This is a genomic window from Paraburkholderia strydomiana (genome assembly GCF_046030495.1).
In the GTDB taxonomy this organism is placed as follows: Bacteria; Pseudomonadota; Gammaproteobacteria; order Burkholderiales; family Burkholderiaceae; genus Paraburkholderia; species Paraburkholderia strydomiana_A.
The window spans coordinates 1-168,281 of record NZ_JAQQCJ010000017.1 but is presented as its reverse complement, the minus strand read 5'-3'; the positions used below and the strand labels follow the sequence as shown (position 1 = coordinate 168,281).

The 168,281-nt window shown below is 63.3% G+C and carries 149 protein-coding genes and 1 pseudogene; 79 read left to right on the top strand and 71 right to left on the bottom strand.

Annotated features, from left to right (window positions below):
- The 6 genes from PQQ53_RS22805 to PQQ53_RS22780 form a co-directional block, all read right to left on the bottom strand.
- Nucleotides 1–111 (bottom strand): FAD-binding protein (locus tag PQQ53_RS22805; RefSeq protein WP_408326309.1); only part of this gene is annotated, 111 nt, incomplete at its 3' end.
- A 17-nt stretch (nt 112–128) separates the two neighbouring features.
- Complete coding sequence (locus PQQ53_RS22800) at nt 129–1,931, bottom strand: acyl-CoA dehydrogenase (protein WP_408143927.1); 1,803 nt, start codon at nt 1,929–1,931, stop codon at nt 129–131.
- A gap of 284 nt (nt 1,932–2,215) precedes the next feature.
- Nucleotides 2,216–3,217, bottom strand: a complete 1,002-nt coding sequence (locus PQQ53_RS22795; RefSeq protein WP_408143925.1) for an AraC family transcriptional regulator — start codon at nt 3,215–3,217, stop codon at nt 2,216–2,218.
- A gap of 288 nt (nt 3,218–3,505) precedes the next feature.
- Nucleotides 3,506–5,242, bottom strand: coding sequence for a PHA/PHB synthase family protein (locus PQQ53_RS22790; protein ID WP_408153777.1), 1,737 nt, complete (start codon nt 5,240–5,242; stop codon nt 3,506–3,508).
- Between the two features lie 2 nt (nt 5,243–5,244).
- Nucleotides 5,245–5,742 carry a MaoC family dehydratase gene (locus PQQ53_RS22785; protein ID WP_408143921.1) on the bottom strand — a complete coding sequence of 166 codons (498 nt, stop codon included), beginning with the start codon at nt 5,740–5,742 and terminating at the stop codon, nt 5,245–5,247.
- An 873-nt stretch (nt 5,743–6,615) separates the two neighbouring features.
- A complete protein-coding gene (locus PQQ53_RS22780) occupies nt 6,616–7,056 on the bottom strand; it encodes a hypothetical protein (RefSeq protein ID WP_408153775.1) in 441 nt (146 codons plus the stop codon).
- A gap of 46 nt (nt 7,057–7,102) precedes the next feature.
- On the opposite strand from PQQ53_RS22780, the gene PQQ53_RS22775 reads away from it, so the two are divergent.
- From PQQ53_RS22775 to PQQ53_RS22765, 3 genes are read left to right on the top strand one after another with little or no spacing between them, the layout of a single operon-like run.
- Nucleotides 7,103–8,083 (top strand): quinone oxidoreductase family protein, encoded by a 981-nt coding sequence (locus PQQ53_RS22775; protein WP_408143917.1) that lies wholly within the window; start codon nt 7,103–7,105, stop codon nt 8,081–8,083.
- A 10-nt stretch (nt 8,084–8,093) separates the two neighbouring features.
- On the top strand, nt 8,094–8,942 hold the full coding sequence (locus PQQ53_RS22770) for a TauD/TfdA dioxygenase family protein (RefSeq protein WP_408326295.1): 849 nt from the start codon (nt 8,094–8,096) through the stop codon (nt 8,940–8,942).
- Between the two features lie 18 nt (nt 8,943–8,960).
- Nucleotides 8,961–9,557, top strand: a complete 597-nt coding sequence (locus tag PQQ53_RS22765; protein ID WP_408153773.1) for an RBBP9/YdeN family alpha/beta hydrolase — start codon at nt 8,961–8,963, stop codon at nt 9,555–9,557.
- Between the two features lie 265 nt (nt 9,558–9,822).
- Here the strand turns inward: PQQ53_RS22765 and PQQ53_RS22760 are convergent, their stop codons facing one another.
- Entirely contained in the window at nt 9,823–10,074 is a 252-nt protein-coding gene (locus PQQ53_RS22760) for a hypothetical protein (protein ID WP_408326292.1), read from the bottom strand.
- Nucleotides 10,075–10,144: 70 nt separating this feature from the next.
- Complete coding sequence (locus tag PQQ53_RS22755) at nt 10,145–10,567, bottom strand: hypothetical protein (protein ID WP_408326290.1); 423 nt, start codon at nt 10,565–10,567, stop codon at nt 10,145–10,147.
- 344 nt (nt 10,568–10,911) lie between these two features.
- Here PQQ53_RS22755 and PQQ53_RS22750 point away from each other — a divergent pair, with 344 nt between their 5' ends.
- On the top strand, nt 10,912–13,305 hold the full coding sequence (locus PQQ53_RS22750) for a glucose/quinate/shikimate family membrane-bound PQQ-dependent dehydrogenase (RefSeq protein WP_408326287.1): 2,394 nt from the start codon (nt 10,912–10,914) through the stop codon (nt 13,303–13,305).
- 182 nt (nt 13,306–13,487) lie between these two features.
- On the opposite strand, the pseudogene PQQ53_RS22745 reads toward PQQ53_RS22750, so the two are convergent.
- Nucleotides 13,488–13,695, bottom strand: a pseudogene (locus tag PQQ53_RS22745) (putative DNA modification/repair radical SAM protein); the annotation flags it as partial.
- 169 nt (nt 13,696–13,864) lie between these two features.
- Between PQQ53_RS22745 and PQQ53_RS22740 the strand changes: the two are divergent.
- The 11 genes from PQQ53_RS22740 (at nt 13,865) to PQQ53_RS22690 (ending at nt 24,113) form a co-directional block, all read left to right on the top strand.
- On the top strand, nt 13,865–14,470 hold the full coding sequence (locus PQQ53_RS22740; protein ID WP_408326284.1) for a 2'-5' RNA ligase family protein: 606 nt from the start codon (nt 13,865–13,867) through the stop codon (nt 14,468–14,470).
- Between the two features lie 416 nt (nt 14,471–14,886).
- A complete protein-coding gene (locus PQQ53_RS22735; protein ID WP_408326281.1) occupies nt 14,887–15,288 on the top strand; it encodes a DnaJ family domain-containing protein in 402 nt (133 codons plus the stop codon).
- A 68-nt stretch (nt 15,289–15,356) separates the two neighbouring features.
- On the top strand, nt 15,357–16,052 hold the full coding sequence (tadA, locus tag PQQ53_RS22730; RefSeq protein ID WP_408326278.1) for a tRNA adenosine(34) deaminase TadA: 696 nt from the start codon (nt 15,357–15,359) through the stop codon (nt 16,050–16,052).
- A 27-nt stretch (nt 16,053–16,079) separates the two neighbouring features.
- Nucleotides 16,080–17,006 carry a muramoyltetrapeptide carboxypeptidase gene (gene ldcA / locus PQQ53_RS22725; RefSeq protein WP_408143902.1) on the top strand — a complete coding sequence of 309 codons (927 nt, stop codon included), beginning with the start codon at nt 16,080–16,082 and terminating at the stop codon, nt 17,004–17,006.
- A gap of 325 nt (nt 17,007–17,331) precedes the next feature.
- Nucleotides 17,332–18,069, top strand: a complete 738-nt coding sequence (locus tag PQQ53_RS22720) for a GntR family transcriptional regulator (protein ID WP_408153765.1) — start codon at nt 17,332–17,334, stop codon at nt 18,067–18,069.
- Nucleotides 18,070–18,446: 377 nt separating this feature from the next.
- Entirely contained in the window at nt 18,447–19,928 is a 1,482-nt protein-coding gene (locus PQQ53_RS22715; protein WP_408143898.1) for an NCS1 family nucleobase:cation symporter-1, read from the top strand.
- 51 nt (nt 19,929–19,979) lie between these two features.
- A complete protein-coding gene (locus PQQ53_RS22710; RefSeq protein WP_408326276.1) occupies nt 19,980–20,810 on the top strand; it encodes an aspartate/glutamate racemase family protein in 831 nt (276 codons plus the stop codon).
- Between the two features lie 227 nt (nt 20,811–21,037).
- Nucleotides 21,038–21,988: an allantoinase PuuE gene (gene puuE, locus PQQ53_RS22705; protein ID WP_408153761.1), complete on the top strand. Its 951-nt coding sequence runs from the start codon at nt 21,038–21,040 to the stop codon at nt 21,986–21,988.
- Nucleotides 21,985–22,506: a 2-oxo-4-hydroxy-4-carboxy-5-ureidoimidazoline decarboxylase gene (uraD, locus tag PQQ53_RS22700; RefSeq protein WP_408143892.1), complete on the top strand. Its 522-nt coding sequence runs from the start codon at nt 21,985–21,987 to the stop codon at nt 22,504–22,506. The genes puuE and uraD overlap by 4 nt, the downstream gene beginning before the upstream one ends.
- A gap of 84 nt (nt 22,507–22,590) precedes the next feature.
- The gene (gene alc / locus PQQ53_RS22695; RefSeq protein WP_408143889.1) at nt 22,591–23,604 is read left to right on the top strand and encodes an allantoicase; all 1,014 of its coding nucleotides are present in this window, start codon (nt 22,591–22,593) and stop codon (nt 23,602–23,604) included.
- Nucleotides 23,601–24,113, top strand: a complete 513-nt coding sequence (locus tag PQQ53_RS22690) for an ureidoglycolate lyase (protein ID WP_408143887.1) — start codon at nt 23,601–23,603, stop codon at nt 24,111–24,113. The genes alc and PQQ53_RS22690 overlap by 4 nt, the downstream gene beginning before the upstream one ends.
- 110 nt (nt 24,114–24,223) lie before the next feature.
- On the opposite strand, the gene PQQ53_RS22685 is transcribed toward PQQ53_RS22690, so the two are convergent.
- The 4 genes from PQQ53_RS22685 to uraH all read right to left on the bottom strand — a co-directional run bounded on the left by PQQ53_RS22685 (nt 24,224) and on the right by uraH (nt 27,938).
- Nucleotides 24,224–25,570: a type II toxin-antitoxin system HipA family toxin gene (locus PQQ53_RS22685; RefSeq protein WP_408153759.1), complete on the bottom strand. Its 1,347-nt coding sequence runs from the start codon at nt 25,568–25,570 to the stop codon at nt 24,224–24,226.
- Complete coding sequence (gene relB / locus PQQ53_RS22680; RefSeq protein ID WP_408143884.1) at nt 25,567–25,833, bottom strand: type II toxin-antitoxin system RelB family anti-toxin; 267 nt, start codon at nt 25,831–25,833, stop codon at nt 25,567–25,569. Before relB ends, PQQ53_RS22685 begins: the two co-directional genes overlap by 4 nt.
- 275 nt (nt 25,834–26,108) lie before the next feature.
- Complete coding sequence (locus PQQ53_RS22675) at nt 26,109–27,302, bottom strand: urate hydroxylase PuuD (RefSeq protein WP_408143882.1); 1,194 nt, start codon at nt 27,300–27,302, stop codon at nt 26,109–26,111.
- A gap of 282 nt (nt 27,303–27,584) precedes the next feature.
- Nucleotides 27,585–27,938, bottom strand: coding sequence for a hydroxyisourate hydrolase (gene uraH, locus PQQ53_RS22670; RefSeq protein WP_408143880.1), 354 nt, complete (start codon nt 27,936–27,938; stop codon nt 27,585–27,587).
- A 516-nt stretch (nt 27,939–28,454) separates the two neighbouring features.
- On the opposite strand from uraH, the gene PQQ53_RS22665 reads away from it, so the two are divergent.
- Entirely contained in the window at nt 28,455–29,852 is a 1,398-nt protein-coding gene (locus PQQ53_RS22665) for an 8-oxoguanine deaminase (protein ID WP_408326273.1), read from the top strand.
- Nucleotides 29,853–29,996: 144 nt separating this feature from the next.
- Here PQQ53_RS22665 and PQQ53_RS22660 read toward each other — a convergent pair whose 3' ends face one another.
- On the bottom strand, nt 29,997–30,929 hold the full coding sequence (locus PQQ53_RS22660; RefSeq protein ID WP_408143875.1) for a LysR substrate-binding domain-containing protein: 933 nt from the start codon (nt 30,927–30,929) through the stop codon (nt 29,997–29,999).
- A 250-nt stretch (nt 30,930–31,179) separates the two neighbouring features.
- Here PQQ53_RS22660 and PQQ53_RS22655 point away from each other — a divergent pair, with 250 nt between their 5' ends.
- The 4 genes from PQQ53_RS22655 to PQQ53_RS22640 all read left to right on the top strand — a co-directional run bounded on the left by PQQ53_RS22655 (nt 31,180) and on the right by PQQ53_RS22640 (nt 36,100).
- Nucleotides 31,180–32,793, top strand: a complete 1,614-nt coding sequence (locus PQQ53_RS22655; protein WP_408326270.1) for an ABC transporter ATP-binding protein — start codon at nt 31,180–31,182, stop codon at nt 32,791–32,793.
- A 74-nt stretch (nt 32,794–32,867) separates the two neighbouring features.
- Nucleotides 32,868–33,971: an ABC transporter permease gene (locus PQQ53_RS22650; protein ID WP_408143871.1), complete on the top strand. Its 1,104-nt coding sequence runs from the start codon at nt 32,868–32,870 to the stop codon at nt 33,969–33,971.
- 44 nt (nt 33,972–34,015) lie between these two features.
- Entirely contained in the window at nt 34,016–34,945 is a 930-nt protein-coding gene (locus PQQ53_RS22645; RefSeq protein ID WP_408143869.1) for an ABC transporter permease, read from the top strand.
- Between the two features lie 60 nt (nt 34,946–35,005).
- Nucleotides 35,006–36,100 carry a BMP family ABC transporter substrate-binding protein gene (locus tag PQQ53_RS22640; RefSeq protein ID WP_408153755.1) on the top strand — a complete coding sequence of 365 codons (1,095 nt, stop codon included), beginning with the start codon at nt 35,006–35,008 and terminating at the stop codon, nt 36,098–36,100.
- A 225-nt stretch (nt 36,101–36,325) separates the two neighbouring features.
- Here PQQ53_RS22640 and PQQ53_RS22635 read toward each other — a convergent pair whose 3' ends face one another.
- Nucleotides 36,326–36,532, bottom strand: coding sequence for a dodecin (locus tag PQQ53_RS22635; protein ID WP_408143865.1), 207 nt, complete (start codon nt 36,530–36,532; stop codon nt 36,326–36,328).
- Nucleotides 36,533–36,768: 236 nt separating this feature from the next.
- Here PQQ53_RS22635 and PQQ53_RS22630 point away from each other — a divergent pair, with 236 nt between their 5' ends.
- From PQQ53_RS22630 to PQQ53_RS22615, 4 genes are all read left to right on the top strand, one after another.
- Nucleotides 36,769–37,740 carry an NAD(P)-dependent oxidoreductase gene (locus PQQ53_RS22630; RefSeq protein WP_408326268.1) on the top strand — a complete coding sequence of 324 codons (972 nt, stop codon included), beginning with the start codon at nt 36,769–36,771 and terminating at the stop codon, nt 37,738–37,740.
- Between the two features lie 95 nt (nt 37,741–37,835).
- Nucleotides 37,836–39,428, top strand: a complete 1,593-nt coding sequence (locus tag PQQ53_RS22625) for an ABC-F family ATPase (RefSeq protein ID WP_408143861.1) — start codon at nt 37,836–37,838, stop codon at nt 39,426–39,428.
- A 244-nt stretch (nt 39,429–39,672) separates the two neighbouring features.
- A complete protein-coding gene (locus PQQ53_RS22620; protein ID WP_408326265.1) occupies nt 39,673–40,863 on the top strand; it encodes an NAD(P)H-dependent flavin oxidoreductase in 1,191 nt (396 codons plus the stop codon).
- 76 nt (nt 40,864–40,939) lie between these two features.
- On the top strand, nt 40,940–41,596 hold the full coding sequence (locus PQQ53_RS22615; protein ID WP_408143857.1) for an OmpW/AlkL family protein: 657 nt from the start codon (nt 40,940–40,942) through the stop codon (nt 41,594–41,596).
- A gap of 125 nt (nt 41,597–41,721) precedes the next feature.
- Here the strand turns inward: PQQ53_RS22615 and PQQ53_RS22610 are convergent, their stop codons facing one another.
- Together PQQ53_RS22610 and PQQ53_RS22605 are read right to left on the bottom strand one after the other, a co-directional pair.
- Nucleotides 41,722–41,925 carry a DUF1289 domain-containing protein gene (locus tag PQQ53_RS22610; RefSeq protein WP_408143855.1) on the bottom strand — a complete coding sequence of 68 codons (204 nt, stop codon included), beginning with the start codon at nt 41,923–41,925 and terminating at the stop codon, nt 41,722–41,724.
- Between the two features lie 190 nt (nt 41,926–42,115).
- A complete protein-coding gene (locus PQQ53_RS22605; RefSeq protein WP_408143853.1) occupies nt 42,116–43,420 on the bottom strand; it encodes an Nramp family divalent metal transporter in 1,305 nt (434 codons plus the stop codon).
- Between the two features lie 586 nt (nt 43,421–44,006).
- On the opposite strand from PQQ53_RS22605, the gene PQQ53_RS22600 reads away from it, so the two are divergent.
- From PQQ53_RS22600 to PQQ53_RS22585, 4 genes are all read left to right on the top strand, one after another.
- Nucleotides 44,007–45,107 (top strand): polyamine ABC transporter substrate-binding protein, encoded by a 1,101-nt coding sequence (locus tag PQQ53_RS22600; protein WP_408143851.1) that lies wholly within the window; start codon nt 44,007–44,009, stop codon nt 45,105–45,107.
- Nucleotides 45,108–45,202: 95 nt separating this feature from the next.
- Nucleotides 45,203–46,393 (top strand): ABC transporter ATP-binding protein, encoded by a 1,191-nt coding sequence (locus PQQ53_RS22595; RefSeq protein ID WP_408143849.1) that lies wholly within the window; start codon nt 45,203–45,205, stop codon nt 46,391–46,393.
- Nucleotides 46,390–47,322 (top strand): ABC transporter permease subunit, encoded by a 933-nt coding sequence (locus PQQ53_RS22590; RefSeq protein ID WP_408153747.1) that lies wholly within the window; start codon nt 46,390–46,392, stop codon nt 47,320–47,322. The genes PQQ53_RS22595 and PQQ53_RS22590 overlap by 4 nt, the downstream gene beginning before the upstream one ends.
- Nucleotides 47,319–48,137 carry an ABC transporter permease subunit gene (locus tag PQQ53_RS22585; protein WP_408143845.1) on the top strand — a complete coding sequence of 273 codons (819 nt, stop codon included), beginning with the start codon at nt 47,319–47,321 and terminating at the stop codon, nt 48,135–48,137. Before PQQ53_RS22590 ends, PQQ53_RS22585 begins: the two co-directional genes overlap by 4 nt.
- Nucleotides 48,138–48,267: 130 nt before the next feature.
- Here the strand turns inward: PQQ53_RS22585 and PQQ53_RS22580 are convergent, their stop codons facing one another.
- A complete protein-coding gene (locus PQQ53_RS22580) occupies nt 48,268–49,671 on the bottom strand; it encodes a methyl-accepting chemotaxis protein (protein WP_408326262.1) in 1,404 nt (467 codons plus the stop codon).
- A gap of 404 nt (nt 49,672–50,075) precedes the next feature.
- Nucleotides 50,076–51,074, bottom strand: a complete 999-nt coding sequence (locus tag PQQ53_RS22575; RefSeq protein ID WP_408326307.1) for an alpha/beta fold hydrolase — start codon at nt 51,072–51,074, stop codon at nt 50,076–50,078.
- Between the two features lie 162 nt (nt 51,075–51,236).
- Between PQQ53_RS22575 and PQQ53_RS22570 the strand changes: the two genes are divergently transcribed.
- Nucleotides 51,237–51,917 carry a TetR family transcriptional regulator gene (locus tag PQQ53_RS22570; protein WP_408143839.1) on the top strand — a complete coding sequence of 227 codons (681 nt, stop codon included), beginning with the start codon at nt 51,237–51,239 and terminating at the stop codon, nt 51,915–51,917.
- 144 nt (nt 51,918–52,061) lie between these two features.
- Here the strand turns inward: PQQ53_RS22570 and PQQ53_RS22565 are convergent, their stop codons facing one another.
- The 3 genes from PQQ53_RS22565 to PQQ53_RS22555 all read right to left on the bottom strand — a co-directional run bounded on the left by PQQ53_RS22565 (nt 52,062) and on the right by PQQ53_RS22555 (nt 55,226).
- A complete protein-coding gene (locus tag PQQ53_RS22565; RefSeq protein ID WP_408326259.1) occupies nt 52,062–53,243 on the bottom strand; it encodes a tetratricopeptide repeat protein in 1,182 nt (393 codons plus the stop codon).
- Between the two features lie 113 nt (nt 53,244–53,356).
- Nucleotides 53,357–54,037, bottom strand: coding sequence for a PspA/IM30 family protein (locus PQQ53_RS22560; RefSeq protein ID WP_408143835.1), 681 nt, complete (start codon nt 54,035–54,037; stop codon nt 53,357–53,359).
- A gap of 547 nt (nt 54,038–54,584) precedes the next feature.
- Nucleotides 54,585–55,226: a hypothetical protein gene (locus tag PQQ53_RS22555; protein ID WP_408143833.1), complete on the bottom strand. Its 642-nt coding sequence runs from the start codon at nt 55,224–55,226 to the stop codon at nt 54,585–54,587.
- 471 nt (nt 55,227–55,697) lie between these two features.
- On the opposite strand from PQQ53_RS22555, the gene PQQ53_RS22550 reads away from it, so the two are divergent.
- Together PQQ53_RS22550 and PQQ53_RS22545 are read left to right on the top strand one after the other, a co-directional pair.
- Nucleotides 55,698–58,196 (top strand): penicillin-binding protein 1A, encoded by a 2,499-nt coding sequence (locus tag PQQ53_RS22550; RefSeq protein WP_408326255.1) that lies wholly within the window; start codon nt 55,698–55,700, stop codon nt 58,194–58,196.
- 386 nt (nt 58,197–58,582) lie between these two features.
- The gene (locus PQQ53_RS22545) at nt 58,583–59,461 is read left to right on the top strand and encodes a lipid A biosynthesis lauroyl acyltransferase (protein ID WP_459252113.1); all 879 of its coding nucleotides are present in this window, start codon (nt 58,583–58,585) and stop codon (nt 59,459–59,461) included.
- Between the two features lie 375 nt (nt 59,462–59,836).
- On the opposite strand, the gene PQQ53_RS22540 is transcribed toward PQQ53_RS22545, so the two are convergent.
- From PQQ53_RS22540 to PQQ53_RS22530, 3 genes are read right to left on the bottom strand one after another with little or no spacing between them, the layout of a single operon-like run.
- A complete protein-coding gene (locus PQQ53_RS22540; protein ID WP_408143829.1) occupies nt 59,837–61,345 on the bottom strand; it encodes an efflux transporter outer membrane subunit in 1,509 nt (502 codons plus the stop codon).
- A 2-nt stretch (nt 61,346–61,347) separates the two neighbouring features.
- On the bottom strand, nt 61,348–64,476 hold the full coding sequence (locus PQQ53_RS22535; protein WP_408326253.1) for an efflux RND transporter permease subunit: 3,129 nt from the start codon (nt 64,474–64,476) through the stop codon (nt 61,348–61,350).
- Entirely contained in the window at nt 64,473–65,615 is a 1,143-nt protein-coding gene (locus PQQ53_RS22530; protein WP_408326250.1) for an efflux RND transporter periplasmic adaptor subunit, read from the bottom strand. The genes PQQ53_RS22535 and PQQ53_RS22530 overlap by 4 nt, the downstream gene beginning before the upstream one ends.
- Before the next feature lie 219 nt (nt 65,616–65,834).
- On the opposite strand from PQQ53_RS22530, the gene PQQ53_RS22525 reads away from it, so the two are divergent.
- A complete protein-coding gene (locus PQQ53_RS22525) occupies nt 65,835–66,452 on the top strand; it encodes a TetR/AcrR family transcriptional regulator (RefSeq protein ID WP_408143824.1) in 618 nt (205 codons plus the stop codon).
- 153 nt (nt 66,453–66,605) lie between these two features.
- Here PQQ53_RS22525 and PQQ53_RS22520 read toward each other — a convergent pair whose 3' ends face one another.
- Entirely contained in the window at nt 66,606–66,818 is a 213-nt protein-coding gene (locus PQQ53_RS22520; protein WP_121317873.1) for a hypothetical protein, read from the bottom strand.
- Between the two features lie 255 nt (nt 66,819–67,073).
- Between PQQ53_RS22520 and PQQ53_RS22515 the strand changes: the two genes are divergently transcribed.
- Complete coding sequence (locus PQQ53_RS22515; RefSeq protein ID WP_408326246.1) at nt 67,074–68,114, top strand: LysR family transcriptional regulator; 1,041 nt, start codon at nt 67,074–67,076, stop codon at nt 68,112–68,114.
- Nucleotides 68,115–68,157: 43 nt separating this feature from the next.
- On the opposite strand, the gene PQQ53_RS22510 is transcribed toward PQQ53_RS22515, so the two are convergent.
- The 6 genes from PQQ53_RS22510 to PQQ53_RS22485 all read right to left on the bottom strand — a co-directional run bounded on the left by PQQ53_RS22510 (nt 68,158) and on the right by PQQ53_RS22485 (nt 74,571).
- Nucleotides 68,158–68,388, bottom strand: a complete 231-nt coding sequence (locus PQQ53_RS22510; protein WP_408153735.1) for a DUF2795 domain-containing protein — start codon at nt 68,386–68,388, stop codon at nt 68,158–68,160.
- 250 nt (nt 68,389–68,638) lie between these two features.
- Nucleotides 68,639–68,893 (bottom strand): hypothetical protein, encoded by a 255-nt coding sequence (locus PQQ53_RS22505; protein WP_408143818.1) that lies wholly within the window; start codon nt 68,891–68,893, stop codon nt 68,639–68,641.
- Nucleotides 68,894–69,208: 315 nt separating this feature from the next.
- A complete protein-coding gene (locus tag PQQ53_RS22500; RefSeq protein ID WP_408326243.1) occupies nt 69,209–70,546 on the bottom strand; it encodes a C45 family autoproteolytic acyltransferase/hydrolase in 1,338 nt (445 codons plus the stop codon).
- 174 nt (nt 70,547–70,720) lie between these two features.
- Complete coding sequence (locus tag PQQ53_RS22495; protein WP_408143814.1) at nt 70,721–72,454, bottom strand: ClcB-like voltage-gated chloride channel protein; 1,734 nt, start codon at nt 72,452–72,454, stop codon at nt 70,721–70,723.
- A 112-nt stretch (nt 72,455–72,566) separates the two neighbouring features.
- Nucleotides 72,567–73,304 carry a glutathione S-transferase gene (locus PQQ53_RS22490; RefSeq protein ID WP_408153731.1) on the bottom strand — a complete coding sequence of 246 codons (738 nt, stop codon included), beginning with the start codon at nt 73,302–73,304 and terminating at the stop codon, nt 72,567–72,569.
- 157 nt (nt 73,305–73,461) lie between these two features.
- Nucleotides 73,462–74,571, bottom strand: coding sequence for a YeiH family protein (locus PQQ53_RS22485; protein ID WP_408143810.1), 1,110 nt, complete (start codon nt 74,569–74,571; stop codon nt 73,462–73,464).
- 116 nt (nt 74,572–74,687) lie between these two features.
- On the opposite strand from PQQ53_RS22485, the gene PQQ53_RS22480 reads away from it, so the two are divergent.
- From PQQ53_RS22480 to PQQ53_RS22445, 8 genes are all read left to right on the top strand, one after another.
- On the top strand, nt 74,688–75,596 hold the full coding sequence (locus PQQ53_RS22480) for a LysR family transcriptional regulator (protein ID WP_408143808.1): 909 nt from the start codon (nt 74,688–74,690) through the stop codon (nt 75,594–75,596).
- A 253-nt stretch (nt 75,597–75,849) separates the two neighbouring features.
- Entirely contained in the window at nt 75,850–76,674 is an 825-nt protein-coding gene (locus PQQ53_RS22475; protein ID WP_408326241.1) for an IolE/MocC family protein, read from the top strand.
- On the top strand, nt 76,671–77,687 hold the full coding sequence (locus PQQ53_RS22470) for a sugar kinase (protein ID WP_408326239.1): 1,017 nt from the start codon (nt 76,671–76,673) through the stop codon (nt 77,685–77,687). The genes PQQ53_RS22475 and PQQ53_RS22470 overlap by 4 nt, the downstream gene beginning before the upstream one ends.
- A gap of 103 nt (nt 77,688–77,790) precedes the next feature.
- Nucleotides 77,791–79,086: an MFS transporter gene (locus PQQ53_RS22465; RefSeq protein ID WP_408326236.1), complete on the top strand. Its 1,296-nt coding sequence runs from the start codon at nt 77,791–77,793 to the stop codon at nt 79,084–79,086.
- A gap of 5 nt (nt 79,087–79,091) precedes the next feature.
- Nucleotides 79,092–80,057 carry a 2-hydroxyacid dehydrogenase gene (locus tag PQQ53_RS22460; RefSeq protein WP_408143800.1) on the top strand — a complete coding sequence of 322 codons (966 nt, stop codon included), beginning with the start codon at nt 79,092–79,094 and terminating at the stop codon, nt 80,055–80,057.
- 315 nt (nt 80,058–80,372) lie between these two features.
- The gene (locus tag PQQ53_RS22455) at nt 80,373–81,545 is read left to right on the top strand and encodes a LacI family DNA-binding transcriptional regulator (RefSeq protein ID WP_408326234.1); all 1,173 of its coding nucleotides are present in this window, start codon (nt 80,373–80,375) and stop codon (nt 81,543–81,545) included.
- Between the two features lie 60 nt (nt 81,546–81,605).
- Complete coding sequence (locus PQQ53_RS22450) at nt 81,606–82,424, top strand: YhfC family intramembrane metalloprotease (RefSeq protein ID WP_408143796.1); 819 nt, start codon at nt 81,606–81,608, stop codon at nt 82,422–82,424.
- 84 nt (nt 82,425–82,508) lie between these two features.
- Nucleotides 82,509–82,874 (top strand): DUF3022 domain-containing protein, encoded by a 366-nt coding sequence (locus PQQ53_RS22445; protein WP_408143794.1) that lies wholly within the window; start codon nt 82,509–82,511, stop codon nt 82,872–82,874.
- Nucleotides 82,875–82,955: 81 nt separating this feature from the next.
- On the opposite strand, the gene PQQ53_RS22440 is transcribed toward PQQ53_RS22445, so the two are convergent.
- Both PQQ53_RS22440 and PQQ53_RS22435 read right to left on the bottom strand, forming a co-directional pair.
- A complete protein-coding gene (locus PQQ53_RS22440) occupies nt 82,956–83,393 on the bottom strand; it encodes a PGDYG domain-containing protein (protein WP_408143792.1) in 438 nt (145 codons plus the stop codon).
- Nucleotides 83,394–83,748: 355 nt separating this feature from the next.
- Nucleotides 83,749–84,264 carry a Spy/CpxP family protein refolding chaperone gene (locus PQQ53_RS22435; RefSeq protein WP_408143790.1) on the bottom strand — a complete coding sequence of 172 codons (516 nt, stop codon included), beginning with the start codon at nt 84,262–84,264 and terminating at the stop codon, nt 83,749–83,751.
- A 186-nt stretch (nt 84,265–84,450) separates the two neighbouring features.
- On the opposite strand from PQQ53_RS22435, the gene PQQ53_RS22430 reads away from it, so the two are divergent.
- The 3 genes from PQQ53_RS22430 (at nt 84,451) to PQQ53_RS22420 (ending at nt 87,251) form a co-directional block, all read left to right on the top strand.
- Entirely contained in the window at nt 84,451–85,335 is an 885-nt protein-coding gene (locus tag PQQ53_RS22430; protein ID WP_408143788.1) for a LysR family transcriptional regulator, read from the top strand.
- 105 nt (nt 85,336–85,440) lie between these two features.
- Entirely contained in the window at nt 85,441–85,899 is a 459-nt protein-coding gene (locus PQQ53_RS22425) for an Lrp/AsnC family transcriptional regulator (protein ID WP_408326230.1), read from the top strand.
- A gap of 254 nt (nt 85,900–86,153) precedes the next feature.
- Complete coding sequence (locus PQQ53_RS22420; RefSeq protein ID WP_408326227.1) at nt 86,154–87,251, top strand: saccharopine dehydrogenase family protein; 1,098 nt, start codon at nt 86,154–86,156, stop codon at nt 87,249–87,251.
- A gap of 178 nt (nt 87,252–87,429) precedes the next feature.
- On the opposite strand, the gene PQQ53_RS22415 is transcribed toward PQQ53_RS22420, so the two are convergent.
- Nucleotides 87,430–88,050, bottom strand: a complete 621-nt coding sequence (locus tag PQQ53_RS22415; protein WP_408326225.1) for a P-loop nucleotide/nucleoside kinase family protein — start codon at nt 88,048–88,050, stop codon at nt 87,430–87,432.
- Nucleotides 88,047–88,196 carry a cytochrome bd-I oxidase subunit CydX gene (cydX, locus tag PQQ53_RS22410; RefSeq protein WP_408143782.1) on the bottom strand — a complete coding sequence of 50 codons (150 nt, stop codon included), beginning with the start codon at nt 88,194–88,196 and terminating at the stop codon, nt 88,047–88,049. Before cydX ends, PQQ53_RS22415 begins: the two co-directional genes overlap by 4 nt.
- 385 nt (nt 88,197–88,581) lie before the next feature.
- Here cydX and PQQ53_RS22405 point away from each other — a divergent pair, with 385 nt between their 5' ends.
- From PQQ53_RS22405 to PQQ53_RS22345, 13 genes are all read left to right on the top strand, one after another.
- Nucleotides 88,582–89,079, top strand: a complete 498-nt coding sequence (locus PQQ53_RS22405; protein WP_408326222.1) for a hypothetical protein — start codon at nt 88,582–88,584, stop codon at nt 89,077–89,079.
- Entirely contained in the window at nt 89,073–90,050 is a 978-nt protein-coding gene (gene corA / locus PQQ53_RS22400) for a magnesium/cobalt transporter CorA (protein WP_408143779.1), read from the top strand. Before PQQ53_RS22405 ends, corA begins: the two co-directional genes overlap by 7 nt.
- Before the next feature lie 391 nt (nt 90,051–90,441).
- Nucleotides 90,442–91,404 carry a sugar ABC transporter substrate-binding protein gene (locus tag PQQ53_RS22395; RefSeq protein ID WP_408326219.1) on the top strand — a complete coding sequence of 321 codons (963 nt, stop codon included), beginning with the start codon at nt 90,442–90,444 and terminating at the stop codon, nt 91,402–91,404.
- A 317-nt stretch (nt 91,405–91,721) separates the two neighbouring features.
- Nucleotides 91,722–93,317: a sugar ABC transporter ATP-binding protein gene (locus tag PQQ53_RS22390; protein ID WP_408326216.1), complete on the top strand. Its 1,596-nt coding sequence runs from the start codon at nt 91,722–91,724 to the stop codon at nt 93,315–93,317.
- Nucleotides 93,314–94,375 carry an ABC transporter permease gene (locus PQQ53_RS22385; RefSeq protein ID WP_408153707.1) on the top strand — a complete coding sequence of 354 codons (1,062 nt, stop codon included), beginning with the start codon at nt 93,314–93,316 and terminating at the stop codon, nt 94,373–94,375. The genes PQQ53_RS22390 and PQQ53_RS22385 overlap by 4 nt, the downstream gene beginning before the upstream one ends.
- A gap of 149 nt (nt 94,376–94,524) precedes the next feature.
- Complete coding sequence (locus PQQ53_RS22380) at nt 94,525–95,571, top strand: LacI family DNA-binding transcriptional regulator (RefSeq protein ID WP_408143771.1); 1,047 nt, start codon at nt 94,525–94,527, stop codon at nt 95,569–95,571.
- Between the two features lie 158 nt (nt 95,572–95,729).
- Complete coding sequence (gene rbsK, locus PQQ53_RS22375) at nt 95,730–96,662, top strand: ribokinase (protein ID WP_408326214.1); 933 nt, start codon at nt 95,730–95,732, stop codon at nt 96,660–96,662.
- 489 nt (nt 96,663–97,151) lie between these two features.
- Nucleotides 97,152–98,936, top strand: coding sequence for a methyl-accepting chemotaxis protein (locus PQQ53_RS22370; RefSeq protein WP_408326211.1), 1,785 nt, complete (start codon nt 97,152–97,154; stop codon nt 98,934–98,936).
- Between the two features lie 369 nt (nt 98,937–99,305).
- Nucleotides 99,306–100,067, top strand: a complete 762-nt coding sequence (locus PQQ53_RS22365) for a hydratase (RefSeq protein ID WP_408326209.1) — start codon at nt 99,306–99,308, stop codon at nt 100,065–100,067.
- 804 nt (nt 100,068–100,871) lie between these two features.
- Entirely contained in the window at nt 100,872–102,794 is a 1,923-nt protein-coding gene (locus PQQ53_RS22360; protein WP_408143763.1) for a PrkA family serine protein kinase, read from the top strand.
- Between the two features lie 283 nt (nt 102,795–103,077).
- On the top strand, nt 103,078–104,349 hold the full coding sequence (locus PQQ53_RS22355; protein ID WP_408143761.1) for a YeaH/YhbH family protein: 1,272 nt from the start codon (nt 103,078–103,080) through the stop codon (nt 104,347–104,349).
- A complete protein-coding gene (locus PQQ53_RS22350) occupies nt 104,346–106,061 on the top strand; it encodes a SpoVR family protein (protein ID WP_408143759.1) in 1,716 nt (571 codons plus the stop codon). Before PQQ53_RS22355 ends, PQQ53_RS22350 begins: the two co-directional genes overlap by 4 nt.
- A 280-nt stretch (nt 106,062–106,341) precedes the next feature.
- Complete coding sequence (locus PQQ53_RS22345; protein WP_408143758.1) at nt 106,342–107,646, top strand: MFS family transporter; 1,305 nt, start codon at nt 106,342–106,344, stop codon at nt 107,644–107,646.
- Between the two features lie 110 nt (nt 107,647–107,756).
- On the opposite strand, the gene PQQ53_RS22340 is transcribed toward PQQ53_RS22345, so the two are convergent.
- From PQQ53_RS22340 to PQQ53_RS22320, 5 genes are all read right to left on the bottom strand, one after another.
- Nucleotides 107,757–107,978: a hypothetical protein gene (locus PQQ53_RS22340; RefSeq protein WP_408326206.1), complete on the bottom strand. Its 222-nt coding sequence runs from the start codon at nt 107,976–107,978 to the stop codon at nt 107,757–107,759.
- A 290-nt stretch (nt 107,979–108,268) separates the two neighbouring features.
- Entirely contained in the window at nt 108,269–109,351 is a 1,083-nt protein-coding gene (locus tag PQQ53_RS22335; protein ID WP_408326203.1) for a glycosyltransferase family 2 protein, read from the bottom strand.
- 214 nt (nt 109,352–109,565) lie between these two features.
- A complete protein-coding gene (locus tag PQQ53_RS22330) occupies nt 109,566–109,745 on the bottom strand; it encodes a hypothetical protein (RefSeq protein ID WP_408153695.1) in 180 nt (59 codons plus the stop codon).
- Nucleotides 109,746–109,812: 67 nt separating this feature from the next.
- Complete coding sequence (locus PQQ53_RS22325) at nt 109,813–110,742, bottom strand: LysR family transcriptional regulator (protein WP_408143750.1); 930 nt, start codon at nt 110,740–110,742, stop codon at nt 109,813–109,815.
- A 477-nt stretch (nt 110,743–111,219) separates the two neighbouring features.
- On the bottom strand, nt 111,220–112,620 hold the full coding sequence (locus tag PQQ53_RS22320) for a DHA2 family efflux MFS transporter permease subunit (RefSeq protein ID WP_408153693.1): 1,401 nt from the start codon (nt 112,618–112,620) through the stop codon (nt 111,220–111,222).
- Nucleotides 112,621–112,772: 152 nt separating this feature from the next.
- Between PQQ53_RS22320 and PQQ53_RS22315 the strand changes: the two genes are divergently transcribed.
- Complete coding sequence (locus PQQ53_RS22315; RefSeq protein ID WP_408143746.1) at nt 112,773–113,633, top strand: LysR family transcriptional regulator; 861 nt, start codon at nt 112,773–112,775, stop codon at nt 113,631–113,633.
- A 448-nt stretch (nt 113,634–114,081) separates the two neighbouring features.
- Nucleotides 114,082–115,656, top strand: a complete 1,575-nt coding sequence (locus tag PQQ53_RS22310) for a methyl-accepting chemotaxis protein (protein ID WP_408326304.1) — start codon at nt 114,082–114,084, stop codon at nt 115,654–115,656.
- A gap of 77 nt (nt 115,657–115,733) precedes the next feature.
- Here PQQ53_RS22310 and PQQ53_RS22305 read toward each other — a convergent pair whose 3' ends face one another.
- The 6 genes from PQQ53_RS22305 to PQQ53_RS22280 form a co-directional block, all read right to left on the bottom strand.
- Nucleotides 115,734–116,171, bottom strand: coding sequence for a carboxymuconolactone decarboxylase family protein (locus PQQ53_RS22305; protein WP_408143745.1), 438 nt, complete (start codon nt 116,169–116,171; stop codon nt 115,734–115,736).
- Nucleotides 116,172–117,058: 887 nt separating this feature from the next.
- Entirely contained in the window at nt 117,059–117,646 is a 588-nt protein-coding gene (locus PQQ53_RS22300; RefSeq protein ID WP_408326200.1) for an AAA family ATPase, read from the bottom strand.
- Complete coding sequence (locus PQQ53_RS22295; RefSeq protein ID WP_408326301.1) at nt 117,646–118,263, bottom strand: 3'-5' exonuclease; 618 nt, start codon at nt 118,261–118,263, stop codon at nt 117,646–117,648. The genes PQQ53_RS22300 and PQQ53_RS22295 overlap by 1 nt, the downstream gene beginning before the upstream one ends.
- Nucleotides 118,247–119,653 (bottom strand): radical SAM protein, encoded by a 1,407-nt coding sequence (locus PQQ53_RS22290; protein ID WP_408326197.1) that lies wholly within the window; start codon nt 119,651–119,653, stop codon nt 118,247–118,249. Before PQQ53_RS22290 ends, PQQ53_RS22295 begins: the two co-directional genes overlap by 17 nt.
- 741 nt (nt 119,654–120,394) lie before the next feature.
- Nucleotides 120,395–120,865, bottom strand: coding sequence for a toll/interleukin-1 receptor domain-containing protein (locus tag PQQ53_RS22285; protein ID WP_408326194.1), 471 nt, complete (start codon nt 120,863–120,865; stop codon nt 120,395–120,397).
- A gap of 252 nt (nt 120,866–121,117) precedes the next feature.
- Complete coding sequence (locus PQQ53_RS22280; protein ID WP_408326191.1) at nt 121,118–121,342, bottom strand: DUF2188 domain-containing protein; 225 nt, start codon at nt 121,340–121,342, stop codon at nt 121,118–121,120.
- 136 nt (nt 121,343–121,478) lie between these two features.
- On the opposite strand from PQQ53_RS22280, the gene PQQ53_RS22275 reads away from it, so the two are divergent.
- From PQQ53_RS22275 to PQQ53_RS22265, 3 genes are read left to right on the top strand one after another with little or no spacing between them, the layout of a single operon-like run.
- Entirely contained in the window at nt 121,479–122,111 is a 633-nt protein-coding gene (locus tag PQQ53_RS22275; protein ID WP_408326188.1) for a hypothetical protein, read from the top strand.
- Nucleotides 122,108–122,524 (top strand): hypothetical protein, encoded by a 417-nt coding sequence (locus tag PQQ53_RS22270; RefSeq protein WP_408326185.1) that lies wholly within the window; start codon nt 122,108–122,110, stop codon nt 122,522–122,524. Before PQQ53_RS22275 ends, PQQ53_RS22270 begins: the two co-directional genes overlap by 4 nt.
- On the top strand, nt 122,514–123,284 hold the full coding sequence (locus PQQ53_RS22265) for an ImmA/IrrE family metallo-endopeptidase (RefSeq protein ID WP_408326182.1): 771 nt from the start codon (nt 122,514–122,516) through the stop codon (nt 123,282–123,284). The genes PQQ53_RS22270 and PQQ53_RS22265 overlap by 11 nt, the downstream gene beginning before the upstream one ends.
- Nucleotides 123,285–124,041: 757 nt before the next feature.
- Here PQQ53_RS22265 and PQQ53_RS22260 read toward each other — a convergent pair.
- Nucleotides 124,042–126,252 (bottom strand): xanthine dehydrogenase family protein molybdopterin-binding subunit, encoded by a 2,211-nt coding sequence (locus tag PQQ53_RS22260; protein WP_408326179.1) that lies wholly within the window; start codon nt 126,250–126,252, stop codon nt 124,042–124,044.
- Between the two features lie 2 nt (nt 126,253–126,254).
- Nucleotides 126,255–126,716, bottom strand: coding sequence for a (2Fe-2S)-binding protein (locus PQQ53_RS22255; RefSeq protein ID WP_331601960.1), 462 nt, complete (start codon nt 126,714–126,716; stop codon nt 126,255–126,257).
- Between the two features lie 185 nt (nt 126,717–126,901).
- Between PQQ53_RS22255 and PQQ53_RS22250 the strand changes: the two genes are divergently transcribed.
- Nucleotides 126,902–127,846: an AraC family transcriptional regulator gene (locus PQQ53_RS22250; protein WP_408143732.1), complete on the top strand. Its 945-nt coding sequence runs from the start codon at nt 126,902–126,904 to the stop codon at nt 127,844–127,846.
- A gap of 298 nt (nt 127,847–128,144) precedes the next feature.
- On the opposite strand, the gene PQQ53_RS22245 is transcribed toward PQQ53_RS22250, so the two are convergent.
- Together PQQ53_RS22245 and PQQ53_RS22240 are read right to left on the bottom strand one after the other, a co-directional pair.
- Nucleotides 128,145–129,086, bottom strand: a complete 942-nt coding sequence (locus tag PQQ53_RS22245) for a LysR substrate-binding domain-containing protein (RefSeq protein ID WP_408326176.1) — start codon at nt 129,084–129,086, stop codon at nt 128,145–128,147.
- A 25-nt stretch (nt 129,087–129,111) separates the two neighbouring features.
- The gene (locus tag PQQ53_RS22240; RefSeq protein ID WP_408143728.1) at nt 129,112–130,440 is read right to left on the bottom strand and encodes an MFS transporter; all 1,329 of its coding nucleotides are present in this window, start codon (nt 130,438–130,440) and stop codon (nt 129,112–129,114) included.
- Nucleotides 130,441–130,653: 213 nt separating this feature from the next.
- On the opposite strand from PQQ53_RS22240, the gene PQQ53_RS22235 reads away from it, so the two are divergent.
- Complete coding sequence (locus tag PQQ53_RS22235) at nt 130,654–131,502, top strand: class II aldolase/adducin family protein (RefSeq protein ID WP_408326174.1); 849 nt, start codon at nt 130,654–130,656, stop codon at nt 131,500–131,502.
- Between the two features lie 93 nt (nt 131,503–131,595).
- Here PQQ53_RS22235 and PQQ53_RS22230 read toward each other — a convergent pair whose 3' ends face one another.
- From PQQ53_RS22230 to pcaB, 3 genes are all read right to left on the bottom strand, one after another.
- Entirely contained in the window at nt 131,596–133,002 is a 1,407-nt protein-coding gene (locus tag PQQ53_RS22230; RefSeq protein WP_408326171.1) for a class II fumarate hydratase, read from the bottom strand.
- A 72-nt stretch (nt 133,003–133,074) separates the two neighbouring features.
- Complete coding sequence (locus PQQ53_RS22225) at nt 133,075–134,487, bottom strand: cation:dicarboxylate symporter family transporter (RefSeq protein ID WP_408326168.1); 1,413 nt, start codon at nt 134,485–134,487, stop codon at nt 133,075–133,077.
- 27 nt (nt 134,488–134,514) lie between these two features.
- Complete coding sequence (gene pcaB, locus PQQ53_RS22220) at nt 134,515–135,885, bottom strand: 3-carboxy-cis,cis-muconate cycloisomerase (protein ID WP_408143721.1); 1,371 nt, start codon at nt 135,883–135,885, stop codon at nt 134,515–134,517.
- A gap of 154 nt (nt 135,886–136,039) precedes the next feature.
- On the opposite strand from pcaB, the gene PQQ53_RS22215 reads away from it, so the two are divergent.
- Complete coding sequence (locus PQQ53_RS22215) at nt 136,040–136,771, top strand: GntR family transcriptional regulator (protein WP_408143719.1); 732 nt, start codon at nt 136,040–136,042, stop codon at nt 136,769–136,771.
- 146 nt (nt 136,772–136,917) lie between these two features.
- The gene (locus PQQ53_RS22210) at nt 136,918–137,181 is read left to right on the top strand and encodes a hypothetical protein (RefSeq protein WP_408143715.1); all 264 of its coding nucleotides are present in this window, start codon (nt 136,918–136,920) and stop codon (nt 137,179–137,181) included.
- 59 nt (nt 137,182–137,240) lie between these two features.
- Here PQQ53_RS22210 and PQQ53_RS22205 read toward each other — a convergent pair whose 3' ends face one another.
- The 3 genes from PQQ53_RS22205 to PQQ53_RS22195 all read right to left on the bottom strand — a co-directional run bounded on the left by PQQ53_RS22205 (nt 137,241) and on the right by PQQ53_RS22195 (nt 139,657).
- Nucleotides 137,241–137,861 carry an NADPH-dependent F420 reductase gene (locus tag PQQ53_RS22205; protein WP_408143933.1) on the bottom strand — a complete coding sequence of 207 codons (621 nt, stop codon included), beginning with the start codon at nt 137,859–137,861 and terminating at the stop codon, nt 137,241–137,243.
- A 166-nt stretch (nt 137,862–138,027) separates the two neighbouring features.
- Nucleotides 138,028–138,969: an SDR family oxidoreductase gene (locus PQQ53_RS22200; protein WP_408326165.1), complete on the bottom strand. Its 942-nt coding sequence runs from the start codon at nt 138,967–138,969 to the stop codon at nt 138,028–138,030.
- 52 nt (nt 138,970–139,021) lie between these two features.
- A complete protein-coding gene (locus tag PQQ53_RS22195; protein ID WP_408326162.1) occupies nt 139,022–139,657 on the bottom strand; it encodes an NADPH-dependent F420 reductase in 636 nt (211 codons plus the stop codon).
- Between the two features lie 126 nt (nt 139,658–139,783).
- Here PQQ53_RS22195 and PQQ53_RS22190 point away from each other — a divergent pair, with 126 nt between their 5' ends.
- Nucleotides 139,784–140,236, top strand: a complete 453-nt coding sequence (locus PQQ53_RS22190; protein ID WP_408143709.1) for a winged helix-turn-helix transcriptional regulator — start codon at nt 139,784–139,786, stop codon at nt 140,234–140,236.
- Nucleotides 140,237–140,849: 613 nt separating this feature from the next.
- Here the strand turns inward: PQQ53_RS22190 and PQQ53_RS22185 are convergent.
- The 7 genes from PQQ53_RS22185 to PQQ53_RS22155 form a co-directional block, all read right to left on the bottom strand.
- Nucleotides 140,850–141,095, bottom strand: a complete 246-nt coding sequence (locus PQQ53_RS22185; RefSeq protein WP_408326159.1) for a hypothetical protein — start codon at nt 141,093–141,095, stop codon at nt 140,850–140,852.
- Nucleotide 141,096: 1 nt separating this feature from the next.
- Nucleotides 141,097–141,846 carry an IclR family transcriptional regulator gene (locus PQQ53_RS22180; protein ID WP_408143707.1) on the bottom strand — a complete coding sequence of 250 codons (750 nt, stop codon included), beginning with the start codon at nt 141,844–141,846 and terminating at the stop codon, nt 141,097–141,099.
- Nucleotides 141,847–141,857: 11 nt separating this feature from the next.
- On the bottom strand, nt 141,858–142,610 hold the full coding sequence (locus PQQ53_RS22175; protein WP_408143705.1) for an amino acid ABC transporter ATP-binding protein: 753 nt from the start codon (nt 142,608–142,610) through the stop codon (nt 141,858–141,860).
- A complete protein-coding gene (locus PQQ53_RS22170) occupies nt 142,607–143,251 on the bottom strand; it encodes an amino acid ABC transporter permease (protein ID WP_408143703.1) in 645 nt (214 codons plus the stop codon). Before PQQ53_RS22170 ends, PQQ53_RS22175 begins: the two co-directional genes overlap by 4 nt.
- Before the next feature lie 11 nt (nt 143,252–143,262).
- Entirely contained in the window at nt 143,263–143,979 is a 717-nt protein-coding gene (locus PQQ53_RS22165) for an amino acid ABC transporter permease (RefSeq protein WP_408143702.1), read from the bottom strand.
- A gap of 13 nt (nt 143,980–143,992) precedes the next feature.
- Nucleotides 143,993–144,844 (bottom strand): ABC transporter substrate-binding protein, encoded by an 852-nt coding sequence (locus tag PQQ53_RS22160; protein WP_408143700.1) that lies wholly within the window; start codon nt 144,842–144,844, stop codon nt 143,993–143,995.
- A gap of 781 nt (nt 144,845–145,625) precedes the next feature.
- The gene (locus PQQ53_RS22155) at nt 145,626–146,525 is read right to left on the bottom strand and encodes a LysR substrate-binding domain-containing protein (protein ID WP_408326156.1); all 900 of its coding nucleotides are present in this window, start codon (nt 146,523–146,525) and stop codon (nt 145,626–145,628) included.
- A 138-nt stretch (nt 146,526–146,663) separates the two neighbouring features.
- On the opposite strand from PQQ53_RS22155, the gene PQQ53_RS22150 reads away from it, so the two are divergent.
- The 5 genes from PQQ53_RS22150 to PQQ53_RS22130 all read left to right on the top strand — a co-directional run bounded on the left by PQQ53_RS22150 (nt 146,664) and on the right by PQQ53_RS22130 (nt 151,915).
- Nucleotides 146,664–147,986 (top strand): NAD(P)/FAD-dependent oxidoreductase, encoded by a 1,323-nt coding sequence (locus PQQ53_RS22150; RefSeq protein ID WP_408143696.1) that lies wholly within the window; start codon nt 146,664–146,666, stop codon nt 147,984–147,986.
- 66 nt (nt 147,987–148,052) lie between these two features.
- On the top strand, nt 148,053–148,778 hold the full coding sequence (locus PQQ53_RS22145; RefSeq protein WP_408326153.1) for an amino acid ABC transporter ATP-binding protein: 726 nt from the start codon (nt 148,053–148,055) through the stop codon (nt 148,776–148,778).
- A 75-nt stretch (nt 148,779–148,853) separates the two neighbouring features.
- The gene (locus PQQ53_RS22140) at nt 148,854–149,672 is read left to right on the top strand and encodes a substrate-binding periplasmic protein (RefSeq protein WP_408143694.1); all 819 of its coding nucleotides are present in this window, start codon (nt 148,854–148,856) and stop codon (nt 149,670–149,672) included.
- 84 nt (nt 149,673–149,756) lie between these two features.
- Nucleotides 149,757–150,551, top strand: a complete 795-nt coding sequence (locus PQQ53_RS22135; RefSeq protein ID WP_408326151.1) for an amino acid ABC transporter permease — start codon at nt 149,757–149,759, stop codon at nt 150,549–150,551.
- A 26-nt stretch (nt 150,552–150,577) separates the two neighbouring features.
- On the top strand, nt 150,578–151,915 hold the full coding sequence (locus PQQ53_RS22130; RefSeq protein WP_408326148.1) for an NAD(P)/FAD-dependent oxidoreductase: 1,338 nt from the start codon (nt 150,578–150,580) through the stop codon (nt 151,913–151,915).
- Nucleotides 151,916–152,190: 275 nt separating this feature from the next.
- Here PQQ53_RS22130 and PQQ53_RS22125 read toward each other — a convergent pair whose 3' ends face one another.
- From PQQ53_RS22125 to PQQ53_RS22100, 6 genes are read right to left on the bottom strand one after another with little or no spacing between them, the layout of a single operon-like run.
- A complete protein-coding gene (locus tag PQQ53_RS22125; protein WP_408326145.1) occupies nt 152,191–153,159 on the bottom strand; it encodes a Gfo/Idh/MocA family protein in 969 nt (322 codons plus the stop codon).
- Between the two features lie 38 nt (nt 153,160–153,197).
- Nucleotides 153,198–154,049, bottom strand: a complete 852-nt coding sequence (locus tag PQQ53_RS22120) for a sugar phosphate isomerase/epimerase family protein (protein WP_408143687.1) — start codon at nt 154,047–154,049, stop codon at nt 153,198–153,200.
- The gene (locus PQQ53_RS22115) at nt 153,964–154,398 is read right to left on the bottom strand and encodes a Dabb family protein (RefSeq protein ID WP_408326142.1); all 435 of its coding nucleotides are present in this window, start codon (nt 154,396–154,398) and stop codon (nt 153,964–153,966) included. Before PQQ53_RS22115 ends, PQQ53_RS22120 begins: the two co-directional genes overlap by 86 nt.
- Entirely contained in the window at nt 154,386–155,555 is a 1,170-nt protein-coding gene (locus tag PQQ53_RS22110; protein WP_408143683.1) for a dihydrodipicolinate synthase family protein, read from the bottom strand. The genes PQQ53_RS22115 and PQQ53_RS22110 overlap by 13 nt, the downstream gene beginning before the upstream one ends.
- 7 nt (nt 155,556–155,562) lie before the next feature.
- Nucleotides 155,563–156,342 carry a 3-ketoacyl-ACP reductase gene (locus PQQ53_RS22105; RefSeq protein WP_408326140.1) on the bottom strand — a complete coding sequence of 260 codons (780 nt, stop codon included), beginning with the start codon at nt 156,340–156,342 and terminating at the stop codon, nt 155,563–155,565.
- Nucleotides 156,339–157,484: an acyl-CoA dehydrogenase family protein gene (locus tag PQQ53_RS22100; protein ID WP_408153654.1), complete on the bottom strand. Its 1,146-nt coding sequence runs from the start codon at nt 157,482–157,484 to the stop codon at nt 156,339–156,341. The genes PQQ53_RS22105 and PQQ53_RS22100 overlap by 4 nt, the downstream gene beginning before the upstream one ends.
- Before the next feature lie 212 nt (nt 157,485–157,696).
- Between PQQ53_RS22100 and PQQ53_RS22095 the strand changes: the two genes are divergently transcribed.
- Entirely contained in the window at nt 157,697–159,229 is a 1,533-nt protein-coding gene (locus PQQ53_RS22095; protein WP_408326298.1) for an acyl CoA:acetate/3-ketoacid CoA transferase, read from the top strand.
- Nucleotides 159,230–159,282: 53 nt separating this feature from the next.
- Here PQQ53_RS22095 and PQQ53_RS22090 read toward each other — a convergent pair whose 3' ends face one another.
- Nucleotides 159,283–159,963, bottom strand: a complete 681-nt coding sequence (locus tag PQQ53_RS22090; RefSeq protein ID WP_408153652.1) for a TetR/AcrR family transcriptional regulator — start codon at nt 159,961–159,963, stop codon at nt 159,283–159,285.
- A gap of 211 nt (nt 159,964–160,174) precedes the next feature.
- On the opposite strand from PQQ53_RS22090, the gene PQQ53_RS22085 reads away from it, so the two are divergent.
- The 6 genes from PQQ53_RS22085 (at nt 160,175) to PQQ53_RS22060 (ending at nt 168,164) form a co-directional block, all read left to right on the top strand.
- Nucleotides 160,175–161,683, top strand: a complete 1,509-nt coding sequence (locus PQQ53_RS22085) for an aldehyde dehydrogenase family protein (RefSeq protein ID WP_408326137.1) — start codon at nt 160,175–160,177, stop codon at nt 161,681–161,683.
- 105 nt (nt 161,684–161,788) lie between these two features.
- Nucleotides 161,789–163,483 carry a GMC family oxidoreductase gene (locus tag PQQ53_RS22080; RefSeq protein ID WP_408326134.1) on the top strand — a complete coding sequence of 565 codons (1,695 nt, stop codon included), beginning with the start codon at nt 161,789–161,791 and terminating at the stop codon, nt 163,481–163,483.
- 102 nt (nt 163,484–163,585) lie between these two features.
- A complete protein-coding gene (locus PQQ53_RS22075; protein WP_408143671.1) occupies nt 163,586–164,665 on the top strand; it encodes a sugar ABC transporter substrate-binding protein in 1,080 nt (359 codons plus the stop codon).
- A gap of 62 nt (nt 164,666–164,727) precedes the next feature.
- Complete coding sequence (locus tag PQQ53_RS22070; RefSeq protein ID WP_408143669.1) at nt 164,728–165,681, top strand: ABC transporter permease; 954 nt, start codon at nt 164,728–164,730, stop codon at nt 165,679–165,681.
- A 16-nt stretch (nt 165,682–165,697) separates the two neighbouring features.
- Nucleotides 165,698–167,197, top strand: a complete 1,500-nt coding sequence (locus PQQ53_RS22065) for a sugar ABC transporter ATP-binding protein (protein WP_408326131.1) — start codon at nt 165,698–165,700, stop codon at nt 167,195–167,197.
- A gap of 82 nt (nt 167,198–167,279) precedes the next feature.
- Nucleotides 167,280–168,164, top strand: a complete 885-nt coding sequence (locus PQQ53_RS22060; protein ID WP_408143665.1) for an ABC transporter permease — start codon at nt 167,280–167,282, stop codon at nt 168,162–168,164.
- The last annotated feature ends 117 nt before the right edge of the window (nt 168,165–168,281 follow it).

The following is a 168,281-nucleotide window of genomic DNA, read 5'->3' as shown; positions in this document are numbered from 1 at the left end:
TTTCAGGCGGATCGCCGCGGACAGGCCAGCCGGGCCGCCGCCGACGATCACGACGTCGTATTCCATCGACTCGCGTGGGCCGTACTGCTCAATGAGACTTGTATCTGTCACGATGTGATGCCTTTTCTTTAGAACTGGTCTTCACTCAGTGCCAGCATGCCTTCGTTGTTCTTCGCGCTGACAATGGATGCCTCGAGCGCGACGGCCTGAGTCAGGATGTGATCGGCGAAGAAGTGAGCGGTGGCGATCTTCGAGTCGTAGAACGACTGATCGTCATCGTGCTTCCCGGCAGCCACCAGCAGCGCACGGGCGAATTGCCAGCCCGCGAGGACGATGCCGGCCAGCTTCAGGTAAGCCACGCCGCCGGCAAATACCGCATTCGGATCGCTTTTGGCATTGGCGAGCATGAATTCCACCACATTCGCGAGAGCCTCGCGGCCCGTCGTGAGCCGCTTGTGCAGCGAGCGGAATGCGGGGTGGGCGGAGAACGACGCGCATTCCCGCAATTCTCCCAGCGTTCGATCGATCTGGGCGAGGATGGCCTTCGCCACCGCACCGTCGTCGCGCAAGGTTTTGCGCCCGATCAGATCGTTCGCCTGAATCGCCGTGGTGCCTTCGTAGATCGTCAGGATGCGGGCGTCGCGGTAGTACTGTGCAGCGCCCGTCTCTTCGATGAAACCCATGCCGCCGTGAACCTGCACGCCCATGCTGGCCACTTCGACGGAGATTTCCGTGCTCCAGCCTTTCACTACCGGCACGAGATATTCGTAGATGGCCTGGTGTTCCGCCTGCACGGCCGGGTCCGCGTGACGATGCGCGATATCGCTGTGCGCGGCGGCGACGTAGGCGAGGGCACGCGAGCCCTCGGTCAGCGCGCGCATGGTCGTCAACGTGCGGCGAACATCCGGGTGCTGGATGATCGCGACGGACTGCTTCGCGGTGCCATCCACCGGGCGGCTTTGCACGCGATCCTTCGCATACGCAACGGCCTTCTGATACGCGCGCTCAGCCACGGCGATACCCTGCACGCCCACGCCGAAGCGGGCCGAATTCATCATGATGAACATGTATTCGAGGCCGCGATTCTCTTCGCCAATCAGTTGACCGACTGCGCCACCGTGATCGCCGAACTGCAGCACCGCGGTGGGGCTCGCCTTGATGCCGAGCTTGTGTTCGATCGACACGCATTGCACGTCGTTGCGCTCACCCAACGAGCCGTCTTCGTTGACGAGAAACTTCGGTACGGCAAAGAGCGAGATGCCCTTGACGCCCTCAGGCGCGCCCGGTGTGCGAGCCAGCACGAGATGGACGATGTTCTTCGCCATGTCGTGTTCGCCCCACGTGATAAAGATCTTGGTGCCGAACACGCGATACGTGCCGTCGCCCTGGGGCTCGGCGCGCGTGCGGACCAAGGCGAGGTCCGAACCGGCCTGGGGCTCGGTCAGGTTCATCGTGCCGGTCCATTCGCCGGAGATCAGCTTCGGCAAATAGGCTTGCTTTTGCGCTTCGGTGCCGGCTGTCAGGAGCGCCTCGATCGCGCCGTCGGTCAACAGCGGACACAGGGCCAGCGACAGGTTGGCGGCGTTGAGCATCTCGATGCACGGCGTCGCCAGCAGTTTAGGCAAGCCCTGGCCACCGTATTCGATGGGATGCATGACACCTTGCCAACCGCCTTCGGCAAACTGGTGGAAGGCTTCCTTGAAGCCCGGCGTGGCGAACACTTCGCCGTCGCGCAAGATACTCGGATTTCTGTCGCCTTCGACATTCAACGGCGCAATTACGTCCGCGCTGAACTTTGCCGCTTCGTCGAGCACCGCTTGCGCGGTGTCGGCGGTTGCGTCCTCGAAGCCTGCAAGCGTCGACACGCGATCGAGATGGGCAAGTTCGTTGATGACAAACAGCATGTCTTTGACGGGTGCCGTGTAGCTCATGATGGATTTCCAGAGGTGCAATTGAAGAGGGGACGCGGGCGGAGGCAGACGCGATGGCCCGGTGCGATAACAGTGAGCCGATCGTAGTCCCGTTTGCACGTAAATCGATTACCGAAATCGGCCCATCTATTGACAAACCCGGCCACGACCCGCAAACCGGACGGCTCGCCGATATGCGCTTACTTCGCAGCTCGGGGCAACGTGCCGGGGCTGCCGCGCGATGGCGCCGTCAGGCGCGCAGGGACGCGTTCGGGACGCACTCAGGGATGCACTTAGGGATGCGCTCAGGGATGGCGGCGGTATTCGCCCGGCGTGCTGCCGGTCCAGTGCCGGAAAGCCCGATGAAACGCGGTAGGGTCGTCAAAGCCGACATCGCCCGCAATCGCGGCAATGGCGTCGTGTGTACCGGTGAGTCGCTGGATTGCGATATCGCGCCGCAGTTCGTCCTTCAGCGTCTGGAACGCGGTGTCCTCAGCGGCGAGGCGCCGGCACAGCGTGCGGACCGAGCAGTGCAGACTTCGCGCGGCCTCTTCAATGGTCGGCACATTGGGCAAACAGGCGGCGAGGTATTGCCTGACGCGGTGGCTCGTGAGCTGCTCGCTGAAGGAAACAAAAATCCAGTCTTCCGGCGCACGCGCGAGAAAGTTGCGCAGATTCGTTTTGCGCTGGCGGATCGGCATGTCGAAATACCCGACGCTGAAGCGCATCATTGTTTGCTGGCGGTCGAAATGGACCGGGCCGGGGAACAGATACAGATGATCCACCGTGTGCGGTGGGCAGGAAAACGCAAACTCGACTTGCAGCAGGGGAATCTTCTGACCGATCAGCCACGATGCCACGCCGTGCGCGAGCTTTAACATGAGCTGCTGCCCAAGCATGCTGACGTTCGACGACGGATCGGGGTGAAGGGCGACGCACGCGATCAGGCCGTCCCTGCGCGACTCGAACCTGAAGTCGTCGAGGACGATGTGGAAGAACTGTCCAAACCGATGCATGGCAGTTTCCAGATTGGGTGCATCAAGCAGACTCAGACAGAGAAACTTCAGCGTGCCGCTGCGCATCGGACGCGCGAAGATGCCGGGCATTTCGTCGTCGAATTCGATGGCGAGTGCACGGTATAGCGTCGAAAACTGTTCCTCCGTGACGCGCGCGCCCGGTTCGGTCAGAAGCGCGGGGGAGATGCTAGCCTCATCCAGATACTTGCGCACGAGACCAGGCCGTGCCCCCGCCGCGGCAAGGAAGCCGTTGAGGAGTGAGATCGGGACGGTGGCGCTGGGTGAATGCATGGCTTTGACGAGGCTCGTTGATGTCGGTGCACCACGTTCGTCATTGTACGGCAGCGTTCGGCGCCGGTTGGCGCTATCGGCAAGCTCACCGGAATCGGCAGGTCAGCGTCAGGCAGAGGGAGGTCGGTTCATCCAGTCGAATGGGCTGGCGTGCATCGGGATCAGGTTGCGGCGGCTGTCCGTGAGCACGCCGTTCGCGCGCCGTCACCGGCAACGCCGCCGCGATCATAGGGTTCGCCGAGTCTCGCGGCAGGCCGGGCGTGAGCACGCGCCCGGCCCGATGCAGCGCTATGCCGTACGAACCTTCGCATAACGCCCCGGTGCCGCTTCGAGCGGCTTATGAAGGGTACTTCCCGGTTTCGTGCGCGCCTTCACCGGCTCTCCAGCGTGCGGCTTGAGCCACTCGATCCAGTGCGTCCACCAGCTACCCGGCTGTGTTTCGGCAGACGCCAGCCACGCCTCCGGATCGCCGGTCGCATCACCACCGGCCCTGAAGCTTCGTTTGTTCTTCGAGGCAGGATTGACGACCCCGGCTATGTGGCCGCTCGCGCCGAGAACGAACTGGGTCGGGCCGCCAACCAGTCGCGTGGATCGATAGGCCGATCGCCACGGCACGATGTGGTCTTCCTCCGTGGCCAGCACGTAGGTGGGGGCATCGATGTGTCCGAGATCGACTGGCGTGCCGCACACCGTCAAGCGTCCCGGTTTGCAGAGGTTGTTCTCCAGATACATGTTGCGCAAATACCAGGTGTACATGGGGCCGGGCAGATTCGTGCTGTCGGCGTTCCAGTACAGCAGGTCGAATGCCATCGGCGACTTGCCCTTCAGGTAGTTGTCGATCACGTAAGGCCAGATCAGGTCGTTGGCCCGCAAGGTCTGGAACGTGAACCCCAGTTCCTTGCCCGAGTAGATGCCGCCCCGGCCGATTGCGCTTTCACGCTGGGCGACGCCGGCTTCGTCGATGAATACACCCAGCTCGCCAGGCTCTTCGAAATCCAGCATCGTGGTGAGCAAGGTGATGCTGGCCAGCTTGTCCTCGCCGCGAGCGCGCGAGATCGCCGCTGCCGATGACAGAATGGTGCCGCCCACACACCATCCCACGGCGTTGACCTGGTCGGCTCGGGTGATCGTGCGCGCCACGTCGATGGCCGTCAACGCACCCTGTTCGACGTAGTCGTCCCATGTCGTTTGCGCCATGGTGGCATCGGGGTTGCGCCACGACACCATGAACACCGTCATCCCCTGTTCGCAGGCAAAGCGCACGAAGGAATTTTCAGGCTGCAGATCGAGAATGTAGTACTTGTTGATACAGGGCGGAACGATCACCACGGGACGTTTGGCGACCCGGTCCGTGAGCGGCGCGTACTGGATCAGCTGGAACAGATCGTTCTCGAACACGACCGCGCCTTGCGACACCGCCACATTGTGTCCAACCTCGTAAGCGGTTTCGTCTGTGATCGAGATGTTGCCGCGCTGCATATCGTCGAGCAGTTTCGTGAAGCCGTGGCGCAAGCTGTCGCCGTTGGATTCGAACGCGAGCTTGAGCGCCTCGGGATTGGTCGCGACGAAATTGGCCGGACTCAGCGAGTCGATCAACTGCCGCGAGAAGAACACGAGCTTCTGTTTGTCCTTTTCGCTAAGTACGGCAGCTTCGACCACTTCTTCAAGAAACCGCGCGTTGAGCAGGTAGCTCTGCTTGAGCAGGCTATACCATGCATTGTTGCGCCAGTCTTCGGCAAGAAAGCGGCGGTCGCTGCGCTTCGGGGCGATCACGGGCTCGGTTTGCGCGCCCAGTGTGCTAGCCAGAGAGCGGGTCCAGACCGATGTCATCTGCGGCCAGTACGCCGAGACCGCATCGAGCAGGGCCACGGGGGCGAGCCGTGTTCCGAGCGGCGCCGCTTTGACGTGCGCGGCGTTCTGATCGTGATGGTCACCATCCGGTTTCATGCTCGCCATCGCGCGCCAGAACAGCGGTCCGGAATCGAGAAATCCCTGTAGATATTCAGTCGGTGCGTTTAACGACATGATTACACCGCCTCGCCTGATTGAACGACGCTGGCAGACTGTTCAGCGTGGGTCGCGCATTCGGCGAGGCGTCGCGTACGAGACGTGGCCATGACGACCGCTTCGCCGTCGATCACCACTTTTCCTCCGACTGTGCACACGGTCGACATCACGACCCGGCGCTGTTCCAACTGCAGTTCTTTCACCGACACCGTCGCATGCACCGTGTCACCAGGCCGAACCGGTGCCTTGAAACGCAGATTCTGTCCGAGGTACAAAGTGCCGGGGCCCGGGAGTTGCCCGGCGAGCGCCGCGGAAATCACACCGGCGGTCAGCATCCCATGCGCAATGCACCCTTTGAACGGCGTGGTCCGCGCGAATGCCTCGTCGATGTGAACGGCGTTGTTGTCGCCCGATGCGGCCGCGAAGGACTGGATGTCCGCCTCCGTGATGGTTTTCGCATAGGTCGCGGTCATGCCGGCTTCCAGGTCTTCAATGTCGTAACCACCGATTTCGTTCATCTCTTTCTCTGCTAGTCGTTAATGAATGGACTTGCCCTGTCCGTTTCCGAAACGCCGCCGCCGCACCGTATCGGGCGTGGCCGACGGATCGCAATCGTGTCGTCTCCTGAGGCGAGGCGCTGGCGACAGCGTTCGCGTCGATTCCCTCCCAGGGCGAGAGGGGCGAGTGCCAATCCGGAAAGCTGCGTTGGACAACGCAGGTACGGGCGGGGGAGTGCTGATGACTGCGGCAGGGAAACTGTTGAGCCGATCGTAGTCCAGACTCAACGCAAATCGACTACCTAAATCAGCCCATCTATTGACAAAGTCGGCCACGACCTTCGAGGCAGAGGGGACGTGCGCCCGTAATCAACCCTTGTATGAAGCAGCCGGTCGGTTCCCGCATGCATTAAGGGGGCGCTGACGGCGGTTGCGACGCGGCTTTGTCGAGAAAGATAGGAATCCGATTGATATCGGCGCATGTTCCTGGCGAGGCCAAAAGTGAAATTCAAATTTCACTTTTGCAGCTGGCGTCGCAGCGGGAAAAAACATTGTGCCGTTAAATCAATGGTCTGGATCTTCAGTGCCGGGTTGGCCCACTCCTTGCAAGTTAGCCGGCCAGGTTAGCGGCGCGGTGCTGCTGCCAGTTCTTTTAAGAGGAAATTCAGCAATGACCAGGATTGGACAACACGGGACGCAGACGCAACACCTCGCACCTCAGGCAGAGGGCGGAAGGACGGCAGCCAAGGAGGCAACAGTCGATCGTGCAGAAAGCAGAACAGGCGACGGCCGGACCAACTGGGCCTGGGCAAGCGGCAGTTCGAGCTACGACTGGATGGATTCGCATTATCTCGTCACTGACCTCGCTTAGGTCTGCAATCGGGGCGGGGCATTTCAGCGGCGCGCCGGGCGGTTGGGCTGCTGTCCACGCTCGATCGCAGCGCCTCGTATTCGGCCCATTGGCGTGGGATTGGTGTTAACGCGCAGTGTCGCCAAATCACAAAAGAATGTCATCAAAAACGAAATCCGTAGCGCCGGATTGCCGTATCTTCGTTCAACTGATCCCTCTTCCGTTGCGTCGGCATGTGCCCGATGCGCTGGCAAAACTCGGCCAGCATGGCAATCGAGATTTCCTGCCGACGGCGCCTGAAGAGGGAGGCTCCCCACCTGCTTCGCGAGCGGCGTAGATATCGGCCTGGCTTGTGCGCTTTGGGAAAAGGGAGCACTTGCTGCGCGGTCCGCCTGATGAAGCGGCAGCGCGGCGTAGTCAAAGCAGCACATGGAGACCGTGCGGTAATCGACCTCAGTGCCGTGGGCGTAGAGGTCCTTCAGCAACCGCATTACCTTTAAGTCAATCGAGAAACAACCTGGAGAACGAATCATGGCGAAAGCAGTCCGCTTTCATGAGACCGGTGGCCCTGAAGTCTTGCGTTACGAAGACGTTGAAGTCGGCGAGCCGGGGCCCGGTGAGGTTCGCCTGCGCCATGAGGCCGTTGGCCTGAATTTCGCGGACACTTATTTCCGCTCCGGACTCTATCCGGTTCCGTTGCCTGCCGGCATGGGTGTGGAAGCAGCCGGTGTCGTCGAAGCAGTGGGCAAGGGCGTGACGAACGTCGCGGTAGGTGATCGTGTCACCTACACGGGTTTTATCAACACGCTGGGCGCCTACAGCACGGAGCGTCTCTGTCCGGCTGAGCCGCTGATCAAGCTGCCGCAAGGCATCAGTTGCGCGACCGCAGCAGCCATGACCATGCGCGGCCTGACCTCGGCGTATCTGATGCGGCGCATCTATGACTTCAAACCCGGCAACACAATTCTGCTTCACGCTGCCGCGGGCGGCGTCGGGCTGATCGTCTCGCAATGGGCGAAGCTGCTGGGCCTTACGGTGATCGGCACTGTGTCGAGCGAAGCGAAGGCGGAAGTCGCCCGCGCGCACGGCTGCGCGCACACCATCAACTACAGCCACGAAGACGTTGCCAGGCGCGTACGCGAGTTGACCGACGGCGTCGGCGTCAATGTGGTTTTCGACAGCGTCGGCAAGGATACATTCGACGCCACGCTGAATTCAGTCAAACGCCGCGGCCTGATTGTTTGCGTCGGCACGGCGTCGGGACCGATCACGGCATTCAATCCGCAGATCCTGGCCATGAAAGGATCGCCGTATCTGACCCGTCCGGCGCTTGCCGACTATATCGCCGACCCCGCCGAAAAAGCGGACCTGGCCGCGGAAATCTTCGGCCACGTCGCGGCGGGCCGCATCAGCATCGAAATCAATCAGCGCTATGCGCTCGAGGATGCCGCGCAGGCGCACCGCGATGTCGAATCGCGCAAGACAACGGGCTCGTCCGTGTTCGTCATTTAAGGAGAGCGACATGCATATCGAACAACTTAGCAACGCCATTGGCGCCGAACTGGTGGGCGTCAGGCTTGCCGACGCGATCCACGACGATGGCCTCTTTGCCGAGATTCGCGCGAACCTGCTCAAGCATCGCGTCCTGTTCCTTCGCGATCAGGAGATTAGCCGTGCCGAGCATGTCGCGTTCGCGCGGCGCTTCGGCGACCTGGAGGGCCACCCGGTCTCGGGCAGCGATCCCGAGAATCCAGGCCTCGTGCGCATTTACAAGTCGCCGGATCAGCCTAACGATCGCTACGAAAACGCCTGGCATTCCGATGCAACCTGGCGCGATGCGCCTCCGTTCGGTGCTGTGCTGCGATGCGTGGAATGTCCGCCCGTTGGCGGCGATACGATGTGGGCGAACATGGTGCTCGCGTATGAGAACCTCCCCGCGTACGTCAAGGAGCAGATCGCCGATCTGTACGCACGCCACAGCATCGAAGCGAGCTTCGGTGCGGCGATGCCGATCGAAAAACGGCACGCGTTGAAAGCGCAATATCCCGATGCGGAACATCCGGTTGTACGCACACACCCTGAAACGGGCGAGAAAGTGCTGTTCGTCAACGCGTTCACGACGCACATCACGAACTACCACACGCCGGCGCGCGTGCGCTTCGGACAGGACGCCAATCCGGGTGCGGGCGATCTGCTGCGCTATCTCATCAGCCAGGCCTACATCCCCGAGTACCAGGTGCGCTGGCGCTGGAAACCGAACAGCATCGCGATCTGGGACAACCGCAGCACGCAGCACTATGCGGTGATGGATTACGCGCCGTGCCATCGCAAGATGGAGCGAGCCGGGATCGTTGGCGACCGGCCGTATTAACCTGAAGGAATCGACGTCGTGACTCCCGATACGGCACCTACGATACTGATCGTGCCCGGCCTGCGTGACCACGTGGCCGAACACTGGCAGACGCTGCTGCAGGCTCGCCTTCCCAAAGCGGCTTCAGTGCCGCCGCTCGAATACGACAAGCTCAGTTGCGCGGCGCGCGTCGCGGCACTGAACGAGGCCATCGCGAAGATCGACGGGCCGATCGTGCTGGTCGCTCACAGCGCCGGCGTCATGATTACCGTGCACTGGGCGCAGCACCACAGCCGTCCGATTCAGGGCGCGCTGCTGGCTACCCCGGCCGACCTGGAACTGCCCATGCCCGCAGGCTATCCGACGCTGGACGTGCTCGAAGATCACGGGTGGTTGCCAATCCCGCGCAAACCGCTGCCGTTCCCGAGCATCGTCGGAGCCAGCCGCAACGATCCCCTCGCGGCGTTCGATCGCGTTGCCACTATGGCCGCCGATTGGAACAGCCGCTTCGTCGACCTTGGCGAAGTGGGACATCTGAACCCTGCGGCCGGCTATGGAGAGTGGCCGCTGGCGGAGAGTCTCATCCGCGAGCTTGCCGGATCTGGACGGGACGACGGAGCAGGGCGAGGCGCCTGAGGTCAATACATTGGTCGCGGTCGGTGGCCGCTTCGACCTTGTCTGTTCGTCGTGTCTGATTGACGGGCGCAATCTCGACACGGCCTTCCGTTCGCAGCAGTCCAGTGCAAAGCTGATGCGCAACGCGGCGCCATCGTCGCAACGGAATCCGAATTCGTCCGGGTAGCAACGGCATTGCTTTGCTTCACGGCGATCTTGCCGTTGTGCCGGCGTGGGGAAGTGGGATGGCGAGGGCGGTGCTTGAACAGCAGGCCGTGGTTGCGCATCACCGATAAACCTTTTTGGCATTCACGCACGATTGACCGTGTGCGTCTCGGGTTTCGCCGGAACAGTGCGGGCTTGAAGTGCCGAAGATGCTGGGTGTGACCACGGTTAGCAAACCCATTGCGGGCATCAGGTTACATTCGATTGCGGGCGATTCGGCGACGGCGTGGTCAATGGTCATTTCAAAAGAAAAGTTACTACGCCACGGAAGAAAAACGCGCTTGCCGGGGATTTTGCCGCGTTGTGCGGCCATTTATATTATAAGTAATCCTATCATTATTCTTTTAAGACAAATTCTCGAAGGAGCCTGAAATTGCAGGGTTTCATTCGACGGTCTTGTCGCGTGGATTTTCGCGTGGCGCCGCTAATGAACAAGACCCTGTCTCGCAGGGGCGAGTGCGCTTGCCGCATTGAATGGGGAAATAGGAGTCATCGTCGCCGTGCAAATAGCTGTGTAGGGATTGGAGCAATCGTCCATTTCTAGCCGACACGATGACAAACGGCGGACGATCACCAAGACTTGCGCCGTTTTTGCAGCCATGTACTTGAATACGTAACCCCGAATGCGCGATGGTGGTGACTTGTCGCCGGCGTTGTCGATGATCCACCGCTGCTGTGCCGGATAGAGCATCCATCGACCGGTATTGGCTAATGCCAATGCCCTGTCGTACGCAATGCCGGGTCGCCGCCGACAGCGGCAGGATGTCCGCACCGCCGCCGCCCGCTTCATCGGGACGCGCTTTCAAGCACACATCTCTCGATGACACGCTATCCCTCGGCTATCATCGTCAATGGACTGGCTTACAACCCATGGCGCTTGCGCACAGCAGGCAAAGAGGAAACTGCGCGGCATGAAATGAAAGGAATGTGTCATGACGGTCTCTCCTGTCGATGAACACGCTGCCGCCAGGCCGATGCCGCTCAGCCATGCGAGCCGCATAGCGCCGTTCGACTCGCGATGCTTCGAGGTACGAATCGTGCTACGCGACAGCAGAATGTCAATCCCGTCCCCGGAGCGTTCAAGCCTTCCCGCTCGCCAGGCGTTTCGTCTCATTCCGACGCGGCATTACCAACTGCAGAGGTAATCAGGATGCAAAGATCCGAATCTTCTTCCATAGCACGCGTGCTGACTGTGGTCTTCGCCGCCTTGTCCGGGCTGTATCTGCTGGTCGGCGGCGTCTGGCTGGTGGCGAGCGGTGGCTCGCCGTACTACGTCATCGCAGGCGTCGTCATGCTGGTCACGGCCGTTCTCGTCCAGCGCCGCAAACCGCTTGCGCTTGGTCTCTATGCATTGCTGCTGTTGGGGACCATCGGATGGTCGCTGTGGGAAGTCGGCACCGACTTCTGGGCGCTGACGCCGCGTCTGGGCGTGCTGGTCATCTTCGGCATCTGGCTGCTGCTGCCATTTGTCTATCGCCGCTTCGACGCGCCGGCCAGGACGCCGGCCATGGCGCTCGGCGCCACATTGATTGTCAGCGGCGTCGTGCTGGTTTATGCGGTCTTCAACGATCCGCAGGAACTGAACGGCACGCTGAGCAGCGCGTCCGCACCCGAGGCGGCCACGGCCGCATCTGCCGCTGACGCCGACTGGCCCGCGTACGGCCGCACCCAGCACGGCACGCGCTACTCGCCGCTCAAGCAGATCAACGCGGAGAACGTGAAGAATCTGCAACCGGCGTGGACATTCCGCACCGGCGACATGAAGCGTTCGACCGACCCGGGCGAGATCACCGATGAAGTCACGCCGATCAAAATAGGTAACCTGCTGTATCTATGCTCGCCGCACCAGATCCTGTTCGCGCTGGACGCCGCGACCGGCCAGGAAAAGTGGCGTTTCGATCCGAAGCTGAAGACCGATCCGAGCTTCCAGCACGTGACGTGTCGCGGTGTGTCGTATCACGACCTGACGGCTGCCGGTGCGGGCGATGACGGGCAGGCGGCGGCACCGTCGGCGGCGCCCGCGACATGCGCGCGCCGGATATATCTGCCGGTGAACAACGGTCACCTGTACGCTGTCGACGCGCTAAGCGGCCAGTTGTGCAAGGACTTCGCGACCAATGGCGACCTCGATCTGCAAGCCGGCCAGCCAGTGACGACCGCCGGTCAATACGAGCCGACCTCGCCGCCCGTCATTACCGACAAGGTGATCGTGATCGCGGGCGCCGTCGAAGACAATTACTCGACGCGTGAGCCTTCCGGCGTGATTCGCGGTTTCGACGTGACCACGGGCAAGCTGCTGTGGGCATTCGATCCGGGCGCGAAAGAGCCCAACGCGGTGCTTGGCGAAGGTCAGCGTTATTCGATCAATTCGCCGAATTCGTGGGCGCCGTCTGTCTACGACGCGAAGCTCGATCTGGTCTATCTGCCGATGGGCGTGACCACGCCGGACATCTGGGGCGGCAACCGCACGCCGGAGCAGGAACGTTTCGCCAGCGGCCTGCTCGCGCTCAATGCGACCACCGGCAAGCTGGCATGGTTCTATCAGACCGTCCATCACGATCTCTGGGACATGGACTTGCCGGCCCAGCCGACGCTCGCCGACATCACCGATCAGTCGGGCAATGTCGTGCCGGTCGTCTACGCGCCGGCCAAGACCGGCAACATCTTCGTGCTCGACCGCCGCACCGGCAAGCCGGTCGTCCCGGCGCCGGAAAGGCCGGTCCCGCAAGGCGCGGCGACAGGCGATCACGTATCGCCGACGCAGCCGTTCTCCGATCTGACATTCCGGCCGAGCCGGAAATTGACGGGCGCCGATATGTGGGGCGCCACGATGTTCGATCAACTGGTGTGCCGCGTGATGTTCCAGCATCTGGACTATGACGGTACGTTCACGCCGCCGTCGGAACGGGGCACGCTGGTGTTCCCCGGCAACCTCGGCATGTTCGAGTGGGGTGGCCTTGCCGTGGATACGGATCGGCAGATCGCGATTGCGAATCCGATCGCGCTGCCGTTCGTGTCGAAGCTGATTCCGCGCGGCCCGGGCAACCCGATCGAACCGGATAAGAACGCCAAAGGCGGCAGCGGCACCGAAACCGGCATTCAGCCTCAGTACGGCATTCCGTTCGGCGTCGAGTTGAATCCGTTCTTTGCGCCGACCGGTTTGCCGTGCAAGCAACCGCCGTGGGGTTATGTGTCGGCGATCGATCTGAAGACGAACCAGATCGTCTGGAAGAGGCGTATCGGCACAGTGCGCGACAGCGCGCCGTTGCCGCTGCCGTTCAAGATGGGCATGCCGATGCTGGGCGGCCCGATGACGACGGCGGGCCACGTGTTCTTTATCGGCGCCACTGCCGACAACTACATCCGCGCGTTCGACACGGATACCGGCGACATGTTGTGGCAGGCCCGCTTGCCCGCAGGCGGCCAGGCAACGCCGATGACCTATGAAGCGAATGGCAAACAGTATGTCGTGATCGCAGCGGGGGGGCATGGCTCGTTTGGCACGAAGCTGGGCGACTATGTGATGGCTTATGCGCTGCCTTGATTGCAAGGCGCGGGGTCTTTGCGGTATCGGTGCCGGCGATCGGCGCAGATGCCGCGAAGCCTTCGCGGGGTGGCGGCAAGCAAGGTAGCAGAAGGCTTTGCGGGAGAGGGCGTGTGTGACACCGGAACGTCGCGCACTGCCCAACCGGTTCCGTCATTCCGCCTTCCTCATCCGTATCAAAAGAAACTGGCGTGCAGTATTTCCAGCAACCGCATGCAGCGGCCTTCCGGCGTAAAGCTGTACAAATTCCGCTGTACAAATGCCCGCGCCGATGCGACCGCCCAACCCGACGATGCCAGGCGCGCCGCCTTTGAGCGCGCCACTGCTTGCGCACGCGGCATCGTATTTCGCGGCGTCAGCCAACATTTCGCGCTTTTTGAGCAGTTCCACATTGCTGTAAATACTGTATGAATGTACAGTATTACGCGTGGGCGCAACGTGAGAGTGTGTGGTCCCATCCGGAAACCAGGGGCGCTGCTGATGTGTCGTGGTCGGGCGCGAGCGAACTTCAACATGAAGGAAGATTCATCCATGCCGGCCTTACCCGGTGACGAACGAAATGCCTGAACAACTATGGTTGCCCGGACTCGAGGCGCCGCCGACGCCAACGGATGGTCTGTTTTTCGCGGTCTTCCCCGACACCCATACGGCGGCCGCTATTTCGAAGTTCGCGCAAGAACGCTGCGCGGGGTCGCGCGTGCGCGGCAAGCCGCTTGCGGCTAGCCGTCTGCACGTGACATTGCTGCATCTCGGGAATTTCGCAGGCGGCCTGCCTCCGGATAAGGTCGACGCCGCGATGCGGGCAGCCGCGTCGATCCACATGGCGCCATTCACGGTCGAATTTGACACGGTCGTGAGCTTTGCGTCGAAGCCTCGGCCGGGTCCTCTTGTGTTGACTGGTGGCGAGCGCGTCGCCGGTCTTCATGCGCTCCATGACGCACTGGGGCACGCGTTGCAGCACGCTGGTTTTGGGGAACGTGCGGGTTCAATCGCCACGCCCTATGTGCCGCACGTCACATTGGCGTATGGCATGCCTTGGGCTGCGGAGTGTCCCGTGGAATCGGCGTGCTGGAACGTGCGCGAGTTTGCGTTGATACACAGTCTGCTTGGACGAACGCGTCATGTTGCGCTGGCGCGTTGGCCGCTGGTGGCGGCCGAGTCATGATTGGCGGCGGCCTCGCAATGTGAGGACGCGCTTTGCTTCGTTGGAACGCGCTCGGCCGCACGCCAGCCCAGGCGGACGGCGGACGCCGCAAGTGGGTGGCGAATATGTTGTTCGATTGCGACAGATCGCACGATGTCCATGACCCTGGCGCAAGGAGCGAGGGCAGGGCCACAGTAGGCACGGAGCAGGCGGTAGCTAACAGGCGGGCGAGCAGCGTCACGCGCGCAAACGGCCCTTACAGCGCCGCCTCCGCCTGCGCCAGAAGCGCCGCCCAGACGGATCTTTCACTGTTGCCGACCTCTATGCGTCCCCCAAATACGCAATATCTGAAAACCGGCGCGTTTTGCCCACCAGACGGGCAGAACGGTCGTGCGCTCCCTGATAGAATGCTTGGGCCGCAACGTAGTGGATTGCAGATGAAATTGCTTGATGCGCTTGTCGAACAGCGTATTGCCGCCGCCGCCGCGCGTGGTGAATTCGACGACTTGCCGGGCGCGGGTGCGCCGCTGCCCCAGGACGACGATGCGTTGGTCCCGGAAGAGGTGCGCGTCGCCAACCGGATCCTGAAGAACGCGGGCTTCGTGCCGCCCGCTATCGAGCAGTTGCGCGCGTTGCGCGACCTGCAAACGGAGCTGAATGCCGTGAGCGACCAGGCTACCCGTTGCCGTCTCCAGGCGCGCATGCTGGCGCTCGATATGGCGCTCGAATCGCTGCGCGGCGGCCCGCTGGTTTTGCCGCGCGACTATTGCCGGCGAATCGCCGAGCGGCTGTTGGAGCGCGTCGGCAACCTCAATACGGCTGACGCGGGTTCGCGGTGAGCGACGCGCTCGTCCACCGCGCCGCCTCAGGGCCACGGCCAGAGCCGGCATCCGGCGAATCCCATAAAATGCCGGACGTGCCAGTCGCGCCTAACGAATCCATATCGGCGTGCGCCGACGCGGCCGACGCTTCCGTAGCGTCGGCGGCCGCTAGCGGCACAGAGGCGACCCCCGCCAACACCCCCGCCGATCCACCGGTGTCCGCCATTTTCTCCGAACGTGATCGCCGCTTCATGGCGCTCGCCCAGGCCGCCGCAGAAGAAGCACGCGCGGCCGGCGAAGTGCCGGTCGGCGCGGTGCTCGTGCGCGGCGACGAAGTCATCGCAAGAGGTTTCAATCATCCGATCGGCGCGCACGATCCGTCGGCACATGCGGAAATGGTCGCGTTGCGCGCCGCCGCGCAAGCTGTCGAGAACTACCGGCTGCCGGGCTGCGAGCTCTACGTGACGCTCGAGCCGTGCCTGATGTGCGCCGGTGCGATCATGCACGCGCGCATTGCCCGCGTCGTGTTCGGCGCGCGCGATCCTAAAACCGGCGCATGCGGCAGCGTCGTCAATGCGTTCGCGAATCCGCAACTGAATCATCACACCACGGTGAGCGGCGGCGTGCTCGAAGCCGAATGCGGCGCGGCGCTCAAGTCGTTCTTCGCCGAGCGGCGCCGCGCGAGCCGCGCGGCACGCGCGGCGGCGCGTGGTGACGCAGGTCCCGAAGCGGCTCCGGAAGCCGACGGCGAGCCGGCTCATACCCGCACCGAGCCGCATTAAAACAACCACCTTCAGCAGGTCTTGCCCATGACCGTCCATCGCACTTTCGAACTGATTGCGCCGTCCGGATATCCGCACGACCCCGAGGTGGTGCATCGCGCGTTGCGTCGTCTGCATGCTCAGGGACACCGGGTCGACGGCGAGGATGCGACGAAGCGCCGCTATCAGCGCTTCGCGGGCACCGACGGCGAGCGCGCGGCCGATCTGAACCGGCTCGCCGATCCGTCGCGCAAGCTGCCCGACGTGGTGCTGGCCGTGCGCGGCGGTTACGGCGCGGTGCGCATCCTGCACGGACTCGACTACGAAGGGCTGCAACGGCGCCTCGCCGGTCAGCCAGTCGCGCTCGTCGGCCATAGCGATTTCACCGCGATCCAGCTCGCGCTGCTGGCGCGCGCCGGCTTGAAAACGTTCGGTGGTCCGATGCTGATGAGCGATTTCGGCGCGGAGGATCTCAGCGAATTCACGATGCAACACTTCTGGTCCGCTGTGTCGCAGCCGACCATGACGGTGACAGGCAACACGCCGCAAGCGCAGCCGGTCGACGTGTCGGGCATGCTGTGGGGCGGCAATCTGGCGGTGCTGGCGTCGCTAATCGGCACGCCGTATATGCCGCCGGTGCAGGGCGGCATCCTGTTCATCGAGGACGTCAACGAGCAGCCGTTCCGGGTCGAGCGGATGATTTATCAACTGCATCTGGCCGGCATCCTCGCGCAGCAGCAGGCGCTCGTGTTCGGCGACTTCTCGGGCAGCAAAGCGTACGACTACGACAATGGCTATGACCTGAGCGCGACGATCGAGCAGGTGAGGTCGTTGATCGGCATTCCGGTCGTCACGGGGTTGCAGTTCGGGCATGTCCGCAACATGCTGACGTTGCCGGTGGGCGCGGACGCGCATCTCGTCGCCGATGCGCATGGGTTCGAGCTGAGCCTGTCCGGCTATCCGTGTCTCGGCTGACCTGACGGGCCGGACTGGGCCGGAGCGAAGCGGGCAATGGCCCGCTTTCTTTTGATTTTACAAACGCAACTAACTGTCAGCTATTCGCGTCGCCCACGTACGGGCCAGTCCCAGTGAAGGTTTCCCATTTTGTTGACAAAATGCGCACCGAATAGACAGCCTCCGCGCCACCTAATTAAACTCATATTGAAGCGAGGCCTTGTGACGCCAGGCGCCGCTTGACCAGCCGACCGGGCCCGCAACGAAGATTGTCAAAATTTCAAAGAAAAATTGTTGACAATCTTTATGTCCATCCTATGATGACCACCATACCGAGACGCAAATCATGTCCGACACAGACGTCGCCGCGAACAGTTCGAAGCCCGAAGCGATTGCAGAGCGCATCCGCGCCGCGATCCTCGAACATCGGCTCGCACCCGGCGCCAAGCTGACCGAAGCACAGTTGTGCGAAGTATTCGGCGTGAAGCGTGGCACTATCCGCCAGGCGCTCGCGCAACTGGCGACCGACCACCTCGTCGATCTCGAACCGAATCGCGGTGCGTTCGTCGCGAGTCCGTCGCTGCAGGAAGTGCATGAGGTGTTCGAAATGCGCCGCATCATCGAACTGGCGGTGGTCGAAAAGATCTGCAGCGGCCACGGCATGCGGCGATTGAAGAGTATCGGCAGCATGATCGGCCGTGAACGCAAGGCGTTCGAAACACGTGATTTTCCGGCGTGGATTCGCCTGTCCGGCGAGTTTCATACCGAGTTGGCGGGGCTCACCGGCAACGCCGTGCTGTGCGATTGTCTGAATGGACTGGTCGCGCGCTCGACGCTGATTTCCGCGCTGTACGAGTCGCTTGGGCGCAGTCCCTGCTCGTTCGAAGACCATGAAGCCATTCTCGCCGCGCTCGACGCCGGCGATGCGAAAGAGGCGGCGGCATTGATGTCGCGCCATCTGCAAAGCGTCGAGTTGAAGATGCTGGAGCGCCCCGCACGTGGTGCGGCAGATCTGCATGAAGTGTTCGGCGCGCGGGGCGCGGCATCGAAAGAGGCGTCCAAAGCAGGATCGACATCGGGCTGAGGCATGCAGCAAGAGCACCGACGAGCACCAACGAGCACGAATCAGCAGGAACAGGCACGCGTCCATCAGCGGCGCGCGCGGCACTGAATTGAATTGAACCGAATCAGGCGTTGCAAGGCGGCTCGGCGTGAGCGCTGCCGGCTTGCGCACGCACGTCCGTCGCCACGCGACCGACTTCGAGCAGCGACGCATCGCCGGGAATCCGCGGCGGCTGGCGATGCGATAACCACAAGTACTTCAGTACGGAGACGCCCGCGGCACGGCCTGCCGGATGGCGCCGCTCTCTCGATCCCGGATGGGCGAGGAGGGCGCGACCGGGATGGCCGGTGCAACGTCCTTCGATGCGCTATCGACGGTCCCCATCTCAAGGAGGAATCATGGCTCAGTTCAGTGCAGCGCCCGGCAATCCCTCGATGTCCACTTATACAGACGAAGGCACGCAAGCCGATCCGTCGATGCCGGCCGGCTACAGCGAGCGGCTCTACAACGAAGATCTCGCGCCGCTGCGCAATCAAACCTGGGGCGCGTACAACATCTTCGCGTTCTGGATGTCGGACGTGCACAGCGTCGGCGGCTACGTGTTCGCAGGCAGTCTGTTCGCGCTCGGGCTGACGAGCTGGCAGGTGCTGATCGCGCTGCTGGTCGGCATCACGATCGTCAACCTGCTGTGCAACCTGATCGCGAGACCGAGCCAGGCGAACGGCGTGCCTTACCCGGTCGCGTGCCGCGCCACCTTCGGCGTGCTCGGCGCGAATATTCCCGCGGTGATTCGCGGGCTGATCGCGGTCGCGTGGTACGGCATTCAGACCTATCTCGCGTCGAGCGCGCTGGTGATCGTTGTGCTCAAGTTCGTGCCGTCGCTGCTGCCTTATGCCGACGTTCATCATCATGGCTTCATGGGCCTGTCGACGCTCGGCTGGGCCGGCTTCATGCTGCTGTGGGTCTTGCAGGCGCTGGTGTTCTGGCATGGCATGGAGACCATCAAGAAGTTCATCGACTTCGCCGGTCCCGCCGTCTACGTGGTGATGTTCATTCTGGCAGGCTACATGGTGTATCGCGCGGGATGGCGCAACATCGGCATCAACCTGGGCGGCGTCAAATATCACGGCATGCAGGTGGTGCCGGTGATGATCACGGCGACCTCGCTGGTGGTCTCGTACTTCTCCGGACCGATGCTGAATTTCGGCGACTTCTCGCGCTACGGCAAAAGTTTTCGCAGCGTGAAGCGCGGCAACTTCTGGGGTCTGCCGGTCAACTTCCTCGCCTTCTCGCTGGTGACGGTGATCACGACCGCCGCCACGTTGCCGGTATTCGGCGAGCTGATCACGGACCCCGTCGAAACGGTCGGCCATATCGACTATCCGACCGCGGTGATCCTCGGCGCATTGACCTTCACGATCGCGACCATCGGCATCAATATCGTGGCCAATTTCGTCTCGCCGGCCTTCGATTTTTCGAACGTCGCGCCGCGCCTCATCAGCTGGCGTGCGGGCGGAATGCTCGCGGCGGTGGCATCGATCTTCATCACGCCGTGGAATCTGTTCAACAACCCGGCGGTGATCCACTACACGCTCGACGTGCTCGGCAGCTTCATCGGCCCTTTGTACGGCGTCCTGATCGTCGACTACTATCTCGTGAAGCGTCAGAAGATCGTGCTCGACGATCTGTACACGGTCGCGCCCACCGGCTCGTACTGGTATCGCAATGGCGTCAACTACCGGGCCGTGGCCGCGTTGCTGCCGGCCGCGCTGATCGCGGTGATCTGCGTGATGACGCCGGGGCTCGACGGCATGGCGAATTTTTCCTGGTTCATCGGCGCGGGTCTCGGTGCGCTGTTCTATCGTGTACTCGCACGCTGAATCCCGCAGTCCCAGGCGGGCTTCCTTCGAAGCGCGTCAACTGGAGTTCCTATGCGCATCAAACTGATCAACCCGAATACGACGCAGCGCATGACCGAAGCCATGGGCCGCTGCGCCCGTGAAGTCGCCTCGCCCGGTACCGAAGTGATCGCGGTGAATCCGACCATGGGGCCGCCGTCGATCGAAGGCTATTACGACGAAGCGCTCGCCACGCCGGGCTTGCTGGCCGAAGTCGCCGCGGGCGAGCGCGAGGGCTGCGACGGCTACGTGATCGCCTGCTTCGGCGACCCCGGTTTATACGCGGCGCGCGAGCTGGCGCGTGGTCCGGTGATCGGCATCGCGGAGGCGGCGATGCACGCGGCGAGCGTGCTGGCGCCTGGCTTCTCGGTGGTGACGACGCTCGCGCGGACCTGCGGCATGGCATGGCACCTCGCCGAGCGTTACGGCATGAAGCGGTTTTGCCGCAACGTGCGCGCGACCGACGTCGCCGTGCTCGATCTCGACAAGCCTGGCTCGGCCGCACGCCGCATCATCCTCGACGAATGCCGGCGTGCGCTTGCCGAGGACGGCTCGGACGCGATCGTGCTCGGTTGCGCAGGCATGGCCGAGCTATGCGCGGAGATCGAGGACGCGCTCGGCGCGCCGGTGATCGAAGGCGTGACAGCCGCTGTCAAATGGACGGAGGCGCTGGTCGCACTGCGTCTGTCGACGGCCAAGCGCGGCGACTACGCGAGGCCCTTGGCCAAGCGCTACGACGGCGCGCTGGCCGCGTTCAGCCCGGCGCCGGCCGATCCGGATCCGCAGCGCCCGCACGACGCCGAAGCCGCGGATCCGCTGCGGGTAAACGCTAGCGCGCCGGGCCAGCACATACATTCCGTCTGACACGCACTATCTGGCCGGGTGTATGGGCGCACCCGGGTGTTTTCGCTACACTGGATCAACTCGGCGCGGGTGCCTGAAGTGCTTTTTTGCGGCTGATTCAGAGGGTTGGGTCGGCGGCGGCGAGCACCTCGTGCACGGCTCACATGCTCATGCACAGACTGCGCGATGTGCTTGCCGCGTGAGCGCCGCGCGAATTTTACGTACCGTCACCACGCATCCGTCAAACCATGCCACTCGACCCGAACTACCCACGCGATCTGATCGGCTACGGCCGCCACCCGGTGCAGGCCAACTGGCCTGGGCGAGCGCGTGTCGCGGTGCAATTCGTCCTGAACTACGAGGAGGGCGGCGAAAACTGCGTGCTGCACGGCGATCCCGGTTCGGAGCAGTTCCTCTCGGAGATCGTCGGTGCGGCGGCGTATCCGGCGCGTCACATGAGCATGGAGTCGATCTACGAATACGGCTCGCGGGCGGGCGTCTGGCGCATCCTGCGCGAATTCGAAAGGCGTAAGCTGCCGCTCACAGTGTTCGGCGTGGGCATGGCGATCGAACGCCATCCCGAGGTGGCGCGCGCGTTCGTCGAACTCGGCCATGAGATCGCGTGCCACGGCTATCGCTGGATTCACTATCAGGACATGTCGCCGGAGAAAGAGGCGGAGCACATGCGCCTCGGCATGGAGGCGATCGAACGCGTGACGGGCGAGCGGCCGCTCGGCTGGTACACCGGCCGCGACAGCCCGAACACGCATCGGCTGGTGGCCGAATACGGCGGCTTCCTGTACGACTCGGATTACTACGGCGACGATCTGCCGTTCTGGATGGACGTCGACGTGACGGGCGGCGCGCGGGTGCCGCAACTGATCGTGCCGTACACCCTCGACACCAACGACATGCGCTTCGCGAGCCCGCAAGGCTTCAACACCGCGGACCACTTCTTCACCTATCTGCGCGACGCCTTCGACGTGCTCTACGAAGAGGGCGACGAAGCGCCGAAGATGCTGTCGATCGGCATGCACTGCCGCCTGCTCGGACGCCCTGGGCGCTTTCGCGCATTGCAGCGCTTTCTCGACCATATCGAACAGCACGATCGGGTGTGGGTGACGCGGCGCGTCGATATCGCGCGGCACTGGCGCGAACATCATCCTTACCAGCAAAGCAACCGCGGGGCGGCCGCATGAAGGCGATGCAATACACTCTGAACCAACTCAACAGCATCTCGGCCGACGCGTTCGTCGCGGCGCTGTCGGGCATTTTCGAGCACTCGCCGTGGGTCGCGGAAATCGCCGCTCGGCAACGGCCGTTCGCGAGCATCGACGAACTGCATCGCACGATGTCGGGCATCGTCGAAACGGCCGGTGACGAGAAGCAGCTCGCGTTGATCAACGCCCACCCGGAGCTTGCCGGCAAGGCCGCGGTGCGCGGCGAGCTGACCGCCGAATCGACGCGCGAGCAGAGCGGCGCGGGCCTCGCGCAATGCACGCAGGCAGAGTTCGACAAACTGCTCGCGCTGAACAGCGCGTATCGCGAGAAGTTCGGCTTCCCGTTCATTCTCGCGGTGCGCGGCTACGACCGTCACGGCATCATCGCCAACTTCGAGGCACGTGTGAACAACAGCCACGCCGACGAATTGCGCGCGAGCCTCGATCAGATCTACCGCATCGCACGTTTCCGGCTCGACGACCTGATCGACGCGTAGGCCTCCGGTACGCCTGAGACTCGCGTCGCGGCCCTCGAACGGCAACGTTTTTTCCAGCACTTTCACACATCAAGGACGACAACGATGGCACTCCCGATTCTCGACCCCAACGCACCGGAATTCACGCGCCGCTATGTGAACCTGGCGGACCCGCGTCTGGGCGCGCAGGCGCTCGAGTCCAGCGACGACTTCTTCGCCCCGAAGGAGCGCATGCTGAATCCGGAGCCGGCCGTCTTCATCCCCGGCAAGTACGACGACAACGGCAAGTGGATGGACGGCTGGGAAACCCGCCGCAAGCGCGTCACCGGCTATGACTGGTGCGTCGTGAAGCTCGCGCGTGCTGGCGTGATCAAGGGGCTCGACCTCGACACCAGCCACTTCACGGGCAACTTTCCGCCGGCGGCATCGGTGGAGGCGGCGCGCGTGATCGACGGCGCGCCGAATCAGTCCACGCAGTGGACCGAGATCGTGCCGTCCACCACATTGCAGGGCAATAGCCATCACTATCTCGATGTGAGCGATGCGAACGCGTACACGCACCTGCGCGTGAACATCTATCCGGACGGCGGGATCGCGCGTCTGCGCGTGTATGGCCAGCCGCAGGTCGACTGGGCCGGCGCGAGCCGCACCGAGCAGTTCGATCTGGCCGCGATGGAAAACGGCGCGTATCTGGTCGCGGCCAACAATCAGCACTTCGGCGCGGCGTCGACGCTGCTGATGCCGGGCCGCGGCGTGAACATGGGCGACGGTTGGGAAACACGGCGCCGTCGCGAGCCGGGCAACGACTGGGCAATTGTCGCGCTGGCGCAACCGGGCGTGATCGGCAAGATCGAAGTGGACACGGCGCACTTCAAGGGAAATTATCCTGACCGCTGTTCGATCCAGGCCGCGTACGTGAAGGGCGGCACCGACAGCTCGCTCGTCACGCAGGCGATGTTCTGGCCGGTCCTGCTCGGCGAACAGAAGCTGCAGATGGACAAGCAGCATTTCTTCGAAAGCGAGATCGCGGCGCTCGGGCCGGTCACGCATATTCGCTTCAATATCATTCCGGACGGCGGCGTATCGCGTCTGCGTCTGTGGGGCACGCTCGCATCATGAAAACGCTCGCTATCGAACCGCTGACAAAGGAAGCATTCGCCGCGTTCGGCGACGTGATCGAACTCGAAGGCGCGAAGCAGATTCCGATCAACCTCGGCACGACGATCCGCTATCACGATCTCGCGAAAGTGGATGTCACCGACGAGGACGGCCGCACGCTGGTGAACCTGTTTCGCGGACAGCCGCGTACGCTGCCGTTCGAAGTGAAGATGCTGGAGCGTCATCCGCTCGGCAGTCAGGCGTTCGTGCCGCTGAACGACAAACCGTATCTGGTCGTGGTGGCGCCGGCGGGTGAACTGGACGCGGTGAAGATTCGCGCGTTCGTCACGAGCGGCTGGCAGGGCGTCAACTATGCGAAGGGCGTGTGGCACCATCCGCTGATCGCGTTGGGGGACGTGAGCGACTTTATCGTCGTCGATCGTGGCGGTGAGGGGCTCAACCTGAATGAGCAGGATCTGGCCGAGTCGCTATGGCTGACTGAAGATGCGTTGAGCGCAGTAGCGGTTTGAGGTGGTGAGCGAAGAAAAGCCCACGGCATACGCCGTGGGCTTTTTTTTGCATGCGCGAACCTGAAGCCTGAACGCACCTTCAGGCGCCACGGGAAACAACGCCCGAAGCCTCAGCGCTTACCCAGCAGCGGCGAGCGACCGATCACTTCGCGTGCCCGTTCGACCGGCTCGGGCGCGGAAAACCCGGCGGCTTCGATCGCCGGTTTGAGCCCCCTGAATGGCACACTCTTCTTCGGCGAGCGCAACGCCGTCATGCCGTCGTCCCACGCGTGCAGCATCTGTTTCGCGACCGTGTGCCACTGCGGTTCGTTGCGTGCCGCTTCGATCACCTCATGACCGACGGCAACCGCCGAATCGCACAACGCCTCGACCATCTGCGCGTATTGCCGCGGTGCGATGCCCATGCGCGTGTTGAAGAAACGCTCCAGCGTCTTGCCGGCCGCCCAGGTCTTGCGGCCGTCGATCGGCAGGCCCGGCGGATTGGCCGCGAAACGCGGATAAGCCTGCGTCGTGACGATGTCGTAGACGGGCGTGAACGCGACGTCGTCGACCGAGCTGTAGAACAGCGCGATGTTCTTCGTGTGGCAGTCCGCGTTGCGCACGACGTAGTTGGTCAGCAAATGCCAGCCGAGCTGCTGGAGCTGCTGCCGCATGCTGTCGCGATCGAGCAGATAGGCGCGCGCGGCATTGAGCATTTTCTCGCTGGTCGAATTGTATTTTTCGTGCGGCGGCAAACCCAGCAGGCCGCACATGTCTTCGACGCCATACGCGGGCAGTCCTTGTGCATCGACGTCGAAGCGCTCGACCACCAGCGCCCGGCCATCGTCCGACATCTGCGTGCGCGCCACCGGCGCGACGCCGAGCCGTTCCAGCACGCGCATCGAGTAGAACTCGTTGAAGCCGAGGAACGGCGTGCTGTCGTCCGAGCCTTTGACGATGTGGCGGCTGGTTCGGATGGTCGGCTTGCCGAGCACCATCGGCGCGGCGGCGCCGGCCGCCTGTTCCTGCGGCGCGATGAACTTCGGCACGGCGCCCGAGATGGCCGCGCGCGCATATTCGCGCACGAGCTGCGCGAAATGATCGGCGGTGTTGTCGCCATGCAGAATGTCCTGAACGTCGAGCGCTTGCAGTTCGGTGCCGGGCGCGACGCCTTCGGGTGTTACGGTGACGCGGCCGATGCCCATCGCGCCGACCACCGCGAGCAACGACAGGTCGGTGCCGTCGAGCAACGGACCGAACTGCTCGCGGATCAGATTCAGCAGATAACCTTCAGGCAGGTTCTGCCGGAAAAACGGATGCAGGTCGCGCGGCCAGCGCCAGGCTTCTTCGCGCACCGGCATGGTCAGGCTGACGAAGTCGGCGGCGCGCGCGTCGGCGTTGTATTTGAGGACGTAGTCGTCGCGTTCGCGAAACAGCGTGGCGACGTTCCTGCCCAGCACCTGGACGTCGAGCCTCACTGGTTTGGCTCCGGGCTGCGTTGTTCAGCGAGGATGTCTTCCAGCGTGCGCCCATGCCCATGCGCGACGAACTTGAGGTCGTAGCCTGCCGCTTCGAGCAGACGCAGCAGCACGGACACGCTCATGTCGTTGCGGGCGAGCGTTTCCATGCGCGCGACGGTGGTGCGCGCCACGCCGGCGCGGCGCGCCAGTTCCTCTTGCGACAGGTTGTTTTCGCGCCGCAGCGCTTTCAGCATGTCCGATACGTCGGCGAGATGGGTCATATGTAGCCCCAGGGCATCAATTTTGGCAATTAGTATCCTATTGTAGCCCATGGGTCACAAACTCACTTTTGGAATTTGTGTCTCAAGGGCTACATTTTATCGATTTTCGAGAGTTTTTGTAGCCCCAAGGGCTACATGTTGATGGAGGAACGTCCTGACCCGTGCCCGGCCACGCCCTTCAGGACGAAAAAAAGCGGGCTTGCCGCTCGCGCGAAAAGCCCGCTTCATGCCGCTGCGTCGATAGGTAAGCCGAACCTCGCGTCCGGCCGCCGCGCTTACTTCGCCGCACCTCCTTCGAACCAGGCCGCGATTTTCATGCGCTCGTCGTCGGTCATGTGCGTCACGTTGCCGAGCGGCATCGCCTTCAACGTCACGGCCTGCTGATAGATCCGCTGCGCGTTCTGCGAGATTTCATCGGGCGTATCCAGCAGTACGCCGGCCGGCGCGCTGCCCATCATCGTCGGATGCGCGGAGTGGCAGGCCACGCAGCGCTGTTGCAGCACGGGCGCGATGTCGGCCACCTTGACCGCCGGCGTGTTCGCGGCCTGCGCTTGCGGCACGAGCGGCTTCGGCATGGTCCAGAAGAGTGCGCAGAACATCAGCGCAATGCCGACGAGCGGCAGATACCACAGCACCTGGCCGCGGTGGCGCATCACGAAGAACTGGCGGATCAGCGCGCCCGCCAGCATGATGACCAGCAGCACGGCCCAGTTGTACGGATGCGTGTAGGTCATCGCGTAGTGGTTCGACAGCATCGCGAACACCACCGGCAGCGTGAAATACGTGTTGTGCACCGAGCGCTGCTTGCCGCGCTTGCCGTAGATCGGGTTCGGCGTGTCGCCTTTGAGCATCGCGTCGACCATCTTGCGCTGGCCCGGAATGATCACGAAGAACACGTTGGCCGACATGATCGTCGCCAGCATCGCACCCATGATCAGATAGGCCGCGCGGCCCGCGAAGATATGGCACGCGAGCCATGCTGCGATCACCACGTACACGCCGACGCAGATGCCGAGCACCTTGTCGCGATTGCCGAGGATGCGGCACAGCGAGTCGTACACGATCCAGCCGGCCGCGAGGAAGCCGATCGCCGATGCGACGGCGACCACCGGGCCCATGTCGAGCACGTTCTTATCGATGAGATACGTGGTCGGCGAGAACAGATACAGCACGGTGAAGAGGCCGAAGCCAGACAGCCACGTGGTGTACGACGGCCACTTCGACCAGTGCAGATCGTCGGGCATTTCCGGGGGCGCGACGGTGTACTTCTGCATGTTGTAGAAGCCGCCGCCGTGCACGTGCCACAGTTCGCCGAACACGCCGCGCCGGCGCTGGTTCGGGTCTTGCGGCGGTTTCAGGCTGTTGTCGAGCGCAACGAAATAGAACGACTCGCCGATCCAGGCAATCGCGGCGACGACGTGGAACCAGCGAATCGCCAGATTCAACCAGTCGGTGATAAAGCCTTCCATGACACTCCTCCACTTCTGATTCGTTGTACGCGCGATGACGTTCGGCGCCGCGCTGGACCCGTCTGACGGATCTCGGGCCGCCCGGGCTCACCGCGCTGACTGCGGGGTCGAAGACGCGGTGCGCTCAGTTCGCACGGCGTCGATTTTTTATGGGTCTCAGGTTCGTCGGGTCGGGAGAGGCCATGTGCGTTCGAATACGTTTCGCGGGTGCTCGCGAGGCATCAGGAAAGTGCCGGCGAGCGTCTGCGCAATGCAATCGGACATGGCCGGCGCCAACGCCTTCTAGCTGCCTCGATACGTGCTGTACGACCACGGCGACACCAGCAGCGGCACGTGATAATGCGCAGCGGCGTCGGCCACGCCGAAGCGCAGCACCACACGATCGACGAAACGCGGCTCCGGCACCTTCGTGCCGATCGACGCGAAGTAGTCGCCCGCGCCGAACACGAGTTCGTATTCGCCCGCGACGAGCGCGTCGCCTTCCAGCAGCGGCGCGTCGCAGCGGCCGTCGTCATTGGTGATGGTGGTTTTGAGCGCGCGGCGCGTGTCGCCCGCCAGCGCGAAGAGTTCGACCTTGATGCCCGCGCCGGGACGGCCGTTCGCGGTGTCGAGCACATGGGTAGTGAGCTTTCCCATTCGCAATTTTCCTTGTGTGTTTGCGAGGTTTCGGCGGCAGCCCGATCCAGATACGTTTGCGGCGGATCGAGGCTCCACGTCAGTGGCTACATACCCGTCGGCGAATTGAAGCGAGCGCCGTGGCAGCCATTGTAAAAAGGTTGTTCCGTTCAGCGCGCGCGAGATAGGAAAGATAATACCTGGCGCATGTTGGACAACCCGACGAAAGCCGCAACGAGTCGCTTGCGTCGACTGCTGCGCGTCGCTTCGATCGTAGCGGCGCCAAAAAAGGCCCACTATATCGATAGCCTGAACTTGGGTATCGCATTGGCGCGAGTTGCCATGCTTATTTTGGCCGTCGAAGGTTACACCTGTGCGCCGCAGCGCAGACGAGCCGGCTGCGGCACACCCCGAAGACGGCGAAGCACGCCGGGTAACCGGGCCAACGGCGTTCGACGGGACGCGGCGGCGCGGTTGGCGGGCCGCCACATCGCGTTCGAGCGGCTTTGCACGGAAGTACTGGAGCGGAGAAAACGAATGACGATGGAACAGGCGGCACACCAGTCGGGTAAGCCGAAGAAAACGATGCTGGTCAAGCACGCGGACGTGCTGGTCACGATGGACGGCGCGAGGCGCGAACTGCGCGACGGCGGTCTGTATATCGAGGACAACCGCATCGTCGCGGTCGGGCCGACGGCGCAGTTGCCGCCCACCGCCGACGAAGTGCTCGACATGCGCGGTCACCTGGTCATCCCGGGCCTCGTGAATACGCATCACCACATGTATCAGAGCCTCACACGCGCGTTGCCCGCCGCGCAGAACGCAGAGCTGTTCGGCTGGCTCACGAATCTGTACAAGGTGTGGGCGAATCTCACGCCGGAGATGATCGAAGTCTCGACGCTGACGGCGATGGCCGAACTGCTGCTGTCCGGTTGCACGACGTCGAGCGACCATCTGTATATCTATCCGAACGGCAGCCGGCTCGATGACAGCATCGCGGCGGCACGGCGGATCGGCATGCGGTTTCATGCGGCGCGCGGCAGCATGAGCGTCGGGCAGAAGGACGGCGGCTTGCCGCCGGATTCGGTGGTCGAGCGCGAAGCGGACATCCTGAAGGATACGCAGCGGCTGATCGAGACGTATCACGATGAAGGGCGCTACGCGATGCTGCGCGTGGTCGTCGCGCCGTGCTCGCCGTTTTCGGTGAGCCGCGAGCTGATGCGCGAGTCGGCGGCGATGGCGCGTCAGTATGGCGTGTCGCTGCATACGCACCTCGCGGAGAACGTCAACGATGTCGCATACAGCCGCGAGAAGTTCGGCATGACGCCCGCCGAGTATGCGGAAGATCTCGGTTGGGTCGGCCACGATGTGTGGCACGCGCACTGTGTGCAACTCGACGACGCGGGCATCGAGCTGTTCGCGCGCACGGGCACCGGGGTGGCGCACTGTCCGTGTTCGAACATGCGGCTTGCATCGGGCATCGCGCCGGTCAAGCGGATGCGTCTCGCGGGCGTGCCGGTGGGGCTGGGCGTCGATGGCTCGGCTTCGAACGACGGCGCGCAGATGGTCGCCGAAGTGCGCCAGGCGCTGCTGTTGCAGCGGGTCGGTTTCGGGCCCGACGCGATGACCGCGCGCGACGCATTGGAGATCGCGACGCTGGGCGGCGCGAAAGTGCTCAATCGCGACGACATCGGCGCGCTCGCGCCGGGCATGGCGGCGGACTTCGTGTCGTTCGATCTGCGTCAGCCGCTGTTTGCGGGCGCGTTGCACGACCCGGTCGCGGCGCTGGTGTTCTGCGCGCCTTCGCAGGTGAGCCATAGCGTAATCGGCGGCAAGGTGGTGGTGAAAGACGGCCAGTTGACGACGTTGGAACTCGGGCCGGTCATCGAGCAGCACAACCGGCTGGCGAAGACGCTTTACGAAGCGGCGGCGTAGAAGAGAAAAGCGAAGAGAAAAGCGAGAGAAAAGCGAGAGAAAAGCGAGAGAAAAGCGGGGAACGCGGGCGAACAGGGCGCAGGGATGCCGTCGTCATGCACGGTACACGCCCGCCACCCGCGTAACAGGCTGCGCAACGAGCCGTCAGGGTTTGTCGATCAACGTCCTGGTCGCTTCGGCGACCAGACTGCGCAGCCAGCGCACTTCGTCGGAGTAATGCACGCGTTCGTGCCACAGCTGGTAGTACTGCATGGGCGGGAAATCGAGCGGCGCGGGCACCACGGTCAGCGGCAGGAACTTCGCGTAGTAATCGGCAAAGAGGCGCGTCGTTGTGAAGATCAGATCGGATTTGATCAGCACGTACGGCGCCAGATTGAAGTACGGCAACGTGACGACCACGTGACGCTTCAGGCGCTCGCGCGCGAGATGCACGTCGATCGCGCCGCGCTGGCCCACCGAATAAGGCGTCGGCGCGAGATGCGGGGCGTTCAGGTACTGGTCGAGCGTGAGGCCGCCGCGTTTGGCGAACGGATGGGTGGTGCTCATCAGGCAGACGATCTGATCGACGAACAGATTCGACAGATGCAACTGCTCCGGCGGCTCCGGCCAGTTGCCGACCACGATGTCGAGCTTGCCGTCCTCGAGCGCGAGTTCGTAGTCGAAGGCGGGACCGAGCGAGTGAAATTCGAGCGTCGCGTTCGGCGCGGCCTGGCGAAAACGTTCGACCACCGTCGGCACGAACAGCACGTTCAGGTAGTCGGGGCAGCCGATCCGGTAGCAACGGATCGAGGTCGCCGGATCGAAGTTGTGCTGCTGGAACTTGATGCGTTCGATTTCGCGCAGCGCGTTCTGCACAGGCTCGAGCAGGCGCAGGCCGTACTCGGTCGGCACCATGCCGGATTTGCCGCGCACCAGCAGCGGGTCGCCGGTGATGTCGCGCAGGCGGCGCAGCGCCGCGCTGATCGCAGGTTGCGACTGATTCAGTTTGACGGCCGCGCGGGTGACGCTGCGCTCCATCAACAAGGTGTGCAAGACGCGCAGTAGGTACGTATCGATCGCCTCGCGTTGCTGGCTCATGACTTCTCCGAAATATATGTTCTGGCTGATCGAACGGGCGTGGGGGTATATGCGTTTTAATATGAACGAAAAACGACGTCAAGGGTGGCATACCCGCAGAGCGCGCTGCGGCGCGGGTTTGCGGGAATTTTGATGGCTCGACTGAGCGGGTCGAATTAGGTATTGTCATCCGGTTGTGGTGACGGATCGTCCGCCGGCAAGGTGGGCGGACGCGCCGGAACCGGTAGTCACTGACGCACTACGGAATCACATGAGCGACTCTTCTTATAGCGACGGCGCCGCCGCGCAGCCGGCACCGAGGCCGACCCAGACGGCACCCCGGGCGACGCCCCGGCTGATGCTCCAGGGCATCAGCAAACAATACCCGGCAGTGCGCGCCAACGACGACGTCAGGTTGATCGTCGCCCCGGGCGAAATCCACGCGGTGCTCGGCGAAAACGGCGCCGGCAAAAGCACGCTGATGAAGATCATCTACGGCGCGGTGCGGCCCGACGCCGGTGAGATTCGCTGGGAAGGCGAGGTGGTGGAGATCGCGAACCCGGCGGCGGCGCGCAAGCTCGGCATCGGCATGGTGTTCCAGCATTTTTCGCTGTTCGAGACGCTCACGGTCGGCGAAAACATCGCGCTCGCACTCGACGAACCGTTCGATCTGAAGACGCTTGCCAAACGCATCCGCGAAGTCTCGGCCGACTACGGGCTCGACATCGATCCGCAGCGTCACGTGCACAGCCTGACGGTGGGCGAGCGGCAGCGCGTCGAGATCGTGCGCTGTCTGTTGCAGAATCCGCGCCTCCTGATCATGGACGAGCCGACGTCGGTGCTGACCCCGCAAGCGGTGAGAAAGCTCTTCGCGACGCTGCGCCGGCTGGCGGCCGAAGGCTGCAGCATTCTCTACATCAGCCACAAGCTCGACGAAATCCAGGAACTGTGCGACAGCGCGACGGTGATGCGCGGCGGCCGTGTGACGGGTCACGTGAAGCCGAAGGGCGAGACGCATGCGTCGCTCGCGCAGTTGATGGTCGGCCATTCGCTGCCCGATTACACGCGCCGCGAGCACAATCCGGGCGCCGTGCTGCTCGACGTGACGCAGTTGTCGGTGGAGAGCGACGACCCGTTCGGCACGTCGCTGCACGACGTGTCGTTCGGCGTGCATGCGGGCGAGATTTTCGGCATCGCGGGCGTGTCGGGCAACGGCCAGGCGGAGTTGCTCTCGGCGCTGTCCGGTGAAAAACGCGGCGTGCGCGCCGACGCGGTCACGATTTGCGGCAAGGCGGCCGGGCGTCTCGGCGCGGGCGGCCGGCGCGCGCTCGGTTTCGGCTTCGTGCCGGAGGAGCGCCTGGGCCGTGGCGCGGTGCCGGCGATGTCGCTATCGGAGAACGCGCTGCTCACCGCGCATCGTCAGCAGATGGTGAGTTCGGGCTGGATCAGGGCGGGCGCGATGCGTGCGTTCGCCAAGCGCTGCATCGACGCCTTCGACGTGCGTTGCGGCGGCCCGGACGCGCTCGCGCAAAGCCTGTCCGGCGGCAATCTGCAGAAATACATCATGGGGCGCGAAATCCTGCAGGCGCCCAAAGTGCTGGTGGTCGCGCAGCCGACATGGGGTGTCGACGTCGGCGCAGCGGCGTTCATCCGTCAGCAGCTGCTCGATCTGGCGGCGCGCGGCGTCGCGATTCTGGTGATCTCGGAGGAACTGGAAGAGCTGTTCGACATCTGCGATCGCCTCGCGGTGCTCGCCGGCGGCCGGCTCTCGCCGGTACGCGCGACGGGGGCGACCAATGCCGAGGAAATCGGCCGCTGGATGGCGGGTCTGTTCGGCGGGCGCGAGGGCGCGGCGCCGTCGGCGGAACAGGCGGCGCACGCGTAAAGCGCGCGAGGCGAGAAGAGGCGAGCCGCGTCGTTCGAGCTTCACAACCAGAACCAATAACTCACACGCTACCCATGATTCTTCCTTATCGACTCGAAGCACGTACGACGCCCTCGCGCACGATGCAGTTCGCCGTGCCGCTGATCGCCGCGTTGCTCACGCTCGCGATCGGCTTTCTGATTTTCAGCCTCGTGGGCCGCGATCCCTTGCAGGCGATGCACGCGTTTTTCATCGAACCGCTGTCGAGCGTGAACGGCTGGTCCGAACTGCTGCTGAAGGCGTCGCCGCTGTGCCTGATCGGCCTCGGCCTCGCGATCGGCTATCGCGCCAACGTCTGGAACATCGGCGCGGAAGGGCAGATGCTGCTCGGCGGCATCGCCGCAAGCGGCGTCGCGATCTATTTGGATCAAGCCACCGGCTGGTGGATCCTGCCGACCATGATGATCGCCGGTGTGCTCGGCGGCATGGCGTGGGCGGCGATTCCCGCACTGCTCAAGAGCCGCTTCAACACCAACGAAATTCTCGTGAGCCTGATGCTCACGTACGTGGCCACGCAACTGCTGATCTATCTGGTGAGCGGCCCGTGGCGCGATCCGCAGGGCATGAATTTCCCGCTTTCGGAGATGTTCAGCGGCGATGCGCTATTCCCGACGCTCTACGGCGACTGGCACTGGAAATGGCTGCGCGGCACGCGGCTGAACGCGTCGGTGTTCGTCACGCTGATCGCGATCCCGCTTGTGTGGCTCTTCATGCGCAAGAGTTTCGCAGGCTACCGGATGAACGTCGGCGGCCTCGCGCCGCTTGCCGCGCGCTATGCGGGCTTCTCCGACAAGAAAACCATCTGGACGTCGCTGCTGATCAGCGGCGGCCTCGCGGGTCTCGCCGGAATGGGCGAGATCGCCGGTCCGATCGGCCAGCTGCAGGCGACCTGGTCGCCGGGCTACGGCTTCACGGCGATCATCGTCGTGTTCGTCGGACGGCTGCATCCGGTCGGCATCGTGCTCGCGAGTCTCCTGATGGCCTTGCTGTATCTCGGCGGCGAAGCGGTGCAGACCTCGATGCAATTGCCGCAGGCGCTTTCCGGCGTGTTCCAGGGGCTGTTGCTGTTCTGCCTGCTGGGTGCCGACCTGTTCGTGAACTACCGTGTGCGCCGCCGCTCGCTGGCCGCCGCTCACTAATCAGGCTCACCAACCAGGCTCACTGATCTTTTCGCCGGACTTCCATGGATATTCAACAAGCCAGCGCGCTCACCTCGAGCGCCGTCACCGCCGCGATCCCGCTGATGTTCGCGGGCGCGGGCGAACTCGTCACCGAAAAGTCGGGCGTACTCAACCTCGGCGTCGAAGGCATGATGCTGATGGGCGCCGTGACCGGCTATGCGGTCACGACGATTACCGGCAACCCGTGGGTCGGCGTGCTCGCCGCGATCGGCGCCGGTCTCGCGATGTCGCTGCTGTTCGCGTTTCTCACGCTGACCATGCTCGCCAACCAGGTCGCCACCGGCCTCTCGCTGACAATCTTCGGCATTGGCCTGTCGGCCTATGTCGGCAAGCCGTACACGTCGGCCGCGGTGCGCGCGACCATCGACACGTGGACCATTCCCGGTCTCTCCAAGATTCCCGTGCTCGGCCCCGCGCTCTTCAGCCTCACGCCGCTCGATTACCTGGCGTTCCTGATGTTCGCCGTGATCGGCTGGTTTCTGTACCGCACGCGCGCCGGACTGGTGCTGCGCTCGGTCGGCGAATCGCCGCAGGTCGCGCACTCGGTCGGCTTTCCGGTGATCGGCGTGCGCTACGGCGCGGTGGCCTTCGGCGGCGGCATGGCGGGGCTCGCGGGCGGCTACTATTCGATCGTGAATCTGCATCTGTGGCAGGAGAACCTGACCTCGGGCCGCGGCTGGATCGCGCTCGCACTGGTGGTGTTCGCGACGTGGCGCCCCGGGCGCCTCCTGATCGGCGCGCTGCTGTTCGGCGCGGTGACCGGCCTGCAGTTTTATGCGCAGGCGATCGGCGTGCCCGTGCCGACGCAATTCCTCGCGATGCTGCCGTATGTCGCGACGGTCGTCGTGCTGGTGCTGATCTCGCGCAATCCGAACACGATCCGTCTGAATGCGCCGGCATCGCTCGGCAAGCCGTTTTTCTCGGCGGGCTGATCGGGCAGCCCGCGACCCGACGTTTCCTATTATTCGACCAACACGACAACAGGACCCAACATGAAGAGAAGAAATCTGCTGACCGCTTTCGCGTGGGGCGCGGCTTCGCTCGCGCTCGCAGCGCCGCTCGCGCAAACCGCGCAGGCCGCCGACGCGCCGGGTGTCGCGTTCGTCTATCTCGGCAATCCGGGCGATGCCGGCTGGACCTTCGCGCATGACCAGGGCTCGCGCGAAGCGGAAGCGAAGTTCGGCAACAGGATCAAGATCACGCGCGTCGAGAACGTGCCGGAATCGGCGGACTCGGAGCGCGTGTTCCGCGATCTGGCGAACAAGGGCAACAAGATCATCATCGGCACGAGCTTCGGCTTTCAGGATTTCCAGCTGAAGGTCGCGAAGGATTTCCCGGACGCCGTGTTCCTGCACGCGACCGGCTACAAGAAGGCGCCGAACTTCGGCACCTACGACGTGCGCATGTACCAGGGCGCGTATCTGGCCGGCGTCGCCGCGGGCTACGTGACGAAGACCAACACGCTCGGCTTCGTCGCGTCGGTGCCCATTCCGGAAGTGGTGCGCAACATCAATGCGTACACGCTCGGCGCGCGCTCGGTGAATCCGAAGGTGCATACGAAGGTCATCTGGATCAACAGCTGGTTCGATCCGGGCAAGGAAAAGCAGGCGGCTGAAACGCTGATCGGCCAGGGCGCCGACGTGCTGCTGCAGAACACCGATTCGAGCGCGACGCTCGCCACCGCGTCGGAAAAACACGTGCATGCGTTCGGCTGGGATTCGGACATGAAGAAGTTCGGTCCTGAAGCGCATCTCGGTTCGGTGGTCGCGCACTGGGGCGTGTATTACAACGCGGCGATCCAGCAGGTGCTGGACGGCAAGTGGAAGAACGATCCGGTGTGGTGGGGCATTCCGCAGAAGGCCGTCAACCTGGAGAATCTGAACACCTCGGCGATTTCGGCCGACGCGCAGAAGCAGGTCGCCGCGAAGCGCGACGAACTGGCGGGCGGCAAGTGGGACGTGTTCACCGGCCCGATCAAGGATCAGTCCGGTGCGGTGAAGGTGCCGGCCGGCAAGACGCTGACCGATCCGGAACTGCAACGTCTGAACTGGTACGTGGAAGGCGTGGACGGTTCGCTGCCGAAGTAAAGCGTCGCGCTGAGCCGCTGCTGCCCGGCGCTGCACGCGTGGCTTCGCGATCGACCAGGCGGCGGTCCCGGCAACCGCTGCTTTGAGAGCTGCGTCCAGTACGGACGCAGCTTTTTTGTTGCGGACCGGGCGCTAGCCGGGCGCTCACGTTTTGCGCAAATGCCAGGCCTGTGACGCTGACCTGTCAACGCGCGCCGGCCCCCAGCGCCGGTTGCCGCAGTCGCGTTATTCGATCCGCAAGCCAACCTTGATCGTCACCTGCCAGTGGGTGACCTTGTCGTCTTCGATCTGGCCCCGCGTTTCCGTGACTTCGAACCAGTGCAGATTGCGCAAGGACTTCGACGCTTTGGCAATCGCGGTCTTGACGGCGTCGTCGCTCGATACCGTCGACGAGCCGGTCAGTTCGATCTGTTTGTAGACGTGGTCTGACATGAGCTTCCTCCTTGGTCTTCGTTGGTGTCCAGAAAGTATAGGCAACGGGAAACGCGGCACGTGTGGCACGTGTGGCACATGCGGTGGCAAACGCGCTGGCAAATGCGCTGGCACACGCGGCACGCGGCCGGCCTATCGGCCAGCAGTGCCGCACGTCGTGTGCCCGGTAGCCGGTGACGGCGCGCGGCCGTTATCATGTCCGCGCAACTCAATCCGACAGCCGACGAGGTTCGAAAGTGGAAATTGGTTTTTGCGGTCCCGGCCTGATGGGCGCGCCGATGATCCGGCATCTGCTGCGCGCGGGGCATACCGTGCACGTGTGGAATCGCACGCGGGCCAAGGCCGAAGCGCTGGTGGCGGAGGGCGCGCGCGTCGCCGATACGCCGCGTGAGCTGGCCCTGCGCTGCGAAGCGGTGCTGCTGTGCGTCGCCGACGCGGCGGCGGTGGAGGAGACCGTGTTCGGCGCAGCGGGGCTGTTGAGCGGCGATGCGGCCGAACTGGTCCGGCTGCGCTGGATCGTCGATCACTCGAGCATTCCGCCGGCCGCGACGCGCGCGTTCGCGCAGCGCGCGGCGGCGCTGGCCGCTTCGTTCGCATCGACGTTCGCATCGACGTTCGCATCGACGTCCGCGGCGGCGCAGCAGGGCGCGGGTGAGGCGCGCGTCGGCTGGATCGATGCGCCGGTGTCGGGCGGCGTCGCCGGCGCGAACGCCGGCACGCTGGCGGTCATGGCGGGCGGCACGGCGAGCGATGTCGCGGCCGTCAAGCCGCTGCTCGATGCCTACGCGTCGCGCGTCACGCATATGGGCGAAGTCGGCGCGGGGCAAACCGCGAAGCTGTGCAATCAGACCATCGTCACGGCGACGCTGGCCGCGATCGCCGAGGCGGTCAGCCTCGCGCAGCGCAGCGGCCTCGACGCGGCGAAACTGACCGAGGGGCTCGCCGGCGGCTGGGCCGACTCCGTGCTGTTGCAGATCTTCGTGCCGCGCATGACGCAGACCGGCCTCGCGCCGATCGGCGCATTGCGCACCTTCCAGAAGGACATCGACACGGTCGCGGCCACCGCCTACGAGACCGGCACACCGATGCCGGTGTCGTCGACGGTCCAGCAGTTGTTGCGGCTGGGCGCGGCGATGGGGCTTGCCGAGGCCGATCTGTCGGCCTTCATCGACGTTTTGCAGACGCCGCGCGGCGCCGCGGGCGGGTAACACGAAGTGCGCGGCGAGGTGCGTGCGGGTTGAATTCGCGATAACCTGCTAAAATATTGGGTTTTTCGCCGATATCACATTCAAAGGGACGCGCCGTGCTGTCTACCGCCAACATCACCATGCAATTCGGGCCGAAGCCCCTCTTCGAGAACATCTCGGTCAAATTTGGGGGAGGCAACCGCTATGGCCTGATCGGTGCGAACGGTTGCGGCAAATCCACCTTCATGAAGATTCTGGGTTCCGACCTGGAGCCGAGTTCGGGCAACGTGATGCTCGAACCGAACATTCGCCTCGGTAAATTGCGCCAGGACCAGTTCGCGTACGAAGACGTGCGCGTGCTCGACGTCGTGATGATGGGCCACGCCGAAATGTGGGCCGCGATGACCGAGCGCGACGCGATCTACGCGAACCCCGATGCCACCGACGACGACTACATGCACGCCGCCGAACTCGAAGCGAAGTTCGCCGAATTCGACGGCTACACCGCCGAAGCGCGCGCGGGCGAACTGCTGCTCGGCATCGGCATCGCGATCGAAGACCACAACGGCCCGATGAGCAACGTGGCGCCTGGCTGGAAGCTGCGCGTGCTGCTCGCGCAGGCGCTGTTCTCGAAGCCGGACGTCCTGCTGCTGGACGAACCGACCAATAACCTGGACATCAACTCGATCCGCTGGCTGGAAGACGTGCTCAACCAGTACAACTCGACGATGATCATCATCTCGCACGATCGACACTTCCTGAACCAGGTCTGCACGCACATGGCCGACATGGACTTCGGCACGCTGAAGGTCTATCCGGGCAACTACGACGACTACATGCTGGCGAGCACGCAGGCGCGCGAGCGTCAGCAGAACGCGAACGCGAAGGCGAAGGAACGCGTCGCCGACCTGCAGGATTTCGTGCGCCGCTTCTCGGCGAACAAGTCGAAGGCGCGTCAGGCCACCAGCCGTCTGAAGATGATCGACAAGATCAAGATCGAGGAATTCAAGCCGTCGTCGCGGCAGAATCCGTTCATCCGCTTCGAATACGAGAAGAAGCTGCACAACATCGCAGTGGTGGCCGAGAAGATTTCGAAGAAGTACGAGCGCACCATCTTCAACGACTTCAGCATCAGCGTGCAGCCGGGCGAGCGGATCGCGATCATCGGCGAGAACGGCGCGGGCAAGACCACGCTGCTGCGCTCGCTGCTCGGCAAGCTCGAGCTCGATCACGGCAACGTGAAGTGGGCGGAGAACGCGAACGTGGGCTACATGCCGCAGGACACGTACGAAGAGTTTCCGAACGACGTCACGCTGATGGACTGGATCGACGGCTACCGCCAGGAAGGCGACGACGAGCAGATGGTGCGTGGCACGCTCGGCCGCCTGCTGTTCAACGCGGACGACATCCGCAAGTCGGTCAAGGTGCTGTCGGGCGGCGAGAAGGGCCGCATGATCTGGGGCAAGCTGATGCTGGGCCGCCACAACGTGCTGCTGATGGACGAGCCGACCAACCACATGGACATGGAATCGATCGAGTCGCTGCAGATCGCGCTCGACAAGTTCGAAGGCACGCTGATTTTCGTGTCGCACGACCGTGAGTTCGTGAGCGGCCTCGCGAACCGCATCATCGAAGTGAAAACCGATGGCACGTTGAACGACTTCGGCGGCAACTACGAAGACTTCCTGCTGAGCCAGGGCGTGCAGTAAGCGTCATCGGCGCACGCGCGAGCGGCATGACATTGCATCGCAAAGCCCGCTTCTTCGAAGCGGGCTTTTTTATTGGGCGTGCGGCGTATCGTCTCGTATTGCATTGAGTATTCGCTTCGGATGATCGGCATCAATCAGATACCACGCACACCACCTCCATTCGCGGCCGTATTGACCTGACGCAAAGGCCCCCGCGCCCGAAGCTCGATTATCAAACCTTTGATAATTCATCATCGGGCCAGTCATGCTCAATTCTCACTCCTTCCCGCCGCTGGTGATCCGCGGCCGCCCGCTGCTGCCGATCGTGCAAGGCGGCATGGGCGTCGGCGTCTCGGCTCACCGGCTCGCCGGCAGTGTCGCCCGCGAAGGGGCGCTCGGCACCATCGCCAGTATCGATCTGCGCCACCATCATCGCGACCTGGTGGAACTCTGCCGTCAGTTCCCCGATACGGCGACGCTCGAACACGCGAACCTCACCGCGCTCGCGCGTGAAATCCGCGCGGCCAGAACGCTCGGCGAAGGCCGCGGCATGATTGCCGTCAACGTGATGAAAGCGGTCAGCGCGCAGGCCGACTACGTGCGCGTGGCCTGCGAGAGCGGCGCCGACGCGATCGTGATGGGCGCGGGCCTGCCGCTCGATTTGCCCGATATGACCGCGGCGCACGACATTGCGCTGATCCCGATCCTGTCGGATAGCCGCGGCGTCGCACTCGTGCTGAAGAAGTGGATGAAGAAAGGCCGCTTGCCCGACGCCGTCGTGATCGAGCATCCGGCCCATGCGGGCGGGCATCTCGGCGTCGGCAACCTCGCCGATCTGCACGACCGGCGCTTCGACTTCCTGCGCGTGCTCGAAGAACTCGAGACCGTATTCACGTCGCTTGGCCTCGCGCGTCAGGACGTGCCGTTGATCGCCGCGGGCGGCATCAACAGTCACGAGGCCGTGCGTGAGCTGCTGAACGCGGGTGCGAGCGGCGTGCAACTGGGCACGCCGTTCGCCGTCACCGAGGAAGGCGACGCGCATCCGAACTTCAAGCGCGTGCTGGCCGAAGCGACCCCCGACGACATCGTCGAATTCGTCAGCGTAACGGGTTTGCCCGCGCGCGCCGTGAAGACGCCTTGGCTGATGCGCTATCTGCGCCACGAAGCGAAAATCCGCGAGAAGGTCGGCGCGCGCAAACACGCATGTCCCACCGCGCTCGAATGCCTGAACGTGTGCGGTTGGCGCGACGGCATCGAAAAGTTCGGCCACTTCTGCATCGACACGCGACTGGCCGCAGCCTTGCGCGGCGACGTCGCCAACGGGCTGTTCTTTCGCGGCCGCGAAGCATTGCCGTTCGGCACGGCGATTCGCAGCGTTCACGATCTGATCGAACTGCTGCTGACCGGCGCGACGCGACCGGCTGTCGCAGGGCGCTGGTCGTTCTCGCTGGGTTGATGCGGGTCAACGCGCGGCCCGATGGGAGCTTCGACAATCCCCGCACGACATCGACATTCATCACACGGGGAAGCACATGAAGTACTCACTCAGAAAGAAAATCAACGCCGCCGCTGTTGCAGCGAGTCTGCTCTGCGCGGCCGCGCTGGCACCGCAGGCACGGGCCGCCGGCGACGACGCGATGAGCGGCATTCACGCCGGCGACGTGCTGGTGCGTCTGCGCGCGATCAGCATCATTCCGAACGTGAGCACGAGCCAGACGCTGACGGCGCTCAACGTGGGCGTCAACAATGCGATCGTGCCCGAGCTGGATCTGACCTACATGATCCGCGACGAACTCGGCGTCGAGCTGATTCTCGCCACGTCGCGCCATCAGGTGACGTCGAGCCTTGGGGGGCTCGGCGGCGTGAACGTGCTGCCGCCCACGCTATTGCTGCAATATCACTTCAATCACGCGGGGCGCATTCGTCCGTATCTGGGCGCGGGTTTGAACTACACGCTGTTCTACAACAACGGCCTGAGCGCGGGTGGCCAGCCCATCTCGATCAGCAATCACAGCTTCGGTCCCGCGTTGCAAGCCGGTATTGACGTGCAGGTGACCAGGTCACTGTTCGTGAACGCAGACATCAAGAAGATCTGGATGCACACGGACGCGTCGCTCGGCGGTCAGTCGCTCGGCAGGTTGAGCATCGATCCGGTGATCGTCGGTCTGGGTGTCGGTATGAAGTTCTGATGACGGCGCGGCGCTCGCCGTGTACGGCTCGCCAAAAGAAACACCGGGAGGGATCCCGGCGTTGTTTATGGTCGCAAGCTGTGCGGGCGCCGGGCCTATAGCGGCACCAAAGACCGCGCGAGACTTTAGAGCTTGTCGTGCTGAAAGCGCATCGCGGTGCCTTCCTGCTCGATGCGCACCCACACGGCGCGCTTTTCCTCGTCGCTCAGGAACACCCAGTTGGACACTTCGGTGGCGGTGCGGCCACAGCCTTTGCAGACGTCGTCGAAGAGGGTTGAACACACGCCGATGCACGGGCTGTCGGGAAGATCGTGGAGATTCGAAGACATCGGAAACCTTGGCGCGTAAAGACGAAGTTCCGCTATGTTATCCGATGCGCGGCATGCGCCTCGCAGCAGCAGGCAGTGCAAACGAGCTTTGTCCATGCCCAAGCCCGTCGCCACCCTCAGCCTCACGTCCGCCCGGAAGCAAAGGTTGCACGGACCGCTTCTCGCACCGCCAGGCTGCGCACGCGCTGCGTCATCCGCCCAACGCCAGCTGCCACAGCAGCGCGCCGTTGAGCACGATGATGAACGCCGCGGACAGCCACGCCAGCGCGAGCGGCACGCCGCGCACGCGCCAGCCGCGCATCAGGCCCGCGTCCGACGTGTAGCGGATCAACGGCACGACGGCGAGCGGCAATTGCAGGCTCAGCACCACCTGGCTCGCCACCAGCAGCTGGTTGGAACCGTGCTGGCCGAACAGCGCGACCGCGAACAGCGCCGGCCCGATCGCCAGTGCGCGGGTGAGCAGCGCGCGTTTCCAGCGCGGCAGGCGGATCTGCAGAAAGCCTTCCATCACCGCCTGACCCGCCAGCGTCCCGGTGACGGTCGCGCTCAGGCCGCAGGCGAGCAGCGCCGCCGCGAACAGAATGCTGGCCCAGTGCGTGCCGACGAGCGGCGCGATCAGCCGGTGGGCGTCGGCGAGATCGGTGACGTCGCGATAGCCGCTCGTATAAAACACCGCGGCGGCCACGATCAGCAGCGCCGCGTTGATCACGAAAGCGAACGCCAGCGACGCGAACGTATCGATGTTGACGACCTGCAACGCGGCCTTGATCTGCGCGTCGCTGCCTTCCGGCGCGTGGTGCTTGACGAGTGCCGAATGAAGATAGAGGTTGTGCGGCATCACCGTCGCGCCGACGATGCCCGCCGCGAGCCACACCATGCCGGCGTTCCTCAGCAGCTCGACGCTCGGCGCGGCGCCGGCGAGCGCCGCGTGCCAGTCGGGCCGCGCCAGCGCCAGCTGCACGACGAAGCACAGGCCGACGAAGCCGATCAGCGCCGCGATCACCGCTTCGAGCTTGCGACCACCTTTCTGCTGGAGCGCGAGCAGTGCGAACGTGCACACCGCCGACATCAGTACGCCGACCGTCAGCGACACTCCGAGCAGCAGTTGTAACGCGACGGCACTGCCGACCACCTCGGCGACGTCGCACGCGATGATCGCGACCTCGCTGGTCAGCCAGAGGAAAAGGGTGCCGCGCCGGCCGGTGCGCTCGCGGCACACCTGCGCGAGATCGCGCCCGGTCACGACGCCCAGCCGCGACGACAGCCATTGCAGCAGCATCGCCATCACGCTCGCCAGCAGCACCACGCCGAGCAGCCGGTAGCCGTAGCCGGCGCCGGCGCCGAGCGCGGTCGCCCAGTTGCCGGGGTCGATATAGCCGACCGCGATCAGCGCGCCGGCGCCGACGAACGAAAACCAGTGCGCCGGACGGCGCGGACCGTCGTCCGGCAGACGCCGGCGGCGGTTGGGCCGTAGTGCGAAGGGATTGGTGTTCATCGATGCCTGAGGTTCAGGACTGCATGCTCACGCAAGCCACGTGCCCAACGCGCAAGCGTCGGCGGCGCGTGGGGCCGGGCAGACATGGCGGGACCGGTGAACGAGCGGCGCTGCGCCGGCTGCCGGGCCTCCAGTTGCTATTGTGCACCGTCGGCCGGCGCACGGCGCATACGCCGGCCGGGACTTCGCGGCACCTCGCCCGCCGAAAGCCGAAAGCCGAAAGCCGAAAGCCGAAAGCAGGGAACCCGGAGCCGCCTGCCAGCAAGATGTGCCGCTCCCATCGACCACCAGCCGCCTCATGACAAGAGCGCGCCTTCGCCCCAGCCCGCTCGACCCGACAGCCGGATAACGACAAAGCCGCGCCCGTGGCATTTTTTCGGGTAGACACGCGCCGATAACCCGCTAAAATTGCGGCCATTTTCCAGCGGTGCGGCCTGCGCTGTACCGTTTGCGCGACAGCGCGGCGTTTTTTTTGGACCGCGCAATAATTGATGATAGTTTTCGAGGTTTTCAGGGGAGCCGTGTGCGCAATGCCACGGCGTGAATGACCACGGTCGGCGCGAGCGGGCCAAGATCGGAGAACGGGATGAAAAGACGGGTAGTGGGGCACATGGCGGCGCTGATCTTGTGTGCTGCGCCGTGGTTGACGGCCGCTGCGAAAGACACGCAGCTGAACGTGTATAACTGGTCCGATTACATCGCCAAGGACACCATTCCGAATTTCACCAAACAGAGCGGCGTCCAGGTCAAGTACGACAACTACGACAGCGACGACACGCTGCAGGCGAAGCTCCTCACCGGCCATTCCGGCTACGACATCGTCGTGCCGACCAGCAACTACGCAGGCAAGCAGATCGCCGCGGGCATCTTCGAGCCGCTCGACAAGTCGAAGCTGCCGAACCTGAAGTACCTCGACCCGTCGCTGATGGCGCTGGTGGCCGGCGCCGATCCGGGCAACAAGTACACGGTGCCCTGGGCGTACGGCACGACCGGTCTCGCTTACAACGTCACCAAGGCGCAGCAGATTCTCGGCAAGAACACGCCGCTCGATAGCTGGGACATCCTGTTCAAGCCGGAAAACATTTCGAAGCTGAAAGCCTGCGGCGTGTCCGTGCTCGATGCGCCGGACCAGATGTTCGCCGCCGCATTGCACTACATGGGCAAGGACCCGATGAGCACGAACCCGGACGACTACCGCGCCGCGCTCGCCATGCTCAAGAAAATCCGCCCGTACATCACGCAGTTCAACTCGTCGGGCTATATCAACGACCTGGTCGGCGGCGACGTGTGCTTTGCGTACGGCTGGTCGGGCGACGTCGTGATCGCCAAGCATCGCGCGCTCGAAGCGAAGAAGCCGTACAAGATCGAGTACTTCATTCCGAAGGGCGGCGCGCCGGTCTGGTTCGACGTGATGGCGATTCCGAAGGACGCGAAGCACAAGGAAGCCGCGCTCGAGTGGATCAACTACATCGAAACGCCGCAGGTGCACGCCGCGATCACCAACTCGGTCTACTATCCGAGCGCCAACCTCGAAGCGCGCAAGTACGTGGACAAGGACGTGGCGAACGACCCGGCCGTGTACCCGTCGCCCGATGTCATCAAGACCCTGTTCCTGCTCAAGCCGCTGCCGCAGGAAATCCAGCGGCTGCAAACGCGGCTGTGGACTGAACTCAAGTCCGGCCGCTGACCCGCGGCAACAGTGAACAGGTAAGCATCATCAAGAAGCCCTCGGTGTTCACCGGGGGCTTTGTTCGCCAAACGCCGGAGTGAAGCAGCATTATGATGAGTAGTGACCAGTCGGGCGCGGTGGCAGGGGCGAGCGCGCCGTCGCGGGGCCAGGGCGCCGTTACAGGCGTCGGCACGGGCGCCGGCGCGGGCGACCCAGCGGACCATTTCATCCAGATCGTCGACGTCGTGAAGAAGTTCGGCGAGACCGTCGCGGTCAAAGGGGTGAACCTGTCGGTGAAGAAGGGCGAGCTGTTCGCGCTGCTCGGCAGTTCCGGCTGCGGCAAGTCGACCTTGCTGCGCATGATGGCCGGGCTGGAAACGGTGACCTCGGGCAAGATCCTGATCGACGGCGAGGACCTCGCGCAATTGCCGCCGTACCGCCGGCCGGTCAACATGATGTTCCAGTCGTATGCGCTCTTTCCGCACATGACGGTGGAGGCGAACGTCGCCTTCGGTCTGAAGCAGGAAGGCGTGCCGAAGGCCGAACTGAAAGAGCGCGTGCAGACCGCGCTCGATCTCGTGCAGATGGGCCGCTTCGCGAAGCGCAAGCCGCATCAGCTGTCGGGCGGCCAGCAGCAGCGCGTGGCGCTGGCGCGTTCGCTCGTCAAGCGGCCCAAGCTGCTGCTGCTCGACGAGCCGATGTCCGCGCTCGACAAGCAGATCCGCCAGCGCACCCAGATCGAACTGGTCAACATTCTCGACCAGGTCGGCGTGACCTGCATGATGGTCACGCACGACCAGGAAGAAGCGATGACGATGGCCGACCGGCTCGCCGTGATGAGCGAAGGCGAGATCGTCCAGCTCGGCACGCCGCATGAGGTGTACGAGTATCCGAACAGCCGCTTTTCGGCGGAGTTCATCGGCTCGACCAATCTGTTCGAGGGCCACACGGTCGAAGACGAACCCGACTACGTGTTCATCGAAACGCCCGACCTGCCGTGCCGCCTGTATGTGAGCCACGGCATCACCGGGCCGCTCGGCATGCCGGTGACGATTTCGGTGCGCCCCGAGCGCATCGCGCTCACGCGCAAGCCGCCCGAAGGCGCGTACAACTGGGGCAAGGGCGTCGTCACGAATATCGCGTATATGGGCGGCTATTCGCTGTATCACGTGAAGCTCGATGGCGGCAAGACGGTGATCGCGAACGTGACGAGCCTCGCGCTCACGGAGATCGATCCGCCTACCTGGGGCGATGAGGTGTACGTGCGCTGGAGCGCCTCGGCCGGTGTGGTGCTGACGTCATGAAGCGCGCGCTCGATGCCTTCGTCAACTGGCCGGTGCGGCGCTTCAATCTGAGCGGCCGCAGCGCGGTGGTGGCCGGGCCGTTTGTCTGGCTGCTGCTGTTTTTCCTCGTGCCGTTCCTGCTGGTCGTGAAGATCAGCTTCGCCGATTCGCAGCTCGGCATTCCGCCGTATACGCAGCTGGTGAATTTCGCCGAAGGCGCGATTCACATCACACTCGACCTCTCGCACTACGCGTTTCTGTTCACCGACAGCCTCTATTTCGCGACCTATGTGAACTCGGTGGTGGTCGCCGCGATCTCGACCGTGCTGTGTCTGCTGATCGGCTATCCGATGGCGTACTACATCGCGCGCTCGAATCCGGCTACCCGCAATCTGCTGATGATGGCCGTGATGCTGCCGTTCTGGACCTCGTTCCTGATTCGCGTGTACGCATGGATCGGTATCCTGAAGAACAACGGCTTGCTGAACAACTTCCTGATGTCGATCGGTCTGATTCATTCGCCGATCGAGCTATATCACACGAACACCGCCGTTTACATCGGCATGGTGTATTCGTACCTGCCGTTTCTCGTGATGCCGCTGTACGCGCATCTGGTGAAGATGGACCTGACCTTGCTCGAAGCCGCGTACGACCTCGGCGCGAAACCGTGGAAGGCGTTCTGGCAGATCACGTTGCCGCTGTCGAAGAACGGCATCATCGCCGGTTGCCTGCTGGTGTTCATTCCAGCGGTGGGCGAGTACGTGATTCCCGAGTTGCTCGGCGGCGCGGACACGCTGATGATCGGCCGCGTGATGTGGAATGAGTTCTTCGACAACGCCGACTGGCCGATGGCGTCCGCGGTGACCTGCGCGATGGTGTTGCTGTTACTGGTGCCGATGGCGTTTTTCCAGCGCGCGCAGGCCAAGGCGATGGAGGAGAGGCGCCAATGAAGCCGAACCGGATGGTGCAGTTGATTGCTCTCGGGATCGGATTCCTGTTCCTGTATATCCCGATCGTGAGCCTGGTGGTGTATTCGTTCAACGAATCGCAACTGGTCACGGTGTGGACGCGTTTTTCGCTGCGCTGGTACGCGGCGCTGCTGCGCGACGACGAGCTGATCGCGGCGGCCTGGCTGTCGCTGCGGGTGGCGCTGCTGACGGCGTTCGCGTCGGTGATCATTGGTACGTGGGCCGGTTTCGTGCTCGCGCGGATGGGGCGGTTTCGCGGCTTCACGCTATATACCGGCATGATCAACGCGCCGCTGGTGATTCCCGAAGTGATTCAGGGCATCTCGTTGCTGCTGCTGTTCATCGAAATGGCCCGCTGGCTCGGATGGCCGGCCGAGCGCGGCGTGTTCACGATCTGGATCGGCCACGTGATGCTGTGCATTTCGTATGTGGCGATCATCGTGCAGTCGCGTGTGAAGGAGTTGCACCCGTCGCTCGAAGAGGCCGCGCTCGATCTCGGCGCCACGCCGCTGCGCGTGTTTTTCTCCATCACGTTGCCGCTGATTTCGCAGGCGCTCGTGTCCGGCTGGCTGCTGTCGTTCACGTTGTCGATCGACGATCTGGTGCTCTCGGCGTTCCTCTCCGGCCCCGGTTCGACGACGCTGCCGCTGGTGGTGTTCTCGCGCGTGCGGCTCGGGTTGAACCCGGAAATGAACGCGCTCGCGACGCTGTTCATCGCGGTCGTGACGCTCGGCGTGGTAGTGGCCAACTACTTCATGCAGCGCGCCGAGCGCAAGCGCACGGTGATGGCGGCTTAGGAAGCGGCTTAGGAAGCGGCTTAGGAAGCGGCTTAGGGAGCGCTTTAGGGAGCGCTTCAAGGAGGTGCGCCGCGAGTGCGTCGCACCTTCAGCTTCAGTGCCGCCGTGCAGGAAGGCGCACCGCGCGCGTTCAAACCTTGTAGCCGATCCGCACGCCGCCCCAATGGCGCCCGCCGACGAACACCGGCGCCGACGCGTCCTTCATCAGCACGAACTGGCCGCCGCCCATGTCGCGGCGGTAAGTCTGCAGCAAAAACTTCTTCGTGTGCGACGCGGCCGCGATGCCGGTCCGATCATCGAACATGCGCCGGTTGCGGCAGTTCGCCATGTTCCACACGACGTCGTCGCGCGGCGGTAACGAGAACTTCAGATTGTGGGTCGGCAGATAGCCGCGCGCATCGACCGCGGCGCAGAACGCGACACGTGGATCGAGATCGAGCAAGGGCTCCTGAATCGCGGGCAACACGCGGTCGGTGAAAGCGGTGAAGCGCGTCAGAAACTGCGGCGGGTTGGTCCCCGTCACCGGCACGTAGCGTTGATCGAACAGATCGTCGAGCGATACGTCGCCGCGCGCAACGGCTGCTTCGAACAGCTTGCTCACCGTCGCGGCGGCCTGCTGCACCGCTTCGATGAAACGCGTGTCCGTGGTTTCGACCCCGGTCGCGGCGGTCAGCTCGATCAAGGTCTCGGACACGTCGAGCAGATTCCCCAGGCGGTCCTTCGCCTGCGCGAAGTTCTCGCTCGAATCCTCGACACCGCTCGCCATTTCCAGCACCTGCGCTTCGAGTCCGTCACACTGCGTTTCGATTTCGCCGGTTAGTGCCGCAATCTGGCCGGCCTCGTTGTTCAACTGCGCGATCGCGTCGCCGGTTGCATGCACGACGTCGCCGATCTTGCGCGTGCCTTCGCGCACGCGATGCGCCCGCGCGGTGTTCACCGAACCTTCGTTGATCAGCTGCTCGGTCTGCTGCGTGAGCTGCGCGAGCGTCGTCTCGATCTGGCCGGTGGCCTGCGCGGTTTTCGCCGACAGGTTCTTCACCTCGGCGGCCACCACGGCGAAGCTGCGGCCCGATTCGCCGGCGCGCGCGGCTTCGATCGCGGCATTCAGCGCCAGCAGATGGGTTTGACGGGCGATCAGCGAGATTTCCTCGGAGACGCGGCTCACGTGCGCCAGCGCGCTGCGCAGCGCGCCGATCTGGCTTTCGATCACCGTCACGCCCTCGACCAGCCCGTGAATATCGGCGAGCGATGCTTCGAGCGTCTGTTGGGATCCCTGCACACCGGCTGCGGCTTCGGCCGACACGCTGCGCATTTCGCGCGCGGCCGCGGCGATGCGATGATTGCCCGCCAGCGTTTGCGCGGCGGATTCGCGCAGCGCCCGGCATACCTGGGCCTGGTGCTGCACGCGCGCGGCGACTTCCTCGACGTGACCCGATACGTCGCAAATCTCGATGCCCAGTTTGCCGGCTTGCGCGGCAATATCGCCGACGACCGTGTGCGAACGGGCTGTTCGGCGAAAGCTGAAACGCGTCATGGACGTCTCCTTGATGGCGCGGGTGGTGCGGATGGAGCGCACGGTTGTGATCCCAGCGCCGTCAGGCGGCGCGGATGCAGCGTCTTCTGGCTGCGTTTACGGCACGCTTTCAGGCGACTTGATACGGGGTATCCCGCAGTCGGTATGATGTGCGGTCGAACTGCGCCTCGCAGCCTTTCCTTTTCCTAGCGGTAACGATGATCGACTCTTTTGCGCGCGTTTCGGGCTGGCAACAGCTCTATCACCTGTGGGAGCTGCTCGTGATGGTCGCCAAATTTCTGTGGGGGCTATTGCGTCTGCTGGGCGGGGGGTGATGGGAGGATGTTTCGCGCGCAGCTGCTGCGCGCGAAACAGTGCCGTGGCAAAGATGTGGATCAGCGTTGGCGAAAAATCAAGTGTGACGCTCAGGCCGGCGCGCGCCGCGTGCTGATGTCGACCGCCACAGGCGCCTCGGGCGCCCCGAGAAACGCGCGCAGATCGTCCATCACGCGCTCGGGCGCTTCTTCCATCGGAATGTGGCCGAGTCCCGCATACATGACGGACTTCGCGCCCGGAATGCGACTCGCGAACTCGGCCGCGTGCGCGGTCGGTATCCAGCGATCCCTGGCACCCCATAGCACCAGCGCGGGCACGTCGAGCGTCTTCAGCATGTCGGTGTCGACTTCGCTGAAATCGAGCGTCGGCACCATCTTGCCGATCGCGGCGCGCGTGCCTTCTCCATGGAAAAATTCGACGTAACGCCGCAGCGTCGCCGCGTCGATTTTGCGCGGGTCGCCATACACATTGCGCACCGCGCTTTTGATGATCGCTTCGGGCAGCCACCGCGGCGAACTCGCCCGCACCAGCGCGCTATTGAACAGGCCGATGTAGATGGGCAGCTTCATCGGAAAGCCCGCCGAGTCGATCAACACGAGCCGCTCCACGGCCTTGCGGTGGCGCGCCGCATAGTCCCACGCGATCAGGCCGCCGAGCGAATTGCCGATGAAGGTTGCGCGCCCGATGCCGAGCGCCTGCATGAAGGTGTCGATGAAACGCCGGTACGTCGGCAGGTTCATGGTTTCGATGGCGCCGCTCGCCGAACGCAGCGGCCCGGTCACGCCGAACGGCGGCAGGTCGAGGCGGATCACGCGGTGCGTTTGCCCGAGTTCGTCGGCGACGCGATTCCACGTGTGCAGTGAAGACGCGAAACCGTGAATCATCACGATTGGGTCGCCATGGCCTTCATCGACGTAATGCACGTCGGCGCCCATGATCGTCACGAACTTCGAACCGTGTTGCGTATAGCGGCGCCGCAGTTCGGCGCGTGGCACGCTGGTGATGCCAAGGCGCGCGGCGAGCGATCGCGGCGGCAGCGCGGCGGATGGTGCGGCGGATGGTGCGGAAGTGGCAGACGTCACGGCGATCTCCGGCAGCGGGTGAAAAGCCTGGCGCGAGGTCCAGGCAAGAAACCGTTGTCTACAAATGTCTACTGCGGCGTAACGCGAGAGTAGACAACTGTACACATCGCGTCAAGATCGTTAGAGTGCTGCTATCAAACGCGCGCGATGCGCAATCACCGGAAACCGATGAAATCCGTGTTCGAAGCGGCGGCCGTCGCCGACCCAGGCCTTGTCGACGCGCAGGAATTGCCGGCGGGCAAGCGCAAACTGATCGAAGCCGCACTGCGGTTGACTGCGGGCGGCCGCAGTTTCGCGAGCCTGGGTTTGCGTGAACTGGCACGCGAGGCCGGGCTCAATCCCAACACGTTCTATCGTCATTTCGACACGCTCGATGAACTGGCGCGCGAGGCCGTCGAATCGGTGAGCCGGCGCTTGCGGCCGATGCTGCGGCGCGAGCGCTGGCTCGCCGCGCACGCCGAGCCGCATAGCGTGCCGCGTCGCGCGTGCATGGCGTTCTTTGCGTTCGCGCAGGATAACCGCGAGGCGTTCCTGAGCGCGCTGGCCGAATATCACGGTACTTCGCCGGCGCTGCGTGAGGCGGTGCGCGCGAATCTGCACGAGGTGTCGGCGGAAATGGCCGACGACGTCGTGCAATTAGCGCTGATGCCGACGCTGGCCCGTGTGAGCGTCGATGAAGTTTGTACGCAGATCGTGCTGCAACTGTTTCATCTGTCGGCCGAATATATCGACGCGGATGCCGCGCGCCGCGAGGCGCTGATCGATTACGCGGAACGCTTCATCGTCAGGCTGTTTGCGGGTTCGGTGCTGCTTGCGCAGCATGAGGCGGGGAGGGGCGGGGCGGATTGAAGCCCTGCGAGCCGATGTCTCGTGTAGTGAATCGGCAAAGAATCAGAACAGGCTCCTGTGAACTGCGGAGCCTGTTTTTTGAACGGCGCGATGCATGCCAATTGGCGTTGCGGCGCACATCGGCATGCGTCAGCACATGCTGTTTCAGGTATCGGTCCAGCCGCCCGAATCGTCGTTGCTGCCCATGTCGACACCGCCGCCACCGTTGTCGTTCCAGTCGTTCGAGCCCTGGCCGAAATCGAGGCCGCCGCCGTTGCCGCCGTCGTTGCCACGGCGCCGCGCTTCGTCGTCGACGATCACGTCGCGCTCGACCACGCGCTCGCGGCCGGAGTTCAGCGCTTCGCCGAGCAGCACGCCGGTGAGCAGGCCGCCCATGCCACCGCCAAAACCGCCGCCTTGCTGGACGACGACCGGCGGCTGTTGCTGATACGGGCCTTGCTGCGGATAGGGTGCTTGCGGCGGATTGCCGAAACGTTCCGCTTCCTGCGCATACGGCGACTGCTGCTGGTTGCCGGCGGCCGCCGCGGCAGCCGGATCGGGCCGCCCGTCGGCGCGTGCGCGCAGGCTGGCTAGACGCTGTTCGAGCTCGTCGAGCTGATACGGCGGCAGCGGATTCTTGCCGTTCGACAAACCCTCGACGACGCCGCGCAACTGATCTTCGGTTGCTTCGACTTCCTTTTCCAGCGCCTCATGACCCGGCGCGGTGGAAAGCTTCACGTCGAGCTTCAGTGAACGCACTGCGTTGAGCATGTCGGTCGCGCGCTTGAGCTGCTCGCGACGATCGCCGTCGGCGCGCGTGTCGTCCTGCGTGCGCGCGCGGCGCAAAGTCCAGCGCAGCACCAACGCAATCACGCCAATCAGAACTATGATGCCGATCCACATACCGACCCCCGGGCCATGTTGTTGCGCTTGCGGCTGCATCGCCGACTGTTGCTGCACAGCAGGCGCATTCTGCTGGGCGAACGGATTCGCGGCGCGACCCGTGGTGTTGCCGCCCGCGCGCTCCGCGTCCCTGCGGATGCGTGATTCGGTTTGCGCGAAGCGGTTCGGGTCCGTGAAGCGGATTTGCGGGTCGAGCGTCTTGGCCTGTTGCAGCTGGGCGAGCGCGTCGCCATAGCGGCCTTCGCGATCGAGCACCTGGCTGTACAGATAGTGCGCGCGGGCGTTGTTCGGATGGGCCTGCAGCACCTCGCTCAGACCGGTATCGGCTTGCTGCCAGTTGCCTTGCGACATCGCCGATTCGATCTGCTGAACGCTCGGCACGGCGAACGCCGCTGCCGACACCAGCAGCAGCGAAGCGAACGCGGTTGCGAGAAATTTTTTCATTTGCGGACCGGGCGCGTAGCGCCCGTCTCCTTCAGTCGTTACCAGTGGCCGCGCGGATGATCGGCCGGCATGCCGGCGCCCGTACGAGGCCGCCGGCATGTACTGCCGTGCGATTACTGCGCCGGCGTGTTGAGCTGCTTCTTCAATGCTTCCAGACGATCTTCGACGGACGGGCCGCGGTTCAAATCTGCGAGCTTGTCGTCGAGGGCTTTGCCGCTCTTCACATCGGCGGAATTCAGACGGGCGTCCGAGCGGGCATTCGACAACGACACCTTGTCTTCGAGCTTCTGGAAATCTTCAGAAAGGTTCTTGCCGCCGATCCCGCCCAACGCGGTCGCCGCGACGTCTTTCGCTTCGGCGATCTGCTGCTTCGCCTGCAGGATGTTCGAACGCGCGTTGAGGTCGTTGCGGCGGCTGCGCATGTCTTCGATCTGGCTCTTCAGCTGCGCCACCGACGGCTCGAGCGTGGTCAGCTCCTTCGTCAGCGCATCGCGTTCGGCTTCGGCCGTGGCCTGCGCGCCGAGAGCTTCACGCGCGAGCGCTTCATCGCCGGATTGCAGCGCGCGCTTCGCGCCGTCTTCATACTTCTTCGCCTTGTCTGCGGCAACATCGCGCTTGCTTTGCTGCGTGGCCACTTGCGCCTGAATCTCGATCAGCGAGTTCTCGGCCTTGCCGATGCTTTCGTCGAGTTCGCGCACGATCTGGCGCGAGTCGCGCGACGGATCCTGCACGGAGTCGGCCGCGTCGTTCAGGAGACCTTTGAGCGTGCGCGAAATGCTGTCAAAAAGCGACATGAAAACCTCCAAAGAATGGTGTTGGCGCTGAATAATCCGGCGCGCTTAACTGCTTTTCACTGCTACTTTACGCCGCTGCGCACGAAGCTGCGCAAACGTTCGGACCGGAGTTCGGGGCGCGCTCGCCAATTGCAATAGCGATGCCGTGAATTGTCCGGTTCGAAGGTTAAAACGGTGAATAGTTTCAAAGGTTAAATCGCGCGAGGCGTCTTCGACTTGACCGCGAATATACACCACGCGTCCTCTTAAAAACGGCTTGCGGGGCGCAATGGCTCATTGCCCCGGCTGGGGCGCGGCAGGTGGGGGAGAAGCGAGTGAAAGGGGCTGTGCGCCATGCCCGGCCGAGCCTGCGTGCGAGGCGTGGCTCGTTCATGCCGGGCGGCTTTAACGATGCGAATGACTCAAATGTCAGACGCTTTTTTCATTCGAGCAAATGGCGATTCGAATGCTCAAGCTTGCAATGCCGAAAGCTCGTCCATTTGAATCGCCTTAATGTAACGATATGCAACGGGCATGCCACGAAATGCGCAATTCGCTGCGCTTTTTGTTACGCGAAGCGGCCGCCTTCGGTGCTCGGGTCGCCGCTTGGTTCGTCGTCGTCGCGCGGCTTGTCGATCCGTGGGCGCTTCAGCACGTTGCGCAGCGGCGCTTCCATGTCGGATGGCTGCTGCGCCGAAGCTTGATCGGCTGCCGCTTTCGCTTCGGCGACTCGCGCGACTGCTTCGGCGGTGGCCGCGGCTTCCAGATCGGCTTCCGCGGCGAGGGCGGCTGCGAGGCCCGCCGGCAGCAGCGGAGCGGGTTGGGCGCCAGGCCCGCGTGGCAATGCATCCGCGGCGCGCGACGAATGCTCGTGACCTGTTGTACCGGTAGAGTCCGCTGTTGCGTCCGCCGCCTCAGGAGGGCCTCCGTCCGCGCGTGTCTGCAGCGCCGCCGGCAACGCGGCACGGGCGTAGCGCGTGCCGCGCGCCACGCGTTGCAGCGCCGCGTCGAGCGCATCGGGCGCGCGCGGCGCGCGCAACCGGTCGACGATGCTCGCCGCCTTCACCTGCTCGCTGGTCGCGCCGAAGCTCAGCACGGCGCGCCGCATCAGCTCGCTGACGCTAATGCCCAGATTCTCGGCGGTGGAGGTGATCGCGCGTTTCTGCGCGGTCGTCACGAATACGACGATGCGTTCGCTCGGCTTGTTCATGGTTGGCTCGCATACTTGTTGGCATGGGCGGGTCAAGGCGTTATCCGGTAGACGCCAGCGCGCGCACCGGTGTCGTTGCGCGCGCCGGGACCATCATATGACGAGTTGCACCGATGCGAAACGGGCGCGACATGAAAATCCCGTGACATCAACGAGTTGTGGCGTTTCCAGGGGCTTTGTCCACAGGCCTTTCCCCGTTTTCTGCTGATAACCCGGGCGTAACCCCCAAAATGCCTGGTGGCCGCGGCACGAAGGGAATTCTTACAAAAAAACTGGCTTGACGCCCGCTTGATTTCTTTAAAATGCTCTGTTACGTTGCGCCGGACATGGTCCCAGGCGTGCCGTGCGGCCGGCCGGGGGCAAGCGGCTGCGCGGTGGCTTACGCCTCTGGCTACGAGGTTCGATCACCACCCATGCGCGCGCCGCGAGCGCGGGCAGACAGGCGTGCTTCAGGCGCCCACTTTTCCAGTCATGCCAATCATCAAACGACCGCATTCCTCCCATTCTCCGTCCGGTGAAGACCGGGATTCCTACCAACGCACTCCAGGACGCAATGCCGCTTCGCGCGATGCGGAGGCCGGCCGCCGTTCGCTCGGCGCGACGCTCGCGCTCTGGTTCGTGGGGCTCCTCGCGACTGTCGCGGTGGTGGGTGCGCTGATTGTCGGCTATGCGCTGGTGGTGATGGGGCCGCAACTGCCGTCGCTCGATGCGTTGACCGACTATCGTCCGAAAGTGCCTCTGCGCGTCTATACGGCGGACCACGTGCTGATCGGCGAATTCGGCGAAGAGCGGCGCAGCCTCGTGCGCTTTCAGGACATTCCCGACCAGATGAAGAAAGCGGTGCTCGCGATCGAGGACTACCGCTTCTACGAGCACGGCGGCGTCGACTTCGTCGGCATTCTGCGCGCCGGCGTATCGGACCTGATGCACGGCGGCGCCTCGCAGGGCGCGAGCACGATCACGATGCAGGTGGCGCGCAACTTCTTCCTGTCGAGCGAGAAGACCTATACGCGCAAGATCTACGAGATGCTGCTCGCGTACAAGATCGAGCGAGCGCTCACGAAAGATCAGATTCTCGAGCTGTACATGAACCAGATCTATCTGGGCGAGCGCGCGTACGGCTTCGCGTCGGCCGCGCGCGTGTACTTCGGCAAGGATCTGAAAGACATCACGCTGGCGCAGGCCGCGATGCTGGCCGGCTTGCCGAAGGCGCCGTCCGCGTATAACCCGGTGGTCAATCCGAAGCGCGCGAAGATCCGCCAGGAGTACATTCTGAAGCGCATGCTCGAGCTGAAATACATCAGCCAGGAGCAGTACGAGCAGGCCGTGAAGGAAGAGATTCACACGAAGAACCCGGGCAACGAATACAGCGTGCATGCGGAGTACATCGCCGAAATGGTTCGGCAGATGATGTACGCGCAGTACAAGGACGAAACCTATACGCGCGGTCTGAACGTCACCACGACGATCGATTCGGCGGATCAGGACGCGGCGTACCGCGCGGTGCGCAAGGGCGTGATGGATTACGAACGGCGTCACGGCTATCGCGGGCCGGAAGGCTTCGTGCAACTGCCCGCACCGGGCGACGAGCGCGATCAGACCATCGACGACGCGCTCACCGATCACCCGGACAACGGCGAGATCATCGCCGCCGTGGTGACGGATGCGAGTCCGAAGCAGGTGAAGGCGCAGCTGGTGGACGGCACCCAGGTGACGATCAGCGGCGACGGCCTGCGCTTCACCGCGGCCGCGCTGAGCGCGCGCGCGACGGCGGCCACGAAGATCAAGCCGGGCTCGATCGTGCGCCTCGTCGCCGACGACAAGGGCAACTGGCAGATCACCCAACTGCCGCAGGTGGAAGGCGCGCTCGTGTCGCTCACGCCGCAGGACGGCGCGATCCGCGCGCTGGTGGGCGGCTTCGACTTCAACAAGAACAAGTTCAACCACGTTACGCAGGCATGGCGTCAGCCGGGTTCGAGCTTCAAGCCGTTCATCTATTCGGCGGCGCTCGACAAGGGCGTGGGACCGGCGACGATCATCAACGACGCGCCGCTGTATTTCCCCGCGAGCACGCCGGGCGGCGATGCGTGGGAGCCGAAGGACGACGACCAGCCGGACGGTCCGATGCCGATGCGGCTCGCGTTGCAGAAGTCGAAGAACCTGGTGTCGATCCGCATCCTGTCGTTCATCGGCACCAAGTACGCGCAGGACTTCGTCACCCAGCGTTTCGGTTTCGATGCCGACAAGACCCCGCCGTATCTGCCGATGGCCCTCGGCGCCGGTCTCGTCACGCCGCTGCAGTCGGCGGGTGCGTACTCGGTGTTTGCGAACGGCGGCTACCGGATCAACCCGTATCTGATCAACGAGGTCACGGACGCACGCGGGGAGCCGCTGTCGAAAGCGCAGCCGCTGACGGCCGGGCGTGACGCGCCGCGCACGCTGGAACCGCGCAACGCGTACATCATGAACAGCCTGCTGCACTCGGTGGCCACGGCCGGTACGGGCGCGGGCACCAACGTGCTGCGCCGTTCGGACCTGCAAGGCAAGACGGGTACGACCAACGACGCGAAGGACGGCTGGTTCGCCGGCTATCAGCAGTCGCTGGTGGCGGTTGCGTGGATGGGTTACGACCAGCCGAAGACCCTCGGCAGCCGCGAATTCGGTGCGCAGCTCGCGTTGCCGATCTGGATCGAGTACATGCAGCGCGCGCTGCGCGGCGTGCCGCAAGCCGAGCCGCAGCAGCCGCCGGGCGTGACCGCGGTCGACGGCGAACTGTTCTTCACCGACATGATGCCGGGCAACGGCTTCGTCGCGAGCATCGGGCTCGATTCGGCGAATCCTGTGGCCGGCACCGACGCGGTGGGCGGCGTGGGACCGGCGGGCATGACGCCGCCGACGGTGCCGCCGCCGAGCGTGTCGTCGAACGAGAAGAAGCAGATCATGGATCTGTTCGAGTCGAACAAGCCTTGATGGGCCTGCGTGCGCAAGCCGCGCGGGCCGCGCACGCGAGTTTGTGAAAGAGCAAGGAAGGCACGGCTGGAGTGTGTTCGAGCAGTCTGGGTAACGTATTCCGGACGCCTTCCTGCCGTTCTTTCCAACCAATTCTGTGTGCGTGGTCGGCAGTATGTTTTAATCACGCTTCTGGTGCTTTTTACCAGCGCTAACGCACCGCACCGCACCGCACCACAGCACAGCACAGCACCACACCGCAACGTCCGCCGCGAGCGAGACGTCCCCCTTCAAAGCGCAGCGCGAGACCCGGTTTGACGCGCGCGCATGTCACGTCGATCGTTGGCGACCCCGAGGTTGCCGCGGCCGGTGTGTTCGTCATCCAGCATCCACCGGGTCCCCGCCTTGTGAAAAGTCGAATTCTCATCTGTCTGACGACGGGCCTGCTGCGCATGTTCGCCTTCCTGCCCTATGGGGTGGTCGCGCGAATCGGCACCGGCATCGGCGCGTTGCTGTATCGGATTCCGAGCACGCGCCGGCGCGTCGTGCACACCAATCTGAAGCTGTGCTTCCCGGACATGAGCGACGAAGCGCGCGAACGTCTGGCGCGCGCGCACTTTTGCCACGTGATCCGCAGCTACGTCGAGCGTGGGCCGCAATGGTTCGGCAACGCGCAGGCGCTCGCGCGCCTCGTCGAAGTGGATAGTGCGATCGATCTCGCGGAGGTCTCGTCGCAGCCGACCATTTTTGTCGGCTTCCATTTCGTCGGCATCGAGGCGGGCTGCATGATGTATTCGACGCGCCATCCGGTCGCCTCGCTCTATACGCCGATGTCGAACCTGCTGCTCGACGCGATGGCCAAGCGGCAGCGCGGCCGCTTCGGCACGGAGATGATTCCGCGCAGCGACAGCGTGAGGCGAGCGCTGCGCGCGTTGCGCGAAGGCCGGCCGGTGATGCTCGCCGCCGATATGGATTTCGGCTTGCGCGATTCGGTATTCGTGCCGTTTTTCGGCGTACCGGCCTGCACGCTGACGTCGGTATCGCGGATGGCGCGCGCGGGCAATGCGCGGGTCGTGCCGTTTGTGACCGAGGTGCTGCCGGATTACCGTGGCTACAAGCTGACCATTTTCGATGCGCTAAGCAATTTTCCGTCCGATGATGTGTCGGTCGATGCGCGGCGGATCACCGAGTTTCTCGAGACACAGGTAAAACGGATTCCTGATCAATATTATTGGGTGCATAAGCGGTTCAAGAACCGGCCGGCGGGAGAGGCGGGGGTTTATTGAAGGGGTGGCCGAAGCCGGGCGCGGTGCCGGCGCCGCTGCGATCCGGCGACTCGACCGGTGTCGCGAGGGCAAACGCCCCCATGATGTTGCATCCACCCGCGACGCGTTTGACAAACCGATTCGCTTCAAGCACTTAAGCGTGCGGCCCAAAGGTTATCAACAGCCCTGTCAACATAAACTGGGGATAACGTTGAGGCATCCCGACTGCCTCATCGCCAGAAAATGCCAGTGCCCAACGCCCACTGGTTCATTCCGTACCGCTCCCACAAACCCCAGCGCATTCAATGTGTTAGCCCGCTTGTCAGATAGTTTTCAACAGGCTCTTCAACATAAACTGGGGATAACTTCGCGGCTTGACCGTACGGAATCCCAGGTTTAGTTCGGCACGCCCGCATTCGCAGCCGACGTTGAGGACGCTGCGGCAGCAGCAGCCGCCTCGACCGGCGGATTGCCCATCGCCTGAAACAACGCCGCCGTATCCGTCAAACGAGCGCTCGTATAGCGGATCTCGTCGAGCTGTGCGTTGCGAAACTGCTGCTCGCTCGAGCGCGTCGATGCAATAGGCAACGCGCCCAGCCGGTAGCGTCCCGACGTCTCTTCGAAAATACCCTGGGCCGAACGCGCGGCGACATTCGCCGAGTCCAGCGCCTGCGCGTCGTGCTCCAACGCGGCGAGCGTATCGGCGACGTTCTGGAACGCGGCCAGCACCGTCTGCTTGTACTGCGAGAGAGTGGCGTCATACGTGGCCTGCGCCGCGCGGCGCTGCGCCAGCAGTGCGCCGCCATGGAAGAGCGGCTGCGACAACGACGCGCCAATGCTCCATATCGCCCCCGCGCCGGACAGTGCCACAGGCCAGCTAAACCCGCCTTGTCCCATCGACGCGCTCAGCGACAGGCTCGGGAACATCTGTGCCGTCGCGACGCCGACGTCGGCCGCCGCGGCTTTCACCGCGGCGTCGGCGGCCTGAATGTCGGGCCGTGAGCGCAACAGCTCCGAGGGCACCACGACCGGCACCTGCCCGGGCAGATGCAGCCGCGCGAGATCGAGGTCGTCCGGCGCCGCGTCCGGCGTGCGGCCGAGCAGCACGGCCAACGCGTGACGCGTGCTCAGCCATTGCTGCTTCAAACCCGGCAAGCTCGCCGCCAGACTCGCCGCGCTCTGCTGCGCGCTCAGCAGATCCGCGTGCGAGACCGCGCCGAGCGCATAGCGCCGCTGGGTGTCGCGCGCCTGATCGTTGGCGAGCGTCACGAGCCGTTCGGTGGTATCGATCTGCGCATGCAGGGCGGCGCTGGTGATCGTCGCCGTGACGATGTTGGCGGCCAGCGCACGGCGCGCGGCGTCGAACTGATAGGCCTGCACGTTCACGCGAGCGGCAAGCGCCGCATCGGCCAGACGCGCGGCGCCGAACAGGTCGAAGGTGTAGTGCGCCTGCAGTTGCCCGACGAAGACGTTGTACAGAAACGTGTTGGGGCCGATCTCGGGAATCGCCAGCGCGCGATTGCGGGTCGCCTGGCCACCCGCGTCGATGGTCGGCAGCATCGAACTGCCGACCTGCGCGCGCAACTGCTCGCGCGCGGCGGCGAGACTCTTGTCGGTCGCGGCGAGCGTGGGGCTGTTGCGCAAGCCTTCGTCGACCAGCGCGTCCAACGCGTCCGATTGATACAGCTTCCACCATTCGGGCACCGCCTGCGCGCCAACCACGAACTGCTGCGTGACGCCTTGCGCGGGCGCCGTCTGCGCCGGTTGCGCCTCGGCGCCGTAGTGCGCCGGCTGCGGCATCGCGGGCGGCTCGCCGCTCGGCCCGAACGAGCAGGCGGCGAGCGCGCAGGCGGCGAGGCCGAGCGCACCGAGGCGCGGATAGCGGGAGAGTGTCAGAGTAGCCATGCTCAATTCCCCGTATGCGTCGCACCGGACGGCGTCTGCGGCTCGCGCTCGTCGCCGCGCACCCTGAACGATGCGGCGTACAGCGCGGGCAGATAGAACAGCGTGAGGATGGTCGCGCTCGTGATGCCGCCCATCAGCGCGGTCGCCATCGGGCCGAAGAAGTTCGAGCGCAACAGCGGAATCAGCGCGAGCACGGCGGCGGCCGCGGTCAGCGTGATCGGCCGGAAACGCCGCACGGTCGCGCCGACGATTGCGTCGAAGCGCTTGTGCCCCGACGCGATGTCCTGCTCGATCTGATCGACCAGAATCACCGAGTTGCGCATGATGATGCCGAACATCGCGATCACGCCGAGCATCGCGACGAAGCCGAACGGCTGGCCGAACAGCAGCAGCGTGAGCACCACGCCGATCAGGCCGAGCGGCGCGGTCAGCACGACCATCAGCACACGCGCGAAGCTCTGCAACTGGATCATCAGCAGAGTCAGCACGGCAATCACCATGATCGGAATCTGCGCATTGATCGATGCCTGGCCTTTGCCGCTTTCCTCGACCGAGCCGCCGACTTCGATCCGGTAGCCGACCGGCAGCGTCGCGCGAATCGGCGCGAGCGCGCGGTCCACCGAGTGCGTGACGTCGATGCCTTGCGCGCCCGGCGACACATCGGACTGCACCGTGATGGTCGGCTGACGGTCGCGCTCCCAGATCACGCCGTACTCCAGATCGTTGCGCAGATGGCCGAGCGTGCCGAGCGGCACGGGGCCGTTCGGCGTGGGCATCGCCAGCGCGACGAGTTGCGACGGGTCGACACGTTCCGCGCGCGGCGCGCGCAGATCGACGCTGATCAGCTTGTCGCGCTCGCGATACTGCGTGACCGTGTAGCCGGAAAGCGTCATCGCGAGGAAGCTCGAAATGTCTTCGGAGCTCACGCCGAGTTCGCGCGCCCGTTTCTGATCGACCTCGAAACGCACCGAGCGCTCGGCCGGCTCGTCCCAATCGAACTGGACGTTGCGGGTGCCGCGATCGGCGCGCATGGTGGCGGCGACGCGCTCGGCGATCGAGCGCACGGTCGCGATGTCGTCGCCGCTTACGCGGAACTGCACCGGATAGCCGACCGGCGGCCCGTTCTCGAGGCGCGACAGGCGCGTGCGGATTGCCGGGAAGTTGTTGCGCAGTTCCGGTTCGAGCCACTGTGCGAGCTTCTCGCGATCCTTCACCGACTTCGCCGTGATCACGAACTGCGCGAAATTGGGCTGCGGCAATTGCTGATCGAGCGGCAGATAGAAGCGCGGCGCGCCGGTGCCGACGAAGCTCACCGTATGATCGATTTCCGGGCGGCCCACCAGCGCTTTTTCGAGCCGCTGCGCCTGGCGCAACGTCGCCTCGAACGACGCGCCTTCGGGCAGGCGCACGTCCACCAGCAACTCGGGGCGGTCCGAGCTCGGGAAGAACTGCTGCGGCACCAGCGTGAAGCCCGCCATCGCAAGTACGAACAGCACGACGGTGATCGCCAGTACGACGAAGCGCCGCTCGATGCACCAGCCGATCCAGCCACGCAGACGCTTGTAGAAGCGCGTGTCGTAGATGTCGTGCTCGTGGTCTTCCGCTTCGTGCGCCTGGCGTTTGCGCTCGGGCAGCAGGTGATAGCCGAGCAGCGGAATCAGCACGACCGCCGCGAGCCACGACGCGATCAGCGCGATCGCCGAGACTTCGAAGATCGAGCGCGTGTATTCGCCGGTGCTCGATTTCGCCAGCGCGATCGGCAGGAAACCGGAGACGGTCACGAGCGTGCCGGTCAGCATCGGAAACGCGGTGCTGGTGTAGGCGAAGGCCGCCGCGCGCGTGCGATTCCAGCCTTGCTCCAGCTTCACCGACATCATCTCGACCGCGATGATCGCGTCGTCCACGAGGAGCCCCAGCGCGAGCACCAGCGTGCCGAGCGACACCTTGTGCAAACCGATGTCGAACAGATACATGCACAGCGCCGTGACGGCGAGCACCACCGGAATCGAGATCACGACCACCATGCCGGTGCGCACGCCGAGCGACACGAGGCTCACCACCAGCACGATCGCGACGGCTTCGGCGACGGCTTCGAGGAAGTCGTCGACCGAGCGCGCGACCGCGTGCGGCATGCTCGACACTTCGACGAGTTGCAGGCCGGCGGGCAAAGCTTGACGCAACTGCGCCATCTGTTGATCGAGCGCTTTGCCGAGGCGGATCACATCGCCGCCCGGCTGCATCGTCACGCCGATGCCGAGCACCGCCTTGCCGCCGAAGCGCATTTGCGTGACGACCGGATCGTCGTAGCCGCGCTTGATCGTCGCAATGTCGCCGAGACGGAAGGTGCGGTTGTTGATGCGGATCAGGGTGTCGGCGAGCGCGGCGACGTCCTTGAACTGGCCGTTGGGGCGCACGAACACGCGGTCGTCGGCGGTGGTCAGCGTGCCCGACGGTGCGACGCTGTTCTGCGCGTTGATCGCCTGGCCGAGCTGCTGCGGCGAGATGCCCAGGCGCGTGAGCTGCGTGTTGGCGATCTCGATGTAGATGTGCTGGTCGGGGTCGCCGAAGTAATCGACCTTGCCGACGCCCGGCACGCGCAGCAGCACCGTGCGCAGCTGGTCCGCGTAATCGTGCAGTTGTGCGGCGGAGAAGCCGTCGCCTTCGAGCGTGTAGATGTTGGTGTAGACGTCGCCGAATTCGTCGTTGAAGAACGGGCCTTGTATGCCTTGAGGCAAGGTCGCCGCGATGTCGCCGACTTTCTTGCGCACCTGATACCAGGTCTCGGGCACGTCGCGAACGGGCGCCGAGTCTTTCATCGTGAAGAACATCAGCGACTCGCCGGGGCGCGAATAGCTGCGGATGAAATCGACCGCGGGCGTCTCCTGCAACTTGCGGCCGATGCGGTCGGTCACCTGTTCCTGCACCTGCCGCGCGGTGGCGCCGGGCCAGAAGGTGCGGATCACCATCACGCGGAACGTGAACGGCGGGTCTTCGGACTGCGCGAGCCGCGTATAGGCGAGGATGCCGAACGCGGTGGCGAGCGCGATCAGAAAAACGACCAGCGCCTGATGACGCAGCGCCCAGGCGGACAGGTTGAAGCGTCCTTCTTCATGTTCATGGGCCGTGCTCATGAAGCGAAGTCCTCGGGATGCAGCGGTGCGATCACGCGGACCTTTTCGCCGGCGGTCACGGTATGCACGCCTTGCAGCACGACGCGCTCGCCGTCCTTGAGCCCCTGGCCGATCACGACGGTGCGCTCGGTATAGCGCGTCACCGTTACACCGCGCAGTTCGAGCGCGTTGTCGGCGCTGCGCACGACCCACACGGCCGGCTCGCGGCCTTCGTGGAACAGCGCGGTGACGGGCAGCGTGAAGAAACCGGTTTGCCGCGCCGCGCCGTTCGCCTGCGACGAGGCTTGCGGCGCGACATCGGCGGTCATGCCGAGGCGCACGTCCGGGCCCGGATTGTCGAGCGTGAGCCGCGCGCGCCACGTGCGGCTTTGCGAATCGGCGGCGGGCGAGAGTTCGCGCACGCGCGCCGTGAATTTGCGCCCCGGCAGCGCGGCGAGCGTGACGTTGGCGCTTTGTCCGACCGCGAACCCCGCCAGCGCGCTTTCCGGCACGTCGCAAAGCACGTCGATGTCGCCGCTCCATGCGAGGTTGTAGACGGCCTGGCCCGCGGATACGTTCTGCCCGGTGTCGGCCTGTTCCGCCGTGATGACGCCCGCGTGAGCGGCGACCAGCGTGGTGTATTGCAACTGGTTCTTCGCCAGCGCGGCCTGTTGCGCGGTCTGGTCGCGCTGCGCGAGCGCGGACGCGTAGGCATTGGTGGTCTGTTCGAGCTGTGCCGGCGCGATCAGGTTTTCCTTCGCCTGCGCCTGGTCGCGATCGAGCTGCTGCTTCGCGAACACGAGCCCGTGCTGCGCGGCTTCGAGTTGCGCCTGCGCGCTGGCCGCGTTCTTTTGCGCATCGGCCGGGTCGAGCAGGGCGACGATCTGGCCGCTCTTCACGGCGTCGCCGAGGCGCACCCGCCGCTCGATGATCTTGCCACCGACGCGAAACGACAGCGGCGTCGAATAGCGCGACTGCACTTCACCGGGCAGGGACGCTGCCGGCATCGCATTGCCGTCCGCCTGCACGGCGAGCGCCACCACGGGACGCGGCGCGGGGGCCGCTGCTTCTTTCTTCGAGCACGCCGCCAGCGTAAGCGCGGCGGCCAGCGCCACGGCGCCGGCTGCGCGGCGCATGGGCCGAGGGGACTGCTGGCGCATCGTCGACGATGCGGGAGAACCGGGACGCTTCACAATTACCCCAACTGGAGACAGCGAACGAACACGGCAAGCCGCAGCGGCCCGCCAGCGAAGACGCGCAGCCCGGTTCATGCAATCGGCATACGCATCTGACTTCGAATGGTGACATGCATTCTAATACACTCATGTATTTGAATGTTGGAGTGAATTTGAATTCTTTTCGGTGCTAGACTGGCGGCCATGAAACGGCAACGACTGACACGTGAGCAAAGCAAGGACCAGACGCGCGAGCGTCTGCTCGATGCCGCGCAAGCGATTTTCATGAAAAAGGGCTTTGTCGCGGCGAGCGTCGAGGATATCGCGGCCGCGGCCGGCTATACGCGCGGTGCGTTCTATTCGAACTTCAGCAGCAAGAGCGAACTGTTTCTCGAACTGCTGCGGCGCGATCACGAAGCGATGCAGGCGGGCTTGCAGGCCATCTTTGCGAGCGCGGCGTCACGTGAGGAGATGGAAGCGCGCGTGCTGCGTTACTACAGCAGCCTGCATCGCGAGAACAAGTGTTTCCTGCTGTGGGTGGAGGCGAAGCTGCTCGCGGTGCGCGACGGCCGCTTCCGGCTGCGCTTCAATGCGTTCATGCACGAGAAGGTCGAGCAGCTGAGCGCCTATATCCGCGAATTTTCGGCGCGTGTCGGCACGCCTATGCTGATGGAGCCGGAAGCGCTCGCGATCGGTTTGATGGGCTTGTGCGACGGCGTGCAGTTCTTCTACACGGTCGATCCGCAGAACGTGCCGACGGAGATGGCCGAAGCGGTGCTGGCGGGATTTTTTTCCCGCGTGGTGTTCGGGCGCGACGCGTGAGCCGCACGGCTTGCGCGCTACAGGGGAAGAGGGCAGGCCCGCTCAGGTGGTCGCACCGCTACGCGCGGCACTGTTGAGCGCGGGTGCGGGAGAATTCAGACGACCGCGCGCGTATCTGCTGTATTCAGACGCCGCGCTCGCGGCGAATCAGACTTAGTTGTTCGGCAGGGGCGCACAGATGTCGGGGTCGGGCGCCGCGCAGGCGAACGAGTACTCGCCGCTATAGCGCAGCACTTGCGCGCCGGCATGCAGGACCACCTTGATGTCCGGGCAGCGCTCGTAGGCGATGAAAGCCGAGCAGGCCGCTGCGGACCAGCAGACCAGTGAAAACGCGATTTTTTCGAAAAGCTGAAAACGATGTGGCATGGCGGTAATTTCCTTTCGGCCGCTATGTTACCAGTACCTAAGGGTTTATACCTAGTCTAAATCTGCAACAATCGCTGAAACAGTGTCATGGGGGCCTCGCCAATCTGTCTGGAATGTCATGTTCAGGTCAGGGTTGGGACATGATCAGACCGATACAATCGGTTCGTTGGGCAAACCCGCGCGCGCCTTGCCGCACGGGTATTCAACGGCGGCGAGGTTGCGCCGGCCCGGCTTTACCGAGGCAGGAGTCGTCCCATGAATCAACTGCAGTCGATGCGCGTGTTCGTCAAAGTGGCGGACCTCGGCAGCTTCGTCGGCGCGGCCGGCGCGCTGGATCTTTCTACCGCGGTGGTCACCCGGCACGTGGCCGATCTGGAAGCGCGTCTCGGCACGCGGCTGCTCAATCGCACCACGCGCCGGTTGTCGCTCACCGAGTCCGGCAGGACTTACCTCGAACGCGTGCGCCACATTCTCGACGACCTCGAAGGCGTCGAGCAGATGGTGGTGGCGCGCAATCACGAACCCGTCGGCACCTTGCGCATCGTCGCGCCGGTGGTGTTCGGGCTGAATAGCCTGGCCCCGGTCGTGCAGTCGTACGCGGCGCGCTATCCGGCGGTCGTGCCGGATGTCACGCTCGCGGATCGTCATGTCGACCTGGTCGAGGAGGGCTTCGACGTCGGCATCCTGGCCGCGCGGCACATGCGTAGCGCGAGCATCGTCACACGGCGCCTGACGACCGGCTATATGACGGTCTGCGCAACACCCGCCTATCTGGCGCAGCACGGCACGCCGACGCGTCCCGAGCATCTGCTGAAGCATCCGTGCTTGAGCCGGCCGTCCGAGCAGGGCGGCGAGGAGCGCGTGTTCAGCGGACCGGACGGTGAAGTCCGGGTCAGGCCGGTCAACGCGATCGCCGCGAACAATAGCGAGATGCTCCGGCAATTCGCGCTGCTGGGCATGGGGGTGGCGATTCTGCCGAGCTATCTGATCGGCCGGGATCTGGCGTGCGGGCGACTGGTGCCGCTGCTTGGCGATTACCGTTTGCCGCAGGTCGAGATCACGATTGCCTATCCGAGCCGGCTGCATCTGCCGGCAAAGGTGCGTACTTTTATCGATCACCTCGTCGAGCATTACCAGCAGGCCGGTGATCACGCGCGGGATGCGCGGATCGTGACGATGACGAACGCCGTTGCTGGCGTGCCCGCCGAGAGGAATGAAGTGGCGTTGCCGCGCGAGGTGGCGCGCCGCGTACCCAAGGCGGTACGCACGCGGGTCGTGGCGGCGTCGCAGGTTTGAGGGTGACTGCGGCTTGGGTCGGGCGCGGCGCCCCGCCGCCCGCTTAAGCCCCCAGCCCCGGACCGTAATTGCCGCTGATCAGACGCGTGACGGACGCAATGTCCGCGTAATCCTGCTCCGGCATTCCATCGAGCATAGACAGCACTTCGTTGCTCGCGCCGGCTTCGCGTGCGGCGTCGACCAGCGCGTCCTTATTGGTCGGGAAATGGACTTCGCTGAGAAGGTCGGTGATCTGCAGGTCGATCGATTCACCGGGGATAGCCGAGGCAGTCATGCAAATGCTCCTGTGAGAACGCGATTGGAATCAGTTGTTGGGAGTGTTGGCGCTGACGCAGGCGCGGGACAGCAAAGGCACAAAAGAACCGGCCCGTTCGGCGCCGCCAGCCATTTAAGTCGTGCACGCTCATGACCTGCACCGCGCGGCGCATGAAAGGCTAACGAAGGGTTCACGACAACCGCCGCGACACACAAGCGCCCATGACCACGACGTCGCGAGCGCGGCGTCGCCAGGACACCGGCCGCCGTCAGGTCTGCAAATGCTCGTTCTTCCCCATGACGCTACGATCCAGATGTCGAGACTTCGGCAGCGCGATGTGCTGCCATTGCTGCGGCCGGTTATTGTCGATGGCGGCGACATCCGGCGCTGCGGGGGCGACCGGTGCGGCGTTGGCGCGTTCGGCAAGGCTACTCGCATTCGTGCTGTCGACGGCGGTATGAACCGGCGCGGCAAAACACGAGGCGGACAGCGTCACCATGATCAACAGTGTCGAGGTTTTCATCGCCCGACCTCCTAAGCTCATGCGGCGCTGACAATCAAGCAAACGCTGTGCCGTCCCCGCGTCGAAAGGACGGCGCAAGCTACACGCGGCACTGCGATGCGCGACCTGCATCTACCTACCATCTTAGATGGCAAATACTGCAACGCGCGGACATTTGCGACAAAACGGTATTGCTGTTTGGAGATGATCGCACGAACGCAATGACGGCGGGGTGCCCGGATGGGTGGGGCCTCTGGCGGGGAAGTGTGGTGCGGAGCGGCTCGGCGGGCTCGGCGCAGCGCCTCGCCGCAGACCCGCGCCCTCGTCGGCATACCCCTATCGCAACACATCAAACCGCGTCCACGGCCACGACGGCCGGTCGCGCATATACCCGTTCAGCCAGTTCCACTGCGGATGCCGCTTCATGAACGCCTGCGCGTCGAACGGCCGTCCGCACGGATGACCCCAGCGCGCGCTGAACGCCATCGCGCGTGCCATCTCGCTATCGACCACCTTGCCGTCGTTGGCCCCCCAGGGATTGAACGGCCCATGGTCGGTGCCGCCAAAGCGCGCGTCGTCCAGTTCCAGATGGCCGCAGATGGTGCGCGAGCAGGGGTTGTCGTTGCGGTCGAGATAGACGTCGTGATGATCGGCGATCATCTCCTTGGCGAGTTCCACGTCGATCCTGCCGCGATGCATTTCCTCGAGCTGCATGAAACGCAAGCGCCGCGCGCCGTTCTTGCGCACGTCCGTGTAGTCCTCGCCTTCGCCGATGCATTCCTGATTGCGAATTTTCAGGTCGGTCGCCGTGTTATAGCCGCTGTAGAAACCATCCTTCGTGGTCTCGAAGCCCGAATAGTGCAGCCCCAGTTCGTAACGCGCGATCTCGCCGGTCTTCGCGTCACCGAGCAGCCAACTGTTCGCATAGCCGCCGTTGTTCGCGAGCGCGAACATCTCGCACCATTCGCCAATGCTGTTCGCATACTGCGACGCGCGCCGCGAGCGGTAGAACTCGGGTGCGCCTGCCGCGTTGTAGCCGACGAAGTTGGAGATCGTGGTTTCGGTCACCATCAGCCCGGCGGCCGTGACCCAGAAGTCGGTGAGGCTGGAGATGCAGCCCGGCAAGCCCTGCATCAGGATGCGGTTGCCGCGGTCCGGCACGATGTCGAATACGACGTTGAACGCGTCGCCCGCCGCGTAGCGGTCCCAGGAGTTGTGCGCCATCACGATGCGGCCGTCGCGCGTCGCGTTGCCGGTGGCGATGAACGCGCTGCAATGGTGCCCGCGCCGGCCGCGCCACGGCTTCACGCCGAGCTGCGGCTGCTGCCGCGCCGCGTGGCTCGGCCACCAGCTTTGCAGCAGATCCATGTAGCCGTTCCACGCCAGCACTTCGGCGAACGGCAGCTTCGCACCGTCGGCGATGCCCTGGATTTCGTCGGCAAATTCGGTGTCGAGCTTGCTGGCGAACTGGGCGCTCGCGGCATCGACGAAGGTGTCGAACTCTTCGCCCGTGTCCCACTTTGCGAGATAGCGGGCGGTATGGATCGCGTTGCGGATTTCGGCGGCGAGCAGCTGGCCGTGCTGCTCGCCGCGATCGTAGGGCTCGCCTTCGATATGCAGGAAGATCCAGCCTGCCTGGTCGCGGCGCACGGCATCGAGGGACGGTTCGCTCATCTTCGCTCCGATCGCACGGCGGGCGTCTCGGCGCGCCCGTCCTGACGTCACGTGCGCTGCGGTATCGGTGGCGAAAGCGTGCCGGTTTTGTGCCGCAGCGATCTCCCCATTGTAGAGAATTTGCGGCGCTTTGCACGGCGCCGCCGGGCCGTGCGCCGGACGGGGTGACGCCGCCTAGTGGGTCGGATTCATGCGGAAATAGGCGTCGAGCAGCGAGGTTTTGTAGACCACGCCGGCGAGCTTCGGATGCGCGGCGCTTTCGACCACCGGCAGACGCTCGCCCTGAAACGCCATGAAGTGCTGCAGCGCGACGCCGAGCGACATGTCCGGCGTGAGCACGTCGAAGTGCGGCTGCAGATAGTCCGCGGCGGTTTTCGCCGACGTATCGCTTTTGTCGAGCAGATCGGACGTGATGTCCTTGAGCGCGACCACGCCGAGAAACGCGCCGGACTCGTTGGCGACGTACAGATACTTCACCGGATATTCGAGGAACACGCGCGTCATGTCCTGCACCGTCGCGTTCGGCAGCACGACGGTTTCGGCGGGGCGGATCAGCTCGCGCATCTGGGTGGCGCGCAGGCGCGTGCGCTCCTGTTCCTCGCGGTTGCGGTGCAACGTGATTTCGTACATCGAGGTCTTGCCGATCGCACGCGCGATGAAATAGGCGACCACGCACGAGAGCATCAGTGGCAGCACGACCTGGTAGCTGAGCGTCATCTCGAAGATCATCAGGATCGCCATCAGCGGCGCCTGAGTCGCGCCGGCGAGGAACGCGCCCATGCCGACCATCGCGTACGCGTACGGCTCCGAGGTCGCGTGCGGCCACAGCGCGTGCATGCCCTGGCCGAACAGCGAGCCGACCGCCGCGCCGACGAACAGGGTCGGCGTGAAGACCCCGCCGACCGCGCCGGAGCCTGCCGTGGCCGCGGTCGCGGCGAGCTTGAACACCAGCACGAGGACGAGCGCGGTCCAGGTCCACGGCGAATGCAGAATCGAGTTCACGACGCTATAGCCGTTGCCCCACACCTCGGGCGTCCAGATGGAGATGACGCCGACCACGAAGCCGCCGAGCGCGAGCCTGACGGGCAGCGGCACGGGCAGTTTGCGAAAGGCGGCCTTCGACGCGTCGAGCAGCCGCAAAAACTGCGGCGCGGCGAGCCCGCACAGTGCGCCGAGCGCGACGAACAGCAGCACTTCGAGGCCCGCCACCGCCGGAAACACCGGCATCTCGTACGGCGGCTTGTAGCCGGCGAATTCGCGCATCGTGATGTTGGCGACCACGGCCGACACCACCACCGGCCCGAAGCTCTCCATCGCGATCGAGCCGAGCACGATCTCGGTGACGAAAAACGCGCCCGCGATCGGCGCGCTGTACGCCGAGGTAATCCCCGCCGCCGCGCCGCAGGCGACCAGCAAACGCAGCCGCGACGGATCGAAATGCACCCAGCGTCCGATCAGCGACGAGGCGAGTGCCGCCAGTTGCACCATCGGCCCTTCGCGGCCGATCGAGCCGCCGCTCGCGATCGTGAACAGCGACGACACGCTGCGCCACAGGCTCAGCTTGACCGGCACCACGCCGTCGCCGATCGCGACCGCTTCCATGTAGTCGACGTGATTGCATTTGTCGGCGTGACGCTGCGCGATCAGCAGAAAGAAGCCGGCGATCAGACCGCCGGCGGCCGGCAGCCAGATCCGCACGGTCCACGGCAGGCTGCGCGCCATCTCGACGAAGCTGCCGGCGCGGCCCGCCACCAGCAGTTGCAGCAGCGCGATGGCTTCGCGAAACAGGATCGTCGCAAAGGCGCCGGCGATGCCGACCACCACCGACCAGACCAGCATCGTGTGGGCGTCCGAGAGACGGAACAGGTTTTGGGCGCGGGTGCGCAGCTTCAGCAGGAATGAAAGCACGTCGACGGTACAGGGCGTGGGAAAGGATTCGGGAACGCGCCCAACCACAGCAACGCGCCCGCCGTGCGCAGCGGGCGCGTTGCTGTCGTTGGGCGAAGGGGGGCGGCGCGGCTCAAGTCGCCGCCTTGTCGAGTTCCGGATAGTGCCGGAAGATGCAGGCCTCGTTGTGTTCGATGCGCCGCTCCGACTGCAGATACGCGGCGATGTTCGGCCGCGCGATCACCGCGTCGTGCAATGCGGCGAGCCGCGGATAGTGCTCGCCGAAGCGCTTGAGCGCGCGTGGAAACGCGTACAGCAGGCCGTCGATCAGCTGGAACATCGACAGGTCCACGTAGCTGAGCGCGTCGCCGACCAGGAAGGTATCGCCGGCCGGATTCTGCTTCAGCACGCGCTCGAAATACGACATGAACTTCGGAATCCGGTTGTCGATGAAGTCGTGCGCGCGCACTTTGGCGGCGTCTTTCTGGTCTTCGTAGTAGAGGCCGCTCGCGAGCGGATGGTGCGTGTCGTGCGCTTCGGTGACCACGTCGGCGACCGTCAGTTGCAGGCCGTTGGCGACGTAGCGCAGGCTGTCGACCGACGGCGCGAGGTTCAGCCGCGGTCCCAGATAGAACAGGATGTTGGCGGTCTGTGCGATCACCAGATCGCCGTCTTTCAGAAACGGCGGCGCGAACGGCGGATGGGGCTCGTCGCGGCTTTTCATCAACTTCATCATCGCGCCCGTGCCCAGGCCTTCCGACTCGTCGCCGCGCGCCACTTCCACGTAGTCGGCGCCGGCTTCCTCCAGCGCGAGCCGCACGAATTCGCCGCGGCCTTGCAGGCCGTCCCAATAGTAAAGTTCCAGGCTCATCGGTTGATCCTCATTCCGGTCGCTCATGCGCGCAGCATGAGCGGATTGCAGGAGCAGGTGACGCCAGCAACCAGTATGCCGCGCGAGCGCGCCCGATGGGTCGCCAGAATGCGCAAAACCCCGCGCGCGGCGGGGTGGGTTCGAAGGCGGGGGCGGTTTAGCCGAGCAGGTGCTGGACGGTCCATGTAATTCCCAGTCCGCCGGCAATCAGCCAGACATACAGGATCAGGCCGGTGGTCAGCGCACGCGGTCCGGCCTGACGGATCTGCGCGATGCGCGTTTCGATGCCGAGCGCCGTCATGGCCATGGTCAGCGCGAAGGTGTCGAGCGTGTTGAGCGTGCTGGTCGCGGTGTCCGGCAGCACGTGCAGCGAGTTGATCACGACGCAGGCGAGGAAGCCGAGCGCGAACCATGGAATCGCCAGCTTGCGCGGGGCAGCTTCGTGCGAGCCGTCCTGGGAACCCGCCGCCGCGGCGCGGCGCGCCGAGCGGTTCACCCACATGCCGACCACGAGCAGCACCGGCACCAGCAGCATCACGCGCGTCATCTTGACGATGGTGGCGATGTGCTCCGCTTCCGGGCTCACGTTGCTGGCCGCGCCGACCACCTGCGCCACCTCGTGGATCGTGCCGCCGAAGAACAGACCCGCGCCGACCGTGTCGAGATGCAGCCAGCCCGCGTTGAACAGGACCGGGTAGAGGAACATCGACAACGTGCCGAACAGCACCACGCTGCCCACGGCCATCGCGCTCTTGTGCGGCTTCGATTGCAGCGTCGACTCGAACGCGAGCACCGCGGCCGCGCCGCAGATCGCGCTGCCGGCGGCGGTCAGGAGCGCCGTATCGCGGTCGAGCTTCATGATTTTCATGCCTGCCCACGTTCCGATGACGAGCGTGCTGACCACGATCAACACGGATTCCGCGAGGCCGGGCAGGCCGACCTGGGCGATTTCCTGCAGGCTCACGCGCAGTCCGAAGAACGCGACCGCGATACGCAGCAGCTTGCGCGCCGAAAAGTTGACGCCGGCCGCCCAGCTCGCGGGCATGCCGTCGCGCAGCGCGTTGCCGTAAATGGCGCCGGCCACGATGCCGACGATCAGCGGGCTCAGGCCGAGGCCGGCGATCGCGGGAATCGATGCGATACGGGTCACAGCGGCGGCGAACAGCGCGACGAACAGAACGCCATTGAGCTGTCCGCGCGTGGAATGCGCTGCGGCGGGTGGGGCGGCGGTAGTCGCTGCGTGAAGCGGAACGGGTGTGGTGGACATAGTGCAGTCCTTGATGACTGACGGAATTCGATGGGGCTAATCCTAAATTAGATATATCGATATGAAAAATCATGATTTAGAATGTGAAGTATCAGACAGTCCGATATTTCAAACCCATGACCCCTGATCAACTTATAACGTTCGCCGCTGTCGCCGAGCACCGCAACATTAGCCGGGCGGCGGTGGCGCTGCATCTTTCGCAACCGGCGGTTTCCGGACAACTGCGGCAGTTGCAGGACGAATTCGGCGAGCCGCTGTACCAGCGCGACGGCCGCGGCGTGCGGCTGACGCCCGCCGGCGAGCAACTGGCGAACTACGCGACGCGGCTGCGCGAAACCTGGCGTCAGGCGCACGCGTACCGCGACGCGCTGCGCGGTCTCGAACAGGGCACGCTGCGAATCGGCGCGAGCACCACGCCAGCGAGCTACCTGCTGCCGTATCTGATCGCCGATTTCCATCGCCGCTATCCGGACGTGAGCGTGCATACCGCCGACGGCAACACCACGGAGATCGTCGGTGCGCTCGGCTCCGTCGACATCGCGATGATCGAAGGGCCGGCCGGCGCCGATCTGCCGCCGGACACCGCCGTGCACGCGTGGCGCGAAGACGAGATCGTCGCGATCGTGCCGCGCTCGCATCCGCTCGCGCAGGCGGCGCAGGAAGCACCGGAGGGCGAGTGCGGCCGCGTGGAGCTGGCAGCCTTCGGGGCGTATCCGCTGGTGTTGCGCGAGGCGGGCTCGGGCGTGCGGCAGAGCGTCGAGCGCGCGTTCGCGCGGGCGGGCGTGCCGATGCGGGTCGTCCTCGAGATTGCCGGCGTCGAAGGGGTGAAGGAGGCGGTACGGGCCGGCATGGGCATCGGCTTCGTCTCCGCGATGTCGATGCGCCACGAGAACGGCGCGTTGTGCATGTTGTCGCTAAGCCCGGAGCCGCTGACACGCAGGCTGTCGATTCTCGTGCCGTATGCGAGCGCGCCGTCGCGAGTGGTGGAGCAGTTCCTCGCGCTGTGTCTCGCGTACGGGGGCTGAGTGCTTCCACGCCGGCACGACACCGAGTGGAGATGCACGCTCCACTCGCGGCGTCCCTCGCCCTCAGTCGCTCGCCACTGACGTAGGGCCCACCCCTTACCGTGCCCGCTAAGCCTGGGGATTTCCTCTATGGTGCGGGCCGCGACTCCCGGCGCACTATTCGGGCATCGCAAGCGCCTCGGCGCTTTTTTTCAAAACGCATCTGGAACCGGTTCCAATCGTGGTTAAGCGGGCAGAACGGGGTAAATTCGACATGATTTCAGCAGTAGACATCGTGATCGTCGCAAGCGCATTCGGAATGGATGCGGTCCGCGCGGACGGTCATCTGAAGTGGGCGCAAGCGAGCAAACGGGCCGGCGCAGCGGGTTTCGAAGTGCGTCGCGAGCTGTTCGCCGACGAGGCCGACGCCGCTGCGCCGCGTCTGCGCGCACTCGGCGAGGCGATCGTCGGGTTGGGCATGTGGGCTGTGTATTCGACGCCCGCGTCGCTGTATGCGTCGGACGGTCGGCTCGACGCCGCCGCACTGCGCCTCGCACTCGACGAAGCGGCGGCGCTCGGCGCGCGCGTCGTCAAGCTGCAACTCGGCGGCTTCGCCGGTGAAGCGCACGGCGCGGCGATTGCTGCGCAAATGGATGGCTCGCACGTGCGGCTCGTCGTCGAGAACGGGCAACTGGCGGAAGGCGGCTCGCTTGCGCAATTCACCGGCCTCTTCGATGCGCTGGCGCGCGACGGCCGCGCCGGTTTGCTCGGCATGACTTTCGACATCGGCAACTGGGCCTGGCGCGGTGTCGCGCCGCTCGATGCCGCCCGGCTGCTCGCGCCGCACGTCGAATATATCCATTGCAAGACGACGGTGGGCGAGGGGGCGCGGCGCTTTCCCGCCGCCCCGGAGGCACACGATGACCGGTTCATCGCGGTGCTCGACAGCTTGCCGCGCGATGTGCCGCGTGGCATCGAGTTTCCGTTCGATGCAAGCCGCCTCGAGGCGGACGCGGCGCATTACGTCGAATGGCTGGCCGCCGCGTCGACAGAACCCGTAGTAAAGGCAACACCCGCAACACCCAGGAGCCACGCATGAGCACCCCAGCCGCAGCACTCGATGTCATCACCTATGGCGAGGCGATGGCCATGTTCGTCGCCGCCGAAACCGGTCCGCTCGCGGGCGTCGGGCAATTTACGAAGCGCATCGCCGGCGCGGATCTGAACGTGGCGATCGGTCTGTCGCGGCTCGGCTTCAAGGTGGGCTGGATGAGCCGCGTCGGCAACGATTCGTTTGGCCAATACGTGCGCGACACGTTGACCCGCGAGGGCATCGACCAGCGCTGCGTCAGCACCGACGAGCGTTATCCGACCGGTTTCCAGTTGAAATCGAAAAACGACGATGGCAGCGACCCGGCGGTCGAATACTTCCGCAAGGGTTCGGCGGCGAGCCATCTGTCGCTCGCCGACTATGCCGCCGATTACGTGCTGCCCGCACGTCACCTGCATCTGACCGGCGTCGCGCCGGCGATCTCGGCGAGTTCGCGCGAACTCGCGTTTCATCTCGCGCGTGAAATGCGCGCGGCGGGCAAGACGATTTCGTTCGACCCGAATCTGCGCCCGACCCTGTGGCCGTCGCGCGCGGCGATGGTCGAAGGTCTGAACGCGCTCGCCGCGTTGGCCGACTGGGTGCTGCCCGGCATCGGCGAGGGCGAGATCCTGACCGGCTACACGCAGCCGGAAGACATCGCCCACTTCTATCTGGAGCGCGGCGCGCGCGGCGTGATCATCAAGCTCGGCGCGCAGGGCGCGTACTTTCGCACCGCCGACGATGCCGGCGTGATCGCCGGTCAGCCGGTCGCCAAAGTCGTGGACACGGTCGGCGCGGGCGATGGCTTCGCGGTCGGCGTGGTGAGCGCGTTGCTCGAAGGCAGGACGCTGCCGCAAGCGATCGCGCGCGGCAACCGCATCGGCGCGCTGGCGATCCAGGTGATCGGCGATTCGGAAGGCTTGCCGCAGCGCGCCGAGCTCGATGCGCTTGAACGGGGCGATGTGGATGCGGATAAGGCCGGCGCATCGGCTGGCGCTGCGCGCATTGCAACTGCGGCCTGAACGCGCGCGTTATCCGCACGCATCTGGCCGCCTCGATAACAGCAAGAGCGCTCGACAGCGCCCCGGCACCGTCCATTGTTGTTTCAGGAAGCAGGAGACACTCATGACCTCATCGCTTGCGATTCGCCGTTGGTGGACGATCATGCCGATCGTATTCATCACGTACAGCCTCGCTTATCTCGATCGCGCGAACTTCGGCTTCGCGTCGGCCGCCGGCATCAATCAGGATCTCAGCATCAGCAAAGGGCTGTCGTCGCTGATCGGCGCGCTGTTTTTCCTCGGCTATTTCTTCTTCCAGATTCCCGGCGCGATCTACGCGGAACGCCGCAGCGTCAAGAAGCTGGTGTTCTGGAGCCTGATCCTGTGGGGCGGCTGCGCGGCGCTCACCGGCATGGTCAGCAATATTCCGTCGCTGATGGTGATCCGCTTCGTGCTCGGCGTCGTCGAAGCCGCCGTGATGCCCGCGATGCTGATCTTCATCAGCAACTGGTTCACCAGAAGCGAGCGCTCGCGCGCCAACACCTTCCTGATTCTCGGCAATCCGGTGACGGTGCTGTGGATGTCGGTGGTGTCGGGCTATCTCGTGCATTCGTTCGGCTGGCGGCAGATGTTCATCGCCGAGGGCGCGCCCGCGATTCTCTGGGCGGTGTGCTGGTGGTTCCTCGTGAAGGACAAGCCGCAGCAGGTCTCGTGGCTGACCCAGCAGCAGAAGGACGACCTTGCGCAAACGCTGCGCGCCGAGCAGGCCGCGATCAAGCCGGTGCGCAATTACAGCGAGGCGTTCCGCACGCCCGCGGTGATCAAGCTGAGCGCGCAATATTTCTGCTGGAGCATCGGCGTGTATGGTTTCGTGCTGTGGCTGCCGTCGATCCTGAAGAACGGCTCGACGCTCGGCATGGTCGAAACCGGCTGGCTGTCGGCGCTGCCGTATCTCGCCGCGACCATCGCGATGCTTGCAGCTTCGTGGGCATCGGATAAACTCAACCGCCGTAAAGTGTTCGTGTGGCCGTTCCTGCTGGTCGGCGCAGTGGCGTTCGCGGCGTCGTATGCGCTCGGCTCCACGCACTTCTGGCTGTCGTACGCCTTGCTGGTGATCGCGGGCGGCGCGATGTACGCGCCGTACGGTCCGTTCTTCGCGATCGTGCCGGAGCTGCTGCCGAAGAACGTCGCGGGCGGGGCAATGGCGCTGATCAACAGCATGGGCGCGCTCGGTTCGTTCGTCGGCTCGTACGTGGTCGGTTATCTGAACGGCGCCACCGGTTCGCCCGCGGCGTCGTATGCATTCATGAGCGTGGCGCTGCTCGCCGCCGTGATCCTGACGCTGATCGTCAAGCCGCAGCCGCGGACCGAAACGTCAACAGCGACGCGCACGCTCACCACACCGTTGCAAGGAAAATAAAGCTCATGAAGAAGATCGTCGCCTGGAAGTCGCTGCCCGAAGATGTGCTCGCGTATCTGCAACAGCATGCGGAAGTGGTGCAGGTCGATCCCGCGCAACACGACGCGTTCGTCGCCGCGTTGCGCGATGCCGACGGCGGCATCGGCGCGAGTGTGAAAGTCACGCCGGCGATGCTCGAAGGCGCGAGCCGCCTGAAGGCGTTGTCGACCATCTCGGTGGGCTTCGATCAGTTCGACGTCGCCGATCTCACGCGGCGCGGCATCGTGCTCGCGCACACGCCGGACGTGCTGACCGAGTCCACCGCCGACACTGTGTTTTCGCTGATCCTCGCGTCGGCGCGCCGGGTCGTCGAGCTCGCCGAATGGGTGAAGGCGGGGCAGTGGCGCGACAGCATCGGAGCGGCCCAGTTCGGCGTCGACGTGCAGGGCAAGACGCTCGGCATCGTCGGGCTGGGACGGATCGGCGGCGCGGTTGCGCGGCGCGCGGCGCTCGGCTTCAACATGAAGGTGCTGTACACCAATCGCAGCGCGAACCCGCAGGCTGAGCAGGCGTATGGCGCGCGGCGCGTCGAGTTGGCGGAACTGCTGGCGACCTCGGATTTCGTCTGCCTGCAAGTGCCGCTCACGGCGGAGACGAGACATATGATCGGCGCGGCCGAACTCCGGTCAATGAAGAAGAGCGCGATCCTGATCAATGCGTCGCGCGGCGCGACCGTCGATGAACAGGCGCTGATCGAAGCGTTGCAAAACGGCACGATTCACGGCGCGGGGCTCGACGTGTTCGACACCGAACCGCTGCCGGCCGACTCGCCGTTGCTGAAGCTGGCGAATGTGGTCGCGCTGCCGCATATCGGCTCGGCGACGCATGAGACACGCCACGCGATGGCGCGAAATGCGGCGGAGAATCTGGTTGCGGCGCTAGACGGGACGCTGACGGTCAATGTCGTCAATCGGGACGTGTTGGGTAAGTGAGTTCGGTTGCGTGAGCGGGCTCAAGGGGAAGTGACGCGGATGGCCAATGCTCATGGGCCGACGCGTAAGCCCATGTGCATGGGCCCGGCGTGATTGGGTCAACACGAGCCCGCCCACGACTGTCAGGCGACACGAGTGGGTCGATATGTATGGACCGACGCGAGCGGATCGATGCGAGTGCGTCGGCACGCATGAGTCGACACGAGCGAACCCTCACACGTCAGGCGGCTCCCGTGTGTCGACATGAGTGAGCCGCTGCGAGTGAATCAATACAAGAGTGAGCCACCACGAGCGGGCCGAGACGAATGAGCCAACATGAATGACCCAACGCGTGAATCGCCGCTGACCACTCCGCAGCCGCCACCGCGCCGCGCGACGATCACCGATGTCGCGCGCGAAGCCGGCACCGGCAAGACCAGCATCTCCCGCTATCTGAACGGCGAGACGAGCGTGCTGTCGGCGGAGTTGCGCGCGCGCATCGAAGCCGCGATCGCGCGGCTCGACTATCAGCCGAACCAGATGGCGCGTGGGCTCAAGCGCGGCCGCAACCGGCTGATCGGCATGCTGCTCGCCGACCTGACGAATCCGTACACCGTCGAAGTACTGCAAGGTGTGGAAGCGGCGTGTCATGCGCTCGGCCTGATGCCGCTGATCTGCCACGCGGCGAACGAAGTGGAGATGGAGCGGCGCTATCTGCAACTGCTGACGACGTACCGGGTGGAAGGCGTGATCGTCAACGCGCTCGGCGTGCGGGAGGAAACGTTGCGGCCGGTGGGCGGCGGGGGAATTCCGGCGGTGCTGGTCGACCGTTCGGTGGATGGACTCGTCGCCGACATGGTCGGGCTCGACAACCGGGCCGCGGCTGAACTCGGTACGCGTCATCTGCTGGAGCAGGGTTTTGACGACATCTGGTTCGTCGTCCAGCCGTTCGAGCAGGTCAGTTCGCGGCAGCTGCGCGAGGTCGCGTTTCGTGACGCGATGCGCGCTCAAAGCGCCGCACGCGGACATACGCTGGTGCTCGATCTCGCGGACGCGGCCGATGTCGAGCGCGGGCTGGCCAAATTGGACCGTGCAATCGATGCGGCTGGCGGCGATGGTGACGCGGCCAAGGCAACCGGCGCTGCGAACACAGCGAACACAGCGAACACAGCGAACACAACCAACGCGGCCCCCGCGGCCAATCCAGACCACCCGACCCCGTCCTCCCGCATCGCGCTGTTCGCCGCCAACGCCCCCGTCGCGTTGCGCCTCGCGTTGCATCTGAAAGCCCGCTACGGCGCCGACTGGCAAGCCCGCGTCGCGCTCCTCTCGATCGACGACCCCGACTGGGCGGAGCTGGCCGGCATCACGACGATCCGTCAGCCGACCTACGACATCGGCTATCGCGCGGTCGAGTTCCTGCACGAACGCATCGAAGGCGTTCAAACCACCGCGCGCGACTGTCTGCTGCCGGGCGAGTTGATCGTTCGCGCGTCAACTTCGCGCTGATCTGCGATCATTCGGGCTGCGGCGCGCAGCGGGTGCGCGCCGGTCATCGCAAGGAAACTCATGGTTGTTGCACCGCTTACCCTCTCGAGCCTCGCTGTCGCGACGCTGTTCGTCGCCGCCTTACCGTTCCTGATTTACCGGCGTCTGCGCCGCCCGCTCGCGCTCAAGCCGCGCGACGCAATCACCGGCATCGCCGTGTTCGCGCTGTTCGCGATGGTGATCGAGCGCGCGCTGAACGACTACGTGCTGCATCGGAACGCGGCGACGGCCACCTTCCTGTCGAATCCGCTCGCCTTCGTCATGTATGGCGCGCTGGCCGCGGGCATCTGCGAAGAAGTGGGGCGGTTCATCGGTATGCGCTTGCTGCTCAAGCGCGCCGCGGCGAAATCGCCGGCTGCCGCTCACGCCGCGCGCACCGACGACGGCACTGCGCTCACTTACGGTCTCGGCCATGGCGGCGCGGAAGCCTGGCTGGTCGGCGTGCTGGTGCAGATTCAATGGATCCTGTTCGCGGTGTTCGAGAACCGCGGCGAACTGGACAGCTACCTGAGCAATCTGCCGGCCGATTCGCTGATGCGCATCCACCTGATTCTCGCCAGCCTGACGCCGCAGACGGCCGGCATTTTCGCGCTCGAACGGGTGGCCGCGCTGGTGTTCCAGATTGGTCTGTCGGTGCTGATGTGGCGCGGCGTGCGCGCGGGCTGGCGCGGTATCCTGCCGCTCGCAATCGTCCTGCACGCGCTGGTCGACGTGCCCGCCGCGCTGTTCCAGGCGCAGCTCGTGCCGCTAGCGGCCGTGGACGCGGTGTATGCGCTGGGCGCGCTGATCGTCGCGGGTCTGCTGTTCAGGACTTTCCGGCGTCCCGTGGCGGTGGTGTGATCCGGTGTCTCGCTAAAGTACCGGCCTTTGCCTAAAATCGGTTCCCTTTTCGGCATCACTTCTGGACCACGTCCGGCGGACCCCATGGAAGCTTACCAATACGACTGCGCCAATCCCGAGTTCGAGGAGTTGGCGCGCGTCATCAGCGATCTGTTTCCCGAGCAGACGCAGTTCATCCAGCGCGCGGCCGAAGACGGCACGCCGACGCTGGCGATTCACTGGGTAGCGATGCGCTTCGGCGCGACCGCGCGGCGCATCGTGATGACGGTGGTGATCGCGCCGGCGGCGCTGGCGCGCTACCGTGCGTTGCCGGCGCGGCTGCGCGGCCGCGGTTTCGCGGTGTTGCGTGCGTATGTCGAAGCGAGCCTCGGCTCGCTCGAAGAGCAGTATGCGAACGGCGAGGCGGTGCCGCGCGAGGTCACCGTGGACCTCGGCGACGAATTTGCCTGAGAGAGTCGTTTGAGACGGCCGGTTGAGGCGATTGCCTGAGACGGCTCATGAGATCGCTCATTGGCCCGCTCATGCAACGGCTCAGTCCGCGAGCCGGTAGACCTTCGCGAAGCGCGCGGCCTGGACCACGCCATAGTCGCCGGGCGCGTATTGCATGACCCAGTCGCCGGCGGCGCCGCGCAGCACGTCGCCGCCATCTGCGGAACGGGCGAGCGAGAACGCTTCGTTCATCTGTTTGGCCAGTACCACGGCGGGACGGTTGCGGTATGCGCCGGTTTCGCCGTGCGCGAGGGTGGCGTCGGCGGGAAGGTACTTGGCGTCGAAGCGCTCACGCGACACGACCCAACGGTCGCCCGTCGATCCGGTAATCAGCGCGTCGCCGCGCACGTAGCGGTTCGGGCCTTCGAGGCTCATCAATTCGCCTTCGGCAGCGGCGAATTCAACGCTCACGGTTTCGTCCTTGACGACGCGTCGAGCGCGCGCGTCAGTGCGCAGATCGAGATTCTTGAGTTCGGTCATGAAGCAGAGAGGAGTGGAAATATCGACGGCGTGCCGACGATGCGGACCGTGTGTCGGGGCAGAGCATGGGGACGTCATGTCCCGATGCCGCGAACCCGCATCATGCCAGATGCATCTGGCGACCGGCTGCTTTTGCACGCGCGACACGCTGGTTCGCTGCGCCTTTGGCGAGCTCGATCACGGCATACGGGGAGTAAGACGGGACTTGCCGCGTGATGGACACGTGGACACGGGGAGCGGGAGTCGGGTGGAACCTGGGCGAGACCCGGCGCGCGTCGCGCCTGCTTATCGCAAGTCCACTGCAAAGGATCGGCACGCGCAGCGCGACCCACCGCGCTGCGCGCAAGCAAGCTGCTTACGGCTTCACAATCGCGTCGCTAGCGGGCGTCGACTTGCCGACCTTGCCCTTGCCGTGGCGGTGACGATGGCCGCCATCGACCGCATCCGAATGATGGAACGTCGCATCGGCGAGCTTCTTCTGCTCCGGCGACAGGCTGCTGTACAGCGGATCGAACGCGTCGACCAGCTTCTTCATGCCGTCCGCATGCGCTTGCGCGATGGTCGCGTACTGCTTCATGTCGTCGAGCGCGGTGACGTTGGTGGCGGCCTTGCGTTGCTGGAACAACTGGCTCATCGTCTCGCCGTTGCCGCGCATCACGTCGGCGAAGGCATTCCATTGCGTTTCCTGCGCCGGCGTGATCTTCAGTTGCGCGTGCAGATAGGCGATGCGATCTTCGACGTTGCGCTCGTGGCCGGCCTTGCCCGCGGGCGCCGAGGCGGCGCTCGCCGGTGCCGGAGCGGGGGCGGGGGTTTGTGCGAACGCGCCGCTCATGGAAACTGCGGTAGCCAGCATGACAAGTGCTTTTTTCATCGAAACTCCTGATGTCTATTCGAATTGGGACAAGGCGTGTGGCGAGCGGCCGGGTTGCGTCAGCCATCGCGACGTACGGCGGCCGGCTGCCCCATTTCGCCGTCGCCGCTATTAGTATCACGATATCCCTACAATGCGGCTCCAATGCGACAAACGCTTACAACCGAAACGAACGGGAAATAGCCGGTGGATAAATTCGTCAGCATGGAAATTTTCGTCGCCGTGGTCGAGGCAGGGAGCCTGACGGCGGCGGCCGAGCGCTTCGACATTTCCTCGGCGATGGTGGGCAAGCATCTGCGCGCGCTCGAAAGCCGGCTGGCCGCGCGGCTGCTGACGCGTAGCACGCGTCGGCAAAGTCTGACGGAAATAGGCCGGCAGTATTACGAGCAATGCAGACGCATCCTCGCCGATGTGAAGCAGGCCGAGTCGCTCGCCGAGGCGATGACCGCCTCGCCGCGCGGCGTGCTCAAGGTGACGGTGCCGCTGACCTACGGCGTTGAAGTCTTCGCCCCGGCGATGACCGATTATCTGAGCGCGTGGCCCGACGTGAGTCTCGAACTCGATCTGTCGAACCGCATCATCGATCTGGTGGAAGAGGGCTTCGACGCGTCCGTGCGCATCGGTCAACTGGCGGATTCGAGTCTGGTCGCGCGGCCGCTTAAACCTTACCGGATGCGCGCATGCGCGTCGCCGGCGTACCTGGCGCGCGCTGGCACGCCGCGCACGCCGGCTGATCTCGTCCATCATGAATGCCTCGGTTTTCTGCACTGGGGCCGCGAAGGTCTGTGGCGTCTCGACGGCGAGAGCGCCGACGACAACCCGCTGCGCGCGGGCCGCTTTCGCGCGAACAACGGCCAGGCGCTGAAGGTGGCGGCGCTGCGCGGCTTCGGCCTGGTGCTGCAGCCGGAGGCGCTGCTCGCGCGCGAGATCGCCAGCGGCGAACTGGTGTCGGTGCTGGAGGACTATCTGCCCGACGGCGCGCCCGTGCATCTGATCTATCCGCGTGATCGCCAGCCCACGCCCAAGCTCACCAGCTTCGTCGATTTCGTGATCGAGCGGTTCGGGGCGTGAGTGCGGCGGCGCGGCCGCCAACGCCACTAGCGCCATCACACGCTCAAGACGCGCGATAATCCGCTCGACCACAGATCCACTCCACCCACTTCCCCAAGCCTCCCGATGAGACCTCCGCGCCTCGACCAGCTCGACGACCTCGACCGCAACCTCGTTGCACTGCTGCAAGCCAACGCCCGCGAAAGCGTCGCCAGTCTTGCGCGCCAGCTCGACGTGGCGCGCACCACGGTGATCGCGAGAATCGCGCGGCTGGAGCGCAGCGACGTGATCGCCGGCTATAGCGTGCGGCTCGGCCAGGACGTGCTCGATTCGAGCATCATGGCCTACGTCGGCATGATCATCGCGCCGAAGCACGGGCCGTCCGTGCAGAAGCGTCTCGGCAAGATGCCCGAGGTGCAGTTGCTGTGCGCGGTGAGCGGCGAGTTCGACTACGTCGCGTGGCTGCGCGCCGATTCGCCTGACCGGCTGAACGATCTGCTCGACCAGATCGGCGGCATGGAAGGCGTCGAGCGGACCACGACGTCGATCATCCTCGCGCGCAAGATCGACCGTGGGATGGTTTGAGTGCGGCGTGTGAACGCGCGCGGCCCGTCCAATCGGCGCTGGTTTTTACGTGGTTTTTATATCGTTTCGACAGTTCGACCAACATCTTCGTCATAACGTCGAAACCGGTGGTCATAACGCATCATTTTGCGCGTATGAACTGTTTTTGCTTCTCCCTAAACTGTTGCTCAAGGGTTCAGCCCGAGAGGCGCGGCGCCTAAGCGCAGCGCACTTCCCGAGCTGCACACAGCACACACATAACAAAGGAGAAGCGCATGAAAGTAGCCATTGTTGGTGCCGGTCTGATCGGACACACCATCGCGCATATGCTGCGTGAAACCGGCGACTACGACGTCGTCGCATTCGACCGCGATCAGCACGCGCTCGACAAGCTCGCCGCCCAGGGCATTCCGACACGCCGCGTCGATTCCGCCGATGCCGGCGCACTGCGCGCCGCGATGCAAGGCTTCGACGCGCTCGTCAACGCGCTGCCGTATTACCTCGCGGTGAACGTGGCCTCGGCGGCCAAGGGTGCGGGCGTGCATTACTTCGATCTGACCGAAGATGTGCGCGCGACCCACGCGATCCGCGCGATCGCCGACGACGCCGAGCATGCGTTCATGCCGCAGTGCGGTCTCGCGCCGGGCTTCATCGGCATTGCCGCGCACGAACTGGCGAACCGCTTTAGCGAAATCCGCGACGTCAAGATGCGCGTCGGCGCGCTGCCGGAGTTTCCGACCAATGCGCTGAAGTACAACCTGACCTGGAGCGTCGACGGTCTGATCAACGAATACTGCCAGCCTTGCGAAGCGATCCGCGACAGCCGCACGCAGTGGGTGCAGCCGCTAGAAGGCCTCGAACACTTTTCGCTCGACGGCACAGAATACGAAGCCTTCAATACGTCCGGCGGACTGGGCACGCTGTGCGAGACGCTGGCGGGGCGAGTCGAATCGCTCGACTACAAGTCGGTGCGTTATCCGGGCCACCGCAATCTGATGCAGTTCCTGCTCGAAGACCTGCGCCTGTCCGGCGACCGCGACACGCTAAAGACCATCATGCGCCGTTCGGTGCCGTCGACCGCGCAGGACGTCGTGCTGGTGTTCATCACGGTGAGCGGCATGCGCGACGGGCAACTGGTGCAGGAAGTGTTTACCCGCAAGATTTTCGCGAAGACGGTGTGCGGCGTGCCGATGAGCGCGATCCAGATCACCACGGCCGGCGCCATGTGCGCGGTGCTCGATCTGTTCCGTGAGCAGAAGCTGCCGCAAAAGGGCTTCGTGCGTCAGGAGCAGGTGTCGCTCACCGACTTCCTCGCGAACCGCTTCGGCAAACTGTACGAAGGACAGTCGCTGGAGGCGCTCGCTACGGCCTGAAGCGCGGCCGTCGCCGGTATGGCCGTGAGGCCGCAAACGAGGGCCGTGGCAAGGCGAGCTGGTGTGCGCCGCTGAGAGCCGCTGATGAGCGAGGAAGGTCCCGCAAGAGGACCGCTGAAATGAAAATGCCCCGTTTGACGGGGCATTTTCATTTCTGGCCGACGTGTGCCGTGCGCGGCTAAACGGGCAGCGGCGGCATCATCTTGCACGCCGGCTGCGGCTCGCCGATGATGCGCGCGAGCAGGCCCTCGTCGTCCGCCGGCGTGGGCGCGGTGTTGTCGAACATCAGCAGATCGTCGCAGGTCTCGCCCCCGGGCACGAAGCGGCGCTGCCGGTATTCGTCCCAATGCGCGAGCTTGTAGGCGTCGTTCGGATTCGCGCGCGCGACGATCCGCTGCCGCGCGACTTGGTCCGAGGTATGAACCCACACGACCCGCAGCGTCACGTCCGCCCCGACACCGAGCCAGGCGCGGTCGAACAGGCGCCGCTCGCGCACTTCACGCGAGAGCGGCGCGACCACCAGCGCGCTTACGCCGAGTTCGAGATTGTCGCGGGCGGTGTCGAGCAGGCCGCGGTACTCGGGGTCGCGCAGATGCTGCAGAAAAAGCGGGCTGTCGCGGTCGTTCGGGTCGCCGGTCAGCATGGCCATCGCGGCCGCGCTATAGCCGCCGAACAGCGTGTCTTTGTCGAGCAGGCAAAAGGGCGTGCCGCTCGCCTTCATCAGCGGACCGATCAGCTTTTTTGCGACCGTGGTCTTGCCGGTACCCGCATGACCGCAAAAGAAAACCAGAAACGTCACGAAGGCGTGCTTCCGTCAGGGGCGGGCGGCGTGCCGGCGGAGTGCGGATCACGGGCGAACTTGCCGTTGGTCTCCAGCCACATCACGTTGATGATGCCGAAGGCGAGCGCCACGCCGACGCCGAGAATCCAGGTGAAATACCACATCGCAGTCTCCTTGATCGTAGGTCCGGCGAAGCGGAGATACCGGCTCGCCATCGCGGCACGCGATCCAACCAGGGCTATATCCGTCGCGCGCAGTCCGCTTGGGTCGAACCCTTTGCAACGATCATGAAGAAGAACGCCGCGTCGTGCAAGGGGAGAGATGGTCGGCCGGGTTGGTCCCGCGTTGGCCGTTCGGCCAGGCTGGCGCGACAGCCGCGCGTTGCTATCATGCTTGGCAACGCGCCGGGCTGCGCCACGCAGGATCGCCAGGCAGCGCGTGAGCTGTCACGACAGGCGGGACCAGAATCGACGATGGGGAAGGACCAGCATGCCGATGCGCTTGCATTGCCACCGCAAGAGCGCACTCGCGGCACTCGCGGCGCTCATCATGCTCGCCTGCGCGGCGCTGGGCGGTTGCGCGTCGACACCGGCCGAGCCGGTGCCGTTCAAGCAGGTGCCGGCCGAGCGCATCGTGCGGCCCGGCTATACGGAACCGCTGGCGGGGCTCGTCGCCGTGGACGTGCGCCGCGAACGTTCGCGCGACGTGATCGTGCGGTTCCGCAATGCGCTGGTGTACGTCGACGGCGAACGGGTCACCGACCTGATGAACGGCGAGCACGTGGTTTTCTACCTCAGCCCGGGCGTGCATCGGATCGGCGTCTCGACGCAGTTCGATCCGGTGGTCGCGTTGGCCTTTCTGGTGACGGCCGACCCGCGCTTACCGCGCTCGCCGGCAAGGTTTAACAATTGGATACGTGACGTTTTCGCGCAGCCCCGTAACATGGCGGCTACGCTCATCCGTCAAACGCAGGCCCTGCGCGCGGCACACGCGCAGGGCGAGGCCGGGCGGTCTGTTTCCGTTTTCAAGGTAATCCGAACATGCTGATCAATTGCGCCGCCTATCAGGACGGTCGAAAGCTCGCTGACATCGACATCGATAGCATCAGCGACTACGTGGCGCGGCCCGAGTGCTTCGTCTGGGTCGCGCTGAAAGACCCGGGGCCGGGCGAGCTGGCCGTGATGCAGCACGAGTTCGGCCTGCACGAGCTCGCGATCGAAGATGCGCAGCATGGTCACCAGCGTCCCAAGATCGAGGAATACGGCGACTCGATGTTCGCCGTGATGCACACGGTCGAGATGGACGACGACGGCGAGTTGCTGATCGGCGAAGTCGACGTGTTCGTGGGGCGCAACTACGTGCTGTCGGTGCGCCGCGGCACCCGCACCGGGTTTCAGAACGTGCGCGCGCGCTGCGAGCGCGAGCCGCGTCTGCTGAAGGAAGGCTCGGCATTCGTGCTGTATGCGTTGCTCGACGATGTCGTCGATCGCTATTTCCCGATTATCGAGGCGATGAGCACCGAGATCGAAGAGCTCGAAGACCGCATTTTCGACTACAACAATTCGGCGCAGTCGCGCGCGATCATCCAGGATCTTTACTCGTTGAAGCGGCGCCTCGTGATCCTCCAGCACCATATCGTGCCGCTGCAGGAAGCCGTCAGCAAATTGACCGGCGGGCGCATTCCGAGCGTCTGCCAGGGCATGCAGGCGTATTTTCGCGACGTCTACGATCATCTGGAGCGGATCGTCAGAACCATCGAAGGGCGGCGTGAAATCGTCGTGACTGCCGTGCAGGTCAATCTCGGCATGATCTCGCTCGCCGAGAGCGAGGTGACCAAGCGGCTCGGTTCGTTTGCGGCGCTGTTCGCGGTGCCTACCATGATCGCGGGCATCTACGGGATGAATTTTCAGAACATCCCCGAGCTGCATTTCAGGTTCGGCTATCCGCTCTGCATCGCGGTCATGCTGACGGTCGATCTCGTGCTGTACCGGCGCTTTCGCAAGGCGGGCTGGCTGTAAGCAGGCCTGGCGGTTGCGCGATCCAACTCGCCTCCCTCGCGGGGGGCGTCCCGTCTCGCTCGCCTCGCGTTGTCCCCGCTTGCACCACGCGCAATAAAAGGCCAGCATAAGCGGCCCACCGGCTGCCCATCTTGCAGCCGGTGGCAAAACCCGCCATGCACGGACCGAGCGAGGGACCCTTGCCACACGCTGCCTGCCAGCGCGCTTACCCAGCGCGCCGGCCAGAACCGATCGAGCGCCCGGCACCGCCGCAGATTCGGCGCGCCGGTGCACTGCACCACTGCGTATCGTTGACATTCTGAAACGACTGCGTTGAGAATAGCCCTCGCAAACGTTTGCGCGCCACTAAAAATACGGCTCGATCCGAGCCAGAAAAACTTCGGAGATACGCATGAACCATCGCATCCGCCGTCGCATCCTTGCCGCCGCAGTGCTCGCCGCCGCCACCGCCGCGCTGCCGTTTTCCGCCGCGCACGCGCAGAACGCGCCGGCCCATAAGCCGAAGGTCGCGCTCGTGATGAAGTCGCTCGCCAACGAGTTCTTCCTGACCATGGAAACCGGCGCGAAGGAATATCAGAAACACAATCCCGGCCAGTTCGACCTGATCACCAACGGCATCAAGGACGAGACCGACACCGCCAACCAGATCCGCATCGTCGAGCAGATGATCGTCTCGAAGGTCGACGCGATCGTGCTCGCGCCGGCCGACTCGAAGGCGCTCGCGCCGGTCGTCAAGAAGGCGGTGGACGCGGGCATCATCGTCGTGAACATCGACAACCGGCTTGATCCGGACGTGCTCAAGTCGAAAGATCTGAACGTGCCGTTCGTCGGCCCGGATAACCGCAAGGGCGCGCAGATGGTCGGCGACTACCTCGCCAAGCGGCTGAAGGCGGGCGACGAGGTCGGCATCCTCGAAGGCGTGTCGACCACCACCAACGCGCAGCAGCGCACCGCGGGCTTCAAGGACGCGATGCAGACCGTCGGCGCAAAGGTCGTGTCGGTGCAGTCGGGCGAATGGGAAATCGACAAGGGCAATGCGGTGGCCTCGGCCATGCTCAATGAGTATCCGAACCTGAAGGCGCTGCTCGCCGGCAACGACAACATGGCGATCGGCGCGGTCTCGGCCGTGCGCGCGGCGGGCAAGCAGGGCAAGCTGCTGGTGGTCGGCTACGACAACATCAACGCGATCAAGCCGATGCTCAAGGACGGCCGCGTGCTCGCCACCGCCGACCAATACGCGGCCAAGCAGGCCGTGTTCGGCATCGACACCGCGCTGAAAGCGCTCAGCGAGCACAAGAAGCAGTCGCAGTTGTCGGGCGTGGTGGAAACGCCGGTCACTCTGGTGACCAAGTAAGCGCGCTTTCCCCAGGCCCGGAGCCGCACCGGGCCTGCGGATTCGCGCCTGCGCCGCTGCATGCCGCCATGCAGCGCCCAACGCGCGCATCCGCGCCTATTCAATAAACGCTCAATGAGCGCTCAAGAAACCCGCCGAGCCGCCGTTAATTCCAGAGATAAGCGTCATGACGGGGGCCGAACGGCGAGAGAGCGTTGCGCGGCCATTAGCGCCTGCGCATTACGCGCATTGGGCCGGCATGACGCGTGACGGCTGGACGTGGCTTCATTCGCATCAGCGTTTGAGCTCGCGCCGGCCGCCATAAAACCAGGATCGCGATGGATTCAACCGACCACGACGCCTTGCCTGTCGTACTGTCCGTCAGCGGCATCGGCAAGACCTATGCCGAGCCGGTGCTCGCCGACGTCTCGCTGTCGCTGCGCGCCGGCGAGGTATTGGCGCTGACCGGCGAGAACGGCGCCGGCAAGAGTACGCTCTCCAAAATTATCGGTGGGCTGGTCGATCCGAGCGCGGGCACGATGCGCCTCGCAGGCGACCCCTACGCACCCGCGAGCCGCACCGAGGCCGAGGCGCTCGGCGTGCGCATGGTGATGCAGGAGCTGAATCTGCTGCCGACCTTGTCGGTGGCCGAGAACCTGTTTCTCAACCGGCTGCCGCGCGCGGGCGCGTTCAGCTTCGGCTGGATCGACCGCCGCAGGCTGCGCGAAGACGCGCGCCACGCGATGGCGCAGGTTGGCCTCGACGCGATCGATCCCGACACGCTGGTCGGCGAACTCGGCATCGGCCATCAGCAGATGGTGGAGATCGCGCGCAATCTGATCGACGACTGCCGCGTGCTGATCCTCGACGAGCCGACCGCAATGCTGACCGCGCGCGAAGTCGACCTGCTGTTCGAACAGATCGACCGGCTGAAGTCGCGCGGCGTCGCGCTGGTCTATATCTCGCACCGGCTCGAAGAGCTGGCGCGGGTGGCCGAACGGATCGCGGTGCTGCGCGACGGCCGCCTCGTGCACGTCGACGCGATGGCCAACCTGACGAGCGAGCAGATCGTCACATGGATGGTCGGCCGCGAACTCGGCGAGCGCATCGATCTGGGCGTGCGCAACATCGGCGCGCCGCTGCTGAAGGTAGACCGGCTCGCGCGCGGCAAGGTGGTGCGCGACGTGTCGTTCGAAGTGCGCGCGGGCGAGATATTCGGCGTCAGCGGGCTGATCGGCGCGGGCCGCACCGAGCTGATGCGGCTGATTTACGGCGCGGACCGCAAAGACAGCGGCACGGTCGCGTTGGCCGCGACGCCGGGCGCGCCACCCACGCCGGTGCGGATCGACTCGCCGACCGACGCGGTGCGCGCCGGCATCGCGCTGATCACCGAGGACCGCAAGGGCGAAGGCCTGCTGCTGCCGCAGCCGATTGCCGCCAACGTGTCGCTCGGCAATATCGGCAGCGTCGCGCGGCACGGCATCGTCGACGCGAAGCGTGAGAACGCGCTCGCGAAGAAGCAGATCGATGCGATGCGCATTCGCAGCTCGGGGCCGGCGCAGATCGTCGGCGAGCTGTCGGGCGGCAATCAGCAGAAGGTCGTGATCGGCCGCTGGCTCGCGCGCGATTGCCGCGTGCTGTTATTCGACGAACCTACGCGCGGCATCGACGTCGGCGCGAAGTTCGATATTTATGGCCTGATGGGCGCGCTGGCTCGTGAAGGGCGCGCGCTCGTCGTGGTGTCGAGCGACCTGCGTGAGCTGATGCTGATCTGCGACCGGATCGGCGTGATGTCCGCGGGCAGCATGACGGGCGTGTTCGAGCGCGATAACTGGTCGCAGGATGCGTTGCTGGCCGCCGCGTTCGCCGGCTACCGCAGCCGCGAAGCCTTGCTGCACGCCCCCGACACCAACGAAGCAGGGAGTCTGTCATGACCGATCGATCGTTGCGCGACGCGGCGGGCGGCAAAGAGGACGCGGCCAGGGCCAATGCGGGCGCGAATGCGGTGCCGCCGGCCGATCCGTCGGCGCCGCTCGCGAGCGGCAAGCCGGCCGGCACGCGGCTGGGCTTTTCGAACTACCTGGGGCTGGCCGGTGCGCTGCTGGGGATGATCGTGCTGTTCTCGCTGCTGAGTTCGCACTTTCTGACCTACGACACGTTCAGCACGATCGCCAACCAGATTCCGGACCTGGTGGTGATGTCGGTGGGGATGACCTTCGTGCTGATCATCGCCGGGATCGATCTGTCGGTGGGTTCGGTGCTCGCGCTGGGGGCGTCGGTGGTGAGCGTGGCCGCGCTGAAGTGGGGCTGGGGGCCGTTGCCGTCGGCGCTGCTCGGGGTCGCCGCGGCGGCGCTGACCGGCACGATCACCGGAGCGGTGACGGTGGGCTGGCGGATTCCGTCGTTCATCGTGTCGCTCGGCGTGCTCGAAGCCGCGCGCGGCATGGCCTACCAGATGACGAATTCGCGCACCGCCTATATCGGCGACGCGTTCGACTTCCTGTCGAACCCGATCGCGCTCGGCATTTCGCCGGCGTTCCTGATCGCGGTCGCGGTGATGGTGATTGCGCAGCTGGTGCTCACGCGCACGGTGTTCGGCCGCTATCTGGTCGGCATCGGCACCAATGAGGAAGCCGTGCGGCTCGCGGGCGTCAATCCGCGACCGTACAAGGTAATCGTGTTCGCGCTGATGGGCGCGCTTACAGGGCTCGCGGCGCTATTCCAGATTTCGCGTCTGGAAGCGGCCGACCCGAATGCGGGCGTCGGCGTGGAACTGCAGGTGATCGCGGCGGTAGTGATCGGCGGCACGAGTCTGATGGGCGGGCGCGGCTCGGTGATCAGCACGTTTTTCGGCGTGTTGATCATTTCGGTGCTGGCAGCCGGGCTCGCGCAGATCGGCGCGAACGAGCCGACCAAGCGGATGATCACCGGCGCGGTGATCGTGGTGGCGGTGGTGCTGGACACCTACCGGAGCCGGCGCAAGCGCGCCTGAGCCGAGGCGGGGAATGAACGACATGGCATTGACAGACTGATTAGCGGTACAGCATCGGTATTCATGGGTTGGATCTGTCTTCGAGGAAGACGTCCGGCGGGTCGCCAGGTGGCGCGGCCGGCGAAAAAACAGGCAGGGAGCAACAGGTTATGGCGACGATCAAGGATGTGGCGGCCGTGGCGGGCGTGTCGTTCACGACGGTATCGCACGTGGTGAACAACTCGCGGCCGGTATCGGCCGATGTGCGCGCGAAGGTCGAACACGCGATCCGTCAACTGCACTATGTGCCGTCGGCGGTGGCGCGCTCGTTGAAGGCGCGCGCGACGGCGACGATCGGGCTGGTGGTGCCGAACGCCACCAACCCGTATTTCGCGGAGCTGGCGCGCGGCATCGAGGACGGCTGCGCGCGCAACGGCTACTGCGTGTTCTTCTGCAACTCCGACGACGACCCGGCCAAGCAGCGCAACTATCTGCGCGTGCTGCAGGAAAAGCGCATCGATGGGCTGATCATCGCGTCCGCCGGCGACGACACGGTGCTCGCGCAGACGCTCGCCGACGCACACGAGCCCCTCGTGATCGTGGACCGCAATATCGAAGGCCTGAACGCGGACCTCGTGCAGATCGACCACGAGAAGGGCGCCTATCTCGCGACGCGTCATCTGCTGGAACTGGGGCACGTGCGGATCGGCTGCATCACCGGGCCGGTTCAGACGGCAGTCAGCGCAATGCGCGTGCACGGTTTCATCCGCGCAATGACCGAGCGCGGTATCGAGATTCCGCCGGGGGCGATCGTCGAAAGCGATTTTTCGGGTACGGGCGGCCATCGCGGCGCCTCGCAACTGTTCGATACGGTCAAGCCGTCGGCGATTTTTGCCGGCAACGACATGATGGGCATCGGCGCGCTGCGCGCCGCGGCGGAACGCGGCATCAGCGTGCCGCGCGACTGCTCGATCATCGGTTTCGACGACATCGAACTGGGACGCCTGACCTATCCGGCGCTCTCGACGGTCGGGCAGTCGGTGCGCGCGCTCGGCGATATGGCCGCGCAGACGCTGATCGAGCGGATCGCCGGAACCTCGGCGGGCCATGTGCGCGCGCCTGGGCCTGGGCGTCGGCGCGTGGTGTCGCCGCGGCTGATCGTGCGTGAATCGACGGCGACCTGGGCTGGTGCGGCGCAGCGTGATCTGGCGGCGTGAGGCCGTGGCGCTAATGGGCCTGCAGCGGGAAAGCGTCAAGTTGACGGGGCGAATAGTGGGGCACGCTCCGGCGTGATCCAGCGCGACACAACGTGATCTGGCCGCAAGAAGAGTCGGCGGCGCTTATGACCCCGCAGCGAGCAATCGAGGAGGCAGCAGTGGCAAGTAACGAAACGCGCTCACGCGTGGCGGTGGTCGGCAGCCTGAACATGGATCTCGTCGCGCGCGCGCCGCGTCTGCCGCATCCCGGCGAGACGCTCGCCGGCCGCACATTCGCGCAGGTCGCGGGCGGCAAGGGCGGCAACCAGGCGGTCGCGGCCGCGCGGCTCGGCGCACAGGTGTCGATGCTCGGCTGTGTCGGCGCGGACGGCAACGGCGCGCAATTGCGCGCGGGCCTCGAAGCGGAAGGCATCGACTGTGCGGCGCTCGAAACCGGCAAGGCGGCGACCGGGGTCGCGTTGATCATCGTCGACGATGCGAGCCAGAACGCGATCGTGATCGTCGCGGGCAGCAACGCCGAGGTCACGCCCGCGACCATCAGCCGTCACGAGTCGGTGCTGGCCGCCGCCGAGGTCGTGATCTGCCAGCTCGAAACTCCGCCCGATACGGTGCGTGCGGCGCTGGCTGCCGCGCGGCGGCTCGGCAAGACAGTGATCCTGAATCCCGCGCCGGCCACCGGGCCGTTGCCCGCCGACTGGCTGCCGCTGATCGACTATCTGATTCCGAACGAACTGGAAGCGGCGGCGCTGACCGGCTTGCCGGTCGACACCCCCGAGGACGCCGCCAGGGCCGCCGCCGCGCTGCGCGCGGCCGGTGCGCGCAACGTGCTGGTGACGCTGGGTGCGCGCGGTGTGCAGGCGACGCTCGACGGCGCGCTCGCCGCTACGCTGTACGAAGCGCCGAAGGTCAAGGCCGTCGATACGACCGCGGCGGGCGATACCTTCATCGGCGGATTTGCGGCGCAACTCGCGCAGGGCGCGAGCGTCGAGACGGCGATCCGGTTTGCGCAGCGCGCCGCTGCGCTCTCGGTGACGCGCGCGGGCGCCCAGCCGTCGATTCCCACGCGCGCCGAACTGGACAGTTCGGACTGATTGCGCGGCGCGGCGTCGTGCGCGCGGTTTTGTGTCGAATGCGCGTGCGACGCGCGTTGCTTCGTTTGAGTGTTGCACTGAGTTGTGCGGCACCGCTCCCGAGCGCTCCCGTTTTGGCCCGCGCTTCCTTGCCGCCGGTCGTCGGCGCTCATGCCGGGCGGCTATTCTTCCCTATTGGCGTCAAAAATCCGCCAGCGCGCGGCTAAAACAGTGCCGGATGCATGGCATCTACATTGAAACGCCCGTCCTGGCAAGGCCTCCGGGCCAATCTGCCTCTACGGGCGTCCCTTCGTGAATTCTCGAAAACAGCCTTCCAATTGCTTACAACGCCTTTCTTCATACTTTATAAATACTTCAAGTATGTATTTCCCTTGCCGTAAACGAGGTTATTAGAGCACTCATTCAAAAAGTGTCGCCACGCAGACGCCACACATTACTTAGCGCTGCGCATGCAGCCTCTCATTTGCAAAGCACAGGGAACGAACGAGCATGTTGAACAAAGGCATTACGATCAAGGCACGGATTGGCCTCACGATGGCTTTCCTCGCCGCGCTGCTGGTCGCCATTGGCGTCTTCGGTTTGTTCGGCATGAGCCGTTCGAACGATGCCTATAAGGACACCTTCACCAATGCAATGCCGAGCGCGGTCAATATCGGCAACGCAGAACTGTACGCGGCGCGCGAGCGCCTGGCACTCGATCGCGCCGCATTCATGGCCGGTACGCCGGAAGCCGCCGCGACGCTCGAGCGCGCGCGTGTGATGCGCACGACGTCCGACATGTGGTGGAAAAAGTATCTCGATCTGCCGCGCGAAGCCGAGGAAGACCGCCTCGCGCAGGACGTCGCCGCCAAACGGGACACGCTGCATCGCGAGATGGATGCCTTTGCGGCGATTGTCGCAGCGAACGATCCGAGCAAGATTCTCGACGGCGCCAAGCGCCTGCAGGCAACCTACAACGAACTCTCCGTCGCCGACGACGCAGTGCGCAAGCTCCAGTTCGAATCGGCGAAAAGCGGGTACGAGAATGCACAGGGCAATTTCGACGTGTTCCGCGTGGTCAGCCTCGGCGCCTTGGTCGTGGGCGTTCTGGCAGCGGTGTTTTCCTATCTGACGCTGAGCCGCGCGATCGCCCGGCCGCTCAATGAAGCGCTCGGCCATTTCGACGCGATCGCCGCCGGCGATCTGCGCCGTCCGGTGATCGTGACGTCGCGCGACGAAATGGGGCAACTGCTCCACGGAATCGCCAGAATGCAGCGCAGCCTCACCGAAACGGTGCGCACCGTGCGCAGCGGCAGCGAATCGATTGCGACCGCGACGCGTCAGATCGCGGCCGGCAATATCGATCTGTCGTCGCGCACCGAAGAGCAGGCTTCGGCATTGCAGGAAACCGCGTCGAGCATGGAAGAGCTGACCGGCACGGTCAAGCAGAACGCCGACAACGCCCGCCAGGCGAGCGCGCTCGCGGCCAACGCGTCGGAGATCGCCAACAAGGGCAGCGCGGTGGTCGGCCAGGTGGTCGGCACGATGGGCGAGATCAACCAGAGTTCGGCGAAGATCGCGGACATCATCTCGATCATCGAGGGGATCGCGTTCCAGACCAACATCCTCGCGCTGAACGCGGCTGTCGAAGCGGCGCGCGCCGGTGAAGAAGGGCGCGGTTTCGCGGTGGTGGCGGGCGAAGTGCGCAGCCTCGCGCAGCGTTCGTCGGCGGCGGCCAAGGAGATCAAGGAACTGATCGACACGTCGGTGGAGCGGGTGCAGTCGGGCTCGGCCCTGGTCGACGAAGCCGGCCGCACGATGACCGAGATCATCGGCGCGGTGCAGCGCGTGACCGACATCATGGGCGAGATCGCGGCGGCTTCGGAAGAGCAGAGCGGCGGCATCGACCAGGTCGCGCGCGCGGTCACGCAGATGGACGAAGTCACGCAGCAGAATGCGGCGCTGGTCGAGGAAGCCGCCGCAGCCGCGTCCTCGCTCGAAGACCAGGCGGGCAAGCTGCGCACCGCGGTCGCGGTGTTCCACCTCGAAGAAGGCGGTTATAAGGCGCCGGCGAGCGCCACGCCGGCTCGCGTGGCAACGCCGGTGCGCTCGACGGCTGCACCTGCGCGCAAGGCCTCGTTCGCCGGTTCTACGGTGAAGGCGCCGGCCGCAACCGGCGCGACGCCGCAAGCCGCCGCTGCGCCGACACGCGCTCCGGCCAGAGTAACGGCGACGGCGGCAACGGCAAGCGCGACCGCAAGCGCCGGCGGCGACCAGGATTGGGAGACGTTCTAACCGGCCTCAGGCGGTTCCGAACCAACCCGTAGTACGTCGCAACAATCATTCCCGTCGAAGCAGCCACGCACGATGCTTCGCCGCGAATGAGCGCCTCACCCCCCGCAAGACCGCGATTGCTCACGCATTCGCGGTCTTTTTTTATAGTGTGCGCATCAACTAACGTTTGCGCCGACAGTCCGCCCCCTGGCGCGTGTCACGATCCGGTACATTGAGGGTCGCGGCCATTGCTTGTCGCGGCGGCATGGCTTGTGCAGCGCGGCGATCAGGCACGCGCGAGCGCCGACTTTTGCGTCGCGGCCATGCCAGCGCCTTTCCCAACCTCACGCCACCATGAACCGCTCAATGCGCCAGCCAGAAAGGACCGACATGACGCCACACGATCTCGCGCACCGCCTCGTCGAAGCACGCCGGCTGCATCGCCCGATCGATGCGCCCGCACCCGACAGCCTGCCGCCCGATGCCGCGACCGCGTATGCGATCCAGCAGGCCGTGATTGCGGGCTTGGGCGACTCGACCGGTGCCTGGAAGATCGGCGCAAGAGCCCCGGGCGGGGCCGCCGCGGGTGCGCCGATCCCGGCTTCGCTGGTGCTGCCGTCGCCGGCGCGAGTCGCGCATAACGGATTTTTCCGGGTGCTGGTGGAGCTCGAAATCGCTTTCCGTTTCGCCGAGGCGATCGAGCCGCGCGGCCGCGCCTACGCGCGCGACGAGGTCCTCTCGAAGGTCGGCGTCGTGCTGCCCGCCATCGAGATCGTCGATAGCCGCTTCAGCGAATGGCCGAACGTTGCGCCGCTCGCGCAACTGGCCGATGCGCAGAACAATGGCGCCTTGATCACCGGCCATCCGCTCGCCTATGCGGGTCTCGCGCGCGGCTTCGATTTCGTTTCGCCGGAACTGGCGTTGAGTTTCGACGGCAACTCGCTGGTGCCTGACGCGACCGGCAACCCGGCGGGTGATCCGCGCGAACTGCTGGTGTGGTTCGTCAACCATTGCGCCGCCATGGGCATTACCATCGAGCCCGAATGGACGCTCACCACCGGTTCGTACGTCGGCGCGCACAGGGTGCACAAGGCGGGCATCGTGCGCGGCCATATCGACGGTCTTGGCGAAGTGGAGATTGAACTGACCTGACGCCATCGCGACATTGCTCGTGTTGCACGTCATCGCGCATTGCTTGTAACAGTACATTACGACGCGTCATGCTTCATTCAAACGGCTGCCTGGGGCGGCCGTTTTCTTTTTGTCGCATCCGCGCGAGCGGCTTTGCCGTATACACCTATGAAAACAATTCGTTGCGTTGTCGTGATACAGGCAGGCACACGGCAACCCTGCGGGCGACGCGGTTAATCCAAACGGCGAGCAGCGCGTCGCTCGCTCAACGATTCATCGTGTGCCCGTTGGATGGAGCGGAACCAAATGGTGTCGCGCGTTGACGAACCGCCTGACGATGGATGAGCGCACATGTAACAGTCGCGTGCGCGTGTCGACCGGATGCAAGTGCCGCGCGTTGAATGAAAAAAGCGACCGGGCATGAAAAACGCATGACGTCTGTGCGTTCAGTAAGAAAGTGTGCGTACGCAGACAGCATGTCCGATGCTGCAGCGAGATCGTTCGATCACGACGATCAAGTGGAGCAGTGGAGTCGTGCAGGAGCACTGAGCAGAAATGTGCGGACCGGAAGGCCGACGCATGACCATGACGACGGGTGCAGCAGGCGTGTCACATGTGGCCAGAATTGCTGCGATGTGAGTGCAAGATTGTAGGTGGTCGAAACTTGGTTTCCAAGTGATGAATGTCGGGAGGCGGGTACGGCGCGATTTTCGCAACGTAGTTCGTGAAAAAAAATTTAAAAGGGTTTAGGATGAATTCGAGCGATGTCGTTTCCGAATAGCGCGCCGCGCACGACATCGGTCTAGACTTCGGCGAGGAGGTAGCATGGATATCTACGGCAGTTTCGCGACCCGCTTCGAGAAAACGCGAGAGGATGAACTCTCGCTCGAGGAGTATCTCGCGCTCTGCAAAGACAATCCCGCCGCGTACGCCACGGCTGGCGAACGCATGTTGACGGCAATCGGAGAACCGGAACAGATCGACACTCGCAACGATCCGCGCCTGTCGCGCATCTTCGCGAACAAGGTCATCAAGGTATACCCCGCATTCCGTGAGTTCTACGGAATGGAAGAGGTGATCGAGCAGGTGGTCGCCTACTTCCGGCACTCGGCCCAGGGGCTCGAAGAAAAGAAGCAGATTCTGTATCTGTTGGGACCGGTCGGCGGCGGCAAATCGTCGATCGCGGAACGTCTCAAGCAGCTCATGGAACGCGTGCCGTTCTACGCGATCAAGGGCTCTCCCGTGAACGAGTCGCCGCTCGGTCTGTTCGACTACGAGGAAGACGGCCCGATTCTCGAAGAACAATACGGCATTCCACGCCGCTACCTGAAAAGCATCCTCAGTCCGTGGGCGGTCAAACGCCTGCACGAATACAACGGCGACATCCGCAAATTCCGCGTGATACGTCGCTACCCGTCGATTCTTCGCCAGATCGGTATCGCCAAGACCGAGCCGGGCGACGAGAACAATCAGGACATCTCGTCACTGGTCGGCAAGGTCGACATCCGCAAGCTCGAACAGTATGCGCAGGACGACGCGGACGCTTACAGCTACTCCGGCGGCCTGTGTCTCGCCAATCAGGGCCTGCTCGAATTCGTCGAAATGTTCAAGGCGCCGATCAAGGTCCTGCACCCGCTGCTTACCGCGACCCAGGAAGGCAACTTCAAGGGCACCGAAGGCTTCGGCGCGATCCCGTTCGACGGCGTGATCCTTGCGCACTCGAACGAGTCGGAATGGAAGGCGTTCCGCAACAACCGCAACAACGAAGCCCTGCTCGACCGGATCTTCGTCGTGAAGGTGCCGTACTGCCTGCGCTACGGTGAAGAGATCAAGATCTACGAGAAGCTGCTGCGCAATTCGTCGCTGGCGAATGCGGTGTGCGCGCCGGGCACGTTGAAGATGATGGCGCAAATGTCGGTGCTCACGCGTTTGCAGGAGCCCGAGAATTCCAGCCTGTTCTCGAAGATGCAGGTCTATGACGGCGAGAATCTCAAGGACACCGATCCGAAGGCCAAGTCGTATCAGGAGTACCGCGACTTCGCGGGCGTCGATGAAGGGATGACCGGCGTGTCGACCCGCTTCGCGTTCAAGATCCTGTCGCGCGTGTTCAACTTCGATTCGACCGAGGTTGCGGCCAATCCGGTGCACCTGATGTACGTGCTCGAACAGCAGATCGAGCGCGAGCAGTTCCCGCCGGAAACCGAGCAGAAGTATCTGTCCTTCATCAAGGACGTGCTGGCGTCGCGCTATGCGGAGTTCATCGGCAAGGAGATTCAGACCGCGTATCTGGAGTCGTATTCCGAGTATGGTCAGAACATCTTCGATCGCTACGTGACGTACGCCGACTTCTGGATTCAGGATCAGGAGTTCCGCGACCACGACACCGGCGAAAGTTTCGACCGCGCGGCGCTGAACGCCGAACTGGAGAAGATCGAGAAACCCGCGGGCATCAGCAACCCGAAGGACTTCCGCAACGAGATCGTGAACTTCGTGCTGCGTGCGCGTGCTGCCAACGCGGGGAAGAATCCCGCATGGATCAGCTACGAGAAGCTGCGCGTCGTGATCGAAAAGAAGATGTTCTCGAACACGGAAGAACTGCTGCCGGTGATCTCGTTCAACGCGAAGGGCTCGGCGGAAGAGCAACGCAAGCACGAAGACTTCGTCAATCGCATGGTGACGAAGGGCTATACGCCGAAGCAGGTGCGCTTGCTGTGTGACTGGTATCTGCGCGTGCGCAAGTCGTCATGACGGGCGTGGCGTGCCGCCCGCGCGGTCCTGTTGCGCGGGCACCCTGCGAGGCGCAAGCTGCATGGACATAGCGTTGCTGACGCTGCACCAGGCGGCGTGTGTCTCGCGCACCGGAAATTACAGTAGCTGCGTGGGATGGGAGCAAGTGCTTTGCAGGTGACCGGAGTGACGCGCTAAAGCGCAAACACTGGTCGACGGCTAAAGCGCCGACTCCATCGACGTGCGCTGCATCGGACCGGAGTCAGCGCCAAAGCGCTAGCTCCGATCGACAGGGAGACCGGGCGTGCTTCATCAAATCATCGACCGCAGGTTGGCTGGCAAGAACAAGAGCATTGCAAATCGCGAGCGTTTTTTGCGCCGCGTCAAAAACTACATTCGTCGCGCCGTGTCGGAAGCGGTGCGCGACCGCAGCATCAAAGACATCCAGAACACCCAGAGCATCACGATCCCGCGCAAGGACATCGCGGAGCCTTCGTTCCGCCACGGTCCTGGCGGCAAGCGCGAGATGGTGCATCCGGGCAACTCGGACTACATCCGCGGCGACAAGATCCAGCGCCCGCAAGGGGGCGGCGGCGGAGGCGGGGGCAACCAGGCCAGCAACGAAGGCGAAGGTCAGGACGACTTCGTGTTCGAACTGAGCCGCGAAGAATTCATGCAGTACTTCTTCGACGACCTCGAACTGCCGCGTCTCGTCAAAACCCATCTGATGGCCGTGCCCACGTGGAAGAGCATCCGCGCAGGCTGGGCCGCCGAAGGCACGCCGAACAACATCGACGTGGTGCGTTCGTTGCGCAGCGCGCTCGGCCGGCGCATCGCGCTCGGTGCGCCGCTCGTCAACCAGCTGCACGAAATGGAGCGGCAGCTCGAGGCGATGAAGGCCGATCCCGCGGATCGCCGCGACGAGATCAAGCTGCTCGAAGAGGAAATCCATCATCTGCGCGGCCGAATCTGGCGGATTCCGTTCATCGATCCGTTCGATCTGCGCTATGTGAACCGCGTGAAGCAGCCCACGCCGTCGAGCCAGGCGGTGATGTTCTGTCTGATGGATGTGTCCGGTTCGATGGACGAGCAGCGCAAGGATCTCGCCAAGCGCTTCTTCATCCTGTTGTATCTGTTCCTCAAGCGTAACTACGAAAAGATCGAAGTGGTCTTCATCCGTCACCACACGCGCGCCGAGGAGGTCGACGAAGACACGTTCTTCCATTCGACCGAAAGCGGAGGCACGGTGGTGTCGAGCGCGCTCGAACTGATGCAGAAGGTGATGGACGAGCGCTACTCGCCGACTGAATGGAATATTTACGGGGCGCAGGCATCGGACGGCGACAACTGGACCGACGACTCGCCCAAGTGCCGCAAGATACTCGCGGATGACATCCTGGAGAAGGTGCGCTATTTTGCGTATATTCAGGTCACACCGGAGGAACAGAATCTGTGGCTCGAATACGCGCAGCTGGCGCTGAGCCAGCCGCACATGGCGATGAAGAAGGTCGAAACCGCGGCCGACATTTATCCGGTGTTTCGCGAGCTGTTTGAAAAGCAGGTGGCGTCCTCATGACGAACGAGCACCTGCACAACGAAGCGCGCGGCTATCAGCCGGAGCGCGGGAAAGGCGTGCCGCAGCAACAGTCGGGGCATGCCGAGGCCGGGGCGGACCATGCTGGCGCCGCCGCGGCCGCAGCAGTCGACAGCGCTGCAGCACGGGGACACACCGGAACGCCCACTGAGGGGCAAAGGGAAGTCCGTATGAACGTAGCCGATAGACGGCCTCTGCCGTGCCCGTCCGACTGGACCTTCGAATTGATCGAAGAGTACGACTCGCATATTGCCCGTGTTGCAGAGCAATATGAACTCGACGTGTATCCGATCCAGCTCGAACTCATCAGCGCCGAACAGATGATGGATGCGTACGCGTCCGTCGGTATGCCGGTGAACTACCGTCACTGGTCGTTCGGCAAACACTTTCTCTCCACCGAAAAAAGCTACCGTCGCGGGCAGATGGGGCTGGCGTACGAGATCGTCATCAACTCCAATCCCTGCATCGCATATCTGATGGAAGAGAACACGATGACGATGCAGGCGCTCGTCATCGCGCATGCGGCTTACGGGCACAACTCGTTCTTCAAGGGCAACTATCTGTTCCGGCTGTGGACGGATGCGCATGCGATCATCGACTACCTCGTCTACGCGAAGAACTACATCGCCGAGTGCGAGGAGCGCTTCGGGCTCGACCGCGTCGAGGAGCTGCTCGATTCGTGCCATGCGTTGATGAATTACGGCGTGGACCGTTACAAGCGTCCGCAGAAACTGTCGCTCGAAAAGGAGTTTGCCGCGCGCCGTGAACGCGAAGCCTATCTGCAATCGCAGGTGAACGAACTGTGGCGCACGCTGCCCACGCGCCATACGCCGCTGCCCGAAGAGATCGAGGAGCGCTATCCGCCGGAGCCGCAGGAAAATCTGCTGTATTTCGCGGAGAAAAACGCGCCGCTGCTGGAGCCGTGGGAGCGCGAGGTGATCCGCATCGTGCGCAAGGTCGGTCAGTACTTCTATCCGCAACGGCAGACCCAGGTGATGAACGAAGGCTGGGCGACCTTCTGGCACTACACGCTGCTCAACACGATGTACAACCAGGGCAAGCTGGAAGACGGCTTCATGATGGAGTTTCTCCATTCGCACAGCAACGTGGTCTATCAGCCGCCGGTGACGAAGCCGTATTACAGCGGCATCAATCCGTACGCACTCGGCTTTTCGATGATGAGCGACATCCGCCGTATCTGCGAATCGCCCACTGAAGAAGACCGCAGGTGGTTCCCGGAACTGGCCGGCAGTCCGTGGCTGCAAGCGATGCACTACGCGATGCGCAACTTCAAGGACGAGAGTTTTGTCGCCCAGTATCTGTCGCCGCATCTGATCCGGGAAATGCGTCTGTTCTCGGTGCTCGACGACGACATGCGCGATGCGCTCGAAGTGTCGGCGATTCATGACGACAGCGGTTATCAGTACGTGCGGCAGGCGTTGTCACGGCAGTACGACATGCATCATCGGGAGCCGAACATCCAGGTGTGGGCGGTCAACACGCGTGGCGACCGGAGCCTGACGCTGCGGCACTTCATGAGCGACAACCGGCATCTGTCCTCCGATAGCGACGAGGTGCTCAAGCACATGGCGCGTTTGTGGCAGTTCGACGTGTTTCTCGAAAGCGTCGACGAGAACGGCACGGTGCGCAAGCGCTACGAATGCCGGTACGTGCCGCCCATTGTGAGAGTGTGAAATACGCGGGATTGGCGGCCGGTCGAACGCCATTCGATGTCTGTTCCCAAGCCCCTGACGGTCGCCAGACTGCCAGGGGCTTTTCTCATCAGGCCATGGCGCGGGCGCACTCGCACGGCCATGCGCCGAACCTCGTCATAAGATTGACTGACAAACACCCATCTTCCGCTTGCAATTCTGTAAAATTCGCGCACGCGCACGGCTAGCACCTCGCGGCGCACGTTGTGAAGGCGGCGACACGACCGCCATCTTCGTTTCAAGACAAGGACAGACACCAGCAATGACCGACCTAACCGACCAATCCGTGGCCTCGGCTCACGACACACGGCGCCGCATCTTCGCGATCGTTGGCGCTTCATCGGGCAATCTCGTCGAGTGGTTCGACTTTTACGTCTATTCGTTCACCGCGCTGTATTTCGCGCCGGCCTTCTTCCCGAGCGGCAACACCACCACGCAGCTGCTCAACACGGCCGGCGTGTTCGCGGCGGGCTTCCTGATGCGTCCGATCGGCGGCTGGTTCTTCGGCCGCCTCGCCGACAAACACGGCCGCCGTACCGCGATGATGATCTCGGTGTTCATGATGTGCGGCGGCTCGCTCGTGATCGCGATGCTGCCCACCTACGCGCAGATCGGCGCGCTGGCGCCGACGCTGCTGCTCGTCGCGCGGCTCTTCCAGGGGCTGTCGGTGGGGGGGGAATACGGCACCAGCGCGACTTACATGAGTGAGGTCGCGCTCAAGGGCCGGCGCGGTTTCTTCGCGTCGTTCCAGTACGTGACGCTGATCGGCGGCCAGTTGTGCGCGCTGCTGGTGATCGTGATCCTTCAGCAGGTGCTGTCGCCTGCGGAAATCAAGGCGTGGGGCTGGCGCGTGCCGTTCGTGATCGGCGCGATCGCCGCGTTGATCGCGCTGTATCTGCGCAAATCGCTCGACGAAACCACCACCGCCGCGACGCGTCAGCGCAAGGAAGCCGGCACGCTGCGCGGCCTGTGGGTGCACAAGGGCGCGTTCATGACGGTGCTCGGCTTCACGGCTGGCGGCTCGCTGATTTTCTACACCTTCACGACCTACATGCAGAAGTACCTCGTCAACACGGCGGGCATGCAAACGAAAACGGCCAGCTCGGTGATGACCGCGGCGCTGTTCGTCTACATGCTGATGCAGCCGGCGTTCGGCGCGCTGTCGGACCGTATCGGCCGGCGTCGTTCGATGCTGCTGTTCGGCCTGTTCGCGACGATCGGCACCGTGCCGCTGCTGCATGCGCTCAAAGACGTGACGAGCCCGTATGCGGCGTTCGGCTTCGTCGTGCTGGCGCTCGCGATCGTCAGCTTCTACACGTCGATCAGCGGCCTGATCAAAGCGGAAATGTTCCCGCCGGAAGTGCGCGCACTCGGCGTGGGCCTGTCGTACGCAGTGGCCAACGCGATCTTCGGCGGCTCCGCGGAATACGTGGCGTTGTGGCTGAAGTCGGTCGGTGTCGAGACGATGTTCTTCTGGTACGTCACGGTGATGTGCGCGATCGCCGGCATCGTGGCGCTGCGTATGCGCGATCCGTCGACGGAAGGGTACTTGCGTCACGAACCTTGAGCGTCCACGGGACAGCAGGGCCGCGCACGGGAGTGAGCGGTTGAAAAGCGGCGGCCTGGGGCGACCCGGCCGCCGTTTTCATTGCATGAACGAAGCGGCAGGTGACACGCTCAACTGACGACGATCTCCGTGCCCCATGCATGCAACAGATCGCGCAGCGCCTCCGCCTGCGCCATCTTCGTGCCGCTGCGCAAATGAATCTGCAGCGCGCGACCCGCGATGCCGTCGATGGGCTGCACGAGCCACAACTCCACCGCAAGCCCCAATCCTTCCGGCTGATCGACGACCACCGGTTCGATCACACGCGGCTTGAAACAGGCACTGTCCGACATGGCGAATCACCTCCGGGCTGATGACGGTTCGAGCTCATCGTAATCAGCGTCCTGCGCCGCACCAAGCAACAAATACGCGTTTGCTAAGCAGAGGATGCTTAGCAGGATATGCGCATAGAGGTGGGGTCGGCGGCGGTGGGGCACGAGGCCGCGTGGTGAGAGACGTGCGGCGAAAAACGCGTAACGGCTAGCTGCGCCACGCGCGCGCATCCTCAGTTGTGCTGACGGCGACGACCGCGGCGACACGCAACCGATGCGCCATCGCCACGTCAGCACCTGCGCACCGCGAATCACACCGGCTCGGATCGATCCGTCACGAGCTCGTTGACGAGCTCCTCGACGACGGCCGCCGGATCGGCCACCACCGCGGGCGCGGCAGCCACGGCGGCCGCCGTAGCCGCTGCAACGGCCTGTTGCTGCGCGCTCAAGGACCCCCGTGCAAGCATCAGAAGGTGATAGTAGAACCGCGCACTGAGCCCATAGTTGTATGCGTACAGATGGGCGAGCGCGATCTGCAGACCGCGCAATGGCTGGCGGTTGCGCGCATGAACCGACACGACGATCGGCGCGAGACGCCGCAGCGCAAGCTTGCGCGACGGCTCCAGTTGCGGCGGCAGTGGTAACGCCTTCACGAACGCATACGCGCTGACCGTCGCCGCCGTCTCTGTGCCGCGCGTGCTGCGCGAGATCGAGGTCGCGGTCTTGCGATACACCGACACATAGTCGTGCAGATAGAACACTTCGCGCGCCGCGAGACAGAGCTCGGTGCCGAACACGAAATCGCAGCACGTGCCGTACTGATCCTTGTAGCCGATCCGCTTCACGAGACGGGCGTCGGCCATCCAGCCGTTGTTCGGGAACATCTGGATCAGGCCGGTTCTGCCCGGCAGCGGCTGCAAGCCTTCGGCGTCCTTCGTGCGCCGGAACGCCGCATTCAGCCGCGTGCTCGCGTCTAAGTCGACGGCGCCGTCGTGATCGGCTTCGTACTGGTCGCCGAAAGCGGCCCCGAGTTGCGGATGGCGTGTCCACAGCGACACGAGTTTTTCGACGCCGTCGGTGGTGAGCAGATCGTCGTCGTGAATCAGCAGGATCTTGTCGCCGCTCGCGCGCTCGAACAGGCTCGCGACGTTGCGGGCCTGGCCGAGCGGCGGCTGATTCAGCGTGTAGCGCACGCGCGGCTCCCGCCCATAGCGGGCCGCGATCAGTTGCTGGGTGCCGGTGTCTTTCGAATCGTCGCCGATCACGATTTCCAGATTGCCGTAGCGCTGACCGAGGCACGAATCGATGCAATCGGCGATCAGCTCGGGGCGATTGCAGGTCGGCAAGCAGATCGAGACTTTGGCGAGACGGGGAGGAGCCTGGGGGATGGACATGGGCGTCGCCTTTTTTATGGATTAAGGGGCGGCAGCCGGTTCGCGTGGCGCGCGTATCGCTGCAAGCAGCAAAATAGTCCATTATGCGAAAAAAATATTCGGTAAAAATCAGGAAGAAATGTTTGCCTTCCGAAAGCCGATGAAAGGGAAAAAATTTACGCGGCTTCGCTGCCGAATTACAGCAAAGCCGCTTGACAAAACGCGCTTATTTTTTTTAACTGACCGACGGCTCGCCCTCGCCGGGCTTCTTGCCGGGACGGTCCGCGGGAGACTGGTCGCGGCCCTCGTCGTGGCGTTCGGGCAGCTTGCTCTTTTCGTTATCGCTGTGCTTGACGGGCTGCGGGTGTTCGATGTCAGCCGGTTTGCCCGCTGCATGTTGCTGGGTTTCGCTCATTGCCGCTCTCCTAGGTGGAAGACAGCTTTGATGCAGCAAGGCGCAGGCCTGGTGCCGCGCGGCTGCTTCATGCAGCCGCGTCGCGCGGCGCACCGCCCGTCAGCGAAACGATGAATTCGAAAAACGCCCGCACCTTGGCCGGCGGATGATGCCGCGACGGATAGAGCGCATACAGCGGATACACCTCGTCGCCCCATTCGGGAAACAGCTCGACCAGCTTGCCGCTCGCCAGCAACGACTCCGCGCCGAGCGACAGAATCTGCGCGACGCCCTGGCCCGCCGTGCACACGCTATGCAACGTGCCTACGTCGTTCACCGTCAGGCGGCCTTGCGGCGTTATCACGAGCTTCTTGCGGCCGCGATGAAACTCCCACGCGAACGGGTAGCCGGTCAACGGATCGCGGAACTTGATGCATACATGCTGGCCGTTTTCGAGTTCGGCCGGGTTGGCCGGATGTCCATGTTTCTTCAGGTACGACGGCGCCGCCACCGTCAGAATGCGCGTGTCCAGCAGCTTGCGAGCGATCAGCGTCGACACCGGCGGATCGCCGAAGCGGATCGCGAGATCGAAACCGTCGGCGACCATGTCACCCAACTGATCGCGCGTGATCAGTTCGAGTTGCAGATCTGGATGCCTGTCGATGAAACCGCCGAGGCGCGGTCCGAGCACGAGGCGCGAAAAGAATGGGTCCATGTTGACGCGCAGGCGTCCGCGTACGGCGGTCGCGCCGTGAGCGGCTGAAGCCGCCGCTTCTTCGAGCCCGCCGAGCAGCGGCACGATCTGTTCGTAGAAGCGCCGGCCTTCATCGGTCAGCATGACCGAGCGCGTGGTGCGATCGAACAGGCGAATGCCCAGGCGCGCTTCGAGCCGTGCGACCGAACGGCTAACCCCGGATTGCGACATGTCGAGCGCTTCGCCGGCCGCCGCAAAACTGCCGCAATCGACGATCGCCGTGAGCACGCCCATGCCGTTCAGCATGCGCTCGTCAAATGGCATGTGAATTTCCTTTTGTTATGACTAATGGACGACATGCTAACGCGAAATTCTGTTTGAATTCATGCCCTCGCGCAGGGGCGTAAGGGCTGTCGAGACCAATAAATGATCGCGTGTCATGAATGCAATGATGGTGACGCTATTGCGTCAGTCGCGCTGTCGCCGTTGATTTGCGCGAGCGCAACCCGGAAACACGATGGGATGCGTTTCTCGCTATGCAGTGCACATATTTTGTCGCGGCAACGGGGAGCGCAACGTGTCGCGGCCGCGCAGGAGGGCGCGGTTCAGGCGTGCGATGGCTTTGCGGCTATCCATCGTTTGCCGGATAGGGGAAGGAGGGGATAGCAGGGCACCGGATCTATGCAATCAGATCAGGCCCGGCCAGTTGCGGCGACATGCGCCACGGGTTGGTGAACCGGCGGCGATCGACAAGCGGCCGACCGGCAATCACGAAGAATGAGACAGGGAACAGAGAACGCCTCACCGCCCCGCGCTCGGCGCCGCCTGTCCCCGCACGACGCGCGTGCCGGACGGCTCGTCGAGATGACGGAACACCCACGCCGACAGCAGCGTGATCACGCCGACGCACACGAAGGCGAGGCGAAACCCCAGCGCGCCCGAGCCCGATTGCGCGGAGAACAGATTCACCAGCCCGCCGCCGATCGACACGCCCAGCCCGATCGCCAGCATCTGCACCATCGAGAAGAGACTGTTGCCGCTGCCCGCATCTTCGTGCGAAAGATCCTTCAGCGTGACGCTGTTCATCGCCGCGAACTGCATCGAGTTGGCGGCGCCGAACACGGCCAGAATCGCGATCTCGATCACGAGCGGCGTGCCGCGCGAGATCAACGCGAACCCGACGATCGCCGATCCGACGATGATCGTGTTGACCAGCAGAAACGTGTCATAACCGTAGCGGCGCACGAGCGGCGCGATCCAGCGTTTGGCGAGCGTGCCGGCAAGCGCCGCGGGCAGCATCATCAGACCCGAGTGCAGCGGTGAGTAGCCCAGCTGCAGCTGCAACAGCAAGGGTACGAGAAACGGCACGGCGCTCGAGCCGACCCGGCACACGAGGTTGCCGATCAGTCCCACGCTGAAGTTCGGCTCGCCGAAGAGCGACAGCTTGAAGAGCGGATCGCGCCGCGACCGGGCGTACGGAATGTAGGCGAGTGCGCTGGCGACGGCGAGCGCGAACAGCCCCGCCGACCAGGCCGCGCGATGCGAGGGAACCGGCGCGTCGATGGCAAGCGAAAACGCGATCATGCACAGCGACAGCAAACCGCAGCCGATGAAATCGAACGGCGGCGCCTGCGTGGTGTCGTGCGACGGCAAAAACCGCTGCACCGCATACAGACCGGCCGCGCCGATCGGCACGTTGATCAGGAAAATCCAGTGCCACGTGATCGCCTGCACGAACCAGCCGCCGAGCGTCGGTCCGGCGATCGGCCCCAGCTGGCCGGCAATCGAAATGAACGCGAGCGCCGACACGTATTGCTCGCCGGACACGCTGCGCAGCACGGCGAGCCGGCCGATCGGCAGCAGCATCGAGCCGCCGAGACCTTGCAGCACCCGCGCCAGCACCAGTTGACCGAGCGTGTGCGCGCTCGCGCAGCAGACCGAGCCGAGCACGAACACGAGGATTGCGACGAAATAGACGCGCCGCGTGCCGAAGCGGTCGGCGAGCCAGCCGGAGGCGGGCGTGAGCATCGCCATGGTGAGCGTGTAGGCGACGACGATCGGTTGCATCGCGAGGGGCGCGACGTGCAGGCTGTTGGCGATCGACGGCAACGCGGTGTTGACGATCGTCGTGTCGAGCGACTGCATGAAGAAACCGGCGGCGACGATCCAGAGCAGCGCGGTGTGGGCGGAATCCTTGGTCATCTTTTTTTCACGGGCGAAGCGGGCTGAGGGCGCTCGCGCGGGGCAATCATGGGGGGAATTCCGTCATCATATTGACATCGTCGTCAATCGGGAACCCCACTAGGGACGCTGACTGTTATCGACTTTGCCGATAAGCAGCGCGACAATGCCGCATGCTCAATCCCATTTGGCTCAAGACTTTCGCGACCGTCGCCGCCTGCCACAGCTTTACCGAAGCGGGACGGCGGCTGAACCTCACACAGTCGAGCGTCAGCGAACACATCCGGCGGCTCGAAGAGAGCGTGGGCCGGCGCCTCTTCGTGCGCGACACCCATTCGCTCGCGATGACGCCGGACGGCGAGGCGATGCTCGCGCATGCCAGCGTGATTCTGCAGGCGCTCGCGCGAGCCGAGTCGCAGTTTCGCGCGCCGCGCCTCAAAGGCCGCGTGCGCCTCGGCTCCTCGGACGACGTCGCGCTCGGGCCGTTGCCCACGGTGCTGGCGGCGTTCCGCGACGCGCATCCGGACGTCGAACTGGAGATCACCATCGGTATGACCGGCAAGCTGTACGAACTGCTGGACGCGGGGTCGATCGATCTGCTGGTCGGCAAGCGGCGGCTCGGCGACCGGCGCGGCGTGCCGCTTTTCACGGGACGGCTGGAGTGGCTCGCGCGCGCCGGCACGCTGGTCGATCTGAGCCAGCCGCTGCCGCTGATTCTGGTCGCCGAGCCGAGCGTGACGCGCGCGGTCGTGCTCGACGCGCTCGCCGAAGCGGGCTTCAGCTGGCAGGTGGTCTGTACGAGCAGCAGCCACGCGGGCTGTATCGCCGCCGCGCGCGGGGGCCTGGGCATCACGGTGCGTCCGCAGTACCTGGCCGCGCGGGGGCTGGCGCCGCCGCTGAATGCTGCCGGTCTGCCGGCATTGCCGTCGGTGGAGTTCATCGCGCTGGCGGCGAAACGGCTGAGCCGCCCGGCCGGCACGCTGCTGCAATTGCTGCATGACAGCGATCTGCGCGGGTCGTGGATCGGCGAATGACGACGGCGGCGGGCGCGCTCGGGTGATGTAGGGCGCGGCCGGGTCGGTTCTGCTTCGGCTGCGACAACGCCGCATCATCCTTCAGCGTCACGATCTCAAACGCCGAGTTCGTCAAGCAAGACGGCCGCCGCGCGGCGCCATAGCTCGTCGAAGACACAAGCAGCCGTTGCACCGCGTTCTGCGCGCCCCCTCTCTCTGTGCGCAATCACGCGCCACCCACCTGTTGCGCGTTTACGTCGCGTGTCTCCGATTTATTTTGTCACCTAAGCGCCCATCGCTATACTTTCCATATGTGGTTATATGTTCCATATAAGGAACATAAAGCTGCCCAAAACGACAATACATGGACCATGAGAAAGGCGCCGGAGACCGTCCGCCTTTCGCCCGTGCGCCGGGGCCGCACGTCATGAGCCAGAGCGCGAGACCAGCCAGAACGACAACCACCATGATGACCAAAAACCTGACGATCAATCTACGGATCGCGATCACGATCGCGTTTCTCGGCGTGCTGCTGATTGCCACCGGCGCGCTCGGCATGCTCGGCATGAGCGAAAGCAACCAGGCGCAGCGCGATGCGTACACGGTGCATTTCGCGTCGGTGGTGGCGCTGGGCAAATCGGGCACGGCGATGTCGCGGGCACGCTTCGGGCTCGACTGGGCGATGAGCAATCCGCATTCGCCGCAGTTGGATGCGCAACTCGAACGTGCGCGCATGCTGCTCGGCGAGTCGGACAAGTGGTGGAACACCTTCCGCGATCTGCCGAAGACGCCCGAACTGCAACGTCTCACCGGCGACCTCGACACGAAGCGCACCGCCGTGCGGCGCGACGGCATCGACAGACTGATCGAGGCGATCCGCGGCGGCGACGCGAGCTGGATGGACGAAAGCCGCGCGAAGCAGCTGATCGGCCTCTATACGGCGATGAATACGAGCCAGGGCGCGCTGGAAGACTATCTGAACCACCAGGCGAGCGACGCGAACGAGCGCTCGGCCGCGCTCTTTCATACGCTGCTGCTCGCGTGCCTTGGCAGCGTGCTGGTGGGGTTGACGGTGGCGTTCATCAGCTGGCGCATGCTGCGCCGCGCGATCATGACGCCGCTGAACGACGCGCTGCGCCAGTTCGATGCGATCGCCGCCGGTGAGTTGACGACCCGCGTGCCGATTCGCTCGAACGACGAAATGGCGATGCTGCTGCGCGGCGTCGCGTCGATGCAGAACAAGCTCGGCGCGACTGTCACCACCGTGCGCGCCGGTTCGCATTCGATTGCCTCATCGACGCAGCAGATCGCCGCGGGCAATCTCGATCTGTCGCAACGCACCGAGGAACAGGCCGCGTCGCTCGAACAGACCGCCGCGGCGATGGAGCAGCTCACCTCCACCGTGCAGCTGAACGCGGAGAACGCACATCATGCGAGCGAACTGGCGTCGCGCGCGTCGGAGATGGCCGCGCGCGGGCGCGATTCGGTCGGCAGCATGGTCGAGACGATGCGGGTGATTCACGCGGGTTCGTCGAAGATGACTGGCATCATCACCGCGATCGAAGGGATTGCGTTTCAGACGAATATCCTCGCACTGAATGCCGCGGTCGAAGCGGCGCGCGCCGGAGAGGAAGGGCGTGGTTTCGCGGTGGTGGCGGGCGAGGTGCGCAGCCTCGCGCAACGCTCGGCGGCGGCCGCGAAGGAAATCGGCTCGCTGATCGCGGAGTCGACCGCGCGCGTGCAAAGCGGCGCGGGCCTCGTCGACGAAGCCGGCGGCACGATGCAGGAGATCGAAGCCGCGATCGGGCGTGTCGCGCGTATCGTCGGCGAGATCGCGGCGGCGTCGAAAGAGCAGAGCGAGGGTATCCGCCAGGTGAGCCTCGCCGTCACGCAGATGGACGAGGTCACGCAGCACAATGCGGCGCTGGTCGAGGAAAGCGCCGCGACCGCGAACTCGCTCGCGGATCAGGCGCGGCAATTGAGCGAATTGACCGCGGCCTTCAAGGTCGCGAACGAGGCGGCGCTGCGCGAACTGTCGTTCTGAATCTCGCCGTCGTAGAGATGCAGCGACGCAGCGACGCAGCGACGCAGCGATGTAGCGACGTTCAGACCACCGCCGCTTCAGCCCGGCAGCTTGCGAAACGAAATCGCAAAGCGGTTCCACGCGTTGATCGCCGACACCAGCAGCGTCAGGTCGACCAGTTCCTCGTCGCTGAAGTGCGGGCGCACTGCGTTCCACACCGCGTCCGGCACATGCTCTTGCGACACCAGCGTCAGCGCCTCGGTCCATTCGAGCGCGGCGCGTTCGCGATCCGTGAAGAACGGCGTTTCGCGCCATACCACCACGGTCGCGAGACGGCGCTCGGTTTCGCCGCCCTTGCGGGCATCGGTGGTGTGCATATCGACACAATACGCACAGCCGTTGATTTGCGACGCACGCAGACGCACCAGTTCGGTCAGCGATTTTTCGAGCGCCGATTTGCCGATGCGCTCTTCGACGCCGATCAGCGCCTTGATCGCGGCGGGGTTGGCTTTGTAGAAGTCGAGACGTTGTTCCATGATTCACTCCTGAGTCGGGTTGGACGCATTCCGTGGTGCGATGGAGGTAGCTTAGTCCGATGACTGGATTCTCAAAATGACCGATTCTGGTTATTTTTAGGTGACCACTTGAGACTGACGCCAGCGCGCCGCCGCGGCCTGCGAGCGTCCTTGCCCCTTATCGCGGCAAACCACCAGAATGAGGAGAGTCGTGAGATTCGCTGTCAGTCACAGACTTTCGGAGCTCTCATGGTGGGGCGGACCGACGATTGTGAAGACGCGTTGCTCGCCGGGAAAGTCTGCTTTTTGACTTCTGGCAGCTGGCATCCCTGGCGAAAGCCGATACTTGAGCTGCGCAGCCGGAGCGCAGTCTTCCGATAAGGAAGCTGAGTATTCGAGTCGATATTGCCCGCCGCTTTGGATTGGCTAGGGATGTGCGGCACGACGGGACGGGGGATGCCTGCCGACGAACTTCAGGAATCGGCCAAGAGGGGGCAGTCGTGGTGCCGCAAGGGACGGCCGTAAAAGTCCTGAATGCGGTCATCCGAACGCAAGCTTTCAATCAAGCTTCCTGAGTGCGCACCAGGCTTCTCCCACATCACTATCACTATCACCTTCACGCACTCTCGACATTCATGGTGATGCGGACCGCTCGATAAGTTCCAAATCGGGCTACGCGCGCTTCATATGCGAACATCGTATTGAGTGAATTTAACTACGCCCCCTCCTTGAAATACGCCAGGTCGCGTTCTGAGTAAGAGATTACGTATCGCCCCGTATCAGTGTCGCATACGACAACTCCTTGTGGCCGCGCCCGTGCCCCACGTGCCGTAAGTCCGGACTTCTTGTCCGTCGACATATTTCAATGCGAGCTCCAGGACCAATATTCTAAGCGCTCCGTACTGCAACTATTCGTCGACGCTTTTAACGGCTGATGTCGAAATCTTGTCCAAAAAATCTTCTACGAGACGCAACGACTCCGGCACCTCAGGGTTGAGCGTCGAAATGTGCAGTTCCTTCAGCGAACGGGTTATATGCTCCTCGGCTGCTGCCCGGAAAGCTTGATCGAGATCACGGCCCTCGCCCAACGGGATCGTTTTGTCGAGTTCTGTCTTGAAGAGCATCGCGTAGCGAGATGAATGCATTCCGACGAGCGTGTACAGATAGTTCCGCTCCGCTTCGGTGATGGTGCGATGTGTTGATGCAAGTGCGGCCTCGAGATAGCCAATCGCATCTGAGACCGGGCGATCGACGAGAATCAAATCACACTTCAGTGCAAGCTCGAGCTCGCTCGAAATAACCGATGCGATGATCCAAAGCGTGCTTTCGAAGGTATGGTCGCGCAAGATGGGAAATCCGGCGGCTTGACAGCGAGTCGCGACATCGCCCACCCTTTCCACGCGAAGCCCGCGACGTTCCGCCTGTTTGCGCACTTTCTCGAAAAACGTTGACTTTCCCGTCGAGTGTGTACCCGTAATGCCGATCATCTGCGCCATCAGAATAGGTCCTGTTGCTGATTGTTGATGAATTCAGGTGTCGCGGTCGCTGCTATGTCGATGAGCTTCCTGAGCGTAGCCCGCCTCGAAGCCTCGAGAGTTTTAATCAAGTCGAGGAATAAATAGGCCGTTGCGCGTGCGTCTCCCGACGCTCGGTGAAACGTGCTCAAGCGAACGTCGATTTGCCGCTCCGATACGAGAGATGACAAAGCATAAGATCGAGCACTCGGATGCACTGCGCGAGCCAGTTTTAGCGTGTCCAGGACGAGGACTGGGTGCCAGTTCGAGATGGCCCTCTTCAGAAGTTCAACGTCTAGGTGCACGTTATGACCGATTACGATTTTAGCGCTCAAAGCCGCAGACACTTGGCCCACGACATCGGACAGACTCGGCTGATCGGCCACCATCTCATTGCTGATACCGTGGAACGCAGTCGCTTGGGCCGTCACAGGTTTTCTGGGGCGAACAAGCCACTCGTCATGGCGAGGCATAAGCTCGCCGGCACTGATATGGAATATCGCGAGCTCGATAATCTCTTGGGGCGTCTCACCGTTTCCCTCTATGTCAACTACAGCGAAATCCCACTGGGTCCATTGCGTATCAAGCCTTTCCAGCATCGTCGCCACCAGTCTGCAATCGTCTTTGGAACACAACGGGCCTTTCTTCGGCCAGCGGTGCCTGATATTGCTGCATTTCTCCAAGCTTGATTTGTTGAAGCAACGACCGACGGGCCTCATCGTCGAGGAAACTCAGTTGCTGCTCAAACATCGCTGCTTTCATGTCTGCAAGCTCGATGCTCAGCCGCGACAGCCGATATTCCTTGGTTTTGTCGTCGATCTGGTCAGCGTAGTGCTCAGCCGGGGTATCAGGCCTCGCTGAAAAAGGGATAGCGACGTTGATCTGCAGGTCTAGTGCACGAGCGAGCTTCAATGTTTGCTGAAAGTCGCTCTCTGTCTCACCGGGAAACCCGACCATCCAGTTGCAGTAGAACACAACATCAGTGGTGTTTCGGAAGGCCGCATAAGCGTCCGAAATCTTTGACAAATCCGGATTGCGGTTCATGGCTCTGAGTATCTGCTCAGAACCACTTTGCAGTGACACATAGAGCAGATCAATGTTTCCCGAATCGCAGAGACTCTTCAGAAGCTCAGCGTTCTTCATGAACGTCTTCGGCTCGATGTATCGGATCGAAAGACGAATCTGGGGATTGAGCGCCACGAGCGCTCGCAGCAGATCGGCAAACCTCGGTCCAGCCCCCTCTGCTCCGTAGTTCCCAACTTCATCACCTACGAGAATTAGTCGCCTGACACCACGGTCAAGTGCGGCCGTTGCTTTCCTCAAGATATCGTCGATGGGTACCGACTCAAAATCACCTCTTCCCCGAGGAATACTGCAGAACGAACAACGGTATAGGCAGCTTCGCGTCACAGTAATAAGCTCGGCCGACTCCTCCTCGTGGTAGAAAACGAACCCCTTCGTCGTGCGCCTGTACAAACTCGCCAGCGCAGTTCCGTGCTCACGATCCAGTTGCTCGAATCGCGCGAGCACCTCGGCCTTCGCGGTTCCGACTCGCCGCCGCATTTGAGTCAATCCGTTGTCCGGGTTGCCTTCGAAATCGTGCGCCGTATCCTGAGAGATGTCTCGATCGAGCGCTCGAAAGTCTTGACCAGTGCGGTTGCGCAGGATGTCCGCGTGCGACTGAAAGTTGATCGGACGAGCCGCGATAGCCGCGCTTACAACGCCGGCACTTACGTTCGCGATACAGCCTGTCACTGTGATCTTTGCGCTTGACGCTCGTGAACTGATCTGGTGAATCTGGCTTATGGCGTCATCCACCCAAGTGGATCGTACGGAACACCCAGAAAAAATCACTTCATCGGCAAGCTCAGGCTGGTCGACGATGACGTAGCCATCGCGCTCGAGCCCCACTTTGAGCACGTTAAGATCGTAGCTCGAATTCAGACAAGAGTTATGCGCTAGGAACACTCGGCGCCCGTTTTGGTTCATTTGGTCTCGCATCGCCCCGCGTAGTGGGGACATTATTTTCTGCGCGGCGGCATGTCGAAATCCAACGCGCCGCACAAACTTTTAGCAAATTCTTAAGAGGACCAACCCTTGCAATGTGTCCTCAAAGAAGTGTTCTAAAATGCCACCGTCTAGCCTTTCAAGCAATAGTCCAGTTGAATGCGATAAGTCTTTACGCGGCGCGATATTGACAATGGGCGAAAACGAGCTGGTCCACAAGGCGTTTGCTCGTCCAATCCAGCCCAGTCCGTCGGGTAGCAGATCGCGATTGAGTTCAGTTACTCGATGGTCCCGAATGACCGGCAGTTCGGCTCGACGACCGCCAGTCACGCTGGCCCCAGTCGGGCCACAAGACGGCATTCCCCAGTTTCCGATGAGCGTCGGTTGAGGGTCGGGTCGTGCCTCCTTGCATGCGTCGCGCGCCCGCGGCGATCTGCGCATCGGATTGTGGAGGCAGTGCGGGTCGCCTGCCGTCGGTCGCTGCATCGCGGAGCGCGCCGCATATGCACCTCGCATGAGGCAGTCCTCGGCCAGAAGCGGTCCCGCGCTATCGGCCTGGAACTTAGAGGATGCGTTCTTCCTCGTTGTGGTCGCCCACTCGCCGGCCTGCGGAATTCTCGTTGCGGCATGCGCAAATAACAGTGCCCCGAGGCCGAAGCCAAGGGGCACAAAGGTGGCGGAGGTCAACAGTAGTTGGCTCTCGATCGGTTGCACGAAAGCGTGCTAGGCCCAGATGGCGACCAGCTCAGCAATCTTGGTCGCGACCATCGCCATTGAGTCTTCAGCTGTGTCCAAGCCGCTTCGCGAAGCAAGCAAGGGGCTGACATTCCGGAGCTCTGAGTACGTCGTCTGATGCACGATGGGCACGAGCCGGTTGCCCGCGAGGAGGGCCGAAAGCTCTTTGTCGGCGACGCCCTCTTGCGGCAGGCGGCGCAACAGGTTCGGGGTAACCAGCACGAGTCCGATGCGCGAATTGGCCAAACCCTTGTCGATGGCACGCATCATCGGTACGCCGAGGCCAAGGTCCTTCTCGCTGAACCAAACTTTGACATCGGCCGCCACGAGCGATTCGTACAGCTCCTTGGCCGCCCCCTGCCGGTCGTCCCACGCGTGGCACAGGAAGCAATCACGGAGGTCAGGCTGCTCTACCGCTGATTTCTCAACCGATTCGCGAATCGGCGTGAGTGATTGCACTTGGCCAGGCGTGTACGAAACGGATGAGCCGGGTCGCGACCAGCGAGGCTTTGCGCCGCTGCCGGACCCACCGCCGCTACGGCTGCCTCCGCCGCTGACCGACGAAGAGTAGTTTGAGGACGAATACGCTCCGTAGCCGCTGTAGCCGTTATAACCGCCGTAGCGGCCACTTCGACCACGGCATGCAGGGCATGCCGCTGCGGCGCTTGATGAGCGATGACCTTCCACTGGGGCTGTGCACCTAGCCATGACTCACCCCCTCGGCGGGAACTTGTCGTTCCCGTGACTATCCTTCGACTGAATCTGCCCGTTGCGGCCGTGGATCAGTAACTCCGTACCTTGGTTTCGGGAAATTTCCCGCGCCCGGTCGACAGCATCGGTCTTGCGGTCGAAGAGCTCCGTGGCGCGCTTGGCTCCGGCGCCTTGGATGGCCCATCCGTTCTCACGGGGGACCACATGCTGATTGCGTTTGGTCATGTTGATCACCTTGTCGCAGCGAAGTTGCTGCTCATCTGTATGTTCGGCAAAGAATCAAAACGCGGACAAATTGCCTACAATGTCCGCGGAGGCGAGAAACTCCGCACATATCAGTGACGAGGCAAAGGGGGGGCATGTGACAACCGGAGAATCACCCGATCACGCTTACGCCACGACCGAGGAGATCGGCGAAGCGATCGAAATGCTGACCGAGGCGGAACTCGGACGCATACACCGTGCGGCCCAATATGCCCTCTTCGGCACCGAATACACGGACCCACTTGAACTGCTAAGCGAAGCGGTGCAACGTACGCTCGAGGGCGTCGGTGTCAAAGAGGGGCGGCACTGGCCCAAGGACGTGCACTTCGTGGCCTACATCATCAGGACCATGCAATCCATTGCAGACGGATCCAGCAACTCCATCACTCAGTCACGAACAGCGTACCTCGAAACGATGGCGGGTCGCGAGGGCGACGCCGAGTTGGCTCTGGCGCAGGAAGGATTTCACTCCCCGGATGTCGTCGAGCAGGCGCTGGAGATTGAAGAAACGAACGAGCGGCAAGCTCGCGCCGTTGCTGACGCTGCACTGATTGACGCTCATTTCGCGAATGACGAGGAAATCCAGTTCCTGATTATGGGCGACAAGGACGGCATGAAACCTAGCGAAATTCGCGCCGTTTCGGGCATGGATCAAACCGCATACGACACTGCCCGGCGAAGATTCCGCCGGGGGCTTAACACCTTGATGCCGGGCAGGAGGAAATCATGAGGCAGTCCAAGGAAGGCAGGGAGATCGGTTTTATCCGCGCTAGGACGCTGGAAGATCTCGCCGCAACTAGTGACGAAGAAATCAGAAACGAATATCGCGAAGCTGGGCAAGACATGGCGGCGGTGTCCATGCAAACGCGTGACAAACTTCGAGACGTTGTCGCAGCCGGCATGCGGGCGAAGCTCGCCTCCGCCAAGGCGGCCACCAAGGCTTCAACTGCAACTCAACCTATCAATCGGGTGCGCCCGACGATGGACCGACTCAAGGAGATCGTGGCCGAGACGTTCACGCGCGAGCCCAGAGTCGCTATGGCGTTTCGGGATGGCAAAAAGCAGACCGACGAAGACTTGGCGACGGTCTACGACGATTTGGTGAGGATGGGAATTATCAAGCCGGAAGACCATGGCGATTGATCGCTCAAAGCTCAGCCCCGCTGAAAGTCTGCTCTGGCACTATGGGGTCCGCGACTCCTCCCACATTGATTTGGAGGCCATCGCGAACTACCGGGGAGCTGAGGTCGTCTATCGTCGTCTGTGCGGGTGCGCGGCGCGCCTAGTGGCAGCTGGCAACGTAGCGGTGATTAGCGTTGGTACAGGATCTTATCTTGGCCGCCAGCGCTTCTCGCTAGCCCACGAACTGGCGCATTGGATTTGCGATAAAGATCGCGGCTCTTTTCAGTGCGCTAACGAAGACATCGGCCCTCAAAACGCCGAAGCGAAGAACGTCGAGGCCGACGCAAATAAATACGCGAGCCAATTGATCTTGCCCAGCTTCTTGGTAGACCCTTGGCTCGAAGGTAAGCGGATCAATCTGGACACTGCAAAGGCGCTCGGCGACGAGTTCGAGACCAGCTTGACCGCTTCAGCGATCAAGGTAGCTAAACGCGCACAGGCCCAGACCTGCGTCGTGTGCCACAACCAGACGAAGAGGATATGGAGTCAGAAGAATCTCGCATTTCCGCACGATTTCTATGTCAAGCAGGAACTGCACCAAGACACCGCTGCGTTTTCGATGGCGTTTGGGAAAGGAAGCGGATTATCCAGACCTGTGAAAGAGGCCGCTGACCGCTGGCTCCAAGGACCCGCGGCCTATCGGCGAACCGTGGAGACTCAGTCCCTCAAGCTGCCCGATGACACTGTCCTGACGATGATTACCCTGCTTGCAGGTAAATAACTTAACTGGGCCGCCTGTTTGCACGGCGAACTTGTCGGGGAGGCGACGAACATGACCGGCAGCAATACCGCCGCAAAGCAGACATTGGGTCACGAACTTTGAACGGCAGCAACGGGTCGATTGTCGACTCCAGGCCAAGGCAAGCCACACCATGTCAGGGTTCCGCTAATAACTCTGGATGCCGCTAACTTCGGCTCCCGACCCGATATCCAAACCCAGGTTTTTTTAACCGTCAGTGCCCACACTCATAACGCCAGCCCGCCAGCCCGCCAGCCCGCCAGCCCGCCAGCCCGCCAGCCCGCCAGCCCGCCAGCCCGCCAGCCCGCCAGAGCGTGAACCTCGAATCTTACTGTGGGAGTGGCACGATCAGCACCGCCGTGTAGCTATGCTCGAGAGCATTGGGTCCATTGATTCGAGCGTAGGAGCGTAGAAGGCACCCGTAGAGACCTGTTGGCGCTTACCGGCAAGGTCACGACTCACCCGTTTACGCCAGCACATCGAATGGCCTGAACAGGAGAGTTGTCCGTAAAAACGCTCCGCCGGCTCACCGAAGTCAACAGGACCTAGACAGAGTCAGCGGAATCAATCACGACTTTTTCCGAGCTGCAATGGTGTTCCTGTCTCAGCACGTACATAGGTTTGTTGGTTGGTTCATCGGTTTTCAGTTGATACAGGAAAGCGGTCTGAGCATGCCAATTAAAACCGCCGTCCCCCGGCGGGGTACGGCGTACGTCGAACGGTCCTGAAGAAACGGCCGTCAGGCGCTCTTTTCCGCAGCGCCCGGAAACGGCAAGCTGTGAAGCCGTTTGCCCGTGGCTGCGAAAATCGCATTCGCGACCGCCGGCCCGACCGGCGCGACCCCCGGCTCGCCGACGCCGGTCGGCGCTTCGCCGGACTGCACGATATGTACTTCGACCTTCGGCATTTCGGCAATCCGCAGCACCTGGTAGCCGTCGAAGTTGTTCTGCTCGACCTTGCCGTCCTTCAGCGTGATCGCGCTGTGCAACGCCGCGCCGAGACCGAAGCCGATGCCGCCTTCCATCTGTGCGACGATGACGTCGGGATTGATCGGTGTCCCGCAATCCACCGCACAGACGACGCGTTCCACTTTCACGTTACTCTCGTTGTCGACGGAGACTTCCGCGACCTGCGCGACGAACGTCTTGAACGCCTCGGCCACCGCGATGCCGCGCCCGCGGCCTTTCGGCAACGGTTTGGCCGGATCCCAGCCCGCTTTCTCCGCGGCGAGTTCGAGCACGGCGCGCATGCGCGGTTCCTGAACGAGCAGATCGCGGCGGAAGACGAACGGGTCCTTGCCCGCGGCGTGTGCGGCTTCGTCGATGAACGCCTCGACCGCGAATGCCGTGTGCGAACTGCCCACTACCCGCCACCACAACACCGGCACGCCGGTCTGCGTGGTCGTCAGTTCGACCGAGATGTTCGGAATCGCGTAGGACACGTTAGCGGCCCCCTCGACGGATGTCCCGTCGATCCCGTTTTTGACCATCACGCTTGCGAACGGCGTGCCTGCAAGGATCGACTGACCGACGATGCGATGTCGCCAGGCGATGAGCTTGCCGTCGGCGCTCAGACCCGCGTCGAGCTTGTGGAAGTACATCGGCCGGTAGAGGCCGCCGTGGATATCGTCCTCGCGGGTCCACTGCAGTTTGACCGGTGTGCCATTCGCACCCAGCGCCTTCGCGATCGCTACGGCCTCGACGATATAGTCCGACTGCGTATTCGCGCGCCGCCCGAAGCTGCCGCCCGCATACAGCGTGTGAATCTTCACCTGCTGCGGATCGAGCCCGGCCGTGCGCGCGGCGTTGCCCTGGTCGACCGTCTGGAACTGGTCGCCAGCCCAGATCTCGCAGCTGTTGGCAGTGAGCTTGACGACGGCGTCGAGCGGCTCCATCGGCGCATGAGCGAGATACGGGAACGCGTAAGTAGCGGAAACCTTCTGCGCCGCGCCCGCGAGCGCCTGTGTCGCATCGCCTTCCTTGCGGGCAGATGCGCCGGACTGCTCGGCGAGTTGCCGGTACTCGGTCATGATCGCGTCCGAGCTGCGCTTTTCGGCCTTCGAATCTTCCCATTCGACCTTCAGCGCATCGCGGCCCTGCTTCGCCGCCCAGAAGCCCTTCGCGACCACGGCAACGCCGCCCGGCACTTGCACGACCGAGACGACGCCCGGCACCGCTTTCGCGGCCGACGCATCGAATGACTTGACGGTCGCACCGAAAAGCGGCGGACGCTGCAGCAGCGCGACCAGCATGCCGGGAAACGTCACGTCGAGCGTGAACTGCGCGGTGCCGTCGGTTTTCGGTGGCACGTCGACGCGCGGCAACGGATGGCCGATCAAACGAAAATCCTTTGGCGATTTGAGTGTGACCTTGTCCGGCACCGGCAAGCGGGCGGCGGCCGACGCGAGCGAGCCGTAGGTCGCGGTCCGGTTCGTGGCCGCATGATGAACGCTGCCGTCACGCGTCGTCAGATCGGACGCGGGCACCTGCCACTGCGCAGCGGCGGCGGAGACCAGCATCGCGCGCGCTTTCGCGCCGGCTTCGCGCAATTGCATCCACGAGTTGGCCATCGCCGAACTGCCGCCCGTGCCCTGGATCGTACCGAACGCGAGATTCGCGTAGCGCTTCGCATCGGCGGGCGCGCTTTCGACACGCACGTCCTGCCAGTCCGCATCCAACTCTTCCGCGACGATCGTCGCGATGCCGGTGTACGCCCCCTGGCCCATCTCGACATGTTTGGCGATGACCGTGACGCTGTTGTCGGGCGCGACGCGCAGGAACGCATTGGGTGCGAACGTCGCCTCGGGCATCGTGGCAGCGAGCGCACGGCGCCCCGTGCCCGCCCACTCGAAGCCGACGGTGAGCCCGACTGCCGCGACGGAGCCGGCTGCTTTCAGAAAGGTCCGGCGGGATGGGCGTACCGCATCCGTAAGATCGAGATCGGTCGTCATGGTCAGGCCTTCAGGGTGGCAGCGGCTTCGTGGATGGCTGCGCGAATGCGGACATAGGTCGCACAGCGGCAGAGATTGCCGTTCATTGCGGCGTCGATGTCGGCGTCGGTGGGCGTGGCGTTATGTTCGAGCAAGGCCGTCGCGGACATGATCTGTCCGGACTGACAGTAGCCGCACTGCGGGACCTGCAGCTTGACCCATGCGGCCTGAATGGCTTTGGCGGGCCGGCTTTCGATGCCTTCGATGGTCGTGATGCGCTTGCCCGCGACGGCGGCGAGCGGCAGCACGCACGAACGGGTGGCTTCGCCTTCCAGATGAACCGTGCAGGCGCCGCATTGCGCCATGCCGCAGCCGAACTTCGTGCCGTGCAGGCCCGCGTTTTCGCGGATCGCCCAGAGGAGCGGCGTAGTAGGATCGGCATCGAGCGTAATGTTCTTGCCGTTGAGGACAAACGATGTGGACATGGAACCTCTCCGTGGGGAAAGCCCGAGCTTGGCGCCGGGTGTACGCGGCAGTGTGACCGACCGTCTGCCGTTACGCTTACACAATCCTGCAAAATTAGTGAACAATCCTGCAAATCGAGCAGGCCGGCGGTGGCTACCCGGCAGCGGCTCGGTATGCTCGATTCCATCAACGGGGTTCAATGCACATGAAACAGAATCCTTCCAGGCTCGATCCTTCGGCGTCGCACGAAACGGCACGCCGCGAACTCGCCGCGCTCATCAGCCGCTTCGCGCCGGTGGACGGCGCGCATCAGACGGCGATACCGTCGCTGACCTTCTACCGGTACGCGGCACCCGCGGATCTCGGTTGCGGCGTGACGAGCCCCGCGTTCGTGTTCGCGGCGCAAGGCGCCAAGCGGGTCGTGGTCGCGGGGCAGGCATACGAATACGATCATCTGCATTGCCTCGTGACGTCCGTCGATTTGCCCGTGATGTCGCGGGTGACACGGGCGTCGCCCGAAGCGCCTTATCTATGTGTGAAGTTCACGCTCGATCCGCAGCGCATCGTCGAACTGGCGACGCAGGTGCATCTGCCGGAACCGGATACCGCGTCGGCGGGCGAAGGCATCGCCGTAGGCTTGCTGTCGGCGCCGGTTTTCGATGCGGCGCTGCGGCTCGTGCGATTGCTCGATACTCCGGATGACATCCCCGTTCTCGCGCCGCTCATCGAGAAGGAATTGCTCTACCGTCTGATGACAGGCGAACAGGGGAAGCGACTGCGACAGATCGCCGTCAACGGGAGCCAGACGTACCGGATCGCGCGGGCGATCGAGTGGATCCAGAATCACTACACCGAACTGTTGCGGGTGGAGAGGCTGGCGCAGCAGGTGAATATGAGCGTGTCGTCGCTCCATCATCATTTCAAGACCGTCACGACGCTGAGTCCGCTGCAGTATCAGAAGCAACTGCGGCTGCACGAGGCCCGGAAATTGTTACTCGGACAGCTCGGGGATGTCGGGTCGGTGGCGATCAGGGTCGGGTATGACAGCCCGTCGCAGTTCAGCCGTGAATATAGCCGGCTGTTTGGGGCGCCTCCGCTTCGCGACGTGGTGCAGCTAAGGCGCCGGAACGTGGTGGGGTTTGGAGAGTAGGGCTGGGCTGGCGGTACCCAGAACCGGAATTTTATGGAGTCGAAGCGACGGCCTCATGGCCCGATCAGGAAGAGAACGCCCCCCTATCATGCGAGCGAAGAGGGTTGCTCACGATTCGCTTTAGTAACTTGACGACGAGCGGGCCAGGAAATACATAAGCTTTGCGTCACTTTTGGCGACGTCGTCGCTGCTCGCTGCTCCGGCTTTTGTCAAACCGCTTCGAGTTGTCGTGCCATCGCTCGTGCCTGGGATAGCACGCCTTCGCCTATTCGCACCGACAGCGTTGCTCGACTTGAAGTTAGCGTTGCAGCGCTTCTTCCGGCAATGCGCGACGTTGCGCGCGATAACGCGTCATCTCCTCGTCCAGCCATGCGGCGAAGGCGACGAATGGCGCCCAGTCGCGCCGCTGCTCCGGGAACATCAGATAAGTCTTCTGCGCGTTAATGGCTGCATACCCGCCGATGCGCACCAACTGGCCCAACGCCAGCTCCTGCTCGATCAGCACGCGCGGCAATAGCGCGAGGCCCAGGCCCGCGACTGCTGCTCGAATCGCCATGATGAAGAAATCGAAGGAATGGTCACTGCCTTCGCGCGGCGTGTGTTCCGTGGCTTCATGCGCGGCGGCTTCGCTCCACGTCATCCACGCGGCGGGCAGATCGCGCGTGTGGATCCACGGCATCGCGACGATGTTCTGCGTGGCGAGTTCATCGGCCATCGATGGTGAGGCGACCATCCACACTTCGTCATCCGCCATCAGCACCTTGCTCGCGAGTCCCGGCAGCGGCGACTGCTCGAAGTGAATGGCGGCGTCGAAGTTGAGGTCGTGGAAGTACGTGGGTTGATCGCGGCCCGTGAGCCGCACCTGGATATTCGGCTGCGCACGATGAAAACCCGGTAGCCGCGGCACCAGCCATTGCGCGCCGAAGGTGACGCCGACCGCGACGCGCAGAGTTGAGCGTTCGCGATTAGCGACGAGTTGCTGCGTGTCCTGACGAATCTGCTCGAGATTCACGCGGATGCGATGCGCGTAATCGGCGCCCGCATCGGTGAGCACCAGACGCTGGCTGACGCGCCGGAATAGTTCCACACCGAGGCTGGCTTCGAGCTCGTTGACCTTCTTGCAGATGGCGCCGTGCGTCTGCTGCAGTTCAGCGGCGGCCTTCGAGAAGCTTTGATGACGCGCCGACGCCTCGAAGGCCTGTAACGCCGTTAGGCTGGGAATTCCTCGACGCAATGACACGGGCGGATCTCCATGGGAAGTCCACTCATTTTAGCGCCATACTTGCGGCGGGCTCGCGGCGACGTTCGGGGTCGAGCGCGATCGCGAGCGCGGCGCCGATGGCCATCGCCACCGCGATGCCGATGAACGCGAGCTGAAACGTGCCGGTCGTATCGCGCACCCAGCCGATGAAATACGGCATCACAAAGCCCGACGATACGCCGATGCTCGTGATGAGCGCGATGCCCGCCGCCGCTGCGCGATCGGTGAGGATGTTTCGCGGCAACTGCCAGAATGTGCTGATGCTGCAGAAACACGCGGACGTACCGATCGCCAGCACCGCGATGGTTGCGAGCGGCGACGAGAGATAGAGTGCACTGGCGAGCGCGACTGCCGACAGCAACATCGGCCCGGCGACGTCGCGCGCATGAATGCGCTTGTGACTGACGATGCGTCCCCACACGATCACGCTGACTACCGCGACCGCGAACGGCGCGGACGTGATCAGGCCGATCTGTGTGAGCGAGAAGTGCGCGCTGCCCTTGAAGGTCTTCACGACTTGCGGCAGGAAATAGAGCAGCCCGATAATGCCCGAGTTGATGCCGAAGTAAACCAGGCCCAAGCCCCAGACCTTGGGATTGGTGAGCGCGCGGCGCGCACTGCCAGGCTGCACGGCGGCGGACGCGGCCTGCTCTTCGCCCGCGAGCGCTGTGCGGATCGTCTGGCGCTCTTTCTCGCTCAGGCGTCGCCATGCGTGCGGACCGTCCGGCAGATAGAACCAGGCAACCACGCCGAGCACGATGGCGGGAAGGCCTTCGAGCAGGATCATTGCGCGCCAGCCGGTGACGCCGAACACGTTCGCATGCTCCATGATCCACGTCGACACGGGCGCGCCGATCATGCCGGTTAGTGGAATCGACATCGTGAAGAGCGACATCATCCAGACGCGATTGCGCGCGGGCATCCACAGCGTCAGGTAATAGACCATGCCGGGATACAGCCCCGCCTCGAACACGCCCAGTGTGAAGCGCGCAACATACAGCCATTGCGCGTTCGGCACGAAGCTCGTGAGCGACGACAGCAGACCCCAGCTCACGAGTATGCGCGCCATCCAGCGCCGCGCGCCGAAGCGATGCATGCACAGGTTGCTCGGCACTTCGCACAGGATGTAGCCCAGAAAGAACAGGCTCGCGGACAGCCCGTATTGCGCGGCGCTCATGCCGAGCTCGGCGTTCATCGTCAATGCCGCGTAGCCGACATTGGCGCGATCGAGCTGGTTGGCGACGTACATGAGCACCATCAGCGGCGCGAGCCGCCACACGATGCGCTTCATCAGATCGGGCGGCAACGCGCTCTGGGTATCGAGGGTCTGCATGTGGGTTGTCCGGGCAGGGGTGTTGTCGTAGCCTCATTTAGCACTAGTCGAATTTCCGTGACAATCCACGAAAAGTATCTGTCCTGTGACGCTTCGGCATAACCTCGCCCGAAGCCATGCGCGACGGGCCTTCGTGGCTCATGGTGCCGAAATTTCACATGACATTGCGCAAACCGCCATGGACGGCGGCACTTTTGGCGCACCAGAATGAGCATGTCCCGTTCCTTTCATCGAGAGTGCCGCATGTGCCTGGCCGACTCCAACGAGTATCAGATTCCCACTCCCATTGGCGGAGCGCTGCCCGTTCCGCGTGTCTATGAAGACCTCGAGACCGAGCGGCGGCATCGCAAGCTCAAACTCGCGGCGGCGTTCCGGCTGCTGGCGCGCTTCGGGCTGACGGAAGGTATCGCCGGTCACGTGACCATGCGCGATCCCGAGCATCACGACCGCTACTGGGTCAATCAATATGCGCAGCACTTCTCGATCATCCATCCCGACGATCTCATGTGCATCGACGACAAGGGCGCGGTGCACCACGGCAGTGGGCCGGTCAATGCGGCGGCGGTCGCGATTCATTGCGGGCTGCATCGCGTGAATCATGCGGCGGCGGCCGCCGTGCACACGCATACGACCTATGGACGTGCATTCGCCGCGCGCGAACGGCTGCTTGCGCCGATCAATCAGGAAGCGTGTCTGTTCTTCGAAAATCACGTGGTGTTTCGCGGCGATATCGTTGTGCTCGCCACCGACGAGGGCGCGCGTATTGCGCAGACAATGGGCGACTGCAAGGCCGCGATCCTGTTGAATCATGGCTTGCTGACGGTGGGATCGAACGTGGATTCGGCCGTGTATCGCTTCATCGCGATGGAGCGATGTGCGCAGGTGCAGTTGCTGGCCGAGGCGGCCGGCCCGCTCGAGCCGCTGAGCGCGGAGGAGGCGCGCGCGACGCGCCGGCATCTGGCGTCCGACTACGTCGCCTGGCTCGGCTTTCAAGGTTTATACAAGCAGATGCTGCGTGAACATGCGGACCTGAGTGACTACGCGCGCACGCTCGACGCGTAGTTGCTCATCAATGCGACGCGGCGCCCGCTTATGTCCGGCGTGGCGCCAGGCTTCGATGCGGCCTGGACCGTGTGTTGTCCCTGGGGCGAAGACCTATTGCTTTGAAACGTTACCCGCGACGAGCTTGGCAGGGTCGACGAGTCGGTCGTATTCATCGCCGTCGAGAAGGCCGAGCGCAATCGCTGCCGCGCGAGGTGTGATGCGGTCGCGCAACGCCGTCTGCGTAATCTGCGCAACGCGGTCGTAACCGAGTACCGGATTGAGCGCAGTTACAGCGAGCAGTGACCGGTCGACGTTAGTCGCAAGCTGTTCACGATCCACTTCGATGCCGCGGACAAAGCGCCTTGCAAAAAGGGCGGAGGAATCGGCAAGAACACGCAACGACTGAAGCAGGTTGTAGACGAGTACTGGTTTAGCGACGTTCAGCTCGAAGTTCCCGGATGCATTGGCTATGGTGATCGTTTGGTGGTTGCCGATGACCTGGAAGCACGCCTGCACGAGAACTTCCGCAATCGTCGGGTTGCGTTTGCCCGGCATGATCGAAGACGTCAGTCCGTCATCGGGAATCAGCAATTCTCCGAGACCACAGCGAGGGCCGGAAGCGAGGAACCGCATGTCGTTCGCGATTTTCAGAAGCGAAGTCGCGATCGTGTTCAATGCACCTGACAATTCCACCAGCGCGTCATGTGCCGCCATGCCCTCGAATTTATGTGCATTAGGGACGAACGATAAACCCGTAGTCTCCGCGAGCGTCGCACAGAAGAAACTGTCGAAGCCCGCGGGAGCGTTCAGTCCAGTGCCGGCAGCGGTGCCGCCTTGAGGCAGAATCAGGAGCCGGGGCAACGCATCGTCGATGCGAGCAAGCGCATGTGCCAGTTGGCGCTCGAAGGTGCGGAATGTCTGCCCCATCGTCATCGGCACGGCGTCCATCAGATGGGTGCGGGCGACTTTCAATACGTCGGCGAAGGCATGGCTGCGCTCGGCAAGCGCAGACCGGAGTTCATCCAGCGCTGGCCGCAAACGCCCGTTGACCTCGATCGCGGCTGCCACGTGCATCACCGTTGGAAAGCTGTCGTTCGATGATTGCGAGCGGTTGACATGATCGTTGGGATGCACCGGCGCCCTGGTCCCAAGCGGTTGTCCGAGCAACTCGTTTGCCCGGTTCGCGATGACCTCGTTTGCGTTCATATTGGTCTGCGTACCGGACCCCGTCTGCCAGATCGTCAAGGGAAAATGGTCGTCCCATTTCCCCTCGTGCAGTTCAATCGCGGCCTTTTCGATCGCCGGGGCAAGCTCCGGTGCGAGCGCTCCACACTGCACGTTTGCACGTGCGGCCGCGTACTTCTGCAAGCCGAATGCGCGTATCAGTACAGTCGGGAAGCGCTCTTCACCGACTTCGAACAGACCGAGGGCGCGCTGCGTCTGTGCTCCCCAGTATCGATCCGACGGAATCTCGACGGGACCGAATGCGTCGTGTTCGATTCGCGATGGTGTGGTCATAGTTCGTAGCACAGTCTCATGATCAAGTTGAGCGGGGCACAGGCCCGCGCACCGCGGCGATGCGACATTCGATCAACGCGTGTGTCGGGCGCCTTTGAGCGAAACGCCGTGAGGATGCTTTGCATCGTTCATGTCTTCGGGCAGCAGATTGCCGCCGGCAAGGCTTTCATCGGCCCGCGCAATTTCAGGGTAACGTTCAGGATACAGATGTCGCTCAGCGGTTGTCTCATCAAGAGTCCGCGACCACTTGGCGACGACTACCGTCGCCAGGCTGTTGCCGATCGTATTGCACGTGGCGATCGCCATCGACATGAAGCGGTACACGCCGAAGATCAACGCAAGGCCTTCGACGGGAAGGATGCCCGTCGACGTGACCGTCGCTGCAAATACGACGAATGAGCCCCCGGACACCGTGGCGGCGCCCTTCGACGTCAGCAGCATCAGCAGCAGAATGCCGATCTGATGATCCAGCGGGATGGGCACGCCGTACGCGTGAGCGATGAACATCACGCCCATCGACATGAAGATCGACGTACCGTCGAGATTGAACGCATAGCCGGTAGGCAACACGAGCCCGACCGTTTGCTTCGCGCAACCGAGCCGCTCGAGTTTAATCAGAAGACGCGGCAGGACGCTTTCGGATGAAGCCGTACCGAGCACAATGAAGATTTCGTCCTTGATATAGCGGAGAAAGCGCCACAGACTGAAACCCGAGAGTTTCGCGATCACGCCCATCACAACGACGATGAACAGCACGATCACTGCATAGAAGCTCAACACGAGCTGCGCGAGCGCGATCAGCACCGCCGTGCCGTTGCTTCCCACCGAGAAGGCGATCGCGCCGAGCGTGCCGAGCGGCGCGAGCTTCATCACGAGATTGATGAACGAGAAGAGCACTTCGGAGATCAGATCCAGCCCTTCGTTGACGCGCACGCGGCGGTGCTCCGGAATGGCGAGAATGCCGATGCCGACCATCACCGCGAGCACGACAACTTGCAATAGCTCGCCCTTCGCAAACGCACCGATGAAGTTGTCCGGCACGATATGCATGACGAACCCGGTAAAACTCTGCGGTGCAGCTTTGGTCGCGATCGCGGGCACGGCGCCGGCGGTGACGGACGTCATCGCCTTGCCCGTCTGTAGCAGATTGCCGGCGAGCAGCCCGAACGCGAGCGCGATGGTCGAGACGACTTCGAAGTAGACGATCGAGCGCCAGCCCACACGTCCCGCGCTTTTCACGTCGCCCGCCGAAGCGATGCCATGCACGATCGTGAGAAACACGAGCGGCGCGACGCCTGCCTTGATGAGTGCGAGAAAGATATCGCCGAGCACCTTGAGTTGCGTGCCGAACTTCGGGAACAACAACCCGACCGCAATGCCGATCACGAGTGCGAGCAGCACCTGCATGCCGAGCTTGCGGTACCACGGCAGCTTCTTCGTCGTGGCGACGGTCGCGTCGCCGTGTGATACGTGTTCGTTATGCATCGCGTGTTCCTTCTCGATTCTTCAGGTTCAGATTTCGCGCGACAGTGCGACGGCCTGGTCCACCATCTGCGGTGCAAGACCGAGATAGTTCGCGGGATCGGTCATGCGGTCGATTGCGGCGCGGTCGAAGTGCTTCGTGACTTCGGGCAGCGCATTAAGCGCTTGCGCAAGCGTGCCGCCATGTTCGTTCACCGTGCGGCATGCGTCGTACACGATGTCATGCGCCTGCTGACGTCCGGTGTAGGGCGCCATGCCCATCATCACGGCTTCCGCGACGATCAAACCCTTGCTGATGCCGAGGTTGTGCTTCATGCGCGCTTCATCGACGATAAGGCCGCCTAGCGCGAACTTCGCTTGATGCAACGCGCCCGAGGTGAGAATGAAGCTTTCGGGAATGGCGATCCACTCAGCATGCCACGGGCCGGTGGCGCGCTCGAAGTCCTGAATCATCGCGTCGATCATCAGGCCCGCATGCTGGCGCACTGCCTTTGCCGCCGCCAGCATGAGTTCGCTGGAAATCGGATTGCGCTTCTGCGGCATGGTGCTGCTCGCGCCGCGTCCCTTCACGAACGGCTCGTAGACCTCCGCGAACTCAGTGGACGCCATGATCATGACGTCGAGCGCGATCTTGCCGAGCGAGCCCGTTATCAGCGCGAGCAGGTTCACGGCTTCGGCGAAACCGTCGCGCGCGACGTGCCATGTCGTTGCAGGCACGCCGAGTTTCAGTTCCTCGGCGAGCGCCTTCTGCACTTCGAAGCCCTTGTCGCCAAGCGATGCAAGGGTGCCCGCCGCGCCCCCGAATTCGACCACGGCCACGCGTTCGCGCATCTCCTTAAGCCGTACCTGATGACGATCGAACATCGCAAGCCAGATCGCAACCTTGTAGCCGAACGTCACCGGCAGCGCTTGCTGCAGGTGCGTGCGGCCGGCCATCGGCGTGTCGCGATGCTTCTTCGCCAGATCCGCGAGAATCGTGCGCAACTCCCGGATATCGTCATCGATCGAATCGAGTGCGTCGCGCACTTGCAGCGCGACCGCGGTGTCCATGATGTCCTGCGTCGTCGCGCCCCAATGAACGTAGCGGCCGGCGTCCCCACACATCTCGACCAGTTGATGCACTAGCGGCAGGATCGGATAGCCGACGATATCGGTCTCTTCGCGCATGTGATCGAAATCGATGCGTTCGATCGTCGACTCACGCGCAATCACTTCGGCTGCATCGCTGGGAATCACGCCTGCGCGCGCTTCTGCTTTAGCCAACGCAACCTCGACATCGATATAGCGTTGGATCAGCGCGTGATCGGAAAACACTGCGCGCATCCTGGCGGTGCCGAAAGCGTCGCGAAACAGAATGGAATCGACCACGGTGCTGGCCATCGGAACGGTGACATGTGTCATTGCGACCTCGAGAATTCGAACTAAGAGAGGGCGGACAGGGAAAAGTGGCAGCTTATAAGTCCGGACATATAGAGATTAATATGTTCGGACATGTCGAGGCAAGTTATGATTTACCCGTAGCAGGCAGAACGAAGACATTCCCAGAGACGACAAGATGAATCGACCCCATTACGCGGAAATCGCGCGCGAACTCACCGAAGCGATTGCTTCCGGGCAATATCCCGTCGGCACCGTTCTGCCGACCGAGCTGGAATTGCGGGATCACTACCGCACGAGCCGCCATACCGTGCGCGCAGCGTTGCATGAACTCCAGCAGTTGGGTCTGGTTTCACGCCGCAAGAACGCGGGAACTCGCGTCGAGTCGTCGCGCCCCAGGACTGAATTCCGGCCGACGCTTGCCTCCGTCGAAGACCTGGCCCAGTTTGGCTCGGAGCATCTGCGGCTCGTGCAATCGACAGAGATGGTCGTCGCGGACCGCGATCTGGCCAAGACGCTGCAATGTGCCGAAGGGGCGCGGTTCCTGCGCATTTCGAGCCTGCGCATCGATGGAGGAAAAGGCCGCGCGCCGGTCGGATGGACTGACGTGTACACCGCGCCCGAATATGCTGACGTGGCGGATGTTGCACGGGAGCAGCCCGACCAGTTGATCAGCTCCTTGATCGAGGAGCGGTACGGGCACAGCATTACGGAGATCCAGCAGGGGATTCAGGCGGTGTTGCTTTCGGAAGAGATGGCAAAGCGGCTCCGCGTGGAACACGGAGCCGCGGCGCTCAGGATCGTCCGGCGCTATCTGGACTCGGCGGGCGATTGTTTCGAGACGTCAGTCAGCATACATCCCGCCGAACGTTTTTCAATCGCGATGCGGCTTAAGCGCTCAAGTACCTGACGCATTTCATCATCCACTCGAATGTGCCGCCATTCGAACACTGCTCGATGCGGGAACCAACTACGACGGAAATCGACGGCAGACCTTGCTTATCGCCGCGGCCCATTGCTGCAAAAAAATCCTTCACAATCTGGACATTCTCTAGCGTGCTCATCGAAATCTCTCCATTTCTGCGACGTCAGATCGTTTCCGATCCAGTCGGATACGATCTGAATAAATCCGCGACTGGAGCAAGGGAGGGAACGATCGCGTCCCTGAAGTCGGACGGTCTCTACTCCCTTGATCTGCCGCAGGGTTTTCAGGCCAAGCCGCAGCGTTTAGCTCCCACGCTCTTCGGCACGATTTCATGTGGTCGAAAAGCCGCCGTCGATAAACAACTCAACTGGAGTGGGTTGATGAGAACGACGTGAGAGATAACTTGCTCCCAATGGGGTTGTGGACCTGCCGGTGAGGACGCGGCGTCGGTGATTCAGCCGATCTCGACGTTCAAGGCGATATCCCAGGTGCCGGCGCCGTTTTTCGCCAGGCCGATCATCATCAGACCGAGCGCCTCGAGCGTCGAGGCCATGTGCAGGCCACCGACATCCAACGGACGCAGTCCGAGACTCTCGATGAAGGTCGAGACGCGCGCCTTGGCCTGCGCATCGTCGGCTGCGATGAACGCGTCGAAGCGTCCGTTCCTGGCAAGGACGTGGCCAAAGACGGTGTTGAACGCCTTTACGACGTGCGCGGTGGCGGGAAGACCCTTGGCGATCTCCTGCGCGCCGGAACTGCCGTGCGGGGTGACGAGGCCGGAAAGGTCCGGGGCAACCGGATTGGTGATGTCGATGATCACCTTGCCTTCGAGCGCGTCTCCGTAATCGGCCACTACCGCCGCCGCACTGCCGTACGGCACGGCGAGGATGACGATATCGCCTGTCGGCGCGGCGGCGTAAGTCCCTGTGGTCGCTCCCGCTGAGAGCTCATCGACCAGCGCCCGCGCTTTGGCTGGGTCGCGGCTCAGAACCTCGACGGTATGTCCTGCCTTGGCAATACGGCCGGCGACCGCCGTGGCCATGCCTCCTGCGCCAATGATGCTAATAGTGCTCATGTAAAATATCCTTCTGAGTTGGGGTATGCCCGTAATCTGTACGGGGCTTTCGCCCATCATGTTTTTCGTGTGCGCCAAGCCACTTGCGTCACCCTCCTATCACTCCGGGAGGATAGTGTCCTGGTCGGGCGCGCCGCGATGTGGGAGTCCCTGTCGTCCGTTTAGCTCAGCTGGCAGGGAAGTAGTGGCCATTGTCCATATCGGCAAACAGGCCGGGCTGCGTGGGTGTCCAGCCGAGCGTCTGGCGCGTGATGGCATTCGATGCCGGGGTATCCAGCGTGACCAGATTCGCAAGGAACCCGAAATACCCCGGTAGCATCAGCACGTCCGCGGGAATGGGCACGGCGGGCAGCTTCAAGCGACTGCCGATGGCCTCGGCGATCTCGCGGTATGGAATGCTCTCGTCTGCAACCGCGTGCCAGCTTCTGCCGGCGGCGCCCTTCTCAAGCGCCAGGCGGAACACGGTGGCGAGGTCGCGGGTGTGCACGGCGGCCCACCTGTTCGCACCGTCTCCAGGGTAACCGACGAAACCCTTTTCCTTCGCCAGCCCGATCAGCAGCGGAAGGAAGCCGGCGTTATCGGTCGCGCTGTGCATGATTTCAGGAATCCGAATGACCGAAGACCGCACACCTTTTTCGGCGAGGCCGATTACAGTGGTTTCCACGATGTTACGAACCCGCAAGGTGTACTTGTATGGATCGCCGCCGGGAAGAGGCGGATCCTCCTCGGTGGCCGGCCGACCCAGGTCTTCCCAGCCGGGCGAGCCGATGCTTCCCGATGAGACCAGCGGCTTTCCGGTTCCGGCCAGCGCCTCGCCATATGCGAGCATGATCTGAAGCTCCGCATCGGCCACGGCGTTGATCCCGCCCACCGGAATCAGGTCTTGCCGGTGTGCGACATGGATGACACCGTCGGAGGCGGCCGCCGCTTCTTTAAGACCGTCAAGATCCTCGAGGCTACCGAGACGCGCCTTCGCACCGAGTGCGGACACCGCAGCCGCCGCCTTGTCTGAACGAGCCAGGGCGGTGACCTCATGGCCGGCGGCGATGAGGTCGGAGATGATGTACGGACCGGAATGGCCGGTCCCGCCAGTGACGAATACGTGCATGTGAATGTTCCTTATGAGTAATGTGATGCGGGAAGCGATGGTACCGGTGCACTCAGCCGAGAAGGCTGACGCCGATTGAGAAGTTGGTGTGCTTGACGGAGTGGGTGAGGAGGCCCAGCGACAGCAGGCAGGCGTGCTCCAGTGTCCTCGCCATGGACAGCGGCCCGGTATCCATTGGACGCAGTCCGAGGCTCTCGATGAACGCCGAGACGCGTGCTTTCGTGTGCTCGTCGTCCCCGGCGATGAACACGTCCAATGGGTGGCCCGGGACGGGACCGACCGCCAGGACGTGGGAGAACTGGGTGTTGAACGCCTTGACGACTTTCGCACCGGCAGGGGCGGCCCTGGTGATCTCCTTCGCGCCGAAACTGTCTCCAGGGGTCACGAAGCTCGTGTGGTCGGAGGCGACCGGATTGGTGATGTCGGCAAGAACCTTGCCTGCCAGCTCTTCGCCGTACTGCTTCACCACGTCAAGAACGGCGGAGTAGGGAACCGCCAGGATGACAATGTCCCCGGGCGGGGCGGCGCCGAACGTACCTGTCGTCGCACCGGCTCCGATCTGCTCGGCGAGCGCCCGCGCCTTGACGGCGTCGCGACTCATCACCTCGACGGTGTGTCCGGCCTTGGCGGCAAGGCCGCCGATCGCTGCGGCCATGCCGCCTGTGCCGATGATGCTGATAGTGCTCATGTGCAGCCTCCTGGTTTGTTGGGTGCTGCTCGTACTCCCGGACAACCATGCTAGACATTTTACTTGCAAAAAACAAGTAAACAACGGAATTTACTTGCGATATGCAAGTGATGTTAATATCTCGCCATGAAGACGACATCTAAAGAAGACATTCGGTCTCATTGCGCAGTGAACTACGGCGTGGAAATCTTCGGCGACCGGTGGTCGCTCCTGATCATTCGCGACATCGTTTTTGTTGGCAAAAAGACGTATGGCGAGTTCCTGAAATCGGAAGAGGGAATCGCGACCAATGTCCTGGCTTCCCGTCTTGCCTTTCTTGAGGAGCAGGGAATTCTCTCGAGGACACCGAGCGCCGACGACGGGCGCAGGGACTTTTACAGGCTGACCGAGAAGGGCCTGGACCTCATTCCCATTGTCCTTAACATAGTCCTTTGGAGCGCAAAGCACGATTCGAAGTCGTACGTGCGGCGCCGTAAGGAGTTCGTTGCTCGATTAAGTCAAAGCCCCTTACAGGTGAGCGAAGAGGTGAAGGCGCTGGTCCGCAATGGCGGATGCATGTTTCCTGAGAGCAAGGAATGAGCAAGACGGCAAGCGCGCCCTGTCACGTCGCACGAACGATATGCACACACCACCGGCTACGAGGTGCAGCGAATAGCGGGGGCCGTTGTCCGAAACGGTCCTGGAAGCTGCCATTAATGTTTCACCAACCCCAGCGGCGGTTCAGGGTCGATTTCGGTCCGACGAGCGATGCGTGGTCTGCGAGTTCACCGTGCCAGGCGTCGGGCAGGGTTCTGCCACTACCAGCGGTCCAGTGAGCGGGGATACGTGCCTTTTGAACGGCTGCAACACCCACCGAACGGCCCTTCGATTCGCGACGCGTCTTCGACGCTCAAGTCGTGCGTTCGTTTGACTTCCAGAATTAACCGTTCGACTTCGAGGTCGCCGCGATAGCGTTCCGTCGCGGAGACGCGACAGAGGCTCCGAAAGTGCCTGGCTGGCTGACCGGCAGTACGCCCCGCGCATTTCTCAACGCCACGGCCCTTTCAGCAGGCAAAGCGGTGCCCCATCAGTAGTCACTCTTCAGTGCATCGGTGTAGGCGCAATGGAGGTGACGCTTTCGCGCCTCGCATGGTTCGACGTTGACTGCGTCCATGCTTCTTCCGAGCATGAGCATTCGCATACCGCAGAAAAATCAGGAACTTCCTTCTTCGCTCGAAGCTGCCGCACGTGTAAGAGTCGCGTGCTCATCCTGAGGCGATGCTGCCGCTTCATGTGGAACCTCCGCGCGAGGTGGCCGTGCGGCGGCAGCGTGTTCGTTCGCCAATCCGCTGAGCGAACGCGCGTAATACGCCACCGCTTTGCGCAGAATATCGTTCACTTCCTTGAGCGCCGCGTTCTCCTGTTCCAACTCATCGATACGCTGAAGCCGTGTATCCATGTCAGCGATGCGAAAGCGCCTGCGCCGACTGAAGTAGATCGTCCAGCATCGACCGACGGCGTTCGGGGTCTGTGTCGCGGCCCGTCATGAAGCACAGCGCGGCGATCGGCGTGCCCGCGCGGTCGCGAACGGGCGCGGCCATGCAAAGCCGGAACGCGTTGGACAGGCCTTCCGTGCAGCAATAGCCAAGCGCTTTCGCGTACTGCACATCGCGCATGAATTCATCGAAATCGATGCGCACGCCGTTGTCGAGCACGAAGTCATCTGCAGGAATCAGGGTGCGGATGGCGTCGGCGTTCATGTGACCGAGCAGCAGGCGTCCGGTCGCGGTCCACGGAATCGGCACACGCACGCCGATATCCGAGCTGATGTTGAACGGCCGCGCACTGTTCTCCGATAGCACGACCGAGTACTTGTTCCCTTCAAGCATGCACAACTGCGTGGTCTCGTCGTACTTGCGAACGAGCGCGAGAATAGACTGATGCGCGCGGCTGATGAGGTCGTTGTGCGTCGCGTAGTCCGAGCCGTAGTAATGCATCTCGCGTCCGAAGAACACATTGCCATCCGCCGATGTTTCGAGCCAGCCCACTTCGGTGAGAATGGCGACGAGTTCGTAGATGCTTGAACGCGGCGAGCCGGTCGCTTCGATTAGCTCGCGCATCGTCATGGGCCGCTGCGCGTGATGCAGCTTCCTGAAGATATCGATGACACGGTCCACGCCTCGAGCGCGCGACGATTCCGTTACTGCCATTCGTTCACCCTTCAATGGTCGAGCACACGGCTGAGAAACTGTCGCGTGCGTTCGTTCGACGGGTTGACGAAGATTTGCTCCGGGTCGCCTTGCTCTGCAATCACGCCCTTGTCCATGAACACGACGCGATCCGCCGTCTTCCGCGCAAAGCCCATTTCATGGGTCACGACGACCATCGTCATGCCGTCGCGCGCGAGGCCGCGCATCACTTCCGTCACTTCGCCAACGAGTTCGGGATCGAGTGCGGATGTGGCTTCATCGAAGAACATGATGCCGGGTTCGACCGCCAGCGCCCGCGCAATGGCGACGCGCTGCTGCTGTCCGCCCGACAACTGGCTCGGATAATGCGACGCGCGGTCCGCGAGACCCACGCGGTCGAGCGTATCCATTGCGCGTTTGCGGGCATCGGCGGGCGACATGCCGCGCGCCTTGATCAGCGCGAGGGTGACATTGCCGAGCGCGGTCTTATGCGGGAACAAGTTGAACTGCTGAAACACCATGCCGACGTGGCCGCGAATTTCGCGCGCGCGCTTCGGATCGTGCAGGGGCACTTCGTTGACCCACACTTCGCCGGAGTCCGTCGTCTCCAGTCCGGCCATAATGCGCAGCACAGTGCTCTTGCCCGAACCGGATGCGCCGATCAGCACGAGCACTTCTCCTGCGCGCACGTCGAGATTGATCTCGTTGAGAACGCGCGTCGCGCCGAATGCCTTGCTCACGCCCGACAGCGAAATGACGGGCTTGTTCTGGATGGAATCGCTCACGTAAGTCTCCGGCGGTCATGATGGCGTACCCATTGCGAAAGCGGGAAGCACACGACGAAATAGATCAGCGCGACGAGTCCGTAAATCTCGACCGGCTTGCCGATGCGATCCACGATCGCCTGGCCACCGTGCATCAGTTCGGACATGCCGATCATGCTGACGATTGACGTATCCTTGATGAGGGACAGATACTGCCCGACGAGCGGCGGCAACACGATGCGTCCGGTCTGCGGTAACACGACTGAGGCGAAGGCCTGTGTGCGCGATAGACCGAGAATCTGCGAGACTTCCCACTGTCCCTTCGGCACTGACTCGATGCCCGAGCGAAAGATTTCCGCGATATACGCGCCCTGATACACGCTCAAGCCGATCACGCCCGCTGCAAAGACATCGATTGCATAGCCGAAATACGAGACGCCGAAGTAGATGAACATCAGCGTGATGAGTACGGGAGTACCGCGAAACAACTCCGTATAGAGCTTCGCGATTCCGTTCGTGCCCCACGGCCCGAACGTCCGCAACACAGCGGCGAGCAGGCCGATGAGCGTGCTCCCGACGATCGCCGCGACCGACAAGAGCAGCGTCGTCACGAGACCTTGCAGCAAAATCGACAGACTGTTTTTCAGCAATTCGAGTGACATGGCTCAATCCCTCATGCACGATTCGCACGACGCAGCGTGAATCCAACCCAACGCGCACCCGGCCTCACGATGAGCGGCGGATGAAACATGCGTGCGCCGAGTTGACTGGCAATCCACGACAGCACATTGCTCAGCACCAGATACGCGACGAGCACGACCGCGAACGTCTGGACATACAGGAGCGTGCGCGAATTGATGACGGTTGCGGTGCCGGTGAGTTCGGGCAACGCAATTGCCGACAATAGCGAAGTACCGAGCAACAACTGAATCAGATAATTGACGATGGCCGGATACACCGCACGGGCTGCCTGCGGCAACACGATCTCTTTGAAAATCTGCCCGCTTTCCAGCCCAAGAATGCCGGCTGCTTCAACCTGTCCGCGCGGCACCGACTGCATGCCCGCGCGAAACACTTCCGACAGATACGCGCCCACGTTCACGCCCAGCGCGATGACACCGGCCCAATATGCATCGAGCGCAATGCCCATCGACGGCAAGCCGAAGAACACGATGAAAATCTGCAGCAGCACTGGCGTATTGCGAAAGGCTTCGACGTAAGCCCGCGCGATGAACCGCACGATGGCCGACGGCGACATGCTGGCAAGCGCCGCGATCAGACCGAGCGCGAGCGCCAGCACGAACGACAGCAACGTGACCTGCAAGGTCAGCCAGCCGGCCTTCAGAAACTCGGGGACATAGCCCCATAGAGTCAGCCATTGATAGCTCATCTGCGCCTCCGCTTCAGAACTGCGGATTGAGCGGATATCTCGGATCGACGCCGAACCACTTCTTGTACAACTGCGCATTCAGCTTCGATGCATTGATGTTGAACAGGAACAGGTTCAGATAGTTGAGCCACGCCTGGTCGCCCGCCCTCACGCCGAACGCGTTGTACTCGAGCGGTACGAGTGCTTCGTTCGTCACGGCCAGTTCCGGATCGAGCTTCGCCTGATACGCAAGGAAGTTGTTGTCCTCGATCATCGCATCGGCCTGGCCCTGCTTGACGGCGAGAATGGCCGCCTGCGAACTGTCATATTCCTGAATCTTGACGGGGATGCCCATCGAGCGGACTTCGTCGCCGTTGGTCGAGCCCTTCACCGTGGCAATGGTGCGCCCGCTCATGTCCTTCGCCGACTGGATGCCGCTGCTCTTCTTCACGAGCATCGCTTCGCTGGCGACAACGTACGGCGACGTGAATTCGACGACCTTCGCGCGTTCGAGGTTGCGCGTGAAGTTGCAGAACACGACATCGACCTTGGCGGTCTGCAGGTTCGGGATGCGGTTCGCGCTAGTGGTGTTCACGACTTCGAGCTTCACGCCCATTTGCTTCGCCAGTTCCTTGGCAAGGTCGACGTCGTAGCCGTCCGGATTGCCGTCTTTGTCGTAGAAGCCGAACGGCGCGAACGTGAGGCAGTCGCCGACGCGCAGCGTGCCGCGCTGAAGCACGGCCTGAAGCGTCGATGCAGGCGCCGCTGCCGCTGGACCCTGCTCGGGCGTCGCCACTTTCGTGCAGGCGGAGAGCGCGAGTAGTCCGCTCACGGCGGTTGCGGCAAACAGCAAGGCGGCCTTGGCGCCCTTGGTGGCGAACTTCATGTTCAGATCCTGATGAGGGTTGGTCTGAGAAACCGCTCCCAGCTGGGCCTCGCGTTCGCGACATTTACCGTCGAAACACTAGGTTGTCCGATATACCGGACAGTTATCTGGCGAGCCGGATTAATGGCAAAGTGTTGGACGCTAAAATAGGCCGCGCAAGCAGCCAGAACCCTTATTGCTTCCAGAATTTTGTCGGGCTAGCCAACGATCGCGTTCGCGTGTTCGTCCACGGAGCGGTAACGATTTTTTGATTCTGCCGGCGAATGCGTTGCCCGCGCGGTCCGACAACGGCACGGTTTCCTTCCGTGGGACCAGACATGCCAGCAATGCGCCCGCGCGCGAAGTTCCGGGCATTGACGCAGTTCAGTAGTCGCGCGGCGTGAACGGAGGCCGGGATCAAGACGGCACCCAAGTGACATGCAGCCGCCGCACGGTGCTTGAGCGTCGAGCATCCGCAACGGGACCGCCGGAGAAGGCGGTTTGAATGACCGGGCCGCTTCGTTACCCGTCTTTGGCTCGGTGGCGACACGACCGTCGGCAACGGGTCGAACAGCGCCACTGACCTTGCAGCAAAGTTCTACCAAAAGCCATCAGTTACCCCTACCTTATTTCAGACACGCAAACAAAGGCCGGCCCCTCCAGGGGCCATTTGAAGCCGCATACGTCGCATGGTCCGCTGAGGGCACAGTCATTCCGACACGGAGGACGGTCTCGCCCGTCTTGCGATCGACGTCACAAACACCCTCGCAGCCCGAATCTGCCCCCGTCGCTAACACTCGCGCTATCCACGATCACAGGCCTCCCGCAGATCCACACCATGGGCCAATTCCAGAAAACTTCTAACGATAGGATTCGGCTGCTGCAACTGCGGGCAAACCGTGAAACCGCGAAACATCACATCGGGTGAAAACGGCCGGAACGTGATCTTCGCGGGGTTGGCACCGTAAGTCGCCAGCGGATTCACCACGCCAATGCCCAACCCGCGCGACACCATCGCGCAAATCGTCGCGCCGTACGGCGTTTCGATGGTCGGCACCTGGGTGACGTCGGCCTGCCGCAGCACCCGATCCAGCGACGAGCGCGTATCGTCCGCATACGACGGCAGAATCAGGCTCTGGTCCCGGAGGTCGCGCGCCTCGATGTGCTCGCGAGCCGCGAGCGGATGACCTGCAGGTAGCGCGCACACACCTGCCAACCTGTACAGCTCGGCGCTCGTGACGCCGAACACATCGGGCGTGGTCGTCGCGAATCCAACGTCGCAATGCGCCGACGACGCCCAGCGCTGAATAGTCCCTTCGCTTCGCATCTCCAGCGAGATCGCAATGCGTGGATATGCCGCCAGGAAGCGCTCAATCACCATCGGCACGAAGGACAACGCCAGCACCGGCGCAGCGACGAGGCGCAAGCGTCCGCTGCCGAACTGGCGAATTTCCCGCGCCGAATGCGCGAGTTTTTCAAGGCCGACGAAGCTGCGATCCACCTCGCTGTAAAACGCGCTGCCCGCATCGGTTGCCTGAATCCGTCCGCCATTGCGCGTGAACAGCGCAAGCCCCGTCGACGCTTCCAGCTCCGAAATCAGCCGGCTGATGCTCGGCTGCGAAGTGCCAAGTTCTTCAGCGGCAGCAGTCATCGAACCGCGCAGGATCACCAGTCTGAATGCTTCGATCTGTCTTTGATTCATCGGCTCCATTCATCCCACATCTGCAATCTAATCTTTAGCTTGCCATACCAAAAATGAATAGCAGGCGTTTTTGGCCGTATTTGACCGGATAGCCGACGCAAACCTAGACTGGCTTCAACCTGTCACCGGCCCTGAACGATGCGCTCCGATGCTCTCCTGTTCGACCCCGATTTTCGCGTCACTCCGTACTGGTGGGATGCTGCACCGCCGGAGACCGCTCGCGACGCGTTGCCGGCAAGCGTCGATGTCCTGATTGTGGGCAGCGGATATTGCGGCTTGTCTGCAGCGGTGCAGGCCGGGCGACTCGGCGCCAGTGTGGCCGTCCTCGACGCCGAAGAGATAGGCGCAGGCGGCAGCACGCGCAGCGGCGGCATGGTGTCGAGCGGACAAAAGCTCGCCCTGACCAATGCGATTCGCGGCGTGTCCGCGGAGCGCCTCGGACGTCTGATGCATGAATCGATGGCGAGCTTCGATTATCTGAAGCGTCTCGTCGCCGACGAGTTGCTCGACGCCGACCTGCAGATCACCGGCCGCTTTTTCGGCGCTTTCACGCCGCGCCATTTCGAACGCCTGCGCCGCCAGGGTGACCTGCTGCGCGAGAAGACCGGCGTCACCGTGACCGTCGTGCCGCGCACGGAACAGCACGCGATCATCGGCTCTGACTACTACTACGGTGGCATTCTCGTCGACGAATATGGCGGCCTGCATACGGCCAAATATCATCGCGCGCTGCGCGATCTCTCACGACGCAGCGGCGCGACGCTGCACTCGCATGCTGGCGTCGAAGAGATCGAGCGCACGGGCACGGGCTTTCGGGTTCACGCCACGAGGGGCAAGGTCAACGCAAAGCATGTTCTGGTCGCGACCAATGGCTATACGGGGCGCCTGCTGCCTTTCTTCTCGCGACGCGTGCTGCCCGTCGCGAGCTACCAGATTGCAACGGAGCCGTTGCCGGTCGGCCTGATGGCCGTGCTCAACCCTGGCCGCCGGATGATCAGCGACTCCAAACGCAACCTGTTCTACACGCGGCCCTCGCCCGACGGCACGCGGATGCTGTTCGGCTCCCGGCCGGCTTGCCGTGAAGTCGGCGAGCGCGACGCTGCGCGGATGCTGCACGCGAAAATGATCGAACTGTGGCCCGCGTTGCGCGATGTTCGCATCACTCACGCGTGGAAGGGTTATGTCGCAATGACGGGCGACAGGCTCGCGCATATCGGCACACAGGACGGCATTCATTACGCGCTCGGCTGCAACGGTAATGGCGTCGCGCTGATGAGCTATCTCGGCACACGCGTGGCCAGACACATGCTCGGACTCGATCCGCTGCCGGGCGCCTTTGGCGAAGGCGCGTTTCCTGTGAGCCCGGCGCGCATCGCCAGCCGTCTGAGCGTGCCGGTCGGCACCGCGCTCTACACGTTCGACGATTTCTGGAGCGGTCGCGTGCGCGCGGCGCTCTCGTGAGGTCGCGCCAGACAGTGCCAAATGCAGTGCGGATAACGAATCATTCAAGGTCTACGGGAGTCGCCGATGATTTCAATGCGCAATGTTTCGAAGTGGTATGGCGAGCACCGCGTGCTGACCGACTGTTCGACTGAGATCGGTCGCGGCGAAGTGGTGGTGATCTGTGGGCCGTCCGGCTCCGGCAAGTCAACGCTTATTAAAACGGTCAACGGACTCGAACCGGTTCAGCAAGGCGAGATCGTGGTGGACGGCACGTCCGTCGCGGCCCCCCATGCCAGACTGCAAAAGTTGCGCGCACGGGTTGGCATGGTGTTCCAGCACTTCGAACTGTTTGCGCATCTGAACCTCCGTCAAAACCTGACGCTCGCGCAGGTCACCGTGTTGCACCGCAGCCGGGACGATGCCTCGGAAAGAGCGCGCACGTTGCTGCAACGCGTGGGACTGAGGGCACACGAAGACAGGTTTCCTTCGCAGCTTTCCGGCGGTCAGCAACAACGCGTCGCGATTGCGCGAGCGTTGTCGATGGATCCGGTTGCCATGCTGTTCGACGAACCCACTTCGGCGCTCGATCCGGAGATGGTCAACGAAGTCCTCGACGTGATGACGGGTCTCGCGCAAGAGGGCATGACCATGTTGTGTGTGACGCATGAGATGGGTTTTGCGCGCCGGGTGGCCGATCGCGTCGTCTTTATGGATCAGGGCGCGATTATCGAAGACGACAGCAAGGATGCCTTTTTCGACCGGCCGCGCTCCGCGCGCGCCCGCGATTTTCTTTCCAGGATTCTCCACTAAACGCCTGACCGGCTGAACTTTCCCCCTAACGTACATCATTCATTCCATCGCAAGCCCTCTCGACGGAGCACCCTCATGCGCATTCGCCATCTTCTCAGCCTCATTGCAGTAGTCGTGCCGCTATCGCTTACGTTGACAGGCGTCGCCCGCGCCGACGATGTCGGCACGCTGACGCCGGGCAAACTGGTCGCCGGCGTCGATGCGAACAACAAGCCGTATTCGTATATCGACAACGGCAAAATGACGGGTTTCGACGTCGAGCTGTTGCGTGCGATTGCAACGAAGCTCGGCCTGAGCGCCGAATTCCGCGCACAGGATTTCAGCGGACTGCTGCCAGGCGTGTCGAACCAGCAGATCGATCTGGCAGCCGGGTCCATTTCGATCACGAAGGAACGGCTGAAGATGGTCGATTTCTCGGAGGGCTATCTGACCGGGCTGCTGAGCGTTGCAACCTTGCCCGATAGCACGATCACCAGCGATCCGGCCTCGGTAAAGGGCAAACGCATTGGTGTCGTGCAAGGCACGATCGAGGACACGTATTCGGACAGCTATCTGCCGGGCGCGCAGATCGTGCGCTTTCCGAATCTGAATGCAGGCTTCCTGGCGATGCGCTCGAAATATATCGACGGTTACTTCGTGGATAAAACACTGGTCGAAGGGCTGCAAGGCAAGTACCCGCAGATGAACATCGCCGACAAGCTGGATATCTCCGCCGTCAATCTGCCGGCCGGTTTCCCGATCCACAAGGGCAATGCGAAGCTCGAAGCGGCGGTTAACAAGACCATCGACGAACTGGTCGCCGACGGCACGTGGACCCGGCTGTATCTGCAATTCCATCCGGGTTATCCGAAGCCCGCGAGCCTGCCGCCGTACGCAATGAAGAGCGGTAGCTAGGGTGGCGCTACCGAAGCCCGGCAACCTGGGTCAGGTTGCCCGACGACTGGTGGCCGCCTGCTGCCGCTCAACCAGGACCGCATCATGAATGCTTTCTTGCAAAACTTTCTCGACTGGCCGTTGCTGACGTCGTCGATGCCATCGTTGCTGTGCACGGGCCTCGTCAACACGCTTGTGCTGTCGGTGTTTTCTACCGTGCTGGGCATCGTCGTGGGTATGGTGCTCGCGTTGATGGCGGTATCGCACACGCGCTGGCTGATGTTGCCCGCCCAGGTATTCATCGACGTGTTTCGCGGCCTGCCCGCTGCCCTGGTGATTCTACTGGTGGGGCAGGGGCTCGCGCCGTTAGGGCTGGCGCTGTTCGGGCCGAATCCGTATCCGCTCGCCATCGTCGCGCTCGGGCTGATTTCGTCCGCGTATATCGCCGAGATTTTCCGCTCGGGCATTCAGAGCGTCGGGCGCGGGCAACTGTCCGCCTGTCAGGCGCTCGGCATGACGTACTGGAGTGGCATGCGTCACGTGATCGTCCCGCAAGGCGTCCGACGCATCCTGCCCGCGCTCGCCAACCAGTTCATTTCTATCGTCAAGGATTCGAGTCTCGTCTACTTCCTCGGTCTGCTGACGTCGCAGCGCGATCTGTTCACGATCGGCCAGAATGCCTCGGTGAATACCGCGAACCTGTCGCCGCTCGTCGCGGCGGGCGTCGTCTATCTGCTCGTCACGATACCGCTCACGCACGCGATCAATCACATCGACCGCTGGACCAACCGGCATTCAAATCCGACGCGCGGCCACGCGAAATCCAACTCACGCCGTCAGCGCGATGCACAAGCCAGCGGGGCATCGGCCGCGACCGGCATCGCCGATCAACATAACTAGTCTTCACGGGCAGGATATCAACCACTATGGGACCCAAAGTTGACACAGTCGCCGACGACACCAGCTTGCCCGCGCAAGTCGATGTCGTCGTTATCGGTGGCGGCATTATCGGGGTGAGCACGGCCCTTTATCTGAGCGAAAAAGGCCTGCAGGTTGCGCTGTGCGAGAAAGGTCATATCGGCGGTGAGCAGTCGAGCCGCAACTGGGGCTGGGTACGCGTCACGCATCGCGACATGCGCGAATTTCAGTTGAGTATCGAGAGCCTGAAGCTGTGGCGCAATCTCGATGCGAAGCTCGGTATCAATACCGGTTTCACTCAATGCGGCATTCTCTATATGACCGCCGAGGACGACGCGATGGAAAAGCATCGCGTATGGCTGGACAAGGCGCGCAATCTGGCGGGTGATGCTTTCGACACGCGCGAAGTGGAGGGCAAGGAGGTCGCTAGTCTGTTGCCTGGTTCGTCGCGGAAATTCAAAGGCGGTCTCTACACGCCGGGTGACGCCCGTGCCGAACCGCAGCAAGCCGCGCCCGCGATCGCCAATGCGTTGCGCAAGCGTGGCGTCAAGATCCTGACACCGTGCGCTGCGCGCGGCATCGAAACGAGCGGGGGACGCGTCAGCGCCGTGGTCACCGAACACGGCGCGATCCGCTGCGTCAGCGTGGTCGTGGCGGGCGGCGCGTGGTCGCGGCTCTTTTGCGGCAACCTCGACGTGGACATTCCGCAGTTGATGGTGAAGGCGTCGGTGCTGCGCACCGAGCCCCTTGAAGGCGGCCCGACCTGCAGCGCAAGCGACAAGCGTTTCGCGTTTCGCAAACGCGCCGACGGTGGCTATACGATTGCCGCCGGCTTTCGCACCTATAGCGATCTCACACCGGACTCGTTCCGGCTGTTTTTCAAATACATCGAAGCGCTGAAGAGTCAGATTGGCTCGTTGCGAATCGGGATTGGCGAGCGGTTCTTCGAAGAGTTGCGCCGTCCGCGGCGCTGGGCGTTGGACCGGCCTACCGTGTTCGAACAGGTCCGGACGCTCGATCCAGCGCCGATCACCGAATACACGGATGCGGGCTTGCGTGAATTCACGAAGGTCTTTCCGCATCTGTCGAACGCGCGCGTGGCGCAGCGCTGGGCGGGCAATATGGACGTCACGCCCGACGCGATTCCTGTGATCTCCGGCGTCGATACGGTGCCAGGCATGTTCATCGGCACGGGCTTTTCCGGACATGGATTCGGTATTGGTCCGGCGGCGGGCAAGCTGATGGCCGATCTCGTAGCCAACGACACCCCACTCGTCGATCCCAACGCGTTCCGGCTCAACCGTTTCAGCGACGGCACGAAAATCGTCATCGACGCCGGCTTCTAGCGCACTACGGCAACGGAGTTTTCAAGCAAGAAAGGAGCGATGATTTCCGGCGGCAAGCGCGGCATCGGCCTCGCAGTCGCAACCGAACGGTCACGACGCGGCCATCTGCTGTCTCTCGGCGTGCGCGAGCACCTTTCCCATGGGGTTCGACCGATAAAGGCGATTTTCCAGGTGGCATGTTTCGCAGGGAAACGGTTGCGGATACTGACTAGATGTACTTTACGGTGTAACCGCCGGCGAACACCTTAGCGTCGAGCGCATTATCGATTGAATCGTCATAAAAGTATCTGATCGATAACGCGCTGATTGCCGAGCGAGTTCTCAAGAGTGAAAGCCAGATTCGCCTTCTGACCGAGCACCACTCTCGAAAAATCTTCAACCATAAGTTGGTATTGGTCGACATCGCCGAACTCAATGGTGCGTGTTTGACCTGTCTCGTCCGAACGATGGCGAATTTGAGCGGGACCGTAGACGCCTGGATTGAAGGGGGCATCAACGCTCAACCAGCCTTTCGTTCCGTGAAAGATCATGTGCTGCCGGCGCGACAGTTGGGTGCCGCAGTAGAACGTCATTGAGAAATCCGTGAAGTCAGCGGTGCATCGCGCGAACCGGTCCGTGCCGAAGCGGGGATCGAGCAGAACCTCGGCATGCACACCGGTCGGTTCACGTCCTGTCGCGAGACGCGTAGTCACGACCGGGTACACGCCGATATCGCGCACTCCGCCACCGCCGAGTGACAGATTATTTTTCAGCGCATTGGGGTCGTCGTTGAAGTAGGTGAACGATCCTTCGATCAGTTCGAGTTCGCCGAGCATCCCCGAAGCAACGCTCTCGCGAACAAAATCCCACTGCGGATGATGCGCCACCATGAATGCTTCGCCGCATACCAGGCCCGTTTTGTCGCGTAAGGCGATCAGATCGAGCACCTCGCCAGCATTCATTGCGATCGGCTTTTCACACAGGACGTGTTTTCCGCCGAGCAAGGCTTTCTTGCACCATTCGACATGGCTGGCCGTGGGCAACGGGATATAGACCGCGTCTACGTCGCGACTTCCGATCACCTCATCGTAGCTCGCCGACACATGCTCAATGCCGTGCCTGCTCGCGAATGCCTGCGCGCGTTCATGGTCGCGGCTGGCGACGGTGGTCACCCGGCCGTTGGACGAGCGTTGGATAGCAGGCACGACAAAGTTATCGGCGATCTTTGCGGCACCTAGTACACCCCAGCGAATCTTTTCAGTCATTTTGTCTCCGCGTGTTCGTTTCGTTTAATGTGGCGCCGTTAGCAAACGGTCTGAAGACGTTCGGCGCAGATGGCGAGTACTTCGTCCGGCTCACGTCGCCACCAGTTTTGCGCCGAAAAGATCTCGGTTTCGACCAGGCCGTCATATCCGGCGCGCTCGACACAGGACCGCACCGCCGGTAGATCGACGACACCGTCACCCATCATTCCGCGATCGAGCAGCATGTCACCTGTTTCGTGCAACCAGTCGCAGACATGGTAAGCCATGATGCGTCCCGCCTGCCCGGCCGCCGCGATCGACGCCGTCAATTCGGGATCCCACCAGCAGTGGTAAATGTCAACCGCAATGCCGACCAGTCCTGTGCGGTCCGGGTCCACGGTTTCACAAATAGTCAGAGCCTGCGCGACGGTGTTGACCACGGCGCGATTGGCCGCATACATCGGATGAAGAGGCTCGAGTGCGAGCGGCACGCCGCAGTCACGCGCTGTCTCCATCAGCATGGATATTCCGTCAATGACCTGGGCCCGTGCACCTTCCAGATCGCGGCTCCCGGGCACGATTCCACCGACCACCATCACAAAGCAACGTGCTCCGAGCACGGCCGCATCATGCAAGGCAGCCCGGTTTGATTCGACATTCGCATTGAATTCGGCTGAAGTCGCAGCGGGCAGATAGGTCGAGCGGCAGTAGCCGGTGACGGTCAGATCGAGCGCTTTGATCTGCCGCGCAAACAGCGCGACGTCGCCTTCCTCTACCTCGCGACGCCATGGCGCTATCCCGCCAAAGCCAGCTCGCGCAATGCGCTCAATCGTGCGGCTGAGCGGCTCCCGATGGCCCAGCGTTGCGGTATTGATGGAGCACAGGTCGAGTCTTCCCTGAAGGTTTCTCATGAGTTTCCAGATCGATATCGAACACGAGCAAGCCTTGCGCGCCGTCTTCGAGTGCATCGAGAAGACGTGCCCCAATGGCTTGATGCGTGGGGTGCGCCAGGTAGGCGAAGCAGTCGTCGCGGCTCGCGAAATCCATCATGAAGCCGTCGGAGAACGACATGCTATAGCCTTCCGGTGACACATTGGGCCCGCATTGAAAGTTGTCAAATGCAATGCCGGGTACTTCCGTCAGTCGCCGGATCTGCTCGAAGAACGCAAGGCGGCATGTCGGCGTCACTTCGTGCCGGAACCGGCAAAACACGATGTGCCGTACGGGTCCCCCAGATCGGGCCATGATCAGTTTCCGCATCCTAGTGGCGCCATGACCTTGCGAATGCGGATGACTGCATCTCCCGGATCGCGCAACAGGCCGGCCTGGTCGGCGAGGCGGAACACGTCGGCAAGATAGGCGGGTGGCCGCATACCGTGATGACCGCCCGGCATGAAGAAGTGATCCTGGAAGCCGTTCAGGTAGGCGAGGAACACCACGCCCGTCTTGTAGTACTGCGTGGGCGCGCGAAAAATGTGACGCGAAAGCGGTACCGTTGGCCCCAGCAACCTGTTGAAGGTCGCGACGTCGCCTGCGGAGAGGGCCGCCAACGCCTGAGAGGCCGCAGGTGCAATAGCGTCGAAAATGCCGAGGAGAGCATGCGAGAAGTGGGTGCCGTCGCCGGCGATCAGCGCGGGATAGTTGAAGTCGTCGCCGGTGTACATCTTCACGCTTTGCGGCAGACGACGGCGGAACGTGATCTCCTTCTGCTCATCGAGCAATGAGATCTTGATGCCATCCACCTTGGCCGCGTTGGCCTCGATGATGTCGAGGCACACTTCGGCTGCATCTGGAAATGCGCTTGCGCCCCAGTAGCCCGCGAGTTCGGGGTCGAACATGTCGCCGAGCCAGTGGAGGATCACCGGTTGATCGCACATGGCGAGTACTTCGCGATAGACGCGACGGTAGTCGTCCGGTGAGCGGGCGACTTTCGCGAGCGCGCGGCTCGCCATCAGGATCACACGTCCGCCTACGCGTTGTACGGCTTCGAGTTGCTCCGCATACGCGCGGATCACCTGATCGCAATTCGTTACCGAAGCCGGCGTGATGTGGTCAGTGCCGCAACCGGAAGCGATAGCCGCCCCGGCAATATCCCGCGTGCCTTCGATGCTGCGCGTGATCAGTTCAAGTGCCGTGCTCCATGGCAGTCCCATGCCGCGCTGCGCAGTGTCCATGGCCTCCGCGATGCCTAGCCCCTGTTCGAGCAGATAGCGGCGATAAGCAATCGTGCGGTCCCAGTCGATGGCGGGCGCGGCGTTCAGTTCACCCGCGCGCAGCGGATCGGCCACCACGTGCGCGGCCGAGTACGCAATGCGGTTGAAGTCGCGCGCAGGTGGCCGCACCTCGAGTGGCGTGCCCTGCACGAGATACGTTTCCAATGCGCCGGACGCGGCCGGCAGTCTGATTGACAGGTTCATAGGTAGCTCAATATTTGGTGACGAGCAGGCCGCCGTCGACACGGATTGCCTGGCCGACGCTGTAGGGGAGGCCGCCGGTGGCAAGCGTGCGTACGGTGGTTGCGACTTCCTGCGGTGTGCCCCAGCGTTTGATGGCGGTCAGTCCCTGCTCGATCTGCGTGTCGTAGCGCGCGCGGGACGGCGCGGTCATTTCTGTCTCGATCAAACCGGGCTGCACTTCATACACGCTGATACCGTGGTCGGCGAGACGCAGCGAGAAGAGCGTGTTCGCCATCGACAGGCCTGCCTTGGATACGCAATATTCACTGCGTAAAGGCGAGGCTGCGATCGCATTGGACGACGTGATCGTGATGATCGACGGATGCGGAGCTACCGGGGCGACCTGACGCGCGAGGCAATGTTTCGCGAATGCCTGCATGAGAAAGAACGTGCCACGCGTATTCACGGCAACACAGCGGTCGAAACTTTCCGGCGTGACGTCGAGCAGGTCGCCGCGCGACATCACGGAAACACCTGCGTTGTTCACGAGGCAGTCGATCTGACCGTCGAGAGCAGCTTCGATGGCGCGCAACGTTGACGGATGCGAATCGATATCGGCGAGGTCGGAGAGTGTCGCGATCGCACGAGCGCCGGTCTTCTGAACTTCGCTCACGGCACCGTCGAGCTCGTCCGACGCTACGGCATCGGTCAGCGCAATGTCGAAACCGGCGCGACCGAGTTCGATCGCGATCGCGCGCCCGATGCCACGCCGGCTGCCCGTCACAAGAGCGATGGGACGCGCGCTCATAACGCGGCTCCGTTGGCGAGCAGATCGCGTGCAACGATCGTGCGCTGGATCTGGTTGGTGCCTTCGTAGATCTGCGTGATCTTGGCGTCGCGATATAGGCGCTCGACTTCGTAGCCGCGAATGTAGCCGCTGCCACCGAAAATCTGCACGGCGTTCGCGCTGTGCTTGACGGCGGTGTCGCCCGCAAAGCACTTTGCCATTGAACAGGCAATGCTCGCGCGGTCGCCCGATTCGAGCCGTTCGGCGGCGTCGAGGACGAGCAGGCGCGCGGCCTGAATATCCGTCGCCATATCCGCGAGCATCCATTGAATGCCCTGTAGCTCGGCGATATGACTGCCGAACTGTTTGCGCGTTTGCGCGTATTCGAGCGCCGCTTCGAGCCCTGCCTGCGCGATGCCTACCGCCAGCGAAGCGATCCCCACACGGCCCTTGTCGAGCGCGCTCATCATCATGTGAAAGCCACGGCCTTCCGTGCCGAGCAGCGCGTCACGCGGCAACTTCACCCGGTCGAAATTCAATTCGCCCACCTGCGACGCTCGCTGCCCCATCTTGTGCTCCTTGGGGCCTTTCGATACACCCGTCAATGAACAGTCCACGATGAAGATACTCATCCCACGCTTGCCTGCCGAAGGATCGGTCCGGGCGAGTACGAATGCCACGTCGGCAACCGGCGCGTTGTGAATCCAGAGCTTTGCGCCGTTGAGTTCCCAGCCCTCACTCGTGCGCGTCGCGGTGGTGCGGATGCCGGAGACGTCGGTGCCTGCGTCGGCCTCGGTGATGCAATACGCCGGCCTTAGTTTCGCGCGCAGCAATGGCGCCATGTAGGTCGCGCGCTGCTCGTCGGTGCCGTGGACGGAAAGAAGGGTGCCGACCAGTTCGAGCAGCCCGCACTGGTCCGCTACGGACGCGTAACCCCGCGACAGTTCTTCCATCACGAGCGCATATGCCGTGACGTCGAGTCCGGCGCCGCCGAATTCTTCCGGCACGGTGATGCCGAACAGTCCCAACTCGCCCATCTGCGCGTAGATTTCCGCCGGGAAGCGCTCTTCGCGATCGAGTTCCTCCGCGATGGGGCGGATCACTTCCTGTGCGAAGCGCCGGGTGGTTTCACGAATCTGCTGATGCGTTTCCGAGAGTTTCATGCTGTCTCCGTCCTCATGATCGGCACCTGTTTTGTGCCTGGTTTGTGCTGTGCAGGTAAACCCGAGCGTCGCGTATCACCGCTTGAATTACGTGATTTCCTGTGCCAACATTGGCAACAAGTAACCATCTGGATGGTTATTTAAAACCAATGAATCACCGATGTCAACGAGCTTTGTGGCCGATCGGACTGGAGGGTAGTTTGAAAAACTGGATGCAAGCCGAAGAGGCGGTCGAGCAGATCTTCGATGGGGCGACAATCGCGCTGGCCAGTAACGGCGGCGGGATGCTCGAGCCGGACGCCGTGCTCGCGAAACTGGAGCAGCGCTTCCTCGAGACTGGCCATCCGCGCGATCTGACGGTGGTGCACGCGCTCGGAATCGGCGACGGCAAGGGCAGCGGTCTTGGCCGCTTCGCTCATCCGGGGATGGTGCGGCGCGTCATCGGCGGGCACTGGAGCTGGTCGCCAGCCATGCAGCAACTGGCCAAAGAGAATGCGTTCGAAGCGTATAGCTTTCCCGCAGGCGCAATCTCCACGCTGTTGCGCGAGATCGGAGCGGGACGGCCGGGGCTCGTCACGCACGTCGGGCTGCGTACGTTTGTCGATCCGCGTATCGACGGCGGCAAAATCAATGCACGCGCAACCGAGGATCTCGTTGACCTGATCGAACTCGATGGGCGTGAATATTTGCGCTACAAACCGTTCAAGGTCGATTTCGCGATCGTGCGTGGTTCATCGGCGGATGCGGCGGGCAATGTCACGTTGCGTCGTGAGCCCGTCGACCTCGACACATATGCAGCGGCTCTGGCTGCCCACAACAGTGGCGGTCATGTGATCGTGCAGGTGAGGGAGCGCGAGCCGACAGGCCACGTGCCGGCGCGACTGGTGCGTATTCCGGGTGTACTGGTTGACACGCTCGTCGAGACGCCAGCAGCGCCGCAGTGTGCTATCGCGGATTACGACCCCGCGCTGAGCGGCGAATCGCTCGGAACGATCGCTGACGGCTTTTATGAAGTGCCGACCGGCATTCGTCGCATCATCGCGGCGCGCGCTTCGCATGAATTGCATGCTGGGCATTCGGCGAATTTCGGTTTCGGCATCCCCGGCGGTATTCCTGGATTGCTCGCGCAGGCGGGGCGCCTCGGCACATTCTGGGGAACGGTCGAGCAGGGCATTCACAACGGCGCGATGGTCGATGGCCCGATGTTCGGCTCCGCGCGCAACGCGGACGCGATCCTCTCAAGCGTCGATCAATTCGATTTCTACAGTGGCGGCGGCGTCGATATCTCGTTCCTCGGCATGGGAGAGATGGACGGCGATGGGAACATCAACGTCTCGAAACTGGGTTCGACCGTGGTGGGGCCGGGCGGCTTTATCGACATCACGCAAGGCGCCCGCAAGATCGTTTTCTGCGGCAGTTTCGAAGCGAAAGGTCTGCAGGTCGAGCAGGTCGGCGAGGGGCTGACTATCGTGTCGCCGGGCAGTGTGCCGAAGCTCGTCGAGCGCGTTCAGCACATCACGTTCAGTGGCGTGCAGGCGCGTATCGCGAAGCAGGAAGTGCTGTACGTGACGGAGCGTGCCGTTTTCAGGCTGGAAGAAAACGGCGTTCGGCTGATCGAAGTGTCCGAAGGTGTCGATATCGAACGGGATGTGCTTGCGCGGATGGGCTTTCGTCCGCTGGTCGACGACGCATTGCTCGCCCGCAGCAGGGGCGGTGCAGACAAGCCGCGGGAGCAGGCGGCCTGATGAACGGCCGCGCGATCCGAAGCGCCAGCGCCCGGCGCTCCGTGCGCCGGCATTCAGGCGCGCACGAGCCGGAGAACGGTTTCGATGTTGAAGTCGAGACGATTTTTCAACGCCTCCTTGCTCATGAAGTCGATGTCGAATATCACGCCGCTGGTGAAGCGGTTGGTCAAATAGTAGTAGCCGACGGCCGCCATTGTGATGTGCAGTTGCCGGGCGTCGACACCGGTGCGAAACACGCGTGCCTTGACGCCGCGATCGAGTATGCCTTGCAACATCGAGATGAAGCCGTGATGCAATTCCTTGAACCGTTCGGAATTCTTGACGTGACGCGCCTTATGAAGGTTCTCGCTGTTGACGAGTGTCATGAACTCGGGATTCTTCAGGTAGTAGTTCCACGTATGCGTGGTGAGCGCAACGAGGGCGTCTTCCGGCGAGAGGTGTTCGAGGTTGAGCTTCTGTTCGGCGTGGCGGATGTCGGCGTAGGCATCTTCGAGTACGGCCTGAAAGAGTTCCTCCTTGCTGCCGAAGTAGTGATAGATCATCCGCTTGTTGGCTTTCGCACGGGTCGCGATGGCTTCGACGCGGCCACCGGCGAGGCCGAGCTTGGCGAACTCTTTTTTAGCGGCCTCGAGAATGCGCGCCTTGGTGACTTCGGGGTCGCGCTGACGCGGTTGCGCTGCGCCGGCGACGGCGTTTTTCAGTGCCCGGCTGGGGGGCGTGCTCGCAAGAGTCATAACGGATTTTCGCTGCAATAAATGAGTGGGAACGGTCGTTGCCGATTTCGCGTCGTGGCACCGACTATAGACCAAAAAAGCATTGCCCGGAAGTAACCGGATGGTGCAGAATGGGGCGCAAAAATGTGAAGGGCATCGCGGCGGCTGAGCGATTGCCCTACGCCTGCGATGCGTCAGTTGGCGCGCGTGGGAGCAAACACTGGAGGCAGGAATGAGCAATCTGAACGAACTGGCAGCATCGCTTCGTCTTCCGTCGGAACCTGTGCGCACGCCGATGTTCATCGACGGCAAGGACTACGTCGCGTCCGCTGGCGAATTCGTGACGCGTAAGAGTCCGGGCCACGGCGTGCCGGTGACCTCCACGGCGCGTGCGTCGGTCGAGGATCTGAACGTGGCCGTTGCTGCTGCGCGCCGTGCCTTCGATGACGGGCGCTGGTCGCGTCTGTCGGGTGAACAGCGCTCGACGGTGCTCCTGAAAACCGCGAGCCTCATCCGGGAAAACGTGGAGACGCTCGCGTACCTGGAAACCCTCGAAAGCGGCAAGCCGATCGGCCAGTCGCGCGGCGAGGTCAACGCTGCGGCAGGCATCTGGGAATACGCTGCTGGCCTTGCACGGGTTGCGCACGGCGATTCGCACGACAACCTGGGCAGCGACATGTTCGGCCTTGTCGTGCGTCAGCCTGTCGGCGTGGTGGGTATCGTCACCCCCTGGAATTTCCCCTTTTTCATTCTGTCCGAGCGTCTGCCGTTCGTGCTGGCGGCGGGGTGCACAGCGGTGGTTAAACCCGCCGAGCTTACCTCCACCACGACACTCAAACTCGCTGCGCTGCTCACGGAAGCCGGTCTGCCGGACGGCGTCGTGAACGTGGTGACGGGGCTCGGCTCGAAGGTGGGTCAGGCACTCGCGGAACACATGGACGTCGACATGGTGTCGTTCACCGGCTCGACGCCAGTGGGCCGCTCGGTGTTGACGGCAGCGGGCGGTAACATGAAGAAGGTCGGACTCGAACTCGGCGGCAAAAATCCGCAAATCGTGTTCGCGGACGCCGATCTCGCCGATGCCGCCGACGCCATTGCCTTCGGTATCTGCTTCAACGCGGGCCAATGCTGTGTGTCGGGCAGCCGGCTCGTCGTGCATCGCTCGGTGGAAGAAGAACTCGTCGCGCGGGTCAAGAGCGTGCTCGAGAAGGTGCGGGTCGGCGATCCGCTTGATGCGTCGAACCATGTCGGGGCGATTGTCGAAGCGCGTCAGTTCGACAAGATTTGCGGTTTCATCGAAGCGGGCAAACGCGACGGCGTGCAACTGGTGCATGGCGGCACGTCGAGCCAGGAGGGCGAGCGGTTCTTTATCCAGCCCACCATGTTCCGCAACGTCGAGCCGCACAGCGCGCTGGCGCAGGAAGAAATTTTCGGACCGGTGCTGTCGGTCACGTCGTTCGATACTTTCGACCAGGCCATCCAGATTGCGAACGGCGTGCCGTACGGCCTTGCCGCCAGCATCTGGACGCGCGATCTGCAAGGTGCGATCAAGAGCTTCCGCGAGGTGCAGGCCGGCCGCATCTGGGTCAACTGCACCATCACCGGCGGCCCGGAAATGCCGATTGGCGGCATCAAGCAGTCGGGTATCGGTCGTGAAACGGGACGCTACGGGGTCGAGGAATACACGGAACTGAAGTCGGTTCATGTCCAGTTGGGCAATCGGCGGCGCTGGATCGGCTGATCCGGCCAGGCTCGATCAAACGGCCGTTAAGAGCCGTTGTACAAGCGTCAGGAATAACGGAGTCGCACGCAGCAACGTGACTGCAGAACAGTATCGGAGACAGCAATGTATGACTATGTGATCGTAGGGGGAGGGGCCGCGGGTTGCGCGCTGGCGGCGCGTCTGAGCGAAGATGCGGGCAACCGGGTGCTGCTTCTCGAAGCCGGACCGGCCGATACGGATCCGTACATCCACATGCCGGTTGGCTTCTTCAAGATGACGTCCGGTCCTTTGACATGGGGTTATCGCACGGCTGCGGCGGCCGAAACCCAAGGGCGGCAGATTCCGTTCGCACAGGGCCGCGTGCTCGGCGGTGGCGGCTCGATCAATGCCATGGTCTACACGCGTGGACAGCCGTCGGACTATGACGGCTGGGAGCGCGACGGCTGCACGGGCTGGGGCTTTCGCGATGGCGTGCTGCCGTACTTGCGCCGCATGGAAGACAACGAACGTCTGTGCAACGAGTATCACGGCGTGGGTGGCCCGCTTGGCGTGTCGGATCTCATCAGCGTCAACGAATTGACCAAGGCGTTTGTCCTGGCAGGGCAGGAAGCGGGCATGCCGCACAACAGCGACTTCAATGGCGCACAGCAGGAAGGCGTGGGCGTGTACCAGGTCACGCAACGCAATGGCAAGCGCTGCAGCGCGGCGGTCGGCTATCTGCGCGATGCTCGCTCGCGGCCGAATCTGACGGTGCGCACCGGGTGCCTCGTTTCGCGTGTGGTCGTCGAAAACGGCCGCGCAATCGGCGTTGAATTTGCGCCGGGAGACGATCGCTCGAATGTGACGATTGCGCGTGCCGAACGCGAAGTGATCGTGACCGCTGGCGCGATTGGTTCACCGAAACTGCTGATGCTCTCGGGCATCGGACGCGCCGAAGACCTGGAGCGCGCCGGCGTGAAACCCATACATGTGCTGAACGGTGTCGGACAGAACCTGCAGGATCACTTCGATATCGACATCGTCTACGAGTTGAACGGCGCGTACAGTCTGGACAAGTATTCGAAGAAGCACATGATGCTGCTCGCCGGCCTCGAATACAAACTTTTCAACAAGGGACCGGTCACGTCCAACATCGCCGAAGGCGGCGCCTTCTGGTATTCGGACAGCAGCGTACCGACGCCCGACCTGCAGTTTCACTTCCTGCCCGGCGCAGGCGTCGAGGCCGGCGTGCCGCCGGTGCCGTCGGGTTCGGGCTGCACGCTGAACTCCTATTTCCTGCGGCCGCGCAGCCGCGGCAGCGTCACGCTGCACAGTGCCGATCCCGCCGACGCACCGGTGATCGATCCTGCCTATATCCGTGACCCATATGATCTGAAGGTGGCCGTCGACGGTATTCGTCAGAGCCGCGAAATCATGAGTCAGAAGGCGCTGAGCAAATACATCAGGAGCGAGCACTTTCCCGGCGGCAGCGTGCGCACGCAAGCCGAGTACGAGACCTACGCACAGCAGTACGGACGCACCGGTTACCACCCGGTTGGCACCTGCAAGATGGGCATCGACGAACTGTCGGTTGTCGATCCGCAATTGCGCGTGCACGGCATCGCTGGACTGCGTGTCGCGGATTCGTCGGTGATGCCGCGTATCGTGAGTTCCAATACGAACGCGCCGACGCTGATGATCGCGGAGAAAGCGGCAGATCTGATTCGCGGTCTGGCGGCAACGCCTCGCCCCGTGGTAGGCAAGCTCGCGAGCACCTCAGGTCGTGCAGCGCTCGAGGCCGCAGCGACAGTTTTGACGTCGGACCAGGACGGTTGGTGAGGAAAGCCCGGAAAATCTGGGCTTTCCTGTCCTAATCGTAAATATCTGGTTATTTATTTCTAGCCCTGGTGAAAAGGGTCTTTCTGACTCGGAGGAGACATCATGTCGAAACAGGATCAACACACAGGCGTATCGCGTCGCGACTTTATCAAGCTCGGCGCAGGCGCGGCCTTCGCCGTCGCGAGCGGCGGCATGTCGGGGCTATCGTTCGGCGCCGGGCAGACGACGCTCGCCTGCTCGTTCCGCTCGCTGACCAATCCGTATTACACCGCGTTCAACAAGGGCGCACAGAGCTTCGCAAAGAGCATCGGGTTGCCGTACGTACCGCTCACCACCGAAGGCAGCTCCGAAAAAGGTATCGCGGATATTCGCGCGCTGCTGCAGAAGACCGGCGGCAACCTGGTGCTGAACGTCGACCCCAACGACTCCGCCGACGCGCGCGTGATTGTCGAGGCCTGCTCGAAAGCCGGTGCTTATGTCACGACGATCTGGAATAAGCCGAAGGACCTGCATCCGTGGGATTTCAACCCGAACTACGTGGCCCACATGTCGTTCGACGGTGTCGCATACGGCGAGGCGACGGCCACTGAGTTGTTCAAGGCGATGGGGGGCAAGGGGGGCGTCGTCGCGATTGGCGGTATTTTCAGCAACGTGCCCGCCATCGAGCGTAAGGCGGGTTTGATGGCTGCATTGAAGAAATTCCCCGACATCCAGTTGCTGGACTTCCAGGTGGCGGATTGGGATTCGCAAAAGGCTTTCCCGATCATGCAGGCCTGGATGACGCGCTTCAATTCGAAGATCAAGGGTGTGTGGGCGGCGAACGACGACATGGCGCTGGGTGCGATCGAAGCGCTCCGCGCGGAAGGGCTGGCCGGTCAGCTGCCGGTCTCCGGCATGGACGGCACGCAGCCGGGACTCGCCGCGATCAAGGTCGGCGAACTCGTGACGACGGTGGATTGGGACCCGTACTGGCTGGGTGGCATTGGTCTCTCGATGGGCCTTCAGGCGCAGCAGAAGAAGTTGCAGGTCGCTTCCTTGCCCAAGGATCAGCGCGAATCGTTCTGCAAGGCGACGCTCGTGAACAAGTCGAACGTGCAGACGGTCATGGCGCGCGAATCGGCGCCTAACGCCGACTGGAACAATCTCTACGCCCGCGTCGCGGGGCCCGTGGTGTATCGATGAGCAAACTAACCGCAGCGCCTACCCGGCAGGCCGTCAGCACAACAACAACCGGGATCGGGTTCATGTCGATGCATTCCCTGCTGCAGCGCTTTGCGCCGCTGCTGGTCTTGCTGGCGCTCGGCCTTTGCATCGGTGCGGTCAATCACGATTTCTTCGATCCGATGAATCTGGCGCGAATCGCGATTTCTGCCGCGATTCCGCTCACCATCGCGCTCGGCGGAACGTTCGTGATTCAACTGGGCAGCATCGATCTGTCGGCGGAAGGGATTGTCGCGGTTTCCGCCATCACTGTGTCGATGCTGGTCGAGAACTCGTACAACGACAATCACTACGGCCTGTGGGTGCTGGCCGTGGCGATCGCCGCCGGCACGGTGCTGGGGTTGGCCAACGGCATGTTGCACGTGTTCCTGCGGATTCCGTCATTCATCGCCACGCTCGCAGTCGGCTTTGTGGCAACGGGAATCGGCACGGCATGGCTATCGGGCAACACGATCCGCGTGAGCGATACAGCGCTGCGTTCGATTGCGATTACGCGCTACGCGGGCTTGCCGCTGTCGGTATGGATCGGCTTGCTTGCGCTCGCGCTCGCGTGGTTCATCTACCGCCATACGTTGCTCGGGCGTCACACGCTGGCGATCGGCGGCGGTGAGGATCTCGCGCGTCTGAACGGGGTGCGGGTGCGACGCGTGCGGATTGCGATCTTCGCACTCGCGGGTGCTTTCTATGGTGTGGCCGGCATCCTCGCCGTCGCGCAATATGGGCAGGGCCACGCGCTCATCGCAGACGGCCAGTTGTTTGTCGCGATCACGGCCATCGTAGTAGGCGGCACGTCGCTCGCAGGCGGCAACGGCAGTCCGTTGAACACGCTGATCGGTACGTTGATCGTCGTGGTGCTCGGCAACGGCATGGTGCTGCTCGGCGTGCCGCCATACGTGCAACAGGGCATTCAGGGCGTGCTGATCATCGTAGCCGTGACGCTTGCGCTCAATCGCTCGCATCGGCGCATCGTCAAGTAAGCCTGGGAGATTCGACATGCTGAAACTCAAGAACATCACTAAACGCTTCCCAGGTGTGCTCGCACTGGACGACGTGTCGGTCGAAGTGCGGCCCAATGAAATCGTCGGCCTGATTGGCGAGAACGGCGCAGGCAAGTCGACGCTGATGAAACTGCTGACCGGCGCGTACCGTCAGGACTCCGGTGAAATCACGCTCTCCGGCCAGCCGCTCGTGATTCGCAATCCCCGCGACGCTACCGCGAAAGGCATTGCGATGGTGTACCAGGAACAATCGATCCTGCCCAACCTGACCATTGCCGAAAACCTGTTCCTCGGCCGTGAAGAAGACTTCACGACGTTCGGCCGGATGAACTGGTCGAAGCTCAAACGCGCAGCGCAAGCTGAACTTGCCACCGTGCATCTCGACATCGATCCGTTGACGGTTTGCGAAGACTTGTCATTCGGCCAGCGTCAGATGGTGGAGTTGGCGCGTGCGTTGTCGCTGGCGAGTCGCACGGGCGGCACGCCGATCATCCTGCTCGACGAACCGACTTCCGTTCTGGAGGCCGTCGAAATCGAAATCCTGTTCAGGCTCGTGCGCGAACTGAAGTCGCGCGCGTCGTTTGTGTTCGTCTCGCATCGTCTGGACGAACTGCTGTCGCTGAGCGACCGCGTGTACGTGATGAAGGACGGCAAGGTGGTGGCGGAGATGGCGTCGGTGGAAGCCTCCGTCAAGCAGCTTCATGAGTTGATGGTAGGCCGCTCGATGAACGGCGAGTACTACCGCGAGAACCTGCAAAAGCCATGTCGCGATGAGGTGGCGCTTTCGGTTCAACATGCGTCGCTCGGTCATGCGTTGAACGATGTGTCGTTCGAGTTGCGCCGTGGCGAGGTCTTCGGTGTCGCAGGCGTGGTGGGCTCGGGGCGCGAAGAACTGTGCCGCGTGATCGCCGGACTTGAAAAACTCGATTCAGGCGAAGTGCGGATTGGCGGCACGCTGCTCAGGCCGCAGGCGAACCACGCGGTCGCATTGGGGGTGGGCTATGTGCCCCGCGAGCGCAAGGTGGAAGGACTCGTGACACAGATGAGCGTCGCGGAGAACCTGACGTTACCGCGACTGAGCGCGGTGAGCCGGGGCGGCGTAGTGCGCAAGGCAAGCGAACGCAAGATCGCCGACGAGTGGATCCAGCGTCTGCATATCAAGACGCCTGGGCCCGATGCGTCCTGCCGCAATCTGTCGGGCGGCAACCAGCAGAAAGTCGTACTCGCGAAATGGCGCTTTGCCGGCAGCCGGATTCTCGTGCTCGACCATCCGACTCGCGGCCTCGATGTGGGCGCGAAAGAAGAGGTCTACCAACTGATTCGCGAGTTGACCGCTGAAGGGGTGGCCGTCGTGCTGACGGGCGACACGCTCGAGGAAATTCTGGGCCTCAGCCACCGCGTCATGGTGATGCGCGATGGCCGCGCGCAAAAGGTTCTGCCATGCGAAGTGGGCTCGAAGCCATCGCAGGTTGAAATCGTCGAACATATGGTGTGAGGCTGCTATGTCATTACTGAAATCACCTTCGCGGGCAACGCTTCGCGACAACGCGCCAGTGGCTGCGTTAGTGGCGTTGTACGTGTTGATCGAAATCGCGCAGCCGGGTTTTATGGCGTTATCGACGCAACTCGGCCTGCTCGCAGACAGTTCCACGTTGTTCATCATGGCGGCCGGTACCACCTTTGTGGTGCTGCTTGGCAGTATCGATCTGTCGCTGCAGGCAGTCGCATCGCTGGCAAGCGTGATGGTCGCGCTGTTCCTGCCTCGCTACGGCGCGTGGGCAGCTGTCATTGCACTAGGGGCGTCGTTTGCGATCGGCCTCATGAGCGGCGTGATCCAGACCGTGCTGCGGATTCCTTCGTTCATTGCGACGCTCGCGATCAGCGGCATTGCCTCGGCTGCGGCGCTCACGCTGTCAGGCACACGTTCGATTGCGATCAGCGATGACATGCGCAACGCTTCGCTTGGCTGGACGACGGGGACTTCGTTCGGCATCCCGCATGAGATTTTGCTGGCCATTGCGGTGTTTGCGTTCTGCTGGTTTCTGCATCGTTCGACTGTCTTTGGTCGTCACACCGATGCAATCGGCGCAGGCGAGCCGGCCGCCATTGCATCGGGCGTGCGCGTTTCCGTGACCAAATGCCTGGTGTTTGCGACCTCGTCGTTTTTTGCCGGCCTCGCCGGTGTCGTAATGGCGGGACGGCTTGGCAGTGGCTCGCCTACGTTGGCCAATCAGTTTCTATTGCCGGCAATCGCTGCGGTGATTGTCGGGGGAACGGCGTTGACCGGTGGCTCAGGTGGCATCGTGCGCACGCTGATCGGTGCGTTGCTGGTGTCGGTCGCGCGCGTGGGCATGACGTTTGTCGGCATCAGCGTGTTTGCACAACAGATCGTGTTCGGCGTGATCCTGATTGTCGCTGTGACAGTGGCTTTCGATCGCTCGAAGGTGTTGGTCATCAAATAGGTTCAAGCGTGGTCAGTCTGGACTGACATGGACAATCTGGCGGAGAAGGGTGGTTACGAAATGAAAGTGCTAGTAGCAGTCAAGAGAGTGGTCGATTACAACGTGAAGGTTCGGGTG

Bases quoted from the DNA above. Each gene is read 5' to 3' on its own strand.
- PQQ53_RS22750 (WP_408326287.1), top strand. From the start codon at position 10,912: ATGCAAAGATCCGAATCTTCTTCCATAGCACGCGTGCTGACTGTGGTC.
- PQQ53_RS22735 (WP_408326281.1), top strand. From the start codon at position 14,887: ATGAAATTGCTTGATGCGCTTGTCGAACAGCGTATTGCCGCCGCCGCC.
- PQQ53_RS22715 (WP_408143898.1), top strand. From the start codon at position 18,447: ATGGCTCAGTTCAGTGCAGCGCCCGGCAATCCCTCGATGTCCACTTAT.
- PQQ53_RS22160 (WP_408143700.1), bottom strand. From the start codon at position 144,844: ATGAAGTTCGCCACCAAGGGCGCCAAGGCCGCCTTGCTGTTTGCCGCA.
- PQQ53_RS22770 (WP_408326295.1), top strand. From the start codon at position 8,094: ATGCATATCGAACAACTTAGCAACGCCATTGGCGCCGAACTGGTGGGC.
- PQQ53_RS22340 (WP_408326206.1), bottom strand. From the start codon at position 107,978: ATGTCGGACAGTGCCTGTTTCAAGCCGCGTGTGATCGAACCGGTGGTC.
- tadA (WP_408326278.1), top strand. From the start codon at position 15,357: ATGCCGGACGTGCCAGTCGCGCCTAACGAATCCATATCGGCGTGCGCC.
- PQQ53_RS22485 (WP_408143810.1), bottom strand. From the start codon at position 74,571: ATGTCCACCACACCCGTTCCGCTTCACGCAGCGACTACCGCCGCCCCA.
- PQQ53_RS22080 (WP_408326134.1), top strand. From the start codon at position 161,789: ATGTATGACTATGTGATCGTAGGGGGAGGGGCCGCGGGTTGCGCGCTG.
- PQQ53_RS22655 (WP_408326270.1), top strand. From the start codon at position 31,180: ATGAGCGACTCTTCTTATAGCGACGGCGCCGCCGCGCAGCCGGCACCG.
- PQQ53_RS22255 (WP_331601960.1), bottom strand. From the start codon at position 126,716: ATGTCCACATCGTTTGTCCTCAACGGCAAGAACATTACGCTCGATGCC.
- PQQ53_RS22660 (WP_408143875.1), bottom strand. From the start codon at position 30,929: ATGAGCCAGCAACGCGAGGCGATCGATACGTACCTACTGCGCGTCTTG.
- PQQ53_RS22480 (WP_408143808.1), top strand. From the start codon at position 74,688: ATGACCCCTGATCAACTTATAACGTTCGCCGCTGTCGCCGAGCACCGC.
- PQQ53_RS22475 (WP_408326241.1), top strand. From the start codon at position 75,850: ATGATTTCAGCAGTAGACATCGTGATCGTCGCAAGCGCATTCGGAATG.
- PQQ53_RS22190 (WP_408143709.1), top strand. From the start codon at position 139,784: ATGAAGACGACATCTAAAGAAGACATTCGGTCTCATTGCGCAGTGAAC.
- PQQ53_RS22085 (WP_408326137.1), top strand. From the start codon at position 160,175: ATGAGCAATCTGAACGAACTGGCAGCATCGCTTCGTCTTCCGTCGGAA.
- PQQ53_RS22260 (WP_408326179.1), bottom strand. From the start codon at position 126,252: ATGACGACCGATCTCGATCTTACGGATGCGGTACGCCCATCCCGCCGG.
- PQQ53_RS22800 (WP_408143927.1), bottom strand. From the start codon at position 1,931: ATGAGCTACACGGCACCCGTCAAAGACATGCTGTTTGTCATCAACGAA.
- PQQ53_RS22365 (WP_408326209.1), top strand. From the start codon at position 99,306: ATGACGCCACACGATCTCGCGCACCGCCTCGTCGAAGCACGCCGGCTG.
- PQQ53_RS22125 (WP_408326145.1), bottom strand. From the start codon at position 153,159: ATGACTGAAAAGATTCGCTGGGGTGTACTAGGTGCCGCAAAGATCGCC.
- PQQ53_RS22520 (WP_121317873.1), bottom strand. From the start codon at position 66,818: ATGCCACATCGTTTTCAGCTTTTCGAAAAAATCGCGTTTTCACTGGTC.
- PQQ53_RS22100 (WP_408153654.1), bottom strand. From the start codon at position 157,484: ATGAAACTCTCGGAAACGCATCAGCAGATTCGTGAAACCACCCGGCGC.
- PQQ53_RS22295 (WP_408326301.1), bottom strand. From the start codon at position 118,263: ATGCTGGAAAGGCTTGATACGCAATGGACCCAGTGGGATTTCGCTGTA.
- PQQ53_RS22205 (WP_408143933.1), bottom strand. From the start codon at position 137,861: ATGAGCACTATTAGCATCATTGGCGCAGGAGGCATGGCCACGGCGGTC.
- PQQ53_RS22450 (WP_408143796.1), top strand. From the start codon at position 81,606: ATGGTTGTTGCACCGCTTACCCTCTCGAGCCTCGCTGTCGCGACGCTG.
- PQQ53_RS22785 (WP_408143921.1), bottom strand. From the start codon at position 5,742: ATGAACGAAATCGGTGGTTACGACATTGAAGACCTGGAAGCCGGCATG.
- PQQ53_RS22155 (WP_408326156.1), bottom strand. From the start codon at position 146,525: ATGAATCAAAGACAGATCGAAGCATTCAGACTGGTGATCCTGCGCGGT.
- PQQ53_RS22435 (WP_408143790.1), bottom strand. From the start codon at position 84,264: ATGAAAAAAGCACTTGTCATGCTGGCTACCGCAGTTTCCATGAGCGGC.
- PQQ53_RS22640 (WP_408153755.1), top strand. From the start codon at position 35,006: ATGAAGAGAAGAAATCTGCTGACCGCTTTCGCGTGGGGCGCGGCTTCG.
- PQQ53_RS22690 (WP_408143887.1), top strand. From the start codon at position 23,601: ATGAAAACGCTCGCTATCGAACCGCTGACAAAGGAAGCATTCGCCGCG.
- PQQ53_RS22075 (WP_408143671.1), top strand. From the start codon at position 163,586: ATGTCGAAACAGGATCAACACACAGGCGTATCGCGTCGCGACTTTATC.
- PQQ53_RS22315 (WP_408143746.1), top strand. From the start codon at position 112,773: ATGCTCAATCCCATTTGGCTCAAGACTTTCGCGACCGTCGCCGCCTGC.
- PQQ53_RS22460 (WP_408143800.1), top strand. From the start codon at position 79,092: ATGAAGAAGATCGTCGCCTGGAAGTCGCTGCCCGAAGATGTGCTCGCG.
- pcaB (WP_408143721.1), bottom strand. From the start codon at position 135,885: ATGACACATGTCACCGTTCCGATGGCCAGCACCGTGGTCGATTCCATT.
- PQQ53_RS22115 (WP_408326142.1), bottom strand. From the start codon at position 154,398: ATGCGGAAACTGATCATGGCCCGATCTGGGGGACCCGTACGGCACATC.
- PQQ53_RS22490 (WP_408153731.1), bottom strand. From the start codon at position 73,304: ATGAGCCTGGAACTTTACTATTGGGACGGCCTGCAAGGCCGCGGCGAA.
- corA (WP_408143779.1), top strand. From the start codon at position 89,073: ATGCTGATCAATTGCGCCGCCTATCAGGACGGTCGAAAGCTCGCTGAC.
- PQQ53_RS22675 (WP_408143882.1), bottom strand. From the start codon at position 27,302: ATGGAAGGCTTTATCACCGACTGGTTGAATCTGGCGATTCGCTGGTTC.
- PQQ53_RS22105 (WP_408326140.1), bottom strand. From the start codon at position 156,342: ATGAGCGCGCGTCCCATCGCTCTTGTGACGGGCAGCCGGCGTGGCATC.
- PQQ53_RS22300 (WP_408326200.1), bottom strand. From the start codon at position 117,646: ATGGCGCAGATGATCGGCATTACGGGTACACACTCGACGGGAAAGTCA.
- PQQ53_RS22560 (WP_408143835.1), bottom strand. From the start codon at position 54,037: ATGTCGCTTTTTGACAGCATTTCGCGCACGCTCAAAGGTCTCCTGAAC.
- PQQ53_RS22605 (WP_408143853.1), bottom strand. From the start codon at position 43,420: ATGAACACCAATCCCTTCGCACTACGGCCCAACCGCCGCCGGCGTCTG.
- PQQ53_RS22620 (WP_408326265.1), top strand. From the start codon at position 39,673: ATGCTCAATTCTCACTCCTTCCCGCCGCTGGTGATCCGCGGCCGCCCG.
- PQQ53_RS22525 (WP_408143824.1), top strand. From the start codon at position 65,835: ATGAAACGGCAACGACTGACACGTGAGCAAAGCAAGGACCAGACGCGC.
- PQQ53_RS22445 (WP_408143794.1), top strand. From the start codon at position 82,509: ATGGAAGCTTACCAATACGACTGCGCCAATCCCGAGTTCGAGGAGTTG.
- PQQ53_RS22540 (WP_408143829.1), bottom strand. From the start codon at position 61,345: ATGGCTACTCTGACACTCTCCCGCTATCCGCGCCTCGGTGCGCTCGGC.
- PQQ53_RS22310 (WP_408326304.1), top strand. From the start codon at position 114,082: ATGACCAAAAACCTGACGATCAATCTACGGATCGCGATCACGATCGCG.
- PQQ53_RS22270 (WP_408326185.1), top strand. From the start codon at position 122,108: ATGAGGCAGTCCAAGGAAGGCAGGGAGATCGGTTTTATCCGCGCTAGG.
- PQQ53_RS22170 (WP_408143703.1), bottom strand. From the start codon at position 143,251: ATGTCACTCGAATTGCTGAAAAACAGTCTGTCGATTTTGCTGCAAGGT.
- PQQ53_RS22130 (WP_408326148.1), top strand. From the start codon at position 150,578: ATGGGACCCAAAGTTGACACAGTCGCCGACGACACCAGCTTGCCCGCG.
- PQQ53_RS22535 (WP_408326253.1), bottom strand. From the start codon at position 64,476: ATGAGCACGGCCCATGAACATGAAGAAGGACGCTTCAACCTGTCCGCC.
- PQQ53_RS22150 (WP_408143696.1), top strand. From the start codon at position 146,664: ATGCGCTCCGATGCTCTCCTGTTCGACCCCGATTTTCGCGTCACTCCG.
- PQQ53_RS22645 (WP_408143869.1), top strand. From the start codon at position 34,016: ATGGATATTCAACAAGCCAGCGCGCTCACCTCGAGCGCCGTCACCGCC.
- PQQ53_RS22635 (WP_408143865.1), bottom strand. From the start codon at position 36,532: ATGTCAGACCACGTCTACAAACAGATCGAACTGACCGGCTCGTCGACG.
- PQQ53_RS22465 (WP_408326236.1), top strand. From the start codon at position 77,791: ATGACCTCATCGCTTGCGATTCGCCGTTGGTGGACGATCATGCCGATC.
- PQQ53_RS22380 (WP_408143771.1), top strand. From the start codon at position 94,525: ATGGCGACGATCAAGGATGTGGCGGCCGTGGCGGGCGTGTCGTTCACG.
- PQQ53_RS22580 (WP_408326262.1), bottom strand. From the start codon at position 49,671: ATGACGCGTTTCAGCTTTCGCCGAACAGCCCGTTCGCACACGGTCGTC.
- uraH (WP_408143880.1), bottom strand. From the start codon at position 27,938: ATGGGAAAGCTCACTACCCATGTGCTCGACACCGCGAACGGCCGTCCC.
- PQQ53_RS22230 (WP_408326171.1), bottom strand. From the start codon at position 133,002: ATGACCACACCATCGCGAATCGAACACGACGCATTCGGTCCCGTCGAG.
- PQQ53_RS22600 (WP_408143851.1), top strand. From the start codon at position 44,007: ATGAAAAGACGGGTAGTGGGGCACATGGCGGCGCTGATCTTGTGTGCT.
- PQQ53_RS22140 (WP_408143694.1), top strand. From the start codon at position 148,854: ATGCGCATTCGCCATCTTCTCAGCCTCATTGCAGTAGTCGTGCCGCTA.
- relB (WP_408143884.1), bottom strand. From the start codon at position 25,833: ATGACCCATCTCGCCGACGTATCGGACATGCTGAAAGCGCTGCGGCGC.
- cydX (WP_408143782.1), bottom strand. From the start codon at position 88,196: ATGTGGTATTTCACCTGGATTCTCGGCGTCGGCGTGGCGCTCGCCTTC.
- ldcA (WP_408143902.1), top strand. From the start codon at position 16,080: ATGACCGTCCATCGCACTTTCGAACTGATTGCGCCGTCCGGATATCCG.
- PQQ53_RS22165 (WP_408143702.1), bottom strand. From the start codon at position 143,979: ATGAGCTATCAATGGCTGACTCTATGGGGCTATGTCCCCGAGTTTCTG.
- PQQ53_RS22135 (WP_408326151.1), top strand. From the start codon at position 149,757: ATGAATGCTTTCTTGCAAAACTTTCTCGACTGGCCGTTGCTGACGTCG.
- PQQ53_RS22280 (WP_408326191.1), bottom strand. From the start codon at position 121,342: ATGACCAAACGCAATCAGCATGTGGTCCCCCGTGAGAACGGATGGGCC.
- PQQ53_RS22555 (WP_408143833.1), bottom strand. From the start codon at position 55,226: ATGAACAAGCCGAGCGAACGCATCGTCGTATTCGTGACGACCGCGCAG.
- PQQ53_RS22345 (WP_408143758.1), top strand. From the start codon at position 106,342: ATGACCGACCTAACCGACCAATCCGTGGCCTCGGCTCACGACACACGG.
- PQQ53_RS22335 (WP_408326203.1), bottom strand. From the start codon at position 109,351: ATGTCCATCCCCCAGGCTCCTCCCCGTCTCGCCAAAGTCTCGATCTGC.
- PQQ53_RS22370 (WP_408326211.1), top strand. From the start codon at position 97,152: ATGTTGAACAAAGGCATTACGATCAAGGCACGGATTGGCCTCACGATG.
- PQQ53_RS22470 (WP_408326239.1), top strand. From the start codon at position 76,671: ATGAGCACCCCAGCCGCAGCACTCGATGTCATCACCTATGGCGAGGCG.
- PQQ53_RS22665 (WP_408326273.1), top strand. From the start codon at position 28,455: ATGACGATGGAACAGGCGGCACACCAGTCGGGTAAGCCGAAGAAAACG.
- PQQ53_RS22790 (WP_408153777.1), bottom strand. From the start codon at position 5,242: ATGTCGTTAAACGCACCGACTGAATATCTACAGGGATTTCTCGATTCC.
- PQQ53_RS22070 (WP_408143669.1), top strand. From the start codon at position 164,728: ATGTCGATGCATTCCCTGCTGCAGCGCTTTGCGCCGCTGCTGGTCTTG.
- PQQ53_RS22195 (WP_408326162.1), bottom strand. From the start codon at position 139,657: ATGAGCACTATCAGCATCATCGGCACAGGCGGCATGGCCGCAGCGATC.
- PQQ53_RS22095 (WP_408326298.1), top strand. From the start codon at position 157,697: ATGCAAGCCGAAGAGGCGGTCGAGCAGATCTTCGATGGGGCGACAATC.
- PQQ53_RS22395 (WP_408326219.1), top strand. From the start codon at position 90,442: ATGAACCATCGCATCCGCCGTCGCATCCTTGCCGCCGCAGTGCTCGCC.
- PQQ53_RS22795 (WP_408143925.1), bottom strand. From the start codon at position 3,217: ATGCATTCACCCAGCGCCACCGTCCCGATCTCACTCCTCAACGGCTTC.
- PQQ53_RS22320 (WP_408153693.1), bottom strand. From the start codon at position 112,620: ATGACCAAGGATTCCGCCCACACCGCGCTGCTCTGGATCGTCGCCGCC.
- PQQ53_RS22565 (WP_408326259.1), bottom strand. From the start codon at position 53,243: ATGAAAAAATTTCTCGCAACCGCGTTCGCTTCGCTGCTGCTGGTGTCG.
- PQQ53_RS22305 (WP_408143745.1), bottom strand. From the start codon at position 116,171: ATGGAACAACGTCTCGACTTCTACAAAGCCAACCCCGCCGCGATCAAG.
- PQQ53_RS22265 (WP_408326182.1), top strand. From the start codon at position 122,514: ATGGCGATTGATCGCTCAAAGCTCAGCCCCGCTGAAAGTCTGCTCTGG.
- PQQ53_RS22455 (WP_408326234.1), top strand. From the start codon at position 80,373: ATGAATGACCCAACGCGTGAATCGCCGCTGACCACTCCGCAGCCGCCA.
- PQQ53_RS22650 (WP_408143871.1), top strand. From the start codon at position 32,868: ATGATTCTTCCTTATCGACTCGAAGCACGTACGACGCCCTCGCGCACG.
- PQQ53_RS22550 (WP_408326255.1), top strand. From the start codon at position 55,698: ATGCCAATCATCAAACGACCGCATTCCTCCCATTCTCCGTCCGGTGAA.
- PQQ53_RS22145 (WP_408326153.1), top strand. From the start codon at position 148,053: ATGATTTCAATGCGCAATGTTTCGAAGTGGTATGGCGAGCACCGCGTG.
- uraD (WP_408143892.1), top strand. From the start codon at position 21,985: ATGAAGGCGATGCAATACACTCTGAACCAACTCAACAGCATCTCGGCC.
- PQQ53_RS22250 (WP_408143732.1), top strand. From the start codon at position 126,902: ATGAAACAGAATCCTTCCAGGCTCGATCCTTCGGCGTCGCACGAAACG.
- PQQ53_RS22290 (WP_408326197.1), bottom strand. From the start codon at position 119,653: ATGAACCAAAACGGGCGCCGAGTGTTCCTAGCGCATAACTCTTGTCTG.
- PQQ53_RS22110 (WP_408143683.1), bottom strand. From the start codon at position 155,555: ATGAACCTGTCAATCAGACTGCCGGCCGCGTCCGGCGCATTGGAAACG.
- alc (WP_408143889.1), top strand. From the start codon at position 22,591: ATGGCACTCCCGATTCTCGACCCCAACGCACCGGAATTCACGCGCCGC.
- PQQ53_RS22240 (WP_408143728.1), bottom strand. From the start codon at position 130,440: ATGCAGACCCTCGATACCCAGAGCGCGTTGCCGCCCGATCTGATGAAG.
- PQQ53_RS22390 (WP_408326216.1), top strand. From the start codon at position 91,722: ATGGATTCAACCGACCACGACGCCTTGCCTGTCGTACTGTCCGTCAGC.
- PQQ53_RS22440 (WP_408143792.1), bottom strand. From the start codon at position 83,393: ATGACCGAACTCAAGAATCTCGATCTGCGCACTGACGCGCGCGCTCGA.
- PQQ53_RS22515 (WP_408326246.1), top strand. From the start codon at position 67,074: ATGAATCAACTGCAGTCGATGCGCGTGTTCGTCAAAGTGGCGGACCTC.
- PQQ53_RS22500 (WP_408326243.1), bottom strand. From the start codon at position 70,546: ATGAGCGAACCGTCCCTCGATGCCGTGCGCCGCGACCAGGCAGGCTGG.
- PQQ53_RS22590 (WP_408153747.1), top strand. From the start codon at position 46,390: ATGAAGCGCGCGCTCGATGCCTTCGTCAACTGGCCGGTGCGGCGCTTC.
- PQQ53_RS22420 (WP_408326227.1), top strand. From the start codon at position 86,154: ATGAAAGTAGCCATTGTTGGTGCCGGTCTGATCGGACACACCATCGCG.
- PQQ53_RS22585 (WP_408143845.1), top strand. From the start codon at position 47,319: ATGAAGCCGAACCGGATGGTGCAGTTGATTGCTCTCGGGATCGGATTC.
- PQQ53_RS22505 (WP_408143818.1), bottom strand. From the start codon at position 68,893: ATGAAAACCTCGACACTGTTGATCATGGTGACGCTGTCCGCCTCGTGT.
- PQQ53_RS22595 (WP_408143849.1), top strand. From the start codon at position 45,203: ATGAGTAGTGACCAGTCGGGCGCGGTGGCAGGGGCGAGCGCGCCGTCG.
- PQQ53_RS22760 (WP_408326292.1), bottom strand. From the start codon at position 10,074: ATGGCCGCACAACGCGGCAAAATCCCCGGCAAGCGCGTTTTTCTTCCG.
- PQQ53_RS22405 (WP_408326222.1), top strand. From the start codon at position 88,582: ATGCTCGCCTGCGCGGCGCTGGGCGGTTGCGCGTCGACACCGGCCGAG.
- PQQ53_RS22235 (WP_408326174.1), top strand. From the start codon at position 130,654: ATGTCCCGTTCCTTTCATCGAGAGTGCCGCATGTGCCTGGCCGACTCC.
- PQQ53_RS22740 (WP_408326284.1), top strand. From the start codon at position 13,865: ATGCCTGAACAACTATGGTTGCCCGGACTCGAGGCGCCGCCGACGCCA.
- PQQ53_RS22185 (WP_408326159.1), bottom strand. From the start codon at position 141,095: ATGGATACACGGCTTCAGCGTATCGATGAGTTGGAACAGGAGAACGCG.
- PQQ53_RS22425 (WP_408326230.1), top strand. From the start codon at position 85,441: ATGAGACCTCCGCGCCTCGACCAGCTCGACGACCTCGACCGCAACCTC.
- PQQ53_RS22090 (WP_408153652.1), bottom strand. From the start codon at position 159,963: ATGACTCTTGCGAGCACGCCCCCCAGCCGGGCACTGAAAAACGCCGTC.
- PQQ53_RS22570 (WP_408143839.1), top strand. From the start codon at position 51,237: ATGAAATCCGTGTTCGAAGCGGCGGCCGTCGCCGACCCAGGCCTTGTC.
- PQQ53_RS22360 (WP_408143763.1), top strand. From the start codon at position 100,872: ATGGATATCTACGGCAGTTTCGCGACCCGCTTCGAGAAAACGCGAGAG.
- PQQ53_RS22215 (WP_408143719.1), top strand. From the start codon at position 136,040: ATGAATCGACCCCATTACGCGGAAATCGCGCGCGAACTCACCGAAGCG.
- PQQ53_RS22200 (WP_408326165.1), bottom strand. From the start codon at position 138,969: ATGCACGTATTCGTCACTGGCGGGACCGGCCATTCCGGTCCGTACATC.
- puuE (WP_408153761.1), top strand. From the start codon at position 21,038: ATGCCACTCGACCCGAACTACCCACGCGATCTGATCGGCTACGGCCGC.
- PQQ53_RS22720 (WP_408153765.1), top strand. From the start codon at position 17,332: ATGTCCGACACAGACGTCGCCGCGAACAGTTCGAAGCCCGAAGCGATT.
- PQQ53_RS22510 (WP_408153735.1), bottom strand. From the start codon at position 68,388: ATGACTGCCTCGGCTATCCCCGGTGAATCGATCGACCTGCAGATCACC.
- PQQ53_RS22330 (WP_408153695.1), bottom strand. From the start codon at position 109,745: ATGAGCGAAACCCAGCAACATGCAGCGGGCAAACCGGCTGACATCGAA.
- PQQ53_RS22065 (WP_408326131.1), top strand. From the start codon at position 165,698: ATGCTGAAACTCAAGAACATCACTAAACGCTTCCCAGGTGTGCTCGCA.
- PQQ53_RS22120 (WP_408143687.1), bottom strand. From the start codon at position 154,049: ATGAGAAACCTTCAGGGAAGACTCGACCTGTGCTCCATCAATACCGCA.
- PQQ53_RS22615 (WP_408143857.1), top strand. From the start codon at position 40,940: ATGAAGTACTCACTCAGAAAGAAAATCAACGCCGCCGCTGTTGCAGCG.
- PQQ53_RS22180 (WP_408143707.1), bottom strand. From the start codon at position 141,846: ATGGCAGTAACGGAATCGTCGCGCGCTCGAGGCGTGGACCGTGTCATC.
- PQQ53_RS22350 (WP_408143759.1), top strand. From the start codon at position 104,346: ATGACGAACGAGCACCTGCACAACGAAGCGCGCGGCTATCAGCCGGAG.
- PQQ53_RS22610 (WP_408143855.1), bottom strand. From the start codon at position 41,925: ATGTCTTCGAATCTCCACGATCTTCCCGACAGCCCGTGCATCGGCGTG.
- PQQ53_RS22325 (WP_408143750.1), bottom strand. From the start codon at position 110,742: ATGCCATTTGACGAGCGCATGCTGAACGGCATGGGCGTGCTCACGGCG.
- PQQ53_RS22710 (WP_408326276.1), top strand. From the start codon at position 19,980: ATGCGCATCAAACTGATCAACCCGAATACGACGCAGCGCATGACCGAA.
- PQQ53_RS22225 (WP_408326168.1), bottom strand. From the start codon at position 134,487: ATGCATAACGAACACGTATCACACGGCGACGCGACCGTCGCCACGACG.
- PQQ53_RS22530 (WP_408326250.1), bottom strand. From the start codon at position 65,615: ATGCGCCAGCAGTCCCCTCGGCCCATGCGCCGCGCAGCCGGCGCCGTG.
- PQQ53_RS22775 (WP_408143917.1), top strand. From the start codon at position 7,103: ATGGCGAAAGCAGTCCGCTTTCATGAGACCGGTGGCCCTGAAGTCTTG.
- PQQ53_RS22385 (WP_408153707.1), top strand. From the start codon at position 93,314: ATGACCGATCGATCGTTGCGCGACGCGGCGGGCGGCAAAGAGGACGCG.